Below are 230,686 nucleotides of genomic sequence, written 5' to 3'. Positions count from 1 at the left end.
TTTTTCGGCATTGGCTAATTCGCCATCTTTTCCACACATTTCGACGACCGGTTACGGTGAAGTGGTGGCGACGCCAGATATGGCGACATTTTCTGTCAGAGTTGTTGAGTCAACGATGACCGCAGAGCAAGCAAAGCTTACCGTTGATAAAGTGGTGACGAGTTTCCTTAATAAGCTGCATAAAGCTGGGGTTGATGAGGCAAGTGTTCATAGCTCTAACCTGTACCTAGCGCCTCAATATCACTACCCGAAAGACGGCAAGCCGGAGTTAGTCGGTTACCGAGCTTCACGTAATGTGACGGTTGAAGTTAAGGATTTATCGAACCTTAATGAGTATATGGATATTGCCATTGCTCAAGGGATTAACCAGATCGATAACATCCAATTGCAAGTGCGTGACCAAGCGAAATATCAAGAGCAAGCGCGTTTAGAAGCAATCAAAGACGCAAGAGCAAAAGCTAAATCATTAGCGACTGGTTTTGAGCGTGAGCTTGGAGACGTGTGGCGTGTTGATTACAACGCACAGTCTTCCCAGCCAGTATTAATGCGTTCTATGGCGATGGATGCGAGAACGGAGTCTAACTCTTATGAAGACTCAACGATCACCATTCGTGATCGTGTGAATGTGATCTATCAGCTTGAAGAGTAATTAGATCATCATGATCTAATTGCCTACCATAGGTCAAATACTAAAAAGGCTCTTACAATGAGAGCCTTTTTGTTTTTCTAATACCGAATTCGATGATTAGTGAAGTAGACGAGCACGGATAGTGCCTTCGATCTCTTTCAGTTTGAGCAGTGCTTCTTCAGAGCGGTCTGCCTCAACATCAATTACTACGTAACCCATATCAGCGGCAGTCTGTAGGTACTGACCTGCGATGTTGATGCCTTCTTCAGCGAAGATGGTGTTGATCTGAGTCAGGATACCTGGACGGTTCTGGTGAATGTGCAATAGGCGAGATGTGCCAGTATGCAATGGTAGCGATACCTCTGGGAAGTTAACACTTGATAGCGTTGAACCGTTATCAGAGTATTTCGCAAGTTTACCTGCCACTTCTACACCGATGTTCTCTTGAGCTTCTTGAGTAGAACCACCAACGTGTGGCGTTAGAATCACGTTATCGAACTGCATTAATGGTGACTCAAATGGGTCAGCATTGGTTTTTGGTTCGGTTGGGAATACGTCAATCGCCGCACCACCTAAGTGACCAGAATCAAGCGCACCGCACAGTGCAGGGATATCTACCACAGTGCCACGCGCAGCGTTGATAAAGATTGCGCCCGGCTTCATACGGTCGAACTCTTCTTTACCCATCATGTTCTTGGTTTCATTGGTTTCTGGAACATGCAGTGAGATCACGTCACACTTGTTCAACAGTTCCGTCATGGTATGAACTTGCGTTGCGTTACCTAGTGAAAGCTTGTTTTCAATATCGTAGAAGTAAACACGCATACCTAGGTTTTCCGCAATAATACCCAGCTGAGTACCAATGTGACCGTAACCGATAATACCTAAACGCTTACCACGGGCTTCGTAAGAGTTGTCTGCACTCTTTTTCCAGATGCCACGGTGCGCAAGAGCGTTCTTTTCTGGGATGCCACGTAGCAGCAATAGAACCTGACCAAGAACCAGTTCAGCAACGCTTCGAGTGTTCGAGAATGGTGCGTTGAAAACAGGTACACCACGCTTTGCAGCTGCTTCAAGGTTTACTTGGTTAGTACCGATACAGAAACAACCGATAGCAACCAATTTTTCAGCAGCATCAATCACTTCTTGGGAAAGGTTTGTGCGAGAACGAATACCGATGAAGTGAGCATCTTTAACTGCTTCAAGTAGTTCATCTTCAGGTAGTGAGCCTTTGTGGTACTCAATATTTGTGTAACCAGCGGCTTGAAGTACTTCTACTGAAGAAGGGTGGAGACCTTCTAGAAGTAGAATTTTTATTTTTTCTTTTTCCAGTGAAACTTTGGCCATTGTTCTCGTCCTTAAAATGGAAAGGTTGGGCAAATGCGGCGCACGTGCTACAAAATGGCTGAAAGGGGAACAAATTCACCACTTTGTTAGGAGACAAACGTTTTCCCTGTGCGTCTTCTGAACAATAAAGTAACAAAAAAAAAATGTTTTGGGTAAGAAAATTACGGAATAAGACATAATTTGCAGGTACAAAGCAAAAAAACGGCGCCCTTGGGCACCGTATGTAATGAAGTAACAGAAAAACTCAATCTTCTATTATTTATTCTTCGATTTTTGCACCTTCAGGTGTACCTGTGATAACCACATCTGCACCACGGTGTGCGAATAGGCCAACTGTTACCACACCAGCGATACCATTAATGATATCTTCTAGTTGTTTCGGGTTCTCAATCGCCATGCCGTAAACATCTAGGATCACGTTGCCGTTATCCGTTGTACAACCTTCACGGTAAACCGGGTCACCACCAAGCTTAACTAGCTCACGCGCAACGTATGAACGTGCCATTGGGATAACTTCTACCGGTAAAGGGAATTTACCGAGTACATCAACAGCTTTCGTGCCATCAACAATACATACAAATTTATCAGAGATAGCCGCTACGATTTTTTCACGAGTTAGAGCTGCACCGCCGCCCTTGATCATGTCGCGAGTTGGGTTGATCTCATCTGCGCCATCAACATAGATGTCTAGCTTAGCAACATCATTACACTCATACACTTTGATCTCTAGCTCTTCTAGGCGTTGCGTTGAAGCAACAGAGCTTGAAACTGCACCTTTGATTTTGTCTTTCATTGTGCCCAGTGCGTCGATGAAGTGATTTACTGTAGAGCCAGTACCAACACCTACAATGCTGCCTTCTTCAACATATTTAAGTGCTGCCCAACCAGCTGCTTTTTTCATTTCATCTTGAGTCATGCCATTCTCCTGAATAAGATCTTGCGCTTTGAATTAGTCTTTCGCGTATTAAGTTAACGTTTGAGTATCGAGGTTAACGTTTGCGGCGCGATTATAGCGCTTTAACGGTTGTTTTCCCATTGCCAAGTTTTACTTGGAGTCACGACTTTAGGTAACGGAACATCCCACTCTTCAATTGGTAGGGTATCGACATGTTGGCAATCGTGAGCCAAACCAATTGGTGTAGCCCCTTGTCCTGTCTTGAACCATTTCGCCAGAGTACGATCGTAATAGCCACCACCCATGCCTAACCGGTGACCATGCGAGTCAAAACCAACCAGCGGGGTAAGAATCAGGTCGAGTTGATGACAAGGTTTCACCAACGTTTGACTGAGTTGTGGTTCAACGATGCCGTATTTGTTTAATACTGTTGGAGTTGTCGGAGAGTAGTGCAAAAACAAAAGATGCCCGTCAGAGAAGGGGTGCAATAAAGGTAAATAGGTCTGCTTACCTTGCGCCCATAACCACTCGATTAAAGGTTGGGTATCAAGTTCACCGTCGATAGAGATATAAAGTGCGATATGTTGGGCAGACTGAATATCATCAAGTTGAGCGCACTGCTTAACTAGGTCGATGCCGGATTGAGTTTGTTGTTCGCTAGATAGGGAGTTGCGTTTGATGCGGATCTGTTTGCGAAACTCGCTGCGTGTGAGCGTCTTCATAAGAAGGGATACCCCAAAGTGCCGTTGAGAATAGATGGCCCTTGAACCAGCGAGTTCAAGGCGGATCAGCAATGATTACCGTAGGCTTCTCGGTCGGGCCGAGCATGCTCAATAGCACTCAAGTACTAACCCTTAGGGATTGCTTATCGGCTCGGGGACGTGAATCCTCTGACAAACACTCCAGGGTAAATTTTGTGTACGCTATTGCTGTCCGTGCTTAACCTTACTGAGAACATCTGAAAGCGATGTTGTGAGCTGTTCCATTCGCTCGGTCAGTGCGTTTTGTTCGTCATTTGCTTCAAACTTCTTGGTTTGTAATTCATAGCAAATGTTCAGAGCTGCGATAGTTAGCAGCTTCACTTCATTGGTTACCTTAGTACGTTCAGCCATCTCTTTCAATCGATTATCAAGATCGGCCGCCGCTGCAATCAATGACTCCTCTTGCCCTGCTGGACAATTTACTCGAGTCAGTTTTCCTAATATTTCAACGTCTACCGCTTGATTACTCATGATGGATGAACTCTTTAACGCGCTATTTTAAGGCTGTTGCTCTTCGTTATTTTCTTGAAACCAAAAGTGCAAGTACCGATGAGGAAGCAATCTCCTCTGAGGGAGAAACTATAGGTAAACCGCTATTAAGATTCAAGCTTTTCAGAGTGACTGTTTGTAAATGAGAGCTTGAGCACACAGTAATTCAGCAAATTGAACAATTGGTAGTCAGTCATCCTTCAATTGCTAGGGATCGATGCTTACCAGAATTGGGGTGAAGTGGTACGATTATACTACCGATATAAAGAATAACTGAGCGAGCTATCTGATGAGCGAAACTACTTTACCTGACTACCTAACGGTTGCGACTGAACTTCAATCGGCAAGTCTAGCCGTAACACCTGCTGAGATGCATGGCTTATTAACGGGTATGTTAAGCGGAGGCTTAAGCCTAGCAGATAAGAGCTGGCAACCACTGATCTTTGATTACACCAACGAAGGTATGGGTTGGCCGGATCGCGCATTAACGTTAGCGGAAGCGACATTGAAAGTAACCACTAGTGAGATTACGGGTTCAGGCATGGAATTGTCTATGCTACTGCCTGATGAAGACGCAAGTGCGAGCCTGTTTGATTTAGCTGACGGTGTGTCTGATTGGATCAACCACTTTATCTCTGGTTTAGGGCTAGTCGGCGCTCAGTTAAATAAGGCGTCGGAAGGCACTAAAGAAGCGTTGGCTGATCTTGAAGAGATGGCAAAGCTAGGCATTGATGAAGATGATGATCTGGAAGAGCAGGCGCAACTTCTAGAGCACGTTATTGAGCACGTAAAAGCGTGTGCATTAACCATTCATGCTGAGTTTGGTGCTCGCCCATCTGAAGATGTAGCTCCAACCATTCACTAATCGTTTGCCAGTTTGAGGTTATGATGGCTCAGTATGATGTTGTAATTGCTGGTGGTGCGATGGCAGGGGCGACTTTGACGCTTGCCTTGAATCACCTAAGCCAAGGCTCACTATCGATTGCGGTAGTGGAACCTTATCAGGTTGATCATCAAGCTCACCCTGGGTTTGATTCTCGTTCTATTGCTTTGTCTTATGGCACAGTGCAGATCCTTGATTCATTGCAGTTGTGGCAATCGATCGCTCCAGTTGCAACCCCGATTAAAGATATTCATGTCTCGGATCGTGGGCATGCAGGAATGACTGATATCTACAGCGAAGAGCTTGCGATTGATGCGCTTGGTTATGTGGTCGAGTTGGCGGATGTCGGTCGAATCTATCAGCAAAAACTGGAGTCAGAAGAAGCAATTACGATGCTGTGCCCTGACTCAGTAGCGAAAATTGAGCGCAGTGATTTACTGACGACCATTGACCTTAACAGCGGGCAAACCATTACTACTAAGTTGTTGGTTGCTGCTGACGGAGCGATCTCTACCTGCTGCCAACAACTGAATATTTCGTTGAGCGAGCATGACTTTGAGCAAGTGGCTGTCATTGCCAACATTGTGGCGAGCGAGCCGCACCAAGGTCGCGCCTTTGAGCGTTTTACCCATCATGGGCCAGTTGCTTTATTACCAATGACGGACAACCGTCTATCGTTAGTGTGGTGCTTACCGCCAGAGCAAGCCGACAAAGTCATGGCTTTAAACGACAACCAGTTTCTTGAACAGCTGCAGAATGATTTTGGTTGGCGACTAGGACGTTTAGAGAAGGTGGGTAAGCGTGCGAGCTATCCTCTGATTCTTCGTCATCGTCAGCAAAATATTTCTCATCGATTTGCGATTGTCGGCAATGCCGCTCAAACACTTCACCCGATCGCGGGTCAGGGCTTTAACCTTGGTATTCGTGATGTGGCTTCTTTAGCCGAAGAGTTGTGTACTCAGTTGGATGATGTTGGTCGATACACTGGTCTTGTTAACTTTAGAAAACGTAGAGAACAGGACAGAGGGGCGACGATTACACTGACATCGAGCCTTGTACATCTATTCTCAAATGACTTTTTAACCGCTCGTATCGGGCGCAACCTTGGGTTAGCTGTTATGGATAACCTTCCACCACTTAAAGGTCCACTTTTGCGTCATACGCTTGGCCTAGTAGAAAGATAAGGTAGATAAATAATGATGCAAAGTGTTGATATCGCAATTGTTGGTGGAGGCATGGTTGGCTTAGCCCTTGCCGCGGCTTTGAAAGACAGTGATATGAGAGTAGCTGTAATTGAAGGCAAGGCACCAAGCGAAGGGCTTAATGAACTGCCTGACGTACGTGTTTCTGCATTGAGCCGTTCTAGTGAAGTGATTTTGCGTAATCTAGGTGCGTGGCAGGGAATTGAGCAAAGACGTGCTGCCCCTTATCAAGCGATGGAAGTGTGGGAACAAGATAGCTTCGCTCGTATTGAATTTGACTCAACGCGTTTAGCGCAGCCTAATTTAGGTCATATTGTTGAGAACCGTGTGATTCAATTGGCGTTGCTTGAACAGGTTAAAAAGCAAGAAAACGTCAGTCTATACATGCCAGCGACGTGCAAAACAATGGCTATTGGTGAAAGCGAAGCATGGCTGACTTTAGATAATGGTCAAGCACTGACGGCTAAGCTTGTCGTTGGCGCAGATGGTGCTAATTCTTGGGTTCGCAAGCAGCAAGATATCCCTCTAACACATTGGGACTACGGACATAGTGCAATTGTTGCGAACGTTAAAACTGCAGAAACGCACCATAGTGTGGCTCGTCAAATATTTACACCACAGGGCCCGTTGGCATTCTTACCAATGCAGCCAAGTAATATGAGCTCTATCGTTTGGTCTACTGAGCCGAATCGTGCCGAGAAGCTCGTATCTATGTCGGATGCGGAGTTTAATAAACAGCTAACAGCTGAGTTCGACTCTAAACTAGGCTTGTGTGAAGTGGTTGGCGAGCGTTTTGCGTTCCCACTGCGCATGCGATACGCGAGAGACTTCGCCGTAGAGCGCGTGGCTTTGGTGGGTGATGCTGCGCATACCATTCACCCGCTTGCAGGGCAGGGCGTTAACCTTGGTTTGCTAGATGCTGCCAGCCTAGCGCAAGAGCTATTAAAGCTCTGGGCTGCGGGCGAGGACATCGGTACCAAACGTAACTTACGTGGTTATGAGCGCTGGAGAAAAGCAGAAGCCGCGAAGATGATTGCATCGATGCAGGGCTTTAAAGACCTATTTGAAGGCGATAATCCGGCGAAGAAGCTGATTCGTGGTATCGGTATGAAGCTCGCAGGTCAACTTCCTGGTGCGAAAGATGAAATCATGAAGCGAGCTTTAGGTCTTGCGGGTAACCTTCCTGACTTAGCGAAGGCCCCTGTGATTCATCGATAATGACTTTGTTTCCAATGTTTCGCACCAAAGTTTCGTTCGAATTATTGGTACGAAAAAAGGGTTGGCGTTAGCCAACCCTTTTTGTTTTGAATTCTCTAGATAATTTGATTATGCGTAAGCACAGCGCAGCTTCATAATTTCACTATTTATTTCTTTCACTGTTTCAAAGTGGCGTTTCTCTGCTCGGTCTGGCAGCACTAGCTTGCCGTTATCGAACTCAAATTTCCCTACGCCGTAAATGTAGATTCGTCCTTTGAAAAGTCGACTTACATGTTTAGCAATCATACTCGGTGTATAGCGCTTAAACAGTCTCATTTTTAATTATCCTTATATTTACCTAGCCTGCACATTATAGAAAAACTCCGAGATAATAATTGTGATAAGCCTGGAGTAATATGCAGTAGCGTTGACGTTAATTAGATATTTGTGCTGTTCTAAGCACTTTCTACAGTAAATATCTATTTTTACGTGAGCTCCTCCCCAAAATAATACTGAGTAGTGAACTGCCGTGAACTTTCCTGTTCGGTATTAAGCAGCTTAAATGTGACAAGTATAAGAATAGGCGGGATTTTTTTGTTTGTGTAATCAAATTGTAAAATTAAGACAAAAAAAAGCCCGTCTAAAACGGGCGAATAGTCACAGATGCATTACACAAAAGTGGATACTGATGTTACTCAGTGGATTCACTTGAACTGATTTGCCTAGGTGCTAGTCAGTAAATTCACAATAACGCAGATTCTTACCTGTGACTACTTATGCTTTAATTTTGATTAAATATTTAACTTTAATCTAGTTATCTTATGACGAGCTTCACACTAAATATGTATCTGGTGAAAACTAGGGAAAGAGTTTGCGATCAATCACTGTATTGATCCGATCATCGACTGATCTCAGCGATGATCGGTGCACATAGCGTCATGAGATCATTGGGATCCAGAGCGATACCTGCCATTCGATCCCCAGAGCTGATGGTCACTGTTGAATTGTTCTGGATCGAAGGATCAAAGATGATCGGCATGTACCTCTTTAATGCAAGCGGGCCAACACAACCAGCCTTAAAGCCAGTAATAGACTCTACATCGCTTAACGAGACACAGGTCATGCGGCGGCAATTTAGAATTGAGCGCACTTTCTTCGGATCGACTGAGCGATCACCAGCGGTGCACGCTAGCGCGTATTGATTGTCCATGTCTTTGAGCAGAATACATTTCACCATTTGAGATGGGTCGATGCCTCGTTCTTGCGCGGTTTCTTCGATGCTGGTGGTTGGCCTACTTTGTAACAGCAGGCGATAGTTCACCTGCTGTTGATCGAGCCATAGTGTAATCACTGTTTCCACGTAATTACTCGTCGTCAAGGCTGTAAGGCAGTGGCTGGATACTCCAGATTTGATCAGGTTGTGCTGTCAAACGCAGCTGAACATCGTCATCCAGGTTGTTCGGTAGCACCATTAGGCCAATCGCTTGGTTGTCAGCAAATTGATATACGTTGATCAGTTGACCCGCTCCACGCCAGTTTTCACCAACGCTGCGCTCTAGCTCAATAGGGCTTTCTAGTGTTAGCACTTCCGCTGTTGGGCCTGAAACAATGCGCATTCCACGTTTGTTCATGCCACGGTATTTAGCGCGAGCCACTGTTTCTTGACCTGTGTAACAACCCTTGGTAAAGCTGATGCCACCAATCGCTTGTAGGTTAAGTGCCTGAGGGATGTGCTCATTTTGCTCTGCTTTGGTTAGATTAGGCTGAGCATCGATAATTTCATGATACTGCCATAGCGCCTCTGAGACTTTCTCCGCAGAGCTGTTAGTAACCAACGCTTCTGCAGCTTGTTCTGTCACAAGCAGAGCCCAGCGGTTGCCAGCAACTTGAACGGCTGTACCGCCTGAAATCGCACGAACTTTACCTTGGCTCTCTGAGATTGAGTCGATGTACTGATCCGCAGCTGCGCCCATCACACCGATAACCACATCGCTGCTTTGCTCAATATCGACCTTAGAGAAGACTGCGTATTTTTTGATTTCTACGAGCTCAACTTCAATCGCAGACTTAGGCTGCATAAGCGCGTAACCACCGTTGTGGTGGAACAGGCGGAAGATACTCCATACCTTTCCTTTTGCATCACAGTGGGCGCCTAATGTGGATTCATCATTAGGAAGAGTCACGACGTCGCACGTTACCTGACCTTGTAGGTACGATTTTTTGTCATCGCCTACCATGGTAATTGCGCTCCAGTCTGACACATGTGTCATCATCAGTTCTGGAAGCGAATCATTTTGCGTATGAGCTTGCGGCTGAAAGGTGTTTTTCCAATCCATTTTATCTTTCCTAAGAATTTTATTTGGCTCTATGTTAATCCTGTTCTGTTTCTTTGTCAGCCTAGGTTTTTTTGTGAGCGGAGATAGGGACTGTGACCCACATAGTAGTTGCAGAGCGTATGACTTGTTACACTCCAAGAAAGAAAAATTATAGGTGAGGATAGCCAATGTACACTGCAGAGCAGAAAGCACGAATTAAATGGGGTTGCCGTCGCGGCATGTTAGAACTTGATGTAGTCATCATGCCATTTTTCGAAGAGTGTTTTGATTCATTGCAAGAGCAGGAACAGCGCGAGTTTGTTTCTTTACTAGAGTGTGATGATCCAGACCTGTTTACTTGGGTGATGGGCCACGGCCGTAGTGAAAACCTGGGTCACGCATCAATGGTTGATAAAATTGTCGCACACAACCTCAGCAAGGTTCGTTAAGCTCCAGCTTAACCCTTCGTATTTCGCATTATTAACAAAAGGCACTGTTTTCGGGTGCCTTTTGTTTTTTATCGTTGTCTCTTCTATTCCACTGGCAGTCAGCCTTTATTGTCTGTACTTAACCTTCAATCTGTTACGTGCCAATCACATGCTTATCACCAGCGCTCAAGGATGTCTTGATTATAAGGATGATGGTGTAGTGCGTTTGAATGGCAGCACATACAGCTTAAAGTCGGTCGATCAGGTTTGGGCGCAATTCTTCATAAAATTACAATTTGAATGTGGTCACTCGGTACTGCTATGGCGAGACAGTTGCCAAGAGCAAGAATATCGGCACTTTTTGGCGAACTTACAACGAATGCATTCGCTAAGCTAAAGTAATCGACAAGTCATGAGCTAAAATAAAAGGGAGCACTAGGCTCCCTTTCGTTTGATTACTTTTCGTGACTGACGAATGCGCCAAGTTACGATTGACGTTTCTCTGGTGTCAGAATCGTTGGGCCACTGTCTTCAGCCAGCTCTGGGTAATCCAATGTGTAGTGCAGGCCGCGGCTCTCTTTGCGTTGCATTGCACAGCGAACCATTAGCTCAGCGACTTGAAGTAGGTTACGCAGCTCCAAAAGGTTGTTCGACACCTTAAAGTTGCTGTAATACTCGTGAGTCTCTTGCTGCAACATCTGAATACGACGCATTGCGCGCTCAAGACGCTTGTCTGTACGTACGATACCCATGTAATCCCACATGAATAGACGAAGTTCATGCCAGTTATGCTGGATAATAACTTCTTCATCACTGTTGGTGACTTGGCTTTCATCCCATGCTGGAAGTTCAGCACACAGTTGAGATTGTTCAATGTTCTCTACGATGTGTTTTGCTGCCGACCACGCGTAAACCACACACTCTAGTAGTGAGTTTGATGCCATACGGTTCGCACCGTGCAGGCCGGTATAGCTCACTTCACCAATCGCGTAGAGGTTTTGCAGATCCGTTTGACCATCTTTATTGACCATCACACCACCACAGGTGTAGTGCGCAGCCGGTACAATTGGGATTGGCTCTTTGGTCATATCTATACCCAAGTCCATCAAACGAGTATGGATCATTGGGAAATGCGCAGTGATGAACTCTTCAGGCTTATGGCTGATGTCGACGTACATGCAGTCAGCACCTAGTCGTTTCATTTCGAAGTCGATTGCGCGAGCAACTACATCACGAGGCGCCAATTCACCACGCTCATCAAAGTCTTTCATGAAGCGTGTACCATCCGGACGACGCAGGTAAGCGCCTTCGCCACGAAGTGCTTCCGTTAGTAGGAAGTTGCGTGCCTCTGGATGGAACAAGCAAGTCGGGTGGAATTGGTTGAACTCTAGGTTTGCTACACGACAACCCGCACGCCAAGCGATAGCAATGCCATCACCAGAAGAGACATCTGGGTTAGAGGTGTATTGGTACACTTTTGATGCGCCGCCAGTAGCGAGAACAACAAACTTAGCGCGTACGGTTTCTACGTGTTCTTGGTTACGGTTCCAGATGTAGGCACCGATAACCTTGTCTTTCGAGCCACCAATCTTATCTTCAGTGATCAAGTCCAGCGCGTTATGGCGCTCGAAGATCTCGATGTTCGGGTGATTCTTGACGTTATCTTGCAATGAAGTTTGCATCGCCATGCCAGTTGCATCGGCAGCGTGCAGGATTCTGCGGTGGCTGTGGCCACCTTCACGAGTTAGGTGATACTTAGGTTGACCATCGGTGCTGTTCTCATCTTTATCAAATGGAACGCCGCCATCAATCAGCCATTGCACACACTCTTTCGCATTCTCAGCAATGAATTGAACTGTATCTTCTTCACATAACCCAGCCCCAGCAATTTGAGTATCTTCAACGTGAGACTCAATACTGTCAGACTCATCGAACACCGCAGCGATACCGCCTTGTGCGTAATACGTCGATCCTTCGCTGCGTGGTCCTTTGCTTAATACAATTACTTTTGCATGTTCTGCTACGCGTAAGGCTAATGACAAGCCTGCCGCACCACTTCCTACCACTAATACATCACATTGATGTTCACGGTTTGCGTTCATAAAACTTATTAAATCCCGGGCTATAGTCGAGTTGTCTACTCTCAATTGACTCTGTCTTGTTTTAGGAGTTGCGGTAAGACTGTTATAATCTCCTCAGAGTCGTCCTAAAACGCCATGCAAAATCAAGATATAGACAGCTATCTAGAAATATTTAATTGCTCAATACCATTGCTTTTGCTCTAGTTTCCCCAAATTGATAGGGATAGCTATTTTTATTACATCACATTGTGAAACAATAATGGCAAATAATTTTAAGAAAGTTGGAACTTTCGGTATTTGGCTTAGTCACAATAGTGCTCTTGTAGACGGTGGTGTCAATACTACATTTCGCATAATTAGTACCCATATCTGTGAAGGTGAGGGTTATAACAATAGGAGTACCCGCTCGAATGAACGAGCAGCTAACCGATCAAGTGTTGATTGAGCGAGTTCAGAGTGGAGATAAGCAAGCATTTAACTTACTAGTGGTTAAGTATCAAAACAAAGTTTGTAACCTTATCTCTCGATACGTGAATAATTCCGGTGATGTACCTGATGTAGCACAAGAAGCTTTTATTAAAGCTTACCGCGCGATACCTAATTTTCGTGGCGAGAGTGCCTTCTATACATGGTTGTACCGAATTGCCGTGAACACCGCAAAGAATCATATCGTTGCCCAGGGACGTAGACCGCCCGCAACGGATGTAGATGCAGAAGATGCTGAATATTACGAAACAGGCAGCGCGTTAAAAGAAATATCGAACCCTGAGAACTTAACGCTGTCAAAAGAATTGAAACAAGTCGTTTTTGGAGCGATTGAAGCGCTGCCAGAAGACTTAAAAACTGCAATGACGCTGCGTGAGCTTGAAGGTTTGAGCTACGAAGAGATTGCAGAAGTAATGGATTGCCCTGTAGGAACCGTACGTTCGCGTATCTTCCGAGCTCGTGAAGCGGTGGAAAAGAAAATTAAACCTCTTTTGCAGCGCTAGAACTTGTAATAATTATGGTGAAAATAATGGCTGATAAAGAAAAGCTTTCGGCACTCATGGATGGTGAAACGATCGATAAAGCTCTCATTGTAGATCTAGAATCTGATCAAGAAAGCATGAATACCTGGCAGAGTTACCACTTAATTGGTGACGTTATGCGTGGGGATGCGCCAGAAACTAAAAATTGGAACATTGCGGATAGTGTGGCAGCAGCGCTTGAAGATGAGCCTGCACACAGTGCGATGCCAAACCAGCACCAAGTGAATGTTGAACCTACTGTTGCTCCAATTGAAGAGCAACCAAAACCTCAGCAAGCGAAGCGTCAGCTTCCAGCGTGGTTACAACAGTTTGGACAAGTTGCTGTAGCAGCGTGTGTTTCTTTAGCGGTTGTATTAGGTGTTCAACAATATGGTGGCAGCGATCCAGCGGCACCAGAACAGTTACCTGTACTTCAGACGATTCCATTTGCGGGATCCGCTGAGCCAGTAAGCTTAACCCGCGAGTCAGTAGAGAGACCCGCGTCTGAAGCAAATTTGCAAGAGCAGCGTAAACGCGTTCATGCAATGCTAGAAGATTATGAGCTACAACTAAGATTAAACAGTGATGCGTCGCCTATGGAAGATGCACATCTAGAATCGGACATTGAATGAAGAAAATCCTGGTCAGTGCACTGACACTGTTCAGCTTGATGTCTCCAACAGCCTTTGCAGAGGAAACAACTGCAAAGGCCTTGTTGCATCAAATGAACGAGGCCAGTCAGCATCTAAATTACGAACTCTCTTACATACTGATCAAGAAGAGCAGTATTGAACCTCTTGTTTATCGCCATGCGGTTAACGACGACCAACAACTCGCACACCTTGTTTACCTGAGTGGCCCTGTTCGTGAAGTGATTCGTCGCGGTAATGAAGTGAGCTACATCGAACCGGGTACAGAGCCGTTTACGATCCAGTCAGGCAGCATGGTTGCTCCTGTTATTCCGATGATAAATCGAGATATCGAATCCCTGAATCAGTACTACGACTTTGTAAAAGTTGGGCGTTCTCGTGAAGCGGGCAGCACGACTCAAGTGCTACGCGTAGTGCCAAAAGATGGCCTTCGTTACTCATACGTGGTTTGGGTAGACGAGAAAACCAGTCTTCCTCTACGTGCCGACCTATTAGATCGTGATGGCGAAATACTGGAACAGTATCGAACAATCTCTTATGTCGTGAACGATAAAATTGCTGAGGCTATGGGCGGCTTAAACCAAGCGCAACTGCCGAAGGTTTTATCATTACCTGAAGGTTTGGTGAGTGAGACCGACTGGCAAGCTTCATGGGTGCCAGAAGGGTTTAAGTCAAAAGAACTGAGCCGTTACCAGATGGCTGCGACCGATAAAATGGTCGAGAGCCAGCTTTTCAGCGATGGACTATTTAGCTTTTCGGTATATATCGCCGATAAAGACGAACACTCATTGAAAGGCCAGTTGGTACGTCAAGGGCGCAGAACCTTGCACAGCTTAGTCATTGGTGACAGAGAAGTGTCTGTCGTAGGTGATATCCCGCCAGCTACAGCAAAGCGTATCGCTCAATCTGTTACTTTCAATAATCAGGTGTCAGCGCAATGATGACCGCGCTGGCTACCGTTAGCTCAGTTGAACAAAAAGGTAAGCAATACTTTGTTCAACTGAGCTGCGAACAACAAACCAGTTGCAGCAGCTGCTCTTCACAAAAAAGCTGCGGTACTGGTATTGTCACCAAAGCGGTTGGCAACAAATCCTTGTTTTGGCAATTAAAAACCAAAAGCCTTGTGAAAGCAGGTCAGATTGTAGAAATCGGCTTTCCTGAAAAAAGCCTGCTTCAGTCTGCGGCTATTGTTTACCTCATCCCACTTTTCATGTTGATGATTGGTGCTGGTATTGGACAACTCTTGTTACAACCCTTACTTCAAGGGGGCGAGGGGATTGTTATACTGAGCGCAGCCCTATTTACAGCTGGTGGTATTGCTTTAGCGAAGCGACTCGCTAAACCGATGGAAGACAAATCCAAGCAAGAAGTCGTATTGATTCGAATCCTCGGTGAGCCGCTCGTCTAATTTATGATGCGTCTTGCTGTTAAATTGGGTAGAATCTGCCAACTTGATTGAAATGCCGCCACCGTTAGCTATTTTTAAATAGTTTTGCGGCTTTCTTACCGTCCTAATTTAAAGAGTTTGTCACACCAAATTATGAAGCACATTCGTAACTTTTCGATTATCGCCCACATCGACCATGGTAAGTCGACCCTGTCTGACCGTCTAATCCAAGTTTGTGGAGGATTAAGCGATCGTGAAATGGCTGCACAAGTCCTTGATTCGATGGATCTTGAGCGTGAACGTGGCATCACCATCAAATCTCAGAGTGTGACACTAAACTACACCGCAAAAGATGGTGAAACTTACCAACTTAACTTCATCGATACTCCGGGACACGTTGACTTCGCATACGAAGTATCACGTTCTCTTGCGGCTTGTGAAGGCGCGCTATTGGTTGTCGATGCTGGTCAAGGTGTAGAAGCTCAGACTCTAGCAAACTGTTACACAGCGATCGAAATGGATCTGGAAGTTGTGCCAATCCTAAACAAGATTGACCTTCCAGCTGCTGATCCAGAGCGCGTATCTGAAGAGATCGAAGAGATCGTAGGTATCGACGCGATGGAAGCAACGCGCTGTTCTGCGAAAACAGGTATCGGTGTTGACGATGTTCTAGAAAACATTGTTTCAGCAATTCCTGCTCCAGAAGGCGATCCTGAAGCGCCACTACAAGCGCTAATCATCGACTCTTGGTTCGATAACTACCTTGGTGTTGTTTCTCTTGTTCGTATCAAGAACGGTTCTCTGAAGAAGAACGACAAGATCAAAGTAATGAGCACAGGCCAAGTTTGGGGTGTAGACCGTCTAGGTATCTTCACGCCTAAGCAAATCGATACTACAGAGCTAAACACTGGTGAAGTAGGTTGGGTTGTTTGTGGTATCAAAGACATCCTAGGTGCACCGGTTGGTGATACGCTAACACTGGCTAAAAACGGTTGTGAAAAAGCGCTACCTGGCTTTAAGAAAGTAAAACCACAGGTATACGCGGGTCTGTTCCCAGTATCATCTGATGATTACGAAAACTTCCGTGATGCACTAGGTAAACTAAGCCTGAACGATGCTTCTCTTTTCTACGAACCAGAGAACTCTGCAGCACTTGGTTTCGGTTTCCGTTGTGGTTTCTTGGGTATGCTTCACATGGAGATCATCCAAGAACGTCTAGAGCGTGAATACGACCTAGACCTAATCACAACTGCACCAACCGTAGTATACGAAGTTGAAAAAACAGACGGCACTCAACTGTATGTTGATAGCCCAGCTAAGCTGCCTGCTATCAATGATATCAACGAGATTCGTGAGCCGATTGCACGCTGTAATATCTTAGTACCTTCTGACTACTTAGGTAACGTAATCACACTGTGTGTTGAGAAGCGTGGTGTTCAGGTTGATATGATTTATCACGGTAACCAAGTAGCGGTTGTATACGATATTCCAATGGCTGAAGTAGTACTGGACTTCTTCGACCGTCTGAAATCAACGTCTCGTGGTTACGCATCACTGGATTACAACTTCCAACGTTTTGAAGCATCAAACATGGTTCGTGTAGACGTACTTCTAAACGGTGACACGGTTGATGCACTTGCGATGATTACACACAAAGATCAATCGCAAACTCGTGGTCGTCAGCTTGTAGAGAAGATGAAAGAGTTCATTCCTCGTCAAATGTTTGATATCGCGATTCAAGCGGCTATCGGTAACCACATCATCGCTCGTTCTACAGTTAAGCAACTGCGTAAGAACGTAATCGCGAAATGTTACGGTGGTGACGTGAGTCGTAAGAAGAAGCTTCTGAAGAAACAGAAAGAAGGTAAGAAGCGTATGAAGCAGATCGGTAACGTAGAGCTGCCTCAAGAAGCATTCTTAGCAATTCTTCACGTTGGCAAAGACTAGGCTTATCCAACGATAAACGAATAATTGAAAGTGAAAGGGTAGCTCGCTATTCTTTCACTTTCGTTATTTTTAAAGAAATGAAATTTAAGGGATATCAATGGCTAACAAATTTTCGCTCTTTTTAGTGCTCTTAACTCTAGTGACCGGCATTGTATGGGCATTGGAAAAGTTTGTGTGGGCGAAGAAACGCCAGCAGAAGCTTGCTGATGTGGAAGCACAAACCAATGGCCTAGACGCTGAAACCAGCGCAAAAGTTACGGCTCAGCCTTGGTGGGTTGAGAACAGTGTGTCCATTTTCCCGGTAATTGCATTTGTTTTGATCTTGCGTTCATTTATTTATGAACCGTTTCAAATCCCATCTGGCTCGATGATGCCAACGCTTTTGGTTGGTGATTTCATCTTGGTAGAGAAGTACGCTTACGGTCTTAAAGACCCAGTATGGCGCGCTCAATTAGTTGAAACTGGCAAGCCAGAACGTGGTGACGTTATGGTATTCAAGTATCCACCAAACCCAAGCATCGATTACATCAAGCGTGTTGTCGGTTTGCCAGGTGATACTATTCGTTACAGCAGTCGTAAAGAAATCTGTATCCAAGCGAAAGGTACAAGTAGCTGTAAACCTGTGAAACTAAGTCACGTAGAAGAGAGCCAATTTATTCAAGACGGTGTGCCTCTGATTCAGCTGAATGAACAGCTTGGAGACGTAGAGCACCAAATCTTAGTTAACCCACTGCGTCGTGATCGTGTGCATGCATATCAACCTCGCAACGGTGTTAACGAATGGGTTGTTCCAGCAGGCCATTACTTTGTGATGGGGGATAACCGTGACAATAGTTCTGATAGCCGTTACTGGGGCTTCGTCCCTGAAGCAAACCTTGTTGGTAAGGCCGTTGCTATTTGGATCAGTTTCGAATTCGAACATGGTTCCGACAGTGTACTTCCAACATGGATTCCTACTGGTGTGCGTTTTAATCGCATCGGTGGGATTCATTAATCGATCAATTAACACATCGAGAGAGCATGAATTCTCCAATTGATAAACTAGAAAGAAAGATTGGCTATCAGTTCAATGATGCCGATCTTATCCACTTGGCGCTGACTCACCGCAGCGCCGCTGGTAAACATAACGAACGTCTTGAGTTTCTGGGCGATTCAATTTTAAGTTTTGTTATCGCTGATGATCTATACCACCGTTTTCCTAAGGTAAACGAAGGTGATATGAGCCGCATGCGCGCGACATTAGTACGTGGTCATACATTGGCAGAACTAGGTCGTGAATTCGAACTAGGAGATTACTTAAAATTAGGTCCAGGTGAGTTGAAGAGTGGCGGTTTCCGTCGTGATTCTATTCTAGCGGATGCTGTTGAAGCGATCATCGGCGCTATCTATTTAGATAGTGATACCGAGGCGGTTCGCGGCATTATTTTAAGCTGGTACCAATCTCGCCTAGAAGCTATTCAGCCTGGAGTATCTCAAAAAGACCCGAAAACTCGTCTTCAAGAGTTCTTACAAGGTCGAAGAAATCCTCTACCTGTCTACACAGTGACTAATATTAAAGGTGAAGCACACAACCAAGAGTTTACGGTTGAGTGTGAAGTGGCAGGTGTGGATAAACCTGTTATCGGTAAAGGCACTAGCCGCCGCAAGGCAGAACAAGCGGCTGCTGAAACAGCATTAGAGCAACTAAGCAATGTCTGATAACAACCAAGAATTCGATATCGATGCATTCTTTTCATCTGATAGCAAACAACCTAGCCTACCGGAAAACCAACATTGTGGCTTCATCGCTATTGTAGGTCGCCCAAACGTAGGTAAGTCGACGCTTCTGAACCATATTCTGGGACAGAAGATTTCTATTACATCACGTAAACCACAGACGACACGTCACCGTATTATGGGCGTGGAAACTGAAGGTGATTACCAAGCGATCTTCGTTGATACTCCTGGACTTCACATTGAAGAAAAGCGTGCAATCAACCGTTTGATGAATCGTGCAGCAAACAGCTCACTGAGTGATGTGAACCTAGTATTCTTCCTTGTTGACGGTACTCACTGGACTGAAGACGATGAGATGGTTCTGAACAAGCTGAAGAAGACTAACTTCCCAGTTGTACTTTGCATCAACAAAGTAGATAACGTTCAAGACCGTACTAACGTGATGCAGCACATGATGGAAGTCTCGAAGAAGATGGACTTCATTGATGTTGTGCCAATCTCGGCGAAGCAAGGTAAGAACATTGATGTACTGCGTAAGCACGTACGTGAACACTTACCTAAAGCGACACACCACTTCCCAGAAGAGTATGTGACGGATCGCTCGCAGCGTTTTATGGCGTCTGAAATTATCCGTGAAAAGCTGATGCGCTTTACGGGTGATGAACTACCTTACTCGGTAACGGTTGAGATCGAACGTTTCGACTACAATCCAGACAACGATGGTTTCCACATCAATGCGCTAATTCTTGTTGAACGTACTGGTCAGAAGAAAATGGTGATTGGTAAAGCGGGCGAGAAGATCAAAACAATTGGTCGCGAAGCACGTATCGATATGGAAGAGCTATTCGGTCGTAAGGTTTACCTAGAGACTTGGGTTAAGGTTAAATCTGGTTGGGCTGATGATGAACGTGCACTTCGTTCACTAGGCTACATCGACGATCTATAATCTAGATTGAACTTCACTTTCCTGAACTGGATGTGAAATCAAAATAGTGAGTTGAAGAGAGAGTGCGAACTCTCTCTTTTTGTATCTGCAAGAAGGATGAATCATTGAGCGAAGGGTTACAGCGATGCTTTGTATTGCACCGCAGGCCATATAGCGAGTCGAGTTTGATACTGGATATTTTCAGTGAAGAGTTTGGCCGTGTAACGTTGATGTCGAAAGGTGCTCGTAGCAAGCGTTCCAATTTAAAAGGAGCGTTGCAGCCTTTTACGCCTCTACTACTCAAGTGGTCGGGGAACAGCTCAATGAAAACACTGCGCCAAGCTGAGCCTATCAGTTTAGGTTTGCCTCTCACTGGCATTAACCTCTACTCCGCAATGTATGTGAATGAGCTGATTGGCCGAGTGCTGATGGCTGAAGTGCCAATGCCTGCTCTTTTTCACGACTATCTTCATGCTTTAACAGAGCTGGCGCATAATGAAAATCCAGAGCCAGCACTACGTCGTTTTGAGTTGGCACTGCTATCTGCTATGGGTTATGGCGTCGACTTTTTACACTGTGCAGGTACTGGCGAACCGATTGATCCAACAATGACTTATCGCTACCGAGAGCAGAAAGGTTTCATTGCTTCAGTACGACGAGACAACCTGACTTTTATGGGCGATGAACTTATTGCGATCAGCGAACGTAGGTTTATCACTAAAGAGCAGTTAAAAGCGGCAAAACGCTTTACACGCATAGCCTTAAAGCCGTATCTTGGCGGCAAACCATTAAAAAGTAGAGAACTGTTTTTGCCAAGAGCAGGTCTTTCTAGAGCACGGAGTATTGGAAAATGAGCTCAATCCTTTTAGGCGTTAATATCGACCATATTGCAACACTACGTAATGCACGTGGTACTAAATACCCAGATCCAGTACACGCAGCTGAAATTGCTGAGCGCGCTGGTGCTGACGGCATCACCATTCACTTGCGTGAAGACCGTCGTCACATCGTTGATCGCGATGTACGTATTCTGGCTGAAACTATCCAAACTCGCATGAACTTAGAAATGGCAGTGACGGATGAGATGGTTCAGATTGCACTAGATACTAAGCCTGAGTTTGTTTGTCTTGTTCCTGAAAAGCGTGAAGAGCTAACTACTGAAGGTGGCTTGGACGTGGTTGGTCAACTTGAGAAAGTAAAAGCGGCTACGCAAAAGCTATCTGCAGCTGGTATTAAAGTGTCGCTGTTTATCGATGCTGACCGCGAACAGATTGATGCAGCAAAAGCGTGTGGTGCACCGTTCATTGAGCTTCACACGGGTCACTACGCTGATGCGAAAACAGAAGAAGACCAACAAGACGAGCTGAAAAAGATTGCGGCTGGCGCAAGCTACGCAGACGATCTAGGTATTACGGTGAATGCTGGTCACGGTCTGACGTACCACAACGTGGCGCCAATTGCGGCACTACCAGAGATTTACGAGCTAAACATTGGTCACTCAATCATGGGACGTGCAGTCTTTGATGGTTTGAACAAAGCCGTAGCTGACATGAAAGCTGTAATGGAAAACGCTCGTAACAACATTTAGTTTGTTAAATATCTAGTTTGTTAAGTGGCATCATCAAAAAGTAGTTAAAGGGTAATCATGGCTGTTGTAGGGCTTGGGACAGATATTGCGGAAATTGAACGTGTTGAAAAAGCATTGTCACGCAGTGGTGAGGCATTTGCTCAGCGTATTCTGACGGATTCTGAATTTGAAGTGTTTCAACAGCTAAAGCAAAAAGGTCGTTATCTCGCTAAGCGCTTTGCAGCTAAAGAAGCTGCATCAAAAGCGCTGGGTACAGGCATTGCACTGGGTGTTACTTTTCATGACTTCGAAATCTCGAACGACGAGCATGGCAAGCCGGTGCTGAGCTTGCACAATAAAGCTCGAGAAATCGCACAAGCGAGTGGAACAACTTCGATTCACCTGACTATTTCAGATGAGCGTCATTATGCGGTGGCGACGGTATTATTTGAGTCGTAATTGCTAGCTAACCCTGACGTTCGTCTGCTGCTAAGTAAATAGAACAAACAAAAAAGCAGAGCTTATACGCTCTGCTTTTTTATTGCCTTGAGTTTGAGGCTAAGCCGATTTAATCACTGGTTGGTTTTAAGTAGTGAATAGCGGTTGCTTGCACCTTATCGAGCTCGTCTTGAAGTTCAAAAAGTTCTGGCTCGATATCTTCAATTGAAGTACCTGAGCGCAGTTCTTTCTCTATCGTGGCACAGACTGATTTAAGTCTTGGTACGCCACTGTATGAGCTGCTGCCATGCATCTTGTGGATGATGTGTATTAGCTGATCCACAGGGTAATCCGTGTCTTCGATCGCTTTCTCCGCCGCGTCATACACCTCAGGAATAAAGTCGACCAGCATTTGCAGCATATCGCGTGCGAGGTCTTCTTTATTGGCGGCCTGCTTCATCGCAGCTTGCCAATCAATGATGATGTTCTTGTGCACGCTAACGTTACTCTCAGACTCCTGGCTGTTGTCGACCTCGGCTGAGACTGCAGGGTGATCTGGATTTATCTTTTCGATGTGCTCAACCTCAGAGGTTGGGCTCCAGTGAATCAATACTTGCTGTAACACATGCTCTTCAATTGGTTTGGTCAGGTAGTCATCCATGCCAGCTTCTAGCAGCCTATCGCGCTCGCCAGTCATGGCATGTGCGGTAACAGCAATCACAGGTGTGTTAGCGTTGTTGGCGAGCTTCTTGATGTTCTGACAAGCGGTGACACCATCCATTTGTGGCATCTGTATATCCATGAAGATGATATCAAACTGAGTTTCGGTCGCTTTGTCGATAGCCTGTTGACCACTGGTGCAGCTAATGACGGTTTCCACACGTTCTTTGAGTAGCGCGGTGATAAGCTTCAGGTTAGCTGGGTTGTCATCCACTGCCATTACAGTCAGTGGCAGCTTCTCTTCTGAATGGGTTTCAATTGCTGGTGCAATCAAGGTTGGCGCTTGGTTCGACACCAGAGTTTGCAGCAGCTTCTTACGTGAAAGAGGTTTGGTGATGCATTGAACATCGACTTCTTTCATCAATTGTTCGCCAAGTGCGAGCTCGGTACTCGGTGTACCAATGATCACGTTCTGAGCAATCTTCTTCGCGCCAATTGCCCAGCCGCTGACCGTATCAAACTGATAATCTTGGTTAGCTGCGAGGTTCAGCAGCACGTAGTCATAGGAAGTCGATTCGTCAGGCATCACCGAGCGGTAGGTAACGACTAAGCCTTCTTGGGTCAGGATTTGTTGAGTAATCGAAGCCGCTTGCATGTTTGGCTCGATAAGCAGTAGTTGCTTGTCTTGCAGACATTGAGTCTCAATTAGCTCTGTCATCGGCATATCGGTGGTTGATAGCCTTAGCGTAAACCAGAAAGTGGAACCTTGGTGTAGGCGACTGGTTAGGCTGATCTCACCGCCCATTTGGCTCACAAGTTTTTGGGTGATAACCAGGCCTAGGCCTGTACCACCATAGCGACGAGAGATACTTGCATCAGCTTGGCTGAAGGCTTGGAATAGTTGGGCTTGCTGACGTTCAGAGATACCAATACCCGTATCACGAACCATGAACTGCAGTTCGATGTTGTCTTCGCTTTGTGAACGTAACTCAACGCTAATATCGATGTTACCACGCTCGGTAAACTTGATTGAGTTACCCACTAGGTTAGTCAGAATTTGTTGGATACGCAGTGGGTCACCTACAACGCCTGCAGGCACTTTAGGGTCGATCTTAAGGGTAAGCTCTAGGCCTTTCTCATGAGCGTTGGTTGCTTGAAGGTTCACTACCTCTTCTAGGCTTGCTTGGAACTCAAATGGAATGTTTTCTAGGGCTAGTTTGCCGGCTTCAAGTTTCGAGAAGTCCAAGATATCGTTGATGATACTGAGTAGGTTATTCGCTGAACGTTCAATGGTCTGTAGGTAATCCGTCTGACTGTTCGACAGGTGAGTTTTAAGCATCTGGCGAGTAAAGCCAATCACACCGTTGAGTGGTGTTCTTAGCTCGTGAGACATGTTGGCCAAGAACTCAGACTTAACACGTGCTGCTTCTTGTGCACGTTTTTTCGCGATGTCTAACTCAACGTTTTGAATCTCTAGCTGTTCAAGAGTTTCACGTAGATCCGAAGTAGCTTGGTCGATACTGTGCTGCATTTCGACGTGATATTCTGATAGCGATACTGCCATCGCATTGATACCGTTTTTCAGCGAGTCCAACTCACCGTGCATTTTGCCTTCGATACGGACGTCTAAGTGACCACGACGAATTCGGTCCACCATATTCTTCATGTGCGTGATCGGTTGAGTTACATCGTGCATCAAGCGGAAAGCGAAAACACCAGAAAGACCCAGTCCAAGAATCAACACTAAGAAAGCAGAGAAGACTTCTTGATATTGCTGCAAACGAAGTGAAGAAAGGTCCAACTCAATCGCAATATAACCAATAGCTTGGTTGGCTTGAGACTGACCGTTAGTCGAGTTGATGTACTGGCCTTCTGCAATAATCGGGGTTCGGAGAATCAGTGTGTTATCGAGTAGGTCAGAAGAGCTTAAATGAGGAATCGGTTTATCTTTTGGATAAGTCAGGCTTTCGAAATCAGGGTGAAAGTTTGAGGTTACAAACAATTCATGACGATCATCGAACACCGCGATACTGCGGACCAGCTTAGAGTTCTTTCGATGTGCATAGCTGATTAGCTGACGAACAGACTCTCGACTTTCGAGTTGCATTCCAGATTCACTCGCAATTGCCAGTGGTTCAATGATGCTAGTACCTGTGTTAACCACCTGACCTTCAAGGTCTTGATAGCGGTTAAATGAGAAAAATGCACTCAATAGCAGCCCAATAATCAGGGTTGGAGCTAGAGTTAAGGTAATTACACGGGCTCTTAAGCCATATCTGGTCATGTTCTTTAATTACATCGAGGTCTGGATATGGGAAAATAACGCACACAATGGCGGTTAAGTGAACGGTAAGCTTAATCAAAGCCGTGACGTTCGACAATGATTCCAAGACAGAATAGTGAGTCCTGGATACCAATTACTTATTAAAAGATACATTAGGCACAAGCAATGGCACGTTTTTTCCAACCAAAAAAGAAAACTCAACTCGAGACCAAGCATCAATCGGTTTTGGTTGAACGAATGGATCACAATGGCGCTGGCATCGCTTATCAGAAAAACAAACCGGTTTTCATTGATGGCGCATTGCCCGGTGAACAGGTGGTTATTCAGCTTACTGAGAGTAAAAGTAAGTTTGCACGCGCGAAACTCATCAAATTGCTGAAGCCAAGCCAACAACGTCTAAAGCCTTTTTGTAAACACTTTAATCAGTGTGGCGGTTGTCATCTTCAACACCTTGGTTATCAGTCTCAGGTAGACCACAAGACACAATCTCTTACGCACTTGATGAATCAATATAAGACGGATGAGACAGAGATGGCTCAACCGATTGTAGGTGATGAAACGGGTTATCGTCGTCGTGCGCGTATCAGCTTGTTTGTTGATAAGAAAACGCACAAGCTTCAGTTCGGTTTTCGTAAGAAGCAGAGCAAGCAGATAGAAAACATCACCGATTGTGCCGTGCTTGATCCTCGCCTAAATGTATTGCTGCCAAAGGTGAAAAATTTACTCAACACTTTCAGCAACCTTACGTCTTTAGGACATGTTGAATTAGTATTGGGTGATATTTGTCCGGTAATGGTGCTACGCCACCTCAAGCCTTTGATTGAAAAAGATGAGCAAGCATTGATTGCGTTGGCGAAAGAAGAAGGTGTGATACTGTACTCAATGCCAGAGACAGACAAGTTGGTCCGCCTGATTGGTGATGCGCCTAGCTACAGCGAAACGGGCGTTACCTTACCTTTTGAGCCAAACCACTTCATTCAAGTGAACCAGAAGGTCAACCAGCAGATGGTGGCTCAAGCGATTGAATGGTTAGAACCTAAAGCGGATGAGCGAGTACTGGACCTGTTTTGTGGCTTAGGTAACTTCAGTCTACCTATCGCTCAACAGTCGGCGTTTGTGGTTGGGGTTGAAGGTGTCGATGAGATGGTTCAGCAAGCCACATCGAATGCCAAATTGAACCAGTTGAGTAACACCGAATTTTACCAAGCGAACCTTGAAGAAGACCTATCTGTACAAGCTTGGGCGAAAGAGAAATTTGATAAAATCTTACTGGACCCAGCTCGTGCTGGAGCGAGTGGTGTTGTTGATCAAATTTCAGCATTAGGAGCGAAGCGTGTGGTTTATGTTTCGTGTAATCCTGCTACTCTAGCTAGAGATTCAGAGAGCTTAGAAAGGCAAGGCTACCAATTAGCCAAACTTGGTATGTTGGATATGTTCCCACACACCAGCCATCTAGAATCGATGGCTCTCTTTATCAAGGCTTAAAGGCCCTTAAATAAGGCTTAAAAATGAATGACAAAGGCGCAGGGATATTTGCGCTGATATCAATATGGTCGAACTAACTTGGAACCAGTTAGTCATATTGAATTGGGTATAAAACAGAATAACTAGGAAGGCACGATGGTTGCGGTACGAAGCGCACATTTAAACCCAAGCGAACAGTTTGAGCTAGAAAGTTGGATTGCGTCATTAAAACAAGACGCAAAAACCTCGAATAAACTGAACAAAGTTTACCGTCACTGTGAAGAGCTATTAAAAGATCACGAGCAAGCATCACTCTTGCTATGGCGTGGACGTGAGATGATTGAAATCTTGGTCACGCTGTCGATGGATCGTGCAACATTAGTCGCCGCACAACTCTTCCCAGTGGTATCAAGTGGCGTGTTTGAGCGCGAAGCCTTCGAAGAAAGCTACGGCAAAGAAATTGTTAAGCTGATTGACGGCGTTGAAGAAATGGCGGCCTTGGGCCAGCTAAACGTAACCCTTGAAGGCAGTGCTGCCTCGGGTCAGGTTGATAACGTTCGACGCATGCTATTGGCCATGGTTGATGATTTCCGCTGCGTAGTTATCAAACTTGCGGAGCGAATCTGTAACCTCATCGAGGTGAAAAAGGCCCCAGATGCTGTGCGCCGAGCGGCAGCAAAAGAGTGTTCTAACATCTACGCACCACTGGCTAACCGTTTAGGTATCGGTCAACTTAAGTGGGAAATCGAAGATTACGCCTTCCGCTACCAGCAGCCAGACACTTATAAGCAAATAGCTAAACAGTTGTCTGAGCGCCGTATTGTTCGCGAACAATACATTACAGATTTCGTTGATGACTTAACCGCAGAAATGCAGCGTTCAAACATCAACGCTGAAGTGAGCGGTCGACCAAAACACATCTACAGTATCTGGCGCAAAATGCAGAAGAAAGGCTTGGCCTTTGATGAGCTTTTTGACGTGCGAGCGGTACGTATCATCGCTGATCAACTGCAAGACTGCTACGCCGGCCTTGGGGTGGTACACACCAAATACAAACACCTACCGAGCGAATTTGATGACTATGTGGCGAACCCTAAGCCAAATGGTTACCAGTCGATTCATACCGTAGTCCTTGGTCCTGAAGGCAAGACTATTGAAATTCAGATCCGTACCAAGCAGATGCACGAAGACTCAGAGTTGGGTGTTGCGGCGCACTGGAAGTATAAAGAAGGCTCATCAGGTGGTCGTAGTGGTTACGATGAGAAGATCACATGGCTGCGTAAGCTGATCGACTGGCAAGAAGAGATGTCGGATTCTGGCGAGATGTTGGATGAAGTTCGTAGCCAAGTTTTCGATGACCGTGTATACGCGTTTACACCTCGCGGTGATGTGGTCGACTTACCAATGGGTGCAACTCCGTTGGACTTCGCTTACCACATTCACTCTATGGTCGGTCACCGCTGTATCGGCGCTAAAGTAGGTGGACGTATCGTTCCATTTACTCACAAGCTCTCGATGGGTGACCAGGTTGAGATCATCACTCAGAAAGAGCCAAACCCTTCACGTGATTGGCTAAACCCAACCACAGGCTTCGTTCATTCTGGTCGTGCTCGAGCTAAGATTAACGCTTGGTTCCGCGCACAAAGCCGTGAGAAAAACCTAGAAGCGGGTCGTGACATCCTGGAAGTTGAGCTAGCGAAAGTAGGCGCAACCCTAAAAGATGCCGACCAATACGCACTAAGACGCTTTAACGTGAATACGCCAGACGAGCTTTACGCAGGTATTGGTAGTGGCGACTTGCGTATTAACCAAGTGGTTAATCACATCAATGCGTTGGTGAACAAGCCTACAGCGGAAGAAGAAGACAAGAAAGCGCTAGAGAAACTGCTTGAGTCGGAAAGCAAGCCAGCACAGCAGAGTCGTCCTAAGAAAGACGCAGTGGTAGTAGAAGGCGTTGATAATCTAATGACGCACCTTGCTCGCTGTTGTCAGCCGATTCCTGGTGATGTGATTAAAGGCTACATCACTCAAGGTCGCGGTATCTCGGTTCACCGTGCTGACTGTGAGCAGTTGAGTGAACTAAGCCTGCACGCACCAGAGCGTATCATTGATACCGTTTGGGGCAATGGCTTTGTCGGTTCTTACATCCTAACGCTGCGTGTTGAAGCGCTAGAGCGCAATGGCTTGTTAAAAGACATCACCTCACTATTCTCGAACGAGAAGATCAGCGTGACGACAATGAAGAGTCGCATTGACTACAAGCGTCAGCTATCGGTAATGGACTTCGATTTAGAAGTGACGAATATTGAGATTCTGAGTCGAGTGACAAGCCGAGTCGAACAAATTAAAGATGTAATGAGCGTCAAGAGACTCGGATGATACTTGGTAACATCCTCGTCATTCCCTACAGTGAGGGACGAACGTGATAGGGAATCTCGGCAAGCGCTTTGAGATCCCCAACTCTCTCATTCTTCACTCTTTGGGATGACGAATAAAGATAAAGGTGAGTGGTTTTGGCTGCTCACCTTTTTTAGTTTTATAAGACGTTATAAAACTAAAAATCAAAGACAGTAATAGGAAGAAAACGATGAATCACCCGATTGAACAACTTGAACAGATCATGACTAAGCTGCGCGATCCAGAAGGTGGCTGTCCTTGGGATTTAAAACAAAATTTTGAAACAATTGTCCCGCACACTATCGAAGAGACTTATGAGGTCGTGGATGCGATCCACAACAAAGACTGGTCGAATCTGCAAGAAGAGCTTGGCGATTTACTGTTTCAGGTGATTTTTTACAGTCAGTTGGCGAAAGAGCAGGGGCTGTTTGAGTTTTCTGATGTGGTTGATGGCATCAATGAAAAACTAACACGCCGTCACCCTCATGTGTTCTCAGATGCTGAGTTTGCTAGCGACGAAGAAATCAACGTGAACTGGGAAGCGGAAAAAGCCAAAGAAAAGGCACAAGCAGGCAAAACTCAAGAAAGTATTCTAGACTCAATACCAAACTCTCTACCTGCGCTTTTACGTGCTACAAAGATTCAAAAGCAGGTAGCGAAATATGGCTTCGATTGGGACTCAATTGGCCCAGTTGCCAACAAGGTAATAGAGGAAGTGGATGAGGTGCTGGAAGAGGCGCTTCAAGTGACACCAAACGAGGATTTGGTTGAAGAAGAGTTGGGCGATCTACTGTTTGCAACGGTGAATTTGGTGCGACATTTAGGTAAAAACCCAGAATCGGCTCTCAATAAGGCCAACTTGAAGTTTTCACGTCGCTTTAAAGGGGTGGAAGAAAAAGTGCGTCAACAAGATAAAAGTTTGACTGATTTTTCACTACAACAGCTTGATTCCATGTGGGATGAGGTAAAAGTAGCGGAGAAAAGATAACCAAAGCTTTTATCATGAATTGATTTGAAGCAAAAAATAAAAAATAGCAGTGTGATAGATTTCACGTTGTGGCGATAAGGGGCTTCTGGTATATTTTCATCCCGTCCAGAAGTAGTCCATTTCCCTCATTCAACCAATTTCAGGTTAAACATGACGACAAATTACATTTTTGTTACTGGCGGGGTTGTATCCTCTCTAGGTAAAGGTATTGCTGCAGCATCTCTTGCGGCTATTTTAGAAGCTCGTGGTCTTAAAGTGACTATGATGAAGCTTGACCCTTACATCAACGTTGATCCAGGCACTATGAGCCCGACTCAGCACGGTGAAGTGTTCGTTACAGAAGATGGCGCTGAAACAGACCTTGACCTTGGTCACTACGAGCGATTCATTCGCACCAAGATGACTAAGCGTAACAACTTCACTGCAGGTCGTGTTTACTCAGACGTACTAGCAAAAGAGCGTCGCGGTGATTACCTAGGTGCAACTATTCAGGTTATCCCACACATCACTAACTCTATCAAAGAGCGTGTTATTTCTGGCGCTGAAGGCCACGATATCGCGATCGTTGAAGTTGGTGGTACGGTTGGTGATATCGAATCTCTACCATTCATGGAAGCGATTCGTCAGCTAGCAGTAGAACTGGGCCGTGAACGCGCAATGTTCATGCACCTAACGCTAGTACCTTACCTAGCAGCTGCGGGCGAAGTGAAAACTAAGCCGACTCAGCACTCTGTAAAAGAACTACTGTCTATTGGTATTCAGCCTGACATCCTAGTTTGTCGTTCTGACCGCAACATTCCTTCGAATGAGCGTAAGAAAATTGCTCTGTTCTGTAATGTGCAAGAAAATGCAGTTATTTCTATGCGCGATGTTGACTCTATCTACAAGATCCCTCAGCTTATTAAAGCTCAAGGCACTGATGATCTTGTATGTAAGCGTTTCGGCATTACAGCTCCAGAAGCAGATCTGTCTGAATGGGAACAAGTAATTTACGAAGAAGCTAACCCAACGGGTGAAGTGACGATTGGTATGGTTGGTAAGTACATTGAACTACCAGACGCATACAAATCAGTAAATGAAGCGCTAAAACACGCAGGCTTGAAAAACCGCCTAAGCGTTAATATTAAATACGTAGATTCACAAGACGTTGAGTCTCGTGGCGTAGAAATTCTAGAAGGCCTAGACGCAATTCTAGTACCTGGTGGCTTCGGTGACCGTGGTGTTGAAGGTAAGATTCTTGCTGCTCAATACGCACGTGAAAATAAAGTACCGTACCTAGGTATCTGTCTAGGCATGCAAGTAGCACTTATCGAGTACGCTCGTAATGTTGCGAAAATGGAAGGCGCACACTCTTCTGAGTTCTGTTCTGAAACTAAATACCCAGTTGTTGGCCTAATCACTGAGTGGGTAGACGGCGAAGGTAAAGTTGAAGAGCGTACAGAGACATCTGATCTAGGCGGCACAATGCGTCTAGGTTCACAGCTTTGTCACCTAGCGAAAGGTACGAAAGCTTACGAACTATACGGTAGCGCGACGATCCATGAACGTCACCGTCACCGTTACGAAGTGAACAACAATCTTCGTCCACAAATCGAAAAAGCGGGCCTAAAAGTATCGGGTCTATCTGCGGACAAGAAACTGGTTGAAGTTATTGAGAACCCGAATCACCCATGGTTCGTTGCAGCTCAATTCCACCCAGAGTTCACATCAACACCTCGCGATGGTCACCCATTGTTTGCAGGTTTCGTTAAAGCGGCTGGTGAGTTCCAGCGCGGCGAGTTAGAGAAGTAAAAGGAATACAGGTAGCAGCGTAAGTTGTGCTGCTACCTTTAAATTTGACATTTATATATTCAACGAGAAGGAAACATTCAATGTCTAAGATCGTTAAAGTTCTAGGTCGTGAAATCATCGATTCACGTGGTAACCCAACTGTAGAAGCTGAAGTACACCTAGAAGGCGGTTTCGTAGGTATGGCTGCTGCTCCATCTGGCGCATCTACTGGTTCTCGCGAAGCTCTTGAGCTACGTGACGGCGACAAATCACGTTTCCTAGGTAAAGGTGTTCTTAAAGCAATTGAAGCTGTAAACGGCCCAATCGCTGAAGCTCTAGTTGGTAAAGACGCTAAAGCTCAAGCTGACGTTGACCAAATCATGATCGACCTTGACGGTACTGAGAACAAATCTCAGTTTGGCGCGAACGCTATCCTAGCTGTTTCTCTAGCGAACGCTAAAGCTGCTGCTGCAGCTAAAGGCATGCCTCTATACGAGCACATCGCTGAGCTAAACGGTACTGCTGGTCAGTTCTCTATGCCTCTACCAATGATGAACATCATCAACGGTGGTGAGCACGCTGATAACAACGTTGACATCCAAGAGTTCATGATCCAACCAGTTGGTGCTAAGACTCTTAAAGAAGGTCTACGTATCGGTGCTGAAGTATTCCACAACCTAGCTAAAGTTCTTAAGTCTAAAGGCTACAGCACTGCAGTTGGTGACGAAGGTGGTTTCGCTCCTAACCTTAAGTCTAACGCTGAAGCTCTAGAAGTTATCGCAGAAGCTGTTGCAGCTGCTGGTTACGAACTAGGTAAAGACGTTACTCTAGCTATGGACTGTGCTGCATCTGAGTTCTTCGACAAAGAAGCTGGCATCTACAACATGAAAGGCGAAGGTAAGACTTTCTCTTCTGAAGAGTTCAACCACTACCTAGCTGAGCTAGCTAACCAATTCCCAATCGTTTCTATCGAAGATGGTCTAGACGAGTCTGATTGGGCTGGCTTCAAGCACCAAACTGAACTACTAGGTGACAAGCTTCAACTAGTAGGTGACGACCTATTCGTTACTAACACTAAGATTCTTGCTGAAGGTATCGAGAAAGGCGTAGCTAACTCTATCCTCATCAAGTTCAACCAAATCGGTTCTCTAACTGAGACTCTAGCTGCAATCAAGATGGCTAAAGACGCAGGTTACACAGCTGTAATCTCTCACCGTTCTGGCGAAACTGAAGACGCAACTATCGCTGACCTAGCGGTAGGTACTGCTGCAGGTCAAATCAAGACTGGTTCTATGAGCCGTTCTGACCGTGTTGCTAAGTACAACCAACTAATCCGTATCGAAGAAGCTCTAGGTTCTAAAGCTCCTTTCAACGGTCTTAAAGAAGTTAAAGGTCAAGCTTAATTCTTAGCTGAATTAGTTTAACTTACGCTTGAAATGCCTCGCTTTTGCGGGGCATTTTTTTTGTTTGTAGAAAGTGGTGGTAGGAAGCTCTAGGTTCTAAAGCTCCTCCTATTACATATAAAGTTCGTCATTCCCTAGACTGACGAAGGAAGGAGTAGGGAATCTCTTATTTGCGTTTGTCGCGATAGATTCCCAACTCAGTCGTTCCTCCCTCCTGGGAATGACGAGGGGTGTGACTGGGAAAGATGTTCTGTCTATGGCTCTTTCGTTGCAGTGTTTTGTATTCCTTGGTTCTTCTCTTGGGAGTGCTGAAAGGCTATGGCATGGGGAACGTAAACGTCTTCTTCTTAAGCTTTTCGTACTATCCGTCATTCCCGAGACCGACGGAGGAGGGAGTCGGGAATCTCACCACTGGTTCCTAACGACAATAATTCCCCGACTTATTGATTCCCTGACACCACATATCTCGCACCAATAAGCTCATTATGGTATATATGTGCCTTATTCTAGTTCCTTCTTTTTCAACCGGCGAAAGGTGTTATGCGAATTTTTGCTTTAGTACTGCTCATAGTGTTTGGCTGGCTACAACACACACTGTGGCTCGGTAAAAATGGTATCTCTGATTACTACGGTGTGAACAATGAAATCCAAGTTCAGCAGCAAGTTAACGAAAAATTAAAAGTTAGAAACGCTGAGATGTTTGCGGAAATCGACGATCTACGCCAAGGCTTAGATGCGATAGAAGAGCGCGCACGTCATGAGCTTGGCATGGTTAAAGAAGGCGAAACGTTTTATCGCATCATTGGTGAGGACCCCCATTAATGTTGACTCAACCTCAAAGCGTGATTGCCGTTGTCCCTGCGGCGGGCGTTGGTAGCCGAATGAAGGCCGACCGTCCGAAGCAATATCTTAAGATCAATGGTAAAACGATTTTAGAGCATGCCGTTGAGAAGCTACTGGCTCACCCGCAAGTCTCTCAAATTGTCGTCGCAATCAGTGATGATGACCCATACTACCCAGAGCTACCCCTTACTCAGAATCCACAAGTGATTCGAGTCGCTGGTGGGAGTGAAAGAGCGGATTCCGTTCTTTCTGCTTTAGATTATATCGAGAAGCAACAGCTCGGTGATTGGGTGATGGTGCATGACGCAGCAAGGCCTTGTGTTCAGCTAAGTGATATCGACAAGTTAATCTCGACGGCGATGAGCCATGATGTTGGGGCAATCTTAGCAGCCCCAGTGCGAGACACGATGAAGCGAGGCGCTCAAGGGCAAATCGATCATACTGTCGAGCGAGCTGATTTGTGGCACGCCCTCACACCACAAATGTTCAGAGCTGAACCTCTGTGGAATGTATTGAGTGAAGCGCTGCAACAAGGCGTTTCGATTACCGATGAAGCCTCTGCTTTTGAATGGAAAGGCTTCTCGCCCGCTTTAGTCGCAGGGCGTTCAGATAATTTTAAGATTACTCAGCCTGAAGATTTAGCGCTCGCTGAGTTCTATTTAAGTCAGAATAAGGAATAATGATGATTCGTATTGGCCATGGCTTTGATGTACATAAGTTTGGTGGTGAAGGCCCGGTAATTATCGGTGGTGTGAGCATCCCCTATGAACAAGGTCTAATCGCACACTCAGATGGTGATGTTGCTCTTCACGCTTTGTGTGACGCGCTATTAGGAGCGATCGCCGCAGGTGATATCGGTCGTCATTTCCCTGATACTGACGATGAGTGGAAAGGCGCGGATAGCCGTGAGCTATTGAAAGACGTGTACCGCCGAGTAAAAGAGCAAGGCTATGTGATTGGCAATGCCGATATTACTATCATGGCGCAAGCGCCTAAGATGGCACCTCATATAGATTCTATGTGCCAAGCCATTGCACAAGATTTAGAAACCAGCATCAGTAATGTGAACGTAAAAGCAACGACAACAGAGCGTTTAGGCTTTACGGGTCGCAAAGAGGGCATCGCATGTGAAGCGGTGGTCCTAATTACCAAAAGTGCGTAAGCACCAACACGAAAAGAACAGCATGTCAGATATTTTATCTTCATTGGCTTATCTAAACGGTAAACCAACTGCGAAAGCAAAACTAAAAGCGAAAGCTGAACACTTTGTCGTTATCGAAGACTTGGGTTTTGAGTTTACGGGTGAAGGCGAACACTTAATGGTGCGCATTCGTAAAACAGGTGAAAACACGAGTTTCGTAGCCAATGAGTTGGCTAAAGCCTGTGGCGTTAAGTCGAAAGACGTAAGCTGGGCTGGCTTGAAAGACCGTCACGCAGTGACCGAGCAGTGGTTGAGTGTACACCTACCTAAAGGTGAGCCTGACTTTTCAGCGTTCTTAGCACGGTACCCAAGCATCGAAATTCTTGCGACAGCACGACACAACAAAAAATTGCGTCCGGGTGATTTAGTTGGCAACCAATTCGAGTTGACCTTGTCTGAAGTAACAGACTGCGATGATGTCGTAAAGCGTTTAGAAAAAATCGCTCATGTGGGTGTACCCAACTACTTTGGTGCTCAGCGTTTTGGTAACGAAGGTAATAACTTGTCTGAAGCTCGTCGTTGGGGCCGTGATAATGTTCGTACACGTAATCAGAACAAACGTAGCTTGTACCTTTCGGCTGCTCGTTCATGGATTTACAACCTAATCCTTTCTGACCGTATTGAACAAGATGTGTTTGCATCGGTATTGGCTGGCGATATTGTCGTTAAAGAAGGCGCTCAACTAACGGTGACGGCTGACAACCTTGAATCTGTAAGCCAAGATGTTGCGAATGGTACTGCATTGGTGACGGTTGCTTTGGCCGGTGATAACGCTTTGCCAACGACTGATGGGGCTCAAGCTTTAGAGCAGAAACACCTTGATGCTGAACCGGATCTGATGGCTCTGATTCGTGGTAACCGTATGCGCCATGACCGCCGTGAAGCGTCTCTGAAACCGACTGATCTAACGTGGGAAGTGAGTGAAGATAATGTCACTCTGAAGTTCTCTCTTGATGCTGGCTGCTTTGCAACAGCTATCGTTCGTGAATTAGTCGAAGAAGTACACGTAGAGAGAAGCTACGAGCAGTAATGATTCTGCTTGGCACTAAGTGACTTAATGTCGGTATTTAAGTCACTTAGCATTGGAATATGAAGAAAGGATACAAAATGAAGATTTTACTCAGCAACGATGATGGTGTGCATGCTCAAGGGGTTCATGAGCTAGCAGATGAACTACGTGATCTTGCTGAAGTTATCATTGTAGCCCCTGACCGTAATCGTTCAGGCGCTTCAAATTCATTAACTTTAGAGCAGCCTTTACGTGTTCAAGAGATTGCTGAAAATACCTATTCGGTACAGGGAACACCGACCGATTGTGTGCATTTCGCATTAAATGAACTGCTAAAGGATGATATGCCTGACCTAGTATTAACGGGCATTAACCATGGTGCAAACTTGGGTGATGACGTGTTGTACTCAGGTACAGTCGCAGCAGCAATGGAAGGACACTTTCTAGGTGTTCAATCGGTGGCATTTTCTCTGGTTGGTAAAAAACATTTTAAGACAGCGGCAGCGATTGCTCGTCGTATTGTCGAACAACATTTAGCAAAACCAATCCCAACCAACCGCCTGTTAAACGTCAATGTGCCGGATCTCTCTTTAGAAGAACTATCGGGAACCCAGGTTACTCGCCTTGGAGCACGTCATCATGCTGAAGATATGATTAAGCAAAAAGACCCGCGTGGTCATGATATTTATTGGCTTGGCCCTCCAGGTAAAGAGCAAGATGCGGGCGAAGGTACCGATTTCTATGCGATTGAGCATGGTTTTGTATCGGTAACGCCATTGCAGGTCGATCTGACAGCACATGAGTCTTTAGGCGCTATGACAACATGGTTAGGGGAGAAGTAAGTGAGTAACCCACAAGCAGAACGCTTAATTACTTTTCTGATTGAAAATGGCATCCGAGACCAAAAAGTTCTGGATGCGATTTACCAACTGCCAAGAGAGAGTTTTTTGTCTCAGGCTATGTATCATCAGGCTTATGACAACAATGCACTGCCTATCGGGCAAGGGCAGACCATCTCACAGCCGTATATTGTTGCTAAAATGACAGAATTACTTGAGCTGCAACAAGATAGCCGAGTTTTGGAAATCGGAACCGGTTCTGGCTACCAAACTGCTGTTTTAGCTCAACTTGTTGATCATGTTTATTCGGTTGAAAGAATAAAGTCGCTACAATGGGACGCTAAGCGTCGGCTAAAGCAGCTCGATTTTTATAATATTTCAACCAAACATGGTGATGGCTGGCAAGGTTGGTCCTCTAAAGGGCCTTTTGATGCAATCATCGTAACCGCTGCTGCAGAGTCTATTCCTCAAGCACTTTTGCAACAGCTGAAAGATGGCGGTCGTCTATTGATTCCGGTTGGTGATGACGAACAACAGTTATTGAAGATCGTGCGTCATGGTGATGAGTTTTTATCGAGTGTCATCGAGATGGTGCGATTTGTACCTCTGGTTCCTGGTGAGCTAGCTTAATAAAAGACTTATGGTGTAGGTGGATAGAGAGTCGATGCGTTCGAAGTTGTTAAAAGGAAGCTCCTTACTGCTTAGCTGTGCACTTGTTGGGTGTGCAGCGAATTCACCTGCGCCAGTTTCAAGCCTAAGTAAAAACTACTCGTCGATTGACCGCGGCAGCTATCGTGGCAGTTACTACGAAGTAAAAAAAGGCGATACGCTTTATTTCATCGCGTATGTCACCAATAAAGATGTACAAGACCTGATTAGCTATAACAAACTTGCAGCTCCTTATACCATCCACCCTGGGCAGAAGCTTAAGTTGTGGCGTCCTAGCTATAACGCGCCAGCCTATGGTAAATCAACGGTTGTAGCCGCAGCAGTCGCTGCTCCTGTTGCCGCGTCCACAGCATCATCGACGGCAAGTAAACCTAAAGCAACCCCGCAGCAGAGCAAAAACTCTAAACCTGCGCCAGCTCAAACTACAGCCAAAGTGGCGAAAAAAGATCCACCAAAGAAGGTTGAACAATCCAAATCAAAGGAGTATGTTGGGGCTAAAGGTAAACAGAATGTTACACCGTCCACCAAACCAACAAGTGATAAAGTATCCAAGTGGTTATGGCCAACAAAGGGGAGAGTAATTAAGAATTTCTCTGTAGGCGAACAAGGAAATAAAGGCATAGACATAGCAGGACAGCGAGGTCAGCCAATAGTATCTACTGCAGGGGGAACGGTTGTTTATTCGGGTAATGCATTACGAGGCTACGGCAATCTAGTGATTGTGAAGCACAATGATAATTACTTAAGTGCATACGCGCATAACGACCGACTATTAGTATCTGAAGGGCAAAGTGTGAAACCAGGGCAGAAGATTGCAACAATGGGAAGCTCTGGAGCCAGCAGTGTTAGGCTGCACTTTGAGATTCGTTACCAAGGTAAATCCGTCAATCCAAAACGATATTTACCTTAAATACAATACCAACTAATCACGTATTGTATTGAGTGACATAGTCATTTAGCGACATATGAAGTTGTAATGTCATGCTAATTTCGCCAGGGGGAGGCGTTATGAGTATAAGCAATGCAGTAATCAAAGAAGAGTTCGATCTTGACCAAGTAACCACGGAATCGGAAACACTTGAACAAGAGAAGCGAACAGCCACTAATAAAGCCGAAGTTAAAGAAGAAACAGAATTTACTTCCAAGAGTTTAGATGCGACGCAACTGTATCTGGGCGAAATCGGTTTCTCACCACTATTAACCGCAGAAGAGGAGGTGCTATATGCACGTCGAGCTCTACGCGGTGATGAAGCAGCACGCAAACGCATGATCGAAAGTAACCTGCGTTTGGTAGTTAAAATTTCTCGTCGTTATAGCAACCGTGGTCTAGCACTTCTTGATCTAATCGAAGAAGGCAACCTAGGTTTGATTCGCGCCGTAGAGAAGTTTGACCCAGAGCGTGGCTTCCGTTTTTCTACCTACGCGACATGGTGGATTCGTCAGACCATTGAGCGTGCTTTGATGAATCAGACTCGCACTATCCGTTTGCCAATTCATGTTGTGAAAGAGCTGAACATCTACCTGCGTACTGCAAGAGAACTATCACAGAAACTTGACCATGAACCAACAGCGGAAGAGATTGCTTCTAAGCTTGATAAACCTGTTGGTGACGTAAGTAAGATGCTTCGTCTAAACGAAAGAGTGAGCTCGGTAGATACGCCAATTGGTGGTGATGGTGAGAAAGCACTACTGGATATTATTCCAGATGTGAACAACTCAGATCCTGAGGTTTCGACTCAAGATAGCGATATCAAAAACTCACTGATCTTCTGGCTTGATGAGCTGAATCCTAAGCAGAAAGAGGTGCTTGCACGTCGATTCGGCCTATTAGGCTATGAACCGTCAACGCTAGAAGAAGTTGGTCGTGAAATCAGCCTGACTCGTGAACGCGTTCGTCAAATCCAAGTTGAAGGTCTTCGTCGTCTACGTGAGATCCTTATCAAGCAAGGTTTGAACATGGAAAACCTGTTCAACGTTGAAAACGACTAAACGATATCCACTGTATGGAATCAAAAAAAACGCTGACTTAATGTCAGCGTTTTTGTTTTTATCGGGGTTAAAGGTATTTGCCTTTGATTAGAGCAGTTTCTTCAAGCGGTACAACTCTTCCAGTGCTTGGCGTGGCGTTAGATCATCAGGATCCACATTCGCTAATGCTTGCTCTACTTCGCTTGGTTCCGGGATAAGGCTCAGTTGGTTCGCAATATCAACGCCGCTCGGCTTCGATGTAGGAGACTCAATGCTCAACGCTTCAAGTTGTGTCAGTTTCGTACGAGCGTTCTTGATCACGGCTTTTGGTACGCCAGCTAACCCAGCAACCGCTAGGCCGTAAGACTTACTTGCTGCACCTTCTTGAACTGCGTGCATGAAGGCGATGCTGTCACCGTGCTCTACTGCGTCTAAGTGAACGTTGGCCAGTGTTGGAATCTGGTTTGGTAGTTCGGTTAGCTCAAAGTAGTGCGTCGCAAACAGTGTCATCGCATTGATTTGATTCGCTAGCCACTCAGCACTTGCCCAAGCTAGAGATAGACCATCGTAAGTACTGGTACCACGACCGATTTCATCCATCAGCACCAAGCTGTTTGGTGTTGCGTTATGCAGAATGTTAGCTGTTTCTGTCATCTCAACCATGAAGGTTGAACGACCAGACGCTAGATCATCTGATGCGCCAATTCGAGTAAAGATGCGGTCGATAGAGCCAATGGTTGCGCTCTCTGCTGGAACATAACAACCGATATGTGCCATTAGCGCGATAAGTGCTGTCTGGCGCATGTAAGTCGATTTACCACCCATGTTTGGACCTGTAATGATTAGCATTTTACGCTTGTCGTTAAGGTCAATTGGGTTAGCAATGAATGGTTCATCCATCACTTGCTCAACCACAGGGTGACGGCCTGCTTGGATTTGGACGCCAGCAGATTCGGTCATGGTTGGACGACAATAATCGAGTGTGTCTGCACGCTCGGCTAAGTTCTGTAAGACATCAAGCTGAGACACAGAAGAGGCGATGTTTTGTAGTTGCTCTAAATGTGGCAATAGTAAATCAAACAGCTCTTCCCATAATTGCTTCTCGATAGCCAGAGCTTTCGACTTAGAGTTTAGAACTTTGTCTTCGTGCTCTTTTAGCTCAGGAATAATGTAGCGCTCAGCGTTCTTTAGTGTTTGACGACGTACATAGTGAGGCGGCACAAGGTGGCTTTGTCCGCGGCTTACTTGAATGAAGAAACCGTGTACATTGTTGTAGCCAACCTTAAGTGTGTCGATGCCGTGACGCTCACGCTCTTCTTGCTCTAATTGATCAAGGAATTCGGTTGCACCAGCTGCCAGGTTACGCCATTCGTCTAGTTCGGCATTGTAGCCTTCAGCGATCACACCACCGTCGCGGATAACCACAGGTGGGTTCTCTTTGATGGCGCGCTCTAGTAACACAGATACTTCATCTAAAGGAGAAGCATACTGAGCAAGTTGGGTCAGGTATGGATGCTTTAGTTGGGTTAGCGTGTCTGCAAGCTCTGGTAGGTATTCCATCGCTTGACGAAGTCGCGCCATATCACGTGGGCGAGCCGAGCGAAGTGCCAATCGAGCCAAAATACGCTCAATATCACCGATCTGTTTCAGTGTTGGCTGCAGCTCAGTGAATAGCGCTAAATCTTTCATTTCGCCAATCGCATCTAGGCGCTGATCGAGTGCTGAGATATTACGCATTGGTTGATGTAACCAACGCTTAAGCATACGACTACCCATTGCGGTTGCAGTGTGGTCTAGCACTTCAGCCAGTGTGTTGTCGGTGCCTCCGCCAAGGTTTTGCGTGATCTCTAGGTTACGGCGAGTCGCAGCATCAAGGATCACCGAGTGATCTTGCTTGTCCATTGTCAGTGAACGAATGTGTGGAAGCGCAGTACGTTGAGTATCTTTTACATATTGAATAAGGCAGCCGGCTGCACACAAGCCAAGTTTCGCGCCTTCAACGCCAAAACCAACAAGGTCACGAGTGCCAAACTGTTGGTTCAACTGCTGCTTAGCAGTATCTAATTCAAATTCCCATACTGGACGACGACGATTACCTGTGCGGCTTGCCATTAATTCAACGGGTTCGAAATCTTCAGGGAACAACAACTCACGCGGAGAGGTTCTCTGCAGTTCTGCTGCCATTGCTTCTTCGGTTTCAGGTTCACACAGTTGGAATCGGCCAGAGGTAATGTCTAACGTCGCGTAACCAAATTTACCGTTGTGGTGGTAAATAGCGGCGATTAAGTTATCGACGCGTTCAGAAAGCAGTGCTTCATCGGTTACGGTACCCGGTGTCACGATACGTACTACCGCTCGCTCGACAGGGCCTTTTGAAAGTGCTGGATTACCAATCTGTTCACAAATTGCTACGGATTCGCCGAGTTGCACTAACTTAGCTAGGTATCCCTCAACGGCATGGTATGGGACGCCGGCCATTGGGATTGGCTCACCATTTGAAGAGCCGCGTTTAGTTAGTGAAATATCGAGGAGTTGAGACGCTTTTTTTGCGTCATCGTAGAAAAGCTCGTAGAAATCGCCCATGCGGTAGAACAGCAGAATTTCTGGGTTTTCTGCCTTCAGTTTTAGGTACTGCTGCATCATGGGAGTATGTTTTTGATCGGCTTTCACAGTTAACTTCTTTCGTTTATTTCTATTGCGGCTTAGGATACGTGAAAGCGTTTCGTGCGAAAAGCGGCTGAAGCGAAAAGATACGCATCCAAATGTTCTAATGGTAAATAAAGGGAAGCTGACAATGCAGATGACTCAAGATCTTAGTGAAAAACTCGGACTGTTGCTTGCAGAGCACAATCAGGTGTTGGTGACCGCCGAATCTTGTACTGGTGGCGGTGTAGCAAGTGCGGTGACTGATATCGCGGGGAGTTCTGCTTGGTTTGACCGCGCTTTTGTCACTTATAGCAATGAAGCAAAACAAGAGATGATTGGTGTGCAGCTAGAAACCTTAGTGGAATTTGGTGCGGTCAGTGAACCTGTCGTTATAGAAATGGCTGAAGGTGCGCTAGAGCATTCGAACGGAACCATCGCGGTGTCAATTAGTGGTATTGCAGGCCCTGGCGGCGGTACTGAAGAGAAGCCTGTTGGTACAGTGTGCTTTGCTTGGAAAGGGCTAAGTGGTTGGAATAAAGTGGAAACGCATGTATTTGATGGTGACAGATCACAAGTACGCCAACAAGCCACCCACCATGCCCTGCAAGTTATTTATGATTACCTATCAATGGAAGACAAGTAACATTTGTACAAATTATTTTCATACAGGTATAGACACTGTATGAATCAACAGTATAATAAAAGCCAATTAGTCACCCCTATGTGGGTTAGAAATAGATTCTAAATCGCTTGTTTCACGACAACCGATTACCTGGAGATAGTAATGGACGAGAATAAACAAAAAGCGTTAGCCGCAGCCCTTGGTCAGATTGAAAAACAATTTGGTAAAGGCTCTATCATGCGTCTTGGTGACAACCGTACAATGGATGTAGAAACAATTTCTACTGGTTCTCTATCTCTAGATATCGCACTAGGTGCTGGTGGTCTACCGATGGGTCGTATCGTTGAAATCTACGGTCCAGAATCTTCAGGTAAAACAACGCTAACACTTGAGTTGATTGCTGCAGCACAAAAAGTAGGTAAAACCTGTGCTTTCGTTGATGCTGAGCACGCACTAGACCCTATTTATGCTCAAAAGCTTGGTGTTGATATCGATGCACTTCTTGTTTCTCAACCTGATACTGGTGAACAAGCTCTAGAAATCTGTGATGCTCTAGCGCGTTCTGGTGCTATCGACGTATTGGTTGTCGATTCAGTAGCTGCACTAACACCAAAAGCTGAAATCGAAGGCGAAATGGGCGATAGCCACATGGGTCTTCAAGCTCGTATGCTTTCTCAAGCAATGCGTAAGCTGACTGGTAACCTTAAGCAGTCTAACTGTATGTGTATCTTCATTAACCAAATCCGTATGAAGATTGGTGTAATGTTTGGTAACCCAGAAACAACAACGGGTGGTAACGCACTTAAGTTCTACGCATCTGTTCGTCTTGATATTCGCCGTACTGGTTCTATCAAAGAAGGTGACGAGATCGTTGGTAATGAAACGCGCATTAAGGTTGTTAAGAACAAGATTGCTGCACCGTTTAAACAAGCTGAAACTCAAATCCTATACGGCCAAGGCTTTAACCGTGAAGGTGAGCTGATTGACCTAGGTGTTAAGAACAAGCTAGTTGATAAAGCTGGCGCTTGGTACAGCTACAAAGGCGATAAGATCGGTCAAGGTAAATCGAACTCTTGTAAGTTCCTACGTGAAAACCCTGAGATCGCTCTAGAGCTAGATACTAAACTTCGTGAACTACTACTGACTCCTGCTGTTCTTGACGAGAAAGAAGTAGAAAAAGAAGAAGAGAACGAAGAGTTTTAATTTAAATCATTACTCTTAGTTAAGAACTTGAAGCCTCGCATTGTATGCGGGGCTTTTTTATTGGCTGATACACAGCACTTCCTCAGTTTCTCATTGCGGTGGTCGCTATCTGCATCCCCCCTCAAAGCTAAGCCACTGATGTCTTGAGCGACAAGATCATTTATTGCTGTGGTTTGCCTTTACAGTAAAAGGACTCCAGTAACGGAGTAATAATGGATGGGTAAATATTGAGGCCGTCTAGCTTCTGTTTGAAGATATTTTGACTCTTTCGATTGTTGGTAAAAACAAAAGCATACATTGAAATGATGTTGTCTCGGAAAGCTGAATTAGTGATGCGAATGTAGATACTTTTTACATTGCACTGCGATAGCTCGAGGTGATTGATGTATGAGGTCATTTCGGGCTCAGTGATTGTATTTGATTGGTCATGAACATAAAGAGTGGCGCTACCAAAAGGGTAAGACTGGTAGTTGTCTTTATCCAAGAATGGCGCTAGCTCTTTGTTGTAATGAATGGAGTAGTAGGCGACCAATATGATGCCAAGCCACAGGGCGCATAAATTTAACGTAAATTGACGAGGAAACTTGGCTTTCGTTTTTTGATTACTGACTGGTTGCTGTAAATCTTGACTTATGTTTTCGTCATCAATGCTTGTGTCTGCATCCGCCAATTCAAGTTGCACTTCCGCCTCAACGATAGATTTAACTTCTTTAACCTGCAAATCTTGTTGCTTTGGTGAGATCACCAACAAGTAACCTTGCTTACTGATTGTTTTGAGCTCTAACTCATTAGTATCTAAATTTTTGAATACTTTTCGAATATAACTGATGGTGTTGGTTAGGGACTGATCGGTAACCAACACACCTTGCCAACACTCTTCAAACAACTCCTCTCGCGAAACACATCGATCTTGGTGCTTTAACAAGTACAACAGAACCTTGAACGGCAGAGGGCGCATGCTGACTGTGATATCCGCTGGATGGTGAGTCAGTGTCCTTATCTCAATATCAATAGTGACGGAATCGGTGATATTACGCATTTGATTCATGGGCTTAGTAATTTCAATGAAGTTCATTTTGGCGGGCGGTACTTTAAGCATAGGAGGGCTGTCTGTAACTGTAAAATCTCATTGGTTATATAAAGATTACATTTAGCTATGTCGTTATGTTTTTGTTTGGCAATGGTTTGTGGTGGGAACGAGGGCTGGTTGCTAACGTAATGCCGCCTCGAGCTTGGGTGATAGCTTGACTTCTAATCGTCGTTTTAAAGGTAATTAGGATGCCAGAAATTAAACAGAAAAACTCTCAATCGGTGAATCAGCTGTTGCAAGAGTATAAGGACGTCACTTCCATAGAGTCCTTTCAACTGGATGTTGTTCAGTCTCTTACTAATATTTTTGCCGATAAAGAGAAGAGCCTTGAACGCTGCGACAAGGTGACCTTACTCAAGGTTGCTCAGCAGCATATTGATCAAGAAATTGATTTCTCTCTTTCTGTTGGTTTCGACGATGCGGTTCCTATCCTCAATCAAATACGAAAAGTAATCGAAGCTGCCTAAGCGTTGAATTTGTGCCTGAGGGTTAATAAACGTTTTTACTCACTTCGCAGGTGCAAATGACGAATGACATATAGATTAGAGATGTTCGATTTGAATGTCTTTAGATAATAGCAACACAGTCAGCTAGAACAGCCATTTTAAGAATTACATTGAAAGGAATAAACATGAACACAGTGACATTTATGGGCGATAAAATCGCACTAGCAGGTGGCTTCCCGCAAAAAGGTGAAGTACTTACTACACCAGCAATGACATCGGTATCGCTAGCACCACTAACGATTTCAGAAAAACAAGCTGATTTTAAACTGATCTACTTGTTCCCAAGCGTTGATACACCAGTATGTTCAAGCAGTACTAAGGTGATCTCTGAACTAGCAGAGCTAAAATCAGAGTCAGTAGATGTATACACGGTTTCAACCGATCTACCATTTGCGCTTGCTCGTTATCAAGAGAGCGAAGGTGTGGAAGGTGTGGAGCAGCTATCGGTATTCAAAAGTCCAGAGCTATTAAAAGCATTCGGTACACAGTTTGAAGAGCATGCACTATCTGGCTTGTCAGCTCGTGCCGTTATTCTACTCGATGCGAACAACGTAGTGTTGCACAGCGAACTTGTTTCGGAAGTGACTGAAGAGCCAAACTACAACGCTATTGTTGAAGCTCTAAAAGCTTAATCATAGCGAGATGCCTTGGTGAATTTTGGGCACCAAGGCTTCACCGTTAATTACGCGAAACTTTATGGATTACAATATTTTGCTGAACCTTAGCAGGTTTCAGTCTACGCTTATAATTCCGATGCTTGCTGTGGATGATAGGCAAGTAAGTAGAGAATTAAATCAGATACAAGGTGTCACGCATTGATAAAATCTAAGCCTGCAATTTTTGTCATGATTTCAGCGTTAGGTGCATTGATTCTGGCAATTGTATTACTCATTCAACCTATCTCTTTAAGAGGTAGCCAGTGGGCGTGCAACCTCAAACATTTGGGCTTTGTTACGCCATCGTATGCGCGGTACTCTGAGTTGAATGAATTTATGCTGTACTCGTTTAGTTCTGACGAAGATTTTTTTGTTAGCGATAGGATTCAAACCCTGAATCAGCACGGGAAAGTTGAAACGGCTGAGGTTGTGTTTGTCGGGAAATACACATTGCAAGACAACCATTTAGAGATGGTGTTTAATGAAGTGAACTTCAGGCATAAACATCCGAATGACATGATCAATCGTAATCAGGCACTGTATAAGGGTTTTACGATTCAATACGATATTGAATTGGATGGTGATTTTCTTTACCTGTTCTCAGCGAATAACAGCGAAGAGTTCAATCATATCTGTACTAAGCGGTAGTCTTCCCAAATCATCCACTCCTAACGCAAATGCTTACTTATCAGAGTTTATTTAAGCTTCTCACATAAACATTCTTCCTACCGTTTTTCTTTATATCTACTTGTTACAAACTAGTGGAATATTCTTCATTTTCGCTAATTCCAACTAAAACCCTACCCAACGGCGTCTTTTCTACGAGAAAACTAGTCGAAGCCTTATCCATGATCTACAATACGGCAAAATTCTAACTCGACTATTTTCAGGAAGAGCTGCATGTACATGAGCACTGATGAGGTTCGCAACGCGTTCCTTAAGTTCTTTGAGAGCAAAGGACACCAAATCGTAGACAGTTCATCGTTAGTTCCACATAACGATCCAACCCTGCTATTCACTAACGCAGGTATGAACCAATTCAAAGATTGTTTCTTAGGCGCCGAGAAGCGTGCCTACACTCGAGCGACTACGGCTCAACGTTGTGTACGTGCTGGCGGTAAACACAATGACCTTGAAAACGTAGGTTTCACGGCTCGTCACCACACATTCTTTGAAATGCTTGGTAACTTCAGCTTTGGTGATTACTTCAAAGAAGACGCGATTGCGTTTGCTTGGGAATTCCTAACAGAAACTCTACAACTGCCAAAAGATCGTCTATTGGTAACGGTATACGAAACAGATGACGAAGCATTCGATATCTGGAACAAAAAAGTAGGTGTACCTGCTGACCGTATCGTTCGTATTGGCGACAAAGAAGGCGGTAAAAAGTTTGAGTCTGACAACTTCTGGACAATGGGTGACACCGGTCCTTGTGGTCCATGTACTGAAATCTTCTACGATCACGGCGAACACATTTGGGGCGGCCGTCCAGGCACTCCTGAAGAAGATGGTGACCGTTTCATCGAGATCTGGAACAACGTATTCATGCAGTTCAACCGTCATGCCGACGGCACAATGGAACCGCTACCTAAGCCTGCTGTTGATACAGGTATGGGTATTGAACGTATCTCTGCAATCATGCAAGGCGTGCACTCAAACTACGAAATCGATGTATTCCAAAAGCTAATCAAAGCAACGGCTGAAACGATCGGTTACGAAGACCTATCAAACCAGTCGCTACGCGTTATCGCTGACCACATCCGTTCTTGTTCATTCCTGATCGCTGATGGCGTTATGCCTTCAAACGAAGGTCGTGGTTACGTTCTACGTCGTATTATCCGTCGTGCAGTTCGTCACGGTAACAAGCTAGGTGCACAAGGCGTATTCTTCCACAAACTTGTGGGCGTGCTAGCTGAAGTGATGGGTTCTGCAGCAGACGAACTGAAGAAGCAACAAGAGCTTGTTGAAAAAGTACTTCGTATCGAAGAAGAGAACTTTGGTCGCACACTAGAGCGCGGCATGGTTATCCTGAACGAAGCACTAGACGCACTTGAAGGCAAAGAGCTAGACGGTGAAACAGTATTCAAACTTTACGATACTTACGGCTTCCCAGCTGACTTAACTAACGACGTAGCTCGTGAGCGTGACTTCACTATTGATGAAGAAGGCTTCGAGAATGCGATGGAAGTTCAGCGTCAGCGTGCACGTGAAGCGGGCCAATTCGGTACTGACTACAACGCGACGATCAAAGTGGAAACCAACACTGAGTTCTGTGGCTACACAGGTACAGAAGGTGCTGGCGAAATCTCTGCACTGTTCGTTGAAGGCGAAGAAGTTGCTTCTCTGTCTGCGGGCGATAAAGCAATCATCATCCTTGAAGAAACCCCATTCTACGCGGAATCAGGCGGTCAATGTGGTGATACCGGTACGCTAAAAACTGCGTCTGGTCTTTTCAAAGTTGAAGACACTCAAAAGCTAGGTAACGCATTTGCACACCACGGTGAGCTAGTTGAAGGTGTGTTCGCGAAAGGCGATAAAGTAGAAGCTACAGTAGACGCTGAGCGTCGTGCTGCTATCTCACTTAACCACTCTGCAACTCACTTACTTCACGCTGCACTGCGCGAAGTACTTGGTGAGCACGTGGCTCAAAAAGGTTCTTTGGTTAAGCCTGACAACCTACGTTTTGACTTCTCTAACCTTGAAGCAGTAACGCCTGAACAACTTAAAGAAGTAGAGCGTTTGGTTAACGCGCAGGTTCGCAAGAACCATGCAATTGAAACTAACATCATGGACATCGAGTCAGCGAAAGAAAAAGGTGCGATGGCACTGTTTGGCGAGAAGTACGATGACGAAGTTCGCGTTCTGTCTATGGGCGATTTCTCTACTGAACTTTGTGGTGGTATCCACGCAAGCAACACTGGTGACATTGGCCTGTTCAAGATCACTTCTGAAGGTGGTATCGCAGCGGGTATTCGTCGTATCGAAGCGGTAACGGGTGAAGCTGCACTGGATGCAGTAGAAGCTCAAGCTAACGCTTACGAAGAGAAACTGGCTGAGTCAGCTAAGAAAGCGAAATCTCTAGAGAAAGAAATCCAACTACTTAAAGAAAAGATGGCTGCAGCTGAAAGTGCAAACATCATGGGCAAAGTAGAAGAGATCTCTGGTACTAAGGTACTGGTTGCTGCTATTGAAGGTGCGGACAACAAGAACCTACGTACTATGGTTGATAACGCTAAAAACCAAGTGGGTAGCGGCATCATCCTGATCGCTAACGTAGCAGACGGTAAAGTTGGCTTGATTGCTGGTGTAACTAAAGACCTTATCGGCAAAGTAAAAGCGGGCGACCTAGTTAAGATGGTTGCTGAGCAAGTTGGCGGTAAAGGTGGCGGTCGCCCAGATATGGCTCAAGCGGGTGGTACTGACGTTGAAGCACTACCAGAAGCGCTTAAATCTGTACGTACTTGGCTAGAAGAGCGTCTTTAAGCTTAAGTAATTGATACAAAGATGCCCAATCAGTTTTGATTGGGCATCTTTTATTTTGCCTATTGGAAGAGTGTCTAAACCAGGTTTGATTGAGATTAACCAAGAAGTCTAATGTCAACGTTAGACTTCTTGGTTAATTTTTTATTGCTTCGCCATGACGCGGAGCGTGTTTTTTTTGTCATATATAGACATTGGTCTTGGGAAGGTGAGGACGGGTGAAAATGCCTCTTATCGTGCAGAAGTTTGGCGGAACGTCAGTGGGTTCAATAGAACGAATCCAACATGTAGCAGAGAAAATCATTGAAGCGAAAAATGAAGGCAATCAAATCGTGGTTGTGGTTTCTGCTATGTCAGGTGAAACAAATCGGTTGGTTAACTTAGCCACTCAAATCGATAGCGTACCAAATGCTAGAGAATTGGATGTATTGTTAACGGCTGGAGAGCAAGTTTCCATGGCACTGTTGGCGATGACGCTGCACAAGTTAGGTTATGAAGCGACATCGATGACAGGTTACCAAGCGAGAATTCACACCGATTCGAATCATAACAATGCGACGATTGAGCGTATTGATACTGCTCCTATTCAAGCTCTTTTGGACGACGACCAAATAGTGATTGTGGCAGGTTTTCAAGGCATCAATGCTAAAGGTGATATCACGACACTAGGCCGTGGTGGCTCTGATACTACAGCGGTTGCGTTAGCTGGAGCGCTGCAAGCCAAAGAGTGCCAGATCTATACTGATGTTGATGGTGTTTACTCGTGTGACCCTCGAGTTGTTAAACACTCAAAGAAACTCGCTACCTTAGATTTTCCATCGATGGAAGAGATGGCTCGACGTGGTGCTAAGGTGTTACACCTTCCTTGCGTTCAGTATGCTTGGCAACACAATGTGCCATTACGTGTGCTTTCAAGCTTTGAACAAGGCGAGGGCACACTGATTGCGGGCGACCAGTGTTTGAATGATATTTCAGGCCTGGCTATACAAAGAGATATGGTGCGTATTGAGTGTTTGAATGAGGACCTAGATTCTTTCTTATCGCATTGCCAACTGTTAGGAATTGAAGTCTTTAGTGTGATCGAGGAAACAGATCGGGCAGCACTCATTATCAAACAAGACATAAGTGCCAAATTAAAACTAGTTTTTGATGAGAAAATCCGTAATAGTGAACGGGTTAGTTTGTTAACTGTGGTAGGAAGCCGAACACAAGAAATTGTGGTCAGTTCACATGGATTGTTGTCTGAGGGCGAAATTGATGTACAGCATCACTTATTGCAGCAGCAGTCTTTAACCTTGGTGGTATCACCAACGCAAGTCGATATGGCTGCTAACATATTACACAATGCATACATCGTAGCGCGTGAAGCACAGGGTTATCCTAAAAAAGAAGTGCATTTTGGTTAAATAAACTCAATCGATAGTTTACGAAAATATAACTTTTGTTGGATAATGCTCTCGTAGCTAGATAAATTTAGAGATTACTCAAGGAGCAAAGAATGCTAATTTTGACTCGCCGCGTTGGCGAAACACTGATGATTGGTGATGAAGTAACAGTTACTGTACTAGGCGTTAAAGGTAACCAAGTACGTATTGGTGTTAACGCACCTAAAGAAGTATCTGTTCACCGTGAAGAGATCTACATGCGCATTCAAGCTGAAAAAGGTAATGGTAACGTTGCATCTGGCAACTACTAATACTTTGCGTAGAGAAGAGGCTAGCATTACTGCTAGCCTTTTTTGATCTTGGAGTATGAGAAAGCGATGTCAGATTATTGATTCACCGGATAGTGCGTTTGTTTTGATTTCATCGAGTGAATGCTCCAGTAAGTGGAGTATTATCTGAGTTCTTGCATGATGAAGCTAGTAGCGATATTTATCTGCCAGACTTCAAGATTTATTGGCTTCCCCTATAGCGCAAATACGCATCTCGTAGTATTGTTCATCCAGCGGTAGCACTTGCTGCTGAAGAAATTAGATAATTGTTTTTAGCGGTTTATTATTGCCAATCTTTCGCCTTAATTTTTAAGGGAAAAAGCGCGCTTTTGATGTTATAAGTTCAAATTGCAAGCGCTTTGATTAAATAGCAAACGGTTGAGTGTTTTTGTCCAATTTTTTTCAATAAAGTGTTTGACATATTTTCGGTAAAACGTAATATGTGCCTCCGCAAGACGGTGAGGTGGCCGAGAGGCCGAAGGCGCTCCCCTGCTAAGGGAGTATGTGGTTTGTAGCTGCATCGAGGGTTCGAATCCCTCCCTCACCGCCATTTCTTGCGAGTCTATAGTTAGCAACTTGGACAATGTAAATGTGCGTCCTTAGCTCAGCTGGATAGAGTACCTGGCTACGAACCAGGCGGTCGGAGGTTCGAATCCTCCAGGACGCGCCATTCTCTCTTTTCTTACTTGTAAGTGATGTGAGAATAATGAATTAGGTGAGGTGGCCGAGTGGCCGAAGGCGCTCCCCTGCTAAGGGAGTATGTGGTTTGTAGCTGCATCGAGGGTTCGAATCCCTCCCTCACCGCCATTCATTACAGGCCGATGGCCTTTTTTTTTCTTCGTAGTAAGAAGAATGTGATATATTTCACAACTTCATTCTGAATGAATGAACACCGTGCGTCCTTAGCTCAGCTGGATAGAGTACCTGGCTACGAACCAGGCGGTCGGAGGTTCGAATCCTCCAGGACGCGCCACTATTTAAGGGTCTGTTGATCCTCGTATTGACTAAGTTGATACCAAAACCTGTGCGCTCTTAGCTCAGCTGGATAGAGTACCTGGCTACGAACCAGGCGGTCGGAGGTTCGAATCCTCCAGAGCGCGCCACTATTTAGGGTTTGCTTCTAATAAGAATGTGAATCCCGATATTGATAAATCGTTCGTCGAGAATTAATATCAAAACCGTGCGTCCTTAGCTCAGCTGGATAGAGTACCTGGCTACGAACCAGGCGGTCGGAGGTTCGAATCCTCCAGGACGCGCCACTATTTAAGGGACTATTGATCCTTGTATTGACTCAGTTGATACTAAAACCCGTGCGCTCTTAGCTCAGCTGGATAGAGTACCTGGCTACGAACCAGGCGGTCGGAGGTTCGAATCCTCCAGAGCGCGCCACTATTTAGGGTTTCCTTGTGAACTCCTGATGTTGCGAATACCAATATCGAAAACTGCGCGTCCTTAGCTCAGCTGGATAGAGTACCTGGCTACGAACCAGGCGGTCGGAGGTTCGAATCCTCCAGGACGCGCCACTATTTAGGGTTTCCTTGTGAACTCCTGATATTAGGAATACTGATATCGAAAGCCGTGCGTCCTTAGCTCAGCTGGATAGAGTACCTGGCTACGAACCAGGCGGTCGGAGGTTCGAATCCTCCAGGACGCGCCACTCTTTAGGGTTTCCTTGTGAACTCCTGATATTGGGAATACTGATATCGAAAACCGTGCGCTCTTAGCTCAGCTGGATAGAGTACCTGGCTACGAACCAGGCGGTCGGAGGTTCGAATCCTCCAGAGCGCGCCACATTACTAAAAAAAGCCTCGTTTTTACGAGGTTTTTTTTATGTCCGCTGCATAAATGTTGATAAAATGTTAAAATTACTTAACGTTTAACTTGTTGTATTTTAAGTGGTTATTGAATACTTCCTTGTTATTCCACCTTTCTCATATCATTTCTTAAAAAAGCTCTATTTAAGTCACAGTTTAATTCTCTAAAAATTACATATTTGACAGATTTATGTGATCTGATAGGCGAATAATTAACCTGATGTGTGCGTTATCTGTAACAGAACCTTAAACAAAATTGACAAAGTTTTACCAATCGAGATAATCCAAGGGTCGGGATCACTATTCGCTGAAATCCTGTACATATGTCAGGATGACGAAGAAAGGAAGCAACATGACTAATATTGGAAGCCTGCTAGGAGATGCGGCGACTCTGATGATAACGGGGATGTCCGTTGTCTTTATTTTCCTAACTATTCTAGTTTACCTCGTTCGGTTGATGTCAAAACTGGTACCAGAAGAAGTACCAGAGCCGATCGCAGCACCTAAAAAAATTCAAAAATCACAATCAAACCCTTCAGCTGTTAGTCCACAGGTAGTGGCAGCAATTTCGGCCGCGGTTCATCAATACCGTGCGTCGACTGCTAAGTAGCATTTAAAGGATTAAAAAGGAGTTTATGAGCATGTCTAAACCACTAGCTATCACAGACGTGGTACTTCGTGACGCCCATCAGTCACTATTTGCTACTCGTATGCGTATCGAAGATATGCTGCCAATAGCGGCAGAACTGGATAAGGTCGGTTACTGGTCACTTGAGACTTGGGGCGGCGCGACGTTTGATTCGTGTATTCGTTTTCTTGGAGAGGATCCATGGGAGCGTCTTCGTGAACTAAAGAAAGCGATGCCAAACACACCAATGCAGATGCTACTGCGTGGTCAAAACCTGTTGGGTTACCGTCACTACGCGGATGACGTAGTCGAAAAATTTGTTGAACGTGCCCATAAGAACGGCATGGACGTATTCCGTATTTTTGATGCGATGAATGATGTACGTAACTTTGAGAAAGCGGTGAAAGCAACAATTGATGTTGGTGGTCACGCTCAAGGTACTTTGTCTTACACAACCAGCCCTGTCCACAACTCAGATACTTGGGTTGATCTGGCTAAGCGTCTAGAAGACCTAGGTTGTCATTCATTATGTATCAAAGATATGTCAGGTTTATTAAAGCCTTACGAAGCTGAAGAGTTAATTACACGCATCAAAGCGTCGTGTGATGTTCCTCTAGCACTGCATAGCCACGCGACAACGGGTCTTTCTACAGCAACAGCCGTTAAAGCAGTTGAAGCGGGTATCGATATTCTAGATACCGCTATCTCTTCAATGAGCTGTACTTACGGTCACACACCAACAGAAACGGTTGTGGCGATGTTAGAAGGTACTGAGCGTGATACTAACCTTAAGCTGGATCAGATTGAGCCAATCGCTTCTTACTTCCGTGATGTTCGTAAAAAGTACGCGAAATGGGAAGGCCAACTAAAAGGTGTTGATTCTCGTATCTTGATTGCTCAGGTTCCTGGCGGCATGTTGACGAACATGGAAGGCCAGTTAAAAGAGCAAGGCGCTGCAGATCGTATGGATGAGGTGCTTGAAGAGATCCCTCGCGTACGTAAAGAGCTTGGCTACATTCCTCTGGTAACGCCAACTTCTCAAATCGTTGGTACTCAAGCGGTTATTAACGTACTAACGGGCGAGCGCTACAAGAGCATCACTAAAGAAACAGCGGGTCTATTGAAAGGCGAATACGGCCAAGCTCCAGCTGAAGTGGATGCAGAACTGCAAGCTAAAGTATTGGATGGTGCGGAAGCGATCACTTGTCGCCCTGCAGATCTGCTGAAGTCTGAAATGGATGAGCTAACGACTGATTTGCTAGAAAAAGCAAAAGAAGAAGGTATCTCTCTAGCGGAAGACACGGTAGATGATGTACTGACTTACGCACTGTTCCCACAAGTGGGTCTTAAGTTCCTTAAGAACCGTCGTAATCCTGAAGCATTTGAACCAGCACCAACGGCAGAAGCTGCGGCTCCTGTGGCAGCAGCGGCACCCGCTCCAGTATCTGGTGGTATCGAAAGCTACAGCGTGAAGGTGGATGGCCAAGTTTATGATGTAGAAGTCGGCCCACAAGGTGAACTGACATCAGTAGCACCATCAGCAAAACCAGCTCAAGCGGCACAAGCTGCGCCTGTAGCGGTATCTGATGCTGAAGCAGTTCCTGCTCCTCTTGCGGGTAACATCTTTAAAGTGAACGTTCAGGCTGGCGCTGAAGTGGCTGAAGGCGATGTTCTGCTTATTCTAGAAGCGATGAAGATGGAAACGGAAGTTCGTGCTGCTCGTGGTGGTATCGTTCAAGAACTGAATGTTAAAGAAGGCGATGCAGTTACTGTAGGCGCTCCACTACTAAGCCTAGCGTAAGGGAGTACCATGGAAGGATTGATGACCTTATGGTCTGAAACAGGGATTGCTAACTTCGAGTTCGGCCAGATTTGTATGATGCTGGTCGGTTGCTTGCTGTTGTTTTTGGCAATCCGCAAAGGATTTGAACCTTTACTGCTGCTACCTATTGGTTTTGGTGCTGTATTGGCCAATATCCCAAATGCTGGATTTACTGATCCGGGCGGTTTGCTGTACTACGTCTACTACATTGGTATCGAAACGGGTATTTTCCCACTGCTGATCTTTATGGGCGTGGGCGCGATGACGGATTTTGGTGCATTGATCGCTAACCCTAAAACCTTGTGGTTAGGTGCAGCTGCTCAGTTTGGTATTTTCGCAACACTATTTGGTGCGATCTTGCTGAACTACATTCCAGGCATGGAATTTACCATGGCAGACGCTTCTTCAATCGCAATCATTGGTGGTGCAGATGGCCCAACGGCTATCTTCTTAGCGAGTAAGCTCTCTCCTGATCTGTTAGGTGCGATTGCCGTAGCTGCATACAGCTACATGGCTTTAGTTCCTATTATTCAGCCGCCAATCATGAAGGCGTTAACGTCTCCAGAAGAGCGTAAAATTAAGATGGCTCAGCTTCGTCACGTAAGCAAAGGTGAGAAGATCCTTTTCCCACTTGCAGTATTGCTGATGACGATCTTGTTCCTGCCTTCTGCAACACCACTGGTTGGTATGTTCTGTTTAGGTAACTTAATGCGTGAAGCAGGCGTAGTTGACCGTCTATCTAAGACGGCACAAAACGAACTGATCAACGTTGTGACCATCTTCCTTGGCTTGGGCGTAGGTTCTAAGCTTCAAGCAGATACCTTCTTGAACTTAGAAACGCTAGGTATTCTAGGTTTAGGTGCGGTGGCATTTAGTATCGGTACTGCGGGTGGTGTGTTGATGGCGAAGCTATTAAACCGTTTCTCGAAAGAGGACATCAACCCACTGATTGGCGCTGCTGGTGTATCAGCGGTTCCAATGGCGGCTCGTGTTGTGAACAAGGTTGGTCTTGAGGCGAACCCTCAGAACTTCTTGTTGATGCACGCAATGGGGCCGAACGTAGCAGGTGTACTAGGTAGTGCTGTTGCGGCTGGTATTCTATTAGCGCTAGTCGGTTAATGGATGGCTAGGTCATGTATCGTTACGTTAATTGGTCGTCAATTTACGAATGAGCGGTTAACTTAGCCTTATTAAATGGTTTATAGTCGAAGGGATGCTTGTGCATCCCTTTCTTTTATTCGTTAGGTTTTAACTAATTAGGGACGTGTTTAAATGGAAAATAGACAGATAGCGATTACCGAGTTTGGTGGGGTGGAAAACCTTGTACTTCAAACCAGTGCAATACCAGAGCCAAAAGCTGGCGAAGTAGTGGTTAAGGTCTTTTTTTCCGGCGTCAATCCGATAGATGTTAAAACTCGTGCAGGGCTAGGTTGGGCGGCTGCACAAAACAAAGATAACCTACCTTGGGTACCAGGCTACGATATCGCGGGGCAAGTGGTTACGCTAGGCGAACAGGCTGAGCGTTTTACTGTTGGTGATAATGTGGCGGGCTTTATCGGCTTCCCATTGCAAGGCGGTGGCTACAGTCAATATGTGTGTGTACCTGAAACTGCGCTGAGCATCATTCCTAACTCTGTAACGTTAGAAGCGGCAGCTGCTCTTCCTTTGGCGAGTCAAACGGCGGCACAAGCGCTCAATAAAGCGGAAGTGAAAGAGGGTGATCGAGTACTCATCTTAGCGGGTGCAGGTGGCGTTGGACACATCGCCGTTCAAATTGCTGTTGCAGCAAAAGCTGAGGTTTACACTACTTGTAGTGAAGCAAATCTTGACTACCTAGCAACGCTAGGTGCCCATGCTATTAACTATAAATTTGCTCCAGCGTCTGAACGAGTGTCGGATGTTGACGTGCTGATTGATTTGGTAGGTGGCGATACGGCGCTTGATGCGTTGAAGTGCCTGAAGGATGGTGCAAGAGTGGTTACCGTTCCGACCCTATCGGCAGAGTTAATCTGCGAGAAGGCAAAACTTTTAGGTTTCACAGCATCAGGTATGTTGGTGGAACCTAATCCAGAGCAAATGGATACCATGCTTTATATGGTGAGTGTTGGATTGCTAAAAACAGAAGTTCAAGGTATTTACCCGCTGGAAGAGGCACAGTCGGCTCATCTGCAGGTAGAAACCGGACACACCAGAGGCAAGGTACTGCTTAAGATGCAAGAAGGTTAATATGCAGTGCTAGAGTTCTTTAATTCTCTTTTCGAAAACATAGCGCTGTGGTTCTCTGATTCAGCGCTATGGGTCTTATTTATCAGTGGCTTCTTGAGTGCCACCTTGTTGCCCGGAGGCTCTGAAGCGAGCCTTATCGCGGCATTGAGCTTAGATCAATTCTCAACATTGTCGATCATTCTGATAGCGACACTCGGCAACACCTTAGGCGGTCTTACTAACTATTGGATTGGTTTGTGGTTACCTAATCGAACTCAATCAGAAAAGCATGGTCATAAGGCTATGGCTTGGCTAAGCCGTTATGGTTACTGGACTTTACTATTCAGTTGGTTGCCCGTTATCGGTGATCCTCTGTGTCTAGCTGCTGGTTGGCTGAGAATGAAATTCATCCCTAGCGTTATCTTGATTGCGATTGGCAAAGCTGCTCGCTATAGCTTACTTGCTGCTATCTATTTCGGTTTTTTCTAAGGAGAACCTATGAAAAAGGTTTTACTTGGTACATTTTCTCTTATCGCCATTGCCGGCTGTTCTTACAATGTACCTAGCTCAACATCCTTCTTTTCCTCATTACCAGAAGGTGTCACTCTTTTAGAAGAGGTTAAGCCCTCTAAAGCTAAAGTGGTGATTCCTTACACTAAGTATCAATTGGATAATGGCTTAACCGTTATTCTTTCTCCTGATGATTCTGATCCATTGGTGCATGTGGATGTGACTTACCATGTCGGTTCTGCACGTGAAGAGATAGGCAAATCAGGCTTTGCACATTTCTTCGAGCATATGATGTTCCAAGGATCTGAGAATGTTGGCGATCAACAGCACTTTAAGATCATTACAGAAGCGGGTGGTTCGTTAAACGGTACCACTAACCGCGATCGCACGAACTACTTTGAGACGGTTCCCTCAAACCAGCTTGAGAAAATGTTGTGGTTAGAATCAGATCGAATGGGCTTCTTATTGGATGCGGTTTCTCAGAAGAAATTCGAAGTACAAAGAGGCACGGTTAAAAACGAACGTGCTCAAAGCTATGAAAACCGCCCTTACGGTCTGATGTGGGAGCGAATGGGTGAAGCGCTTTACCCTGAAGGACACCCATATTCATGGCAACCAATTGGCTATGTCGAAGATCTTGACCGCGTCGATGTGAATGACCTCAAGGCATTCTTCCTGCGTTGGTACGGCCCAAATAATGCGGTACTGACAATCGGTGGTGATATCGATGTTGACGATACGCTTGAGTGGGTTAATAAATACTTTGGTCCAATCCCGAAAGGTCCAGAGGTTGAGCCTGCTGAGAAACAACCTGCGGTACTGACGGAAGATAAGTACATCACCCTAGAAGATAACATTCGTCAGCCAATGGTACTGGTTGGTTGGCCGACGACTTATCGCGGTGAAGAGACCCAAGCGTCACTGAATGCGCTGTCTAACGTTTTAGGTTCCGGTACTAATAGTTACCTTTACCAAAACTTAGTGAAGACACAAAAAGCAGTGAGTGCAGGCTCATTCCATGATTGTGCTGAGTTGGCATGTACCATGTACGTCTATGCGATGGGTAACTCTGGTAAAAAAGGTGACTTAACGGCTCTCAACAAAGAGTTAATGGATACCTTAGATAAGTTCTCGAAAGAGGGTGTTCAACAAGATCGCCTAGACCAGATTACCGGGATGGCCGAAGCGGATGCGGTTTTTGCACTGCAAAGTGTTAAAGGTAAGGTGTCGCAATTGGCATCTAACCAAACTTTCTATGGTCAGCCAGATCGCATTGAGTCCCAGCTGGATCAAATCCGTGCCGTCACACCTGAAAGCGTGAGCAAGGCCTACCAAGATTTCATCGAAGGTAAGCATAAGGTTACTTTGAGTGTTGTTCCGAAAAAGCAGCTTGATTTAGCCGTTCGAGAGGCGACATTTACCACGCCACCACGTACTTTGCCTGAATACAGTAAAGTAACGGAAGACCAGTTGAACTTCAGAAGAGCAACGGACACCTTTGATCGCAGTGTAATGCCTGAGGTGACCTTTGGTGTCGAAGCGACAATGCCAGAGCTGTATCGCATGCACTTTGCAAATGGTACTGACCTGATTGGTACAGAGACCAGTGAAACGCCGACGGTACAAATGCAAATTCAACTGCCAGCAGGTGAGCGTTATGTTCGTAAAGGACAAGAGGGCCTAGCAAACTTAACTGCCGCTCTGATGGAAGAAGGCTCCACCAAGCGAACGGTTGAAGAGCTACAGGCGACTCTAGATAAGTTGGGCAGCAGTGTGGGTATCAGTGCTGGTAGCTATACCACGGATATTTCAATTTCTACGCTAGAGAAAAACCTGCCTCAAACTTTGGCGATCGTGCAAGAGGTTTTGCTGGAGCCTAAGTTCGATGAGCAAGACTTCGAACGCGTTAAGAAACAGATGCTAGAAGGGGTGGTATATCAGCATCAACAACCAAGTTGGATGGCATCTCAAGCAACCCGTGAAGTGCTGTTTGGCGACAGTATTTTTGCTCGTGCGAGTGATGGTACTAAAGACTCTCTAGAATCGTTAACTCTGGACGATGTAAAACAGTTTTACAGTCAACACTATACTCCAGAAGGAGCTAATATTGTTATTGTAGGGGACATCTCGAAGAAAGAGGTTGGAAAGCAGCTACAATTCTTTGAGGAGTGGCAAGGCGAGGCGGCACCGTTGACACGCCCACAGATCGTCAAAGACCTAACTGAGCAGCGTTTGTATTTAGTTGATAAGCCGGGCGCGCCACAAAGTATCGTTCGCTTAGTTCGTAAAGGTCTGCCTTTTGATGCTACGGGTGAGCTGTATAAGAGCCAATTGGCTAACTTTAACCTAGCGGGTAACTTTAATAGCCGCATTAACCAGAACCTACGCGAAGACAAAGCATACACTTATGGTGCGAGCGGTTACTTTGCCAGCACTCGTGAAACAGGTGCGGTAGTATTTAGCGCACAGGTAAGAGCTAACGCGACAGTGCTATCGATTCAAGAGTTTATTAATGAACTTAATGAGTTTAGCCAAAGTGGATTAACTGACGAAGAGGTGAAATTTATGCGCCTTGCCGTCGGTCAACAAGATGCACTCAAATACGAAACACCAAGTCAGAAAGCAGGGTTGTTGAGTAATATTGTTGCATTGAGCCTAGATGAAGATTACCTACAGCAGCGTAATCAGATAGTTGAGACGGTCTCAAAAGAGACATTGAATGAACTATCGAAGAAATGGTTCGACCCGAATGATTATCAAATAATTGTGGTTGGTGATGCGGCATCGCTTCGCCCGCAATTAGAAAAGTTAGATATTCCAATAGAAGAGCTTGAAATCATTCGTTAGAGTACACATTAAAGGGGGAGGGAAGAGACTCTACTTTTCTCCTCCAACCTAATTTATGATAGTTCTAATCAGAACGATATAAGATAAGTGAACTGAATTTTGACTGATTTTGCTGCGCGACTAAAGCAAGTTGCAACCAACCCTAAGACCTTCTCTCAATTTGGTCGTGGCGTTGAAAGGGAAACATTACGCTACACGGAAGATGGGCACCTTGCTACTGGGCCGCACCCTAAGGCCTTAGGATCTGCGTTGATGAACGAGTGGGTAACGACTGATTTCTCTGAGTCGCTACTGGAATTTATCACACCTGTTTCAAATGACGTTCCTACTCTTTTGAATCAGTTGTCTGATATTCATCATTTCACACAAACCAAGTTAGACGGTGAAAAACTGTGGCCGCTCTCTATGCCTTGTTATGTTGGTAGCGAAGACTACATTCAGCTTGCGCAGTACGGCACATCTAACAACGGTAAAATGAAAACGTTATATCGTGAGGGCTTAAAACGCCGTTACGGTAGCTTGATGCAGATTATCTCTGGTGTTCACTTTAACTTTTCTTTCCCTGAAAGCTTCTGGGATAGCTTGTTTGGTGAACAAACAGAACAAGAGCGTAGTGACGCAAAATCAGATGCTTACTTCAGTTTGATCCGTAACTACTACCGTTTTGGTTGGTTAATCCCATATTTCTTCGGTGCTTCGCCAGCATTGTGTTCATCTTTCATCAAAGGAAGAGAAACGAACCTACCTTTTGAAAAGGTTGGCGAGACACTGTATCTACCAAAAGCAACAGCGCTGCGTCTGAGTGATCTTGGTTACACTAACAGTGCGCAAAGCGTATTGAAGATTGGCTTTAACAGCCTAGAGCAGTACCTTGAAGGCTTGAATCAAGCGATTCGTACTCCATCAGAAGAGTTTGCTGAAATTGGCGTTAAGGTTGATGGCGAATATCGTCAGCTTAATAGCAACGTACTACAAATTGAGAATGAGCTTTACGCACCTATCCGTCCTAAGCGTGTGGCTAGGAGTGGTGAGAAACCATCTGAAGCGCTGGCTCGTGGCGGTGTTGAGTACATCGAGGTTCGCTCTCTAGACGTAAACCCATTCAGCTCAATCGGTATCACTGAGCAACAAGTTCGCTTCTTAGACCTATTCCTAACTTGGAGTGTTCTAACTGACTCTGCTGAGATGGATAACTGCGAGCTTGAATGCTGGCGCGACAACTGGAATAAGGTGATCCTAGAAGGTCGTCAAGTTGGTCTAGAACTGCAAATTGGTTGTCACGGTGAGCGATTGTCTCTGCAAGATTGGGCGAAGCGCGTGTTTAAAGATCTACGCTCAATTGCTGAGATGATGGACGTTGAACAAGGCGGTCAAGCTTACCAAGAAACCTGCGATACGCTTGAAGCTTGGATTGATAACCCAGAGCTAACCATTTCTGGCCAATTGCTAGAAGAAACTAAAAAGTTAGGTGGCTTAGGTAAAGTTGGTTGTGCGCTAGGTAAAACGTACGCACAACAGCACAAAGCACACCAATACAAAGTGTATTCAGCTGAGCTGATGGAAGCAGAGGTTCAACGCTCTGTGATTGCTCAGCAACAAATTGAAGAAGCGAGTACTCAAGATTTTGACAGCTTCTTAGCGGATTATTTTTCGTATTTAAAAGCATAGCGAGACGTTGGTGGAAAGGAAGCAAGCCTTGTTAGGTAAGCCTACTCGTGTGAGTAGTAAATGGTTACCTGTAGTCACTGTCGGTGTTGTCTCTAGCCTTTTGGTTGGTTGTGCAACACCACCGCCGAAACAGCAAGACAATCTATGTAGCATCTTCAGAGAGCATCCATCGTGGTACGAAGATGCCTTAGATATGCAAGAAGAGTGGGGCACTCCCATCAACGTAGCGATGGCTTTTGTAAAACAAGAGAGTAGCTTCCGTCATGATGCGCGCCCACCAAAAGATTACATCCTTGGGTTTATTCCTTGGGGCCGTGTAAGCAGCGCTTATGGCTATGCTCAAGCTCAGGATCCAGCTTGGGAAGATTTCCAAAAAGCGACCAACCATGGTGGCTCAAGAACCAACTTTGATGATGCGCTGATGTTTATAGGCTGGTACACCAGTGAAACGCGTCGTCAACTCGGTATCTCGCTATGGGACCCATATAACCAGTACTTGGCTTACCATGAAGGCCGCGGTGGTTATAAGCGTAAATCGTATAACAGCAAACCATCTTTAATTAAGGTGGCTCGTAAAGTCGAACAGCAAGCAAAAGATTATGGCTGGCAACTGAAACAGTGCCGCAAAGAACTAGAAGACAATCGAAGTTGGTTTTTCTAAAGCCAACCGTCACGGAGAATAGCAATGCCTTTATTAGATAGTTTCACTGTAGATCACACTCGTATGAACGCACCAGCAGTTCGTGTTGCGAAAACAATGCAAACTCCAAAAGGAGATACCATCACGGTATTTGACCTGCGTTTTACGGCACCAAACAAAGATATCCTATCTGAGAAAGGTATCCACACTCTAGAGCACCTATATGCAGGTTTCATGCGTGCTCAACTGAACGGTTCAGACGTAGAGATCATCGATATTTCACCTATGGGCTGTCGTACAGGCTTCTACATGAGCCTGATCGGTACACCTTCAGAGCAGCAAGTGGCTGATGCTTGGTTAGCGGCAATGCAAGACGTGTTGAAAGTTGAGAGCCAGAATAAGATCCCTGAGCTGAACGAATACCAGTGTGGTACAGCGGCAATGCACTCTTTAGACGAAGCGAAAGAGATCGCGAATGCCATCATCGCTGCTGGTATCTCAGTAAACAAGAACGACGAGCTAGCACTGCCAGAGTCGATGCTTAAAGAGCTTAAAGTTGATTAATCATTTGAGTTAATTCTCGATGAGTAAGATATCAAAAGGCCCGGTTCATTGAACCGGGCCTTTCTATTTTCTCACTTAGCAGGTCAATAGCGAGTACTATCTGAACCTGTTATCCATTTACGATTTGTGGAAACACACGTACTAGCTTGATGCGGTTCTCTTCAAGTTCCACAATTTCCATAGGGTGACTGGCAACCTGAACACTCAAATGGCTTTCTGGAATGTCTTCCAGATGTTCTAGTATCAAACCATTCAACGTTCTTGGGCCATCAGTTGGGAGTGCCCACTGCAATCCTTTGTTGATGTCACGGATGTTTGCACTGCCTTCAATGAGGAAGCTACCATCGCTCTGTGGTGTGATTTCGTCAGATAAACTTGGTGCAATTGAAGTAGTAAACTCACCGACAATCTCTTCTAGAATATCTTCTAATGTAACCAAGCCATTGATATCACCGTACTCATCAACGATTAGACCGATGCGCTGTTTGTTGCGTTGGAATTTTAGTAGTTGAATATTGAGTGGGGTTGCTTCTGGAATGAAGTAGATTTCGTCCGCGGCACGCAGCAGAGTCTCTTTGTTGAATTCGTTCTTTTCAAGCATCAAGCGATACGCTTCGCGCAGCCTCAGCATGCCAACCACTTCATCAATTTGGTCACGATAAAGAACTACTCGACCATGAGGAGAGTGGGTTAGCTGACGGACGATGGATTTCCAATCATCATTAATGTCGATACCGGTAATCTCGTTACGAGGCACCATGATGTCGTTCACGGTAACGTGCTCTAAATCTAGAATAGACACCAACATATCTTGGTGACGTTGAGGTATCAGATTGCCTGCTTCATTTACTACAGTTCTTAACTCTTCAGAACTTAAATGATCGGTCGCGTCGTGGCTAGCTTTGACACCCAGAATACGAATAAAGCCATTGGTTATGAAGTTAACTAATATCACCAGTGGCGACAGTATCTTCATCAAAATCATTAGCAATATGCTGCTGGCGTAGGAGACACGTTCAGGAAACAGGGAAGCTATGGTTTTTGGTGTGACCTCAGCGAATACTAGGATCACGAGAGTCAGGGTACCGGTTGCGACAGCCACACCGATGTCCCCATAGATACGCATACCAAGAATGGTTGCGATCGCAGAAGCGAGAATGTTGACAAGGTTGTTACCGATGAGAATGAGGCCTATCAACCTGTCGGGGCGGTTCAGAAGTTTTTCTACTCGCTTGGCACCTTTATGACCCGTGTTGGCCAAGTGCTTTAAACGGTAGCGGTTCAAGGACATCATGCCCGTTTCGGAACCAGAGAAATAACCAGAAATTACAATGAGACACGCGAGTAGCGCAAATAAGATACCCGTTGATATGTCGTCCAAAACTATTCTTTTCCTATTTGTGTATCTTGATTAATTTATGACCGAACATGGTCGAGATGTCAATTGAATCTATCTGACTCAATATTTTAAAGGCAAGGTATGCGTGACCTTACCTTTAATTTGGGGGTTATCTCAGGATGATTTCCTGAACGAAGCGACTACCGAAGTAGGCTAATGTGAGCATGCTGGCACCAGCAAGGGCGAACCAAGTCACCTTCTGACCACGCCAACCTTTTTGGTAATGACCCCACAGAAGAATGGAGTAGATAACCCAAGCAATAAAAGACAACACAGCTTTGTGTGCTTTACCTTGAGCAAACATGTCTTGTACGAAGATAAAGCCAGTCAACAAGGTACCCGTTAATAAGCCATTACCGATTAGGATGATCTTGAAAAGTTGTCTTTCGACCATCATTAATGGAGGTAGGTTAGGGTTGATAACCAGTGCTTTCTTCTTTTTAAGTTTGTGATCTAGCCACGCAAGCTGCAGTGCGTATAGGGCACCAATGGTGAGCGTCGCGTAAGAGAACAGTGCCAAAGAGATGTGCATCAGCAGTTTTGGATCATTCTCTAAATGCTTGATGAAGGTACTTGGAAGAAAAGTTGCCGCCATCAAGTTCAGTGCTGCGAAGCTATAAACCACAGGCAGAATGAACCACAGTCGGGTTTTGAGCATAGCACCGCTCATCACTAGAGAAATGATTAAACTGATCAGTGAAGCAACGTTTAAGATACTGAGGTTTTGACCACTGGCATTAAAGATTAAGTCGCCAAGCAACCAAGCATGGAAAGCTAGAGCAAGTAATGCGCTGATAAACACCGTTTTTACACGGATCCCTGTTTGGTGCACGAGACCTGGAATGATCGTGGAAATCGCCATTGTATAAAGAAAGGCTGCTGCGATCGCAATAAGACTGTCCATGGTATCCATTAAAATGATTACTAATTGGCGAATTATACCTTGCATCGCTCTTTGGGGCTATGGTGAACCTCACTCAATTCCAAGTGAACACCGTCTCACGTCACAAGCGTGGATGATTAACGCTCTACAACGGGTATGACTCTAATCCACGCTAATGTATACTCAACTTAATAGTCGCAGGATTGAGCGAAGAGAAAACTATGTTTGATAATTTAACGGATCGTCTATCCAAAACGCTGAAGAATATCAGCGGTAAAGGTCGTCTGACCGAAGACAATATTAAAGATACGCTACGTGAAGTGCGTATGGCGCTTCTTGAAGCTGACGTGGCACTGCCAGTTGTCCGCGATTTTGTTAAGCGCGTAAAAGAAGGTGCTGTGGGTGTTGAGGTTTCTAAATCTCTAACACCTGGCCAAGAATTCATTAAGATCGTTCAAGCTGAACTTGAAGCGGTAATGGGTGAGTCTAATGAAGCACTTAACCTAGCTGCGCAGCCGCCAGCGGTTATCTTAATGGCTGGTCTACAAGGTGCGGGTAAAACCACATCGGTAGGTAAGCTATCTAAGTTGCTGACAGAGCGTGACAAGAAGAAAGTATTGGTTGTGTCTGCCGACGTTTACCGTCCTGCGGCGATCAAACAACTTGAAACGTTAGCTAGCGATGTTGGCGTTGACTTCTTCCCATCTTCGGCTGACCAGAAGCCTATTGATATTGCTAACGCTGCAATCGACCACGCGAAGAAGAAATTCTATGACGTGCTACTTGTCGATACTGCAGGTCGTTTAGCGATTGATGAAGAGATGATGGGCGAGATCCAAGAGCTTCATACTGCAATCAACCCAGTAGAAACTCTATTCGTTGTTGATGCTATGACAGGTCAAGATGCAGCGAATACGGCAAAAGCCTTTGGTGATGCTCTTCCACTAACCGGTGTTATCTTAACGAAAGTTGATGGTGATGCGCGTGGTGGTGCAGCTCTGTCTGTTCGTCATATCACAGGCAAGCCAATCAAATTCTTAGGTGTTGGTGAGAAAACTGACGCACTAGAACCATTCCACCCTGATCGTGTTGCTTCTCGTATCTTAGGTATGGGTGACGTTCTGTCGCTTATTGAAGACCTACAGAAAAACGTTGATACCGAGAAAGCAGAGAAACTGGCTAAGAAGTTCAAAGAGAAAAAAGGTTTTGACCTTGAAGACTTCCGTGAACAGCTAGGTCAGATGCAAAACATGGGCGGCATGATGGGCATGATGGATAAGCTTCCAGGTATGTCTCAGCTACCAGACAACGTGAAAGATAAAGTTGATGACAAGATGTTCAAGCAGATGGAAGCGATCATCAACTCGATGACCATGAAAGAGCGTCAACGTCCTGAGCTAATTAAAGGCTCACGTAAAAAGCGTATTGCCGCTGGTTCTGGTACACAGGTACAAGATGTAAACCGCATGCTTAAGCAGTTCACCCAAATGCAGAAGATGATGAAGAAAATGCAGAAAGGTGGTATGAAAGGCATGATGCGTAACATGCAAGGTATGATGGGCGGCATGGGTGGTATGGGCGGCGGCTTCAACCCGTTCGGCCGATAATCGCCTAATGTAACCTGCAGCACCTTTACTTTTCATAGTGTTATCTGTGTCACAGAAAGAATACAGGCACTATGTTGGTGAAAAAATAGCTAAACCCCTTGCATTGCCCCGGAATAAGAGTAAAATTCCGGGGCTTTAATTTGGCACGAGACCCCAAGCTGTTTAGTGATAAATGGTTATTGGGGTTAATTATTTTATTAAGAAAGCAAAGAGGACGACATGGTAACCATTCGTTTGGCACGTCACGGCGCTAAGAAGCGTCCATTCTATCAAATCGTAGTTGCGGATAGCCGTAACGCTGCAACTGGCCGTTTCATCGAGAAAGTAGGTTTCTTTAACCCTACTGCTCAAGGTCAAGAAGAAGGTCTACGTCTAGACCTAGATCGCGTTAACCACTGGGTTGGTCAAGGCGCATCTCTATCTGATCGTGTAGCTAAGCTAGTTAAAGACGCTCAAAAAGCGGCTTAATTCTTTTTTAAAGAGAAATAGCTTATGTCGATGAAGGGTAAAGAAACGATGAGCAAGCAAGACGAAAAAATTGTTATGGGCAAGTTTGGTGCTACCTATGGCATTCGTGGCTGGCTTAAAGTTTTTTCCTACACAGACAACGCTGAAAGCATATTTGATTACTCTCCTTGGTACGTTAACCAAAAGGGGAAGTGGGTTGAGTTCAAAGTAGAAAGCTGGAAGCGCCATAACAAAGGTATGGTGTGTAAGCTGGAAGGTTTTGAGGTTCGCGAGGACGCTCATCTACTGACTAACTTTGAAATTGCAATAGACCCTGCTTCATTACCTGAATTGTCAGAAGAGGAATTCTACTGGCGTGAATTGTTTGGTATGCAAGTTGTAACCACTAAAGGTTACGATCTAGGTGTCGTTACCGACATGCTAGAAACTGGCTCAAACGATGTTCTAGTAATCAAAGCAAATCTTAAGGATGCTTTCGGACAAAAGGAACGGTTAGTACCGTACCTTGAAGAGCAAGTGATCAAGAAAGTTGATCGCGAAGCTCAACGGATCGAAGTTGACTGGGATCCTGGATTCTAACTTTAAAATCATAGAGCGAGAGAACACATGTGGGTTGGCGTAATTAGCCTATTTCCTGAAATGTTCCGTTCAGTTACTGATTTTGGAGTAACGGGTCAAGCGGTAAAGAAAGGTCTTTTATCTATTGAGACATGGAATCCTCGCGATTTCACTCATGATAAACATCGCACTGTTGATGACAGACCTTACGGTGGTGGTCCTGGCATGTTAATGATGGTTCAGCCTTTGCGCGACGCTATCCAAACTGCCAAACAGGCATCACCGGGAAAGACGAAAGTTATCTACCTTTCACCTCAAGGTCGTAAACTCGACCAGAAAGGTGTTGAAGAGCTGGCAACAAACGAGAATTTACTTCTTATTTGTGGTCGCTATGAAGGGGTAGATGAGCGCATCATTCAATCTGAAGTCGACGAAGAATGGTCGATTGGAGATTTTGTGATGACGGGTGGTGAACTACCAGCCATGACGCTGATTGATTCAGTTTCTCGGTTTGTACCGGGTGTACTTGGAGATTTCGCATCAGCAGAAGAGGATTCTTTTGCGAATGGTTTGCTAGATTGCGCTCACTATACGCGCCCTGAGGTGCTAGACGACAAAGAAGTGCCATCGGTACTCAAGTCTGGAAACCATAAGGACATTCGTCGCTGGCGATTAAAACAATCGTTGGGCCGAACTTGGCTAAGAAGACCAGAACTCCTGGAAAACCTAGCTCTGACTGACGAACAGGAACAATTACTGGCTGAATTCATTAAAGAGCAACGCTCTTAACGAAAAGCAAGCAGTAACCTATTAAATTTAGTATCAGTTTATTCTAGGAATTTATACAAATGAGCAACATCATTAAGGCTCTTGAAGAAGAGCAACTAAAATCAGACCTTCCTAAATTCGCACCAGGTGACACTGTTGTAGTTCAGGTTAAGGTAAAAGAAGGTGACCGTGAGCGTCTACAGGCTTTCGAAGGCGTAGTAATCGCTATTCGTAACCGTGGTCTTCACTCTGCATTCACAGTTCGTAAGATCTCGAACGGTGAGGGTGTAGAGCGTGCGTTCCAAACTCACTCTCCAATGGTTGATAGCATCGAAGTTAAACGCCGTGGTGCAGTACGTCGTGCCAAGTTGTACTACCTACGTGAGCGTTCTGGTAAGTCTGCTCGTATTAAAGAGAAGCTTGCTAAGAAGTAATTCTTTTTGCATTCTATCGATAAAAGCGGAGCCATTTGGCTCCGCTTTTTTGTGCCTGCTATTCAGAACTTTGAAAGCAAGAGATCCCCAACTCGTTCGCCCCTCACTCTTGGGGATGACGAATAGATGACATCACGTCGTAGGATGGTGGGTATTTATTGTAAATAGGCTGTGCTTAAGGCGGCAGTGATGAACATAATTTAATAGCCCGGAAGAATCGTCATTCCCTAGACTGACGAAGGAAGGAGTAGGGAATCTCTTTCAGTAAACACCAAACAATCGGCAATAAAAAAGGATTGACGCAAAACGCCAACCCCTAATCATTCTTCTCGAATCTCGAATCTCGAATCTCGAATCTCGAATCTCGAATCTCGAATCTCGAATCTCGAATCTCGAATCTCGAATCTCGAATCTCGAATCTCGAATCTCGAATCTCGAATCTCGAATCTTAATACTGGTCTTCTGACCAACCATCGCTATCAGACATGTCTGGTGCGCCAGCGATGCTGTTCTCTTCGTCTGCCCATTCACCGAAATCAATCATCTGACATTGCTTGCTGCAAAACGGACGATGTGGGCTCTGTTCACCCCACTCAACATCAGTCTGACATTGTGGGCATTTAACGATGGTGATTTTGTTCGACATAGTGATTCTTAATTAGAGGGGTAATAAAACTGAGTTTAGGCTCAAGTGACAACTCAAGCCAAACGCTAAAGGGAATTAATTAGGTGCAGATAGCCAGCTCAAATTCGATATCTTGAGTACAGGCTTGGCCTGTTTCAAAACTCATGAACTTAACAGCAAAGCGGTTTTTGTGCCCTGAGATCATCGGGTAGGCACCGTATTGCATTGGAATGGATAGGCGAAGGATATTCGCTTCTTCAGCATCGCTCTGGAAGAAGCCTGCACGAGCGATTTGCTCTTTGAAGTGGCCTGTCTCTCGAGTTAGCTTTAACCATAGCGTTAGCGCTTCATACAGAGGCTGTAGGCTATCCATCCATGCTTTGGCATCTCTCATTCTCTTATCAAGAGGAAGGTGTAACCAATAATGCAGTGCTGGTAAGTCAAAGCAGCACGAACCGCCTGGCAGATTAAAACGTTGGCGAATCGCACTTAGAAAGCGGTCTTCCTTAAGAGATTGGCCAAAACGCTCCGCGTGCATTAAATCACGATAGATATTGCCAATGTCATTGAGCAGTGACGTAAGCATCTCTTGATCGACACCTTCAACGTCTAACCAGCTCTTGTAGGTTACACGTTGCTTCTCAAGATCTTTTGCAAGTTCGCTCTTGAGTTGGATCTGTTCGAAGATTTCAATTAGATCAAAGATAGAGCGGAAAAAGAGTTGATACTGTTGAGCATCGGAAAATGTAGAAGACAGGTGTAGCTGCCTCAAGAGCGATTCCACTCTTAGGTAGATGCGTGTTTTCTCATTTAGAGGATGTTCAAATTTGTGGGTGATCATCGAGCAAGCCTTCATTCAACATAGTTCTATTCTGACCCATCTACTGTACTGATTGCCAGATACTTTTTATGTAAATCTGTGATTTGCGGCAAAAGTTCTTGGTTTTTAGTATGGTTTTTAATCACGTCATCTGCAACTGCCAAACGTTGTTCTCTTGAAGCTTGTGATTTCAAAATTGATGCAACTTGTTCCCTAGAAACATTGTCACGGCTCATCGTTCGTTCAATCTGCACTTCTGTAGGCACATCAACAATTAATACGCGATCCGTCATGCCTTGCATCTGGTTTTCAACCAATAGAGGTGCGACTAATAAACCATAGGGAGAGGTAACTTTAGACAGGTCACTGTCAATTTTGTCACGAATCATGGGATGAAGAAGATCATTGAGCCATTGCTTTTGCTCTGGGTCTGAGAAGATCAACTCGCGTAGCTTAGCTCGATTGAGCGTGCCATCTTCAAGCAAGATAACCTCGCCAAAGTGTTCGGTAATCTGCTTTAGCCCTTCACTACCCAGAGCGACCACTTCACGTGCCACGATATCGGCGTCGACAATATCAATGCCAAAGTGTTCGTTGAATAGGTTAGCGACAGTTGTTTTACCACTGGCGATACCGCCACTTAATCCGATAATGATTGCCATGGTTACATTCCTAGTACTGAAGTGAAATACCAACCCATGATGTCGTTACCCCACATCAAACTCACCCAGCCGGCAATCGCAAGGTAAGGGCCGAATGGGAAGGCTTTATCGATGCCTTGCTGTTTCAAGCGTAGCTGAATCAACCCAAACACTAGGCCAACAAGCGAAGACAATAGGATGATCATCGGAAGGTGCTGCCAACCAAGCCATGCACCTAGTGCGGCTAGTAACTTGAAGTCACCGTAACCCATGCCTTCTTTGCCTGTCAGTAGCTTGAAGAGCCAGTACACGGACCATAACGCGAGGTAACCAGCCATGGCGCCGACTACGGAGTCTTGAAGCGATACTGGGCTGATATTAAATAAGGCTAAAGCGATACCAGACCAAACTAACGGTAAGGTAATTTGATCAGGCAATAGCATGGTGTCGAGGTCGATGAAAGTGGCGGTAATTAACGCAAAGGTGAAAAATATCAGTGCAATAGCGTAAAAACTGAAACCAAAGTGACTCGCGACAACTGTGCAAAGTATTGCCGTCAGCAGTTCAACCAGAGGGTAGCGAATGCTGATAGGGGTAGCACAACTGTGACATTTGCCCTTCAAGAGTAACCAGCTTAACACTGGGATATTGTCGATGATTCTTAATTGAGTGTCGCACTTAGGGCAGGTTGAGCGAGGAACACTTAGGTTGAATTTTCCTTCTGGCGCGGGGATTTTATATTGGGAGAAATACTCTGAGCACTCTTGTTGCCATTCACGTTCCATCATAATTGGTAAACGATGTATGACGACGTTAAGGAAGCTGCCAATCAGAAGACTAAAAATGAATGCTAATACGGGGAATAGCCAAGGATAGTAGTGAAATACTTCCATAGTGTTCTTTACCACTTAATCAAGGTGAGTAGAGGTTTCTACTCATGGGTGTTTAGTTGCTTTTGGCTATCCTAACACACTCATAAGATTAAAGATCGGTAAGTACATCGCAACCACAAGACCACCCACGACGGATCCTAAAAATACAATGATCAGCGGCTCTAATATTTTGCCCAAATTGTCGACGGTATTGTCTACTTCAAACTCATAAATCGAGGCGACTTTGTTGAGCATTTCATCAAGGTTTCCTGACTCTTCGCCAATCATCACCATCTGCAACATCATCTCAGGGAATGCATTGGTATTGCGCATGGCTATATACATAGGGATGCCCGCAGCGGTTTCACGATGTACTTCAATAATTGCCGATTCATAGTGCAGGTTGCCTACGGTTTTGGCCGTGGTTTTTAGGCTCATGAGAATGGGGATACCAGAGCCGAAACTGGTTGATAGTGTTCGACTGAACTTGGCAATGGAAGCTTTGGCCATGACACCGCCTAGAATTGGAAACCTTAACCCTAAGCGGCTGGTAGATAATCGAATCGAGTAGGAACGCTGACAGAGTTGATAGATAACTACAGCTGCCAACCCTGCACCTACAAATGTATAAAAGCTGTATGCCTGCATCCAATGAGAAAGCTCAAGTACTTGCTGAGTAAACCAAGGGAGGTCGGCACCAAAGCCCGAAAACATCGACTCAAACTCAGGAATCACCATGGTCAGCATTAAATAAGAGACTGTGAGTGCGACAGTGACCACCATTGCAGGATAGATGAGTGCCTTGATGACCTTAGATTTGAGCTGTTCACTCTTCTCACGATATGTTGCTAGGCGTTCAAATACTTGCGCGAGGTTACCCGAGAGTTCACCCGTTGCAACTAAATCGGTATAGAGGTCGTCAAAGTGACGACTCGCGGTTCGCATCGCTTTGGAGATAGGTGTACCAGCTTCGACACCTTTACAGATGTGTGACAGGATAGATTTCATTTCAGCTTTGCGATGGTTATCTGAGACCAATTTAATGGCCTGTACAATTGGAACTCCGGTTCCTAGCATGGTCGCAAGCTGGCGGGTCAATACGGTGATATCCCGAGATTTAACTCGATGGGTTAGACGTGTCAGTGCTGAGATACTTTTCTTTTTGATTTTCTTTATCTGGATATGCTGATCTTTGAGCTTTTCACGCACCTCTAATTCAGTAAGCGCTAAGGTCTGCCCTGACACTTTTTTGCCAGAGCTGTTGATGCCTTTCCAGTGGTAGCTTTTTAATTGTGATTGCTTAGGTTTACTGATCATTGAAGCTCCAATGGATTACAAGTACAGAACACGTTGCAGTTCTTGATAGCTGGTGGTGCCTTCGAGTAGCTTGTCCAATCCTGATTCTTGCAGTGTGCGCATTCCTTCTCGGCGAGCTAGATCTTCTATCTCTAGTGCATTCGGTTTGCTGATCAGGCTATTTTTGAGTTTGTCGGTGAATGGCATCACCTCATAAATACCGACACGTCCTGAATAGCCTTGATTGCACGCGTTACACCCTTGTGGGTTAGCCTTATAAATGATTTTGCTGTTAGGGATTGAGTGACGCAGAAATATGTCTGGAGAGTCGTCAACGGTTTTGCACTGATTGCATAAGCGTCTTGCCAGTCGTTGGGCAATGATTAAGCTCAATGATGAGGCTAGATTAAAGGGCTCAATCCCCATATGAGCGAGTCGGGTTACGGTTTCTGCCGCAGAGTTAGTATGGAGAGTCGAAAGCACTAAGTGACCGGTTTGCGATGCTTTGATGGCGATCTCTGCGGTTTCTAAATCACGAATCTCACCCACCATCACCACATCTGGATCTTGTCTTAAAAACGAGCGCAGGGCTTCAGCAAACCCGAAGCCGATCTTTGGCATCACTTGCACTTGATTGATACCACATAGGTTGATCTCTACCGGATCTTCTGCGGTGGAGATATTGCGCTCTGTGGTATTCAGTACACGAAGGCCAGTATAAAGGGAGACGGTTTTCCCGCTCCCTGTTGGCCCGGTCATTAAGATCATCCCTTGCGGGCGTTTTAGTGCATTCAGGTAGAGGGCTTTTTGATCGTTGCTGTAACCGAGCTTGTCGATGTCGAGATTAGCCGCGCTGCTATCGAGTAGCCGTAAAACGATCTTCTCGCCCCATAGGGTTGGCAATGTGGAGACGCGCATATCAATCGCGAGTTCGTCATTCAGGCGCAGTTTTATTCGTCCATCTTGAGGTAAGCGACGCTCAGCAATATCAAGCTTGGCGAGAATTTTCAGACGGGCGGATAAACGTCGGCTTAGGTGAGAAGCGGGTTGCTGGATTTCAACTAATATACCGTCACAACGCAAACGAACACGGTAGTGCTCTTCGTAAGGTTCAAAGTGGATATCTGATGCGCCTTTACGTACCGCATCGACCAGTATTTGATTGATAAATCGGCTAACCGGAGAGTCGTCTTGACTGAGGTCCTCAATCGACGCGAGCTCGTCGTCAGACACCTCAACTAGGTTAGCCAGTTCGTCTTGGGTGATCTCTTTGCGTTTGGAGTCTTGCCCGGAAATAGAGCGTCCATATAGCTTGCGTATCGCACCTTCCAGTTCTGAATAATTGGCGACAGCCAGTTCTATCTGAAGTCCGGTTGCAAAGCGAAAATCATCTTCAGCTTGTAAGTCGGTTGGGTCAGCGGAAGCAAGTGTGAGCGTTGAATTAGAGACTGAAATTGGGATAGCACGGTATTTAGTGATCAGTTCACGTAGCCCTAGTTGATCGCATAAGGGTTCATAATCTGTGCTGGCCAGTTGAACTAACGGCAAGCCAAAGATGGCTTGTATATTGTGTGCTAAGGATTCGCCTGTGAAGAGCTCAAGAACGAGTAAAGCTTCAGGTGTTGAAATACCTGAAGCTTGTACATGTTCCGCCACAGCTTGTTCTTGAGTAAGGCTAATTAAATCAGCCTGACGGAGAATTGTAGGGAGGTTTGTGAGCATAATTATTGTGCTGTTTTACAGCCTTTGGGATTAACCGCACTGTCTATCATGCTTTGAGTTGACTTACATTCCCATGTACCATTTTGATCTCGCGCTAATAAGATACTCTGACTTTGCAGGTCTGGACTTACTACTCCGTCAAACGTGAATGTAATTGTTCCAGTCCCAGCACTAGTGTTGGCAGTTCGAGCAAAGGCAATAGTTCCCATATCTGAACTTGGGGTTCCCATGGCTGCTGACTGTGCCGCGTCTGGAAATGCTCCATTTTCTACGGTATAAGCCTCAGCGTTGGTTTTTAAACCTGTTAGTGTTGCTAATGCAGAAGCAGCTTCACTTTTAGCTACATATTTTTGATATTGAGGGACTGCAATTGCGGCCAATACTCCAATCACAGCCACCACAATCATCAATTCAATCAGCGTGAAACCTTTCTGATTTGTTCTTTTGCTCTTGTTATTCATTCTTTTCATTCCATTCTTTAGTTTGTTTCAGTGCAAGCACAAGATGGTAGAGAGAATAGAAGTCGAGGTAGGGAAGTGGAATGGTGTTCAGGTGCGGTCGCGAGTGGTTTTGAATTTATTGAATTGCTGTTGCATATAGCGCGCAAATTTATGCGATCGACTTAAATAACGGTTTGAGATACTGATAATTAAGGCAATAAAAAAGGCACTGTCATCAACAGTGCCTTTATAGAAACTATTTACTATTCAGTAAATTATGCTTTGAATCTCATTGATAGATCCATTGCTTTCAGGTGCTTAGTTAGTGCACCGACAGAGATGTAGTCGACACCCGTTTCAGCGAACTCAGCGATGGTGTCTAACGTCACGTTACCAGAGTTTTCTAGTGCAGCACGGCCTGCATTGATCTTCACAGCTTCACGCATCATGTCAGTGGTGAAGTTGTCTAGCATGATGATGTCTGCGCCCGCGTTGATCGCTTGCTCTAGCTCTTCCAGGCTCTCAGTTTCAACTTCAACTGGCTTACCAGGGTTAAGCTCTTTTGCTGTTGAGATAGCTTTTTCAATACCACCACATGCGATGATGTGGTTTTCTTTGATTAGGTAGGCATCGAAAACACCGATACGGTGGTTGAAACCGCCACCACAAGCCACAGCGTATTTTAGTGCACTACGCAGGCCAGGGATGGTTTTACGAGTATCTAGCAGGCGACATTCTGTGTGTTTGATTTTGTCAGCATAGATAGCGGTTGCTGTCGCACAACCAGATAGCGTTTGAATGAAGTTCATTGCGTTACGCTCACCAGTTAATAGTGCGCGCGCTGGACCGGTTAGGGTACAAAGCGTTTGGTTTGGTTCAACCTTATCACCATCTTCTACGTTCCACTCGATAGTCACTTCACCGCCTAGCTGCTTAAACACCTCATCAGCCCATGCTTTACCACAGAATACGCCGTGCTCACGAGTGATGATGGTTGCGCTGTTGATAGCGTCAGCTGGGATTAGACTTGCCGTAATATCAGCCGCTGGATCTAACGTACCGCCAAGATCTTCTTTGATTGTTTCTGCGACTGCACGAGTGATCTCGAGAGGCAGCTGCTCTTTTAAGTAGTCAAGGCGTTGGTGACTGTTATGTGTGTTTTTCATCGCAAATCTAATCTTGAAAGGGAGTGGGAATGGAATGATACTCTTGCTTAACTTCAAATTAAAGAGGCTAGCGCGACTGCTCTATGGGCAAGGTCACAATCTACCGCGCTAGCAAAAAAGAAAGCGAGACCAAGATGACGATCTGCTCCAAAGGATGGTACGAAAACGCTCGGCATGTTCCTTCCCCGTATTTTGACGCTCGACCGAGTGTCGACGATATCTCTCTGCTGGTGGTCCACAATATTAGCCTGCCACCGGGGCAATTTGGTGGGCCTTATATCGAGCAGTTCTTTACGGGCAAACTCAACCCTACGGAACACCCGTTTTTCAAAGTGATTTATCAAATGGGTGTATCAGCTCACTGCTTGATTCGCCGCGATGGTGAAGTGGTGCAGTTCGTTTCTTTCCTAGACAGGGCTTGGCATGCCGGCCAATCGAGCTTTGCCGGTCGTGAAAGGTGTAATGATTACTCTATTGGTATCGAATTAGAGGGCAGCGACTTTGTTGCCTATACCGAGCAGCAGTATAACGCCTTGACTGAGCTAACTGAAACGCTGGTATCAAGCTTTCCTCAGATCACTAATGAACGTATCACTGGTCATCAATACATAGCACCTTTACGCAAAACAGACCCTGGTTTGGTCTTTGACTGGACAAAATTTAAAAGCAACTTGCGCTTTTAATTCCTACTATTCTTCATGGCTCTGCCAATTACAGAGCCTTGCTTAATCAACTCTTAGCATAATCACTTGTGAATTTTTGTTGTTGCAATGTAAAGAAAGTGGTTGGCGGGTGTCCGTCAATAAATCGAGAGTGTGACGAGCTTATCAAACACCTAGATATTAAAGCTTGTGAACAGAATTTCCCTCCCAAATGTGCACTTGGTTCGATTTTTGACCGACTTAGGCTAATCTTTCTGAAACAATTCATTTTTATCCTGAAACTTTCTAGCACGAATACTCCCCAAAAGTATTAGCGCTGTAAATGGTAAGACCAATTTGGTTGCTGTTTTAAATTTCATTTGTTAAATCGTGGTTAATTCACACTGCGTTCTATGATGCAGGTCAATTTTACGCTGGACAGTGGCGTTTTAATTATGTTAATTTCTGCCCAACTTAAAATTGGTATTACCAATTGTCAGCGAAGAAAAAGAAGAACAACAAACTATGGCTTATCAAAGGATTCGTCAGCCAAAACTCTCCGATGTCATCGAACAAGAGTTAGAAAGGTTGATTGTGGAAGGAACACTGGCTCCAGGGCAGCAGTTGCCGCCTGAGCGCGAACTGGCGAAACAGTTCGATGTGTCTCGTCCTTCAATCCGAGAAGCGATACAACGTTTAGAAGCAAAACGCTTGCTTACTCGCCGTCAAGGTGGAGGTACGTTTGTTAGCGAAAATATCTGGAAAAGCTTTTCAGATCCTTTGCTTAATTTGTTGTCATCCCATTCTGAAACCCAACTAGACTTGTTGGAATCGCGTCATGCGATGGAAGGGATTTCGGCTTACTTCGCGGCATTGCGTGGCACTGATGAAGACTTTGCTCGTATTCAAGCCTGCCAAGAAAAAATTCACGGCGCGCAAGAAAAGGGTGATATTGAAGCCGAATCTGCAGCGGTGATGGCTTTTCTTATTGCTTTAACAGAGGCAGCGCACAATGTGGTGTTATTGCACATTGTTCGTAGCTTGGCTCCGTTACTCGAACAAAACGTCTTAGAAAATTTAAAGCTGTTGCATCGTCGTAAAGACGTTGTGGAGAAAGTGAGTATACATCGAGCTAATATCGTAGATGCGATCGTTTCTGGCCAACCTGAGAAGGCGCGTGAAATGTCACACTCTCATTTAGCTTACATCGAAGAAACATTGCTGGATTTGACGAAGGAAGAATCGCGCCGCGAACGCTCCCTGCGTCGAATTCAACAGGGTAAATAGCCGTAATACTTCGGCTTTTTACGTGTTTAGTAGAATCCAACTAACAAAAAGGATAGATCGCCATGTCTGACATGAAGCATGACGTAGACGCACTGGAAACTCAAGATTGGTTAGAAGCTCTTGAGTCAGTAGTACGTGAAGAAGGTGTAGAACGTGCACAGTTCCTACTAGAAACAGTTCTAGAGAAAGCACGTCTAGATGGCGTTGATATGCCAACTGGTATCAACACTAACTACATCAACACGATTCCGGCAGCACAAGAGCCAGCATACCCAGGTGATGTAACTCTTGAACGTCGTATTCGTTCGATTATTCGCTGGAACGCAATCATGATCGTATTGCGTGCTTCTAAGAAAGACCTAGACCTAGGTGGTCACATGGCTTCTTACCAGTCAGCAGCGGCGTTCTACGAAGTTTGTTTCAACCACTTCTTCCGAGCTCCAAACGAGACGGACGGTGGCGATCTAGTTTACTACCAAGGTCACATCTCACCGGGTATCTACGCTCGTGCATTCGTTGAAGGTCGTCTAACTGAAGAACAGCTAGATAACTTCCGTCAAGAAGTGGATGGTAAAGGTATCCCGTCATACCCACACCCTAAACTGATGCCTGAGTTCTGGCAGTTCCCAACAGTATCTATGGGTCTTGGTCCAATTTCTGCGATCTACCAAGCACGTTTCCTTAAGTACCTAGACGGTCGTGGTCTAAAAGACACATCTGCACAGCGTGTATACGCATTCCTAGGTGACGGTGAGATGGATGAGCCGGAATCACGTGGTTCACTGTCTTTCGCTGCGCGTGAAAAACTAGACAACCTAACATTCCTAATCAACTGTAACCTGCAGCGTCTAGACGGCCCTGTAATGGGTAACGGTAGCATCATCCAAGAGCTAGAAGGTCTATTCAAAGGCGCTGGTTGGAACGTTGTTAAAGTTATCTGGGGTAGCAACTGGGATGCACTACTTGCTAAAGATACAACAGGCAAGCTTCTACAGCTGATGAACGAAACTGTAGATGGTGATTACCAAACATTTAAATCTAAAGACGGTGCATACGTACGTGAGCACTTCTTCGGTAAGTACCCAGAAACGGCTGCACTAGTTGCAGACATGACTGACGATGAAATCTTCGCACTTAAGCGCGGTGGTCATGAGTCTTCTAAGCTTTACGCAGCTTACAAGAACGCAGCAGAAACTAAAGGTCGTCCAACAGTAATCCTAGCGAAGACTGTTAAAGGTTACGGCATGGGTGAAGCGGCTGAAGGCAAGAACATCGCGCACCAAGTTAAGAAGATGGACATGACTCACGTACTACACCTACGTGATCGTCTAGGTCTTCAAGACATCCTAACTGACGAAGCAGTAAAAGAACTTCCATACCTGAAACTTGAAGAAGGTACAGCGGAGTACGAATACCTACACGCTCGTCGTAAAGAACTAAAAGGTTACACGCCACAGCGTCTACCTAAGTTCACTCAAGAATTCAAAACACCTGAGCTAGAAGAGTTCACTCCGCTACTAACTGAACAGAAGCGTGACATCTCTACAACAATGGCTTACGTACGTACGCTAAACATCCTGCTTAAGAACAAGAACATTGGTAAGAACATCGTTCCTATCATCTGTGACGAAGCTCGTACGTTCGGTATGGAAGGTCTATTCCGTCAGATCGGTATTTACAACCCGCACGGTCAGAACTACACACCTCAAGATCGCGACATCGTTTCTTACTACAAAGAAGCTACGTCAGGTCAGGTTCTACAAGAAGGTATCAACGAGCTAGGCTCAATGGCTTCTTGGGTTGCAGCTGCAACATCATACAGCACGAACGATCTACCAATGATCCCGTTCTACATCTACTACTCAATGTTTGGTTTCCAACGTGTAGGCGATATGGCGTGGATGGCTGGTGACCAACAAGCTCGTGGTTTCCTATTAGGTGCTACTGCTGGTCGTACAACGCTAAACGGTGAAGGTCTACAGCACGAAGATGGTCACTCACACATCATGGCGAACACGGTTCCTAACTGTATCTCTTACGACCCAACATTCGCTTACGAAGTTGCAGTAATCATGCAAGACGGTATCCGTCGCATGTACGGTGAGAACCAAGAGAACGTGTTCTACTACCTAACTGTAATGAACGAAAACTACGCAATGCCAGCAATGCCAGAAGGCGCTGAAGAAGGCATCCGTAAGGGTATCTACAAGCTTGAGTCTTACGCAGGTGACAAGTCTAAAGTTCAGTTAATGGGCTCTGGTACTATCATGAACGAAGTACGTAAAGCCGCGACTATCCTAAGCGAAGAGTACGGCATCGCATCTGACGTATTCTCTGTAACATCGTTCAACGAGCTAACTCGTGACGGTCAAGACGCAGAGCGTTACAACATGCTTCACCCAGAAGCAGAAGCGAAAGTACCTTACATTGCACAAGTAATGGGTACTGAGCCAGCAATCGCAGCGACTGACTACATGAAGAACTACTCTGAGCAAGTTCGTGCGTTCATGCCTTCTGAGTCTTACAAAGTACTTGGTACTGATGGTTACGGCCGTTCTGACAGCCGTGAAAACCTACGTCGTCACTTCGAAGTTAACGCAGGCTACGTAGTAGTTGCTGCCCTAACTGAACTGGCTAAACGTGGTGATATCGAGAAATCTGTAGTTGTTGAAGCAATTGCTAAATTTGATATCGACACTGAAAAAACAAACCCACAATACGCTTAATAAAGCGCTTAACTAGAAGGTAAATAAGCAATGGCAATCGAAATTAATGTACCTGACATCGGTGCGGATGAGGTTGAAGTTACTGAGATTCTTGTAAGCGTTGGCGACAAGGTTGAAGAAGAACAGTCTCTAATCACTGTTGAAGGCGACAAAGCTTCTATGGAAGTTCCAGCGTCTCAAGCAGGTATCGTTAAAGAAATCAAAGTAGCTGAAGGCGATTCAGTTTCTACTGGTTCTCTAATCATGATTTTCGAAGCCGAGGGTGCAGCTGAAGCTGCGCCTGCTCCAGCAGCAGAGGCAGCTCCAGTAGCTGCTCCTGTAGCGGCAGCAGCGGCAGAGCTTAAAGAAGTTCACGTTCCAGATATCGGTGGCGACGAAGTAGAAGTTACTGAGATCATGGTTGCTATCGGTGATGCAGTAGAAGAAGAGCAATCTCTTCTAACTGTTGAAGGTGACAAGGCTTCAATGGAAGTTCCTGCACCATTCGCTGGTACAGTTAAAGAGATCAAGATCGCTTCTGGTGACTCAGTTTCTACTGGCTCTCTAGTAATGGTATTTGAAGTAGCTGGCTCTGCACCTGCAGCAGCTCCTGCTCCAACGGCGGCAGCACCAGTTGCAGCGGCTCCAGCAGCATCAGCTGAAAAAGAAGTAAACGTTCCAGATATCGGCGGTGACGAAGTAGAAGTTACTGAAGTAATGGTAGCGGTTGGCGATACAGTAGAAGAAGAGCAATCTCTAATTACTGTTGAAGGCGACAAAGCTTCAATGGAAGTTCCTGCACCATTCGCTGGTACAGTAAAAGAGATCAAGATTGCAGCTGGCGACAAAGTGTCAACTGGCTCTCTAATCATGACTTTCGTTGTTGAAGGCGCAGCTCCAGCTCCTGTTGCAGCACCTGCACAAGCAGCAGCTCCAGCGGCGGCACCTGCACCTAAAGCTGAAGCTCCAGCGGCAGCAGCTCCTGCAGCTGCAGACGACTTCCAAGAAAACGGTGAGTACGCACACGCGTCTCCGGTTGTTCGTCGTCTAGCTCGTGAGTTCGGTGTAAACCTAGCGAAAGTTAAAGGTACTGGTCGTAAGAGCCGTGTACTAAAAGAAGACGTTCAGTCTTACGTTAAAGATGCACTTAAGCGTCTAGAGTCTGGTGCTGCGGCATCTGGCAAAGGCGGTGACGGCTCTGCTCTTGGTCTACTACCATGGCCAAAAGTTGACTTCAGCAAGTTCGGAGAAACTGAAGTTCAGAAGCTTTCTAAGATCAAGAAGATCTCTGGTGCAAACCTACACCGTAACTGGGTAATGATCCCTCACGTTACACAGTGGGACAACGCAGACATCACTGAGCTAGAAGCATTCCGTAAAGAGCAGAACGCAATCGAAGCTAAGAAAGACACTGGCATGAAGATCACTCCTCTTGTGTTCATCATGAAAGCTGTTGCTAAAGCGCTAGAAGCGTTCCCAGCGTTTAACTCTTCTCTTTCTGAAGATGGCGAAAGCATCATTCTTAAGAAGTACGTAAACGTAGGTATCGCGGTAGATACTCCAAACGGTCTAGTTGTTCCTGTATTCAAAGACGTGAACAAGAAAGGCATTTACGAGCTATCTGAAGAGCTAATGGCTGTGTCTAAGAAGGCACGTGCTGGTAAGCTAACTGCAGCTGACATGCAAGGCGGTTGTTTCACAATCTCTAGCCTTGGTGGCATCGGCGGTACTGCATTTACGCCAATCGTAAATGCTCCAGAAGTAGGTATCCTAGGTGTATCTAAGTCTGAAATTAAGCCAGTTTGGAATGGTAAAGAGTTCCAGCCACGTCTTCAGCTTCCACTATCTCTATCATACGACCACCGTGTGATCGATGGTGCTGAAGGTGCACGCTTCATTACTTTCCTAAACAGCGCACTATCTGACATCCGTCGTCTAGTACTGTAATTGAGAAAGTAATTATTAAGGTGGCTTTCGGGTCACCTTAATTCTTTATATAAAGACTATTTTTAGAGAACAGTTCCCGCTTTTCTCATAAAGCGAAAGGGAAGTGTTGTCTAGCTCACAGGCTAACTTAAAGCTACTTTCACACTGTTAACATCTCTGTAAAATGTTGGCTGTTTGAAAGCCCAATAATTTTAAGAACATCTACTCAGCCTGTTAGGGATAATGACTACAAGAGGTCACAATGAGCAAAGAAATTAAAGCCCAAGTTGTTGTACTTGGTTCAGGTCCTGCTGGTTACTCAGCTGCATTCCGTTGTGCGGATTTAGGTCTAGAAACAGTACTAGTTGAACGTTACAGCACTCTTGGTGGTGTATGTCTAAACGTTGGTTGTATTCCATCGAAAGCACTTCTTCACGTTTCTAAAGTAATCGAAGAAGCGAAAGCGATGGCAGAGCACGGCGTTGTATTCGGCGAGCCACAAACGGACATCAGCAAGATCCGTATCTGGAAAGAAAAAGTAGTAGACCAACTAACTGGCGGTCTTGGCGGTATGGCTAAGATGCGTAACGTAACAGTTGTTAACGGTTTCGGTAAGTTCACTGGTCCTAACAGCATCCTAGTTGAAGGCGAAGGCGAAGCAACAACAGTTAACTTCGATAACGCAATCATCGCTGCGGGTTCTCGCCCAATCAAACTTCCTTTCATTCCACATGAAGACCCACGTATTTGGGATTCTACGGATGCACTTGAGCTGAAAGAAGTTCCTGAAAAACTGCTTATCATGGGCGGTGGTATCATCGGTCTTGAAATGGGTACGGTTTACCACTCTCTAGGTTCTAAAGTAGACGTAGTTGAGATGTTCGACCAAGTTATCCCTGCTGCGGATAAAGACATCGTTAAAGTCTTCACTAAGCGTATCAAGAACAAGTTCAAGCTAATGCTTGAGACTAAAGTAACTGCAGTTGAAGCGAAAGAAGACGGTATCTACGTTTCAATGGAAGGCAAGAAAGCACCAGCTGAAGCTGAGCGCTACGATGCTGTTCTTGTTGCTATCGGTCGTGTTCCAAACGGTGCACTTATCGATGCTGAAAAAGCAGGTATTGAAGTTGACGAGCGTGGCTTCATCAACGTTGATAAGCAAATGCGTACAAACGTTCCTCACATCCACGCGATCGGTGACGTTGTTGGTCAACCAATGCTTGCTCACAAAGGTGTGCATGAAGGTCACGTAGCTGCTGAAGTTATCTCTGGTAAGAAGCACTACTTCGACCCTAAAGTAATCCCATCAATTGCGTACACTGAGCCAGAAGTTGCTTGGGTAGGTAAGACTGAGAAAGAAGCGAAAGCGGAAGGCCTAAACTACGAAGTGGCGACTTTCCCTTGGGCTGCTTCTGGTCGTGCAATCGCTTCTGACTGTGCAGATGGTATGACTAAGATGATCTTCGATAAAGATACTCATCGCGTAATCGGTGGTGCTGTTGTTGGTACTAACGGTGGTGAGCTTCTTGGTGAAATCGGCCTAGCAATCGAAATGGGTTGTGACGCAGAAGATATCGCTCTTACTATCCACGCTCACCCAACTCTACACGAGTCTGTTGGTCTTGCTGCGGAAGTATTCGAAGGTTCAATCACTGACCTTCCAAACAAAAAAGCAGTGAAAAAGAAGAAGTAATTCTCCTTTAGCCACTCGTTAATGTTTTTAAAAGCCGCTGATTCGTTAGCGGCTTTTTTATGCGTCATTATAAGTGAGTTATTTTGCTACAAGAGATCCCCAACTCGCTCGTCCCTCGCTCTTGAGGATGACGGAGTGAGATGCTGAAGTTTGTGTTTTGGTGACTCTTGAATGTGGGAGAGCTTAAGTTCAGTATTCCCGCCATTCCCGAGACTTGTGAGGGAGAGAAGAGGTAATCTCTGGCTTGAATAGCTGATTTATTTCTTCGACGGTGAAGTTCAGGATCTCTTTAGAGCCATCACTCCCTAGACTGACGAAGGAGGGAGTTGGTAATCTCTGGCTTGAATAGGTGATTTATTTCTTCGACGGTGAAGCGCAGAGGTTCTTTATATCCGTCATTCCCTAAACTGACGAAGGAAGGAGTAGGGAATCTCTTTCAACCTACCGCTACTGCTCGTAACAAAAAAGGATTGACGCAAGCGCCAATCCTTTCAATAGTTTTAACTGAATCTCTAATCTACTTATAGATACACAGCATGTTCAAGTAGCTGTCAGTTAGAGTAGACAACTCTTCATTGGTATCGACACGTTTCGCTTGAATGAACAGCGAGTAGCAGATGCCATGGAATAGATTCGCAAGATGCTTAGGATCGTGATCGTCACAAACTTCGCCGCGCTCAATCGCTTTACTAAACATGTTTTGTACCAACATTTGGTTAGTGCGGTTTGTCGTTACGAACAGTGGCCATACTTCATCACGTGTCGATGCGCTCCATTCGAACCATACGTTCAACCAGTGGCTGTCTTGAGCCACGAGCGTCACCATTTCAGTCGCAATATTATGTAGGTTTTGTTTTGCGTGAATATCTAGATCGATATTGTCTGAAAGGAAGTTCGAGAATTGACGGACAACATGATTTAGCACTTCATCAACCAGATCTTCACGAGTAGGGAAGTAGTTAAATACTGTTGCTACTGATACCTGAGCGATATCTGCAATGTCAGCGTGACCACCACGGCCAATGCCGCGACGAGAGAATACTTCAAGCGCGATTTCCATCAGCTGAAGTTTTCTTTTTAAAGGTGAAAGCCTAGTTCTAGGTCTCTTAGATATTGAGTCCATTTTATTTTCCTTGCCAACGATTTTTTATATTAATGATTTTATTATTATTTAAGCCAAGATGAGTGTAATGGTGCATATGCGAATGGTCAATCCTTTGAGCTTATTTAATAGACAGTTACATCAAACTTGATCCATAAAGCGTGATCCACATTGATGTGAAAGAAGGTGACTATCGTACAAGGCATAAGTGCACATTTCGTTGATAATCTGACAGTAAATTCGAACCATAAGGTGGTGTGGGTATTTGAGCAGTGCTAGACTTACGCACAAAATTGAGCGGCGCTAATGGCAAAACTGTCTACACTTGTCGCAATCACCAAACAAAATGAGAGCAGTATGAAGCATACAGTTGAAGTCATGATCTCTGAGCAGGAAGTTCAGGATCGAGTGAACGAACTAGGCAAACAGATCACGGAACACTACAAAGGCAGTGAAGATCTAGTTTTAGTTGGCTTATTACGTGGATCGTTTGTCTTTATGGCGGATCTTGCTCGTGCTATCGATTTAACTCACCAAGTTGATTTCATGACCGCGTCTAGCTACGGCAACAACATGGAAAGCTCACGTGATGTTCGTATCTTGAAAGACCTGGATGACGATATCCAAGGTAAAGACGTTCTGCTTGTAGAAGATATCATCGATACTGGTAACACACTGACTAAGGTAAAAGAGATCTTGAGCCTACGTGGCCCTAAATCTATCGAGATCTGTACACTGCTAGACAAACCTTCACGTCGTGAAGTTGAAGTTGATACGAAGTGGATTGGTTTCGAAATCCCAGATGAGTTCGTTGTTGGTGTTGGTATCGACTACGCTCAAAAATACCGTCACCTGCCATACATTGGTAAAGTGGTACCGCAAGAGTAATCACGACACTTGCCGATACAAGACATTAAAAAGCCCGCTTGATGCGGGCTTTTTGTATTCGATAGAGATAATTAGCCTTGTTGACTAAGAAGAGGCGTCGTTAAGATTTTATTTAATGCCTCAATGTGGCTGCTCTCTAATGTGTCGATACTTGAGCAACGTACACCAAGGTCTTGTAACTTGCCATCGCCAATGCCATATACCACACCGTGGATCTCAACCTCTTGGCCGCGTTCCCATGCACTTTGCATAATGGTTGAGTTACCTAGGTTGTAAACCTGTTCTGCGACGTTAATCTCACAAAGCTTATCACCCCACTGCTCGCGTGGAAGTGCTTCGATTTCTTTGCGGTATTTTAGGTAGTTATCACGAATGTGAAGTAGCCAGTTGTTGATAAGGCCAAGTTTTGGATTATCAATTGCTGCATTAACACCGCCACAACCGTAGTGACCACAAACAATAATGTGTTTCACTTTAAGTACATCCACTGCGTACTGAACGACAGATAGGCAGTTTAGGTCGGTATGAACCACTTGGTTGGCCACGTTTCGGTGAACAAACAGTTCTCCAGAATATAAGCCAGTCAGGCGCTCGGCTGGAACTCGGCTATCTGAACAGCCTATCCATAGAAAACCTGGGCTTTGACCCTCTTCAAGCGTTGTAAAATACTCAGGTCTTTCAGAGCGAATTTCTTCAGACCATTTGGAATTGTTCTCAAAAAGCTGTTTTATTTCTGGCATCTTGCTTCTTACATCCCTCAATTAAGATGCTTCACTATACACAATGTTACAAATTCAATCTCGTAAAAACTGCGTCAAAATGTACTCATCTGACGTGTTCTAGTACGGAAAATCATAAACTTAGCTAACTATCAATGATCCGGTTATAAGACATGAATAATGTGATTGAATTAACACTTTCTGAACACTTGATACATTTGTTAAAGTGATAAGGTTTGTCATTTCATCATCAGGAAGGTGTGTTTTGTTTGGAAGTCGTTTTACGGATATCAATCTAAAAGGGGATATGTTTGGCGGTGTGACTACAGCCATCATCTCGCTACCTTTAGCGTTGGCATTTGGTGTTGCTTCTGGCGCGGGAGCTGAAGCTGGCTTGTGGGGCGCCATTATGGTTGGTCTATTTGCAGCATTGTTTGGCGGTTCGAGCAGTTTGATTTCTGAACCTACCGGCCCGATGACGGTGATCATGACTGCCGTAATGACGAGTATGGTGGCTAAATATCCTGAAACGGGCATGGCCATGACCTTTACTGTTGTGATGATGGCTGGTGCATTTCAGATATTACTTGGCACGTTAAAGCTAGGAAAATACGTTACTTTGATGCCATATAGCGTGATCTCCGGGTTTATGTCGGGTATTGGCGTTATTTTGATCATCTTGCAGCTGTCTCCATTGTTAGGACATGCAGCTCCATCCGGTGGTGTAATGGGCACGCTCTCTGCTTTGCCTGATACGCTAGCAAACCTAAAAGTGAGTGAGCTATTTCTAGGTGCACTGACACTCGGTATTCTGTTTGGTTTCCCGGCTAAGTTTCGTAAATATGTACCGGCGCAATTGGTCGCGTTAGTGGCCGTCACTCTGTTGTCCGTTATCTTCTTCGATACCGATTCTATTCGCCGTATTGGTGAAATCCCAGCAGGTCTACCTTCTCTTGTTGTCCCTACTATCAGCGCTGAACAATTCACGACTATGGTTATCGATGCCTTGGTACTTGGTACATTAGGTTGTATTGATACGCTTTTGACTGCTGTTATTGGGGACTCATTGACTCGTAAAGAGCATGACTCTGATAAAGAACTGCGTGGTCAAGGTATTGCAAATATGCTCTCGGGCTTGTTTGGTGCGTTGCCAGGTGCGGGTGCGACCATGGGTACTGTGACCAATATTCAGGTAGGCGCACGCTCTCCGCTTTCTGGTGTGATTCGAGCTCTAGTATTAGCGCTTGTGGTATTGGTTGCTGGTGGGTTAACCGAACCCATCCCTATGGCTGTTCTAGCTGGTATTGCTATGTATGTTGGTTTCAACATTCTTGATTGGAGCTTCATCCAGCGAGCACACAAAGTAAGTTATGCTGGTATGGGCGTGATGTACGGTGTAATGCTATTGACCGTATTCGTTGACCTGATCATAGCGGTTGGACTCGGTGTATTTATCTCGAATATTCTGATCATTGAAAGGCTAAGTCGCGAGCAAGCAAGACAAGTTAAAGCTATTAGTGATGGGGACGATGAAGACGATATTCCATTGACTGATAGTGAACGCCAACTGCTTGATAATGCTAATGGCAAAGTGTTGTTCTTCTATCTGTCAGGGCCGATGATTTTCAGTGTCTCAAAGGCAATTTCACGTCAACACTCGAGCATTTCTGATTACGAAGCGATGATTTTAGACTTAACCGATGTACCTATGATTGATGTTACGGTTGGTCTCGCGCTAGAGAATGCAATCAAGGATGCGTTAGACTCTCAATGTGAGGTGTACTTGCTGTGTCCTAACGAGAATACGCGTCAACAGCTGGAGAAGTTCCACGTAATTGATTTAGTACCGGAATCGAACACATATCGCTTCCGTTATGAAGCTTTGACAGCTGCGACCAGCTACGTTGAGAGAGACGAACACCAATTTGAATCGGTTTAATACTCTTATTAATTCACTGTGACTGAACAATAGCTATCAATGTTGGTCATGAGTTTCTAATAACGGGAAGTACCGCTAAGTGAATGTCTTAGCGGTATTTTTTTATCTGTGATACACGAAATAGAGCTTTATGCAGCCTTAGCTCTTTTAAGTTTTATAACGAAACCGCTAATCGATATTTGTATTCATCGTCATTCAACGATAAACTTGTTTGCAAAATGGCCGCGTACATTATCTTGAGCTAGTTCAATTGGTTCATTTCAGGTTTCGTTCTCTTCATCCTGTCCGGCTAACCACACTATTTATAGCAAATGGCAATCATCTCTATGTATGCATTAGAAATTGAGCAATTAAGAAAAACTTATGCGGGTGGCTTCGAGGCACTTAAAGGCATCAGTTTACAGGTAGCAAAAGGTGACTTTTATGCGCTACTTGGTCCAAATGGTGCGGGCAAGTCCACCACCATTGGCGTTATCTCTTCGTTAGTAAATAAAACCTCTGGCAAGGTCAAGGTATTCGGCTACGACATTGATACCGATCTGGAGCTGGCAAAGCAAAACCTAGGCTTAGTTCCTCAAGAGTTTAACTTCAACCCGTTTGAAACGGTTGAGCAGATCGTTTTGCAGCAAGCGGGTTACTACGGTGTACCTAAAGCACTGGCAAAAGAGCGAGCGAAAAAATACCTATCTCAACTCGATTTGTGGGAAAAACGCGGCGAACGTGCACGTAACTTATCTGGTGGTATGAAGCGTCGCTTGATGATTGCGCGTGCTCTGATGCATGAGCCGCAACTGTTAATTCTTGATGAACCTACGGCTGGTGTTGATATTGAACTGCGCCGCTCTATGTGGGAATTCCTCAAAGAGATCAATGAGAAGCAGGGCATTACCATTATCTTGACCACGCACTACTTAGAAGAAGCGGAAATGTTGTGTCGTAACATCGGCATCATTAATCGTGGGGAGTTGATTGAAAACACCACCATGAAGGCACTACTAGGTAAGCTGAGTGCGGAAACCTTTATCCTTGATCTGGAGGAGGGAGCTGCACAACCTAAGTTAGAGGGCGTAAATAACCAAGTCTTGGTTAATGGTTCTTTAGAGATCGAAATTGATAAGAACCTAGGTTTGAACACCATCTTTGCTCAGTTGAGTGAGCAGAATGTGAAAGTCCTCTCGATGCGTAACAAAGCCAACCGTCTAGAAGAACTATTTGTAAGCATCGTGCGTGAGGGGAGTAAATAGTATGTACAGCCTATATTGGACTGCTTTTCGCAGCTTACTGACCAAAGAGATCAACCGTTTTACTCGTATTTGGGTGCAAACGCTGGTTCCGCCTGCAATTACTATGACGCTCTACTTCATCATCTTTGGTAACCTGATTGGTGCACGAATCGGTGAGATGAACGGCTTTAGCTACATGGAATACATAGTGCCGGGTCTGATCATGATGTCGGTAATCACTAACTCGTACTCGAATGTGGCTTCATCATTTTTTAGTGCCAAATTCCAAAAGAACATTGAAGAACTGCTGGTTGCACCGGTGCCGAACTATGTAATTATCGCTGGTTTCGTGATGGGTGGTGTGGTGCGCGGCCTATTGGTCGGTACTATCGTGACCTTTGTTTCTCTGTTCTTCGTTGATCTTCAAGTTGATCACTGGGGCGTGATCATTGCGACGGTTTTCCTTACGTCAGTGGTATTTGCGTTAGGTGGCCTTATCAACGCGGTATTTGCACGCACTTTTGATGATATCTCAATTATCCCCACCTTCATTCTGACGCCGCTTACTTATCTTGGTGGTGTGTTCTACTCGATTAGCCTGTTGCCTGAGTTTTGGCAGGGTGTGTCGAAGTTGAACCCTATCGTCTACATGGTGAATGCGTTTAGATATGGCTTCTTGGGTGTGTCTGACGTGGGTATTGTGACGTCGTTTGGCGTTCTAGGTGTGTTTATCGTTGTGCTGTATGGCATTGCACATTACTTAGTGACTAAGGGCATAGGCTTACGCAGCTAACTCCGACGCCCCTAAATTGCAGGCAAAGAAAAAGGTCGATATTACATCGACCTTTTTTTGTCTCTTTTATTTGTGCTTAGAGAAGAACGTGATTACTCAGCGGTTTCTTCTTTCACTTCTTCTTTGGTTTCCGTTACCAAGTCGAGAACTTGGTTGTCGATAAGACGCGTCTTACCTAGGAAAGCCGACATAAGAATTACAGCTTGAGTGGATTCTGAAGTGATGGCTTGCAGAGTCTTAGCATCACAGATGAAGATTTCATCTGGCTGTAGATCTGCTGCACGAAGCTGGTCTGTCGCATCTTCAATCACAGATGCGTAGTCATCACGTCCACCGCGAATTGCGCTGCTGATCCAACGCATAGTGCGTGCTAGAACCGGTGCACGTTGGCGCTCATCAATAGTGAGATTGCTATTGCGAGAGCTCATCGCTAAGCCGTCCATTTCACGAACCGTCGCAACGCCTACAATTTCAATGTCTAACGCTAAGTCAGTTGTCATTTGGCGAATTACAGCAAGTTGCTGGAAGTCTTTCTCGCCGAAGCATGCAAAATCTGGCTGAACGATGTTAAACAGCTTAGTGACAATCGTCGCAACGCCACGGAAGTGACCCGGACGAGACGCACCTTCCAACATGTGAGATAACCCTGGTACTTCAACAAACGTCTGTTTGTCTAGACCATCTGGGTACATCACTTCTGGCGTTGGGGTAAATACCAGTTCAACGCCTTCGCCAGTTAGTTTGCTTAAATCAGCCTCTAACGTGCGAGGGTAGTTGTTCAGGTCATCAGCACGATCAAACTGCATCGGGTTAACAAAGATGCTTACCACGACGATGTCTGCCAGTTCACGAGCCTTCTTTACCAGAGTAAGGTGGCCTTCATGCAGGTTTCCCATAGTCGGTACAAAAGCAACCGTACGTCCATCACGCTTAAACTGTTTAATCTGCTCACGAAGAGCCGCTATTTCAGCAAAAGTTTGCATACTTACTCCTAAGCGATTGTATGAGCATCATCAGGGAAGCGTGCGCTCTCTACTTCTTCTTTGTATAGAGCTACTGCTTTGCGCATGTCACCTGTTTCTGCTAGGAAGTTCTTAGAGAACTTCGGCATGTAGTTCGCAGAAATACCGAACATGTCATGCATAACCAAGATCTGACCATCGGTAACATTACCTGCACCAATACCAATAACTGGCACGTGACAAGCTTCTGTAATTCGTTTTGCCAATGAAGCTGGTACACATTCAAGTAGAACGATTTGAGCGCCTGCGTTTTGTAGCGCTAGTGCGTCAGCAACCATTTTATCAGCTTGGTCGTCATCGCGACCTTGAACCTTGTAACCACCAAAGATGTTCACAGATTGTGGCGTTAAGCCTAAGTGTGCACATACTGGTACTGCGCGTTCTGTTAGCATCTTCACAGTATCAACCAACCAGCTTCCGCCTTCGATTTTTACCATGTTCGCGCCAGCACGCATCAAGGTTGCTGCGCTCTCACAAGCTTGCTCTGGAGTCGCGTAGCTCATGAAAGGCATGTCAGCCATAAGAAGACAGTTAGGGCTACCAGCACGCACAGAGCGAGTGTGGTAAGCAATGTCTTCAACGCTTACTGGTAATGTGTCGTTATGGCCTTGTAGAACCATACCCAGTGAATCACCGACAAGCAGAACAGGCATCTCTTGGCTTTCGAATAGTTGAGCAAAGCTCGCATCGTAAGCTGTTGACGTCGCGAATTTACGGCCTTCACGTTTACACTTGATTAGGTCGTTAATGGTTACTTTTTTCATTGGTTTTCCTTAATGCGCCTGGCTATTGCTGCCAAACATTGAGCCCGTTTTTATCTACAATTTTCAGTAGTTCTGTCAGCTCAGTCCCATCAGGGAGTTGTAAACTTGGTGCGATTTCAGCAAGCGGGTAGAGTACAAACTCTCGTTCTTTCATTCCATAATGAGGAACGGTTAAGCGCTCTGAATCGATCACCTCATTGCCGTACAACACGATGTCGAGATCCAAGGTTCTTGGTCCCCAGCGTTCGTCTTTACGGACACGCCCTTGCTCTAACTCGATTTTTTGAGTGCAATCAAGCAGTTCAATAGGCGTTAATTCGGTTTTAATCGCGACTACCGCATTGATGTAGTCCGGTTGATTTTGTGGCCCCATTGGAGTGCTACTATATAGCTGAGAGGTCGCAATAAACGTTGATCGCGGTAGGCTTTTTAGTGTTTCGATAGCCAAATTTGCTTGGCTAACTGGGTCGGCAAGGTTGCTGCCGACCGCAATATAAGCAGTTATCATTCGGCTTGCTTACTCTTTTTGTTTCGGTAAGTCTTACGGCGACGATGACCTGACTTTGATGGCGCTGCTACATCGTTAGCCATTGCTTGACGCATATTGCGACCAGCTGTCTGGTAACGCTCCCACCATTTCGCTAATTCTTTTGTCTCGCCACCTTCAATCTCGCCACGCATCTCTAAGAAATCGTAGCCAGCACGGAACTTGTTGAGCTCCATTAGGCGAACGGCACGTTTACCGTTGCGGCGAGGTAGTCGCAGTTGCAGTTGCCAAACTTCGCGAATGGTTGCTGTGTGGCGACGAGGGATAGCAATAGATTTTACTTGCTGATCAAGAATGATGTTACTCGCTTCCATGATCGCGTCATAGTGCGCCATGCCTTGCTCGGCAACAAGCTTGTCTGCCAGCTTGTTCATTGGATACCAAAGAATCGCGGCGAACATGAATGCAGGGTTTACTCGTTTACCATCTTCGATACGAAGGTCGGTAGAGTCGAGTACCAAATCAAGCATTTGCTCAGTCGGTGAGTCGTAATCTTCAGTGAAGTATTCAGCTACCGCAGGGAACATCTGCTGGAATAGGTTGTATTCACGCATCAGGTGGTAGGTTTCTAAACCGTAGCCTGATTGAAGCAGTTTTAGAGATTCTTCGTAAAGACGTGCCGCTGGAATGTCTTTTAGAAGGTGAGCCAAGCCTTCAATTGGGTCGGCGGTGTCTTCTTCAATATCGAAATCCAGCTTCGCCGAGAAACGCATTGCACGCAGCATGCGTACAGGGTCTTCACGGTAGCGTGTTTCTGGATCGCCAATTAGACGGATTAGCTTATCTTCTAAATCTTCTACACCACCTGCGTAATCGTGGATGCTGTAGTCTGCAATGTTGTAGTACATCGCATTGATCGTGAAATCGCGACGTTCTGCATCTTCATCAACACTGCCGTACACGTTGTCGCGTAATAGCATGCCTTCTTTCGATTGTGCAGATACGTTTTTAGATGGCTCTTGATGGTGGCCTCGGAAAGTTGCCACCTCAATGATGTCACGACCAAACATGATGTGTGCCAAGCGGAAACGGCGACCGATTAGGCGGCAGTTTCGGAAGAGGTTCTTGATCTGCTCTGGCGTAGCGTTGGTCGCAATATCAAAATCTTTTGGCTGAGAGCCCAGTAAGATATCACGGACACCACCACCGACTAAAAATGCGTCAAAACCCGCACCATTCAGGCGATATAGTACTTTTAGTGCGTTATCGCTGATCTGCTTACGTGAAATATTGTGCTCTTGGCGAGTATAAATATTCAGTGCTAGTTCGTGGAATCCGCGTTGTTCGCTTGGGGTATTGTCGTTTTTATTCATTAGTTTAGAACAAAGTAGGTATCGCCAACTTTGTTTTTCTCTTAGTCCAAAGTGGTAGTGCAGAGTTTAATTGCGGCTAATAATAGCTTAGCGCGAGCCATTTGAGAACATCGTCTGCTTAACCACAGTGGTTGGTTATGGCATTTTTGTGTGTCGTTTGTACTATTTGCCGTTAGTTTTGAGCTAATTGCAGTGTTGTTTTTGTAAACTATCAGGTAATTGAGCAACGTTCCATTGCTGGCAGCCCCATGCCAAAATCTCATCGATTGAAGCTTCACAAACGGCCTTAGGAACCTCAAAGCCTAAGAACTGCATGGCATTGAGCAGTGTTGGTTTTGGGTTATCGAGGTCAATAGCGGTAGCGTGGTTCTGCTTTGATAGTTTATTGCCAGACGCATCGGTCGCTAACGGCAAGTGCAAGTAGCTCACTGTATTTTGTTTCAGTGTCTTATATAGACTGATTTGGCGGCCTGTAGGTTCGATGAGATCAGCGCCTCTCACAACCTCAGTTACACCTTGTTCGATATCATCAAGCACCACGGCTAAGTTGTAAGCAAATAAGCCATCGCGGCGCTTGATGATGAAATCTTCTTCTGCCAGTGCTTTAGGGATCTGAATGGTGCCATGGCGAACATCGTCGAATGACTCGACAGGGAAATCCATGCATAAACGCACAGCTTGCTCGCCAGTATCAATTAACCCGGACTGTCGACAATGGCCATTATAGAAACCGCCCAAGGCTTTTATCTGTTTGCGCGTGCATTGGCAGTAGTAGGCTTGGTTGTCAGCCACCCATTGATCTATTTGCGCTTGGTACAGGTCGTGACGTTGGCTCTGATAAACGACTTTGCCATCCCAAAATAGGTGGTAAGCCTCAAGCGTCTTAAGAATCAGGTCTGCAGCGCCAGTCATCTCTCTTGGCGGATCTAGGTCTTCCATGCGGACTAACCATTGTCCCTGATGAGACTTTGCTTGGAAGTAACTGCCAAGAGCGGCAACCAGTGAGCCAAAATGAAGAGGACCTGACGGTGATGGTGCAAAGCGCCCGATATAATTCATATGTGAACAACCTAATCCAGAGGGTACCGCAGTAGCCGATTCTTAAGACGTTTAATGTGTTTATTGCATGCAGTGAGTACTGTTGCTGCTTAGTACTCGTTTTAATACTGCTCATTGCTATCTAAGGCATCTCGCTTAGGCAGCAAACAAAAAAGGGAGCCAAAGCTCCCTTTCTTTACATCCGCAAGTATTAACCTTGCATTTGTTTCTCTTTGATCTCTGCAAGTGTTTTACAGTCAATACAAAGGTCAGCAGTTGGACGAGCTTCAAGGCGACGAATGCCAATCTCGATACCGCAAGAATCACAGAAGCCGAAATCATCTTCTTCGATCTTGTCTAGTGTCTTCTCAATTTTCTTGATTAGACGACGCTCACGGTCACGGTTACGTAGCTCTAGGCTGAATTCTTCTTCTTGAGAAGCACGGTCAACTGGGTCTGGGAAATTCGCTGCTTCGTCCTGCATGTGGTGCACAGTACGATCAACTTCTTCCCTGAGCTGGTTGCGCCAAGCTGCTAAAATTTTTGTAAAATGTTCCGTTTGCTCAGGTGACATGTATTCTTCACCTGGCTTTTCTTGGTACGGTTCAACACCTGCGATGGCTAGGATGCCTAGCGCTTTTTTCTTAGATTCTGGCATACAGCATCTCCTATTTACACCTAGTCAACTGCAAAGCAGCTAATTTTAAGGCGGGTATCTATAGCAGAAAGAACGAATGGTGGCAAATACTCTTATTCAAACTTGCAATCAATGTGATTTGTTCAACATCTTCGTTCAGTTATTGATAAATTCAACAGATTGTTTTAGTTGTATTTGAGTATTGCTGAGCTCTGCTTTGTAGCAAAGCACTTCAACTCCAGCGTCTTGTGCTTGTTTTAGTAATAACGAATATTTGGCGTCTATATGGTGTGCCGCAGACACTTTTTCAATACCTGAATGTAAAACAGTGAATAAAAGTACGGCTCTATTTCCAGATTCAACCATTTCTGTGAGTTCACGCAGATGTTTTTGGCCTCTGGTTGTCACCGTATCAGGGAAAAAACCTTGCCCCTCAGTTGAGGTCTCTTGTTCATCAAGTAAGGTGACGCTTTTTACTTCGATATAGCAAGGCGGCTTTTCGTTATCTTCAAGCAGAATGTCAATTCGACTATTCTCGCTACCATACTTCACTTCGGTTCGTAACGCGTTATAACCTAAGAGTTCAACTATAGTCTTATTTTCAATTGCTTCCACTGCTAGCTGGTTTGCTCGCGCAGTATTTACACAAATCCGGTAACCTTTGTCCGTTTCTGAGATCTCCCAGCTGTTTGGGTACTTTCTTTTTGCATTATCGGAGGTTGAATACCACACCGTATTACCCGGAGTCGCGCACCCTGTCATCGCTCCAGTATTGGCACAGTGAATAGTACGCTCGCTGCCGTCGGGAAGTTTGATGTCAGTGAGGAAACGTTTGTAGCGTTTGATAAGAGTCGCTGACTCTAATGGCGGATTGAACTGCATATTACTTATTTAGACGGGTAGGTTTTTATGTACAATGTTGCCAACATTACACCACAAGGTTCTCCCATTGCCACAACTGCCCATAGAAGCTGTGATGCCAGATCTGCTCGCTGGCGTAGAAACACATACTCAACTTATTCTTAAAGCGGCTCCCGGTGCGGGTAAGTCAACGTTCTTCCCTTTACAGCTGGTTAAGACCAATGCTGTTCAAGGCAAAATCATCATGCTTGAACCTAGGCGATTGGCGACAAGAAACATCGCGACATATTTAGCCAGCCAGTTAGGTGAAAAGGTAGGGGAGAGCATTGGTTATAGAGTTCGTGGTGAATCTAAAACCAGCAGTGCAACTCGCTTAGAGATCGTTACTGAGGGGATCATGACCAGAATGATCCAAACCGACCCAGAACTGACCGGGGTCGATATGGTGATCTTCGATGAATTCCATGAGCGCAGTATTCATGCGGATACGGCATTGGCGTTTAGCTTGGAGATCCAAGAAGCGCTACGTGACGATCTGAAAGTGATAGTGATGTCAGCCACCTTAGATCAACAAGCTCTGCAATCCTTGTTGCCAGAGGCTAAGTATGTTGAGTCGCAAGGTCGCACCTTTCCGGTTGAATTCCGTTACCAGCCTTTGGGTACTAATGATTACTTGGCGCCTAAAATGGCTAATGTGATTCGTTCTCTTATGGAGAAGGAGTCGGGGTCACTATTGGCGTTCCTACCTGGAGTATCTGCAATAAAACAGGTGGAAGCTCAATTAGAGAGCTTTGCAACTGATATCGATGTGTGCCCTTTGTACGGGCAGCTTAACTTTTCTCAGCAACAGAAAGCGATAGCACCATCAGAAAAAGGGCGCCGAAAAGTGGTATTGGCCACCAATATTGCGGAAACCTCTTTGACAATCGAAGGCATTCGACTAGTTGTCGATTCTGGGCTTGAAAGAGTCGCTAAGTTTGATTTGAAAACCGGCATCACTAAGCTTGAGCAAGTCAAAATCTCACAATCTTCTGCTGAGCAGCGTGCTGGTCGTGCTGGACGAATTGAGGAAGGGCTGTGTGTTCGTTTGTACAGCGAAACGCAGTTAATGCAGCAACCTGCTGTACCTGAACCTGAAATTCTCCATTCAGACCTCTCCTCGCTGGTGGCAGAGTTGACCCAATGGGGCGCGGCAAATGCGGATGAACTGCAATGGCTCGATGTTCCACCACGAGCCTCTATTGAGCAAGCTAAGCAATTGCTGCAAAACCTTGAGTTATTAGACACTCATGGTCAATTTACTCCGTTAGGTAAGCAAGCTCAGCGATTAGGTCTTGAGCCGCGAATTGCAAGCATGCTGATTAAAGCGCAGCAGGGCAGCCAGGCCTTGTTGAATGTTGCTATTGTTGCTGCCGCTTTATTGGAAGAACCAGAGCGCAATGTCACGGATATTCAGCATTCACTCCATAGGCTAAAACAAAGAAAGCACTCGAAAAATAGCGTTGTGACTCAGCGAGCGAAAAATCTCGCTAGCAAACTGAATCATCACTTAGATTTGTCACAACTTGACGAATCATTGCTACCATTGGTGCTTTGTTTTGCATTCCCAGATCGAATAGCTCAAGCGAGAAGTGCCAACAGCAATGCTTTTCTGCTAGCTAACGGCCACGGTGCAGAGGTGCGCGATGATGATCTGTTGGCGAACAATGTGTATATCGTGGTGATTGATTTGATGCGTAGCACTGGGCGTGCTAGTCAGATTTTCTTAGCGACGCCCGTTGATATTGCACAGTTAGAAGCAGCATTCCCTAAGCTTTTTGTTAGTTCAGATTATGCTGACTGGGACGAAAAACGAGGCCGCTTAGTCGCAGAGCAAAGAGTTACTTTGGGTAAACTGGTTATCAGTACCAAGGCTTTACCTGAGCCTGATGCAAGTCAGATTAGTCAAGCGCTGTCGAATTACATCGCTCGATGTGGACTGGACCGTTTACATTGGACGCTATCGGCGAAGCAACTTGTTGAACGCGTGCGCTGCGCTCAACTTTGGATGCCGGAGCATGATTGGCCAGAAATGGACGACGCGAGCCTAGTTGAACATCTTGATGCTTGGTTGTTGCCGTATTTGAATGGCGTTAAATCTGCGAAAGGGCTGGCGAACGTTTCGATTGAGCAGGCACTGTCGGCGTATCTCGGTTGGCCTCTAAATCAAGAGATTGACCAGTGGCTGCCAACCCATTACGTGATGCCTACAGGCAGTAAAAAGGCGATCCGATACCAGTATCAATCTGAACCCGTGATCTCGGTTCGAATACAAGAGGTCTTTGGTGAACAAGACTCACCATTGATAGCCCAAGGGCGTAAAAAGGTTGTGCTTGAGTTACTTTCGCCTGCACAGCGCCCATTACAAATTACTCAGGATTTAGCTGGCTTCTGGGCTGGCGCGTACAAAGAAGTGCAAAAAGAGATGAAAGGTCGTTATCCAAAACATCCTTGGCCCGATGACCCTGCTAACCATGTTGCAACCACTAAAACCAAACGACAGTTGAACCGATGATGACCAAAATGTTAACGCCAAAAAAGGCACCACCTAAAAAAGCGCCAGCAAAGAAGTCACCAGCGACCAAAGCGAAACCGAGAAAGCCGAGAGCGGCCGCTAAGAAAGGCAAGTCGAAAGCGAAAAAGGCGGGCAACAGAGGTTGGTTAAAGATCCTATGGGGCATCGCGTGGAAGGCTGGCTTAGCACTGGCTGCATTACTGCTGTTTGTCGGTATCTACCTAGACTCTGTGGTGAAGCAGCGCTTTGAGGGCCAGTTATTTGATTTACCAACGGTCGTTTATGCACGTGTGTTGGATTTATCCCCTGGTACTCAAATTAGCCTCGTTCAGGTGAAGAATGAACTGGATGTACTGAATTACCGTAAGGTGAGCTCTCCTCGTCATCCTGGTGAGTATTCCTCTTCATCAACTAAAATTGAGATGATTCGTCGTCCGTTCGAGTTTGTCGATGGACCGGAAGCCGATCGCCACGTGATGTTGCACTTCAATGGTAATGAGTTAACTCGTATTCAGTCGCTGGAGAAGAAAGGCGATATGGGGTATTTGCGTGTCGAACCTAAGATGTTGGGTATGCTTGAGAAAAGCAACGATGAGCAACGTCTGTTTCTAAAACGTAACCAATTTCCTGAAGTGATGGTTGATGCCTTGTTGGCGACGGAAGATAGAAACTTCTATCAGCACGATGGGGTTTCACCCTTGGCGATTGCTCGTGCGATGGTGGTTAACGTCAAGGCTGGGCGTACTGTGCAAGGTGGTAGTACACTGACACAGCAGCTCGCGAAAAACCTGTTCCTATCTAGTGAACGTACGCTTTGGCGTAAGATTCGTGAGGCTTATATCGCGCTTATCTTGGATCATCGTTACAGCAAAGACCGAATTTTAGAAGCTTACTTAAACGAGGTTTACCTTGGCCAAAATGGCGGTGAAGCGATTCACGGTTTTGGTTTGGCTTCGCGTTTGTACTTCGGCCAACCGATTCAAGAATTGCGTATTGACCAGTTAGCCTTGCTGGTGGGTATGGTCAAAGGGCCATCGTATTACAACCCAGTTCGTTACCCAGAGCGCGCCAAAACTCGAAGAGATCTGGTTCTGCGCTTGTTGATGCAACAAGATATTTTGACTCCAAGACAATATGAAGAAGCAGCAAGCCGTGATTTAGATATTCAAGACAATCCGCGGATTGCCAGCCGTCAGCCTGCTTATTTCCAACAGGTCAATATCGAACTGAAAAAGTATGTTGGTGATAGGTTCCAAGCGAAGAAAGGGATACGTGTCTTCACCTCTTTAGATCCGGTTTCACAAGACAAACTAGAGAAGTCGATTGCTCGCAAGGTACCTGAATTATCGAAAACGGCGGGTGATAAATTAGAGGCTGCAGCGATAGCAGTAGATCGCAACACTGGTGAAATCCGTGCGATGGTCGGTGGTAAGCGTACTGGCTACGACGGCTTTAACCGTGCGTTGAATGCAAGCCGTCCTATCGGTTCTTTGGTGAAACCGGCGGTTTATTTAACCGCACTTGAGCAGCCTGAAAAGTACACCTTGGCAACGACCTTGATGGATACCCCACTTAGCTTAAAAGGCAGCAAGGGCAGTGTATGGAGCCCGAGAAATTTCGACCGTAAGTTCCGCGGCGAAGTGCCTTTATACGTGGCACTGTCTAAGTCCTATAACGTGCCAACGGTTCGTCTAGGGATGCAGTTAGGGATTGATAAGGTCTCCGACACTATAGGTAAACTGGGTGTCGATAAAAACGAGATTCGCCCAGTACCATCGATGTTTTTGGGTGCATTTTCTCTGACACCATTCCAAGTGTCTCAGATGTTCCAGACCATCACCAACTCAGGTCGTATTGCGCCTTTGTCTGCGCTTCGCTCTGTCGTTGATAGTGACGGTGAGGTTTTATACCAATCTATCCCTCGAGTATCGCAGCGCGTTGACCAGCAAGCTGCTTGGCTAACCACTTACGCAATGAAGCGTGGTGTATCTGAAGGTACAGGTCGATTCCTACAGAACCAGTTTGCATGGGCAGGGGTAGCCGGTAAAACAGGTACCAGTAATGACAGCCGCGATAGTTGGTTTGTGGGCGTTGACGGACGCGAAGTAACAACTATCTGGCTGGGACGTGATGACAATAAACCGACTAAGCTCACTGGTTCTAGTGGTGCATTGCGTGTCTACGCTGATTACTTGAAGCAGAGAACGCCTGAACAACTACTACTGCCTTGGCCAACCGGAATCACAACCGCGAGCTTCACTCATACGCCTGATGGTACGTTGGAATTTGACTGTGATGGTGCAGTTAAATTACCGGTTTGGGATGAAAATGGAAACATTAAAAAGGGCTGTGAAAGTCCACCAAAACAGTGGCTAAAGAAGCTTTTTCAATGGTAAAGTCATAACAGAAACAATGGCAAGGATAGTGTAAATAATGATTTCTCGTTGGTTAGTGAGCGGCTTAGGTATGGTCGGTACGGTGATCAGTTTTCAACTGTTCGCAGCGACTGCAACACAGGTTGATTCATCCGAGCATGTGGAAGTTGAACCAGCTCATAAGAGGCCAACTGTCGCTCTTGTACTCGCAGGTGGCGGCGCAAAAGGTGCCGCTCATATTGGCGTACTTAAAGCGCTCGAAGAGATGCAAATCCCGGTTGATTACATTACCGGTACCAGTATGGGATCATACGTTGGTGGTCTTTATGCGACAGGGATGAGCGCAGACGAGATTGAAAGCTTTATTTACACGGTTGATTGGAAGCAAGGTTACCGTGACCGTGTAAACCGAAGTGACCGTCGTATACGAGACAAAGAGTATGAAGATCGTTACCAGTTGAATACCGACCTTGGACTGGGTTGGGAAGAAATTAAAGCCAGAAAAGGCGTGGTGCAAGGCCAGAATATGCTTCGCATTTTGCGTGAAACTACAGGTAACTTATCGCCTCTCGACTCTTTTGACGATCTTGCCATTCCTTTTCGCTCCGTTGCAACTGACATTATTGAACTTGAGGAAGTGGTGATTGACCACGGCCATCTTGTCGATGCCATGATGGCAAGTATGTCGGTACCTGGCGCTCTTCCACCTTATGAAGTTGATGGGCGAATGCTAGTTGACGGTGGTGTAACCAACAACATGCCAGTTGATGTCGCAAGGGCGATGGGCGCAGATATCATCATTGCGGTTGATATCAGTACCAACTACAAAGGCAAAGAGGATTTTACGACCTTTTTAGCCGCTGCCGACCAGCTCTCCAATTATCTTGTTCAGCGTAGTACCGAGGAACAAGCTGAAACACTCAAAGACAATGATGTATTCCTCCAACCTGATGTTGGAGAAATGGAAACCACTGAATTCGATAAAATGCCATCAGCTTACGAAGCCGGTTACGAGTCTGCTAAGCAGCATTCTGCTGAACTTTCTAAGTTGTCACTCTCTAATGCTGATTATCAACACTACATCGAAGACAAACAAAAGGCACGCAGACAGCTGAAGCACGGTGACAAAACTGTGGTTGATAAGGTGGTAATCAACAACAACACCCACTATTCAGATAAGCTGCTTGAGAATCGCTTGAACCTTCATTCAGGCAAGGTTCTCAAAACCAGTGAAATTGAAGCAAAAGTACAAGATCTTTATGCATTGGATCGATTTGAGTTGATCACTTATGAGTTCGATAATGTTGACGGGGAAGAGCAACTTACAGTTGATGTTAATGAAAAATCTTGGGGGCCGAATTACCTCAACTTTCGTTTCTTCCTTGAAGATGATTTTTCAACGGATAGCCAGTATTCACTGGGAGCTTCTGCTAACTTTACTGACCTAAATGCACATGGTGCAGAGTTAAGAACTAATTTAGAGATGGGGACTGACAAGCGTATCGAAGCTGAGCTGTTCTCCCCATTTTTTTCTAGTCAAAAGCTTTTTACTTCAGCATCTGTTACCTACAGTAAACAGAATCGAAATTTGTCTATAGGGAGTCAAGAGATAGCAGAGCCGACGTTAGATGTAACTGAAAATTACCTTTCTTTGACCTACAGCGAGTATATTGGTGAATTCGCAATAGGTTATCAGCCAAATTTGTGGCAAGAGCTGAGGTTTGGCGTGCGTTATAAAAATGGTCAAGTAAGTATGGCTTCGTTACCTGGATTTGGGGGGGGCGACTATACTCGTTTAGGCGGTTTTATCAGGTATCGGTTAGATACATTAGATGACTTCAATTTACCAACTGAAGGTCATTTTGTCGATCTTGAGTATTTTGTCTCTCATGATGATTTTGAAAATGATGACAACGGAACCTATGAACCCGATTTAGCTTCTCAAAGCGATACAGTCTATGAGTTCTCTGCGAACTTGATGGTGGCAAAAAGCTATGAGCGACATACGTTCGTTGGTAGGGCTGATTATGGCGTTGTGGAGAGTAAGAACTCCATTTTTCCAATTGATCCAAAAGAGCTCGGTGGCTTTTTAAATCTTTCAGGTATACCTCGAAATAGTTTGATTGGTCAAAACCTGGCTTATACCAGTCTTATTTACCGATATAGATGGTTTGACAATGATTTCGGGTTGTTTGAATCCCCTTTCTACGTAGGTGCATCGTTAGAATATGGCGGCGTTTGGTCGAATAATAACTTAACCTTTGATGAGGCACCTGTGTATGCTGCAGGGGCTGTTTTTGCGGGTATCGACTCCCCTATAGGGCCAATCATCTTGGCCTATGGACGCACGGAAGATAACTTCGATTCGGTTTACTTAATTGTTGGCACGTCTTACAAATAATCATGCGTAGAGTCGTCATTTTAGTGCGTAAATAGGCAAAATAGTGGGACTTTCGTCCTAACTTGCTATGTTGGTCAAAATGATAAGATTTTAATTTAACGTTAAATTTGCTATCCTACCGCACACAGTTTGGCCTCTATGACGCCGCTCATCAATACAAATTGAATGACAAAAATGGCAATGGAGAGCCAAGTTTCCAAGGATGTTCACTTCTTTATTTTACTAACAATTATGAAGGTGAGAAGTGAACCGCAATGAGAGGAAAAAAGTCGTGCTTGAAGCCTACCGTAAACACGTCGAAGAACGTGCTGCTGAAGGAGTTGTTCCAAAACCACTAGATGCTGAGCAGGTAGCTGGCCTAGTTGAACTTCTGAAGAACCCACCTCAAGGTGAAGAAGAGTTTATTCTTGACCTACTAGAAAACCGCATTCCACCAGGCGTAGATGAAGCTGCCTATGTAAAAGCGGGCTTCCTTACGGCTATCACTAAAGGTGAAGTAGCATCTCCACTAGTAAGCAAAGCAAAAGCTGCAGAATTGCTTGGTACTATGCAAGGTGGTTACAACATCGAATCTCTAGTATCTCTACTTGATGATGCTGAGCTTGCTCCAATCGCTGTGAAAGCATTATCTCACACTCTTCTGATGTTTGATGCGTTTTACGACGTAGAAGAGAAAGCAAAAGCTGGTAACGAATCAGCTCAACAAGTCCTTCAATCTTGGGCTGATGCTGAATGGTTCACCGCGAAAGACAAAGTCGCTGAAAAAATCACAGTAAAAGTATTCAAAGTCACTGGTGAAACGAACACCGATGACCTATCTCCAGCACCTGATGCATGGTCACGTCCAGATATCCCAGTACACGCAAAAGCGATGCTGAAGATGGAACGTGATGGTATCAACCCAGATCAACCAGGTACGGTTGGCCCAATCGCTCAGATCGAAGAACTGCAAAAAGACGGCATTCAGCTTGCTTACGTAGGTGATGTTGTTGGTACCGGTTCTTCTCGTAAGTCTGCAACGAACTCAGTACTTTGGTTCATGGGTGAAGATATCCCTTACGTACCAAACAAGCGTACTGGCGGTGTTTGTCTAGGTGGTAAAATTGCTCCAATCTTCTACAACACAATGGAAGATTCAGGCGCATTACCTATCGAACTAGACGTACAAAACATGAACATGGGCGATGTTATCGACATCTTCCCATACGAAGGCGTTGTACGTAAAAACGGTGAAGAGATCTCTAGCTTTGAACTAAGCAAAGTACTGCTTGATGAAGTTCGTGCTGGTGGTCGTATTCCACTTATTATCGGTCGTGGCCTAACAGGTCGTGCTCGTGCTTCTCTTGGTCTAGAAGAAACAGACCTATTCGCTAAGCCTGTTGATCCAACTGCATCTAATAAAGGCTACACACTAGCTCAGAAGATGGTTGGTAAAGCATGTGGTGTTGAAGGTGTTCGCGCGGGTCAATACTGTGAGCCTAAGATGACGACAGTAGGTTCTCAAGATACTACTGGCCCTATGACGCGTGATGAGCTTAAAGACCTTGCGTGTCTTGGCTTCTCTGCTGACCTAGTGATGCAGTCTTTCTGTCACACATCGGCATACCCGAAACCAGTTGACGTTAACACGCACCACACGCTACCTGATTTCATCATGAACCGTGCTGGTGTTTCACTGCGCCCTGGTGATGGTGTTATCCACTCATGGTTAAACCGTATGCTTCTACCTGATACTGTAGGTACAGGTGGTGACTCGCATACTCGTTTCCCTCTAGGTATCTCATTCCCTGCGGGTTCTGGTCTGGTAGCATTCGCGGCAGCAACAGGTGTTATGCCTCTTGATATGCCAGAATCAATCTTGGTTCGCTTTAAAGGTGAAATGCAGCCAGGTATCACGCTACGTGACCTAGTACATGCAATTCCTCTATACGGCATCAAGCAAGGTCTGCTTACTGTTGAGAAAGCAGGTAAGATCAACGAATTCTCTGGTCGCGTACTAGAAATTGAAGGTGTTGAACACCTATCTGTTGAGCAAGCATTCGAGCTTTCTGATGCATCTGCAGAGCGTTCAGCGGCAGGTTGTACTGTTAAGCTGTCTCAAGAGTCTATCGAAGAGTACCTGAACTCAAACATCGTTATGCTTAAGTGGATGATCGCTGAAGGCTACGGTGATGTTCGTACTATCGAGCGTCGTATTACAGCAATGGAAGAGTGGCTAGCGAACCCTGAGTTGCTGTCTGCTGATTCAGACGCGGAATACGCTCACGTTATCGAAATCGACCTTGCTGACATCGACCAGCCAATCCTATGTGCACCGAACGATCCAGATGATGCTCGTCTTCTTTCTGACGTTCAAGGTACAGAGATCCAAGAAGTGTTCATCGGTTCTTGTATGACCAACATCGGTCACTTCCGTGCTGCAGGTAAGATGCTTGAAGAGTTCAACGGCTCGCTAAGCACTCGCCTATGGGTTGCTCCGCCAACTAAGATGGACAAAGACCAGCTAACAGAAGAAGGCTACTACGGTATCTTCGGTCGTGCAGGGGTTCGTATCGAAACTCCGGGTTGTTCACTATGTATGGGTAACCAAGCGCGTGTTGCAGACAAGTCGACAGTAATGTCTACGTCTACTCGTAATTTCCCGAACCGTTTAGGTACAGGTGCTAATGTTTACCTAGCGTCTGCTGAGCTTTCTGCGGTTGGTGCAATCTTGGGTCGCATTCCAACGAAGGAAGAGTACCTAGAGTACGCGGATAAGATCAATGCAACGGCTGCTGATACATACCGTTACCTGAACTTCCATAAAATGGGTCAGTACACGGAGAAAGCGGATACGGTTATCTTCCAAGAGCCAGCATAACCGCTGACTGATTGAGTAACTTGCTGAACGCCTTCTATTCGTAGAAGGCGTTTTTTTATGTCTAGATGTAAGGAAACGAGCGACTCGACCTATTAATCACTTCGCTATATACTCTCGCCTCATTTTTAACCCTGTCTGCAGTTACTGCGTGGAGCCACTATGGAATTCGAATTTACAAGAAACACTCTAATGGGTGAGTACTACGTGAAATGCAGCATGGGACACGAGATCGTTGGCCGCTGGTTACAAGAAGAGATCGGTAAAGATAAGCAGAAACTGGATCATGTGATGGCGCTTATTGAGCAATCACGACAGGATCTGAGCAACGAAGTGACGTTACTTGGTAAAGAGATCAGCCTAGCGATTAATGAAGATGAAGTAACGATTCAAGAAAACGTATTGGGTCATGATCAAGAGATGGAAGAGGGCAGTGAGTTCGACTTCTACAACTGTGAGAGCCAAGCAAGTTGTGGAATTGACGACTTCGAGCTGCTAATCGAGCGTTGGATTGAGTTTCTAGGTTACTAACCGTTGTTATAAAAGAGCTTAGAACTTAGTTGCCCAAAACTGGAGCAATAATAGAGTCACGCATTAAGATAGTGAAAAGGTCGCACCAAATTGGTGCGACCTTTTTTGTTATCAGTACCTTATCATCTTCATCTTATTAAAAATCAATAAGTTAACTTTTTGGCACACTACTTGGATTGTAATAAGAGAATTAACGGAATTAGTGAAGAATTTAAGGAACGAATATGAAACTAATAAATGCCATTGTTAAGCCATTCAAATTAGATGACGTACGTGAAGCGTTGTCTGATGTGGGTATTGAAGGTATGACGGTCTCTGAAGTGAAGGGCTTTGGTCGTCAGAAAGGACACACTGAATTATACCGTGGTGCAGAATACCAAGTCGACTTTCTGCCAAAGGTGAAGCTAGAGATTGCTACTCAAGCTGAAAACGTTGACCGAGTTGTTGAAGCGATCAGCCAAGCGGCACACACAGGCAAAATCGGTGACGGTAAGATTTTTGTGTATGACCTAAGCCAAGCCGTGCGAATCCGTACTGGTGAAATGGATGCAGAAGCACTTTAAAGAATTACAAGGACTGGAGACTTTAATATGGAACTTACAACAACAGTAACGGAACTACGTTACGCACTAGACACTTTTTTCTTCCTCATTTCAGGTGCGTTGGTAATGTGGATGGCAGCAGGCTTCGCAATGTTAGAAGCTGGCTTAGTTCGTTCAAAGAACACCACAGAGATTTTAACTAAGAACATCTGCTTGTACGCGATTGCATGTACTGCGTTCTTAGTCGTTGGTTACAACATTATGTATGTCGATAACGGCGAAGGCGGTTGGTTACCATCATTTGGTACTTTGATTGGTACTCAAGGTGAAGGCGCAGACCACTCTTTAGAATCAGACTTCTTCTTCCAGGTAGTATTCGTTGCAACCGCAATGTCTGTGGTATCTGGTGCGGTAGCTGAGCGTATGAAGCTTTGGTCATTCCTAATCTTCTCTGTAGTACTAACAGCATTTATTTATCCAATGGAAGGTTACTGGACTTGGGGCGGTGGTTTCCTATCAGAAGCAGGCTTCAGTGATTTCGCTGGCTCAGGTATCGTACACATGGCGGGTGCAGCAGCAGCGTTAGCAGGTGTTCTACTACTTGGTGCTCGTAAAGGTAAATACGGTAAAAACGGTGAAATCTACCCAATTCCTGGTTCAAACATGCCACTTGCTACACTAGGTACATTCATCCTTTGGTTTGGTTGGTTCGGTTTCAACGGCGGCTCTCAACTGATGGTTTCAGATTTCGAGAACGCAACAGCAGTAGGGCAAATCTTCCTTAACACCAACGCAGCAGCAGCAGCGGGTGCAATCGCAGCACTACTAGTATGTAAGACAACTTGGGGTAAAGCGGACCTAACTATGATTCTTAACGGTGCGTTGGCTGGCCTAGTAGCAATCACGGCAGACCCTCTATCACCATCGCCTCTGTTTGCAGTGGCAATTGGTTCAGTATCTGGTGCACTAGTGGTGTTCAGTATCATTGCTCTAGATAAAGCTAAGATTGATGATCCAGTAGGTGCTATTTCAGTTCACGGTGTGTGTGGTTTCTTCGGCCTAATGGCTGTGCCATTAAGCAATACAGATGCAACATTTGGTGCGCAGCTATTCGGTGCAGCAGTAATCTTTGCTTGGGTATTTGGTGCGAGTCTAGCGGTATGGGCTGTACTTAAAGCGACAATCGGTATTCGTGTAAGTGAAGACGAAGAGCTAGAAGGTATGGACATGCATGACTGTGGTGTAGGTGCTTATCCAGAATTTGTGTCGGTAAAATAATTTACAAACATTTACATTTAACCTACTTGAAACCTGCTCAGATGAGCAGGTTTTTTTGATGTTTAACGTTGTGTTTAATCTAATGATACATATAATAATGCAACTGATAAACATTATCATTTCTATGCAAAAAAGGATTGAATCATGAAAAAACTGCTAACTCTTTCAGCTATTGCGTGCAGCACTATCGCACCAGCAGCAATGGCTGCAGAAGAAGTAAACGTATACTCTTACCGTCAACCTTTCCTTGTTGAGCCAATGTTCGATGAGTTCACTAAAGAAACAGGTATCGAGGTGAATGTTAAGTTTGCTAAGAAAGGTTTAGCAGAGAAGCTAGCTCAAGAGGGCGAATACAGCCCTGCTGACGTGGTATTAACTGTTGATATCAGCCGTCTATCTGAGCTAACTGAAAAAGGTTTAGTTCAAGCGGTAAACAGCGACGTTCTAGAAAAGAACATCCCTGCTCAATACCAAGATACAGACAACGAGTGGTTTGCTCTAACAACTCGTACTCGTAGCGTTTACTCTTCACGTGACCGTGTTGGTCGTCTAGGTGAAGATTTCACATACGCAGACCTAGCTAAGCCTGAATTCAAAGGCAAAATCTGTACTCGTAGCGGTAAGCACCCATACAACGTTTCTCTAGTATCTTCTATGATTGCTCATAAAGGTGAAGCAGAAACTAAAGAGTGGCTAGAAGGCGTTAAAGCAAACCTAGCTCGTAAGCCTCAAGGTAACGACCGTGCACAAGTTAAAGCTATCAAAGAAGGTCTATGTGACGTTTCTCTTGGTAACAGCTACTACCTAGGTAAGATGGTTAACGATAAAGAGCAAAAAGCTTGGGCTGACGCTGTTTACATCAACTTCCCTAACCAAGAGACGACTGGTACTCACGTAAACATCTCTGGTATGGCAATGGCTAAGTACTCTCCAAACAAAGAGAACGCAGTTAAGCTAATGGAATTCCTATCTGGTAACACAGCACAAGGCATGTACGCAGAAGTAAACTACGAATACCCAGTTAAAGCTGACGTTAAACCTTCTGAGCTAGTTGCTTCTTGGGGTGAATTCAAAGCAGATACAATTTCTCTAGACGAAATCGCAGATCACCACGAAGCTGCAATCAAGCTTCTAGACGAAGTTAAATTCGACCTGTAATTATTAATATAGGCTTCGGCCAATATTAGATTTAACAACCTCAAGTTGCCGTTTTTGGTGCTTGAGGTTGTTTTGTTTTTAGTTAAGTCACTTTTTGAAACAAAGCTCTTGATGGAACTAGAGAGTTATTAGCTCAGCTCCTTGAAGTCATTACAGTATATGGGTATAAATAACCCCCACCACTAAAAGGGCATGAGATGTATTTGCAACTGCATTTGTGTTTCATTAAGCCTCGTTGTAATTAGGCGATGAAAGAAAAGAATTATTTATGGAACACCAGTAGTGGGGTGATTGCTGCACTACTGGTTTTTCCGATCTTAGCGATATTCACCACCGCCGTGGGTGAGACAGATGAGCTCTTCTCTCATTTGATGTCCACGGTGATGCCGACTTACGCATATAACACTGTCGTTTTAGTGATAGGAACCATGTTCTTATCGCTGCTATTTGGTATCCCTTCCGCTTGGATTATGGCGATGTGTCGTATCCCTGGTGAGAAGGTGTTGCAGTGGGCTTTGGTTCTGCCACTGGCTATGCCGGGTTATATCGTTGGATACATTTTCACTGATTGGTTCGATTTCGCTGGCCCAGTACAAATTTTGCTTCGTGACCTAACTGGTTGGGGGCCGGGAGAATATTGGTTCCCAGATATTCGAACCTTAACTGGCGCTATTATCGTCCTGTCTTTAGTGCTGTACCCTTACGTTTACCTGCTGTGTCGTGCTGCGTTCATGGAGCAGAACGTTTCTCTATTGCAATCCGCGCGACTCCTGAAATGTTCTCCATGGGAGAGCTTCCGACGTATCTCTTTGCCTTTAGTCCGCCCTTCGATGGCGGTTGGCTTATCGCTCGTTGCTATGGAAACCATTGGTGACTTTGGTACGGTGAGCTACTTTGCGGTTAACACACTAACCACTGCGGTATATGACACTTGGCTTGGTTACTCTAGCTTGACTGCCGCAGCTAAGATCTCAGCTATTATGCTGATTATCGTGATACTGCTTTTAAGTTCGGAACGTTACAGTCGTCGTAAGCAAAAACTGTTTCAAAACCAGTTCAGTAGCCGAGAAGATTTCCGCTACAACTTAGAGGGCTGGAAAAAGTGGCTAGCGCTGTTTTGGTGTTGGGGTTTAGTCTGCGCAGCATTCATATTCCCTCTAGGGCAGTTACTGATTTACGCTTACAAGTACTTTGCACAAAGCTGGACCGCTGAATTCCGAGAGTATGCACTCAACAGTTTGAATGTGTCGATACTTGCCGCCTTAATCGGTGTGGCGATCGCACTTATCGTTAACTTTAACCAGCGTGTTAATCCGGCGAAACACAACCTCGCTTTTATGCGCTTATCCTCTATGGGCTATGCGGTGCCGGGAACGGTATTGGCGATTGGTGTGATGGTGCCAGTGTTGTTTATGGATCACCTAGTCAACGACATTGCGAAAATGATGGAGTGGGGACGCCCTGGATTGATCTTCTCTGGTTCGATGTTTGCGCTTATTTTTGCGATGGTTGTGCGTTTTTCTGCGGTTGCTATCGGTAGTGTAGAAAGTAGCCTAAGTAAAGTGTCGCCGTCTTTGGATATGGCTTCAAAGACCATGGGTTGTAACACCAACCAGATGCTTCGCCGAGTGCATCTACCCCTGATTAAGCGTGGTGCTTTGATTGCTGGACTATTGGTGTTTATCGAATCGATGAAAGAGTTGAATGCTGCGCTGCTGTTGCGTCCGTTTAACTTTGAAACCCTAGCAACCTATGTTTACAACTATGCCTCAGACGAGCATCTAGAGCTGGCTGCGATGCCTGCCGTGTTACTTGTACTTGTGGGTCTAATCCCATTGATCATCGTCAACCGTTCTTTGGAGCAAAAAAACTAATGAGCTGCGCATTATCTATTAAAGATCTGACTTGTAAGTATGAGTCTCAAACGGTTCTCGAGTCGCTTTCTCTTGAAGTTGAGCATGGCGAGATCGTATGTCTGCTTGGCGCTAGTGGTTGTGGTAAAACAACCTTACTAAAGGCGATTGCTGGATTACTTCCGTTGAGTCACGGGGTAATGAATCTTAACTGTCAGACTATTGATGATGGTAAGAATTGGTTACCACCAGAGCAACGTAACATCGGCATGATCTTCCAAGACTATGCGCTGTTTCCGCACCTGACGGTTAATCAGAATATAGCATTTGGCCTGCGTGATATGTCTGAGCAAGACAAGAAAGCAAAAGTGAAAGAGATGCTAGAGCTGGTTCACCTTGATCAATATGGTGAGCGTTACCCTCATCAGTTGTCTGGTGGACAGCAGCAACGTGTCGCTATTGCTCGTTCTTTGGCTTATAAGCCTGATCTACTGCTACTCGATGAACCGTTCTCGAACATTGATACCCAAGTTCGTCATGAGTTGATTTCTCAGATCCGCAAGATCTTTAAGAAGCAGGGCGTGACCGCTATTTTTGTTACTCACAGTCGTGAAGAAGCGTTTGCCTTTGCGGATAAAATGGCCGTAATGAACCATGGTGTGATTGAACAGTATGGTTCAGCATCTGAGCTGTATTTCCACCCATCAAGCAAGTTTGTGGCTGATTTCTTAGGTGGTGGTAGTTACTTAAATGCTCAGCGTATTTCAGACAATGAATTCGAAACCAGCTTGGGCTTAGTGGAAGCAAAAGCGCAAACGGAAATTGATGTTGGCTCTGAGTGTGCATTGTTACTGCGACCTCAGCACATCGTCGCGAGCCACGATACAGAGAGTAACTTGTCGGTATTGGAGCAGCAATTCATGGGCGACCATTGTCGTTATGTGATTGAAGCTAATGGTCAAAAGCTACTGGCGACCTCGTCGGAAGCACTAGAAGTTGGCATGCCTGTAACCGTGAAGGTAGATACTAAAGGTGTGTTGGCATTTTAATTTGGCTTAGTTGCTGAGCTGAAAACTCAGTCATAAAAAAGCCCAGTACTTTCAGCAAAGTACTGGGCAAGAGTTCTTCACCTATAGGCTTTAACAAGGCAGTGGTTTGTTAAGTCCCATACAAAACTGCTGCACTCTATAAGCCTATAGAGAGAGGAAGTCTTTCACTTTTTGAAGAACACGCTCTGCAGTCTCTTTATCTTCCATTTCAGCGAAGATTCGCAGTAAAGGCTCTGTTCCAGAGAAACGAGCAATAACCCAGCCACCATTCTTAAAGTACACCTTGGCGCCATCTTCATAGCTGACTTTTTCAATATCATACTCAAACTCAGGTAGTTGCTTCTCTACGTAGATCTTGGTGTAGAGCGCTTCTTTTTTTGAAGGTTTGAACTTGCAATCGCCTTCCGCGGTGTAGGCATAGCCATACTTCGAGTAGATTTCATCAAGTAATTCAGACAATTTCTTACCCGTTACACTGATCATCTCAACCAGTAGGCTAGATGCGAAGACACCGTCTTTACCTTTGATGTGGCCACGAATGGTTAAACCACCCGAACTTTCACCACCAATCAGAGAGTCGTCGGCTTCCATTTGCGAGCTGATATGCTTAAAGCCTACTGGAACCTCAAAGCTCTTCTCACCATGATCGGCTGCCACTTTATCGAGTAGGTGAGTCGTTGCGATATTGCGAACTACCGATCCTTTCCAGCCTTTGTATTCCAACAAGTAGTAGTAAAGCAGTAATAGCACTTCGTTAGGGTGAATGAAGCTACCTTTCTCATCGATAATACCTAAGCGGTCGGCATCGCCATCGGTACCAATACCGATGTCATACCCTTCAGCGGCAACCAAGTGCTTCAAGCGATAGAGCGTAGCTGCGCTTGGTGATGGCATTAATCCACCAAAGTCTGGGTTTTTACCATCGTTGATCACGTCGACATCACAACGTCCATTGATAAGAACCGTTTGTAGGGCGTTCTTCGCTACACCAAACATAGGGTCAATCAGTACGCGTAGGTTCGCTTTCTTGATCGACTCGATGTCGATGAAGTTAATGATCGAATCAACAAAGTCGTTCATTGGGTTGATGATTTCGATCTCTTTGTCGTTCAACGCTTGTTCGAAGTCGACACGGATAACGTCTTCGTTGGTTAGAGTTGCGATCTGCTGTTCGATCTTCTCTGTGATGATCTCATCAGCATCACGACCACCTTCAATAAACACCTTGATGCCGTTGTAATCCGCTGGGTTGTGAGAAGCGGTAATACATGCCGAGTAAGTGCAGCCCATCTCTTTTGCTTGGAACATTACGATAGGGGTTGGAACAAACTTATCGATGAAGCTGACTTTGATGCTGTTAGCGGCTAATACTTCAGCAAACCAACATGCAGCTTTATCGGAAAGAAAGCGACGGTCATAACCGATCACAAATCCGTTTTTAGCTGCATCTTCATTTTTGATGATGTTTGCCAGCGCCTGTGCCACAAGGCGAACGTTCTCTCTGGTGAACTCTTCACCAATGAAAGCGCGCCAGCCACCTGTACCAAATTTAATCATTAGAAAATCCTTTTAGTCTCTTTGCCTCAAACCCAATAGGCTTGAGGCAAGAGTGGTTGGTTAAGTAGCGTGACTAGCCTAGAACAACGACAACATCGTTCACGCTGCCTTCTGCTTGAACTGGGATTGCACCTTCTACTGACTCACCGTTGATAGTGATAGAGGCAACCCCTTTGCTTACTGCATTCGGGTTCTGTACCGTGATGTTGTATGTCGCACCGCGCCATTGACGAGTCACTTCAAACTCTGGCCAACCTGTTGGGATACAAGGATCTACGGTTAAGCCTTCAAAGCCTGTACGAACACCAAGAATGAAGTTGGTTACCGCAAAGTAAGCCCAACCAGAGGTACCGGTTAACCATGGGTGATTTGCACGGCCGTGGTCTTGGTGGTCTTTACCCATGATGAACTGCACGTACGAGTATGGTTCTGCGTAACGTGTTTCAATCATGTCGTTTTGGTTGTATGGGTTAAGTGCATCGTAGAATTTCATTGCACGGTCACCACGACCAAGTTTCGCTTCTGCTACCCAAGCCCATGGGTTCGGGTGAGAGAAGATTGCACCATTCTCTTTTACGCCTTGATAAACGCGAGTGACGAAGCCGATATCATCGTTTGGTGTCGCGAATGATGGAGAGTTTAGGTGTAGGCCGTATTCAGAGAATAGGTTCTCATCGACTGCATCCATCGCTTTCTCACCACGCTCTTGAGAAACCGCACCAGACAGAACGGCTAGTGTGTTTGACTCAAGGTGTACACGACCTTCTGCTTGTTGAGCAGTACCGATCTTGTCACCATTTTTGGTTAGACCACGGATGTACCAACCGCCTTCTTCATCCCAAAGGTGTGTTTCACACGCTTCACGTACGTTCGCTGCCATTTCTGTGTATTTAGCAACATCAGCGTCGTTGTTACGGAACTTAGCAAGGTCTAAGAACTCTTGTAGTGCCCAGAAGTGAAGGAATGAAACCATTGACGACTCACCACCACCAAGGTTCAAGCAGTCGTTCCAGTCAGCACGAAGACCTTTACAGATACCTGTTTGACCAACATATTCTGCAGAGAAGTTCAGTGCTGCTTTCATGTGTTCGTAAACAGTCGCTTCACCGCCGTCTGCGTAAGGAATTACTTCATCAAAGAACTTATGTTCACCGGTTTCCATTACGTATTTGATGATGGTCGGAACGATCCATAGATGATCATCAGAACAAGTATCTTCAATGCCGTGGATCTTATCGTCGTCTGATGGAGTCGGCACTACCGTTGGTGACTTCGATGGCTCAACGTCTGCTTTCTCTGGATCGAACCAGTCTGGATCGAATAGGTGTAGACCGTAGCCAGCTTTTACCTGGCCGCGTAGTAGATCGACGATACGTTTACGAGTCATCGCTGGGTTAGCGTGAGGTACTGAAATAGCGTCCTGAGCGGTATCACGGTAGCCAAGACCAGTACGGCCGCCTACTTCAATGAATGATGCAAAGCGTGACCACACTACACAGGTTTCTGCTTGGTATAGTGTCCAGGTGTTGATCATGGTGTCTAAGCCTTCGTTTGGAGACTTAACTTGGAACTTATTGCAACGCTCGTCCCAGTGATCTTTGATACCTTGGAACGCAGCATCTACGTTTGCTGTGTCTTGGTACTTTTCACGTAGGCGCTCACCGTTGCCTTTGCCGATACCTAGTACGTAAGCAAAGCGAACTTCTTCACCTGGTTGAATGGTGAATTGCTTATGCAGAGAGCCACAGTGGTTGTAACAGGTTTGAGCGCTGTTCGAACATTTACCGTTTTCAACCGCAATTGGGTTTGCTTCATCGCGGTACATGCCAAGGAAGTTGTCACGCTGGCCGTCGTAGCTGTCTGGTGAGAAGGTTGATGCTAAGTAGTAGAAGCCTTCAAAGTCGTTAGTGTTGTAGTACAGATCGTATTCCAACACACCTTCTTGGTAAGACGTGCCCGCAGAGTACAGAGACATCTGGTGGTTTTGGTTGTCTGATTGAATGTGGCTGAAGGAGAACTCTACAAATGAGAATGTGCTGATAGTACGTGGCTTATCAGTGTTGTTCTTTAGTACAACGTCCCAAACTTCTGCATCTTCGCCCTTAGGTACGAATAGCGTTTTGGTTGCGGTAATACCGCTGTATTCACATTTGAACTTTGAGTATGACAGGCCGTGACGAACTTCGTAGTTTGCTTCATCTAGGCTTTTTGCCACTGGCTGCCAAGAGATAGACCAGTAGTCACCAGTTTCATCATCACGCAGGTAAACATAGTGTCCTGGGCGGTCAAAGGTGCCGTTTGGACGGAATTTAGTAACACGGTTGTATTCCGGAGAATTGTAGAACGAGTAACCGCCCGCATTGTGCGAAATTACAGTACAAAACTTTTCAGTACCTAGGTAGTTAGTCCAAGGTGCTGGTACATCAGGGCGAGTGATGACGTATTCGCGATTGTCGTTATCGAAATAGCCGTATTTCATTGTCATTTCCTTTTTAACAAACTGCATCTATGCAGCTAATTTTTAAATAGTGATGCTGAGTTTGATTGGACTGAGCACCTTAATTTGAGTCAGCAATCACTCGCTGGGAGTGTGCTGTGGTTTGTTTTATTCAGCTTTCCAAGGGTTGCGGTAATCAACATTGAGTCTGTCGAGTAGCGGCAAGTGACCCTTCAGGCGAGATAGGTAATCTAGCCAGTTTCGGTTGTTTTTATGTGTCCAACATCCTTCAGCTAAAGCGCTAATTCTTGGGAATACCATGTAATCCATGCGCTTTTGGTTGGTGACGATCTCACACCATAGAGCACACTGAATTCCGCGGATCCGCTTACGAATTGGGTCGGTGTCGGATATCTCAGCAAGCGCTTCGTAGGTATAAGCTTGTTCTAATGGGATAACGGCAGCCCAATCTACGCCCGGCTCTTCCGGTGCATAATCTTGGGCCATGTCGAGATAAGTAAATTGTGCCGGTTGCAGAACCACATCAAAGCCTTGGCGAGCACAGTTCACGGCGGCTTCTTCGCTGAGCCAAGAGTAGATGATGGTCTCTTTACTCACCTTGTCGCCGTGTTGTGCCTCTTCCCAGCCCACCATACGTTTGCCTAGCTGCTTAAGTTTGTTCTCGGCATAGCGGAATAGGTGGCCTTGTAGGTCTTTGCTGTCTTGGTATTGATGCTCTTTCATCAGTGCTTGAGCTGCTGGGCTGTTGGTCCAAACTCCAGGTGGCACTTCGTCTGCGCCCATGTGAATTAATTCACTCGGGAAGAGTTCAGCGACTTCTTCAATAACGATATCTAAGAACTGATAAGTACCCGATAAACCTGGGTTTAGTACATTGTCGTTGTAGTGCTGAATGCTCTTGTATTGAGTGGTGTCCGCTTGCTCTACCAACATGTCAGGCAGCGATTTGATCGCGGCGCGGCAGTGTCCCGGGATATCGATCTCAGGGATCACCGTGATGCTGCGTTGCTCTGCGTATTCAATAACTTCGCGAATCTGTTGTTGTGTGTAGAAGCCGCCATAATTCTCTGCAATGTGGGTGTATTGCGGTTCTAATGCGTGGTCAGGACCACGCCAAGCTCCAATTTCTGTTAGCTGAGGTAGTCGCTTAATCTCGATTCTCCAACCTTCATCATCGGTTAGGTGCCAATGAAAAACGTTGAATTTGTAGTGCGCCAGTTGGTTGATTAATCGCTTGACTTGCTCCACAGAGTGGAAGTGACGTGCGCAATCCAACATCATGCCGCGGTATTTGAAACGAGGTTGATCGGCGATTTTGCAACATGGCACAAAGAAGTGTTCAGCATCTTGTTGTTGAACCAATTGGATTAAGCTGGCAACGGCATGCGTGAAGCCTGATTGACTGCCTGATTCTACGACTACTTGCTGGGCTGTGATCTTTAGCTTGTACTCGGCTTCATCTAAAGTCGGGTTGCTGCGAAATACAATGTCTCCGCTAGCTTCTGGTGATAGTTCTGTTGAAACCGCTAGCTCAAACGTAGTCAGTAATTCTTGTTGTAGCCAAGCACTGGCTTTCTCGGCCAAGTGAGACTGAACTTCAACTTTGCATGCTTTGTTCAGTGCGAAGCTGCCTTGCTTCAGCTCGAATTGATTCGGTTGGGGTATCAGTGCTATCGCTGCCGCATCTACTTCTGGGATTTGGCTGCGCTCACGATATGGTGAAGCTAGCACTATTGGCGATATTGCTACTGGCAGTACCGAGGTTTCGCCTTGGTTATGCGTTTGGATAAAGGCGTCATTGAGACCATCAGAATAGAAACGGAATGGGGCACTTTGAATACTGAATTCTAAATAGTAATGGTTGTTCGCCTTTAATACGGTGGCACTTGGCTGGTAAGAACAAAAGCTTCCTACCTGAGTTAATTCGCCTTGCGACAGACTCTCTGGAAGGATGAATCGGTCAAACGCAAAGTGGAGTGACCAATCTGTAACGTCAAGATCACTTAAGTTATGTACCGTAAGGCCAAATCGGCAGTTATTTTTTTGTTCAGAAAGAACAGCTAAGTCGATGCGATAATTCATATAACTTCCCTGCTAAGCCTGTTGATACAAGTTGTGTTGTGGTTTTCCGGCAAACATCAATGCGCCTTCGATAGCGTCAAATTGAGGTTCAACGATCCATTGTTGTACTGGTGGTGATAGCAAGTTGAGAATACGTTCTGCGATACTTCCCATTAGGCACACCTTGTCTGCACCTTTGCGATGCAGTGCTAGTACAAACATTTCGATATCAGCGGCGGTTTGCTTGAGCATCTCGATAGCTAGCTCATCGCCTTCGTTAGCCAGTTGAAAAATCACTGGTGAGAATTGACCGTAGTCTTTTGGAATGGCGCCTTTTGACCATTCGACGATGGCATCAACATCATTGCTAAAGTGGTTCATTACGTGTTGAGTCAGTGGTGTCTTGTTGCGAATGCCATCTTCTGCCAGTAGGACTTGTTGAATCAAACGAAGACCCATCACCGCGCCACCACCTTGGTCGGAAATTGGAAACTCACGGCCACCAACGACATGTTGCTCACCATCTTTTAGGTAGATGCCGCATGAGCCTGTTCCACCTATCATGATGGCACCGTTTTGGCCGTTGTGGGCACCAATGCAAGCACCATAAGCGTCAGTGTTGAGCGTCATGCTGGCGAAAGGGTGCGGTTGTGCCATGAAGTCGAACCATGCTGACTTTTGCTCAGCACCAGCCAGCGCCAGGCCGACATGCATATTTGAAAAATGACTTGAATCGAGTTGCCCTTGCTGCGCCGCTTGAGCAATAGCATCAACAATTGAGCTCATCGCCACATCAACACCCAAAAGGATGTTAGCGCTGCCACTTTTCGCTTCACCAATGAGTGTGCCTTGGTCATCGCGAATACGAGCACGACAAGAGGTGCCGCCACCATCAATACCTACGTAATAAAGCGTCATTATTATTGCTCCTTACGTTGTGCTAGGTAATTGAATTGCGCAGCGGTTGCCAATAGGAACCATGCACCGTGAGGGATCCATTGTTCGCCCCAGCGCCAGTTTTGAAGCATGTCATCTTTTTGTGCTGGTGGATTGAACGCAATGTCTTGATCATCTTCAAAGCCGGCGGTAATGCCGTTACAGATACCGCCTTTGGCATTGAAAAAACCAAGCTGAGGTAAGTAGTCAGGGTTGTTATGACCGTGACCATCAAGCATGCACATGTGGTAAGGGTTGAGGCCTAAGATCCAGTCGAGGCTGTTCTGTGAAAGCTGGATCAAGCGTTCCTGCAAGTCGCGATCTGTAATGTGTGGTTGAACGAGGTAAGCCATGGTTGCGATTGAACCAAGGCGAGCGTTTTCGCCTTGCCACCAGTAGCCGGTTTCGTTCTTCTGAGCGACGAAGAATGCATCGCGCTTCTCACCATCAACACTCTTAACGTACTGTCTTGGGTAGCCAAATGGGTTGGTGACTTTATCTGTGATTTTGATTTCGAACTGACATGCTTGTTCAACAACGGTGCGAGCTTGTTCTTTCAGCTCTGCGTCAGTTTCATTATTGATGTATTCGCACAGGGCTATCACTGGTAACCCAGCTTCCGCGGCGTGGAAGTATGGGCGAGAGCCATCAGCATTAGCTGACCAGAAGTGTTCAAATGAATCATCAGATTGCTGACGGGCGCTCAATCTCGTAGCCCAAGTTCTGGCTTCTGAAAGGTATTGTTCGTCTTGTGTTACTCGGTAAAGCTCATTGGCCGCGAGTAGGGCGCAATACTCATCAATGATGTTCTCTTCACCATTGTTTAGGTACTGCAAGTTGTATTCTTTTAGGTGCCAGTAACCTTTGGTCGCAGTATCAAGGTAGGTTTGGCTCGAGTAGCTACCCGATATGTCTAGTTCAGACGCTGCGGCAAGTGCGGCAATAGCCACGCCTGCTCCTTGTCGGTAGCCTGCTTGCAAGTCTGTTGATTTATGGCCTTCTTGAGTGGAGTACGCGCAGATGTCGCGTTGGTTGATATCTTTGCTCCACTTGTCGAATACAGTCATGTAAAAATAGCCGGCTGCGTCTTGCATACGTACTAAGAAATCAGCACCGAATAGCGCTTCTTCCGTTAGTCGTGTCATAGAGAATTTAGGGAAGTCTGGATTGTTGCTGGTTAAGCGCACGCTTTTAAGCATGTTCCAAACTACCATTGGAATCTGTTGTGGATTTAGGTAATTTCCATACGACAAGTGGCTAAAATACTTGCTTACATCGCCTGATGCGTCGTACCAACCACCATGCACATCAACGTATCGGTCGGTGCCAAGAATTTGGGCTTGGCGATCTTTTTTATCAAAAATGCCGCCACAACGTTGAGACTTAAAGTAGTGAAGCACATCAGAAAATGTGTGGTTCATTAGCAGGTTATTACCAATCTCAAACACTTCTGAACGAAGGTTGTCAAAGCGTAGGTAGTAACGGCCGCTCTCTGTGAATGAACTGAAGTCGATCGTGAAGAATAGCCCTTGATGCCAGTTTGCTACGCGACCCTGTTTTACAACGTCGAAGTTACCCACGGTAATATGGTTGTCGGCACACACGAGCAATACAGTGGAGCTTGATAAACGTGCTTTCTTTGTCTGTAGAATAGCTTGCTTAGGAGCCGAAGATTCGTAGCCAATATGGTTGGTCAATAACAGCATCAATATTCTCCAAAGGTCCTAGTTTCTTGTGGCTAGGTACCTGAATTATTTTGGATATAAGTAGTTAGGGCCCGCAGACCCTAACTCAGTCTTAATGTTTAGCTTTCGTGTAGGTAACAGCGAACGAAGTGGTTCTCTGCTAATTGAGTCACACCAGGAAGTTGCTCTTTACACTTGTCCATGGCGTGAGTGCAACGGCCAGCGAATGGACAGCCGACAGATGCTGGCGTCCAAAGCGGGATTTCACCTTTGTTGCCAGCCAATTGGTCATGGATTGATTTCTTTGGATCTGGAACCGCTGAAACCAATAGTTGCGTGTAAGGGTGCTGAGGGTTAGCGATAACGTCATCGGTATCGCCCCATTCAACCATGTGACCAACGTACATTACTGATAGGTCTTCAGCGATGTAACGCGCGGTTGCGATATCGTGGGTGATGTAAAGCAGAGACATTTGCTTCTCAAACTTCATCTCTTCCATCAAGTTCAGAACGCCGGCACGAATCGAAACGTCGAGCATTGATGTTGGCTCATCGGCAAGAACGACTTCTGCACCTACCGCGATGTTACGTGCAAGGTTTACACGCTGACGTTGGCCACCAGACAGTTGGTGTGGATACTTTTTCGCTGTCTCTTTTGGTGGGATTAGGCCGACTTGTTCTAAAAGATCGTATACACGCTCTTCTAGTTCTCTCTTGTTGCCAGGAGTCACCTTCTTGTGGATCAACAGTGGTCGAGCGATGTGGTGGAAGATGTTATGTGTTGGGTTCAGAGAGCCAAACGGGTCTTGCCATACCATTTGCACACCTTCACGGTACTGCATCAGATCTTTACGGCTTGAGATATCTTGAATATCACGGCCTTTGTACTCAATGGTGCCGCCCGAAGGTGCGTACATTTTTGCGATCATTTTTGCTGTGGTTGATTTGCCTGAACCAGACTCACCAACGACTGCTAGGCCGCGGCTTTTGTACATCTTGAAGGACACGTCGTTAATCGCACGCATCATTGGGGTTTGAATGGTGGTACTGCTTATTGGGAAGTCTTTTACGACGTTCTTACCTTCTACCAATAATTGACCGAAATCTTTGCTCATAATTGTCTCCAGAATCCTTATTCGCTTTGCTTGCTTTTTGGCGGACGATGCCGCCTTATTCGTTATTCACGCTGAATCAGCGTGCAAGCTATAGCTTCCTTTGTACTATTGGGTCACCGTACAGGTGGCAGTTCGACAAGTGTCCCGGCTCGATAGAGCGCAGCTTGGTTGGCACCTTAGTACAGGTTTCATGTACACGGTCACAACGAGCTTGGAAGCGACATCCTTCAGGGATCTCTAATAAGTTCAGAGGGTTGCCTGGAATACCAGTTAGTTTTGTCTTTGGCCCTGTTAATGGAGGGAAAGAACTACCCAGCCCTTTGGTGTAAGGGTGGTAAGGGTTTTCTAGAATATCTTGTGAGTTAGCGACTTCGATAAGTTCACCCGAGTACATGATGCCGATGCGGTCAGAGAACTCGACCATCAACGACAAGTCGTGGGTGATGAACAGAATCGAGAAACCAAACTCTTCTTTTAGTGCATAGATCTTTTGTAGGATTTCGCGTTGTACAACCACATCAAGTGCTGTTGTTGGCTCATCCATGATGATCAGTTTTGGATTCAGTGCTAACGCGATAGCAATAACTAGGCGTTGACGCATACCACCAGAGAATTGGTGAGGGTAGTCACTCAAACGGCTCGGGTGAATATCTACGATTTCCAGTAGGCCTTCTGCGCGCTTTTTAGCTTGCTCACGAGTCATGTTAGTGTGACGCATGATTACGTCACAGAACTGCTCTTCCATTGGTAATACAGGGTTGAGTGCGTTCATCGCACTCTGGAATACCATCGACATCTCACTCCAACGGAACGCTTGCATACGGTCATCACTGTATTCAAGTATGTTTTCACCATTGAAGATAACCTTACCACCACTGATGTAAGCTGGCGGCCTATGAAGACGCATTAGCGAGAAAGCAACGGTTGATTTACCACAACCCGATTCACCGGCTAGACCAAATACTTCACCAGGCGCGATATCGAAGCTAACGTTATTACACGCACGCACATCGCCTGACTCTGTGATGTAATCCACGCATAAGTTGCGGATAGAAATTAGTGGTTCAGACATGATTATTTATCTCCGCTCCAAAGTGCATTTTGTGGTGGTAGTTCTGGTTCGCGTTCTTGTTTGTCTTGAGCTGCAAGCTTCTTCCAACGCTTCATACCTTTGTGAGAACGTAGTTGCGGGTTAGCAATCTCATCGACAGCGAAGTTAAGCAGAGCAAGGCCAGTTACTAGCATTGTCAGTGCGATACAAGGAGCCAACAGTTCCCACCAAGCGCCAATCAGCATTGATGAAGAGGTTTGAACGTTGTAAAGCATGATGCCCCAGCTGATTGTGTTCGGGTCACCAAGACCTAGGAACGAGATCGTTGCTTCCATCATGATTGCGTACATTACTGAGCCGATGAAGCTTGCACCTACGATGGAGATAAGGTTTGGCAGAATCTCAACGAAGATGATGCGAATTGGAGACTCACCAAGTACTTCTGCTGCTTTAACAAACTCTTTTTCACGCAGTGCTAGAGTTTGGGAGCGAACAACACGGGCGCCCCAAGCCCAGGACATAAAGCCGATAACCAAGGTTATTGTGAGTGGCCCTGCCTCACCGATGAAAGCTGCTACCACGAACAGTAATGGGTATTGGGGGATAACCAGCATGATGTTCATCGCAGCGGTTAGTACGTCATCGACACGACCACCGAAGTAACCTGCCGAAACACCGATAATTGTTGCTAGTAAACATACTGTTAGACCTGCACCGAAGCCTACTGCCAGTGATACGCGTGCGCCGTATACCACTTGTGACCAAACATCACGGCCCATACGAGTCGTACCTAATACGTGGTCCGCTTTTTTAGACATAATCAGTGTGCGACGGTCGTCTGCAAGGTTTTGTGCCACCCAGCCGTTCGGGTTAGTTTGTGCCGATTTAACAACAAAGCCAGGGTACTCGTGTGGGTTACCTGTGCGCTTGTCTGGTGCATGTTTGGTGATCAATGGAGCTGCAAGAGCGCCAAGAACAAAGATGCTTAGGATGATGACGCCTGTTAGGGCCATCGGGTTACGCCAAATGAGTTTTAGAAAGTCTTTCATGATTATTTACCACCCTTACGAAGACGAGGGTCAAGAACTACGTAAAGCATGTCTGCAACCAAGTTAAAGAACAGCATGAATAGCGTCATGATAAGTAGCTGACCTTGCAGTACTTGGTAATCACGAGCGTTAATTGCGTTGAAAAGTACGCTGCCAAGACCTGGGTAGTTGAAGATGATTTCGATAATTAGCTGACCACCGATTGCCATACCTAGCGACATAGAAAGTGCGGTCACACTTGGTAGCATTGCGTTACGTGCTGCGTAGTTGAATACCACTCGGTTTTCGCTCAGGCCTTTGCCTTTCGCCATAGTGATGTAGTCTTCAGCAAGTAGGTTGATCATGTTGTTACGCATGTTGACTAGGAAGCCACCAATTTGAACAACTGAAGCACAGAACAGTGGTAAGAAAGCGTGGTAAGCAACATCTTTGATGAATGCCCAGCTTGTCCAATCAGGCACAGTACCAGCGGTGTAAGCGTAACCCGTTGGGAACCACTTCAAGCCGATTGCAAAGGTAAATAGTGCAATCATCGCGATAACGACTTGAGGAACGGCTTGTAGAATCAGCATTCCTGGCGTTACAAAAGCATCGTATTTGCTGCCACGTTTCCACGCCGCGAAAATACCTAGGATAGAACCGATAGAGAAAGAAAGAATTACAGCGGTACCTGCTAAGAAAAGCGACCAGCCGAATGCCCCACCCAACAATGAATTTACAGAAAGAGGGTAGAATTGAATTGATGTACCAAGCTCCCAGCTAAGGATGTTCTTCATGTACGCTGCGTATTGAACTAGTAAGCCGCCATCAACGAAACCTAATAGCTCTTTCATTGCAGCAATACGTTCTGGAGTAACTTGCACAGAAGCGTTCGCAAACATCATGGTAACTGGATCACCAGGCATTGCTCTTGGAATAATAAAGTTTAACGTCGCTGCAACTAATAGCGCGACAAAATAAAATGACAAACGTCTTAAAAAATAACCCATAACTCACACCTTACTCACCCAGATTGTTTCCCTGTTTCTGGATTCAGGTCGCTCCTAGCGAAATTTGGAACGAAAAATCCCCTGACGACGAGCGCCATACTTTCAATTGAGAGTCTGGGGATTTTTATAAGCGGCGTAAGAGATTACGCCGCAAGGATTGAACGAATACTTATTTGACTGGTTTTAGGTCCAGTACATGAAGTAAACGCTCTGGAATACCAGCCCAAATTTGTGGGCGGCCTTTTGGATTTTCTTCGTTCCACCAACCAGTGAAGCGAGTTGTGTTGTATTGGTACATGTAAGCACCAGACATCACAGGGATTGTCACTTGGTCTGCAGCGATGATTTGCTGGATACCATGTGCAATGTCCAGCTGTTCGTTCTTGTCAGCTGTTTTGTAGAAGCTGTTTAGAAGACCATCTAGTTTCTCGTTTTTGTAGAAGTGCATGGCAAAACGAGGCATACCGTCACCAGATTGTAGTGATGAGTTGTAAGCACTGTTCCAGTACGTGTATGGATCCGCACCGTGGAAGTAGTTTGTGTATGCTACGTCGTATGTACCTTCCAGCATTGCTTGGTTGTATACAGAGAAGTCTGGCGTACGAGCTTTTGCTTTGATGCCCACTTCGTTTAGCTGCTCTACCGCTAGTTGAACTGTGTTGTTGAAGTCAGTCCAGCCGTTGGGCGACTGGATCATTAGTTCGAAAGACTTACCAGATGGAGTATCAACAAAACCATCGTTGTTTACATCTTTGAAGCCTGCGTCAGCAAGAAGCTTCTTCGCGCCTTCAGCGTTGTAAGTATTAAAGCCTTTGTACTTGTTGTGAGTCTTTTCATCAGACCAAGCTTCGAATGCGTAGCCAAGGCCGGATGCGAAGTCGTTCACTGTACCGCCACCGTAGAATGCGATGTCGATGATAGTTTGACGGTCAAGCGCCATGGAGAAGGCACGACGAAATTCAACGTTGCTTAACGCTTCATGCTTTGCAGCATCTGGATGCTTGAAGTTTACAACGAAAGCTTGTGTACCTGCTGGCGGGTACCAGTAGTGATGTTTAGGGCTGGCTGCCGCGTATGTACGGTCGATATCTGGAACGAAAGAAGACGTCCAGTCCATTTCACTGTTTACGATTTTACCTAGGAATTGGTCGTTATTCGCAATTTGTGGAACACGCAGACAGTCAACATCTAGGTTGTCTGCATCCCAGTAATTAGGGTTTGCACACTGGATATATAGTTGCGCAGTAAATGTATCAATTTCTGTAAATGGACCAGAACCTACCGGATTTTCATTGGTAAACGTTGATGGATCTTTAACGTCTTTCCAGATGTGCTTTGGTACTACAGGTACTTTAGCAATCTCGTAAGGCGCATTCGAGTTGGCTTCAGCTAGTGTGAACTTAACTTGATAGTCGTTAAGTTTTTCTACGGAAGTTACCCAAGAGTTGATACCAGATTGGTCAAGTTCTGGTCTCTCTTTTACAAGGTTGAAAGAAAAAACAACATCATCAGCAGAAAAAGTTTCTCCATCAGACCACTTAACAGCCTTACGAATGTCGAAAACAACACTCGTCAGATCATCTGACATTTTGAAGTTTTCAGCGAGACGGAACACTGGAGTGTTACCGTGCATTTCGTTAAATACAACTAATGGTTCGTAGAGGAAATCCCAAGTTGTATGTAAATGAGTTGCGCCTAAATACGGGTTAAAGTTACGTACAAAGGTAGTGAACTCCTTAGGGTGAATAGTCAGTTCGCTGCGTTCTGCAGCTGTTGCTACTGATGCAAAACCTGTTGTAGCAGTTGCAATAATTGCTGTTGCTAGGGCTGTTTTTTTTATATTGGCAAGCATAGCTGTTCCTTACTATTTGCTTTCATTTCACTAATGGATTGAATGTTATCTATCGCTAATTGGTGAGTAGATACACACTCTGGTTAAAGGCCTACCTCTTCTTCGTTGCTCCAGATTCATCGCTGTCTCTGAGAAGTGGTAAGAGTGGCCTGTAGGCCTTTGGCAGGAGTAAGAAAACACCTTATCGATGAATTAATCAAACTCGTTTCCCGTCAAAAGCGTTAAAAACAGATAACCTCACGTCATTAACGTCAAAATAGGACACTTTGGTGGTTTTTTGTTCGTGATTGTTAGGGTGATGTGACTCGCAACTAGTTGAGTGTTGAACATTAAGTGTAAGTGGTTACTTACATTGGGTCTTTTTAAAGATGGCGGTTGTTTCTAATTTAATCTAATTGTAGATCTTGGTCACTTACTAATTTTACGTTAAATTTTCCGAGAAAATTAAATCTGCCGTTCTGTTGTGACTCGCTTCTCAAACTGCAACAAATAGTCAGGCTACGGTTAGAATCGGTGGAGAATAGAGCGAAAATTGGTAGCTGATGCCGATACTCATTACGTCGAAATTGCGTGATATTTCCCTTGTTTAAAGCTGTAAAAGAAGTGGATGTGAACGGCTGTAATTGTGCTTTTTACGACTCTTATAGGTACAAAAAAGCCCACGCAAGGTGGGCTAATAAAGTGATGTTAGTTCAGGGCTAACTGGTCAGTAATTTCTGTAGTTTGTCTCTGAGCATCTCAATGTGCGTTCTCTCTGGTGTCTGTTCTTTACAGTGTTCGAGAATGAACTCGATAGAGCTTAGAACAGTTCGCCAGCGAGGTGTTTTAGGCAGCGTTTCTACACGTAGGTATTTGTCTAACGTTCGCGTTTGTAGTGTGCTTCTGTCTAGATAAACGCGCCACAAGCCACTCTTCTCTGCGAACGCAAACTTGGTTTCTCCGGTAACCGATTCCCAGTAGAGTATAGCGTTGGTCATCGCGTCGACTAATACCTCACGCATTAACTCTTGTTTGTTTTTACCTTCTCCAGTCGCTTTATCTGCCAGTCGAGTAAACTCACCACCGAGTTCTTTCAATTGTTGCAGTTTGTCCTTATCACCTTCAAAAGCATAGCTAGAAAGCGCTTCAACAGCCGTCTCAAGGTTATTAATACGGTTTGAGTTTACGCCACCGCCAACATTGAAGATGTACATGGTGTCTAGCCCAGAGCCTTCAGGTAACTTGAGGATGTCACTCGGTATGCGCTGACGAGTGTCATCTATATAGATGTCGATATCGCCACAGTAGTGCGCTTGCTCCACCTTAAGGTATTTAGGCGCGATGATTTCATCGGCCATTGAGCGCTTAAGTTGCTCTTGGCCACGTCTAAATAACTTGGCTGCGGCTTCGTTGGCAAAGCGAATACGTTGGTCATCACGAATGCAGATGATGGCCTCTGGCGCGGATTCCAGCTGCTCGAGTAAACGGCCTTGAGTTTCTAGCAAGTTAGCTTCAACCATAGCTCTGTGCTTGAGTTCGAGTTGTAGTTGGTCGTTCTCAAGGCGTCTCTGCTCAGCTTTACTTGCTGAGAGATGCGCTGTGATTCGAGCTGCTAGTTCTTGTTTGTTGAATGGCTTAGACAAATAGTCATTAGCGCCAGCTTCGAAGCCGCGTACACGGTCTTCTGCTTGGTTGAGGGCGGTCAGCATTATGATTGGTAATTGCGCATGGTCATATTGCTTACGCAGTGTTTCACACACTTGATAGCCGCTCATGCCCGGCATCATGATGTCTAGCAGCAGTAGCTCTGGCTTCTCTTTTTCAATCAACTCGATGGTTTCAGGGCCATCGCAGGCTGTACGTACTCGATAACCCTCTAGTTTCAAGAAACTGTCTAGTACACGTAGGTTAACGGGTTCATCATCCGCGATAACCAGAAGTGGGCCATCAGGGTTCTCATTGATGACGCTGTTTTCCTGCTGCGTGTTATCAATTAAATCAGGCGCTTTGAAGTGCGAGTAGCTACCTGATTCATTGTAGTTTTTAAGCTCTTCTTCTGTCGCTAAAGGCAGAGTGAAGCTGAAAGTAGTACCTAGCATTGGTTGGCTACTTACGTACAGCGAACCACCCATTAACTCAATTAACTGGCGACTGATCGATAAGCCAAGACCTGCACCTTGGCGGTAGTTACTGGCATCTTGGCCTGCTTGAATTAGAGGTTCGAAGATATGTTCAAGGTACTCTGCTGGTATGCCTTGACCTGTATCGACCACTTGCACACGAATGTTGTCGTCGATGACACTCGCAGAGATAACGATTTTACCTTCTGATGTGTACTTGATGGCGTTGCCGACCAAGTTATACATCACCTGCTCAAGGCGCTGAGGATCGGATGACACTAGCCCTAAATCACTCGGCACTTGGTTAATAATACGAATCGGTTTATTGCCCAACAGGTGGTGAGATAGCTCGAGCACCAAGCTAGTGGCTGCAGATAGATCAACAGCAGATTTTTTAATATCCAAACTGCCGTAACGCATCTTGTGATAATCAAGCAGGTCATCAACCAAGGTTGCTAGTCGCTGACCACTGTTGATGATGATATCCAGCTGATATTTCTGGTTAGCCGGAATAGGGCCATTCGCACCTGATATCAATGCTTCAGCAATACCAACCATACCGTGCAGAGGTGTTCTCAACTCGTGTGAAGTGGTTGCCAAGAATTCATCTTTGAGTTTGTTGGCTAGCTGTAACTCATCATTTTGTTTCTGGATGGTCTTAAGGTTGTCCTCAAGTTCATCATTTTGACTCTTGATTAGCTGCATCTTGTCACGAATCGAGCGCTGCATTCGCTCAAAGCTGACAGCCAAGCGACCAATTTCGTCTTTGCGCTCAGTATTGATCATGGTTTCATCAAGATCGCCAGCAGAGACTTTCTCAGCTGCCCATGTCAGTTTAAGCAGCGGTGAGGTGATGAAGTTTGATAAATAGTGCGATGCAACCACCACCAAAATGATGGCCGTGAGCATCACGATAACGAAGATCTTTTCAAGCTGGTGAATACGTGCGAAGGCTTCTTTTTCTGGAAGCTCAACGATCAAAGCCCAAGTGGCGTACTTGAGTTCAATAGGTGTATAAGCTGCGATGATGGCTTGATTCTGGGTGTTATCGAATGTGCCAACAGCGGTTTCGCCTGCCAGTGCTTTGTCCACCACATCTAGACTTAGATTGATAGATTCTTGCGAGTGAGCAAGGCTACGAGGTAAGTGGTCACTACCAACGAGCAGAGTTTGAATGTTGGAGCTCTTGTTTAGATCTGCAATCAGCTTAGTGATGCCGTTGATTGGCAGTCTGAACATCGCGTAACTGTGTAAATAGCCTTGCTGCACAATAGGTGCACCTAGCCATGCAGTTTGTTTACCGTTCTCATCCTTAAAGTCAGAGACAATAACTGGCGTGTAATCTTCGTTGGATTTACGTCGGTCAGTGACGTCTTTGGCTAGTCGCTTGAAGGTAATACCTAGGTTTGAGTCCTTGTATTTACCGGTTAGCAAGTTAGTGCCGTAATCGTCATTCTTAAAGACGGAGTAAGCCACGTTACCGTTGATATCAACCAATAAAATGTCGTCAAAATCAGAGCGTTTAAGCAGCTCTAGATACGCGTTATGGTAGCGCTTATGCAGTAAGCGATAACGCTCACTACCAATATAGCTGCTCGACTCTGGAAGAATAGATGTTTTGATCTGATCACCAGAACCTTGGATATAACGTTGCTGAGCATTGCTACGAGCTTCGTCAATATCCAAACCCAAACGCTGGAAAGCATTGATCAAACCATAGAAGCGTCCGCCACTGGCATTGGCGAGTTCTGAGCGAACAAAGCCCATCACTTGGGATTCTTGAGCCTGTAGGTAGTCGACAATCTGTTGTTGCTTAGTATCACGAACAGAAACAAGGTGCGAAGTGCTTTGTTCCTGAAGATCCTGACTGTGCGATTGGAGGAAAAATATCGCGATAAGTGTCACTGGAGTAATACTAAGGACAAGAAATGCCAGCATTAGGGTGTTTTGAAGGCGCTTAAACTTCTGCTTACGATAAAATCTAAACATAAATTGGGTACTACTTTCCTTTGATGTACTGCTAAAGGGGCGAAAACAAGTACAGAGAATAGAATTAAATGATTTCCAATTTAACGAAATTAACGAGTTTTTTTACTTTGACAAGTAAGTGGTATTTAAAGCGTGTGCAAAAGCTCACTTTTATAGACTTTTGATAAAAATATGAACAGACAGCGCAGATAATGACCCTGCGCTGTGCTAGAGAGGCTACTTGTTTGCGTGGTAGATCGCGAATTTAGTGGTCTTATTTAGAGTCGCGCATTTTCCAAATGCTTGCTCAATAATCGGGATGTATTTTAAAAAGCTGTTGGCAACGATGATCAGCTCACCAGAACGGTTTAAATACTGTGGAGCCTGTGCCAGAAGGGTTTCTGTTGCACTGTAGCTCGTATCCAAGCCTGAGTGGAATGGTGGGTTGCTGATAATGAATTGATAGTCTTGCGCTGTATCTGAGTAGACGTCAGAAGCGAAAACTTTGCCCGTTAAGCCGTTCGCTTCCAGTGTTGCTTGGCTAGACGCCACTGCAAATGCACTGATGTCACACATCTCAAGTTCAATACCAGGGTTGCGAGAGGCCATCACTGCACCGAGTACACCGGCACCGCAACCGAAGTCCAGCACTTTCCCCTTTAACGTTGGCAAAGTATCGAGCAGAAGTTGGCTACCGACATCGAATTCACCATGGCTAAAGACACCTGGCAGACTTTTTACGGTAAGTGATTGCTCACCAATGTTCACCGAGTAAGTTTTAAACCAGTCTTGTAGGTTAAAAGCGGCTGGCTGTTCAAAGCATTGACCCCAGTAGAAAGAGCAACGACGCGCTGAATCGTATTTTGCGACCTTACCGTAAGCGGCAAACATTTTCTCGATGCTTTTCACACCAGAGCGGTTCTCACCAACCACAACAATCTCAGTATCTTTGCCTAGTTTGGCAAACAGCATCGCCAGCAAAAACTCAGCTTCAGCTTTTGCTTTTGGCCAGTACAGCATCACTAAGTCAGCTTTGGTCTCTTCGGTAAACTCAGCACCGTAAAAACGTTGAATAGCGCTGTAGCCTTCAAGCTGACGGTAGTAGCTGTAGTTTGAAGTAAATACAGTGACTGATTCACAGTGTTTTGCTAACTCAACAGGGAATAAGTCTTCAGCCTCACCGGCAACTAAAACATGTTTGCCTTCAAAGTAGGCAAGTTGGCGCTCAGCAATCTGGCTTGGGGCAATATAAGCTGACATAGGACACTCTATTGAATTGTTAGCAAAAAATGAGGGCGGATTTTCGCATAATCCGCCCAAAGCTTGAAGTGTTTAATACTCGTTCGGCAAGTAAGTGATTGAAGAGCGGTTTAACTCTTGTCTTGCTGATTTAAAAAGTCCTTAAACTCTTCATCGTAGATGTTAAATAGAACAATGGTAATCGCAAAAATCAGCGGGCCGTAGATAAGACCAATTAGTCCGAATAGTTGGATACCACCCAGTAGCGAGAAGAAAATCATCAGGGTGTTCATACCCGCACTGCCTTGCATTAACAGCGGTCGTAGTAGGTTATCTATCGAACCAACAATTGCCACGCAGTAAACCGTTAAGAAGATAGCCCAAGTCGTGTCACCGGTTAAGAACAAGTAAGCCGCCGCTGGGATCCAGATTAGCGCAGTACCGACCACCGGGATGAAAGAGGCAAAGCCCATCATGGTGCCCCAGAACAGTCCTGGGAAGCCAGCAATCCACATACCGAAACCACCAGCTATACCTTGTGCGATTGCAGTTAGGAATGATCCCATCACTGCTGACTTCGATACTTGCTCAATCTCAGCGAGAAGTTTGTCTTCTTGGCTGCGAGACAGAGGAAGAATGTGGCGAACCACACTGATGATTTTGTCATGATCTCTTAACAGGAAGAACAGAACGAACAGCATCAAGAAGAAGTCCATCAAGAAGTTGGTCGCATCACCAAGGATCTTCGCACTAATGCCGACAAGCTTAGAGCCAAAGCTTGTCGCGAACTCACCAACTTTCTGTGCGATAGCTTTCGGTTCAATGTTATCGAAAGGCAGGTAGTTATTAATGAAAGATAACGCTTTAACCACGATAGGGTGCTCAAACAGGGTTTGAATACCGCCATGTGTGACCCATTGATAGGTATTTTGAGAAAATAGAGAGCCTTGCTGCACGATCGCTGCAAATACCGCCAGTAAAGGGATAACAATAATAAAGGTTAAGATCACACAAGATAGCAATGAGACGAGGTTTGCTTTGTTCGGGATCTTCTTTTCAAGCCACTCATGGATCGGAAACATTAACAGTGAAATGATGAAGGCCATCACGATTGAGTTAACGTATGGTTCTATAAGTAGGTAACAAGCATAAGCCGCGGCGAGCAGCGCAATGATGATTACCCAGTGACTGGAATTGATTTTAATTTTTTCTGACACGGTAATGGTCTCTATATTTGCGTTCTGAGTTTATAATGGCTGCAAAACAGAGAGTTAGCAATGAGGAGTTTTGATAATGGGATGCTGTAATAAAGATAAGAAATGCCAAGATGAAGAGCAGCAAACGAAAAAAGAGATCCCTTGGTTCAGAATGTTCCTTGGTACGCTGATGCTGTTGGTTTTCTTGTTCTGGGAACGTTAAGCGCTTTGCCGACATAGGTCGACGGATGTGATAGAGGGAGTTCCCCTTGCAAGCTTAGTGCTATCCATTAAAAAGGGCTGCGTTAATGCAGCCCTAAATTCAATCAGTTAGCGACTTATTCGCGCTTTTGATTATTTGCTTTCTGCAGCAATAATAGCAAGAGAACGGTCAGCGGCTTCTAGTGTTGCTTCAATCTCTTTTGAACCGTGAGCAAGAGATGTGAAGCTTGCTTCGAATGCAGAAGGTGCAAGGTATACACCGTGATCTAGCATTAGGTGGAAGAAGCGCTTGAAGCGTTCTACATCACACTTAGTTACATCTTCGTAGCACGTTACTGCTTCTTGCTCAGTGAAGAAGAAACCAAACATGCCACCAACTTGGTGAACTAGCATTGGAATACCGTGCTTGTCAGCAAGTTGCTTGAAGCCATTCGCTAGCTGCTTAGTTTTCGATGCTAGACGCTTCTCGTTGCCTTCTTCACGTAGAAGGTTCAGACATGCATAGCCCGCGGCCATTGCTACTGGGTTACCTGAAAGAGTACCCGCTTGGTAAACTGGGCCCGTTGGTGCGATGTATTGCATCACGTCTTTACGACCACCAAAAGCACCCACTGGCATACCGCCACCGATAACTTTACCAAGACACGTTAGGTCTGGCTTGATGTTGTAGTAAGCCTGCGCACAGCCTTCAGCAACACGGAAACCTGTCATCACTTCATCAAAGATAAGTAGCGCGCCTTCTTGGTCACAGATCTCACGTAGACCTTCGTGGAAACCTTCTACTGGTGGGATACAGTTCATGTTGCCTGCTACAGGTTCAACGATGATACAAGCGATCTCACCTTTGTTTGCTTCAAACAGCTCACGTACCGAGTCTAGGTTGTTGAATGTCGCCGTTAGTGTGTGCTTAGCGAAGTCTGCTGGTACGCCTGGAGAGCTTGGCTGACCTAGAGTCAGAGCGCCAGAACCTGCTTTTACAAGTAGGCTGTCTGCGTGGCCATGGTAGCAGCCTTCAAACTTAAGAATTTTGTCACGACCAGTAAAGCCACGAGCAAGGCGAATCGCGCTCATGGTTGCTTCAGTACCTGAGCTAACCATACGTAGCTGTTCCATTGAAGGAACCATCTCAGACACAAGCTCTGCCATTTTGATTTCAGTTTCAGTTGGAGCACCGAAGCTAAGACCACGTTGAGCTGCTTCAATTACAGCATCACGGATAACAGCGTGGTTGTGACCAAGGATCATTGGACCCCAAGAGCCAACGTAGTCGATATATGCTTTACCATCAGCATCAAAAATAAGTGGGCCATCAGCGCGTTCAACGAAGATTGGAGAACCACCTACGCCATTGAATGCACGAACTGGAGAGTTTACGCCACCAGGAATAGTTTGCTGTGCTTTTTCGTACAGCTCTGCTGATTTGGTCATTGATATATCCTCTTTTGACTGTCGGACCAATTGGCAGGCATTGTACCTATCCATAATCCAACTAGGAATGGTTTAGCTGATATAATCGCCCGAATCTGATTATTTTGTGTGGTTGCACATTCATTTTGTTTTTATTTGATGAGTTTTTAGCAGGAAAAACGGCGATCAGGTGGTGAATACTTGAACGTTTCAGTCAGGTATTGGATAATCAGCAGAATATAAGAAAACACTCAACAACTATGGTCTCGAATTAGATTTGTATCATGTTGTTTTTGACACAGGTAAGAGAGGTTGTCGTGAGCGAAGCAAATATCCCATTGTCTTTTTCTGATGCAGCAGCTACCCGCGTACAAACGCTGATTGCTGAAGAAGAAAACCCAGAGCTAAAACTGCGTGTATACATTACAGGTGGTGGTTGTAGTGGTTTCCAATACGGCTTCACATTCGATGAAAAAGTAAATGATGGCGACACTACTATCGTAAACAGCGGTGTAACGCTGGTTGTCGATCCAATGAGCCTACAATACCTAATGGGTGGCGTGGTTGATTACACTGAAGGCCTAGAAGGCGCCCGTTTCTTTGTTAACAACCCTAATGCAACAACTACATGTGGTTGTGGTGCATCATTCAGCGTATAGGCCGAGATTAACGTCGCTTAATTCAAAGCCATATTCGAAACACCTTAAACGCCGGACTTATGTTCGGCGTTTTTGTTTTTTATCCCCTTCATTTTTACTTTCCTTTAGTACACGGCATATTTTTTAAACTGTCGATAACGTCCTCAACTTTATTTCTCCTGTCCTGTTAATATTACTTATTTTTATCAGTGCATCTCTTGTGACGCTGTTGCGTCAATTAATGCACCTAATGCGCCAGAAAAGGATTTGCTATGTCCACTCTATTTTCTAACTCGTCACTTTTTCAGAAACTTAAGCAGCCGTGGTTGGTCTCTCTGACTTTGGTCATACTGCTTTCTATCTGGCTGGGTTTAGGTGTGGGACAAGCCGAAGAGTCGCCTGAGCGAAAAGCGACAGAGATTCCATTAGCCAAGGTTTCCTACCAAACATTTACCTCATCACCCACCTTTAAGACCATTGATTTATACGGTCGAACAGCGCCAGATCGACATGCGCGATTAGGCGCAGAAGTTGCAGGTAAGGTCGTTAGGTTGAACGTTGCCAAGGGTGATACTGTAAAAGCAGGCCAAGCCATTGCTCAGATCGATAAAGGCGACTTGGAAATACAGTTAGAACGAGCATCGGCTCTGTATCGCCTAAAGCAGAAAGAATTTAAAGCGGCGCAATCACTGAAGAAAAGAGGGCTGCAAGGGGAAATTGCTTACACCACTGCAGAGGCCTCTTTAACAGAAGCGAAGGCTATGATGCGCAATGCGGATTTGGCTTTAAAGAATACTGTGATTACTTCACCTTTCTCGGGTGTGGTTCAAGATTTAATGGTCGAGCTCGGTGATTTTGTTGGTGTTGGCGATCCCGTTGCTAGCGTGATTGACCTCGATCCTCTGGTGATTGAGGCGGATGTCACTGAGCGTCATATTCAGCATCTGTTAGTTAATCAAGAAGCATTGGTTCGTCTACTTGGCAGAGATGAAGTGGAAGGGCGATTGCGTTATGTGTCTCGAATCTCTTCAGCTTCTACTAATACCTTCCCAATCGAAATTGAAATCGATAACTCTGATGGCTTACTGCCCGCCGGTGTCAGTGCTGAAGTAAAACTCAATCTAGAAACAAGAGATGCTATCAAGGTGACTCCTGCGATGTTGGCATTAGACGAAGCGGGTAACCTAGGAGTTAAAACTCTGGTGTCAGTTGATGATGCGCCAAGCGTTAAGTTTGTTGGCATACAGCTAGTGAAGGCTGAGCAAGATGGAGTTTGGCTCACCGGGTTGGGACAAAAGGTTGACATTATTACCGTTGGACAAGGCTTTGTTCGTGATGGTGATTCGGTGATTGCGGTTGAGCAAGGTGCTGAACTGTCAAATCTAGCGGCTGAGTAGGAGATAACTGATGTATTCAATTATTGATGCAGCTTTGTCTCGTGCTCGCACCATGCTTTCTCTGTTGGCGCTTATTCTGGTTGCAGGTGTGGTTACCTATCTCACGATACCTAAGGAGTCGAGCCCAGATATTACTATCCCGATTATTTACGTTTCTGTTGGGCATCAAGGGATCTCGCCCACCGATGCCGAGCGCTTGTTGGTTCGACCTATAGAACAAGAGCTTAGATCCATTGAAGGCGTAAAAGAGATGAATTCAACCGCCGCAGAAGGGCATGTTTCTGTGGTGTTGGAGTTTAATGTCGGAGTTGACCTTAACAAAGCGATGGCCGATGTGCGTGACGCCGTTGATCTTGCTAAGCCAAAACTGCCAGAAGACAGTGATGAGCCGACGGTTAATGAGGTGACGCTCGCCTCTGAGCAACCTGTTCTGTCTGTGGTGTTATTCGGCACCGTTCCTGAACGTACTATTGTACAAATTGCCCGAGAGCTAGGAGATAAATTAGAGAGCTATCGCCAAATACTAGAGGTCGATATTGCAGGTGATCGAGAAGACATCGTTGAAATCATCGTAGATCCTCTGCTTATGGAAAGTTACAGCCTAGACCAAGCGGATATCTATAACCTGATTGCATTGAATAATCGAGTGGTTGCCGCCGGTTTTGTTGATACGGGTTATGGCCGTTTCTCAGTCAAAGTGCCTTCGGTGTTTAACTCTTTAAAAGATGTACTTGAGTTACCGATCAAAGTTGATGGTAAACAGGTCGTTACTTTTGGTGATGTGGCGACGGTACGCCGAGCGTTTCGAGATCCGGAGAGCTTTGCGCGTTTAGATGGGAAATCTGCGGTGGTCTTGGATATCAAGAAGCGAGCGGGTGAGAACATCATTGAAACCGTAGAGCTGGTGAAAGCGGTAATGGCTGGGGCTCAGCAGCAAGCTGAGTGGCCAAACAATCTGTTGGTTAAATACACTTGGGATGAATCGAAAGATGTGAAGATCATGCTCAATGATCTGCAAAACAACATCTTATCCGCCATCATTCTGGTGGTGATCGTAATCATCGCGATTCTTGGCGTACGTACTGCTTTGTTAGTCGGCATCTCAATTCCTGGCTCATTCCTCACCGGATTATTGGTTCTCTCAGTATTTGGGTTAACCGTTAACATTGTAGTGCTGTTCTCTTTGATTATGGCGGTCGGAATGCTGGTGGACGGCGCGATTGTGGTGACTGAATTCGCAGATAGACGGATGCAAGAGGGAGAAGGGCGTAAAGATGCCTATCGAGATGCAGCCAAGCGGATGGCGTGGCCAATCACCGCCTCGACGGCAACGACTTTAGCTGCCTTTGCTCCGCTGTTGTTCTGGCCTGACGTGACGGGCGAATTTATGAAGTTCTTACCGCTAACTCTGATCGCGACTTTAACGGCTTCATTGATTATGGCGCTGTTATTTGTGCCCGTTTTAGGTGGCTTGATTGGTAAACCTCAGTACGTTTCGCCTCAGAATCAAGCTCGAATGGTCGCTCTGCATAACGGCGACTTTTCTCAAGCGACAGGCTTAACTAAGGTGTATTACCACACACTTTCTTTAGCGATTAAGCATCCGTTTAAAATTCTCTTTAGCGCGATATTGCTTGCGGTTGCAGTCGGCTTTACTTACTCAAAAGCAGGCTTAGGTGCCGAGTTTTTCCCAGAGGTCGATCCGCCATTCTTTAACGTTAAAGTGCGCTCTCATGGTGATCTCTCTATTCAAGAAAAAGATGACATTATGCGTGATATTGAACAAGTAATGCTGAATCATGAAGAGTTCGATACGGTTTATACGAGAACGGGAGGTGACGACCAGATTGGTTTGATCTCGATTACGCCGGTCGACTGGCAATATCGCCGCAGTGTGAAAACGATCATTGAAGAGTTAAAGCAACAAACCGACCAGTACGCTGGCGTTGAGATCGAATATAAGTTCCCAGACGCAGGGCCTCCAGTTGAAAATGACTTGGTGATCGAGCTCTCAGCTAAAACACCAGAGCAGCTCAATCAGGCAGCAAAGATCGTGAGAAGTTGGGCGGATGGAAATCAAACACTAACCAATATCAGCGATACAGCAAGTAAAGATGGTATCGATTGGAAGGTGGATATCCGCCGTGACGATGCCGCGCGTTTTGCCGCTGATGCTACCTTGGTGGGTAATACCGTTCAATTCGTGACTAATGGATTAAAGATCGGTGATTATCTTCCTGATGACTCAGCAGAAGAAGTCGATATCTTGGTGCGTTATCCGAATGATAAAAGGGATATCGGACGTTTCGACCAGCTAAGAGTCAAAACGCCAGCTGGTTTGGTTCCGATAACTAATTTTGCTCAGATCATTCCAGACCACAAGCAAGACACCATCAAACGTCTTGATGGCAAGCGAGTCGTTAATATTATGGCAGATATGGAAGAAGGGTATAACCTTGCTCTCGAGCTACCAAAGATCGAGCAGGCGTTAAGTGAACTAGGGCTACCAGATAGCGTAGACTTTCGCATTCGCGGTCAAAATGAAGAGCAAGAGAACTCGTCAGCCTTTTTACAAACTGCATTCTTAGTAGCACTAGCGGTGATGGCTTTGATTCTTATCACTCAGTTCAACAGCTTCTATCAAGCCTTCTTAATTCTAAGTGCTGTCTTGTTCTCTACGGTTGGCGTATTCGTTGGGTTGCTTATCTTCCAGCGTCCGTTTGGTATTGTGATGTCTGGTATTGGTGTGATTGCGTTAGCTGGAATTGTGGTGAATAACAATATTGTGCTGATCGATACCTATAACCAGTTGGTTAAAAGAGGCTTAGATAAGCGAGATGCAATTCTAAGAACCGGTGTGCAACGTTTAAGGCCAGTAATGCTGACTACCGTCACAACCATTTTAGGATTGATGCCGATGGTGTTAGAGATGAACATCGATCTGATTAATCAAAAGATAGAATTCGGTGCGCCGAGTACGCAGTGGTGGTCACAGCTTGCGACCGCGATAGCTGGTGGTTTGGCGTTTGCCACGGTGCTGACCTTGGTGCTGACTCCTTGCTTGTTGATGCTAGGGCGAAACAATAAACCCGAAAAACACTAGATGGGAGTGTTACGCGAACATAAAAAAAGAGCGCCTTGACGGGCGCTCTTTTCATTTTTCTATTTTTCTGTGAAGCTACAAGCTACAAGCTACAAGCTACAAGCTACAGGTCTTGAATTTTCTAGTTAGTCGCTAGTAACTGACCGTATCGCTCAAGGTTTTTCAATCGAATCTCTGAGTTTGCAATAAAGGTTGCTTTTGCCTTACCCGTTAAGGATTTAGATTGAGGTAACTTCACAGTACGCGCATTCTTGTGAACGCCATTAACTAAGAACTCGTAGTGCAAGTGTGGACCAGTTACACGGCCTGTACCGCCCAGAGTACCAATAGTTTGACCTTGCTTGACTCGTTGCCCTGTTTTTACCAAGCGCTTCTTCATGTGCAGGTACTTAGTGATGTAAGTATTGCTGTGTCGGATGAACACGTAGTTACCGTTGAACTGGTTGTAGCCAGACTTCTGCACGATACCATCACCTGCTGCCCAGATAGGTGTACCAACAGGTGCTGCGTAGTCGGTGCCGCGATGAGGGCGTACTTTGCCGGTAACTGGGTGCTTACGACGAGGGTTGAAGTTCGAGGTTACACGACGAAAATCAATAGGAGAGCGCAGGAATGCTTTCTTCATTGCTCGGCCGTTTTCGTCGTAGTAGTTACCGCTCTTGTCGTCTAATACCGCAGTAAATGAATCGCCTTGGTTGGTAAAAATGGCTGCCATGATTTTGCCACGGCCAATCACTTCGCCTTCAACCACTTTCTCTTGATATAAGATTTTAAAGCTGTCGTTCTTACGAATATCCAATGCAAAGTCGATATCCCAACCAAAGATACCCGCAAGCTCCATAATTTGGTTGGCAGTTAGGCCTGCACTGACACCAGCATTCCAGAAGTTAGAGGTAATATTGGCTTCGGCGTAGTTGTATTGATAAGCAACTTCTTTTTTATCAAAACTTGAGGTGAATGAATCACCAGATTTGGTGATTTTGAAGCTTTCAAACGCGCTAAGTTGCCGTTTGAGCTGAATAAGGTCGTTGTTTTCATCGAATCCAAACTGCAGTACATCACCAGGTCTTAGGTTAGAGAGCTGTTTTTTAATGTCTTTATTGGTATTGAGAAGGTTGAGTAACAAACGGTATGAGAGACCAATACGTTCAAATAAAACAGAAGTGCTTTCGCCAGAGCGAACTGTGTATTTTTCCCAGTTAAGGACAGCGGTTGGTGGTGTGTCATTCGAGCTTACTAGCGCGGAAGCATCGATGCTCAAAGGGTAGTGTTTACCAACGACAAGTGCGCCCGTATCGTCGCGCAAGCTGTTGACGTCGGGAAGTAAGAAAATCGCTATGAAAATTATCGCACTAAAAAATGCGATAAAGGCCCGGTGCAATATAGGAAGGCGTGCAAAAATAGACAACATGTTCCGGTTCGTTCTGTAAATATGATGAAAATCGGCGACGGAATAGTGTAACTGGTTTCAAAATACATCGCTATTCAAGTAAGATGTCTAACTATTATATTTTTGCCAAATCTGTGGGAGTGAACAAGAATGGCGAGTATTGAAGCTGCACTAGCCGAGATCAAACGTGGCGTAGAAGAACTTATTCCAGAAGACGAGCTGATTGCTAAATTAAAAGAAGGTCGTCCTTTACGCATTAAACTGGGTGCCGATCCAACGGCTCCAGATATCCACCTAGGCCATACGGTTATCTTTAACAAGCTTCGTGCTTTCCAAGAGCTTGGTCATGAAGTGACATTCCTGATTGGTGATTTCACTGCAATGGTTGGTGACCCATCAGGTAAAAACTCAACGCGTCCACCACTAAGCCGTGAAGACGTATTGAAGAATGCTGAAACTTACAAAGAGCAAGTATTCAAAATTCTAGATCCTGCGAAAACACAAATTCGCTTCAACTCTGAGTGGCTATCTGACCTTGGCGCAGAAGGCATGATTCGTCTTGCTTCTAACCAAACTGTTGCTCGTATGCTTGAGCGTGATGACTTCAAAAAGCGTTACGCTGGTGGTCAACCTATCGCTATTCACGAATTTATGTACCCACTTCTACAAGGTCACGACTCAGTTGCACTAGAGAGCGACGTTGAGCTTGGCGGTACTGACCAGAAGTTCAACCTTCTAATGGGTCGTGAACTGCAAAAAGCGGCAGGTCAAAAACCACAAGCGGTACTGATGATGCCACTACTTGTTGGTCTAGACGGCGTTAAGAAGATGTCTAAGTCAGCACACAACTACATCGGTATCAGCGAAGCACCAAGCGAGATGTTTGGTAAGATCATGTCTATCTCTGATGACCTAATGTGGAGCTACTACGAGCTTCTGTCTTTCCGTCCGCTTGAAGAAGTGGCTGAGTTGAAAGCTGGCGTTGAAGCGGGTAAAAACCCACGTGACGTTAAAGTACTTCTGGCTAAAGAGATCATTGCTCGTTTCCACAGTGAAGCTGATGCTGATGCAGCAGAGCAAGAGTTCGTTAACCGCTTTGCTAAAAACCAAGTGCCAGATGATATGCCTGAATTCGAATTCGAAGCAGGCCTACCAATCGCTAACGTTCTAAAAGAAGCGGGTCTAGTAAACTCGACTTCTGATGCGATGCGTATGATCAAGCAGGGTGCTGCTAAGATCGAAGGCGAGAAAGTTGAAGATAACAAACTGGTACCTGAAGCGGGTACTGCAGTTTACCAAGTTGGTAAGCGTAAGTTTGCTCGTATTACTATCAAGTAATAACGCACATCAATGATTGAATAAAAGGCATCTACGGATGCCTTTTTTATTGACACAAAGTTGACGAAGAACTTTTTACAGGATTGCTACACTATGCGCGCTGTCGAGCTGACAGTAATTTTGGAGATTTTTATGAACAATACCGACCATCCTCCTAGTTTGAATGGAGAAGAATAACCTGTCTCGGTATTGATCTATTGTCCTGCCGTTCAGGTAGGGTATCTTTGTTTTCCCCTCATTCTTTTCCACACACTAGATTCTAACAAGTAGACACATCAGTGCTTTAAGCTCCTGGTGCGCTTAGCTATATATGCTTGAGCTATAGGATTTAAGCTCTTAGTGTGCAAAGCTTTATGTTCTTGAAGTACTCGCTGAAGGCTACTTGTTTTGATGGTCGTTACCTTTGCCAATCGGGAGATTCGCCATGACGGTAATGAACAACACTTTTTTATCTATTGAAGCTCTGTACTCAGAGCAAGACGTTCAAGCTGTATCGAATGCATTTCAGCAATATGGCCGTGAACAGCAGGTCAGGCTTTTGAATTGTATGCCGCTTGAAGACGCAGTACTTGTATTAGGGCAATGCTCTCTAAGTACGATTCAAGCTCTACTTAGTGAGTTAGAGGAGCAAGGCTTTGAAAAGCGCGCGCGACATCTAGCTCACCAACTAGGGTTAATCTATTCAGAGGTTGAACCCCAACAAGGTTACCTTTCTACTGGTGTATTGAGCCATGTTAGACAGCGTATTGGTTGGATTATTTCGCTGGCACTGCTAGGTATCGTTTCTGGGCTTATTATCGCTCAGTACGAAGACATCCTAAGCCAATTGGTGCTTCTGGCTATTTACATGCCAGTCATCGCCGCGGCTGGTGGTAACACGGGAACCCAAGCCGCGACTCTGGTAATTAGAGCCTTAGCTACTGGTGAGTTGAAGAAACGCCAGTGGGCCAATGTTCTGTGGAAAGAGTTTAGAGTGGCTATTTGTTTAGCACTAGCGATTGCAGCTGTAATGATTGGACGTATCTTGCTGTTCAGTGAAAACCAATCCACTGGTGGTTATGACATTAATATGATTGCCTTAGCTATTGCTGTTGCCTTGTTTATTCAGGTAACAATATCGACGGTTCTTGGTGGTGGGTTGCCTATTGTAGCTCGTTTGTTCAAGTTGGACCCAGCGGTGTTGGTGAGCCCGGTATTAGCGTCAATAGTAGACATCTCAGGGATGTGGATCTATTTCACCGTCGTAAATGCGTTTTTAGGCATTGCCTAGCGCCTATTAAATAGTAACAGTACTTCGAAAATAAAAATGGCGCTGAAGATTTAAGATCTTCAGCGCCATTTTTTATTGCGTCATAAACCGCTTACAACAAACGATTCGTCATTTGGACTGGCTCTGTGTTTGACTGTATTCAACCACATCTTTATAAAAAGCACGTTCAAACTGCGTAATCGGTGCTTCCACTGGTTTATCTGGATCTTGTTCTTCAGGGAAGTAGTCGCGAACAAATTGTACGAACAGAGAGCTTGGCTTTCCTGACTTATCTAAACCATATCCCGCCATATTGTAAGTTCCGTACAAAGAACCACTCTTAGCTGTGATGCTGCCCTGAATCGGTGCCTTCCTCATGCTTTGTCGGTACTTCAGCGTTCCATTTATACCTGATGTTGGCATGGCTTCGATCAGGTTGAGCTGTGAATCGTTTTCCCAGATATAACGAAGCACTTTAGCCATGGTCTGCGATCTCATTCGGTTGTTTCTCGATAAACCAGAACCATCAACGAGCTGCGCTTTGTTGAGGTCGATATTCGCTTTGGTCAGTAGTATCTGTTTTATTGCTTCAGTACCGTTATTGAAACTGCCAGGCTGCACATAAAACCTTGCTCCTAAGGTTTTGGTGAGATTGTCTGCGATCAGGTTATCTGATTTTTTTAGCATGGTATCGAGCAGCTCTGGAAGTTTAGCTGAGTGATGACTAGCTATTAATGTCGTTTTGTTTGTGCCTTCTTTGGCTCCAATGATCACATCCCCCTTAACTTTTATTTTCAGCTCTTTAAGTAGTGAGTTCACCACTTGAGAGGTGTAAAGCTCAGGATTTTGAATGGCGAACTTTAGTGGTAATGGCTTTTTACGTTCCACTAAGCAACCAGAGAGCGTGTACGAGTTATCTGGCGTGGTGATGAGCTCTAAGTCGCACTGGGTGGCTTTTTGCCCAGTGCGCGTAACAGTGACTGCATTGGTTGTCACGTTTATTGGATAATGAGCTGGAATATAGACGCGAGTTCTGCCGTTATCCTTTGTATAAATAGAGGCTTGGGCACAGTTGCTGTCTAAGGTCATCGCACTTGAAGGCGCGCTGTAACAAACGCCTAGAATGTCCCAAGGCCAACCAACCGCTCGTTGATAGCCGGTATAAGTGGTGTTATCCAGGTATAAGTTGCCTTTGATGATTCTGGATTGAGACTTAGCGTACTGAGCTAACAGGCTTTTTAGCTGCTCACGTTGTAGTGTTGGGTCGCCGCTAAATGAAATGATTGAATCATTGCCAGAACGAACAATGCTGGTGGTGTAATGAAAGTTGTCTCCTAGCTCTAATTTAGCCGCTAAAGCCGTCACCAGTTTTAACGTACTGGCTGGTGGATAAAAGTCATCGCTATTGGAATTAAGCTCGCTCGAATCATCGCTTAACGATTGGAGGATCAAACTCGTACTACTACCATCGGGCAGTGTTTCTAGAGGGGCGTATGCGAAAGCGTTAATAGAGAAAGCGCTAATGGAAAAACTACATAGCAGTAGTGGTGATAGAAGGCGCATAGAAGATTCTCTTGGATGGCTGATGTTTTCAGTATACAGATATAAAAAACGCCCGCTAGAGAGCGGGCGTTTTGATTCTTAATTAACTAATCAATCAGATAATCAGAATTAGAAGTCGTAACGTAGACCTAGAGCTAGCTCGTCTTCAGCATCAGCTTTAGATGCAGTACCAGTAACTAGCTTAGTTGTATCACCAAACTTGTCGCCTTCAGAGATTAGGTTGAAGTTGTACGAAATGTACGTACGGAAGTTAGGCTTGAAGTAGTAAGTTGCATCGATAGCAACGTTATCAGCAGCTGTCTCGTTGTCGAACTCAGCGTTGTTGTACGTTAGCGTGAATGCAGTCTTGTCTAGTGTGTATGCTGTTGCGAATTCGTAACCAGTGTAATCACCGTTCTTCTTCGCTAGCTCACCGTCTGTGAAAGTACCTGCAAAGTATAGAGACTCAATGCGGTAAGATGCAGCAAGCATGTACTCGTTTTGCTCGTCTTGGTCAGCGTAACCTGCACCTAGCTTAACACCAGAGTCGCCGATTGCGTAGATACCAGATAGAGAGTAACCATCTGCGTTGTTGTCTGTGTAACCGCCATCAACTGAATCTGTACGGTCTGCGAAGCGGTAGCTTGCTTTTACTGCTAGGTCTTGGAATTGACCTTTGTAAGAAAGCATGTTGTCAGTGCGGTCTGCTGCAGCAATTTTGTATGCTGCTGAGTTACCGTGGTAAGACATGATATCCGTGAAGTCAGTGATTACGCCTAGCGCGCCGTCGTTTTTACCGTAAGTTACTTCACCGAAGTTACCGCCGATACCAGCGTACGTGTAACGGTTGTCTAAGCTGTCAGTTGTACCAACTTTTTCGCCGTTACCATCATAAATATCGGCAGGGTTAGAAACGAATTCACCTTCGTAGAAACCAACACCGTATAGGCCGTCTTGGATTTCGACTTTACCCAAGAAGTTAAGACGTACACGTGTTTTGTCTTCAGCTTTGCCATCTTTTAGAGATAGACGAGCTTCCGCACGACCGCCGATCTCTAGAGAAGTGCCGTTAGAGCTGTATACAGAAGTACCGTCGATACCACTAGCTTGTTTACCGTCCGCTGCTACTGCGTTAGTAGCAAGAGCTGCAGCAGATACAGCAAGCGCGATCATAGTCTTGTTCATGTTATTATTTCCTAATTACTGTCCATAGAAGTTTTATTAAGGATTTGAACCCTTTTGTGTATTGCCCGTATTAATCAGGCTTCATAACCATGATTAGAACAGAAGTCTGAAAAATGCCAGTGCAATCCATGGGTTACTTTTTACCTCTAAAGTTCCATTGCCAGTTAGTAAAATGATATAAAACTAAAAAATGAACACTGTTTTATTATATTTGTTGTTATTTAAGTTTTTGTTTTATAGTGACTTTTACAAAAGTGTGATCTGTGTTTATTTTGTTTGTTTTTTGTTTTTTTAGATGTTTGTTTTTCAGGTTATTGATGGGGAGGTTATTATTCATTTTTGTGATGGCAGTAATTTAGACCTAGATACAGCTTTTAAAACGCAAAGTGGAATAAAGATGATTTAGCCATAAAGTTTGTTTACACTAAGCCAAATCGTTTTGTTTCTACTACCCAATAAAATACGTTGGGTGTATTTATGTTGGCCAAAGAAAGCTTTGGCATAGAGGTAAAAAATGGAAAAGGTTCCAATGACAGTACGTGGCGCTCAGCAGCTACGTGACGAATTAGATCGCCTACTTAAGCTACGCCCTGTTATCTCAGCAGCTATTGGTGAAGCACGTGAACTAGGTGATTTAAAAGAGAATGCTGAATACCACGCAGCTCGTGAAGAGCAGGGTATCTGTGAAGCTCAAATCCGCGACATTGAATACAAACTTTCAGTGGCTCAGATCATCGATGTAACCCAGATGGAAAATACGGGCAAGATTATCTTTGGTACAACAGTCACTCTGATTGATGTTGATACAGATGAAGAGTACCGTTACCAAATCGTTTCTGAAGACGAAGCTGATATCAAAACTGGCCGTATCTCAGTGAAGTCACCAATTGCTCGCGGTCTTATCGGTAAGATGGAAGGCGACGAAGTGATGATTTCGACTCCTGGCGGTGATAAAGATTACGAAATTGACAAAGTAGAATATATCTAATTGAATTTTCTTTGTTTCTGATAAGTAAAAAGGTCGCTAAATGCGACCTTTTTCGTTTCTCACGCTACACTTAAAGATAAGCGCACTGGTTATCCCTTTGTGAAGCTAGCTTGTTATAAGGCTAACTTACTTACGTGGAATCTCGATTTTACGTGCTTCTGATTGACGGAATAGTACTAGAACCTTACCGATAGTCTGTACTTTCTCAGCTTTAGTTTCACGTACAATTGCATCGATAATTAGCTGCTTAGTTTCACGGTCTTCTGATGCAACTTTAATTTTGATCAGTTCGTGGTGGTCTAGAGCTAATTCGATTTCCGCTAGAACAGCTTCAGTAAGTCCATTTGCGCCCATTAGCACTACAGGTTTTAAACTGTGAGCTAGGCCCTTTAGATGCTGCTTTTGTTTGGTACTTAGGTTCATTACGCGGCCAATTTTCTTTACTATTAGGGTTGAAAACCCCTATTTTAACGCCATCTAATGCTGAAGACTATAATTTATTCGGCAATTAGTACTTTCCTCCACTTTAGGTATCCAATGAGCAAACAGAAACACTCGGCCAGTTCAGGCCGTTGGTTGAAGGAACACTTCGACGACAAGTACGCAAACGAAGCAAGAAAGAAAGGCTATCGCTCACGTGCTTATTTCAAAATGGAAGAGATTCAAACGAAAGATAAATTGCTGTCTCCAGGGATGACCGTTGTGGATTTAGGTGCAGCGCCTGGTGGTTGGTCTCAATATGCTGCTAAGATTGTTGGAGACAATGGACAAATCATTGCCTGTGACTTGTTACCAATGGATCCGATCGCTGGCGTCAGCTTCTTACAAGGCGATTTTCGCGAAGACGCTGTTCTTGAAGCCTTATTGGAACGTATACAACCAAACATGGTTGATGTCGTGATGTCAGATATGGCACCTAATATAGCGGGCAACAACTCTGTAGATCAGCCTAGAGCTATGTATTTAGTTGAATTAGCTTTGGATATGTGTCGACAAGTTCTAGCTACCGATGGTAGTTTTATTGTAAAAGTATTCCAAGGCGAAGGGTTTGATCAATACGTTAAAGACGTCCGTGAGATGTTTCAAACGGTGAAAGTCAGAAAACCCGACTCTTCTCGAGCTCGTTCTCGTGAAGTGTTTATCGTAGCCACTGGTTACAAAGGTTAACGATTCTCTTCCAAGAGTGAGAGTTAACAATATGGCTACAGGTTACAAACTGTAGTACCCTACCTTTAATTACAATTAGTTATCGAGAGGCTGACACCTTGAGTGACATGGCAAAAAATTTAATTCTGTGGCTTGTTATCGCAGTAGTGTTGATGTCGGTATTCCAGAGCTTCGGCCCTGGGGAAAGTAACGGCAGAGCAGTAGATTACACCACGTTTGTACAGGAAGTTGGCCAAGGCCAGATTCAAGACGCACAGTTCAATAACAGCGAAATCACTTTCACACGTCGTGGCGGTGGTGCTAAGTATGTAACTTACATGCCTGTTTATGATCAAAAGCTACTTGATGACTTAATTAATCAAAACGTAAAAGTTCAGGGCACACCTCCTGAAGAGCAGAGCCTACTTGGCACTATCTTCATCTCATGGTTCCCTATGATCTTACTGATTGGTGTGTGGATTTTCTTCATGCGTCAAATGCAAGGCGGCGGCGGCGGTAAAGGCGCGATGTCTTTCGGTAAGAGCAAAGCTCGTATGATGAGCGAAGAACAGATCAAAACGTTGTTTGCAGATGTCGCTGGTTGTGACGAAGCAAAAGAAGACGTTAAAGAATTGGTTGATTACCTTCGTGACCCAAGTCGTTTCCAAAAGCTGGGTGGTAAGATCCCAACAGGTATTCTGTTGGTTGGTCCTCCTGGTACTGGTAAGACATTGCTTGCAAAAGCGATTGCTGGTGAAGCGAAAGTACCATTCTTTACTATTTCAGGTTCTGACTTCGTTGAAATGTTTGTGGGTGTTGGTGCATCTCGTGTACGTGACATGTTCGAACAAGCGAAGAAAGCAGCACCTTGTATCATCTTTATTGATGAGATCGATGCGGTAGGTCGTCAGCGTGGCGCTGGTGTTGGTGGTGGTCACGATGAGCGTGAGCAAACACTGAACCAAATGCTGGTTGAGATGGATGGTTTCGAAGGTAACGAAGGTATTATCGTTATCGCAGCGACTAACCGTCCAGACGTACTAGACCCAGCACTACTTCGTCCTGGTCGTTTTGACCGTCAGGTTGTGGTTGGTCTACCAGACGTACGTGGCCGTGAGCAGATTCTTAAAGTACACATGCGTAAGGTTCCACTAGCAGGTGATGTTGAACCATCTCTTATTGCTCGTGGTACACCAGGCTTCTCAGGTGCAGACCTTGCGAACCTTGTGAACGAAGCAGCGCTATTTGCGGCTCGTGGTAACAAGCGCAATGTTTCTATGGTGGAGTTTGAACTTGCTAAAGACAAAATCATGATGGGTGCAGAGCGCCGTTCAATGGTAATGTCAGAAGAAGTGAAAGAGTCAACGGCATACCACGAAGCAGGTCACGCAATTGTTGGTCGTTTGGTACCAGAGCATGATCCAGTGTACAAAGTGTCAATCATTCCACGCGGTCGTGCGCTTGGTGTGACGATGTACCTACCAGAGCAAGATCGTGTGAGCATGTCTCGCCAACACCTAGAGTCTATGATTTCTAGCTTGTACGGTGGTCGTCTTGCGGAAGAACTTATCTACGGCAAAGACAAAGTGTCAACTGGTGCGTCTAACGATATCGAACGTGCAACTGATATTGCTCGTAAGATGGTAACGCAGTGGGGCTTCTCTGAGAAACTGGGTCCTCTTCTTTACGCAGAAGAAGAAGGTGAAGTTTTCCTAGGTCGCGGTATGAGCCAAGCTAAGCACGTCTCTGATGACACGACTAAGCTTATCGATGAAGAGATTCGTATCCTTATCGACCGTAACTACGACAGAGCTAAAAAGATTCTCGAAGATAACATGGATATCATGCATTCGATGAAAGACGCTCTAATGAAGTTCGAAACGATCGATGCAGGTCAAATTGATGACTTGATGGAACGTAAGCAAGAGATTCGTGACCCAGCTGGTTGGGGTGATCAGATAAAAGCTGAGCCTGCAAAGGAAGAAGCAAAACCTGAAGCTAAGGCAGAAGAAGCTAAAGCGGAACCGAAAGCTGAAGAGTCAAAAATTGAAGAAGTTAAATCTGAATCAGATGATGCTCAAAACAAAGATTCTTAATTACTAAACTATCAACTAAAACCCTGAGCACGCTCAGGGTTTTTCTGTTTATAGCCTATGGTGTTTTACCCTTTAAGATCGGCCTTCCATGATATTAAAAGCAAATAATAAAACTCTCGTGTTAGATCGCCCACATGTGATGGGTATCCTCAATGTTACCCCTGACTCTTTCTCTGATGGTGGGAAATTTAACTCGCTTGATAATGCCCTACAGCAAGCTGAACGAATGGTTCAAGCGGGCGTCAGCATTATCGATATTGGTGGTGAGTCAACTCGACCTGGCGCTCCTGATGTTTCATTAGAAGAAGAGCTTGCGCGTGTCGTCCCTGCTATTAAAGCCATTCGTGCCAAGTTTGATGTGTGGATCTCGATAGATACCAGCAAAGCGGAAGTGATGCGCCAAGCTGTTGAAGCGGGCGCTGATTTGATCAATGATGTGCGCGCTTTGCAAGAGCCTGGAGCATTACAAGTCGCTGCTGATGCCAATGTTCCGATTTGTCTGATGCACATGAAAGGCCAGCCAAGAACCATGCAAGCTAACCCAAGTTATGATGATGTTCTTCAGGATGTAGAAGCATTCTTGCAAGAAAGGGTTGAAGCTTGTGAGGCAGTTGGTATTTCAAAAGAGCAGCTGATTCTTGATCCTGGCTTCGGTTTTGGTAAAACCATAGAACACAATTATCACCTACTAGCGCATCTTGAAAAGTTTCATTCGTTAGGCTTACCTGTTTTAGCTGGGATATCGAGAAAATCGATGATCTTTAAGTTGTTAGATAAGGTTCCAGCCGACTGTATGGTCGCAAGCGTCACTTGCGCGACCATTGCCGCGATGAAAGGCGCGCAAATTATTCGTGTTCATGATGTCGAGGAGACATTGGAAGCGATGAAAATAATCGAAGTGATGAATAACAATCACTAAATATAATTAAGGAAAATCACTATGTCTGATAAAAGACGTTATTTCGGCACAGATGGTGTGCGTGGCAAAGTAGGCCAGTACCCGATCACACCTGATTTTGTTCTGAAGCTTGGCTGGGCTGCTGGTCGTGTACTTGCAAAGCAAGGTACAAAGAAAGTTATTATCGGTAAAGATACGCGTATCTCTGGTTACATGTTGGAGTCTGCGTTAGAGGCAGGCCTTGCTGCTGCTGGTCTACAAGCGACGTTCACTGGCCCTATGCCAACACCTGCTGTTGCTTACCTAACACAAACATTCCGTGCTGAAGCGGGCATCGTAATCTCGGCTTCACACAACCCTTACTACGATAACGGTATTAAATTCTTCTCTTCTGAAGGCACTAAACTTCCAGATGATATCGAGCTGGCGATCGAAGCTGAACTTGATAAAGACATTGAGTGTGTTGACTCTTCTGAGCTTGGTAAAGCAGTTCGTCTAAACGATGCGGCAGGTCGATACATTGAATTCTGTAAGAGCACGTTCCCGAACCAAATGACGCTTGCTGGCATGAAGATTGTTGTTGACTGTGCTCACGGCGCGACTTACCACATTGCTCCTGCTGTATTCAAAGAGCTAGGTGCTGAGGTTGTTGCTATTGGTGTTGAACCAAACGGTACCAACATTAACCACGAAGTGGGTGCGACGGATGTTCGTGCTCTACAGGCGAAAGTGCTAGAAGAGAAAGCAGCACTAGGCCTTGGCTTTGATGGTGACGGTGACCGTATCATCATGGTTGATGAACTAGGTAACAAGGTTGATGGTGACCAAATTGCTTACATCATTGCTCGCGATGCATTGCGTCGTGGTGAGCTGAAAGGTGGTGTTGTTGGTACGCTGATGACCAACCTAGGTATGGAAAACGGCCTTAAGCAGCTAGGTATTCCATTTGTACGCGCTGCAGTTGGTGACCGTTACGTAATGGAACAACTGCTAGCAAAAGGTTGGAAGATCGGTGCTGAAAACTCAGGTCACGTTATTCTGCTAGATAAAGTGACTACTGGTGATGCTATCGTTGCAGCATTGCAAGTTCTTGCTTCAGTTGTTGGCAGTGAGATGACATTGAATGAGCTTTCTCAGGGCATGACGCTATACCCGCAAGTCCTAGAAAACGTTCGTTTCAGTGGTGATTCAAACCCACTGGAAGCAGATGCAGTCAAAGCGGCTGTTGTAGAAGTAGAAGCTGAGCTCGGCGAGAAGGGGCGTGTGCTACTTCGTAAGTCTGGTACAGAGCCACTATTGCGCGTAATGGTTGAAGGTGAAGATGCTGATTTAGTTCAAGCTTCAGCACTTAAGATCGCAGATGCAGTAAAAGCGAATTGCTAATTTAGCGCCTTACTCAGCGAGTGCTATCAAGTATATCTACGAGTAACAAGGGTTAAATAGTATAAAGGTCAAAAGGGACATAAATGGGTTTTGTGTCGCTTTTGGCCTTTTTTTAACCGTTCACTTGGTGAAGGCTTATTTTTTAGCAAATTCTCCTTGTCAGCCATCGCCGCATTCGCTAGTATTGCTCGGCCTTCAGTTAGGAGGTCGCTAGCCTTGTTCTTGAAAATAACTTTTTTGAACGGCGCTGGCTCAACAATTAGGAACATAGGTGGAAAAATGTTTACAGTTCTACTTGTGATTTACCTGTTGGCAGCGCTTGGTGTAATTGGCCTAGTGTTGATTCAACAAGGTAAAGGCGCAGATATGGGAGCCTCTTTCGGTGCTGGCGCTTCAAACACTGTGTTTGGTGCTAGTGGCTCAGGAAATTTCCTAACCCGAATGACTGCAATTTTTGCAACTACATTTTTTGTCCTTAGCTTAGTGCTTGGTAATATGTCTACACATAAAACTGAGTCACAGTGGATGGACCCGACTCAAGGTCAGGTTATCCAGCAAGCTGAAGACGCAGTGAGTGAAGTCCCGGCGCAAGGCGACGAGATTCCACAATAATCTGTAAAGATTTGATGCCGAGATGGTGAAATTGGTAGACACGCTAGCATGAGGTGCTAGTGCCTTAGGGTGTGAGGGTTCGAGTCCCTCTCTCGGCACCATGTTTACAAACTTGTAAAACATCTTGTTGGGCGTATAATGCTCGCAAGTCGGACGCGGGATGGAGCAGCTTGGTAGCTCGTCGGGCTCATAACCCGAAGGTCGTCGGTTCAAATCCGGCTCCCGCAACCAATTTTAAGTGCTATATTTAGTCTTAATTGGTAGCAAGTTTGCACAGTGTGAACCTCACTGTGAGTTAAGTGTGATATCGAATGTGATGGCACTTAGCATATAAGGGTCCAGCAACAAAAACCCCGGCTTATACGGGGTTTTTTGTTATCTAAGCATTTGTAAATGCGTTTAGATAATGTTTGCTTGGAATTTAAATTGGGCTTTGAGCCCTTTTTTTGTTTCTGGAGTGGTTAAATGACTGGTTTAGAAAGACAACTTACTGAAATGCTTGACGCTCCAGTAGCAGCATCAGGTTATGAGTTAGTTGGATTAGAATTTATTCGTGCTGGTGAGCACTCAACGCTACGTATTTACATCGATTCTCCAAACGGTATCAATGTAGACGACTGCGCCGAAGTTAGTCACCAAGTAAGTGCCGTAATGGATGTTGAAGATCCAATTTCAGTGGCTTATAACCTTGAAGTGTCTTCACCAGGTTTAGAGAGACCACTGTTCAAAGCAGAGCATTACCAACAATTTATTGGTCACGAGGTAAGCATCGTTTTGAAAATGGCTGTCGGCAACCGTCGTAAATGGAAAGGTGATATCCAATCTATTGAAGGCGAGACAGTAAAAGTATTAGTTGAAGGACAAGAAGAAGAATTCGTCCTAAGCAATATTGCGAAAGCGAACCTGATCCCTAAATTTTAGTTCTCCTAGAGAGAAGAGCTTAAGAGGCTAGATTAATGAACAAAGAAATTTTGGCGGTAGTAGAAGCTGTTTCTAATGAGAAAGCAGTTCCTCGTGAGCGTATTTTTGAAGCGCTTGAAATCGCGCTTGCAACGGCAACAAAAAAGAAAAGCGAACTAGAAATTGAAGTTCGTGTTGAAATCGACCGTAAAACAGGTGATTTCGAAACGTTCCGTCGCTGGGAAGCAGTTGAAGTTGTTGAAAACCCAACAAAAGAGATTTCTCTTGAAGCGGCTAAGATTGACGATCCAGAGATCGAACTTGGCGGTTTCATTGAAGATGACATCGAGTCAGTAACGTTTGACCGTATTACGACTCAAACTGCGAAGCAAGTTATCGTACAAAAAGTACGTGAAGCTGAGCGTGCTCAAATCGTAGAGCAGTTCATCGACAACGAAGGTGAGCTAGTAACTGGTGTGGTTAAGAAAGTTAACCGTGACACTATCATCCTAGACCTAGGTAATAACGCTGAAGCGGTAATCCTACGTGATGACCAACTTCCTCGTGAAAACTTCCGTCCAGGCGACCGTGTACGTGGTCTTCTATACGCAGTTAAACCTGAAGCTCGTGGCTTCCAGCTATTCATTACTCGCTCTAAGCCAGAAATGCTAGCTGAGCTATTCCGTGTTGAAGTACCTGAGATTGGTGAAGAGCTAATCGAACTTAAAGGTGCTGCACGTGACGCAGGTTCTCGTGCTAAAATCGCTGTTAAAACAAACGACAAGCGCATTGACCCAGTGGGCGCGTGTGTTGGTATGCGTGGTGCACGTGTACAAGCGGTTTCTGGCGAACTTGGTGGTGAGCGTATCGATATCGTTCTTTGGGATGATAACCCAGCTCAGTTCGTAATCAATGCAATGGCTCCAGCTGACGTTGCTTCTATCATCGTTGATGAAGATGCACACTCAATGGACATCGCTGTTGAAGCAGACAACCTAGCACAAGCTATCGGCCGTAGCGGTCAGAACGTACGTCTAGCATCTCAACTAACTGGTTGGGAACTGAACGTAATGACGGTTGAAGACCTTCAGAAGAAACACCAAGAAGAAGCAGTAGCTTCAATTGAAAACTTCATGAAGCACCTAGACATCGAAGAAGACTTCGCTCAACTACTTGTTGAAGAAGGTTTTTCTACACTAGAAGAAGTCGCTTACGTACCAGTAAACGAACTTCTTGAAGTTGATGGCCTAGACGAAGGCATCGTAGAAGAGCTACGTAACCGTGCAAAAGATGCACTAACGACTCTAGCACTTGCGAAAGAAGAGACGTTTGACGGTGTTGAACCAGCTGAAGACTTGCTAGCACTTGAAGGCCTAGAGCGTGAAATGGCTTACAAACTTGCAGCAAAAGGCGTGGCAACATTGGAAGACCTAGCTGACCAAGGCGTTGATGAACTAGAAGGCATTGAAGACCTAACTGCAGAACGTGCTGGTGAGCTAATCATGGCTGCACGTAACATCTGTTGGTTCGGCGACGAAGAATAATTCAGCAAGGAGAGAAAGCGGTATGACACAATTAACAGTTAAAGCACTGAGTGAAGAGATTGGTACGCCAGTTGACCGCTTAATTGAACAACTTGCTGATGCAGGCATGAAGAAATCAGGGTCGGATCAAGTAACTGATTCAGAGAAGCAAACATTGCTAACGCACCTTAAAAAGGAGCATGGCGATACTTCTGGTGAAGCAGAGCCGACTCGTTTAACTCTTCAACGCAAGACCCGCAGCACGCTAAGTGTTGCCGCTGGAGGCGGTAAGAGTAAGGATGTTCAAGTAGAGGTACGTAAAAAGCGTACTTACGTGAAGCGCAGCGCTATTGAAGATGAAGCGAAACGTGAAGCTGAGGAAGCAGCGAAGCGTGAAGCGGAAGAGAAAGCACGTAAAGAAGCTGAAGAGCTTGCGAAACGTGAAGCTGCAGAGAAAGCACAGCGCGAAGCTGATGAGAAAGCAAAACGTGAAGCGGATGCAAAACGTGAAGCTGAAGAAAAAGCTCAACGCGCCCAAGCTGAAAAGGCTAAAAAAGACATGAATCCAAAAAATGCAGACGCTAACGCACAAGCGAAAAAAGAAGCGGATGAACTAAAAGCTCGTCAAGAGCAAGAAGCACAGCGTAAAGCTGAAGCTGAAGCGGCGAAGCTAGTTGAAGAAGCTCGTAAACTAGCTGAAGAGAACGAAGCGCGCTGGTCTGAAGAAGAGCAGAAGAAGAAAGAACAAGAGAAGTCTGCGGACTACCACGTGACAACTTCTACTTACGCTCGTGAAGCTGAAGATGCAGCTGACCAGAAAGAAGAAAAAGCGCCTCGTCGTCGTAAGAAGAAAGCAGCTCCAGCTAACCAACCTGGCAATAACCGTGGTGGTCGTAACCAACGTGGTCGTGGTGCTAAAGGTAAGCTTGCTAAACCAACTTCAATGCAGCAAGGCTTCGATAAGTCAGCAACTGTTGCTAAATCTGATGTTGCTATCGGCGAAACTATCGTTGTATCTGAACTGGCTAGCAAAATGTCAGTTAAAGCAACTGAAGTTATCAAAGTAATGATGAAGATGGGCGCTATGGCGACTATCAACCAAGTGATCGACCAGGAAACAGCACAACTTGTAGCTGAAGAAATGGGTCACAAGGTAATCCTACGTAAAGAAAACGAGCTTGAAGAAGCAGTACTAGCCGATCGTGATAACGATGCTATCGCTGAAGGCCGTGCTCCAGTTGTTACTATCATGGGTCACGTTGACCACGGTAAAACCTCGACACTTGACTACATTCGTAAAGCACACGTTGCTTCTGGCGAAGCTGGCGGTATCACGCAGCACATCGGTGCTTACCACGTAGATACTGACAACGGCATGATTACTTTCCTTGATACTCCTGGACACGCGGCGTTTACTGCAATGCGTGCTCGTGGTGCTCAAGCGACAGATATCGTTGTACTAGTTGTTGCAGCAGACGACGGCGTAATGCCACAAACAATCGAAGCGATTCAGCACGCGAAAGCGGCAGGCGTTCCTCTGATTGTTGCTGTGAACAAGATCGATAAAGAGGGTGCAAATCCAGACAACGTTAAGAATGAGCTAGCTCAATACGACGTAATCCCTGAGGAATGGGGCGGTGAGAACATGTTCGTTCACATCTCTGCTAAACAGGGTACAAACATCGATGGTCTTCTAGAAGCAATCCTTCTTCAGTCTGAAGTTCTTGAACTGACTGCAGTTAAAGAAGGCATGGCATCTGGTGTTGTTGTTGAATCTCGTCTTGATAAAGGCCGCGGTCCAGTTGCAACAATCCTAGTTCAGTCTGGTACTCTAAACAAAGGCGACATCGTTCTTTGTGGTCAAGAGTACGGCCGTGTTCGTGCAATGCGCGATGAAAACGGTAAAGAAGTAGCGACAGCTGGCCCTTCTATCCCAGTAGAGATCCTAGGTCTTTCTGGTGTACCAGCTTCAGGTGATGAAGCAACAGTAGTACGTGATGAGCGTAAAGCTCGTGAAGTTGCGAACTACCGTCAAGGTAAATTCCGTGAAGTTAAACTAGCTCGTCAACAGAAAGCGAAACTAGAGAACATGTTCTCTAACATGGCTGCTGGTGAAGTTGCTGAACTAAACGTAGTACTAAAAGCTGACGTTCAAGGTTCTGTAGAAGCAATCGCTGACTCTCTACTGAAACTATCAACTGAAGAAGTTAAAGTGAACATCGTAGGTTCTGGTGTTGGTGGTATTACTGAAACTGATGCAACACTTGCAGCAGCTTCTAACGCTATCATCCTTGGTTTCAACGTTCGTGCTGACGCAACTGCGCGTAACACGGTTCAGAACGAAAACCTAGATCTACGTTACTACTCAATCATTTACCAACTGATCGACGAAGTGAAACAGGCAATGGGCGGTATGCTTGCTCCTGAATTCAAACAAGAGATCATTGGTCTTGCTGAAGTACGTGACGTATTTAAGTCACCTAAACTTGGCGCGATCGCTGGTTCTATGGTTACTGAAGGCGTAATTAAGCGTAACAACCCAATCCGTGTACTACGCGACAACGTTGTTATCTACGAAGGTGAACTAGAGTCACTTCGTCGCTTCAAAGACGACGTTCAAGAAGTTAAGAATGGTTACGAGTGTGGTATCGGCGTTAAGAACTACAACGACGTACGCGTTGGTGACCAGATCGAAGTATTCGAAATCGTTGAGGTTAAACGTACTCTAGACTAATCGTCTGTACGACTCGACATATTGACTAAGGTTACTAACATTACTAGTAAAGGTAAGAAGTAATCGGTTGTTGAATACACCATGGGGGGCTGGTAATTACCAAGCCCCCCATCTTTCTAAGTGAGAAAAGAAAATGTCAAAAGAATTTAGCCGCACACAACGTGTGTCTCAGCAGCTTCAAAAAGAGCTTGCTCTTATCCTACAACGTGAAGTTCGTGACTCACGTATCGGTATGGTAACGATCTCAGACGTAGAAGTGTCTCGTGACCTTGCGTACGCAAAAGTTTTCGTTACTTTCCTATGTATTGGTGAGCAAACACCTGAATCATGTCTTGCTGCTCTTAAAGAGCACGAAGTGCCAATCCGTATGGCGCTAGGCAAGCGTATTCGTCACCGTCTAACACCTGAAGTACGTTTTACTTACGACAACACACTAGTAGAAGGCATGCGTATGTCTAACCTAGTTAGTGAAGTTCTGAATGACGACAAGCGTAAGCAAGAAGCAGCAGGCCGTACTGACGAAACTCAGTCTAAGGGCGAAGAGTAATGGCTCGCCGTCGTAAAGGTCGCCCTATTAATGGGGTAATTCTGTTAGATAAGCCAACTGGCATTTCATCTAATGATGCACTGCAAAAAGTAAAGCGTATTTACTTTGCAGAGAAGGCGGGGCACACAGGTGCACTGGATCCTCTTGCGACTGGCATGCTGCCAATCTGTCTTGGTGAAGCAACGAAGTTCTCTCAGTTTCTTCTAGATTCTGATAAGCGCTACGTTGTGATTGCTAAGCTTGGTGAGCGTACCAATACTTCAGACTCTGATGGCGAAGTGGTTGAAACTCGTGAAGTGAATGTAACTCAAGAGCAACTTGAGCGTTGCATTGAAAGCTTCAAAGGTGAAACTGATCAAGTTCCGTCAATGTTCTCTGCATTGAAGTACCAAGGCAAGCCACTGTACGAGTACGCTCGTGCTGGTATCGAAGTGCCACGTGAATCACGTAAGATCACTGTCTACTCGATTGATCTGCTTCGCTTTGAAGGTGATGAAGTTGAGATGGAAGTGCACTGTTCGAAAGGCACTTACATCCGTACGATCACGGATGACCTTGGCGAAATGCTAGGTTGTGGTGCTCACGTCACCATGCTTCGTCGTACTGGTGTTGCGAAATACCCTTACGAGCGCATGGTAACATTAGAGCAGCTCAACGAGATCTTAGAGCAAGCACAGGAGCAAGATATTGCGCCTAAAGAGCTGCTTGATCCACTATTGATGCCAATGGATACTGCCGTTGAAGATCTACCAGAAGTTAACTTGAATGCGGAGCTGACTGACCTAGTTCAGCACGGTATGCCTGTTCAAGTTGCTGGTGCTCCAACAGAAGGTACGGTTCGCATGACAAGCGGTGAAGAGAAGCTGTTTGTTGGTGTTGCTCAGATTGCTGACGATGGTCGAGTTGCACCGAAACGTTTGGTTGTTTTCAGAGATGAAGAGCCACAAGCGTAACGCTGAACATACCTTTTAGCCTTGAAAAGCGAATCAATAAAATAGAAAGCGAACGTTTAAATTAAGCGCTTCGCTTTTTTCGTTTCTAAGGCCATCGATTGTTATTGCACCAACTGACAAACTTCCCTATAATCCTCGGCTCGCGTAGCGGCTGAATCAGAGATTGGCTGCTACAAATATTAAACTACTCTTATCAGGAGAGAATTATGTCTCTGAATGCAGAAACTAAAGCAGCAATCGTTGCAGAATACGCGCGCTCTGAAGGCGACACAGGTTCACCAGAAGTACAAGTAGCACTACTTACTGCTTCTATCAACCACCTACAAGGTCACTTCAAAGCTCACAAAGGCGATCACCACAGCCGTCGTGGTCTTCTACGTATGGTTTCTAGCCGTCGTAAGCTTCTTGACTACCTGAAAGGTAAAGACCTTTCTCGTTACCAAGACCTAATCAAGCGCCTAGGCCTACGTCGCTAATAGCGATGTCTGCAAAGACTGTTTGAAGAAAAAGGAGCATTTATTGCTCCTTTTTTTGTACCTGAAAGACAGAGTTTGAACTATTTCACGGAGCTTTTTCAGTACGAAAATATCCCTGTATATAAAAATAGTTTATACTATGCCTCGCCTGTACAGCTAACTGTATAGGTATTATACGACCCAGAAGTTACAGTCACAGATGTCGGCCAATAGGTCGCGACTATTCAAAGTGGATGTACGCTGTATTTTTTTCGATACAGCGAATCAAATCCGTCTGCTTCGACTAGTCGCGATTGGTGATTTTTGGGTTTCAACTTACTGACTCTAAAGAACAATCTTTAGATAAAGGAAATACAATGTTTGAGAAACCAGTTGTAAAAACGTTTCAGTACGGTAACCACACAGTTACTCTAGAAACTGGCGTTATTGCTCGTCAAGCTACTGCAGCAGTTATGGTAACAATGGACGATACTTCAGTATTCGTATCTGTTGTTGGTAAAAAAGAAGCGGTACAAGGTCAAGACTTTTTCCCTCTAACGGTTAACTACCAAGAGCGTACATACGCTGCTGGTAAAATCCCAGGTGGCTTCTTCAAGCGTGAAGGTCGTCCATCAGAAGGCGAAACACTAACGGCTCGTCTAATCGACCGTCCAATTCGTCCTCTTTTCCCAGATGCATTCAAGAACGAAGTTCAAGTTATCGCTACAGTAATGTCTGTAAACCCAGACGTTCAGCCTGACATGGTAACAATGATCGGTACTTCTGCAGCACTTGCTATCTCTGGTATCCCGTTCAACGGTCCTATCGGTGCAGCACGTGTTGGTCACATCGACGGTCAACTAGTACTTAACCCAAGCAACACTGAGCTAGAAACGTCTAAGCTTGACCTTGTTGTTTCTGGTACTGCTGGTGCGGTTCTAATGGTTGAGTCTGAAGCAGACAACCTAACAGAAGAAGAGATGCTATCAGCGGTAGTATTTGGTCACGATCAACAACAAGTTGTTATCAACGCGATCAACGAATTCGCAGCTGAAGTTGCTACTCCTGCATGGGATTGGGTAGCTCCAGAAGAGAACACTGCTCTTAACACTCGCATCGCTGAGCTTGCAGAAGCTAAGCTAGTTGAAGCGTACCAAATCACAGAGAAAATGACTCGTTACGACCGTATCCACGAGATCGCGGCTGAAGTTAACGAAGTACTAGTATCTGAAGACGAAGAAGTGAACCTAAAAGAAGTTCACTCTATCTTCCACGATCTAGAGAAAACAGTTGTACGTCGCAGCATCATCGCTGGTAACCCACGTATCGATGGCCGTGAAAAAGACATGGTTCGTGCACTAGATGTTCGTACTGGCGTTCTTCCACGTACTCACGGTTCTTCTCTATTCACTCGTGGTGAAACTCAAGCTATCGTTACTGCTACGCTTGGTACACAACGTGACGCTCAAATCATCGATGAGCTAACAGGCGAGCGTAAAGACAACTTCCTACTACACTACAACTTCCCTCCATACTGTGTTGGCGAAACTGGTTTTGTAGGTTCTCCTAAGCGTCGTGAAATCGGCCACGGTAAACTAGCTAAGCGTGGTATCGCTGCAGTAATGCCTTCTGTTGATGAATTCCCATACACAGTTCGTGTTGTATCGGAAATCACTGAATCTAACGGTTCTTCTTCAATGGCTTCTGTATGTGGTACATCTCTGGCACTTATGGATGCTGGTGTTCCAATCAAGTCTTCTGTTGCGGGTATCGCAATGGGTCTTGTTAAAGAAGGCGACGACTTCGTAGTTCTTTCTGACATCCTTGGTGACGAAGACCACCTAGGTGACATGGACTTTAAAGTAGCAGGTACTAACGACGGTATCACTGCACTTCAAATGGACATCAAGATCGAAGGTATCACTAAAGAGATCATGCAAATTGCTCTTAACCAAGCGCAAGGTGCACGTAAGCACATCCTTTCTGTAATGGATGAAGCTATCTCTGGTGCTCGTGAAGAGATCTCTGAATTCGCTCCACGTATCCACACAATGAAAATCAGCTCTGATAAGATCAAAGATGTTATCGGTAAAGGCGGCGCAGTTATCCGTGCTCTTTGTGAAGAAACTGGTACTACAATCGAAATCGAAGATGACGGCACAATCAAGATTGCTGCTACTGAAGGCGCAGCTGCTAAAGAAGCTATCCGTCGTATCGAAGAGATCACAGCTGAAGTTGAAGTTGGCCGCATTTACCAAGGTAAAGTTGCTCGCCTAGCTGATTTCGGTGCATTCGTAACTATCCTTCCAGGTAAAGATGGTCTAGTACACATCTCTCAAATCGCTGACAAGCGCGTTGAGAAAGTGTCTGACTACCTAACTGAAGGCCAAGAAGTGCCTGTTAAGGTGCTTGAGATTGACCGTCAAGGCCGTGTACGTCTAAGCATGAAAGAAGCAGTTGAAACGCCAGCTGAAGGCGAAGCACCTGCTGCTGAGTAATTCTCAGTGTGTCGATAGTAATATCGCTTTTTAGTGATTTTTAACCTATCGTCAACAAAGCATGTTATAAAGGGGAGCATATCGCTCCCCTTTTTAATTGCGGTCATAACAGGAGTAATTATTTGTGAAATGGTTTCAAACCGCGAGTATGTGTTTACTGCTTGTACTAACTGGTTGTGCAACAACATCAGATAACGCCTCAAGTTGGGTTTACCCGCCAATGGCTGTGCCACTGCAACCGAGCGTCCAGCAAGAAGTTCAGATTGCACGTTTGAGTCAGCTACTGCAGCGCCCAGATCTGAATGATGAAGTTAGAGCTAAGATGCTGTTTGAACGTGGTAACTACTACGACAGTGTCGGCCTGAGGGATTTAGCGCGTTTAGACTTTAATCAATCTCTTTCATTGAACCCAGCTCAGCCTGATATCTTCAACCTTTTGGGGGTCTACTTCACGCAAGTAGGGGAGTTTGATGCGGCTTATGAATCTTTCGATTCTACGCTGGAGCTTGATCCTGCGAATTCATATGCAGAGAGAAACCGCGCTATCGCACTCTACTATGGTGAGCGTTACGACTTAGCCAATGAAGAAATGATGAAGCACTACGCTGATGATCCGAGCGATCCATTCCGCGCGCTTTGGTTATACATCATTCAGCATGAGCTAACGCCTGAACAAGCTAAGCTTGACCTGCAAAAACGTTATGAGAATCATGACGAGCAGTGGGGCTGGGTATTAGTCGCTATCATGCTCGATGACATCACTGAAGAGCAGGCATTCAAAGCGATCTTAACGGGTACTCGTGACAATACGTTGCTGGCACAGCGCTTAACTGAGACATACTTTTATCTGGCTAAGCGTTACCACATGAACGGTGACTACGCGAATGCGATCTCTTTGTATAAGTTGTCGGTCTCTTTTAACGTATTTGAATACGTAGAGCATCGTTACTCTTTCTTAGAATTGAGCCGTATTTTCACTACGCTAAAAGCAGAGCATCTCGCTCAAGCTAAGCTGGCTGAAGCAGAGCAAGAAGCTGATGCTCGCTAAATAGATCATTTTTACTATCAAAGCCGCTGCCAGTCAGCGGCTTTTTTGTGCCTACTTTTTATGATCTTTATCTCGTTTTGGATTGCTTTTTATTTAAACAGGATTAGAATAGTTAGTCTTGCTAACTAAATGCCATTCTTTGATTGGGTGAGTATGCTAAACCAGAATTTAGAGAAGATAGAACGCTTCGCCTCGAAAGTATGGCGGACACAGGTAAATGAAGACCCTATCTGCCAGTTGAGCTTCAACGAATATGACTACTTGAAGGTGATTCAGGCGTCTCCTGAGCCGATTCGATTGACCGACCTTGCTATTGAAATGCAGGTGACTAAGCCTTCAGCGACTACTATGGTACAAAGGCTTGAGAGAAAAGGCCTTGTGGAGCGTAAAGCGTCACAGGAAGACGCGAGATCTAAACTCGTGGTACTGACCCACAAAGCAGAACTAGGTTTAGAAGAAGAGAGCAAGATCTATCAAGTGATGGCACGAATACTGGAAAGCCGGTTGTCTGAGCAAGAATCTAAGCAACTGAACCAGTTATTAGACAAAGCGTTGAAGTAATTAATTTAGATATTTAGTTAGTCTTATTAACTAATTTGTCGATTCATATCCCACTGATATGTGACTCACAATGAAAGTAGAGTAAGAGATGAGTAACTCAATTAGTCGTCAATTTTGGCGATACACAATCCCAACGGTAGCGGCGATGCTGGTTAATGGCCTCTACCAAGTGGTGGATGGCATCTTTATCGGTCGTTATGTCGGCGCTGATGGGCTAGCGGGTATCAACGTCGCGTGGCCGGTGATCGGTTCGATTCTTGGCCTCGGTATGCTGGTGGGTGTCGGTACTGGCGCGCTGGTATCGATTCGCCAAGGTGAAAAAGACACTCAAGGTGCTAAGCAGATCTTAGCTACGGGGTTGACTTTGTTGTTAGCCATAACACCAATTGTCTCTGTCCTGTTGTACCTGTTTGCCGATAACTTTTTGCTTTGGCAGGGCGCAGAAGGGCGAGTGTATGAGCTTGGTTTGCAGTACTTACACATCTTGATTGGCGCCAGCGTGTTTACCTTGGGTTCTATCGCGATGCCGTTTTTACTGCGTAACGACGACAGCCCGAATCTAGCGACTATCCTGATGATTATTGGTGCGGTCATTAATATCGTTCTGGATTACTTGCTTATCGCTCTATTTGGATGGGAGTTGATGGGCGCGGCATTGGCTACAGCGATTGCTCAGTTTGTGGTGACGGCTTTAGGTCTCGCTTACTTCTTCTCACGCCGTGCAAACCTGCGTTTACGTTGGAGTGAGTTGAGATTGAAGCTTGCGGTAATCCCACAGATTTTCGCGATTGGTACATCAAGCTTCTTTATGTACGCTTATGGCTCAATGATGGTGGCATTGCACAACGCTTTGTTCTCTCAATATGGCGACCAGTTGATGATTGGTGCTTACGCTATTTTGGGCTACATCGTGACGGTTTATTACCTAACTGCGGAAGGTATCGCTAATGGTATGCAACCATTGGTGAGCTACAACCATGGTGCACGTAACCAAGCGAATATTCGCAAGTTGCTTAAGATTGCGATGTCGAGCTCTGTCTTGATTGGTGTCGCGTTTGTATTGTTATTGAACATATTCCCACGAGAGTTTGTTTCAGTGTTTAACTCGGACGAACCTCAGCTAGTTGAGTACACCGTATTGGGTATTCGACTGCATATGTTTGCATTGGCGCTTGATGGCTTCCTAGTTGTTGCGGGTGCTTACTACCAGGCGGTGAACAAGGGCAGCAAAGCGATGTTTGTGACGATAGGTAACATGCTGATTCAACTGCCTTTCCTGTACATTATGCCTAAGCTATATGGCGTGCCGGGGATCTGGATTGCGTATCCATTGTCTAATATCGCGCTGAGCGTAGTGGTTATGGTGATGCTCTACAAAGACGTAAAGAAGCTCGACGCCTCGCCGATGGAAACCGCAACGGCATAGGTCGATTTTTTGAGACGAACGAAAAAGGTCTAGCATGTGCTAGACCTTTTTTATTTGTTATTCAGCTCAATCGTTGAGGCTAGATGTTTTTAACGTCTAAACCTGCAAGCTGATGCCAGTAGCCATTACACTGGCGGCTCTCAATCTTCATTGGATTTTGACCCTGTTCGTTAGCTCTGAAGTTATTGATTTCAGAGAAGGTATCAACACCAAGTGGGCTTAAACGAACCACATCCACTAAGTCATGCATGTTTGGCAAGTCATTCACCAAGTTGTAGCAGTAGCCTGATTGAGTCTGGATGCCGTTAAGGTTGAAGACAGACTGACCCTCTTGGCTCTCAACTTGAAGGCCTGTTGGGTATTTGATACAGCAGGTTTCACAATCGTCTTTGGCTTTGTTCTCTGCACGAGCCGTAAAGCAGCGAGCTGAATACGCCAGCGGTAAGTAGCCGTGGCTGAACACTTCAACTTCAAACTTGTTGCGGATGTTGAGTTCTTCACACTGTGTCATCACATTGCTCAGCCATTCGCGAGAAAGCTCGACCGGCATACACCAACGCGTCATACCTTGCTTTAAGAATAAGTTCAGCGTGCGTGCGTTGTAGGTGTTTACTGCTGGGCCAACTACGAATGGTACTTTGCTTTCGCTTGCCAGTTGAATGGCAGACACATCGTTCGCTTCAATGGCAAAGTCACCGTTATCAATGTACTTCTTCATGATGTTGACTTCGCTAGGCGCTTCGAGCAATGCCATAGTCGACAGAACCACCTGCTTACCTGATGCAGACAGCTCTTTAGCAATATCCATCCAGTGTTTTGCTTTCATCTCGCGACGCTTTGAACATACGGCTTCACCTAGGTAGATGATGTCTGCTGAGCTTGATTTTGCTTGCTCATAGAAGCTTTCAACGTCTTGTTTTGGCCAAAAATAAAGTAGAGGGCCTAATGCGTATTTCATTGAGTTCTCCAGTTGGCTCTATTGCCATTTACGGTGATAAGCGCCAAGCGTGGTTTGTGTACCTTCAGATACATTCGCTAGTGTCGCATTCCAAGCTTGTTCTACTTGGTACTGTTCAGGGTTTGCTAAGTAGCGGTCGATGGCAGCACGCCAAGTACGAGTCACTTGTTCTACATAAGCGGGGCTGCGTTGACGACCTTCAATCTTCACTGAAGCGACCTTAGCTGCGAACAATTCAGGCAGCATGGATAGCGTGTTAAGGCTCGTTGGCTCTTCGAGTGCATGATAACGCTTACGTTCACCATCGATATCGGCTTCAAAACGGCCTTTACATAACGTTGGGTATCCTGCGTTTTCACCTGCCACGTACTTATCGATAAGGATCTCATTCAAACGAGATTCTAGGCCGGTTTCAGTCTCTTGCCAGCGAACGTATTTCGCTGGAGAACAAGCACCAACCGTATTCGGTGACTCACCCGTCATGTATGAAGATAGGTAGCAACGGCCTTCAGCCATGATACACAAACTACCGAAAGCGAATACTTCGAGGTCAACGTCAGAAGTGATGTTGCGAGAAAGCTGTTTGACCTGATGAATCGACAATACGCGCGGTAGTACGACACGTTTTACGTTGAAGTTCTTATGGTAGAAGTCGATCGCAGCGGCATTGGTTGCAGAAGCTTGAACTGATAGGTGTAGTTCTAGATCTGGATATTTGTTTGCAGCGTACTCAAGTACAGCAATGTCAGCGATGATCAGTGCATCAACACCCAGAGCTGCTGCGTTGTCCACGGCGTTAGTCCAACGTTCGAAGCCATTTGGGTGAGCAAACGTATTTAAAGCAACATGAATTTTCTTGTTGTGGTCATGTACATACTGCACAGCACGATCGAGCTTTTTACCCGCAAAGTTAAGGCCTGCAAAGTGTCGGGCATTGGTATCGTCTTTGAATCCGATATAAACAGCATCCGCACCGCAATCAATGGCGGTTTTCAAAGCAGGTAAGTTACCCGCTGGGCATAAGAGTTCCATTTGCTCACTACCAGTAGAATTAAGTTGAAGCGGGCATTTTATGAAGAATTATGAATGACAGAATTGATGTAAGGCAGGTTTAGATGGATAAATCTGCTTTTACTCCGTTTGAGGTACTGACGAGTGGTGATTTGTGTGTCGTTTTTCTGAAAAGAGGAGAGGGCTTGAATCGTGTAATTAGTTCTTATGACGACGGTTTTGTGCGAACAACTCTTCGACATCTTGTTTTGGTTGTGGACGATAGAAGTGGAAGCCTTGAATCGAGCTGCAGTTGAGGTTCGACAATAGCGTCGCTTGCTCACTGGTCTCGACACCTTCTGCAACCACGGTTAAATCGAGGGATTTGCCGAGGTTGATGATGTTTTCAATCACAGTGATCTGTTTTGGAAGGGTATCGATATCTGAGATGAAAGCACGGTCTATTTTCAGCTCATCAATTGGGAAGCGAGCTAGGTAAGACAGAGAAGAGTAACCAGTACCAAAATCATCGATGGAGAGAGCAAAGCCGAGCTTTTTAATCGCATTAAGCATTTGTACTGTGTGTTCACTGTCACTCATTACAGCGCTTTCAGTGAGCTCAAAAGTAATCGCACTTGGATCTAGCTCAGTCGAGCGGAGTAACTTCTCCATGTAATCAATCAGTTTAGGGTTGCCAAACTGTTCTGGAGAAAGGTTGATTGCCACACGACCTGGCAGGATACCTTGCATCTTCCAACGCTTCACTGTTGCAAATACTTCGCGCATGACCACACGGCCAAGTTGTTCAATAAGACCTGCACGCTCCGCGACAGGGATAAATGCAGCAGGGCTAATATAGCCTTCAACTGGGTGCTTCCAACGGACCAGAGCTTCTGCACCGTTGATGGTAAAATCACGAGCATTCACCTTTGGCTGATACCAAACCTCAAGTCCGTTTTGCTGAAGCGCTTTTTGCAGTTCGATCTCAAGCCACAGTCGCATACGCGCTTCTTTGTTCATCTGCTCGTTGAACTTAATTAAGCGGTTACGACCACGATCTTTGGCTTCATACATCGCAGTATCGGCGTTTTGCAGCAAGATACGCGCATCGATGCCGTCTTGAGGAAAGCGCACGCTACCAATTGAACAAGCTAGGCGCTTACTGAAGTGGTGAAGGTCAAAGGGCTGATTGATCAGCGAAATGATCTTTTCTGCCTGTGTTTCTGCGGTTCTTGGATGCTCAGGTTCTGGCAGAATGATACCAAATTCGTCGCCTCCAAGATGCCCAATCACAGCTTGGCGTGGCAGTAGGCGCTTAAGGCGCGAAGCCACTTCCTTAATCACTTTGTCGCCAATATGATGCCCTAGTGAGTCATTGATATTCTTAAAGTTATCAATATCTAAGTACATCATGACAACCGGAGTGTCATTGTGAATGAATTGTTCCAGACGCTTAGTAAAACCCACTCGATTGTAGAGCTTGGTGAGTGAATCTATGTAGGCATCTTCACTGTTGGCTGGAGTATATTGTTTAGTGGTCTCTTGAGCGTCCTGAATGAGCACAAGCTGAGTGCTACTTCCAAGAATCGCAGTCGAGTCTATGTTGAGTTGAACCTTACGTTCAAAGCCACATCGAGCACCAGTTAAGCAAACCAAACCAGACTCAGAAATAATAGAGCTGAGGCTATTATTAAAGACCGTTTTGGTTTGTTCATCGATAAACAAGCGTCCTAACTCTTCACCGATGAGTTCAGTCGGAGAGTTAAAACCGAGCAAGCGTGCTGCCGATGGGTTAGACGACAAGATATAGTCGTTTTCAACCAGCAGTAGCCCGTCAGGCAGTAGCTGAGATAGCTTATGGAACTTAGCTTCAGATTCTTCTAAAGAACGGACGAGCACTTGATTTTCTGATGTATCGAAAGCGTGGAAGACGATGTAATCGGTATTCTTACCATTGGTAAGCGGGGACAAGCTGAAGTGGAGGCTAGTGTCGAGGTCAGTTTCGTTAAGGGTGACTTCGGCTTCAATGGTTTCGCCGTTGAATGCTCGTTCGTAGTATGGTTTTAGGTGTTGGTAGAATTGTTCACCTAGGGTTTGGCGGTCGTTCATGCCTGCAAGCTCGGTTTGGCTTAAACCAGCAATATCGCAATAACGCTCATTCACCATAAAGTAGTTATGTTGAGCATCAAGCACTGCAAAAAAGAACGGGCTGTTTGCAGTTAGCTGAGTAAACCAATGTTGTAGTTGCTGGGGAGGCATCAAAGTACTACCAATTCTCCAAGAGCTTGATTATTCACAATCGATAAATATTTATTTCTTTTGTGTGGTTATCGATATTTACCTGTGAGTGCAGCGATCCGCTGTAATTCTCATTACCTGAGTTACTATAACTGTGATTTTCAGGATATTAAAGGTCGAGCATCAAACAGAAGTTAATTTGATACATAACAGTAACTGAGATCTCAACATCATCTATGATGCATTCCATATTATTGACAAAGTTACGGATAAGTCACGTGATAAACAAGATTCGCACTCAACTAGTTCAAAATGCCGCATCAATTTTGCGATCTCCAGTCCAGTTATTGCCTAAAACAGTACAAAAAAGAGCCTTGTTAGAGGGGCTTAAGAACGTATTCAAAGAAGCGCTAGAAGACGGCGACTTTGAGTTTTTAGAAGATAAATGGCTTAAAGTCTCAATAAAGGATATGGGGCTAAGTTGGTGTATTAGCTACCAAAATGAGCAACTAGTTGTAGCTGATAAAGAGGTTGTTGAAGATGTTAGCTTTAGCGGCAATCTCAATGATCTTGTGTTAATTGCTGGTCGTAAAGAAGACCCTGATACGCTTTTCTTCCAACGTAGACTGTCTATAGAGGGCGATACAGAGCTCGGTTTAGAGGTTAAAAACTTGATGGACAGCGTAGATTTAGACTTATTGCCAGCTCCCTTGAAAACTTTGTTAAATCAATTAGCTGATTTTGTGCAGAAGGGAGTACAATCCCCGGATACACAAAGTGAGGTAATGAATGCTTATTCGAACTGAAGCACCGGCAGATATACTTGTCATTGATCGTTTATTGAAATCTGTTTTTGAAACGGATGCAGAAGCTAACCTGGTTATGAGCCTACGTGAGAATAGTCATTTAACGCTATCGCTGGTGGCTTGCTCTGATGAGGGTGAAGTGGTTGGCCACGTAATGTTTAGCCCGATTACTCTGCATGGTGAAGATCATAATTGGCAAGGGCTTGCTCCGCTTGCAGTGAAAGAAGAGTTTCGCAATCAAGGCATTGCTAAAGCTCTGGTTGAAGATGCGTTCTCTACATTGGTTGATTTTGGTTACCCAGCGTGTGTCGTGCTTGGTGATCCTGCTTATTATGGTCGTTTTGGCTTTAAAGCCGCGAGCGAATTTGGTTTAAGCTGCGCTTGGGAGGTTCCTGAAGGTGCTTTCCAAGCCATTGAACTGGTTGAAGGGGCACTCGCTGGACATTCTGGTGAGGTGGCTTACAGCTCTGAATTCAATGAGTTATAAAGCAATGTCCAACGCAATAAGATGCAAACTGATTTAGTCTAAATAAAGGAGCTTGATGCTCCTTTATTTTTTGTTAGTATCAGCCCAATTCTAATGAGCTCTTTTTAGTTTGCTCTAATTAGTCGCTCACTATTAACCTAAGGTAATAACCGCTAGATATGTCACAAACACACGCACAGTACCTGCAAGAGATGGGCATCAGCCAATGGGAGCTTAGCCACCCAGAACGTTTGGCGGGTTATGAATCGAAACGAACTCCACTGTCGAGTGAGTGCAAACTATTGCTCGTTTCCCCTGAAAAACCTCAGGGCGATCTCGCCGTGATGTTTGAGCGTGTGCTGAAAAGTATCAAGCTTGATTTACCTCAGGCTCTGCATATTCAGCCTCAACATTTAACGTCAATCGAACTCGATGGTGTTGAATGGGTGTGGTTTGCTGGGTGTGAATCTGCTCAAGAGCTCAAAGCAAAAACACTGCAATCCCCATTGCTGTCTGACATCAATGGCAATAACCAACATCGCCGCGACTTATGGCAACAAATTTGTGCATATGACTAATCAATTTTTACCGACTTCATCCCATCATCTAGACGCTATTTGGCAGATAGAAAAGGCTGCTCACTCTCATCCATGGTCAGAGACTATGATCCGAGATCTCAATAGCCGAGGTGCTTGTCATCATGTTCTTGAAGTTGACGGGCAAGTGGTCGGATACTTTTTCGCGCAGAATATCGTTGGTGAAGTGACGCTACTTAACATCGCTGTGGATCCAAGCCAGCAAGGCAAAGGTTACGGTAAGGCGCTGGCTGAGCACTTCCTAGATATGTGTGAACAAGCTAACGCAGAAAGTGCGTGGTTAGAGGTTCGCGAAAGTAACGTGAACGCGTTTAAGCTTTATGAAAAGGTCGGCTTTAATGAGGTGGACCGCCGTCGTAACTATTACCCAACTAAGCAAGGACAAGAAGACGCCATCATTATGAGCTATCTTTTCATGTCTTTTAGCTAGTCATCTTGTCGCTTTTCGCTAAGCAAAAAGTAAGCGAAAAATAGGGTGTAAACTGACCCTTTAGAAAGTGACACGCTTTCTGTATAATCCGCACACAGAATTCAAGGGCAAGTATTATCTACTTGCCCTTTTTACGCTTTAGATCAGCAAAGGGCGACTATGTCTTTCCAACAAGAAGTGAGCAAACGTAGAACGTTTGCAATTATCTCTCACCCGGATGCGGGTAAAACCACGATTACTGAAAAAGTTCTTTTATTCGGAAACGCGATTCAGAAAGCGGGTACCGTAAAAGGCCGTGGCTCTAACCAGCACGCTAAATCTGACTGGATGGAGATGGAAAAAGAACGTGGTATCTCGGTAACTACGTCGGTAATGCAATTCCCATACAATGATTGCCTAGTAAACCTACTAGATACTCCTGGACACGAAGATTTCTCGGAAGATACGTACCGTACATTAACGGCGGTTGACTCTTGTTTGATGGTTATCGATGCTGCGAAAGGTGTCGAAGATCGTACTCGTAAACTGATGGAAGTAACGCGTCTACGTGATACACCAATCGTAACGTTTATGAACAAACTTGACCGTGACGTTCGTGACCCAATGGAAGTGCTTGATGAAGTAGAAAGCGAGCTAGGTATGGCTTGTGCTCCAATTTCATGGCCAATCGGTTGTGGTAAAGAGTTTAAAGGTGTTTACCACATTCACCGTGACGAAACGATCTTGTACGAATCTGGTCACGGCCACGAGATCCAAGAAGTTCGTATCATCAAAGGTTTAGATAACCCAGATCTAGATGAAGCGGTAGGTGCTGATCTAGCCGAAAGCGTACGTGAAGAGCTAGAGCTTGTTATTGGTGCTTGTCCTGAGTTTGATCACGACCTGTTCCTTGCTGGTGAGCTAACGCCTGTTTACTTCGGTACTGCACTTGGTAACTTTGGTGTTGACCACATGCTTGATGGTCTAACGAAGTGGGCTCCGGCACCGCAAACTCGCCAAGCCAACGAGCGTGATGTTGTTGCGACAGAAGAAAAGTTCTCTGGTTTCGTATTTAAGATCCAAGCAAACATGGACCCTAAACACCGTGACCGTATCGCTTTCATGCGTATCGTATCTGGTACTTACAGCCAAGGTATGAAGATGAACCACGTTCGTACCGGTAAGAACGTTAGCATTTCTGATGCGGTAACTTTCATGGCGGGCGACCGTGCACGTGCTGAAAAAGCGTATGCAGGTGACATTATCGGTCTGCATAACCACGGCACAATTCAGATTGGTGATACCTTTACTCAAGGTGAGAACCTGAAGTTCTCTGGTATTCCAAACTTTGCGCCTGAACTATTCCGTCGTATTCGTCTACGCGATCCTCTGAAGCAGAAGCAACTTCTAAAAGGCTTGGTTCAGCTTTCAGAAGAGGGCGCAGTACAAGTATTCCGCCCTATGCAGAACAACGACCTGATCGTTGGTGCGGTTGGTGTACTTCAGTTCGACGTGGTTGTAGCGCGCTTGAAAGCAGAATACAACGTAGAAGCTATCTACGAAGGTGTTAACGTTGCAACAGCTCGTTGGGTTGAGTGTGATGACGCTAAGAAACTGGAAGAGTTCAAACGTAAGAACCAATCTAACCTTGCGCTAGATGGTGGTGATAACCTGTCTTACATCGCACCTACAATGGTGAACTTGAACCTAGCTTCAGAACGTTTCCCAGACGTTAAGTTCCGAGCGACGCGCGAGCACTAATTTCTTCAAGCTCTATTCGAGTTAAATAAAAACGTCTATTGTTCTGCAATAGGCGTTTTTTAATGCGTGTTATTTGAGATAGTAAGTTTGAGGTAAATATGTTCGGTTGGATAAAAGCTTGGGTTAGGAAATACGATAAGTGGTGTGAAGAGCTTGCTTTGACGCCTGAAAACAAGCGCAGCTGTGTACCTTATCGTCGAGATCCTCAAGGGCAGCAAGCTGAGAGTGGGAAAGATGACACAGCAAACAAGTGATTTTCCGCTATTTGATACACATTGCCATGCGGACTTTGAGGCGTTTGAGCAAGGTTTTACCCATGAGCAGAGCATTGATGGGTATATCAAAGAGGCAAAACAGGCTCAAGTTGAGAAGTTTCTCATCCCTTCTATCGGTCAAAACAACTGGCATAAGCTGGAGAAAATTGCGCAATCTCACCCCAATGTTTACTACGCATTAGGTTTCCACCCTTACTTTTTAGAGCAAGCGGATACGGTGCAATTTGAAGAACTTCATCAATTACTCGCTTCAAAAACACGTCAGTGTGTGGCCATTGGTGAGTGTGGATTAGACTTTTTTGTGGATGTGGAACAGCAGAAACAAGAACGCTTTTTTATCCAACAAATGGAACTTGCCAAGGCGTTTAATTTGCCTCTGATTATCCATGAAAGGAAGTCTTATAACCGCCTTATTCAGCTAATAACGCAGCACAAGTTTACTTTAGGTGGGGTCATTCACGGTTTTTCTGGAAGTGAACAGCAAGCTTTAACTTGGATTAAGCTTGGTTTCTATATTGGTGTTGGTGGAACGATAACTTACCCAAGAGCGCAAAAAACACGCACAACCATAGCTAAATTACCCCTTGAAAGCTTGGTGTTAGAGACCGATGCTCCGGATATGCCAATCTATGGAAACCAAGGAAATGTTAACCATTCCAAACATTTAGTTACGATATCAAATGAACTTTTTTTGCTTAGAAAAGAGTCAAAGCAATCGATTGCAGCGCGAATTTGGCAAAATAGCCATCGCGTATTCGGTATATGTGAATAAAATCTAATGTTTTTGTTTATCGTTTGCGTAAATTGCATCTCTATTGTGATGTGAGTCACATTTGCGTATGAATGGTACATGAATCTTCTACGAAAGTGTGAGGGCGGCATTACTTTATTAGTGGTCGCATGAGTATAATTGGCCCCGCTTTATAGCCCCATTTTGTAACACGCCAATAAATAACTAATAAGGAAGTCATAAACTATGAGCCTGTTTATGAGCCTAGTCGGTATGGTTGTACTGATTGCAATCGCAGTACTACTATCTGACAACCGCAAAGCTATTAACTTTAGAACGGTGGGTGGCGCATTCGCTATCCAATTCGCACTTGGTGCATTCGTACTTTACATCCCTTGGGGTCGTGATTTGCTTGCAGGTTTCTCTGCTGGTGTAGCAAACGTAATCGACTACGGTAAAGACGGTACTGGTTTCCTATTCGGTAGCCTAGTTAACTTCTCTGTTGACGGTATCGGTTTCATCTTTGCTTTCCAAGTTCTACCAACATTGATCTTCTTCTCTGCACTTATCTCTGTACTTTACTACCTTGGTGTAATGCAGTTTGTAATCAAAGTTCTTGGTGGTGGTCTTCAGAAAGCTCTAGGTACTTCTCGCGCCGAGTCAATGTCTGCAGCAGCAAACATCTTCGTTGGCCAAACAGAAGCTCCTCTAGTTGTTCGTCCATTTGTTCCTAAGATGACTAACTCTGAACTATTCGCAGTAATGTGTGGTGGTCTAGCATCTGTAGCTGGTGGTGTACTAGCAGGTTACGCATCTATGGGTGTTCCTCTCGAGTACCTAGTTGCAGCGTCATTCATGGCAGCACCAGGTGGTCTACTATTCGCTAAAATCATCAAGCCTGAAACAGATACGCCAGATGACAACATCTCTGACGATATCGACGGCGGTGACGACAAGCCAGCTAACGTTATCGACGCAGCAGCAGGCGGCGCATCAGTTGGTCTACAACTAGCTCTAAACGTTGGTGCAATGCTACTAGCATTCATCGGTCTAATTGCTCTAATCAACGGTATCCTAGGTGGCATCGGTGGTTGGTTCGGTATGGAAAACCTAACTCTAGAACTTCTTCTAGGTTGGATCTTCGCACCTTTAGCATTCATCATTGGTGTTCCATGGGAAGAAGCAACTATTGCTGGTTCTTTCATTGGCCAGAAGACAGTTGTTAACGAATTCGTTGCATACCTAAACTTCGTACCATACGTTGGTGAAAACGCTCAAGTTGTTGCAGCGACTGGTCAAGTGATGTCTGAGAAGACTCAAGCTATCATCGCATTCGCACTATGTGGTTTCGCAAACCTTTCTTCTATTGCGATTCTACTAGGTGGTCTAGGTGGTATTGCACCAAGCCGTCGCCAAGACATCGCACGTATGGGTGTTAAAGCGGTTATTGCTGGTACTCTATCTAACCTGATGGCAGCAACAATTGCTGGCTTCTTCCTATCTTTCTAATTAAGTAGATTAGATTATATAGACGCCACTTTAATATCGCCCCGTAGCAAGAGATTGCTGCGGGGCTTTTTTGTTTTTAGGCCTGTCGAACCTGAATATGAGTTTGATTCGAAGGTGGGCCTAGAATGTTTTTTTTGAGATACAAACCGTTTGCGTTCTAAGGAGCACTACAATTTATTAATGGATACCTATAATGTATAGGCTCAAGAGATAGGATGTCTCTTGTTGGCAAGAAAGTAACCGCTTGGATTCGTCCGCAGTTGTTCTTCTGGGATTAAGCCAAACTTAGCGATACGCTATAGATGTTAGACACAACATGACTGATTTGTTGTGCCATAGACCAAACTGGTACTGTGCGGTGACAAGGATTGCAATTGATAGCGAAAGTTATCAAGTCTTCAGGGAACCAAGTCCGTTCATTTGTGACTACTGAGCATTACTAAAATATCCATCTATACTGGATGGAGGGCGAAGTAGTTAACTATTTGAATATATTGATCGGAGATAGAAATGAGCGATTTAAAAGCAGCAGCTCTACGTGCACTTAAACTTATGGACCTAACTACGTTAAATGACGACGACACAACTGAAAAAGTTGTAGCGCTTTGTCACGACGCGAAGACTGCAGTGGGCAACACAGCTGCAATCTGTATTTACCCTCGCTTTATCCCAGCAGCTAAGAAAGCGTTGCGTGAGCAAGGTACTCCAGAAGTACGTATTGCGACTGTAACTAACTTCCCTCATGGTAATGATGACATCGAAATCGCCGTTGCTGAAACAAAAGCAGCAGTAGCATACGGTGCAGACGAAGTAGACGTAGTATTTCCATACCGCGCTCTAATCGCTGGCAACGAAGAAGTAGGTTTAGAGCTAGTTAAACAGTGTAAAGAAGCATGTGGCGACATCACACTGAAAGTAATCATCGAAACTGGTGAACTTAAAGAAGAAGCACTGATCAAGAAAGCATCTGAGATTTGTATCAAAGCAGGCGCTGACTTCATCAAAACTTCAACAGGTAAAGTGCCAGTAAACGCAACTCCAGAGTACGCGCGCATGATGCTAGAAGTTATCCGTGACATGGGCGTAGCTAAAACTGTAGGTTTCAAACCAGCAGGTGGCGTACGTACCGCTGAAGATGCAGCACAATACCTAGCAATGGCTGATGAGCTACTAGGCGCTGAGTGGGCAGACAACATGCACTACCGCTTTGGTGCTTCAAGCCTACTAACTAACCTTCTTAATACATTAGAAGTGACAGACGAAACTGCTGATCCAGCAGCATACTAATCCTTTAAAAGTCTGTTTGATGGAGTGACGTTAAGTCACTCCATATTACCTCTTTTCCCTACAAACCATACTCACTAGAGTTTGGGAGGCACTAATGTATCTACCTCAAGAAATTATTCGCAGAAAACGTGATGGTGAAGTCCTAACAGCTGAAGAAATTAACTTCTTCATTCAAGGCGTAGCTAAGAACACGGTCTCTGAAGGTCAAATTGCAGCATTCGCAATGGCTATCTTCTTCAACGAAATGACAATGCCAGAACGTATCGCACTAACATGTGCAATGCGTGACTCTGGCATGGTAATCGACTGGAGCCACATGAACTTCGATGGCCCAATCGTTGATAAACACTCTACCGGTGGTGTTGGTGACGTAACTTCTCTGATGCTTGGCCCTATGGTGGCAGCATGTGGCGGTTTCGTTCCAATGATCTCTGGTCGTGGTCTTGGCCACACTGGCGGTACGCTAGACAAGCTTGAATCTATCCCTGGTTACAACATTACACCAACCAACGATGTGTTCGGTGAAGTAACTAAAGATGCGGGTGTTGCTATCATCGGTCAAACAGGCGATCTAGCGCCTGCTGATAAGCGTGTTTACGCAACTCGTGATATCACAGCAACAGTAGACAACATCTCGCTAATCACAGCTTCAATCCTATCTAAGAAACTGGCGGCTGGCCTAGACTCTCTAGTGATGGACGTAAAAGTAGGTTCAGGTGCATTTATGCCGACTTACGAAGCGTCTGAAGAGCTAGCGAAATCTATCGTTGCAGTAGCAAACGGTGCTGGCACGAAAACAACAGCAATCCTAACGGACATGAACCAAGTTCTTGCTTCTTCTGCGGGTAACGCAGTAGAGGTTCGTGAAGCGGTTCAATTCCTAACGGGTGAATACCGCAACCCACGTTTGCTAGAAATTACGATGGCATCGTGTGCGGAAATGCTAGTACTTGGCAACCTTGCAAAAGATTCAGAAGAAGCGCGCGAAAAACTGATGGCAGTACTGGATAACGGTAAAGCAGCAGAGTGCTTCGGTAAAATGGTAGCGGGCCTTGGTGGTCCAGCAGACTTCGTAGAAAACTACGATAACTACCTAGAAAAAGCAGAAATTATTAAACCAGTGTACGCACTAGAAAGCGGTGTGGTATCAGCAATGGATACTCGTGCAATTGGTATGGCTGTAGTTGGTATGGGCGGTGGTCGTCGCGTAGCAACGGACAGCATTGATTACGCAGTCGGTTTCGATAGCTTCATTCGTCTTGGCGAAGTGGCAAGCGATGAGAAACCATTAGCAATGATTCATGCTCGCAACGAACAACAGTGGCAAGAAGCTGCAACGGCATTACAAAATGCAATCACTGTGGGCGGAGAATATACAGTAACACCAGACGTTTACCGTCAGATTCGTTCTGAAGACGTGTAAATAACCGCTATCGGTATACCTCGCGTATACCGATAATCAAAAGCGCTGGTGCAAAGAGCAATAAGTTGGTGAAGAAAATGAAAAGAGCATTTATTTTAGTTTTAGATTCATTCGGTATCGGTGAGACAGCGGATGCAGACAAATTCGGTGATGTAGGTTCAGACACTATGGGTCACATCGCAGACCATTGTGATAAAGGTCTTGCTGACAATGCCGATCGTCAAGGTCCTCTGACGCTACCAAACCTGTCTAAACTAGGTTTAGCGATGGCTCACAAAGAGTCTACAGGTCGTTTTGCTCCTGGTATGGATGCAGACGCAGAAATCATTGGTGCTTACGGTCACGCTGCTGAGCTGTCTTCAGGTAAAGACACGCCATCAGGTCACTGGGAAATCGCGGGTGTACCGGTACTGTTTGACTGGGGCTACTTCACCGACAAAGAGAACAGCTTCCCTAAAGAGCTGACTGATCGCATTCTTGAGCGTGCAGGTTTATCTGGTTTCCTAGGTAACTGCCACTCATCTGGTACTGAGATCCTAGATAACTTAGGTGAAGAGCACATGAAGACTGGCCTGCCAATCTTCTACACTTCTGCGGACTCTGTATTTCAGATTGCGTGTCACGAAGAGACATTCGGCCTGCAAAACTTGCTAGACCTTTGTCAGATCGCTCGTGAAGAGCTTGAAGAGTACAACATCGGTCGTGTCATCGCGCGTCCGTTCATTGGCCCAGGTAAAGGTCAATTCGAACGTACTGGTAACCGTCGTGACCTTTCAGTTGAGCCACCTGCAGCAACAATTCTTCAGAAGCTTGTTGATGAGAAGGGCGGTAACGTGCACTCAATCGGTAAGATCTCTGATATTTACGCTGGTTGTGGTATTACTCAGAAAACAAAAGCAACGGGCATCCCAGCACTATTTGAAGCGACTAAAGAAGCGATCAATGAAGCGGGTGACAATACTATCGTGTTCACTAACTTCGTTGATTTTGACTCAGCTTACGGCCACCGCCGTGATGTTGCAGGCTACGCTGCTGCGCTTGAGTACTTCGATGGTCGTATCAATGAAATCATCGATATGATGAAAGAGGATGATGTACTTATCCTTACTGCTGACCACGGTTGTGATCCAACATGGCCAGGTACAGACCATACTCGTGAACACATCCCTGTGATTGTTTACGGTAAAAATGTTCCTGCTGGTTCTTTAGGTCGTCGCGATACGTTCGCTGATATCGGCCAAAGCTTAGCGTCTTACTTTGGTACATCGCCAATGGAATACGGTGCAAGCTTTCTATAATTGGTAATGAATAAAAGAGAGGGAAACCTCTCTTTTCTTTTTTTGTTTTGAGATTAAGGATATTTTCAATGGCTACTCCACATATTAATGCTGAAATGGGTGCGTTCGCTGACGTTGTACTAATGCCAGGCGATCCGCTACGAGCTAAATACATCGCTGAAACCTTCTTAGAAGACGTGGTTCAGGTGTGTGACGTGCGCAATATGTTTGGTTACACAGGTACTTATAAAGGTCGTAAGGTTTCGGTGATGGGACACGGTATGGGTATCCCATCTTGTTCGATTTACGCGACTGAGCTTATTAAAGACTTTGGTGTGAAAAAAATCATTCGTGTCGGTAGTTGTGGTGCAGTGAGCGAAGATATCAAAGTACGCGATGTCGTGATCGGTATGGGGGCATGTACCGACTCTAAAGTGAATCGTATTCGCTTCAAAGGTCACGACTTTGCTGCAATTGCTGACTACAAAATGGTTCGCGCGGCAGAAGATGCAGCTAAAGCACGCGGTGTTGATGTAAAAGTAGGTAACTTGTTCTCTGCTGAGCTTTTTTACACGCCAGCTCCTGAAATGTTTGAGGTGATGAATAAATACGGCATTGTTGGTGTAGAGATGGAAGCGGCTGGTATCTACGGCGTTTGTGCTGAATACGGTGCGAAAGCACTAACGATTTGTACTGTCTCAGACCATATCAAAACCGGTGAGCAAACTACATCAGATGAGCGTCAAACGACCTTCAATGACATGATGGTAATTGCATTAGATTCTGTGCTTCTTGGTGACCAAGAGGCGTAAGGCTTTATCTAATTAGATAGATCGACAGATAAATAAAAGCCCCGTCGCTGCCTGAGCTTCGGGGCTTTTTATTGGATAACGTAAATGCGCTATTTATGAATTTACGTTCTTCAGAAGTAAGTTCTCGCCTGATTTGGTTGGTCTTCTTCGAATCAACATAATAAACAGCACACCACTGACGAAGCCCATTAATACCATACCGATCATGTAGCGATCACTTTTGCGGTAGTGGTGGTCCGATATTGCTGTCATTTTACCTGTCTCAAAGGTGACGCGGATAAAACCAATGATGGTGTTTTCTTTCGAGTAAATTGGCTCTACTAGCTGCTGTCTACCGATACTTGCGGTGGAAAGCGGCGTATCTAGGCCAAGCACCTCACGAACTGAAAGTGCCTTTTCGCTTGAAGCTAGGCGAATGCCTTCAGCATCATAGATGGTGGTATCGAATACCAGTCGATCTTGAGATAGCTGATTGGTCAGATCAAGCAGTCGTTCTTGGTCTTGTTGTGCGATCATTTTGCTGGCTGAAAGGGAAGCCTGAGAGATAAGCAGCTTAGTAAGTGTCTCGAGCTGTTTCGCTTGGATCTTCTCGTTACCCTTACTGATCACGACCGTATTTTTAATCGTAACGACGAACATAGTAGCCAACAAAATGAGGGCTAACATTCGTAAAGCGTTACGTATTGAGAACAATGATTCATTCATGTTTCACAGGGCCTGAAATAAACAAATGTTATGATTAAGACATATTGAGACTTGCGTTTTCAAATTGCAATAGGTTAACGTTTAGCATAGTTAATTAGGAATAATACACATGGACGCTCAGAAATACCTGCCGATGAAAAGGCATACCACATTATTAACTCGACTCCCCGAGACTCGTTTCGCTTCCCAACTCGCTAAAGCTAAAGCCAACTGGATTGTATTCGGCGAGTACCTATCACCGCAATCTTTCGACGACATCGATTTTTTCACTGGCACTTACAACACCATTTTAGATACGTGGAAAGTTGGGCATTACGAAGTGGCATTGATGTCTGGCAACCTAACGCCAGCGCATGAAGAAATCCTACAGGCTTTGAAGCTTGATTATGCTTGCCTTAGTGAAGTTCCAGATTTATCTAAGCCAGGTTTGATCGTGATGGATATGGATTCCACAGCGATTCAAATCGAGTGTATCGATGAAATAGCCAAGCTCGCTGGAGTGGGTGAATTAGTCTCTGAAATTACAGAGCGCGCTATGCAAGGTGAATTAGATTTCGAACAAAGCCTGCGCCAACGAGTTGGAGCACTGAAAGGTGCTGATGAGTCGATTCTAGAGCAAGTGCGCCAGTCACTGCCTTTCATGCCTGACTTAGTGGGACTAATGAACACGCTTAACAAACTGGGTTGGAAAACCGCGATCGCATCGGGTGGCTTTACTTACTTCTCTGATTACTTAAAAGACACGCTAGACCTAGATCATGCTCAGTCGAATACTTTAGAAATTGTTAAGGGTAAATTGACGGGTGAAGTGTTAGGTGATGTCGTTTCGGCGCAAACCAAAGCTGATATCTTAGTCGAACTGGCTGAAGAGTATGAGTTGGAGCTGCATAACACGGTGGCTGTCGGTGATGGCGCGAATGACTTGGTGATGATGGGTGCTGCTGGTTTAGGTATTGCCTTCCATGCAAAACCAAAGGTTGAGCAACAAGCTCAAACGGCTGTGCGCTATGCGGGCTTAGGTGGGGTATTGTGTATCTTGTCTGGCGCATTGGCTAAGCAACAAAAAATTAGCTGGCAGGCGAAACCGTAAAGGTTCACAACAGCATGATTATTTAATCGTGTGGTATTACAAAGACAAAAAGCAGGCTCAGGGCCTGCTTTTCTATTTTATGATGCTTGGATATTACGGGGGATTGTGACTAGCGAGTCAGCTCCAATCGGATCAATACTTCGTCGGTAATGTCTTCTATCTCTCCATAACCGATAAACGCGGTGATCTCGTTTTCTAGCTTCTTCGCTTGGTGCATGCTTATACGGGCAAGCTCTTCTAAATCCGATTGGAACAAGGTGGTCAATGGATTAAAGATTGGCGCTGTCGTAACACGAAGTACATACACATCACCTAGGTGCTGCGCTTTCTTAATGAATAAGATTCTTTCTTTTGCCGAGGCAAAGTCTTTCACCAACTTCGTATGTACTGATTGGATCTTGTCGCCGAACTTTACCGCAGCGATATAAACGTCGTGGTGTTTAGGCTCTGCACCTTCAATTCTCTTTAGTGGCTCAGCCAGTAGCGAGTTGGTGTGGCCTTTAAAGATAGGCTCCAATGAGAACTTTTGGTTGTGACCCAGTTTCGCCAGTAGAGTCAGGTGCTTATTCAGCGGGAAATTCACACCAATGATCTTACAGCGCAGTGTTGAGCTTGGTTTATCAATGAAGATAGGGGTGCTCACCATCTTGCTCAACAAAATATTGTGCAGCGACTCAAGCAAGGAGTTCGTTGGCAGTATCTCTCTTTTCTTAATCAGCTTACTTTGGTTTTGATCGATAAGCTCATTTAGGAACGCGATGGTGCGCATTGTCTTAGCGTTCTCAGCAATCACCAATTGGACATTGCGTCCATTCGGGCTCACACGAATCACGTGGTAAGGCACTGTGCTTAATGGCAGGTTCTTATCGTAAAGCTGTAGCTCATTGAAATTCACGATCACTGGGTCGTTGATCTTGAGTATCATCGGGTACTCAAGAGTAATGCTCAACCCACGTTTCGAGATATCTAAGGTGTGACCGTTTGCCGCTGCGCCGTCTTGTGAGGTGAGCTGTAACGGAGACTTAAATTGATATCTAGGTTCTTTACGTCGAGTTTGTGAGTCAAAGTAGATGCTTTGTATGTTACCAACCACAGCACGAGGATGACGGAAGCAATTCAATTCACTGCTTGGAACTCGAGGCTTTTCACTCAATAGGTAATCCGCGGCACTTTCGTGATCGCCAATCTCTTGCAAGATACCGCAATGCGTCAGTTGTGCTGAACTTTGCGCTAGTGTGTCTGAATGCTTAGCTAAAGCTTGCCGTTCTGTTTCTGATAGCTCAAAAACAGAGAACTTGAATGCCTTCCAGCTTTTACGCTTACCACCAATGTGCCAGAACAGTTGTCTTTGTTCACGAGTCGCTTCAGGTAACATCATCGAATAGAACAGCGTCTTATTTTGATGTTCGTGAGTAAACGAGTAGATAACATTGCTGGTACCTTTCACACCGGGCTTCGCCAGTAAGTTCATGCGTTGCTCGTTGAACAGAGTTCCGAGAGCTTGTTGGTTTCGTTCGTCATGCCAGTATTGCCATAGCGGATGGTTGTTATCCGTAAGCAAGGCGAGCTTGAGCTCACTGCCACTGAAAAATAGCGGAAGGTTGCAAGTATGCTTTAGATAGGTGTGCTCGATACCTCGTGTACGAGTTCGAATGATTCTATCTTGGTTCTCGTGACTGGTTTTCTTACTGGTGCTATTTAATGACTCATCGAGCAAACGAGCCACAATATTGTTGTCACTGACCTTAATGGTTCTTAGGAATTTAACCGCGTCGTTTTCATAAGAATCATCAATACCCAGAACGCGAAATTCAACCGCTTGGTTTACATCGGCTTCGAGTGATTTTTCCACCAGTTCAGTGAACTTGACGCTAATGATCTCGCCTAGGTTATAGCGAAAGGCGCTCGGTACTTTGAATTTTGCACCTGAAGGTGAGATATCAACCGTAACACCGTGCAGGCTTTGCCCTTTAGATGTGGTGATTTCAACCTGTGAGCTTATCTTGAGTCGGTTCTCTTGACGCTTTAAGTCATAACCAAGGTTTATAGCTTCAGCTTCATAGGGGCTGTTGGCGCTGGTGATGCCTTGATTACTTTGAGACGCACTCTTAACCACACTACGCAGAGGCTGAATTCTTGGCGCCATAACTAGCTCCCAAGCCCCTTCGGTGTAGCCTTTGAATTTTTTTGTACCACGTTGATAGGCATTTAAAGCGATGTCGTCGAGCCAGTGTTTTCGGCCATCGAGTGTGAATTGACGACACTCATTATCGATACGTCCGCGTAAATCAATGCTCTTTGTACACGGAGCCATGATACGATTCAGTTCCATTTTAACGAGTAGTTTCAGAGACGGCGATTCACCTTCTGTCATTTGAGAAAGAAGGAATTCGAAATCTTCGGCGTGATAAGCCGGGATAAGACGCTCTGCTACAGATAGAATTTCAGATTGCTGCATACTTTTCTTGTTAGAATGGACGGTACATTTATGTTATCGACTAGTTTAAATCGATCTTTAAATATAAGTGGTATGACTGCAACGTTTATTTGCACCCGTACGGTCAAATAAGTCACAAATTGACAACATCATTGTGTAACTGGTTAAATTATTGAGGTTTTATGGCTAAGGCAAAGCGAGCTTATGTGTGTAATGACTGTGGTGCTGACTTTCCACGTTGGCAAGGACAGTGCAATGCGTGTGGTGCTTGGAACACAATTACCGAAGTTAGGTTAGCCGCTTCACCTCAGGTAGCACGCAATGAAAGATTAACTGGTTATGCAGGTAGCGCGACCGAGTCTAGCGTTCAAACCCTGTCGGAAATTGATCTACAGGAAGTGCCTCGTTTTAGTAGTGGCTTTAAAGAGCTAGACCGCGTACTTGGTGGTGGTGTGGTGCCGGGTGCTGCGATTCTTATTGGTGGTAATCCAGGTGCGGGTAAATCGACACTACTGCTACAAACCATGTGTCTGCTTTCTTCTCAACTTCCTACTTTATATGTAACCGGTGAGGAATCGTTACAGCAGGTCGCGATGCGTGCCTCACGTCTTGGTTTGCCAAAAGAGCACTTAAAGATGCTCTCTGAAACCAATGTCGACAAAATCTGTCAGGTGGCTGAAAAAGAACAGCCTAAGATCATGGTCATCGACTCAATCCAAGTAATGCATGTCGCTGATGTTCAATCTTCACCAGGTAGTGTGGCTCAGGTTCGTGAGTCAGCGACGGCACTGACTCGTTTTGCTAAGCAGAATAACGTGGCTATTTTTCTAGTAGGACACGTAACTAAAGATGGTACGCTGGCAGGCCCTAAAGTGCTTGAGCACATTATTGACTGTTCAGTTTTGTTAGATGGCGGAACAGACAGCCGCTTCAGAACATTACGCAGCCATAAGAACCGTTTTGGTGCAGTGAATGAGCTGGGTGTGTTTGCTATGACAGGCCAAGGGCTAAAAGAAGTCAGCAACCCATCGGCTATATTCTTGTCTCGTGGCGAAGAAGAAACGTCAGGCAGTTCAGTGATGGTGGTATGGGAAGGTACACGTCCACTGCTTGTTGAGATCCAAGCGCTGGTGGATTACTCCCAGTTGGCGAACCCTCGCCGAGTCGCAGTTGGTCTTGAGCAAAACCGTCTCTCTTTATTACTCGCCGTGCTGCATAAACATGGCGGACTGCAAATGGCCGACCAAGATGTGTTTGTGAATGTCGTCGGTGGTGTTAAAGTAACCGAAACCAGTGCTGACCTAGCATTAGTCATGGCATTACTTTCTAGTTTCAGAGACCGCGCACTGCCTAAAGATGTGGTGGTTTTTGGTGAAGTAGGTCTAGCGGGAGAGATTCGTCCTGTACCAAGTGGACAAGAGCGTCTAAACGAAGCATTTAAACATGGCTTTAAGAAAGCGATTGTTCCTGCAGCTAATATGCCGAAAGGTGGTATTCCAGGGATGCAAATCCACGGAGTGAAAAAGCTGTCAGAAGCAATTAGTGCTTTTGATGAGTTGTAATAAAGCTAAGTTAGGCTAATCTATACAGCAGCAAATCAAATTGGGTTTGCTAATCGTCTTTCTGCGAGCCCAATATTAAAATTAACAACCGCTTAGGTTGTTTCTACAGAGCACTTTTCCTTTCTTATTGTGGAAAGGCAAAAGTTTTTTAGTCTCAAATGCATGCAAAGCTATCAGTCTTCACAGATTGTGATATACTCTGCGCGCATTTTATATCCTATTAACAGAGTAAGACAATGGCAGATTTATCGAAATACAGAAACATTGGTATTTTCGCGCACGTTGATGCGGGTAAAACAACTACCACTGAGCGTATCCTTAAGCTAACTGGTCAAATCCACAAGACTGGTGAAGTACATGACGGCGAATCAACGACTGACTTCATGGAACAGGAAGCTGAGCGCGGTATTACTATCCAATCAGCAGCTGTAAGCTGTTTCTGGAACGGTCACCGTCTAAACGTTATCGATACTCCTGGACACGTTGACTTCACAGTTGAAGTATACCGTTCTCTTAAAGTTCTTGATGGCGGTGTTGGTGTATTCTGTGGTTCTGGTGGTGTTGAACCACAATCAGAAACTAACTGGCGTTACGCTAACGAATCAGAAGTATCTCGTCTGATCTTCGTTAACAAACTAGACCGTATGGGCGCAGACTTCTACAACGTTGTTGACCAAGTTAAAAACGTTCTAGGTGCAAACCCACTAGTTATGGTTCTACCAATCGGTCGTGAAGACGACTTCGTTGGTGTTGTAGACCTACTAAGCCGTAAAGCTTACGTATGGGACGACTCTGGTCTTCCAGAAAACTACGAAATCCAAGACATCCCAGCTGACATGGTTGATGATGTTGAGCAATACCGTGAAGAGCTAATCGAAACTGCTGTTGAGCAAGACGATGATCTAATGGAAGCTTACATGGAAGGTGAAGAGCCTTCTATCGAAGACATCAAGCGTTGTATCCGTAAAGGTACTCGTGACCTAGCATTCTTCCCAACATTCTGTGGTTCTGCATTTAAGAACAAGGGTGTTCAGCTAGTACTAGACGCTGTTGTAGATTACCTACCAGCTCCAACTGAAGTTGATCCACAGCCTCTAACTGATAAAGAGACTGGCGAACCAACTGGTGAAGTTGCAACTGTATCTGCAGATGAGCCACTACGTGCTCTAGCATTTAAGATCATGGACGACCGTTTCGGTGCACTAACGTTCATCCGTATCTACTCTGGTCGCATGAAGAAGGGTGATACTATCCTTAACGCTGCAACTGGTAAGACTGAGCGTATCGGCCGTATGGTTGAGATGCAAGCTGATGACCGTAACGAGCTAACTGAAGCTCAAGCTGGTGACATCATCGCAGTTGTTGGTATGAAGAACGTTCAAACTGGTCACACTCTATGTGATCCTAAGCACGAATGTACTCTAGAGCCAATGATCTTCCCAGAGCCAGTAATCTCTATCGCTGTAGCGCCTAAAGATAAAGGTTCTACTGAGAAGATGGGTATCGCTATCGGTAAGATGGTTGCAGAAGATCCATCTTTCCAAGTTGAGACTGACGAAGATTCAGGTGAAACTATCCTGAAAGGTATGGGTGAACTTCACCTAGACATCAAGGTAGACATCCTTAAGCGTACATACGGCGTTGAGCTAACTGTAGGTGCTCCACAAGTAGCTTACCGTGAAACTATCACTCAAGCGATTGAAGATAGCTACACGCACAAGAAGCAATCTGGTGGTTCAGGTCAGTTCGGTAAGATCGACTACCGCATCAAACCAGGTGAGCCAAACTCTGGCTTCACGTTCTCTTCAACAGTTGTTGGTGGTAACGTACCTAAAGAATTCTGGCCTGCAGTAGAGAAAGGCTTCGAGTCTATGATGGATAACGGTGTTCTTGCTGGCTTCCCAACTCTAGACGTTGAAGTTGAACTATTCGACGGTGGCTTCCACGCAGTTGACTCGTCTGCAATCGCATTCGAAATCGCAGCGAAAGGCGCATTCCGTCAATCTATGCCAAAAGCTGGCGCGCAACTTCTTGAGCCAATCATGAACGTTGACGTGTTCACTCCAGAAGATCACGTTGGTGACGTAATCGGTGACCTTAACCGTCGTCGTGGTATGATCAAAGACCAACAAGCTGGTGCTACTGGCGTACGTATTAAAGCTGACGTACCTCTATCAGAAATGTTTGGTTACATCGGTCACCTACGTACAATTACTTCTGGTCGTGGTCAATTCTCTATGGAATTCGCACACTACGCACCATGTCCAGCAAACGTTGCTGAAGAAGTAATCGCAAAAGCTAAAGAAGAGAAAGAAAACAAGTAATTGTTTTTAGAATTTAATTAGTTTTAAAGCCCCGCAAGTGAAAGCTTGCGGGGCTTTTGTTTTATGGAAATCACAGTACGAGATACGAGATACGAGATACGAGATACGAGATACGAGATTGATGTGGCCCCTAAAAAGTAGACACAGGGGATAATCCCCGCGAGGGAACTACGGGGAATTGGAGCGATTTAGGGAGCAGATATTAGCGTTTTAGGTCGATATAGATTTGCTCAACTTTAGTTCGCGCCCATTCTGTTTTTCGCAGAAACTTTAAGCTCGATTTGATGCTTGGGTCCTTTTTGAAGCAGTTGATATTTACCATGTAGCTCAACTCTTCCCAACCGTAATGTTCTACCAATTCTGTTAGCAGTTTTTGCAGTGTAATGCCGTGAAGTGGGTTATTTGCTTGTGTCATGAGGTTTACTCGTCATTTATTTGCTCTCAGTATATCAGTTTCATCTCATCAATTATCAGACCATTTGAGCTCGTAACTTATCTCGATAGTAGAAAATTCTTCTTAACTTTTATTTTCAAACAACTGAACCTGACTTTGTACTCCAGTTTCAAAGCGTTTGATTTTCTCGCGATGGAACTATCCCGTGAGTGCACAAAACAACTAATTGTATTTGGGTTTGAGTGCGATATGACCTATCCGTATCAGTTCTTTTCCTAACAAATACTGAAATAACAAACAGTGTTTAACTAGTGAGGTACTTTGAATGGATAATGCGTTGTCCAAAACAAAATGCGAACCACCAAGGTGAAGTGATGAGAAGTGTCACTATATATAAGTTGAACTTACAAAAAAGGAGCCTTACTGGCTCCTTTTTAATTTTATTACTGTTCCCAAACCACTAATTTATCTTTTGGCCAGTTATGGCCTACTTCGTGATACTTTTGTTCTAAGACATGGCGTTTGATCTTGAGGGTCGGGGTTAATACGCCATTATCAATACTCCATGGTTCTTTAATCATAAGTACGCCCTTAATTTTCTCATGAGACGCAAGCTTCTCATTCATTCTCTCGATCACTCGCTGAGTTGTTCTTTCATAGCGAGCGCGATCAAAGTTAGGGAAGTCATGCGGAACAACGAGCAGAATCGGACCTGGTAAGCCAAGGCCTATTAGACACATCATTTCTACGCGGCTGTACTCAAAAAGCTTGTTTTCGATAGGAACTGGCGCTACAAACTTACCTTTCGCAGTTTTGAAAGTATCTTTTTTACGTCCACGAATAGTGAGGTAGCCTTCGCTATCGATATCACCAATATCACCAGTGTGCAACCATCCTTCAGAATTGAATGACTCTTGCGTTGCAATATCATTTTTGTAGTAGCCAGAGAACAGCCCTTTACCACGAACTAAAATTTCTTCATCTTCGGCAATCTTAAGTTCAATACCTGGACCAGCATTTCCGACTGTGCCAATTTTATCCGCTCTGAACGGGTAGTTTAAGGTACTGTAAGCGAAAGACTCTGTCATTCCCCATGCTTCAGTGATGTGTAGACCAACGCTTTCGTACCATGCAAGTAGCGCTGGTGATACTGGCGCAGAACCACAGCCCAGAACGCGAGCTTGATCTAGACCTAAGCCATCCGCAAGCTTCTTCTTAATGATGTTATTAATGAACGGGATCTTCAGCAAAATGTTCAGCTTTTTCTGTGGCAGCTTATCTTGGATGCGCTGTTGGAACAGGGTCCATAAACGAGGGACAGAAATAAACAAAGTAGGACGCTGCATCTTCACATCATCAATAAAGGTGTCTAGAGATTCTGGGAATGCGGTAACGACACCACCCATGACTGATGAACCAAAGATGTAGACACGCTCTGTGATATGGGCAAGTGGTAAGTAAGAAAATAGGCGGTCATCTTTTTGGATACCGATATGATCGATCAGCCTTTGAACTGACCACGTAAAGGCACCGTATGTAAGCATGGCACCCTTTGGCAAGCCAGAAGTACCCGATGTGTAAACAAGAGACATAAGCTTTTCATCGTGATGCTGAGGGCGTTTAGTGGTTGGTTCATGTGTATTGATGAGTTGCCCAAATGTGTGTTTACACTTTGGCGCTGTATCATAGGGTAGCGAGATGCTAGCTAAGCTTGGGTTGTCATCAAGTACTTGTTGTGTCGCTTTAGGATCATCGAGCTTACCTGCAATGATGATCTTACTTTCACTGTGTTCAATACAGTATTGGATGGTATCTGAACCTGCAGTAGGAAAAATTGGGACGCTGACAAAATCTCCTAACATTATGGCGAGGTCACAAATAAACCACTCTGCACAGTTTTTAGAAATAAGCGCGACTCGATCTCCGGGTTCTACTCCAAGTGCTTCTAGTGCGGACGCCAGTTTTAGTGCTTTATCAGCCACTTCTTTGTAGGTGAACTCGACAAACTGGCGGTTAATAATTTGTTTCAAATAGACTTCATTTGGTCGTTCTTCTGCCCATTTTAGAATCATATCATTGGGTGTAGGGAGAGCGCTTGCTTGTTCTTGGCTAAACTTGTTAGGCTGAATCATTGTCTAACTCCATGTTTTTCGCTAAGTTATTTTTGTTAATATCGTGTTAAATGTACCATGGTTTTTTCTTTTAGGGAGTAAAATTAGCGTTTTCTGTTATCCGTGTAGGCTCTTGTTTAGCTTATAGAGTCAACCCCTGTTCTTTTCTTCTCTAATATTTGAAACTTATGATATGTCTCGTGGGCATCATTAATCACTGCTATTTTTGATCGGTTTTTTATTTCCTAGAGTTGTTGTATTACCAAATTAGATGGTTATACGTGGAATTATGAAAGCTCTTCTCAGAGTGTAGTTGAAAACCTAAATGGGAGTAGCTAACTGTAAAGCGTCCTCTAATTTCCATGGAACCAAGCTTATAGGCTAAGTTTCGTTATTTTTAACTCAATAAACCTATAAATGAGCCAAATAACATGAATGCACCAACAAGCCCTACGATTGGCATCTTGACCGTTTTCAATAGCCACACACCTACGATGATCAGAGCGAAGTCTAAACCGTTACTCACCGCACTTGTGAAGATTGGCTGATACAGAGCCGCAAGTAGTAACCCGACTACCGCTGCATTCACACCGGTAAGTGCACCTGCAACTAATTGTTTACTTGCGATTGCCTGCCAGTTTTTCAATACACCCAGTAGTAATAAGAAGCCCGGTAAGAACACGGCGATTGTCGCTAACAAAGCGCCAGTAATTGGTGCCGATGGCATTAATACATAGCCTAGGTATGTCGCTAAGGTAAACATAGGACCAGGTACGGCTTGTGCTGCAGCATAGCCCGTTAAGAACGCATCTTGGGATAGTTGGTCACCAATACCATTCTGCAACAATGGAAGTACCACATGACCGCCACCGAATACTAAGCTGCCAGCTTGATAGAACAGCCCAAATACCTCAACACCTTGAGAATATGCACTGAACAGAGGAAGGCCAACCAACAGCGCGACAAAAATAACGAGCGGCGTTATGGAAATCTTGTCTGTTGATGGAACCGTTTTGATTTCTTTTGAGGTCAAAAACTTGCTGCCAATGATTGCGGCAAATAAAAGTACCAAGATTTGCGGCCAGATCCCTGGAAGCAACAGGAGAACCACGGCAATGATGACACACAAAGCGGTCGCGACTTTCGATTGGCAAAAGTTTTTGTACATGCCAAATGTGGCATCAGCAACCACCACAACTGCAAGCAACTTCAAACCGTGAATGATTGAATTGAATAGAGGCGCTTCCAATAGCTGATTGCTCACCAAAGCTAATATCAACATTAAGATGACAGATGGGGAAGTAAAGCCGATAAACGCAGCAATCGCACCCGTTAAGCCACCTCTTTTGTAGCCAACTGCAAAGCCAACTTGGCTTGAACCTGGTCCAGGTAGAAATTGACTAAGCGCAACAATTTGCCCGTACTCTTCATCAGATAGCCAGTTAAGCTTCTCAACAAAGGTTTTACGGAAGTAGCCAATGTGTGCAGCTGGTCCACCAAAGCTAATCCAGCCAAGCCAAAAAAAGGTTTTAAAAATTGAAAGCATGATCGATTCCAGATAAATGTTTAGCGTAATTTATGGTGACTTAGACTATGATTCAAATTAATTGTTTTGATTATAACTATTAATAAAATGGGTTCTTTGAATGGCTGATTTTAACTGGAAAGGGATCGACCTTAACTTATTGATAGCGCTGCAAGCGTTGTACAAAACGAACAGTGTCAGTAAAGCTGCTGAGCGTTGTTATGTCAGTCAGTCTGCGATGAGCCATAGCCTTCAGCGACTTAGAAAGCTGTTTGATGACCCTCTGTTTGAGCGAGTTGGGAGCAAGATGGAGGCGACAGAGAGAGCGATAGAGTTATCGAGCACCGTCGATGCTTTGCTCAATACCATTCAATCTGACGTATTACTTTCTAAATCGTTTGATGCACCAACGTACAAAGGTAATTGGAAGATCGGTCTTACCGATTATGCCGAGCAGATGTTTGCTCCAGTGTTGTTTGATCTCATTAAACAGTCTTCCCCTGATTCTCAAATTGCTTTGTTCAACGTAAACCGTGGTAACTATCAGCGAGTATTTGAAGATTCTAAGCTTGATATGGCGATCGGTAGCTTTGGTGAGGTGTCTAAGTTATACAGAACCAAGCACTTGTACACCGAACAGCACGTCTGCTTGCTCGATAATTCAGTGTTGTCGATCGAAGAACCCATGTCTTTAGAGCAATTTGCATCTGTTGGGCATGCTTTGGTTTCTCCTGCTGGAGTCATAAAAACGGGAGTCGACAGTCGCCTAGCTGAACTAGGTTTAAGCCGAAAAGTAGTTATTGCTTCGAGTAACTTTTTAACGGTAAAGCGCTTAATTCGTGGCAGAGAATTGCTCTGTATTGTTCCTAAGCTGGTGGCTCGCAATGACACTGAGGATGAAGAAGCATTGTTATCTGTCAAGCCACCGATAGATGTACCGGATTTCGAAATACAGCTTGTCTATCGGAAAGCGAAGCATTTAGATGATAAAAATAATCTACTTAGAAGACTGATTATAGAAGCTGTGTCGTCTGTGATTGCTGAGTAATTTTTTGCATTGGGAAGTAACCCCATTTTTTCTGATTATTTAAGGAAAAGTCAGGTTAATAATAAGGACCCTACTATACTTAATTTACGGCTCAAAGCAGTCGTAAAGAATAGGCTTTTGATTTACCTAAGTACTAAAAGTGGTTATATCGATATGATATAGCTTAACAATCTGCCAAGCTAAAAGGATTTAGTTGGTCTAAAAAGCGCTAGCTCCCCCTAGCGCTTTTTCCTTTTCATCAGTCAAATTTACTCACGTATCTTCAATCACTTAAAGCGAGAAACGAGTCCATTTTTTTGCTCGCCAGCGATACGCCATAATGATGCCTCGGAACCATTCATCCATCGCGATCGCCATCCAAGCACCAAGCACACCATAACCCCAGTGCACACCGAGCAAATAGCTCATGGCAACCCCAATGCCCCACATGCTGAGGATGCCCATTTTTACTGGGAACTTAATATCGCCAGCGGCTTTCAAACATGAGATGAAGATAAGGTTAAATACTCGCCCAGCTTCGAGAATGATTGACCCCGCAATCAGCCCTGCCGCCAATGCGATGATCTCAGGATCTTGTGTGAACAGGTCGAGAATCTCATAACGGAATAGGTAAACCACACAGGTGATCGTGGTCGAGGCGATGAAGCCCACCACAAAGTAGCATTGTACGCGTGACGTGATTTCATCGATCCATCCCTTACCAATGTAATAACCGGTTTGAATTTGGCTACCTTGACCAATGGCTAAAGCAAAGGCGAACGAGAGACGTGCGATGTTCTGAGCGTAGGTAAAGGCCGCCAGTGACGATGTGCCCATCTGAACGACAAAAAAGGTAATACTGATCTGTGCCATGTTGTACGAGAGTACTTCACCCGCATTCATCGAACCGATCTTCATTATCTTCTGATAGATAGATTTCGGTACCGATTTAAACTGTTTCACGGGTAAGTCTATGCCTTTACTTCTGACCACACCAATCAAGATAAACATGCCAATCACTTGGCTCGTTACGGTTGCAATGGCTACCCCTTGAACGCCGTATACCGGTAAGCCAAAAGGTTGGTAGAGTGCGCAGTAGTTACCGAAAATATTAATAACACCAGCAATCATGTTGATGACCATGGGAGATTTAGAGTAACCATGACTGCGAAGGATAGTGGTAAGTACCACTCCTATCGTGACGTTGAAAGTGAGGGCACCACTGATGAACAAGTACTCCTGTGCGTACTGCTCAACCTGAGCTTCAAGCTGATAAAGCGGAATAAAGTATTCTGCACCCAGCACAGCGAAAATACTCAGCAATACACCGGTAATGATGGCCAATATGATGCTGGCAACGCCAACTTGAGCGCTTTCTGTATCGCGTGAGGCGCCATTGTATTGGGCAATGAGAATACCAGTACCACTGCTGACCATGGTCGATACGATGATTAGGAAAAAAGATATCTGAGAGATAACACCAACAGCAGACACGGCTTTGTCTGAGTATCCAGATAACATGAATACATCACTGGTGTTTAGTGCAGTTCGAAGCAGTACTTCGATGAAAATTGGCCAAGTGAGCGCAACGATTCCCATGCGTTTGTTTAGGGTGGAATCAGCATTAGGCATTTGGGTTTTCTCAAAAAAAGGGAAGGCGAGACTATAGTTTAGTGGTTATTGGGTAAACCACTATCAAATTAATGTCCGGATTATGAATATGGGTAAAGATTTTTTGAATAAACCCGTGTTGCCCACATTTTAGCTCTCTGTGATGAAACTTATTCGCATGTTTCATGGTGTGAGTCGATCGGATTTCTGCCACTGAAAAGTAGCAATAAGAGCTCAACGTGCAGGAATGAGGGTAAAGGATCATGGTAGGCCAAGTGCTACGATAGCTTGCCGTTTGCTTACATTGTTTCTATGTTTCAAGGCCACCCATAGCTGGCAGCCTTTTTATTTAAATGAAAGATAAGCTACTTTGTCGTGTCTCGTAGCTTGAGCTCGCTCGGCACGTAAACTCTTAATGGTATGCTTCGGGCGTCACGAGACTTTTCAATCAATAAGTTAACACTTTGAGTTCCCATTAATTCAGAATGAATACGGACGGTTGATAAAGATGGGAAGGTAAACTTAGCTGTTGGGCAATCATTTATGCTGATCATCGCGATGTCATCTGGAATGCTTAATCCATGTTCATGAATGGCACGTAAAACACCGATTGCGATTGAGTCTGATGCGATAAATATTGCTTTGGGGTAGTTACCACTTTTTAGCATTTGATTCGCCAGATTGTAGCCTGAAGAACTAGAGAACTCGCCTCGGTAGATATCTTGCTCGCTGACGACGTTCTTCAAATGACCGTATTCTGCAAAGGCTATCTCACGAAGATCTGGGGTGCGACTGTCGTATTGCCCGCCAATGAAACCAATGCGCTCGTAACCTTGGTTAATGAAAAAATTGGTGATTTCTTTGCTGATGCGGGCGAGGTCAATATCAACGGAGTCATAAAGTTCTGAGTGATCTGTATAGTTAACAAAGCAGATGTTACTCGTGAGTTTCTTTGCTTGTTCAATAACTTCTTTCGTCATCCTGCCAACGAGTAAAATGCCGCTAACTTGGCGTGAGTTTGTCTGTATTTTACTTTCGTAACAGTTGATTAGGCCAATATTCATCTTTTCGCACTGGTTCTCGATGCCGTGGCGAATTGATAAGTAGTAAGGGTCCTTAACTTCAGCGTCCTGTTTGTAGTTATACAGTGCAAGAAAGTGGTGCTGCTTTTTGTTACTCGCCGTTTTACGCGAGCTACTAATTTTATAATCTAGCTTATCTGCAATCTCAAAGATACGCTTTTTGGTCTCCGCTTTGACGCTTAATGTTGGATCTTCATTGAGAACTCGAGAAACGGTAGCTAATGAAACATTAGCTTCAAGCGCGATATTTTTTAACGTAGCCATACTCACTTCCTGTAATTGGAACATTGCGCTGCTTTGAAATTTTCAAGTTTAAAGCAGCTCAATGTATCCCTTGATTGCATAGTCCCATCGCAGTCAGACGAAAGGCCATACATTAGCGGTCAGTAAAATCAATGTTTAACCACTTTATGTTGTTTTGAATCTAATTGTAATTAAATATTTTATTTAAATTCAATGGATTATAAACAGCTATTGGTTGTTTTTTCAATGGGGTAATAGATATGTTCGCTATGGTTTCCTGTCTATATTTACAGTTTTCAGCGCTTGAGCTAAAAGTACTACGAAATTGGCAGTGCGTATTTTGATAAATATGAGCTCGTATTGAGAGGAGAAGGCTAGTTAAGTCATAAATGACAGCAAAGAGAGACTGATTGTAAAGGTACGATTTCACCCGTTTGATTTAATGACGTTCAAAAAACAGTCGATGGAAGAGCTCATGCCAGGCCGAATGTGCAACTTTTTTTCTAGGATTTGGAGCCTGACTGGCGGTGGCAGAATTTTTGAATGACAAAAGCGTAGAACCGACATGAATCAATGATAGCAACCGTAGTTGCACAGGGTGCTCTCAAAGGACAATGCTAGCTGAAATTCGAGTGATTTCACACTTACTGTGAATAAAGTATTTGTAGAATTTATGCATCACTGCTCAATTTATAAATATCAGAATGACTCAATGTGCTCTCTTACTTATACTTGCAAGCTTTCAAGATTACATAAAATATTGGTAAATAAGGAATTATAATGAGAAAAGCCTTGTCATTAATGGCTTTAGGTGCAGTTACTGCGTCTACGTCAGTTCAAGCGAATGATAATTGGTATGTTGCAGTTGATTTTTTAAAAACGGACCTGAAGTCGAGTGAGCTAAATCGTTTTCATTCTCAACGTAATGATGAGCTAGGGTTGAAAGACGCTCTTAATTTCAATTCAGGTAACGGTGTCGGTCTTTCCATCGGAACTCAGTTGCAATATTCAAATAACTTCAGTCTAGCTTGGGAGTTTGAGTATATCCATTATGGGACTTTCACTGATTCCACTATGTTAAAGGAGTTTTATTACTTCAGACGTGAATATGAAGTCGAAGCTCAGTCATTCAACTTTAATGTTAAACCAAAGTACTATTTTTCTAGCTCAGGTTTTTATTTGGGTGCGATCGCAGGTGTAGGTGTAACGAAGGCTGATTTTAAATATACTGAGGAGACTGATCACCCTGAGTTAATGTACCTAAATAGCACTTATACTGATGATGGCAGTGACTTTGGCTTTAACTATGGTATTGAAACAGGTTACGAATTTACATCGGGTGTGGTTGTTTCTGGTGGCTACCGTGCTTCTTCAGTGGAAATTGATGTGGAAGGCGGTAGTGAGCTTGATTTGGACTTCGATAGCTTTTACGTTGGTGTAGAGTATCATTTTGGTCCTTAGTTACAATTCAATCTGCACTATAAAAAGGAGCCTCTAGGCTCCTTTTTTAATTAGTCGATCAATCACGCTGTGGTGGTGCTCAGACACTCCCGCTAGGTTGCCATATTTAGGCTGGTGGCGGTCATTTTCTAATGGGTGGTGCCAACCTTGTGTATGTTTAACAAAGTGCGCCGCAAAGCTTTCAGACACCTCTAAACATCCAGCCATGACGGTATCGACATAGGTCTGAACGATAGGGCTGTTTTCACAAGGCGTCTCGATTTCGTCTTTCACATAAACCCAAATAGATTGATCTTCTTTGAATTCGGTTTGGCTCTCTATCTGATCGGCTTTTAATTCGATTCGGTGATAGCCACGTTCACGACGATCAAACTCAGCAAGCGCTATCTCGTCGACTTCAAGTAAAACACCATTCACTTGCCCTTCGCCAAGATTGACGATCAAAGGGGATAACACGTAACTGTCGTCGATTTTACTCCAATGGCGCACTAAGCCATGAACAATCGCTGGGATTGCTTGACCCGTTTGACCGGTAAGTTGACGAGAAGAAGAGTTGATCAAGCTGCCATAACCAAAAATATACATCGCGTTCCTTGTCTGAGTTGTGCCATTTAAGTCTAGTCTTACTATATGTGGCGCAATCATAAAAGTCAGTAAGTTTCTATTGACACCTTTATATGTCTTTATGACTCTTTTGGTTGTGTGGTTTTGACTTTTTTATTGGTCAATGAATCTTGTGAGTGTTTGTTTTTACTGGCTTTATCTAATTGGCGCGTTTCATGCAATGTGATCTGCATATTGCATCAAGCTTGATGTACACCAAATTTAGGTTTAGGTAATACCTTGGCCGCTTATCTGAGAATTAGGAGCGAGTTTGTTAAATATCACAGATAAAAGTGTAGAAGACGCGATTCCAGCCTACTTGCGTTTAGGCTTTCGACCTTTCTTCTTTCTAGGCAGTGTTTATGCCGTAATTGCGATTGTGGCTTGGGTCATCATGTTCCAAAACGGCCAGCCTGAAATTCTAAAGGTGCCCGCGTTATGGTGGCACGTGCATGAGATGTTGTTTGGGTTCTCGATGGCGATTGTTGTTGGCTTTGTGCTGACGGCCGTACAAACTTGGACTGGCGTCAATGGCACCAAGCATTATCGATTAGCTGCATTAGTCGGCTTGTGGTTGGCACCTCGTATCCTATTTTGGACACCGGCACCGCTATGGTTAATTTCGTCGATTGAAGCGCTATTTTTGGCTTTTTCTGCTTACGAGATTGGCTTTCGAGTCGTGCAGTCGAAAGGATGGAAAAATCTATTCTTCGTTCCACTGTTTGTATTGGCGATTGTGGCGAACTTTGCGAGTTACGCGACCATCAAGGGTATGCCGCCGTTTCCTTCGTCAGCGGTATGGCAAGCCATGCTGTGGTGGTTTACTTTACTACTATCGGTGATGGGTGGGCGAGTAATCCCATTCTTTACCGCTCGTCGCTTTAACTTTGAAAAAGCGCAGCCATTGGTGTGGTTGGAGTGGTTAGCGAATCTACCTCTGGTGGGGCTGTTTATCTTGAGCTTCTTCCCTTTAGCCTTTGCTCAAGTGGGCAGCGGATTAATGGTTTTTGCTGGTGTTGCTCAGCTGGTACGCTTCATCCGTTGGAAACCTTGGACAACCCTGTCTGAGCCTTTGGTGTGGTCGCTGCACGCTGCATATGTGTGTATTCCGTTAAGCTTGCTGTTACGTGGCTTGTTAGATAATCCATTTACCAGTCACAACATGCTGCACTTGTTTGCGATTGGTGGTTTGAGCGGGCTTATCTTAGCGATGATCAGCCGCGTGACCATGGGACACACTGGTCGTGCTATCTATAAAGGACCAAGCATGGGGCTCGCATTCTCTGCAATTTTTGTGGCAGCGCTGGTACGTAGCTTAGGTGTCACCTTCTTCCCTGGTTATTTGTTTGAGATGGTGAACATCAGTGCAGGCTTATGGACGCTGGCGTTTGGTCTGTTTATCTGGAAATTCGGAATGATGTTACTTACGCCAAGAGTGGATGGTCATCCAGGGTAAACTGATTTCAGTATCTTGATTATAAAGGGAAGCATTGAGCTTCCCTTTTTTGATTGAAATTAACGCTTATCAACTTATTGACTGTTCGCTATCAAGTATTGACGTACCTGCGTAATCAGGTCCTCTTTGGCGTGAGGGGAGATGAAACTCGCTTCCACGGCATTAATACTGAACTGGGCTAACTCTTGATGGGTGACTGGGTGGGCATTGGCTACCGCGAGGAAATTGCTATTCATGTAGCCACCAAAGTAAGCTGGGTCATCGGAATTGATGGTTACACAAAGCCCTTTTCTCAGTAGCTCGACAATGTTGTGTTGCTCCATAGTATCGAAGACTTTTAGTTTGGTATTCGATAGCGGACAAACTGTCAGTGGAATACGTTTTGTTGCCAACTCTTCTACGAGTTCTGCGTCATCGATACAGCGAACCCCATGGTCGATCCGGGTGATACCTAGCAAACTCAATGCGTCAATAATGTTTTGCGCTGGGCCTTCCTCCCCGGCGTGTGCGACAGTCAGAAAGCCTTGGTTGAGCGCTTCTTGGAATACATGTTTAAACTTCTCGGGCGGGTTACCTTGTTCCGATGAATCTAAACCAACCGCAATGATTTTATCTTTGTAAGGCAGAGCCTGTTTGAGCGTCTCGAACGCGCTTTCTTCATCAAGGTGGCGTAGAAAGCACATGATCAGTTGGCTACTTATCCCAAGTTCATGAGTTGCTTGGTCGAGTGCACGAGTGATGCCAGTGATAATAGTGTCGAAGGTTATGCCACGCTCTGTGTGTGTTTGCGGGTCAAAGAAAATCTCAGTGTGAACCACATTGTCTTGTCGGCACTTTAATAGGTAGGCCCAAGTGAGGTCGTAAAAGTCTTGTTCATGAATCAGTACATTGGCGCCTTGATAATAGATGTCGAGAAAAGACTGCAGGTTGTGGAATTGATAGGCGTCTCGCACTTGCTCTGGGTTCTCAAAGGGAATTGATACGTTATTGCGCTTGGCCAGTTCGAACATCAGTTCGGGCTCCAGTGTGCCCTCAATGTGTAAGTGCAGCTCAACCTTCGGTAAATTTTTGATGAAGCTATCCATAGCAACTCCTTAGCTATTTTAATTATGGGCGGAGTAGGGGGAGATAATTAACGCCTACCAAGCTAACGGGTTAGACGACTCATTTATCTCTGTTTGAGCATAGTTCATTTCATGGTTGTCGATGAAATGAGGCTGAAATTGTTAGAGATTAGAGGCTGTTGAGTGCTTAAAAATGAGCCGCAAACGATTTGCAGCACTAGAGTGTGATCCGCTGCAAATATTTGCAGCAATATTCGTTGATTTGTGCTCTAATACCGCGCTTACCAAGGGATGGTGTTAAAAGATGCTCACTTAGATGGAGTTATCAAAGTTGACCGATCCCTTAATGATCTCCCTTAGGAAAAAATAGAACATGTCTAAGAACAAAAAATTTGATATCCGCCTTACAGAAAAACGCAACGGCTGGTGTGCAGAGATTACTCGTCAAGTAACGTCTCGCAGCACAACAGTATCTAAGCGTGAGTCTGGTTTCGAAACAGAAGCGCTTGCAAAAGAGTGGGCTGAGAAAGAGCTAGCATCTTTCATCGCAAATCAAGCTGAACGTAACGAGCGTAAAGCGGAACAACGTAAAGAGCGCGATGAACTACGTCACGCTAAAGAGCTTAAAGCTGAGCAAGCACGTGAAGCACGCGCTAAAGCTCGTGCAGAAGAGCAAGAAGACGCTGAGTAATTCGGTGCACGATTAATTTATAGGTCCCTTAATTTTAAGATAAGGGAGTTATAAAAAAGCCCCAATATAGTCACCTATATTGGGGCTTTTTCGTTTGTCGAGTTCGTTGCTATTTGCTTAAGAGCGATGGTTTTGGCTTCTCGCTTTTTACATCGCTCTCTCAAGCCTTAATCAGTTGTTTAGCCTAGTTAACCAATCGTCTTCTGCTACTTCTTCAATATAGCTTTCTACGGTTTGTCCCACTTCTTCATCGTCTTGCTTGAAGTAAGCGATGTGGAACACAGCATCACCTTCATTCACCAAAGGTAGCGTTTGTTGGCCAATCACGATACCGCCTTTAGTCGTGATAACTTGGCTCTCTTGGTGACCTAATGGAGAACTGATGTAAGCAAGTGTTTGTCCTGCTTCAACTTGTTCACCCAGTCTTACCATGTTACGCAAGATACCGTCTGATTCTGCACGAATCCAGCTGGTGGATTTGCTCAATACTGGCTCTGGCAGCTTCTTGCGGTTCGGGCGCAGCATGCCGATTTCTTTCATTACTTGGTGAATGCCAAGGTAGCCTGCTCGAATTGCTAGGTGATCAAAACGCAGCGCCTCACCACCTTCGTATGTCAGTACTGGAATACCTAGCTTTTCCGCTTCGCTTCGCAGTGAACCATCACGTAGAGGTGAGTCGATGATCACCGGTGTCGCAAACGCTTTTGCGATGCGCATGGTTTCTGGGTTCGAAAGGTTCGCACGAATTTGTGGCAAGTTTGTACGGTGAATCGCACCCGTGTGTAGGTCCAGAATGAAATCACAGTGCTTAGCCACGTTCTCGAAGAAAGTGTAAGCGATACGAGATGTTAACGATCCTTTCTCACTACCAGGGAAGCAACGGTTTAGATCGCGACGGTCTGGTAGGTAACGAGACTTATGGATGAAGCCGAACACGTTAACGATCGGCACGACAATCAATGTCCCTTTCAATTTCTTAGGATCGATCGCATTGGTGAGTTGGCGTGCAATCTCAACACCATTTAACTCATCACCGTGAATCGCAGCATTTACCATCAGTGTTGGACCTGCTTGGCGACCGTGAATGATTTCAATCGGGATCGAAAGTGGAGAGTGCGTGTAAAGCTGAGCTGCTTGCAGTTCAATCTCCATTCGCTGTCCTGGCTGAACAGTAGAACCAAGTAATTCGAATGGTTGATTAGGTTTTAGTCTTGCCATTTAGGTTGTTCTCAACATGGTGATAATTCGTTAACACGGAATGTAGCAATCGTTGATTTTTAGTACGAATCAATCGGTTTACGGTAACGACAAAACTTTTTTGTGGAGGCGTATCGGGAACGGTATTCCATGGATGGCGGCCTGTTTGGAATACACCTTTTATTTGTAAGATTTCTGGCAATTTATTGATTTAACTCTGATAATTGTGTTTTTGGCACTTGATATTATCCATCGCCATTTTCTGGCGGCCAATTTCAAATATCGAGACGAAAATGAAAAAATAATTTCAAAAGTTGTAGCACTTGCAGTGGTATCTGTTGCTTTATCTGGCTGTGTTGGTAGCAACGCAGTAACCGGTTACCTAATGAAGTTCAACCTTAAAGCCGTTGATAACCGTTACGCACGTGGCGGCTTAAACTTACTGTTGGCACCGGCTTACGGTCTGACGGTTGCAGCGGATTACCTAGTATTTAACTCTCTAGAATTCTGGACAGGTAGCAACCCACTAACGGGTGCACCGCATATCTTTGATACTAAGGTTGATACTTACATTGATATTAACCATCAGCTAGATCCATCTCTAACGGAAGCGCCTGTAGGCCCAATCACTAATGTAAATATGATAGAAAAAGGTCAGATGCAGCTGATTGATGAAAACACTATGCAAATGGACATCACTTACCAACCTGGTGAGCGAGCGACACTAATCGGTGTTCGTGATGGCGAGATGGTGACGTACTTCATCGATGGCGAAGTGGTTGCACAAACTTCAATTGATGAGCTAGAGAGCTACGCAGCTTCACGCGCTTAATGTCTTAGTTGATCGCAAAGCTTAGATACAAAAACAGGTACTCATTGAGTACCTGTTTTATTTTGTGTCGATGAATAGTATTTACCGTGAAATCCTATCTATCGAAAACATAATGGTTCGAATTATGCTTTTTCTGGGATTGCTTCTAGCAGCGCAACCATTTGGTTCCAGAATAGCTCAACCGTATCAATCTTCACTTTCTCATCTGGAGAGTGAGGGAACTTGATAGTCGGGCCGAAAGAAACCATGTCCATGTTCGGGTAAGGTTCTTTGAATAGACCACACTCAAGACCAGCATGGATAACCATGATGTTTGGCTTGTGACCGTAGATACCTTCGTACATGTCGCGGAAGATGTGCATGATTTCTGAATCTGCGTCTGGCTTCCAACCTGGGTAAGCGCCAGAGAATTCGATACTCGCACCAGCAAGCTCTGCAACAGAGTGAAGCATGCTTTCAACTTGGCTACGGCCAGAGTCGATCAGAGAGCGGATTAGGCAAAGTACTGTGATTGAGTTCTCTTCTGTCGTGATAACACCCACGTTTAGAGATGTCTCAACAACACCTTCAACCTCATCACTCATACGAATTACGCCGTTTGGCGCCGCGTTAAGTGCTGCGATGAAGCGAGCTTGGTCAGCAGATGCAAGTGCGCCCATTTCAACTGAAGCTTCTTCGTTGAAAGTCACGATGCTGTCTTCTACTTTACCTAGCTCTGTAGAAAGTAGCTCTGTGTAGTAGTTGTATAGAGAAGCCAGTTTCTCTTGGTTTGCCGCTGGAACAGCAACGGTAACGAAACCTTCACGAGGAATTGCGTTACGTAGGCTGCCACCTTTGAATTCTACGATGCGTAGGTCTAGCTCTTTTGCGTGACCTGCTAGGAAGCGAGCAAGCAGTTTGTTCGCGTTTGCACGACCAGTGTGGATGTCACAACCTGAGTGACCGCCTTTTAGACCTTTAAGCGTTAGCTTACGAGTCACGAAATCTGCTGGGATTGCAGTACGAGCAATGTCAAATGTCATTGCGCCGTCGATGCCGCCAGCACAACCCATGTACACTTCGCCTTCTTGCTCTGAGTCGGTGTTAAGAAGGATATCGCCTTCTAGCCAACCCGCCTCAAGACCGAACGCACCTGTCATACCTGCTTCTTCGTCTACAGTTAGTAGAACTTCGATTGGGCCGTGCTTGATTTCGTTTGATGCAAGAACCGCTAAGCATGATGCCATACCCATGCCGTTATCTGCGCCAAGTGTTGTGCCTTTTGCAGTAACCCACTCACCGTCGATGTACGGTTGGATTGGGTCTTTAGTGAAGTCGTGAACCGTATCTTCGTTCTTTTGTGGAACCATATCGATGTGAGCTTGTAGTACCACACCTTTTTTGTTCTCCATACCCGGCGTCGCTGGCTTCTTGATGAATACGTTGCCCGTTGGATCACGGCGTACATCTAGGCCTTGCTCTGTTGCCCAAGCAATAATGTATTGAGCAAGCTCTTCTTCATGCTTTGAAGGGTGTGGGATTGAGCAAATCTTATCGAAGAACTGCCAAAGAGGGGCAGGGGATAATTTACTGATCTCAGAATGGAATTCAGACACGGATGACTCCTTTTTTATTTGATAACCATATATTTAGAGTTTTTATGGGTATAAACATAGAACAAAAACCTAAAATATAGGTCTGTTTTGATGCCGACAGCATACCACTAGACCGTTTTCACGAGTAGCGCTTCTAAACCTTAATTCCTTCAAACTTTGAACGCCATCCTGTTCATTTGATCTTGATTAAGCGCCTTGATGCTTATAAAAGAAACAGGTAAACGTTTGTTTAAACTCAATATTGTAATTTAATTACATATTGGGTTTGCAGAATAACCTTAAATGGCTAAAAGTGTGACATAAAGCAAAAAATACTTGTAATCTTTTTTCTTTGGGGTATATTTATAACCAACTTCTGAAGTGAAGAGTAAATGCTCAAAGGATGAGTCCGTTTATCGCCTCCAAGGAACCGAGAAATCAAATTCGTTTTTTATTGATTTATTAAGGTGATAGTTATGAAAGGTTTACCATCTGCAATGTTCTGGCTTAACAACTCTGTTTATACTAGCAACTTTGCATACCCTACAAGCTTCGGTTACTAATACCGTAAGCATGTAACTCGAACAGTTTTGTTCACCCCTATATATTGGAATTCTCTTACAACCCTCTTGGTTGACAGATTCTACCGCCACTCAGTTTTGAGTGGCGTTTTTTTTGCCTGCTACTTTATCCCCAGCTGTGATTCGTCATCTATCTACTAACTATGCTCGGTTGTTTTTTAAACAGCAAAATATCAATTTGAGCCTTATTACCGATCCTGTTGAAAATCGGACAACTCTTGTGGGTTTGAATTGGCAAATTTAGCGCCAGATTCTTAATGAAAATAACTGATGGTTGAAAAAGTAATCAAATAAATACGACCATTAAATTGTTTTTAGTCTATTGTTTTTAATGTGTATTTTTCTTTTTTTATGTGATTTTTAATCGCTTGGTTTCATACGTCATTCTGATAAATATTATTTAGAGCCTTAATTCTATCTGGAATTTGTTATTTGATAACTTTATAATCCACAGCCAATCGATTACGCAACCGTTTACTTTTTACCCTTATAGGATTCGATTATGTTCGAAAAGCTATTCAAACTCAGTGAAAACGGCACCAATGTGCGCACTGAAATCATCGCAGGTCTAACAACCTTCCTAACAATGGCTTACATCATTTTTGTAAACCCAATGATCCTAGCTGATGCTGGTATGGACCACGGCGCTGTATTTGTAGCAACCTGTTTAGCGGCTGCTATTGGCTGTTTCATCATGGGCTTTGTTGCTAACTACCCAATTGCTCAAGCTCCAGGTATGGGCCTGAATGCCTTCTTTACCTACGCGGTTGTGATGGGCATGGGTTACACGTGGCAAGTTGCGCTAGCGGCAGTGTTTGTTTCGGGTGTGATCTTCATCTTCTTGAGTATCTTTAAGATCCGTGAGTGGATCATCAACTCGATTCCTATGTCTTTGCGTGTAGGTATCTCTGCGGGTATCGGTCTTTTCCTAGCATTTATCGCGCTTAGCAATGCTGGCATCGTAGTTTCTAACCCTGCAACTAAAGTATCACTTGGCGACATTACTGCTATTGCTCCTATCCTTGGTGCTCTTGGTTTCTTCCTTACTATTGCTCTTGTACACCGTGGTGTGAAAGGCGCAGTAATGATTGCAATTCTAGCTATTACCGCTCTTGGTATTATCATTGGTGACGTTCAGTACGGCGGCATCATGTCTACACCACCAAGCCTTGCTCCGACTTTCATGCAGCTTGATTTCTCTGCAGTATTTGAAATCGGTATGATCTCTGTTGTATTTGCTTTCTTATTCGTCGACTTATTCGATACAGCGGGCACGCTAGTAGGTGTTGCGACAAAAGCAAACCTAATCAAAGAAGATGGCAAACTACCTCGTCTGAACAAAGCACTGCTTGCTGACTCAACAGCAACGTCTATCGGTGCTCTTCTAGGTACATCGAACACAACTTCATATGTAGAGAGTGTTTCTGGTGTTGCTGAAGGTGGTCGTACTGGTCTAACGGCTGTTGTCGTGGGCGTACTTTTCCTTCTTGCTCTTTTCTTCTCACCACTTGCAGGTATGATTCCGGCGTACGCAACATCAGGCGCGCTTTTCTATGTAGCAATTCTGATGATGTCAGGCCTAGTTGGCATTGATTGGCGTGATCTTACGGAAGCAGCACCAGTCGTGGTAACATGTCTACTTATGCCGCTGACGTACTCTATTGCTGAGGGTATCTCACTAGGTTTCATCGCTTACGCTGCAATTAAGCTGCTAAGTGGTAAAGGTCGCGACGTTTCACCTGCTGTGTGGATCATGTCGGTAATCTTTATTCTGAAATACATTTTCGCTTAATCGTCTAGATTTCTGCTTAAACGCTGAAGAGGCTATGTTTGGCATAGCCTCTAATAACATGAAAAATTATTAGGTTTTATACTATGAGCAACAAATTCGTTATCACTTGGGACAACATGCAGACTTACTGCCGTCAACTAGCAGAAAAGCAAATGCCAGCAGAGCAGTGGAAAGGTATCTGGGCTGTAAGCCGTGGTGGTTTGGTTCCTGGTGCAATCTTGGCTCGTGAACTGGGTATTCGTCACGTAGATACGATTTGTATTTCTAGCTACGACCACGATCACCAACGTGATATGACTGTCGTTAAAGCACCTGAAGGTGACGGCGAAGGTTTCCTAATCGTTGAAGATCTTGTTGATAGTGGTGACACTGCACGTAAGCTTCGCGAAATGTACCCTAAAGCTAAACTGATCGCTGTATGTGCTAAGCCTTCAGGCGCACACCTACTAGACGAGTACATTGTTGATATCGCTCAAGACACATGGATTGAGCAACCTTGGGATACTAGCCTAAGCTACGTTGAGCCAGTAAATCGCAAGTCAAAATAAGCGTAAACTTAGTTTTTTGAGAAATGACCCTTTATAGGGTCATTTTTTTTTATATTATTAGTGAAAATCATTTCTTATTAAGTATCCCAATGTCTGAACCAGAAGAAACGAGCTCGAACCTTTCGGAAACCTTGTTTGTAAAGCACAAGCAAGCCAAAGAGACCTCAATGCTGACGCAATACATGCCAAGCTCAGAAGCGTTATTGGATGAGAAGCGTGAACAGCAAAACTCATCATGGTACCGAAACCTAAGACGTCTTCAGTGGGTATGGCAAGGCGTGAACCCTATTGAACAAGAAGCTGTACTGGCTCGAATCGCGTCGTCAGATAACTCTCGTACTACCGATGAGTGGTTAGACACCGTAATGGGATACCGCAGCGGTAACTGGGCCTATGAATGGACTAAGTTGGGCATGTTGCATCAGAACCGTTCCAACGAAAAAAGCGGTGAAGAGGTGGCTGAAGAGCTGTTCTCGGCGTCTTTATGTTTCAGCATTGCAGGTTACCCGCACCTAAAGAATGACAACTTGGCGGCTCAGGCCCAAGTATTAGCAAACGCAGCCTATTCTGAAGCAATTAAGCATACCAAGCTGATTGTTAAGCAGATTGAGGTGCCGTATCAAAACAAGAAAATCAAAGCCAACCTACACCTAGCGAAAACCGACAAACCGCAACCTGTTGTGATCGTAAGTGCAGGCTTAGATAGCTTGCAAACGGACATGTGGCGTTTGTTTAGGGATTATCTGGCGCCAAAGAACATTGCGATGCTTACTGTCGATATGCCATCGATAGGGCACAGCTCTCATTGGCCATTAACCGAAGACTCTTCGTGCTTGCATCAGGCAGTATTGAACGAGCTACCAAATATTCCATGGGTTGATCATCATAAAGTGGGTTTGTTTGGTTTCCGTTTCGGCGGCAATGCGATGGTGAGGCTGTCGTTTATCGAGCAACAGAAGATCAAAGCCTGTATCTCTCTTGGCGCGCCAATCCACGATATCTTTGTGCATGCCGATAAACTGAAGCAAATGCCGAAGATGCATTTAGATGTACTGGCTTCTCGTTTAGGTAAAGGCGCGGTTGATATCAATAGTCTTTCTGGTCAGTTGATGGCGTGGTCTTTGAAGGTGCAAGGCTTGTTGTCGAACAGCAAAACCAGTGTTCCTATCTTAGCGTTGGCCTTAGAGGGCGATCCTGTGTCCCCGCCAATGGATAATCAACTGGTTGCTATTTATAGTGATTATGGCAAGGCAAAGAAAATTAAATCGAAATCAATTACACAAGGTTATGAGCAATCCCTCGAATTAGCGATAAAGTGGCTTGAGGATGAATTATTTAGATGACATTTCTCCTAAATTAGTTAAGCATGAAAAGTGTACAGATTAAGTACCTGATGCTCAGAGAAAATTTATAAAATCCAACTGCATGTTTTCAACGTATTGCAGTCTGAGTAACGTCATTCTTAACATTGAAAATGGAGATTCAATATGTCAGAAGTGACACAAGAACCAACGCATTATCGCTTGTTAAATGTATTAAAGGCCATTGGGCCATACTTGAGGGAGCCGCAATCAGAAGAAGGCCACTATATTTTTGATTGCTTGTCAGTGTGTGTTAACGATAAAAAATCACCAGAAGAGCGTGAGTTCTGGGGCTGGTGGATGGAGTTGGACAAGTCGGAAGAGGGGTATTCGGCGAAGTACAATATTGGTAAATACAACATCGAAGGCAAGTGGGATTCATTACCTCTGCCTAAAAAGGCGGTTTCTGAGGTCACTAGAACTCAGGAAGCCTTCCACCAAAAACTGGTTGATGAACTTCAAAGTAAGTTTGAAATCAGCATCCAATTGGACGAAGAGTCTGTCGAATTCGTCTGATTTTAAAGGTTACTCTTCTATATAAAGTAAAAAGGTGCGATTTCGCACCTTTTCTGCTTGTGAATTCCCCTGTTGATTGCTAAAACATCACCTCTTATTTGTTTTATCCATAAAAGACTTCATGACAACAAATCATCAAAGCGGGACAACAGCGCAGCGTAAAACTGTCGTTGTTAAACTGGGTACCAGTGTCTTAACTGGTGGAACATTGGCATTAGACCGTGCTCATATGGTTGAGCTGGTTCGTCAATGTGCTGAATTAAAAAAACAAGGCCACTCTGTGGTTATGGTTTCGTCTGGCGCAATTGCAGCAGGACGTGAGCACCTTGGTTACCCCGCACTTCCCAACTCAATGGCGAGCAAACAGTTGCTTGCTGCAGTTGGGCAAAGTCAGTTGATTCAAGTTTGGGAGTCTTTATTCGCTATCTATGGCCTTAAGATTGGCCAGATGCTACTGACTCGTGCTGATCTCGATGACCGTGAGCGTTTTCTAAATGCCCGTGACACGATCAACGCACTCGTTGAACACGATATTATTCCTGTCGTGAATGAAAACGATGCAGTCGCGACCAACGAAATCAAAGTGGGCGACAACGATAACTTGTCGGCACTGGTTGGTATTTTATGTGGCGCTGATAAGCTTTTGCTACTGACAGACCAAAAAGGTCTATTTACTGCAGACCCTCGCAAAGATCCAAATGCAGAGCTCATCAAAGAGGTAAAAACCATTGATGACACGCTGCGTAAGATTGCAGGTGGCAGCGGCACGACTTTAGGTACCGGTGGTATGGCGACAAAACTGCAGGCGGCCGACATCGCTCGTCGTGCTGGTATTGAAGTTATCATTGCAGCAGGCAGTGCTGAAAATGTGGTTTTTGACTCTTTGAGTGACAATCCTCAAGGCACACGTTTCTTGCCGTTAGCCGAGGCGCTTGAAAACCGTAAGCGTTGGATTTTAGCGGGCCCAGCTTCTGCTGGTGACATCGTGGTTGACGATGGCGCGGTAAATGCCGTTAACACCAAAGGCAGTAGCTTGTTGGCAAAAGGGGTGGTTCGAGTTAAAGGCGAGTTCTCTCGTGGTGAAGTCACCCAAGTCACAGACAGCAAAGGCAAAGTAGTCGCGCGTGGTATCGCTAGCTACTCAAGCCAAGACCTTGCAAAAATAGCAGGCAAGCACAGTAAAGATATTGGCGACATCCTTGGTTACGATTACGGGTCAGAAGTCATTCACCGTGACGACCTTGTCGTTATCCAAGAATAGTTCGAGATGACAAGGCGATGAACGGCGCATCTGGTTTTTGCACTAGATGTAGGTAGTACGCATCGCCTTTTTCATCCAAAAGCAGGCAGAGTTTAGGGAGAGTTAAACGTGGATTTAACTAACATGGGTATCGCAGCAAAAGATGCTGCTTTTCACCTAGCGACCGCATCAACGGCGCAAAAGAACAAGGCATTGGCGATCATTGCCGATGAGTTAGAAGCAAACGCCGCCGCTATCTTAGAAGCGAACGCGAAAGACATCGAACTGGGCCGCGAAGCAGGTTTAACGGACGCACTGCTTGACCGTCTACTTCTGAATGAAGAACGCTTAACGGGCATCGCTAATGACGTTCGTAACGTTATTAGCCTGAATGACCCTGTGGGCAGCGAAATCGACAGCAAAGTACTGGAAAACGGTATGTCACTGTCTCGTCGTCGTGTACCTCTTGGTGTGGTTGGTGTTATATATGAAGCGCGTCCTAACGTAACCATCGATATTGCGGCACTGTGTCTGAAAACGGGTAACGCAAGCATCTTGCGTGGTGGTAAAGAGACCTTCTTCTCGAACATGGAACTGGTAAAAGTTATCCAGTCTGCACTAGAGAAAGCAGAGCTTCCTGCTGCTTCTGTTCAATACATTGAAAAGCCAGATCGTGAGCTTGTTTCTCAGCTGCTTAAGCTAGATGACTACGTAGATATGATCATTCCTCGTGGTGGCGCTGGTCTGCACAAGATGTGTAAAGAGAACAGCACTATCCCGGTAATCATCGGTGGTTTCGGTATCAGCCATATTTTCGTTGATGAAAGCGCGGATCTTGAGAAGTCTGTCGATGTGGTTGAAAACTCGAAAGTACAACGTCCATCAGCATGTAACTCACTAGATACTTTGCTTGTTCATGAAGCGGTAGCTGAGGAATTCCTTGGTAAGCTTAAAACACGTCTAGCGGATAAAGTGACATTAGTAGCTGACTCAAGCGCGAAGGCACTTCTTGCCGATTTTACTGACGTGCGTGATGCAGGTGAGGGTGACTTTGACACCGAATGGCTAAGCTACACACTAGGCGTAAAAGTGGTTGCGGATGTTGCGGAAGCGATTGACCACATGCGCGTACATAACGCGAGCCATTCAGATGCGATCATGACTAATAGTTTAGAAAGCTCTGAGCGTTTCATTAACTCGGTAGGCTCTGCAGCCGTGTATGTGAATGCATCAACTCGCTTTACTGATGGCGCACAGTTTGGTCTAGGCGCAGAAGTAGCAGTCTCTACTCAGAAACTGCACGCTCGTGGTCCTATGGGCTTAGAAGAGCTGACCAGCTACAAGTGGGTGGGTAAAGCGAATTATCTTGTTCGCGGTTAACGTTTCTCGTTAGCTTTACTCTGCAGCTCATTTTAAAAATTGCTATCGCGTAGCAATAATCAATGAATTAGCACACAAAAGGGCCTTAATTGGCCCTTTTTCTTTCCTAACGTTTGGCAATTCCGTTACACTGACAATCAATTATTTGGAGGTGATATGCATTGTCCTTTTTGTTCAGAGAACGACACTAAAGTAATCGATTCAAGACTGGTTGCTGATGGCCATCAGGTTCGTCGTCGCCGTCAATGCCTTGCATGTAGCGAGCGTTTCACTACGTTCGAATCGGCAGAACTCGTGATGCCGAAAGTCATTAAGTCTAATGGAAACCGCGAACCGTTTAATGAAGATAAGATGGTCGGTGGCGTGCAACGTGCTCTGGAAAAACGCCCTGTGAGTGCTGATGCGATCGAACTTGCTATCAGTAATATTAAGTCACAACTCCGTGCAACAGGTGAGCGTGAAGTTCCAAGCGAAATGATTGGCAACCTAGTCATGAGCCAATTAAAAGAATTAGACAAAGTCGCGTACATCCGTTTTGCTTCTGTTTACCGCAGCTTTGAAGACATTCGAGAGTTTGGCGAAGAAATCGCTAAATTAGAGGATTAATCCCTCAGTCATGTCTAACTTTTCTCCCCTAGATTTTCAAATGATGTCGCGTGCTATACATTTAGCGAAACGCGGCATTTACACCACTGCGCCAAACCCAAATGTCGGTTGTGTGATTGTACAAACCGATGGACAAATTGTTGGTGAAGGCTTTCACGCCAAAGCGGGTGAACCTCACGCTGAAGTACATGCCATGCGAATGGCGGGTGATAAGGCAAAAGGTGCGACGGTTTATGTCACACTAGAGCCTTGTTCTCATTATGGTCGTACACCACCGTGTGCCGAGGGCTTGATTAAAGCTCAAGTGGCTAAAGTCATTTGCGCGATGCAGGATCCAAACCCGAAAGTCGCTGGACGTGGCATCAAAATGCTGCGTGATGCAGGCATTGAGGTTGAAATCGGTTTACTGGAGCAAGATGCTTTAGACTTGAACCCAGCATTTATTAAGCGTATGCAAACAGGCATGCCTTTTGTTCAGCTTAAGATGGCAGCCAGTCTCGATGGGCAAACGGCACTAGCAAATGGTCAGAGCCAGTGGATCACATCGCCAGCAGCACGTCGTGATGTTCAAAATTATCGAGCAAAGGCGGGCGCAGTATTATCAACCAGCCAAACGGTGATTGATGATAACGCTTCACTTAATGTTCGCTGGGCTGAATTGCCAAGTAGCGCACAAGCTCATTATGCTGAAGCTGACGTGCGTCAGCCTGTTCGTGTGATTCTTGACCGTCAAAACCAACTGCGCCCTGAGCTCAAGTTATATCAATCGCCAACACCCGTATTAAGAGTTGCAGAGGCGTCTGCTGACATTGAGGTCGGTACTACTGATACAGGTCAGCTAGATTTACATGATCTGATGCGCCAATTACCTGCTAATCATATCGACCATATTTGGGTCGAAGCGGGTGCAACACTGGCAAAAAGCTTGACTGAAGCACAGCTGGTGGATGAGCTAATCCTCTATTTAGCTCCTAAACTTATGGGCAGTGACGGAAGAGGTTTGATGGGCGCGTTAGGGCTCACTTCGATGTCTGATGTTATTGACCTAGAAATTAAAGATGTTCGACAAGTTGGTGTGGATATTCGCATCGTAGCGAAACCCGTATTACTAAACCGACAGTAACGAAACGATAGTGGAAATAAATCCGCGCCTAGATACATGTCGTTGACAACAAAAAGAGTTTTAAAATGTTTACAGGAATTGTAGAAGCCGTAGGTACATTGAGTGCAATTACTCCCCGCGGAGAAGACATTACCGTAACGGTTAACGTAGGTAAGCTTGATATGGCCGACGTTCAGTTAGGCGATAGTATTGCTACCAACGGTGTGTGTTTGACGGTCGTCGAATTTAACGACCACAGCTACAGTGCTGATCTGTCACTTGAGACCCTGAAAAAAACGGGCTTTGTTGATTACCAAGCGGGTGACAAAGTGAACCTAGAGAAAGCGATGCTCCCGACGACACGTTTCGGTGGTCATATCGTATCGGGTCACGTAGATGGTGTAGGCGAGATTGTTGAGCGCAATCAAGTAGGTCGTGCTATTGAATTCTGGGTCGAAATGCCCGCTGAAATATCAAAGTACGTTGCTCAAAAAGGCTCGATTACTGTCGATGGCATTAGTCTTACTGTGAACGATTTACGTAAGAATGCATTTAAGCTGACGATTGTTCCTCATACCTCTTCAGAAACCACCATCGATCAATTCCATGTTGGTCGTAAAGTGAATCTAGAAGTGGATGTGTTAGCGCGCTACATGGAGCGCCTACTGCAAGGTCAGCAACAAGAGTCTGAACCTGAATCTCGATTGACGATGGAATTCTTACAACAGAATGGTTTTGCCTAATCGTTGATATGAGGTGCGCTGAGCGTCACTTTGTAGAGCGAAGCAATATCATCAGGTTTAAATAGTGTCGGTTCTAGGAAGCAGAACCATTTCAAAGGATATAGAACAATGCCAATTAGTACTCCTCAAGAAATTATTGAAGACATTCGCCTAGGAAAAATGGTTATCCTGATGGATGATGAAGATCGCGAAAATGAAGGCGATCTGATCATGGCAGCAGAACATGTGACGCCAGAAGCGATTAACTTCATGGCGATGTACGGCCGTGGTTTAATCTGCCTAACCTTGACTAAAGAGCGTTCAAGCCGAATGGGTCTTGCGCCTATGGTTCAAGACAACAACGCACAATACACCACTAACTTTACCGTTTCGATTGAAGCTGCTGAGGGGGTAACTACAGGTATTTCTGCGTCTGACCGCGCTGTGACTGTTCAAGCAGCTGTTGCGAAAGATGCAAAAGCGGCTGACCTTGTTCAACCTGGTCACATCTTCCCGCTAACAGCACAAGAGGGCGGTGTTCTAACTCGCGCCGGTCATACCGAAGCGGGTTGTGATTTAGCACGTTTAGCGGGTTGTGAGCCTGCATCGGTTATCGTTGAGATCCTAAATGATGACGGCACTATGGCTCGTCGCCCTGATCTTGAAGTGTTTGCTGAAAAGCACGACATCAAGCTAGGCACGATTGCCGACTTGATCGAATACCGTAACAACACAGAAACCACGATTGAGCGTGTTGCACAGTGTCACCTACCGACTGAGTTCGGTGACTTTGAACTCGTGACTTACCGTGACACTATCGACAACCAAATCCACTACGCAATGCAAAAAGGTGACCTAACGGGTGAAGCGCCACTGGTTCGTGTTCACTTGCATGATACTTTCACCGATCTGCTTCATTCTGATCGTGGCACTGAGCGCAGCTGGTCGCTAGATAAGGCGATGAAGCGCATTGGCGACGAAGGTGGTGTGTTGGTTATTCTAGGCAACGAAGAGTCGTCTGATTCTTTGATTCATAAAGTGAAGACATTCGAAGCTCAAGATAAGAACGAGCAACCAACCATGGCTAAGAAGCAAGGTACTTCTCGTCGCGTTGGTGTCGGTTCTCAAATTCTACAAGACCTAGGCGTTCATGATATGCGTCTATTGTCTTCAAGCACCAAGCGTTACCACGCTCTTGGTGGTTTTGGTCTTAACGTTGTTGAATACGTTTGTGAGTAACTACTTACATACTGGTTTATAGCAACATAATTTATGATGATTTGAGTGGCTCTTTTGGTTCGAACTAGGACCAAAAGAGCCAAGTCGCTGAGCCTAACTTTTGTCGTGTCAAACGTTGGCGCTTTGCGACTTGCTGTTCCCAAATGTTTGGGAGCGAGGCTTGGTTATCATCTTTACATCTCCGGTGTCTGTTCTTCTAAATTAGCATTAGATATTGCTCACAGTTTTATGCTAGAATCCGTCGATTCTCACTTGATGAAAATAGTTAAAGGAAGGCTTATGAAAGTGATCGAGGGTGGCTTCCCAGCGCCAAATGCAAAAATTGCTATCGTTATTGCTCGTTTCAACAGTTTTATTAACGAAAGTTTACTTTCTGGTGCAATCGATACTTTAAAACGTCACGGACAAGTAAGCGAAGACAACATCACTGTTGTTCGTTGTCCTGGTGCAGTAGAACTTCCACTTGTAGCGCAGCGCGTTGCAAAAACGGGTAAGTTCGACGCGATTGTATCTCTTGGTACAGTAATTCGTGGCGGTACGCCTCATTTTGACTATGTTTGTAGTGAATGTAATAAAGGTTTGGCGCAAGTGTCTCTGGAATACTCTCTTCCAGTAGCATTCGGCGTACTAACTGTTGATACGATCGATCAAGCTATTGAACGCGCAGGAACCAAGGCTGGTAATAAAGGTGCAGAAGCTGCACTAAGCGCACTTGAGATGATCAACGTTCTTTCTGAAATCGATTCCTAATGGGGGCCAGTGTGAAACCAGCCGCACGTCGTAACGCACGTCAATTTGCTCTACAAGCAATTTATTCTTGGCAAATTACTAAAGAAAATATTGCTACCGTTGAAGAACAGTTCTTATCTGGTGGTAAGTATGATGAAGAAGAAAATCATGCTGCAGAACCTGCACTTGCTATGCCAGAAACAGACGTTGCATACTTCCGCGACCTACTAACTGGTGTTGCTCTTAGCCACATGGAACTTGATAGCAAGCTTCGTCCATTCGTATCTCGCCCGATGCAAGATCTGGACTTAATGGAACTTGCTCTTCTACGTTTAGCTATGTACGAGATGACTCGTCGCGAAGATGTACCATACAAAGTGGTTATCAACGAAGCTATCGAGCTGGCGAAAGTATTCGCAGCAGAAGACAGCCATAAGTTTGTGAATGGTGTGCTTGATAAAGCAGCGCCACACGTACGTAAGAAGTAATCTCTACGTATATTGAATCTAAAGGTCAGCTTTCATGCTGGCCTTTTTTGTAAGTAAATTCCAAAGATAGGGCATGTGATGTCTGGTGAATTCAACCTAATCGATAAATATTTCGTCAACCGACAGCCTCAACGTAAAGACGTACACCTCGCCGCTGGTGATGACTGCGCTTTGGTGAAAGCCCCAAGTAATGTTGAGGTCGCGATCAGCACCGATACCTTAGTCGCGGGCACTCACTTTCTAGCAGAAGCAAACCCGGCTTGGGTCGCGCACAAAGCATTAGCCTCAAACATCAGTGATCTGGCTGCTATGGGCGCAACGCCGGCGTGGGTCTCTTTTGCCTTAACCATGCCGGAAGTGGATGAAGCTTGGTTAGCGCCGTTCTGTGACTCTTTTTTCAAACTAGCAGATTACTTTGGGATTCAGTTAATTGGTGGTGATACCACGAAAGGACCACTAAGCCTGACATTGACAGTGCAAGGCTTTGTACCAGAAGGGAAAGCCCTACGTAGAGACGGCGCCAAGGTTGGAGACTGGATTTACGTGACAGGTAATCTGGGCGACAGCAAGGCCGGTTTAGAGGTTCTATTAGATCCAACAACAAACCAAGCTAAGCCGTATGCGAAAGAGCTTGAAGAGAGACACTACATCAGTGCTCCACGAGTGTTAGCTGGCCAAGCGCTTGTCAATCTTGCTTCATCGGCAATTGATATCTCGGATGGTGTCATCTCGGATTTGAAACATATCCTTAAGCGCTCTGAGGTTGGTGCAAGCATCGACGTGAGTACATTACCTATCTCCCCAGAACTGCGTCAGTTTGCCCCAGATATCGTTACGGCGCAGCAGTATGCGCTGACCAGTGGTGAAGAGTATGAGCTTTGCTTTACCGTGCCAGAAGAGAATAAAGGTTCATTGGAAAGTGCTTTGTCACACACTGGAACAAAAGTCACCTGTATTGGTCAAATAAGACCTGTAGAATACTTTGAACTACACAATAATGGTGAACCGTTAAGTTGGAGCTTAACTGGTTACGATCACTTTAAGGTTAATTGATGACAAACCCACTATCTGCAATCTCTCTTAAGAACCCTTGGCATTTACTAGCAACGGGTTTTGGCAGTGGCTTATCGCCTATTATTCCTGGAACCATGGGGACACTTGCATCGATTCCTCTTTATCTATTATTGGTTCAGTTGTCTTTCCCTGCTTATGTCGCGGTGGTCGTGGTTAGTTGCATTATTGGTATCAAAATCTGCCAAGTGACGTCTGATGATATGGGTGTTCATGATCATGGCTCTATCGTATGGGATGAGTTTGCGGGCTTTTGGATCACCATGAGCCTAGTACCAATGTTGAGCATTCCTGCCGATGATTGGAAATGGCTACTGACAGGCTTTGTTCTATTCCGCTTCTTTGACATGGTAAAACCGTGGCCGATTGGCTGGTTAGATGCCCGAGTTCATGGCGGTTTAGGCATCATGATTGATGATATTGTGGCAGGTATTATGGCGGCAATTTCGCTATATGCTGTGGCCCATTTCGCAGGTTGGCTAGTTTAAATAAAGATAAAACAAGGAATTACAATGTCTAAGAAGGTTTACTGCATCGCTCAATTTCAGCCGAAAGAAGGCAAACTGAACGAGCTGTTTGAGGTATTAAAAGCACTAGAGCCAAACACTCTGCGTGAAGATGGCTGTATTCAATACACAGTAACTCGCCACATTCAGAGCCCGTTTGCGGAAGGCCAGAGCTTCCCGATTGCTTTCAACGAAATCTGGGCGGATAACGAAGTGTTTGAAGCGCACTGTCAACGTCGTGAAATTCAACAGTTCTTCCAAGAGCAGTGCGTTGATGAAACAGGTTTAGTTGAGAACTTTAATGTTGCTATCTACTCTGACGAACCTGAGAACTACGACGCGCCTGTTCTTAAGCCGTGCTGCTAATTTGTTGTAATAACTGACTTAAACAGTGGCTAGCTAATGAGTTCGCGGATACTAAAAAGGTTGACCCTAGGGCCAACCTTTTTTTGTTTTGTTGCTTATGCAGCTTGCTACTGAAAGCTATTTAGCAAGGTAGTCAGAGATAGACTTCTCAATACCTTTCGCGTCTAAGCCTAGCTCTTCATGTAGCTCACCTTGCGTGCCTTGAGAAATGAATTTGTCTGGTAGACCAAGGTTCAGTACAGGCATGAGCAGTTTCTCTTGCATCAAGAACTCAATTACACCTGCACCAGCACCCCCGGCAATCGCATTTTCTTCGATAGTCACCAGTACATCATAGTCAGCAGCAAGTTGTTTGATTAGAGCTTCATCTAGCGGCTTAACAAAGCGCATATCTGCAACGGTGGCATCCATTACATCAGCAGCTTGAAGTGCATTTTCTAGGAAAGTACCGAAGCTTAGGATAGCAACCTTAGCGCCATCCTTTGCTTTTGAGCTTTCACGAACGATACGGCCTTTACCAATCTCAAGTGCAGTAAACTCACTTTGGATTTCTGTGCCCATGCCATTACCACGAGGGTAGCGAACCGCACTTGGTCCATTGTGCTGGTGGCCAGTGTATAGCATTTGGCGACATTCGTTTTCGTCGCTTGGTGCCATGATCACCATGTTTGGAATGCAGCGCATGAAGCTTAAGTCGAACGCACCTTGGTGTGTCTGACCATCGGCACCCACAAGACCTGCGCGGTCAATCGCGAACATAACCGGTAGATCCATGATAGCCACATCGTGGATCAGTTGATCGTAGCCACGTTGTAGGAAAGTCGAGTAGATAGCCACAATCGGCTTATCACCCGCAATCGCCATACCCGTTGCTAGCGTCACGGCGTGCTGCTCAGCAATCGCTACATCGAAGTATTGATCTGGGTACTCTTTAGAGAAACGCACCATGCCAGAACCTTCACGCATGGCTGGCGTGATCGCCATTAGCTTAGGATCTTGCGCTGCCATATCACATAGGAAATCGCCAAAAATCTTAGAGAACGTTGGCTTAGAGCTAGTGCTCTTAGGCAAGCTTGAGTGTGCAGGATCGAATTTAGGTACGCCGTGGTAACCAATTGGATCTTTCTCTGCTGGCTCGTAGCCTTTACCTTTCTTAGTCATGATATGCAGGAACTGAGGACCTTTTAGATCTCTCATGTTCTTAAGCGTTTTAATCAGCTCGTTTACATCGTGGCCGTCTACTGGGCCGATGTAGTTAAAGCCGAGCTCTTCAAACATGGTACCTGGAACAACCATGCCTTTCAGATGTTCTTCTGTACGACGAACTAGCTCTTTAATCGGCGGGACGCCAGATAGCACTTTCTTGCCGCCCTCACGAATAGACGTGTAAAGACTGCCAGAAAGAACTTGAGCTAGGTGGTTGTTAAGCGCACCTACGTTTTCAGAAATCGACATCTCGTTATCGTTTAGGATAACCAGCATGTCATTGTGAACATCGCCTGCGTGGTTCATGGCTTCAAATGCCATACCAGCAGTAATCGCACCGTCACCAATCACGCTCACAACTTTACGGTTCTTACCTTCTTTCTTAGCACTGATCGCCATGCCGAGTGCAGCACTGATCGATGTTGAAGAGTGACCAACAGAAAGGGTGTCGTACTCGCTCTCTTCACGCCATGGAAATGGGTGCAGTCCGTCTTTTTGGCGGATAGTCGACAGGCGGTCACGGCGACCGGTAAGAATTTTGTGCGGGTATGCTTGGTGGCCAACATCCCAAACCAATTGGTCAAAAGGCGTGTTGTACACATAGTGTAGAGCGACAGTGAGCTCTACCGTACCTAAGCCTGATGCTAAGTGACCACTTGATTGGCTCACTGAGTTAAGAAGATAGGTGCGTAATTCATCACAAAGCTGTGTCAGCGTCTCTTTTGGGAGAAGACGCAAATCCTCTGGCTTATCAGCCAAAGCAAGAGTTGGGTACTTTGATATATCAAGAGTCATAGGTAATGCGCGCTTATTGTCTTAGTTCTTGCGCTCGATGACGTATCGGGCGAACTCTTCGAGTAACTGGGTATTGTATGGGATCGCGGCCAAAGCTTGAAGCGCTTCCTGCAGCAGAGATTGCGCTTTTTCTTGAGCGCCCTCTAAACCTAGCAAAGAAGGGTAGGTGCTTTTGTTCAAATCTTGGTCAGAGCCCTGTGGTTTACCCAAAGTTTCGGTGTCGCCAATGATATCCAAGATATCGTCTTGAACTTGGAAGGCTAATCCGATGGCATCTGCGTACTTATCTAATTGAAGCAGCACATCGAACGCTTTTTCACCTGCAGCTAGCGCACCTAAACGGATTGCACTCTTCATAAGAGCACCGGTTTTATTGCGGTGAACTTCTTCCAGCTCTTCAAGCGTCACTGCGCGGTTTTCAGCTTCGATATCGAGTGCCTGACCGATACACATACCTTGAGCTCCAGAGGCTTCAGCTAGACGTTGAATCATTCGAACGCGGTTGCTTTCACCATCAGCACTTAATGTGCCTTCTGCAAGTATAGTAAATGCGAGAGTTTGTAGTGCATCGCCCGTTAAAATAGCCGTGGCTTCATCGAATTTGATGTGACAAGTCTGGTGGCCACGACGCAGCTCATCGTCGTCCATTGCTGGAAGGTCATCATGAATCAGAGAGTAGGCATGAATACATTCGACTGCAGAAGCTGGAGTATCGAGTTCTTCCGCGGTGCAACCGAGCATTTCCCCTGTAATATAGACAAGAAATGGACGCGCGCGTTTGCCGCCTAAAAGTAACCCATAACGCATTGCGTTGATCAGATTCTGATTTTGGTGTGGCAGGCGGTCAAGCCAAAGGTTCAGTTGCTCGTTATTACGTGCTTGATAAGACAATAAAGTCTCGATCATAGGGGATCTCATACAATTCGTTATTCTGGTTGTGGGTTAAAGTCACTCAGTTCTGCATTTTCGTCATTTTGCAGTAGGATGCTAACACGTTGTTCTGCATCGTTTAGTTTACTTTGACCTGCACGAGCGAGGGAGATACCTCGTTCGAATTTTTTCAGCGCATCATCTAAAGCTAGATCACCGTTTTCTAGTTGATCAACCAAGCCATCGAGCTCTTCGATTGCCGCTTCAAAGCTCATATTTTCAGGTTTCTTAGTAGCCATAATAAATCTGCGTTTGGAAAGATGAACGAACGTTACCCTAGGGCGTTCAGATGGTCAAATGTAACCAATAAATTTTGCTAGAAAGTTCGTTTTTAAGAGGCTTGAAGCCACTTTCCTTTAATAACCCTACCTTTCTCGAGTTTATGACAGTTCGAGAATGGGGAAGCGGGTAATAGTTGTGATACAAAAAGCAAAAGTGTGATACTTAGGCCAAGAATTTACTAAAAGATCTTATAGTCTTGCCGATAAAAGAATTATCGTCGACATAGAGCTACAAAAAAGCATGAGGAGTGCTCAGTGGATTTAGCAACCCTAATAGGTTTGATTGGTGGATTTGCCTTTGTAATCATGGCAATGATCCTAGGTGGAAGCCTCGGGATGTTCTATGACACGACATCCATTTTGATCGTGATTGGTGGTTCAACGTTTGTTGTTCTAATGAAGTTCACCATGGGACAGTTCTTTGGCGCGGCTAAAATTGCCGGCAAAGCATTTATGTTTAAAGCCGATGAGCCTGAAGACCTTATCGCTAAGATTGTTGAAATGGCGGACGCAGCACGTAAAGGTGGTTTCTTAGCTCTGGAAGAGATGGAAATCAGCAACAGCTTTATGCAAAAGGGCATCGACCTGTTAGTCGATGGTCATGATGGTGATGTAGTGCGTGCAGCATTGCAAAAAGATATTGCGCTAACGACAGAACGTCATGAACAGGGGGCGAAGGTGTTTTCTGCATTTGGTGATGTTTCCCCTGCGATGGGTATGATCGGTACCTTGGTCGGTTTGGTTGCCATGCTTTCGAACATGGATGACCCTAAAGCGATCGGCCCTGCGATGGCCGTTGCACTCTTAACTACGCTGTATGGCGCAATTCTATCGAACATGGTGTTTTTCCCAATCGCAGACAAACTAGCGCTGCGTCGTGACCAAGAGACACTGAACCGTCGTTTGGTGATGGACGGTGTGCTGGCTATCCAAGATGGTCAAAACCCACGAGTTATTGATGGTTACCTGAAGAGCTACCTGAATGAAGGTAAGCGTACGATTGATGGTGAACCTGCGTAAGAGGAGTTGAAGATGGATGAAGAGAATCCATGTAAATGTCCTCCTCCGGGGTTACCTCAATGGATGGGAACATTTGCTGACTTGATGTCACTGCTGATGTGTTTCTTCGTACTTCTACTCTCATTCTCTGAGATGGATGTACTGAAGTTCAAACAGATCGCTGGCTCGATGAAATTCGCATTTGGTGTACAGAACCGTTTAGAAGTAAAAGACATCCCCAAAGGGACTAGCATCATTGCGCAAGAGTTTCGCCCTGGTCGTCCAGAGCCTACGCCGATTGATGTGATCATGCAGCAAACGATAGATATCACTCAGCAGACGTTGGAATTTCATGAAGGTGAATCTGAGCGCGCTGGTGGTACGATGCGTGACCAAGGCAAGATGACCGGAGGCAGGTCGCCAGAGGTATCGACTCACGACAACCAAAACTCTGAGTCAGACCAACAGCAACAGCAAGCCGAAGATCAATCGCAAGAGATGGAAACCTTGATGGAAAGCATCAAGAAGGCGCTGGAACGAGAAATCGACCAAGGCGCGATTGAGGTAGAAAATCTTGGTCAGCAGGTTGTGATTCGAATTCGTGAGAAGGGTGCATTCCCATCGGGTTCTGCTTTCTTACAGCCTAAGTTCCGACCTTTGGTGAGACAGGTGGCTGAATTAGTGAAAGATGTTCCGGGCATTGTTCGAATCTCTGGGCATACTGATAACCAACGTCTTGATTCTGAACTGTATCGTTCGAATTGGGATCTGTCCTCTCAGAGAGCAGTATCTGTTGCTCAAGAGATGGAGAAGGTGCGCGGATTCTCTCATCAACGATTGAGAGTACGTGGTATGGCGGATACTGAGCCCGTAGAGCCGAACGATACTGAATGGCAGCGTAGCCTGAACCGTCGCGTCGAGATCAGTATCATGCAAGGTGAGCCACTTTACAGCGATGAAGTCCCAGTGATTTCTGAATAGTACCTAGCTACGAGTTAAGCTGATTTATTAAACCAATCAGAAAGCCCAACCTTATGATGAGGTTGGGCTTTTTATTTACGTGGTGAATGTTGGCTTATCTACCGATCTATCTATAAGAATGCCGACTGTGAGTAAGCATGCTATTTTTAATAGGGTGTGTATTTATTACTGGTGTCAAAGCAAGCACTCTTTTCCTTGTTTCACTTTCTCATGTATAATTCGCGCCCTTAGATTTAGATATGATCTACTCTTGCTTCAAGTGCTGCGTAAATTCTCCAATTTACTTGGCGAAGAGCCTTTTAAAATTTTGAACATTAATGTTGTGAACGTACTATGAAATTTATTGTTAAGCCCCATCCGGAAATTTTTGTAAAAAGTGAATCGGTGCGTAAGCGCTTCACAAGGATTCTAGAGTGCAACATTCGTAACGTTATTCAGCGTCGCTGTGAAGGTGTTGCGGTATTTAACCGTCGTGACCATATCGAAGTGACGTCTGGGAGTGATAAGTACTATACAGAAGTGTTAGAGGCTCTGACTCACACTCCAGGTATTCACCACTCTTTAGAAGTACAACAGTCAGACTTCAAAGACTTGCACGATATTTATGAGCAAGTTTTAGAGCGCAGCCGTGCTGACATTGAAGGTAAAACGTTCTCTGTTCGTGCTAAGCGTCGTGGTAAGCATGAGTTCACGTCTATCGAGCTTGAGCGCTACGTAGGTGGCGGTCTGAATCAAGCGGTTGAGTCGGCAAGTGTTAAGCTGAAAGATCCAGAAGTAACGGTTAAAGTTGAAGTGGCTAATGGCAAACTGAACCAAGTGCTAGCGCGTCACAAAGGCCTTGGTGGTTTCCCTCTAGGTA

Annotated in this window: 196 protein-coding genes, 12 tRNA genes and 1 other RNA gene (2 of these 209 only partly in view); 143 read left to right on the top strand and 66 right to left on the bottom strand. The window is 45.1% G+C overall.

Annotated elements, in window-relative coordinates; translation table 11 throughout:
- Positions 1–649, top strand: the 3' portion of a protein-coding gene (locus tag BTO10_RS19600; protein ID WP_004739004.1) for an oxidative stress defense protein. The gene continues 65 nt to the left of window position 1, outside the view; only the last 649 of its 714 coding nucleotides appear in the window; its start codon lies beyond the left edge, outside the window; its stop codon occupies positions 647–649.
- Positions 650–745: 96 nt separating this feature from the next.
- On the opposite strand, the gene serA is transcribed toward BTO10_RS19600, so the two are convergent.
- The 5 genes from serA to zapA all read right to left on the bottom strand — a co-directional run bounded on the left by serA (position 746) and on the right by zapA (position 4,102).
- A complete protein-coding gene (serA, locus tag BTO10_RS19595; protein ID WP_004739005.1) occupies positions 746–1,975 on the bottom strand; it encodes a phosphoglycerate dehydrogenase in 1,230 nt (409 codons plus the stop codon).
- Between the two features lie 259 nt (positions 1,976–2,234).
- Positions 2,235–2,891, bottom strand: coding sequence for a ribose-5-phosphate isomerase RpiA (gene rpiA, locus BTO10_RS19590; protein ID WP_004739007.1), 657 nt, complete (start codon positions 2,889–2,891; stop codon positions 2,235–2,237).
- Positions 2,892–2,992: 101 nt separating this feature from the next.
- Complete coding sequence (locus tag BTO10_RS19585) at positions 2,993–3,592, bottom strand: 5-formyltetrahydrofolate cyclo-ligase (protein WP_105025562.1); 600 nt, start codon at positions 3,590–3,592, stop codon at positions 2,993–2,995.
- Positions 3,593–3,598: 6 nt separating this feature from the next.
- Positions 3,599–3,782: non-coding RNA, 6S RNA (gene ssrS, locus BTO10_RS19580), on the bottom strand.
- 11 nt (positions 3,783–3,793) lie between these two features.
- Positions 3,794–4,102, bottom strand: a complete 309-nt coding sequence (gene zapA / locus BTO10_RS19575; protein ID WP_004739010.1) for a cell division protein ZapA — start codon at positions 4,100–4,102, stop codon at positions 3,794–3,796.
- Positions 4,103–4,409: 307 nt separating this feature from the next.
- Between zapA and BTO10_RS19570 the strand changes: the two genes are divergently transcribed.
- From BTO10_RS19570 to BTO10_RS19560, 3 genes are read left to right on the top strand one after another with little or no spacing between them, the layout of a single operon-like run.
- Complete coding sequence (locus BTO10_RS19570) at positions 4,410–4,985, top strand: YecA/YgfB family protein (RefSeq protein ID WP_004739012.1); 576 nt, start codon at positions 4,410–4,412, stop codon at positions 4,983–4,985.
- A gap of 23 nt (positions 4,986–5,008) precedes the next feature.
- Positions 5,009–6,187, top strand: coding sequence for a 2-octaprenyl-6-methoxyphenyl hydroxylase (gene ubiH, locus BTO10_RS19565; RefSeq protein WP_105025561.1), 1,179 nt, complete (start codon positions 5,009–5,011; stop codon positions 6,185–6,187).
- Between the two features lie 12 nt (positions 6,188–6,199).
- The gene (locus BTO10_RS19560) at positions 6,200–7,423 is read left to right on the top strand and encodes an FAD-dependent 2-octaprenylphenol hydroxylase (RefSeq protein WP_105025560.1); all 1,224 of its coding nucleotides are present in this window, start codon (positions 6,200–6,202) and stop codon (positions 7,421–7,423) included.
- A 108-nt stretch (positions 7,424–7,531) separates the two neighbouring features.
- Here the strand turns inward: BTO10_RS19560 and BTO10_RS19555 are convergent, their stop codons facing one another.
- From BTO10_RS19555 to ygfZ, 3 genes are all read right to left on the bottom strand, one after another.
- Entirely contained in the window at positions 7,532–7,738 is a 207-nt protein-coding gene (locus BTO10_RS19555; protein WP_004739018.1) for a DUF1107 domain-containing protein, read from the bottom strand.
- Between the two features lie 562 nt (positions 7,739–8,300).
- On the bottom strand, positions 8,301–8,762 hold the full coding sequence (locus tag BTO10_RS19550; protein ID WP_105025559.1) for an aminoacyl-tRNA deacylase: 462 nt from the start codon (positions 8,760–8,762) through the stop codon (positions 8,301–8,303).
- A gap of 4 nt (positions 8,763–8,766) precedes the next feature.
- Entirely contained in the window at positions 8,767–9,738 is a 972-nt protein-coding gene (gene ygfZ, locus BTO10_RS19545) for a tRNA-modifying protein YgfZ (protein ID WP_105025558.1), read from the bottom strand.
- A 167-nt stretch (positions 9,739–9,905) separates the two neighbouring features.
- Between ygfZ and BTO10_RS19540 the strand changes: the two genes are divergently transcribed.
- Both BTO10_RS19540 and BTO10_RS23545 read left to right on the top strand, forming a co-directional pair.
- Positions 9,906–10,166, top strand: coding sequence for an FAD assembly factor SdhE (locus BTO10_RS19540; protein ID WP_004735374.1), 261 nt, complete (start codon positions 9,906–9,908; stop codon positions 10,164–10,166).
- A complete protein-coding gene (locus tag BTO10_RS23545; protein WP_308736832.1) occupies positions 10,099–10,542 on the top strand; it encodes a protein YgfX in 444 nt (147 codons plus the stop codon). The genes BTO10_RS19540 and BTO10_RS23545 overlap by 68 nt, the downstream gene beginning before the upstream one ends.
- A gap of 88 nt (positions 10,543–10,630) precedes the next feature.
- Here BTO10_RS23545 and nadB read toward each other — a convergent pair whose 3' ends face one another.
- Positions 10,631–12,247 (bottom strand): L-aspartate oxidase, encoded by a 1,617-nt coding sequence (gene nadB / locus BTO10_RS19530; protein ID WP_008223964.1) that lies wholly within the window; start codon positions 12,245–12,247, stop codon positions 10,631–10,633.
- Between the two features lie 389 nt (positions 12,248–12,636).
- Between nadB and rpoE the strand changes: the two genes are divergently transcribed.
- The 11 genes from rpoE (at position 12,637) to acpS (ending at position 21,884) form a co-directional block, all read left to right on the top strand.
- On the top strand, positions 12,637–13,215 hold the full coding sequence (gene rpoE / locus BTO10_RS19525; protein WP_004739025.1) for an RNA polymerase sigma factor RpoE: 579 nt from the start codon (positions 12,637–12,639) through the stop codon (positions 13,213–13,215).
- Between the two features lie 26 nt (positions 13,216–13,241).
- Complete coding sequence (locus tag BTO10_RS19520) at positions 13,242–13,865, top strand: RseA family anti-sigma factor (RefSeq protein ID WP_105025556.1); 624 nt, start codon at positions 13,242–13,244, stop codon at positions 13,863–13,865.
- Complete coding sequence (rseB, locus tag BTO10_RS19515; RefSeq protein WP_061032435.1) at positions 13,862–14,824, top strand: sigma-E factor regulatory protein RseB; 963 nt, start codon at positions 13,862–13,864, stop codon at positions 14,822–14,824. The genes BTO10_RS19520 and rseB overlap by 4 nt, the downstream gene beginning before the upstream one ends.
- A complete protein-coding gene (locus BTO10_RS19510) occupies positions 14,821–15,291 on the top strand; it encodes a SoxR reducing system RseC family protein (protein WP_004739029.1) in 471 nt (156 codons plus the stop codon). The genes rseB and BTO10_RS19510 overlap by 4 nt, the downstream gene beginning before the upstream one ends.
- 132 nt (positions 15,292–15,423) lie before the next feature.
- Complete coding sequence (lepA, locus tag BTO10_RS19505; RefSeq protein ID WP_004739031.1) at positions 15,424–17,217, top strand: translation elongation factor 4; 1,794 nt, start codon at positions 15,424–15,426, stop codon at positions 17,215–17,217.
- Positions 17,218–17,314: 97 nt separating this feature from the next.
- Positions 17,315–18,211 (top strand): signal peptidase I, encoded by an 897-nt coding sequence (gene lepB / locus BTO10_RS19500; protein WP_105025555.1) that lies wholly within the window; start codon positions 17,315–17,317, stop codon positions 18,209–18,211.
- Positions 18,212–18,237: 26 nt separating this feature from the next.
- Complete coding sequence (gene rnc / locus BTO10_RS19495; RefSeq protein WP_105025554.1) at positions 18,238–18,915, top strand: ribonuclease III; 678 nt, start codon at positions 18,238–18,240, stop codon at positions 18,913–18,915.
- Entirely contained in the window at positions 18,908–19,879 is a 972-nt protein-coding gene (gene era / locus BTO10_RS19490; RefSeq protein WP_004739035.1) for a GTPase Era, read from the top strand. The genes rnc and era overlap by 8 nt, the downstream gene beginning before the upstream one ends.
- 104 nt (positions 19,880–19,983) lie before the next feature.
- Positions 19,984–20,712: a DNA repair protein RecO gene (recO, locus tag BTO10_RS19485; protein ID WP_032498827.1), complete on the top strand. Its 729-nt coding sequence runs from the start codon at positions 19,984–19,986 to the stop codon at positions 20,710–20,712.
- Positions 20,709–21,446, top strand: a complete 738-nt coding sequence (pdxJ, locus tag BTO10_RS19480) for a pyridoxine 5'-phosphate synthase (RefSeq protein ID WP_004739038.1) — start codon at positions 20,709–20,711, stop codon at positions 21,444–21,446. Before recO ends, pdxJ begins: the two co-directional genes overlap by 4 nt.
- Positions 21,447–21,503: 57 nt before the next feature.
- Complete coding sequence (acpS, locus tag BTO10_RS19475) at positions 21,504–21,884, top strand: holo-ACP synthase (protein WP_063524082.1); 381 nt, start codon at positions 21,504–21,506, stop codon at positions 21,882–21,884.
- Positions 21,885–21,993: 109 nt separating this feature from the next.
- On the opposite strand, the gene barA is transcribed toward acpS, so the two are convergent.
- On the bottom strand, positions 21,994–24,807 hold the full coding sequence (gene barA, locus BTO10_RS19470) for a two-component sensor histidine kinase BarA (RefSeq protein WP_105025553.1): 2,814 nt from the start codon (positions 24,805–24,807) through the stop codon (positions 21,994–21,996).
- A 165-nt stretch (positions 24,808–24,972) separates the two neighbouring features.
- Between barA and rlmD the strand changes: the two genes are divergently transcribed.
- The 13 genes from rlmD (at position 24,973) to rpoS (ending at position 39,379) form a co-directional block, all read left to right on the top strand.
- A complete protein-coding gene (gene rlmD / locus BTO10_RS19460) occupies positions 24,973–26,292 on the top strand; it encodes a 23S rRNA (uracil(1939)-C(5))-methyltransferase RlmD (RefSeq protein ID WP_063524388.1) in 1,320 nt (439 codons plus the stop codon).
- A gap of 135 nt (positions 26,293–26,427) precedes the next feature.
- Entirely contained in the window at positions 26,428–28,650 is a 2,223-nt protein-coding gene (gene relA / locus BTO10_RS19455) for a GTP diphosphokinase (protein ID WP_105025552.1), read from the top strand.
- A 208-nt stretch (positions 28,651–28,858) separates the two neighbouring features.
- Positions 28,859–29,656, top strand: a complete 798-nt coding sequence (gene mazG / locus BTO10_RS19450) for a nucleoside triphosphate pyrophosphohydrolase (protein WP_105025551.1) — start codon at positions 28,859–28,861, stop codon at positions 29,654–29,656.
- Positions 29,657–29,806: 150 nt separating this feature from the next.
- Positions 29,807–31,447, top strand: coding sequence for a CTP synthase (locus tag BTO10_RS19445; RefSeq protein ID WP_063524391.1), 1,641 nt, complete (start codon positions 29,807–29,809; stop codon positions 31,445–31,447).
- Between the two features lie 80 nt (positions 31,448–31,527).
- Complete coding sequence (gene eno, locus BTO10_RS19440; protein WP_105025550.1) at positions 31,528–32,829, top strand: phosphopyruvate hydratase; 1,302 nt, start codon at positions 31,528–31,530, stop codon at positions 32,827–32,829.
- Positions 32,830–33,369: 540 nt separating this feature from the next.
- Positions 33,370–33,651: a cell division protein FtsB gene (gene ftsB, locus BTO10_RS19435; RefSeq protein ID WP_105025549.1), complete on the top strand. Its 282-nt coding sequence runs from the start codon at positions 33,370–33,372 to the stop codon at positions 33,649–33,651.
- Positions 33,651–34,352, top strand: a complete 702-nt coding sequence (gene ispD, locus BTO10_RS19430; protein ID WP_105025548.1) for a 2-C-methyl-D-erythritol 4-phosphate cytidylyltransferase — start codon at positions 33,651–33,653, stop codon at positions 34,350–34,352. The genes ftsB and ispD overlap by 1 nt, the downstream gene beginning before the upstream one ends.
- Positions 34,353–34,354: 2 nt before the next feature.
- A complete protein-coding gene (ispF, locus tag BTO10_RS19425) occupies positions 34,355–34,834 on the top strand; it encodes a 2-C-methyl-D-erythritol 2,4-cyclodiphosphate synthase (RefSeq protein ID WP_004739053.1) in 480 nt (159 codons plus the stop codon).
- Positions 34,835–34,856: 22 nt separating this feature from the next.
- Positions 34,857–35,903, top strand: a complete 1,047-nt coding sequence (truD, locus tag BTO10_RS19420; RefSeq protein WP_105025547.1) for a tRNA pseudouridine(13) synthase TruD — start codon at positions 34,857–34,859, stop codon at positions 35,901–35,903.
- A 77-nt stretch (positions 35,904–35,980) separates the two neighbouring features.
- On the top strand, positions 35,981–36,724 hold the full coding sequence (gene surE / locus BTO10_RS19415; protein WP_105025546.1) for a 5'/3'-nucleotidase SurE: 744 nt from the start codon (positions 35,981–35,983) through the stop codon (positions 36,722–36,724).
- A complete protein-coding gene (locus BTO10_RS19410) occupies positions 36,725–37,351 on the top strand; it encodes a protein-L-isoaspartate(D-aspartate) O-methyltransferase (RefSeq protein WP_105025545.1) in 627 nt (208 codons plus the stop codon).
- 34 nt (positions 37,352–37,385) lie between these two features.
- The gene (nlpD, locus tag BTO10_RS19405) at positions 37,386–38,300 is read left to right on the top strand and encodes a murein hydrolase activator NlpD (protein ID WP_105025544.1); all 915 of its coding nucleotides are present in this window, start codon (positions 37,386–37,388) and stop codon (positions 38,298–38,300) included.
- A gap of 98 nt (positions 38,301–38,398) precedes the next feature.
- Positions 38,399–39,379, top strand: a complete 981-nt coding sequence (gene rpoS, locus BTO10_RS19400) for an RNA polymerase sigma factor RpoS (RefSeq protein ID WP_105025543.1) — start codon at positions 38,399–38,401, stop codon at positions 39,377–39,379.
- A gap of 87 nt (positions 39,380–39,466) precedes the next feature.
- On the opposite strand, the gene mutS is transcribed toward rpoS, so the two are convergent.
- Entirely contained in the window at positions 39,467–42,028 is a 2,562-nt protein-coding gene (gene mutS / locus BTO10_RS19395; RefSeq protein ID WP_105025542.1) for a DNA mismatch repair protein MutS, read from the bottom strand.
- Between the two features lie 124 nt (positions 42,029–42,152).
- Here mutS and pncC point away from each other — a divergent pair, with 124 nt between their 5' ends.
- Both pncC and recA read left to right on the top strand, forming a co-directional pair.
- On the top strand, positions 42,153–42,647 hold the full coding sequence (pncC, locus tag BTO10_RS19390) for a nicotinamide-nucleotide amidase (RefSeq protein WP_105025541.1): 495 nt from the start codon (positions 42,153–42,155) through the stop codon (positions 42,645–42,647).
- 141 nt (positions 42,648–42,788) lie between these two features.
- Entirely contained in the window at positions 42,789–43,829 is a 1,041-nt protein-coding gene (gene recA / locus BTO10_RS19385) for a recombinase RecA (protein ID WP_004739060.1), read from the top strand.
- Positions 43,830–43,989: 160 nt separating this feature from the next.
- Here the strand turns inward: recA and BTO10_RS19380 are convergent, their stop codons facing one another.
- Positions 43,990–44,928, bottom strand: coding sequence for a winged helix-turn-helix domain-containing protein (locus BTO10_RS19380; protein WP_258099944.1), 939 nt, complete (start codon positions 44,926–44,928; stop codon positions 43,990–43,992).
- 179 nt (positions 44,929–45,107) lie between these two features.
- On the opposite strand from BTO10_RS19380, the gene BTO10_RS19375 reads away from it, so the two are divergent.
- From BTO10_RS19375 to luxS, 25 genes are all read left to right on the top strand, one after another.
- Entirely contained in the window at positions 45,108–45,386 is a 279-nt protein-coding gene (locus BTO10_RS19375; protein ID WP_105025540.1) for a hypothetical protein, read from the top strand.
- Between the two features lie 164 nt (positions 45,387–45,550).
- Complete coding sequence (gene tpx / locus BTO10_RS19370; protein ID WP_105025539.1) at positions 45,551–46,057, top strand: thiol peroxidase; 507 nt, start codon at positions 45,551–45,553, stop codon at positions 46,055–46,057.
- 183 nt (positions 46,058–46,240) lie between these two features.
- Entirely contained in the window at positions 46,241–46,729 is a 489-nt protein-coding gene (locus BTO10_RS19365; RefSeq protein WP_105025538.1) for a hypothetical protein, read from the top strand.
- 252 nt (positions 46,730–46,981) lie between these two features.
- Complete coding sequence (gene alaS / locus BTO10_RS19360; protein ID WP_105025537.1) at positions 46,982–49,564, top strand: alanine--tRNA ligase; 2,583 nt, start codon at positions 46,982–46,984, stop codon at positions 49,562–49,564.
- A 221-nt stretch (positions 49,565–49,785) separates the two neighbouring features.
- Positions 49,786–50,967 carry an aspartate kinase gene (locus BTO10_RS19355; protein WP_105025536.1) on the top strand — a complete coding sequence of 394 codons (1,182 nt, stop codon included), beginning with the start codon at positions 49,786–49,788 and terminating at the stop codon, positions 50,965–50,967.
- Between the two features lie 92 nt (positions 50,968–51,059).
- A complete protein-coding gene (gene csrA / locus BTO10_RS19350) occupies positions 51,060–51,257 on the top strand; it encodes a carbon storage regulator CsrA (RefSeq protein ID WP_004415691.1) in 198 nt (65 codons plus the stop codon).
- Between the two features lie 475 nt (positions 51,258–51,732).
- A tRNA-Ser gene (locus BTO10_RS19345) sits at positions 51,733–51,825 on the top strand.
- A gap of 43 nt (positions 51,826–51,868) precedes the next feature.
- Positions 51,869–51,945: transfer RNA gene (locus BTO10_RS19340), tRNA-Arg, on the top strand.
- Between the two features lie 44 nt (positions 51,946–51,989).
- Positions 51,990–52,082: transfer RNA gene (locus BTO10_RS19335), tRNA-Ser, on the top strand.
- 89 nt (positions 52,083–52,171) lie between these two features.
- Positions 52,172–52,248 (top strand) — tRNA-Arg (locus tag BTO10_RS19330).
- Positions 52,249–52,301: 53 nt separating this feature from the next.
- Positions 52,302–52,378, top strand: a tRNA-Arg gene (locus BTO10_RS19325).
- A 79-nt stretch (positions 52,379–52,457) separates the two neighbouring features.
- Positions 52,458–52,534 (top strand) — tRNA-Arg (locus BTO10_RS19320).
- Between the two features lie 53 nt (positions 52,535–52,587).
- Positions 52,588–52,664 (top strand) — tRNA-Arg (locus BTO10_RS19315).
- A gap of 57 nt (positions 52,665–52,721) precedes the next feature.
- Positions 52,722–52,798: transfer RNA gene (locus BTO10_RS19310), tRNA-Arg, on the top strand.
- Between the two features lie 57 nt (positions 52,799–52,855).
- Positions 52,856–52,932: transfer RNA gene (locus BTO10_RS19305), tRNA-Arg, on the top strand.
- 57 nt (positions 52,933–52,989) lie between these two features.
- Positions 52,990–53,066 (top strand) — tRNA-Arg (locus tag BTO10_RS19300).
- A 375-nt stretch (positions 53,067–53,441) separates the two neighbouring features.
- Positions 53,442–53,699, top strand: coding sequence for an oxaloacetate decarboxylase subunit gamma (locus BTO10_RS19295; protein ID WP_004741884.1), 258 nt, complete (start codon positions 53,442–53,444; stop codon positions 53,697–53,699).
- 31 nt (positions 53,700–53,730) lie between these two features.
- Positions 53,731–55,518 (top strand): sodium-extruding oxaloacetate decarboxylase subunit alpha, encoded by a 1,788-nt coding sequence (gene oadA / locus BTO10_RS19290; RefSeq protein WP_105025535.1) that lies wholly within the window; start codon positions 53,731–53,733, stop codon positions 55,516–55,518.
- Positions 55,519–55,527: 9 nt separating this feature from the next.
- Entirely contained in the window at positions 55,528–56,658 is a 1,131-nt protein-coding gene (locus tag BTO10_RS19285; RefSeq protein ID WP_004741882.1) for a sodium ion-translocating decarboxylase subunit beta, read from the top strand.
- 153 nt (positions 56,659–56,811) lie between these two features.
- Positions 56,812–57,765: an NADP-dependent oxidoreductase gene (locus BTO10_RS19280; protein ID WP_105025534.1), complete on the top strand. Its 954-nt coding sequence runs from the start codon at positions 56,812–56,814 to the stop codon at positions 57,763–57,765.
- Between the two features lie 6 nt (positions 57,766–57,771).
- Positions 57,772–58,233: a YqaA family protein gene (locus BTO10_RS19275; protein ID WP_105025533.1), complete on the top strand. Its 462-nt coding sequence runs from the start codon at positions 57,772–57,774 to the stop codon at positions 58,231–58,233.
- Positions 58,234–58,242: 9 nt separating this feature from the next.
- Positions 58,243–61,101, top strand: coding sequence for a M16 family metallopeptidase (locus BTO10_RS19270; protein ID WP_105025532.1), 2,859 nt, complete (start codon positions 58,243–58,245; stop codon positions 61,099–61,101).
- A gap of 99 nt (positions 61,102–61,200) precedes the next feature.
- Positions 61,201–62,769: a glutamate--cysteine ligase gene (gshA, locus tag BTO10_RS19265; protein WP_105025531.1), complete on the top strand. Its 1,569-nt coding sequence runs from the start codon at positions 61,201–61,203 to the stop codon at positions 62,767–62,769.
- Positions 62,770–62,779: 10 nt separating this feature from the next.
- Positions 62,780–63,430, top strand: a complete 651-nt coding sequence (locus BTO10_RS19260) for a transglycosylase SLT domain-containing protein (RefSeq protein WP_181143995.1) — start codon at positions 62,780–62,782, stop codon at positions 63,428–63,430.
- Between the two features lie 24 nt (positions 63,431–63,454).
- On the top strand, positions 63,455–63,973 hold the full coding sequence (gene luxS, locus BTO10_RS19255) for an S-ribosylhomocysteine lyase (RefSeq protein ID WP_008221069.1): 519 nt from the start codon (positions 63,455–63,457) through the stop codon (positions 63,971–63,973).
- 109 nt (positions 63,974–64,082) lie between these two features.
- Here luxS and BTO10_RS19250 read toward each other — a convergent pair whose 3' ends face one another.
- Both BTO10_RS19250 and BTO10_RS19245 read right to left on the bottom strand, forming a co-directional pair.
- The gene (locus tag BTO10_RS19250; RefSeq protein ID WP_004738141.1) at positions 64,083–65,354 is read right to left on the bottom strand and encodes an HlyC/CorC family transporter; all 1,272 of its coding nucleotides are present in this window, start codon (positions 65,352–65,354) and stop codon (positions 64,083–64,085) included.
- Between the two features lie 127 nt (positions 65,355–65,481).
- The gene (locus BTO10_RS19245) at positions 65,482–66,276 is read right to left on the bottom strand and encodes a cytochrome C assembly family protein (RefSeq protein WP_004738143.1); all 795 of its coding nucleotides are present in this window, start codon (positions 66,274–66,276) and stop codon (positions 65,482–65,484) included.
- A gap of 200 nt (positions 66,277–66,476) precedes the next feature.
- On the opposite strand from BTO10_RS19245, the gene ffh reads away from it, so the two are divergent.
- From ffh to rplS, 5 genes are all read left to right on the top strand, one after another.
- Entirely contained in the window at positions 66,477–67,862 is a 1,386-nt protein-coding gene (gene ffh / locus BTO10_RS19240; RefSeq protein WP_004738144.1) for a signal recognition particle protein, read from the top strand.
- Between the two features lie 219 nt (positions 67,863–68,081).
- Complete coding sequence (gene rpsP, locus BTO10_RS19235; protein WP_004410028.1) at positions 68,082–68,330, top strand: 30S ribosomal protein S16; 249 nt, start codon at positions 68,082–68,084, stop codon at positions 68,328–68,330.
- A 24-nt stretch (positions 68,331–68,354) separates the two neighbouring features.
- Positions 68,355–68,909, top strand: coding sequence for a ribosome maturation factor RimM (gene rimM / locus BTO10_RS19230; protein WP_032554095.1), 555 nt, complete (start codon positions 68,355–68,357; stop codon positions 68,907–68,909).
- A gap of 27 nt (positions 68,910–68,936) precedes the next feature.
- Entirely contained in the window at positions 68,937–69,677 is a 741-nt protein-coding gene (gene trmD / locus BTO10_RS19225) for a tRNA (guanosine(37)-N1)-methyltransferase TrmD (protein ID WP_105025530.1), read from the top strand.
- Positions 69,678–69,736: 59 nt separating this feature from the next.
- A complete protein-coding gene (rplS, locus tag BTO10_RS19220; protein WP_004738151.1) occupies positions 69,737–70,090 on the top strand; it encodes a 50S ribosomal protein L19 in 354 nt (117 codons plus the stop codon).
- 448 nt (positions 70,091–70,538) lie between these two features.
- Here rplS and yacG read toward each other — a convergent pair whose 3' ends face one another.
- From yacG to nadC, 8 genes are all read right to left on the bottom strand, one after another.
- The gene (yacG, locus tag BTO10_RS19210; protein WP_004738153.1) at positions 70,539–70,736 is read right to left on the bottom strand and encodes a DNA gyrase inhibitor YacG; all 198 of its coding nucleotides are present in this window, start codon (positions 70,734–70,736) and stop codon (positions 70,539–70,541) included.
- Positions 70,737–70,815: 79 nt separating this feature from the next.
- Positions 70,816–71,556 carry a cell division protein ZapD gene (gene zapD / locus BTO10_RS19205; RefSeq protein WP_061032469.1) on the bottom strand — a complete coding sequence of 247 codons (741 nt, stop codon included), beginning with the start codon at positions 71,554–71,556 and terminating at the stop codon, positions 70,816–70,818.
- A 26-nt stretch (positions 71,557–71,582) separates the two neighbouring features.
- Entirely contained in the window at positions 71,583–72,197 is a 615-nt protein-coding gene (gene coaE, locus BTO10_RS19200; RefSeq protein WP_105025529.1) for a dephospho-CoA kinase, read from the bottom strand.
- A gap of 2 nt (positions 72,198–72,199) precedes the next feature.
- Entirely contained in the window at positions 72,200–73,069 is an 870-nt protein-coding gene (locus BTO10_RS19195; RefSeq protein ID WP_105025528.1) for a prepilin peptidase, read from the bottom strand.
- 66 nt (positions 73,070–73,135) lie between these two features.
- A complete protein-coding gene (locus BTO10_RS19190) occupies positions 73,136–74,365 on the bottom strand; it encodes a type II secretion system F family protein (RefSeq protein WP_105025527.1) in 1,230 nt (409 codons plus the stop codon).
- 15 nt (positions 74,366–74,380) lie between these two features.
- A complete protein-coding gene (pilB, locus tag BTO10_RS19185) occupies positions 74,381–76,066 on the bottom strand; it encodes a type IV-A pilus assembly ATPase PilB (protein ID WP_105025526.1) in 1,686 nt (561 codons plus the stop codon).
- Positions 76,067–76,068: 2 nt separating this feature from the next.
- On the bottom strand, positions 76,069–76,527 hold the full coding sequence (locus BTO10_RS19180) for a pilin (RefSeq protein WP_105025525.1): 459 nt from the start codon (positions 76,525–76,527) through the stop codon (positions 76,069–76,071).
- Between the two features lie 254 nt (positions 76,528–76,781).
- A complete protein-coding gene (gene nadC, locus BTO10_RS19175; RefSeq protein ID WP_004738163.1) occupies positions 76,782–77,672 on the bottom strand; it encodes a carboxylating nicotinate-nucleotide diphosphorylase in 891 nt (296 codons plus the stop codon).
- A gap of 83 nt (positions 77,673–77,755) precedes the next feature.
- Between nadC and ampD the strand changes: the two genes are divergently transcribed.
- The 5 genes from ampD to lpdA all read left to right on the top strand — a co-directional run bounded on the left by ampD (position 77,756) and on the right by lpdA (position 85,924).
- Positions 77,756–78,355, top strand: coding sequence for a 1,6-anhydro-N-acetylmuramyl-L-alanine amidase AmpD (gene ampD / locus BTO10_RS19170; RefSeq protein WP_105025524.1), 600 nt, complete (start codon positions 77,756–77,758; stop codon positions 78,353–78,355).
- 483 nt (positions 78,356–78,838) lie between these two features.
- Positions 78,839–79,600: a pyruvate dehydrogenase complex transcriptional repressor PdhR gene (gene pdhR, locus BTO10_RS19160; protein WP_008222726.1), complete on the top strand. Its 762-nt coding sequence runs from the start codon at positions 78,839–78,841 to the stop codon at positions 79,598–79,600.
- A 62-nt stretch (positions 79,601–79,662) separates the two neighbouring features.
- Complete coding sequence (gene aceE, locus BTO10_RS19155) at positions 79,663–82,326, top strand: pyruvate dehydrogenase (acetyl-transferring), homodimeric type (RefSeq protein WP_105025523.1); 2,664 nt, start codon at positions 79,663–79,665, stop codon at positions 82,324–82,326.
- A gap of 30 nt (positions 82,327–82,356) precedes the next feature.
- Positions 82,357–84,252, top strand: a complete 1,896-nt coding sequence (aceF, locus tag BTO10_RS19150) for a pyruvate dehydrogenase complex dihydrolipoyllysine-residue acetyltransferase (protein ID WP_105025522.1) — start codon at positions 82,357–82,359, stop codon at positions 84,250–84,252.
- A 241-nt stretch (positions 84,253–84,493) separates the two neighbouring features.
- A complete protein-coding gene (gene lpdA / locus BTO10_RS19145; RefSeq protein ID WP_004738171.1) occupies positions 84,494–85,924 on the top strand; it encodes a dihydrolipoyl dehydrogenase in 1,431 nt (476 codons plus the stop codon).
- Between the two features lie 517 nt (positions 85,925–86,441).
- On the opposite strand, the gene BTO10_RS19140 is transcribed toward lpdA, so the two are convergent.
- Positions 86,442–87,047, bottom strand: coding sequence for a LuxR/HapR/OpaR family quorum-sensing transcriptional regulator (locus BTO10_RS19140; RefSeq protein WP_004738173.1), 606 nt, complete (start codon positions 87,045–87,047; stop codon positions 86,442–86,444).
- A gap of 336 nt (positions 87,048–87,383) precedes the next feature.
- Here BTO10_RS19140 and hpt point away from each other — a divergent pair, with 336 nt between their 5' ends.
- Positions 87,384–87,914: a hypoxanthine phosphoribosyltransferase gene (hpt, locus tag BTO10_RS19135; RefSeq protein ID WP_004738174.1), complete on the top strand. Its 531-nt coding sequence runs from the start codon at positions 87,384–87,386 to the stop codon at positions 87,912–87,914.
- A gap of 71 nt (positions 87,915–87,985) precedes the next feature.
- Here hpt and can read toward each other — a convergent pair whose 3' ends face one another.
- Positions 87,986–88,654 (bottom strand): carbonate dehydratase, encoded by a 669-nt coding sequence (can, locus tag BTO10_RS19130; RefSeq protein WP_004738177.1) that lies wholly within the window; start codon positions 88,652–88,654, stop codon positions 87,986–87,988.
- 286 nt (positions 88,655–88,940) lie between these two features.
- Between can and BTO10_RS19125 the strand changes: the two genes are divergently transcribed.
- From BTO10_RS19125 to BTO10_RS19115, 3 genes are all read left to right on the top strand, one after another.
- Positions 88,941–90,572 (top strand): SulP family inorganic anion transporter, encoded by a 1,632-nt coding sequence (locus BTO10_RS19125; RefSeq protein WP_181144004.1) that lies wholly within the window; start codon positions 88,941–88,943, stop codon positions 90,570–90,572.
- Between the two features lie 326 nt (positions 90,573–90,898).
- Positions 90,899–91,816, top strand: a complete 918-nt coding sequence (locus tag BTO10_RS19120) for an ABC transporter ATP-binding protein (protein ID WP_105025520.1) — start codon at positions 90,899–90,901, stop codon at positions 91,814–91,816.
- A 1-nt stretch (position 91,817) separates the two neighbouring features.
- The gene (locus BTO10_RS19115; RefSeq protein WP_004738182.1) at positions 91,818–92,588 is read left to right on the top strand and encodes an ABC transporter permease; all 771 of its coding nucleotides are present in this window, start codon (positions 91,818–91,820) and stop codon (positions 92,586–92,588) included.
- Positions 92,589–92,680: 92 nt separating this feature from the next.
- Here BTO10_RS19115 and panC read toward each other — a convergent pair whose 3' ends face one another.
- From panC to sfsA, 7 genes are all read right to left on the bottom strand, one after another.
- Positions 92,681–93,571, bottom strand: a complete 891-nt coding sequence (gene panC / locus BTO10_RS19110) for a pantoate--beta-alanine ligase (protein ID WP_004738183.1) — start codon at positions 93,569–93,571, stop codon at positions 92,681–92,683.
- Between the two features lie 8 nt (positions 93,572–93,579).
- The gene (panB, locus tag BTO10_RS19105; protein ID WP_004738184.1) at positions 93,580–94,374 is read right to left on the bottom strand and encodes a 3-methyl-2-oxobutanoate hydroxymethyltransferase; all 795 of its coding nucleotides are present in this window, start codon (positions 94,372–94,374) and stop codon (positions 93,580–93,582) included.
- 22 nt (positions 94,375–94,396) lie between these two features.
- On the bottom strand, positions 94,397–94,882 hold the full coding sequence (folK, locus tag BTO10_RS19100; RefSeq protein WP_008222704.1) for a 2-amino-4-hydroxy-6-hydroxymethyldihydropteridine diphosphokinase: 486 nt from the start codon (positions 94,880–94,882) through the stop codon (positions 94,397–94,399).
- Positions 94,879–96,234: a polynucleotide adenylyltransferase PcnB gene (gene pcnB / locus BTO10_RS19095; protein WP_105025519.1), complete on the bottom strand. Its 1,356-nt coding sequence runs from the start codon at positions 96,232–96,234 to the stop codon at positions 94,879–94,881. The genes folK and pcnB overlap by 4 nt, the downstream gene beginning before the upstream one ends.
- A gap of 183 nt (positions 96,235–96,417) precedes the next feature.
- Positions 96,418–97,293: a tRNA glutamyl-Q(34) synthetase GluQRS gene (gene gluQRS / locus BTO10_RS19090; RefSeq protein ID WP_105025518.1), complete on the bottom strand. Its 876-nt coding sequence runs from the start codon at positions 97,291–97,293 to the stop codon at positions 96,418–96,420.
- Positions 97,294–97,483: 190 nt separating this feature from the next.
- Entirely contained in the window at positions 97,484–97,930 is a 447-nt protein-coding gene (dksA, locus tag BTO10_RS19085) for an RNA polymerase-binding protein DksA (protein WP_004738189.1), read from the bottom strand.
- Positions 97,931–98,065: 135 nt separating this feature from the next.
- Complete coding sequence (sfsA, locus tag BTO10_RS19080; protein ID WP_105025517.1) at positions 98,066–98,791, bottom strand: DNA/RNA nuclease SfsA; 726 nt, start codon at positions 98,789–98,791, stop codon at positions 98,066–98,068.
- A gap of 34 nt (positions 98,792–98,825) precedes the next feature.
- On the opposite strand from sfsA, the gene hrpB reads away from it, so the two are divergent.
- The 10 genes from hrpB to BTO10_RS19030 all read left to right on the top strand — a co-directional run bounded on the left by hrpB (position 98,826) and on the right by BTO10_RS19030 (position 115,368).
- Positions 98,826–101,324: an ATP-dependent helicase HrpB gene (hrpB, locus tag BTO10_RS19075; protein ID WP_105025516.1), complete on the top strand. Its 2,499-nt coding sequence runs from the start codon at positions 98,826–98,828 to the stop codon at positions 101,322–101,324.
- Positions 101,321–103,720: a penicillin-binding protein 1B gene (gene mrcB / locus BTO10_RS19070; RefSeq protein ID WP_105025515.1), complete on the top strand. Its 2,400-nt coding sequence runs from the start codon at positions 101,321–101,323 to the stop codon at positions 103,718–103,720. The genes hrpB and mrcB overlap by 4 nt, the downstream gene beginning before the upstream one ends.
- A 37-nt stretch (positions 103,721–103,757) precedes the next feature.
- Positions 103,758–106,100 (top strand): patatin-like phospholipase family protein, encoded by a 2,343-nt coding sequence (locus tag BTO10_RS19065; RefSeq protein WP_105025514.1) that lies wholly within the window; start codon positions 103,758–103,760, stop codon positions 106,098–106,100.
- Positions 106,101–106,371: 271 nt separating this feature from the next.
- Complete coding sequence (acnB, locus tag BTO10_RS19060; RefSeq protein ID WP_004738197.1) at positions 106,372–108,960, top strand: bifunctional aconitate hydratase 2/2-methylisocitrate dehydratase; 2,589 nt, start codon at positions 106,372–106,374, stop codon at positions 108,958–108,960.
- A 159-nt stretch (positions 108,961–109,119) separates the two neighbouring features.
- The gene (locus BTO10_RS19055) at positions 109,120–109,488 is read left to right on the top strand and encodes a YacL family protein (protein WP_004738199.1); all 369 of its coding nucleotides are present in this window, start codon (positions 109,120–109,122) and stop codon (positions 109,486–109,488) included.
- 224 nt (positions 109,489–109,712) lie between these two features.
- Positions 109,713–110,051: a P-II family nitrogen regulator gene (gene glnK / locus BTO10_RS19050; protein ID WP_004738200.1), complete on the top strand. Its 339-nt coding sequence runs from the start codon at positions 109,713–109,715 to the stop codon at positions 110,049–110,051.
- A gap of 27 nt (positions 110,052–110,078) precedes the next feature.
- Positions 110,079–111,308 (top strand): ammonium transporter, encoded by a 1,230-nt coding sequence (locus BTO10_RS19045; protein WP_004738202.1) that lies wholly within the window; start codon positions 110,079–110,081, stop codon positions 111,306–111,308.
- Between the two features lie 144 nt (positions 111,309–111,452).
- Positions 111,453–112,466, top strand: a complete 1,014-nt coding sequence (locus BTO10_RS19040) for a Fe(3+) ABC transporter substrate-binding protein (RefSeq protein WP_105025513.1) — start codon at positions 111,453–111,455, stop codon at positions 112,464–112,466.
- 248 nt (positions 112,467–112,714) lie between these two features.
- On the top strand, positions 112,715–114,340 hold the full coding sequence (locus BTO10_RS19035) for an ABC transporter permease (RefSeq protein ID WP_105025512.1): 1,626 nt from the start codon (positions 112,715–112,717) through the stop codon (positions 114,338–114,340).
- Entirely contained in the window at positions 114,340–115,368 is a 1,029-nt protein-coding gene (locus tag BTO10_RS19030) for an ABC transporter ATP-binding protein (RefSeq protein WP_004738205.1), read from the top strand. Before BTO10_RS19035 ends, BTO10_RS19030 begins: the two co-directional genes overlap by 1 nt.
- Positions 115,369–115,512: 144 nt before the next feature.
- On the opposite strand, the gene BTO10_RS19025 is transcribed toward BTO10_RS19030, so the two are convergent.
- The 13 genes from BTO10_RS19025 to BTO10_RS18965 all read right to left on the bottom strand — a co-directional run bounded on the left by BTO10_RS19025 (position 115,513) and on the right by BTO10_RS18965 (position 136,644).
- Positions 115,513–116,925: a phosphoglucomutase/phosphomannomutase family protein gene (locus tag BTO10_RS19025; protein WP_105025511.1), complete on the bottom strand. Its 1,413-nt coding sequence runs from the start codon at positions 116,923–116,925 to the stop codon at positions 115,513–115,515.
- 73 nt (positions 116,926–116,998) lie between these two features.
- Positions 116,999–119,404 carry a GH36-type glycosyl hydrolase domain-containing protein gene (locus BTO10_RS19020; protein WP_105025510.1) on the bottom strand — a complete coding sequence of 802 codons (2,406 nt, stop codon included), beginning with the start codon at positions 119,402–119,404 and terminating at the stop codon, positions 116,999–117,001.
- Between the two features lie 126 nt (positions 119,405–119,530).
- Positions 119,531–121,465, bottom strand: coding sequence for a beta-N-acetylhexosaminidase (locus BTO10_RS19015; protein ID WP_105025509.1), 1,935 nt, complete (start codon positions 121,463–121,465; stop codon positions 119,531–119,533).
- Positions 121,466–121,477: 12 nt separating this feature from the next.
- Complete coding sequence (locus BTO10_RS19010) at positions 121,478–122,362, bottom strand: N-acetylglucosamine kinase (protein ID WP_105025508.1); 885 nt, start codon at positions 122,360–122,362, stop codon at positions 121,478–121,480.
- A 2-nt stretch (positions 122,363–122,364) separates the two neighbouring features.
- Entirely contained in the window at positions 122,365–124,086 is a 1,722-nt protein-coding gene (locus tag BTO10_RS19005) for a glycoside hydrolase family 9 protein (RefSeq protein ID WP_105025507.1), read from the bottom strand.
- Between the two features lie 98 nt (positions 124,087–124,184).
- Positions 124,185–125,180, bottom strand: coding sequence for an ABC transporter ATP-binding protein (locus BTO10_RS19000; RefSeq protein ID WP_105025506.1), 996 nt, complete (start codon positions 125,178–125,180; stop codon positions 124,185–124,187).
- Positions 125,181–125,268: 88 nt separating this feature from the next.
- A complete protein-coding gene (locus BTO10_RS18995) occupies positions 125,269–126,252 on the bottom strand; it encodes an ABC transporter ATP-binding protein (protein WP_105025505.1) in 984 nt (327 codons plus the stop codon).
- 2 nt (positions 126,253–126,254) lie between these two features.
- The gene (locus BTO10_RS18990; RefSeq protein WP_105025504.1) at positions 126,255–127,280 is read right to left on the bottom strand and encodes an ABC transporter permease; all 1,026 of its coding nucleotides are present in this window, start codon (positions 127,278–127,280) and stop codon (positions 126,255–126,257) included.
- Between the two features lie 2 nt (positions 127,281–127,282).
- Positions 127,283–128,269: an ABC transporter permease gene (locus BTO10_RS18985; protein WP_004738220.1), complete on the bottom strand. Its 987-nt coding sequence runs from the start codon at positions 128,267–128,269 to the stop codon at positions 127,283–127,285.
- A 169-nt stretch (positions 128,270–128,438) separates the two neighbouring features.
- Complete coding sequence (locus BTO10_RS18980) at positions 128,439–130,121, bottom strand: ABC transporter substrate-binding protein (protein ID WP_105025503.1); 1,683 nt, start codon at positions 130,119–130,121, stop codon at positions 128,439–128,441.
- A gap of 698 nt (positions 130,122–130,819) precedes the next feature.
- The gene (locus BTO10_RS18975; RefSeq protein WP_105025502.1) at positions 130,820–134,209 is read right to left on the bottom strand and encodes a response regulator; all 3,390 of its coding nucleotides are present in this window, start codon (positions 134,207–134,209) and stop codon (positions 130,820–130,822) included.
- Between the two features lie 216 nt (positions 134,210–134,425).
- Entirely contained in the window at positions 134,426–135,448 is a 1,023-nt protein-coding gene (gene rsmC / locus BTO10_RS18970; protein WP_105025501.1) for a 16S rRNA (guanine(1207)-N(2))-methyltransferase RsmC, read from the bottom strand.
- 110 nt (positions 135,449–135,558) lie between these two features.
- The gene (locus tag BTO10_RS18965; RefSeq protein ID WP_004738227.1) at positions 135,559–136,644 is read right to left on the bottom strand and encodes an AI-2E family transporter; all 1,086 of its coding nucleotides are present in this window, start codon (positions 136,642–136,644) and stop codon (positions 135,559–135,561) included.
- Between the two features lie 76 nt (positions 136,645–136,720).
- Between BTO10_RS18965 and BTO10_RS23815 the strand changes: the two genes are divergently transcribed.
- Positions 136,721–136,846 carry a hypothetical protein gene (locus BTO10_RS23815; protein WP_004734537.1) on the top strand — a complete coding sequence of 42 codons (126 nt, stop codon included), beginning with the start codon at positions 136,721–136,723 and terminating at the stop codon, positions 136,844–136,846.
- 131 nt (positions 136,847–136,977) lie between these two features.
- On the opposite strand, the gene hemL is transcribed toward BTO10_RS23815, so the two are convergent.
- Entirely contained in the window at positions 136,978–138,273 is a 1,296-nt protein-coding gene (hemL, locus tag BTO10_RS18960) for a glutamate-1-semialdehyde 2,1-aminomutase (RefSeq protein WP_004738229.1), read from the bottom strand.
- A 296-nt stretch (positions 138,274–138,569) separates the two neighbouring features.
- Here hemL and erpA point away from each other — a divergent pair, with 296 nt between their 5' ends.
- The 3 genes from erpA (at position 138,570) to BTO10_RS18945 (ending at position 143,390) form a co-directional block, all read left to right on the top strand.
- Positions 138,570–138,911, top strand: coding sequence for an iron-sulfur cluster insertion protein ErpA (erpA, locus tag BTO10_RS18955; protein WP_004738231.1), 342 nt, complete (start codon positions 138,570–138,572; stop codon positions 138,909–138,911).
- 251 nt (positions 138,912–139,162) lie between these two features.
- Positions 139,163–140,287, top strand: a complete 1,125-nt coding sequence (locus tag BTO10_RS18950; protein WP_105025500.1) for an efflux RND transporter periplasmic adaptor subunit — start codon at positions 139,163–139,165, stop codon at positions 140,285–140,287.
- A gap of 10 nt (positions 140,288–140,297) precedes the next feature.
- Positions 140,298–143,390, top strand: a complete 3,093-nt coding sequence (locus tag BTO10_RS18945; protein ID WP_105025499.1) for an efflux RND transporter permease subunit — start codon at positions 140,298–140,300, stop codon at positions 143,388–143,390.
- Between the two features lie 121 nt (positions 143,391–143,511).
- On the opposite strand, the gene BTO10_RS18940 is transcribed toward BTO10_RS18945, so the two are convergent.
- Positions 143,512–144,801 carry a peptidoglycan DD-metalloendopeptidase family protein gene (locus BTO10_RS18940; protein ID WP_004738239.1) on the bottom strand — a complete coding sequence of 430 codons (1,290 nt, stop codon included), beginning with the start codon at positions 144,799–144,801 and terminating at the stop codon, positions 143,512–143,514.
- A 129-nt stretch (positions 144,802–144,930) separates the two neighbouring features.
- Here BTO10_RS18940 and tyrS point away from each other — a divergent pair, with 129 nt between their 5' ends.
- Both tyrS and BTO10_RS18930 read left to right on the top strand, forming a co-directional pair.
- Positions 144,931–146,118, top strand: a complete 1,188-nt coding sequence (gene tyrS / locus BTO10_RS18935; protein WP_004738241.1) for a tyrosine--tRNA ligase — start codon at positions 144,931–144,933, stop codon at positions 146,116–146,118.
- Between the two features lie 424 nt (positions 146,119–146,542).
- Positions 146,543–147,388, top strand: a complete 846-nt coding sequence (locus tag BTO10_RS18930; RefSeq protein ID WP_105025498.1) for a magnesium transporter — start codon at positions 146,543–146,545, stop codon at positions 147,386–147,388.
- A gap of 108 nt (positions 147,389–147,496) precedes the next feature.
- Here BTO10_RS18930 and dacB read toward each other — a convergent pair whose 3' ends face one another.
- Together dacB and BTO10_RS18920 are read right to left on the bottom strand one after the other, a co-directional pair.
- Entirely contained in the window at positions 147,497–148,930 is a 1,434-nt protein-coding gene (gene dacB, locus BTO10_RS18925) for a serine-type D-Ala-D-Ala carboxypeptidase (RefSeq protein WP_105025497.1), read from the bottom strand.
- Positions 148,931–149,038: 108 nt separating this feature from the next.
- Entirely contained in the window at positions 149,039–150,094 is a 1,056-nt protein-coding gene (locus BTO10_RS18920) for a porin (protein ID WP_105025496.1), read from the bottom strand.
- 514 nt (positions 150,095–150,608) lie between these two features.
- On the opposite strand from BTO10_RS18920, the gene greA reads away from it, so the two are divergent.
- Complete coding sequence (gene greA, locus BTO10_RS18915; protein WP_004738250.1) at positions 150,609–151,082, top strand: transcription elongation factor GreA; 474 nt, start codon at positions 150,609–150,611, stop codon at positions 151,080–151,082.
- A 126-nt stretch (positions 151,083–151,208) separates the two neighbouring features.
- On the opposite strand, the gene yhbY is transcribed toward greA, so the two are convergent.
- Positions 151,209–151,505 carry a ribosome assembly RNA-binding protein YhbY gene (gene yhbY, locus BTO10_RS18910; protein ID WP_004738252.1) on the bottom strand — a complete coding sequence of 99 codons (297 nt, stop codon included), beginning with the start codon at positions 151,503–151,505 and terminating at the stop codon, positions 151,209–151,211.
- 114 nt (positions 151,506–151,619) lie between these two features.
- On the opposite strand from yhbY, the gene rlmE reads away from it, so the two are divergent.
- The 17 genes from rlmE to BTO10_RS18820 all read left to right on the top strand — a co-directional run bounded on the left by rlmE (position 151,620) and on the right by BTO10_RS18820 (position 169,862).
- Positions 151,620–152,249, top strand: coding sequence for a 23S rRNA (uridine(2552)-2'-O)-methyltransferase RlmE (gene rlmE, locus BTO10_RS18905; RefSeq protein WP_105025495.1), 630 nt, complete (start codon positions 151,620–151,622; stop codon positions 152,247–152,249).
- Between the two features lie 107 nt (positions 152,250–152,356).
- The gene (ftsH, locus tag BTO10_RS18900; RefSeq protein WP_105025494.1) at positions 152,357–154,324 is read left to right on the top strand and encodes an ATP-dependent zinc metalloprotease FtsH; all 1,968 of its coding nucleotides are present in this window, start codon (positions 152,357–152,359) and stop codon (positions 154,322–154,324) included.
- An 88-nt stretch (positions 154,325–154,412) separates the two neighbouring features.
- Positions 154,413–155,243: a dihydropteroate synthase gene (folP, locus tag BTO10_RS18895; protein ID WP_105025493.1), complete on the top strand. Its 831-nt coding sequence runs from the start codon at positions 154,413–154,415 to the stop codon at positions 155,241–155,243.
- 21 nt (positions 155,244–155,264) lie between these two features.
- Positions 155,265–156,605, top strand: a complete 1,341-nt coding sequence (gene glmM / locus BTO10_RS18890) for a phosphoglucosamine mutase (protein WP_105025492.1) — start codon at positions 155,265–155,267, stop codon at positions 156,603–156,605.
- A gap of 279 nt (positions 156,606–156,884) precedes the next feature.
- Positions 156,885–157,217, top strand: coding sequence for a preprotein translocase subunit SecG (gene secG, locus BTO10_RS18880; protein WP_061032508.1), 333 nt, complete (start codon positions 156,885–156,887; stop codon positions 157,215–157,217).
- Positions 157,218–157,233: 16 nt separating this feature from the next.
- Positions 157,234–157,318: transfer RNA gene (locus BTO10_RS18875), tRNA-Leu, on the top strand.
- Positions 157,319–157,371: 53 nt separating this feature from the next.
- Positions 157,372–157,448, top strand: a tRNA-Met gene (locus BTO10_RS18870).
- Between the two features lie 234 nt (positions 157,449–157,682).
- Positions 157,683–158,138, top strand: a complete 456-nt coding sequence (rimP, locus tag BTO10_RS18865; protein ID WP_004738265.1) for a ribosome maturation factor RimP — start codon at positions 157,683–157,685, stop codon at positions 158,136–158,138.
- A gap of 35 nt (positions 158,139–158,173) precedes the next feature.
- Positions 158,174–159,661: a transcription termination factor NusA gene (gene nusA, locus BTO10_RS18860; RefSeq protein ID WP_105025491.1), complete on the top strand. Its 1,488-nt coding sequence runs from the start codon at positions 158,174–158,176 to the stop codon at positions 159,659–159,661.
- 22 nt (positions 159,662–159,683) lie between these two features.
- Entirely contained in the window at positions 159,684–162,374 is a 2,691-nt protein-coding gene (gene infB, locus BTO10_RS18855) for a translation initiation factor IF-2 (RefSeq protein ID WP_105025490.1), read from the top strand.
- Between the two features lie 133 nt (positions 162,375–162,507).
- Entirely contained in the window at positions 162,508–162,921 is a 414-nt protein-coding gene (rbfA, locus tag BTO10_RS18850; RefSeq protein WP_004738271.1) for a 30S ribosome-binding factor RbfA, read from the top strand.
- The gene (gene truB / locus BTO10_RS18845) at positions 162,921–163,874 is read left to right on the top strand and encodes a tRNA pseudouridine(55) synthase TruB (RefSeq protein ID WP_102423936.1); all 954 of its coding nucleotides are present in this window, start codon (positions 162,921–162,923) and stop codon (positions 163,872–163,874) included. The genes rbfA and truB overlap by 1 nt, the downstream gene beginning before the upstream one ends.
- A gap of 206 nt (positions 163,875–164,080) precedes the next feature.
- Positions 164,081–164,350 carry a 30S ribosomal protein S15 gene (gene rpsO, locus BTO10_RS18840; protein WP_004740633.1) on the top strand — a complete coding sequence of 90 codons (270 nt, stop codon included), beginning with the start codon at positions 164,081–164,083 and terminating at the stop codon, positions 164,348–164,350.
- Between the two features lie 356 nt (positions 164,351–164,706).
- The gene (pnp, locus tag BTO10_RS18835) at positions 164,707–166,827 is read left to right on the top strand and encodes a polyribonucleotide nucleotidyltransferase (RefSeq protein ID WP_004740632.1); all 2,121 of its coding nucleotides are present in this window, start codon (positions 164,707–164,709) and stop codon (positions 166,825–166,827) included.
- Positions 166,828–166,951: 124 nt separating this feature from the next.
- Positions 166,952–167,875 carry a lipoprotein NlpI gene (gene nlpI, locus BTO10_RS18830; RefSeq protein WP_004740631.1) on the top strand — a complete coding sequence of 308 codons (924 nt, stop codon included), beginning with the start codon at positions 166,952–166,954 and terminating at the stop codon, positions 167,873–167,875.
- Between the two features lie 153 nt (positions 167,876–168,028).
- On the top strand, positions 168,029–168,436 hold the full coding sequence (locus BTO10_RS18825) for a MarR family winged helix-turn-helix transcriptional regulator (protein ID WP_105025622.1): 408 nt from the start codon (positions 168,029–168,031) through the stop codon (positions 168,434–168,436).
- 88 nt (positions 168,437–168,524) lie between these two features.
- On the top strand, positions 168,525–169,862 hold the full coding sequence (locus BTO10_RS18820; protein WP_004740629.1) for an MATE family efflux transporter: 1,338 nt from the start codon (positions 168,525–168,527) through the stop codon (positions 169,860–169,862).
- A gap of 79 nt (positions 169,863–169,941) precedes the next feature.
- On the opposite strand, the gene BTO10_RS18815 is transcribed toward BTO10_RS18820, so the two are convergent.
- The 3 genes from BTO10_RS18815 to BTO10_RS18805 all read right to left on the bottom strand — a co-directional run bounded on the left by BTO10_RS18815 (position 169,942) and on the right by BTO10_RS18805 (position 174,069).
- Positions 169,942–170,820, bottom strand: coding sequence for a U32 family peptidase (locus tag BTO10_RS18815; protein ID WP_008218800.1), 879 nt, complete (start codon positions 170,818–170,820; stop codon positions 169,942–169,944).
- 18 nt (positions 170,821–170,838) lie between these two features.
- Positions 170,839–171,852 carry a ubiquinone anaerobic biosynthesis protein UbiU gene (gene ubiU / locus BTO10_RS18810; protein WP_105025489.1) on the bottom strand — a complete coding sequence of 338 codons (1,014 nt, stop codon included), beginning with the start codon at positions 171,850–171,852 and terminating at the stop codon, positions 170,839–170,841.
- 177 nt (positions 171,853–172,029) lie between these two features.
- Entirely contained in the window at positions 172,030–174,069 is a 2,040-nt protein-coding gene (locus BTO10_RS18805) for a bifunctional diguanylate cyclase/phosphodiesterase (RefSeq protein WP_105025488.1), read from the bottom strand.
- 257 nt (positions 174,070–174,326) lie between these two features.
- Between BTO10_RS18805 and ubiT the strand changes: the two genes are divergently transcribed.
- From ubiT to deoD, 12 genes are all read left to right on the top strand, one after another.
- Entirely contained in the window at positions 174,327–174,854 is a 528-nt protein-coding gene (gene ubiT / locus BTO10_RS18800) for a ubiquinone anaerobic biosynthesis accessory factor UbiT (RefSeq protein WP_164880306.1), read from the top strand.
- Entirely contained in the window at positions 174,838–175,341 is a 504-nt protein-coding gene (locus BTO10_RS18795; RefSeq protein WP_105025486.1) for a GNAT family N-acetyltransferase, read from the top strand. Before ubiT ends, BTO10_RS18795 begins: the two co-directional genes overlap by 17 nt.
- Positions 175,342–175,499: 158 nt before the next feature.
- Complete coding sequence (locus tag BTO10_RS18790) at positions 175,500–175,898, top strand: DNA polymerase III subunit psi (RefSeq protein WP_004740623.1); 399 nt, start codon at positions 175,500–175,502, stop codon at positions 175,896–175,898.
- Positions 175,891–176,346: a ribosomal protein S18-alanine N-acetyltransferase gene (gene rimI / locus BTO10_RS18785; RefSeq protein ID WP_105025485.1), complete on the top strand. Its 456-nt coding sequence runs from the start codon at positions 175,891–175,893 to the stop codon at positions 176,344–176,346. Before BTO10_RS18790 ends, rimI begins: the two co-directional genes overlap by 8 nt.
- A gap of 159 nt (positions 176,347–176,505) precedes the next feature.
- On the top strand, positions 176,506–178,086 hold the full coding sequence (gene prfC, locus BTO10_RS18780) for a peptide chain release factor 3 (protein ID WP_004740621.1): 1,581 nt from the start codon (positions 176,506–176,508) through the stop codon (positions 178,084–178,086).
- A 98-nt stretch (positions 178,087–178,184) separates the two neighbouring features.
- Positions 178,185–178,340, top strand: coding sequence for a DUF5363 family protein (locus BTO10_RS23540; protein WP_181143994.1), 156 nt, complete (start codon positions 178,185–178,187; stop codon positions 178,338–178,340).
- Positions 178,321–179,133 carry a TatD family hydrolase gene (locus BTO10_RS18775; RefSeq protein ID WP_105025484.1) on the top strand — a complete coding sequence of 271 codons (813 nt, stop codon included), beginning with the start codon at positions 178,321–178,323 and terminating at the stop codon, positions 179,131–179,133. The genes BTO10_RS23540 and BTO10_RS18775 overlap by 20 nt, the downstream gene beginning before the upstream one ends.
- 204 nt (positions 179,134–179,337) lie before the next feature.
- Complete coding sequence (locus BTO10_RS18770) at positions 179,338–180,600, top strand: NupC/NupG family nucleoside CNT transporter (protein WP_004740618.1); 1,263 nt, start codon at positions 179,338–179,340, stop codon at positions 180,598–180,600.
- Positions 180,601–181,110: 510 nt separating this feature from the next.
- Positions 181,111–181,887, top strand: coding sequence for a deoxyribose-phosphate aldolase (deoC, locus tag BTO10_RS18765; RefSeq protein WP_105025483.1), 777 nt, complete (start codon positions 181,111–181,113; stop codon positions 181,885–181,887).
- A 94-nt stretch (positions 181,888–181,981) separates the two neighbouring features.
- Complete coding sequence (deoA, locus tag BTO10_RS18760; RefSeq protein ID WP_004740616.1) at positions 181,982–183,310, top strand: thymidine phosphorylase; 1,329 nt, start codon at positions 181,982–181,984, stop codon at positions 183,308–183,310.
- 77 nt (positions 183,311–183,387) lie between these two features.
- Entirely contained in the window at positions 183,388–184,608 is a 1,221-nt protein-coding gene (locus BTO10_RS18755) for a phosphopentomutase (protein WP_105025482.1), read from the top strand.
- A gap of 68 nt (positions 184,609–184,676) precedes the next feature.
- Complete coding sequence (gene deoD / locus BTO10_RS18750) at positions 184,677–185,399, top strand: purine-nucleoside phosphorylase (protein ID WP_105025481.1); 723 nt, start codon at positions 184,677–184,679, stop codon at positions 185,397–185,399.
- Between the two features lie 93 nt (positions 185,400–185,492).
- On the opposite strand, the gene BTO10_RS18745 is transcribed toward deoD, so the two are convergent.
- Positions 185,493–186,104 carry a YtjB family periplasmic protein gene (locus tag BTO10_RS18745; protein WP_080566560.1) on the bottom strand — a complete coding sequence of 204 codons (612 nt, stop codon included), beginning with the start codon at positions 186,102–186,104 and terminating at the stop codon, positions 185,493–185,495.
- Positions 186,105–186,213: 109 nt separating this feature from the next.
- On the opposite strand from BTO10_RS18745, the gene serB reads away from it, so the two are divergent.
- Complete coding sequence (serB, locus tag BTO10_RS18740) at positions 186,214–187,194, top strand: phosphoserine phosphatase (protein ID WP_105025480.1); 981 nt, start codon at positions 186,214–186,216, stop codon at positions 187,192–187,194.
- Between the two features lie 109 nt (positions 187,195–187,303).
- Here serB and BTO10_RS18735 read toward each other — a convergent pair whose 3' ends face one another.
- Positions 187,304–189,652 carry a PilZ domain-containing protein gene (locus BTO10_RS18735; RefSeq protein ID WP_105025479.1) on the bottom strand — a complete coding sequence of 783 codons (2,349 nt, stop codon included), beginning with the start codon at positions 189,650–189,652 and terminating at the stop codon, positions 187,304–187,306.
- Between the two features lie 161 nt (positions 189,653–189,813).
- Between BTO10_RS18735 and radA the strand changes: the two genes are divergently transcribed.
- Both radA and fusA read left to right on the top strand, forming a co-directional pair.
- Entirely contained in the window at positions 189,814–191,193 is a 1,380-nt protein-coding gene (radA, locus tag BTO10_RS18730; protein ID WP_105025478.1) for a DNA repair protein RadA, read from the top strand.
- 236 nt (positions 191,194–191,429) lie between these two features.
- Positions 191,430–193,517: an elongation factor G gene (gene fusA / locus BTO10_RS18725; protein ID WP_032551575.1), complete on the top strand. Its 2,088-nt coding sequence runs from the start codon at positions 191,430–191,432 to the stop codon at positions 193,515–193,517.
- Positions 193,518–193,719: 202 nt separating this feature from the next.
- Here the strand turns inward: fusA and BTO10_RS18720 are convergent, their stop codons facing one another.
- From BTO10_RS18720 to chrA, 3 genes are all read right to left on the bottom strand, one after another.
- Positions 193,720–193,932 (bottom strand): VF530 family protein, encoded by a 213-nt coding sequence (locus tag BTO10_RS18720; RefSeq protein ID WP_004740608.1) that lies wholly within the window; start codon positions 193,930–193,932, stop codon positions 193,720–193,722.
- 422 nt (positions 193,933–194,354) lie between these two features.
- The gene (locus BTO10_RS18715; RefSeq protein WP_105025477.1) at positions 194,355–196,043 is read right to left on the bottom strand and encodes an AMP-binding protein; all 1,689 of its coding nucleotides are present in this window, start codon (positions 196,041–196,043) and stop codon (positions 194,355–194,357) included.
- 376 nt (positions 196,044–196,419) lie between these two features.
- Positions 196,420–197,568 carry a chromate efflux transporter gene (chrA, locus tag BTO10_RS18710; RefSeq protein WP_105025476.1) on the bottom strand — a complete coding sequence of 383 codons (1,149 nt, stop codon included), beginning with the start codon at positions 197,566–197,568 and terminating at the stop codon, positions 196,420–196,422.
- 100 nt (positions 197,569–197,668) lie between these two features.
- Between chrA and BTO10_RS18705 the strand changes: the two genes are divergently transcribed.
- Entirely contained in the window at positions 197,669–198,595 is a 927-nt protein-coding gene (locus tag BTO10_RS18705) for a LysR family transcriptional regulator (protein ID WP_105025475.1), read from the top strand.
- Between the two features lie 270 nt (positions 198,596–198,865).
- On the opposite strand, the gene BTO10_RS18700 is transcribed toward BTO10_RS18705, so the two are convergent.
- Together BTO10_RS18700 and ebgR are read right to left on the bottom strand one after the other, a co-directional pair.
- Positions 198,866–200,206: an MATE family efflux transporter gene (locus tag BTO10_RS18700; RefSeq protein WP_105025474.1), complete on the bottom strand. Its 1,341-nt coding sequence runs from the start codon at positions 200,204–200,206 to the stop codon at positions 198,866–198,868.
- 344 nt (positions 200,207–200,550) lie between these two features.
- Positions 200,551–201,531 carry a transcriptional regulator EbgR gene (ebgR, locus tag BTO10_RS18695; protein WP_105025473.1) on the bottom strand — a complete coding sequence of 327 codons (981 nt, stop codon included), beginning with the start codon at positions 201,529–201,531 and terminating at the stop codon, positions 200,551–200,553.
- A 759-nt stretch (positions 201,532–202,290) separates the two neighbouring features.
- Between ebgR and BTO10_RS18690 the strand changes: the two genes are divergently transcribed.
- Positions 202,291–202,971, top strand: a complete 681-nt coding sequence (locus tag BTO10_RS18690; protein ID WP_105025472.1) for an outer membrane beta-barrel protein — start codon at positions 202,291–202,293, stop codon at positions 202,969–202,971.
- 33 nt (positions 202,972–203,004) lie between these two features.
- Here BTO10_RS18690 and BTO10_RS18685 read toward each other — a convergent pair whose 3' ends face one another.
- Positions 203,005–203,556, bottom strand: a complete 552-nt coding sequence (locus tag BTO10_RS18685) for a gamma-glutamylcyclotransferase family protein (protein WP_105025471.1) — start codon at positions 203,554–203,556, stop codon at positions 203,005–203,007.
- A gap of 289 nt (positions 203,557–203,845) precedes the next feature.
- Here BTO10_RS18685 and BTO10_RS18680 point away from each other — a divergent pair, with 289 nt between their 5' ends.
- Positions 203,846–205,030 carry an NnrS family protein gene (locus BTO10_RS18680; RefSeq protein WP_105025470.1) on the top strand — a complete coding sequence of 395 codons (1,185 nt, stop codon included), beginning with the start codon at positions 203,846–203,848 and terminating at the stop codon, positions 205,028–205,030.
- 74 nt (positions 205,031–205,104) lie between these two features.
- Here the strand turns inward: BTO10_RS18680 and BTO10_RS18675 are convergent, their stop codons facing one another.
- Positions 205,105–206,115, bottom strand: a complete 1,011-nt coding sequence (locus BTO10_RS18675) for an adenosine deaminase (protein WP_105025469.1) — start codon at positions 206,113–206,115, stop codon at positions 205,105–205,107.
- A gap of 352 nt (positions 206,116–206,467) precedes the next feature.
- Between BTO10_RS18675 and BTO10_RS18670 the strand changes: the two genes are divergently transcribed.
- On the top strand, positions 206,468–206,785 hold the full coding sequence (locus BTO10_RS18670; protein WP_105025468.1) for a DUF3622 domain-containing protein: 318 nt from the start codon (positions 206,468–206,470) through the stop codon (positions 206,783–206,785).
- Positions 206,786–206,956: 171 nt separating this feature from the next.
- Here the strand turns inward: BTO10_RS18670 and BTO10_RS18665 are convergent, their stop codons facing one another.
- Positions 206,957–208,003 carry a succinylglutamate desuccinylase/aspartoacylase family protein gene (locus BTO10_RS18665; protein WP_105025467.1) on the bottom strand — a complete coding sequence of 349 codons (1,047 nt, stop codon included), beginning with the start codon at positions 208,001–208,003 and terminating at the stop codon, positions 206,957–206,959.
- A 241-nt stretch (positions 208,004–208,244) separates the two neighbouring features.
- Between BTO10_RS18665 and BTO10_RS18660 the strand changes: the two genes are divergently transcribed.
- Positions 208,245–208,814 carry a DUF3332 family protein gene (locus tag BTO10_RS18660; RefSeq protein ID WP_105025621.1) on the top strand — a complete coding sequence of 190 codons (570 nt, stop codon included), beginning with the start codon at positions 208,245–208,247 and terminating at the stop codon, positions 208,812–208,814.
- 122 nt (positions 208,815–208,936) lie between these two features.
- On the opposite strand, the gene BTO10_RS18655 is transcribed toward BTO10_RS18660, so the two are convergent.
- The gene (locus tag BTO10_RS18655) at positions 208,937–210,409 is read right to left on the bottom strand and encodes an aminoacyl-histidine dipeptidase (protein WP_105025466.1); all 1,473 of its coding nucleotides are present in this window, start codon (positions 210,407–210,409) and stop codon (positions 208,937–208,939) included.
- Positions 210,410–211,471: 1,062 nt separating this feature from the next.
- On the opposite strand from BTO10_RS18655, the gene BTO10_RS18650 reads away from it, so the two are divergent.
- The 15 genes from BTO10_RS18650 (at position 211,472) to BTO10_RS18580 (ending at position 224,635) form a co-directional block, all read left to right on the top strand.
- On the top strand, positions 211,472–212,761 hold the full coding sequence (locus BTO10_RS18650; protein ID WP_008218658.1) for an NCS2 family permease: 1,290 nt from the start codon (positions 211,472–211,474) through the stop codon (positions 212,759–212,761).
- 83 nt (positions 212,762–212,844) lie between these two features.
- Positions 212,845–213,309, top strand: a complete 465-nt coding sequence (gene tet(34) / locus BTO10_RS18645) for an oxytetracycline resistance phosphoribosyltransferase domain-containing protein Tet(34) (RefSeq protein WP_004741499.1) — start codon at positions 212,845–212,847, stop codon at positions 213,307–213,309.
- A gap of 89 nt (positions 213,310–213,398) precedes the next feature.
- Positions 213,399–214,652 carry an esterase FrsA gene (gene frsA / locus BTO10_RS18640; RefSeq protein WP_105025465.1) on the top strand — a complete coding sequence of 418 codons (1,254 nt, stop codon included), beginning with the start codon at positions 213,399–213,401 and terminating at the stop codon, positions 214,650–214,652.
- Between the two features lie 144 nt (positions 214,653–214,796).
- Positions 214,797–215,186, top strand: coding sequence for a sigma factor-binding protein Crl (gene crl / locus BTO10_RS18635; RefSeq protein ID WP_004741501.1), 390 nt, complete (start codon positions 214,797–214,799; stop codon positions 215,184–215,186).
- Between the two features lie 76 nt (positions 215,187–215,262).
- Positions 215,263–216,447, top strand: a complete 1,185-nt coding sequence (gene proB / locus BTO10_RS18630; protein WP_171367898.1) for a glutamate 5-kinase — start codon at positions 215,263–215,265, stop codon at positions 216,445–216,447.
- Between the two features lie 108 nt (positions 216,448–216,555).
- Positions 216,556–217,806, top strand: coding sequence for a glutamate-5-semialdehyde dehydrogenase (locus tag BTO10_RS18625; protein WP_105025464.1), 1,251 nt, complete (start codon positions 216,556–216,558; stop codon positions 217,804–217,806).
- A 156-nt stretch (positions 217,807–217,962) separates the two neighbouring features.
- Positions 217,963–218,412, top strand: coding sequence for a transcriptional regulator NrdR (nrdR, locus tag BTO10_RS18620; protein WP_008218648.1), 450 nt, complete (start codon positions 217,963–217,965; stop codon positions 218,410–218,412).
- Between the two features lie 40 nt (positions 218,413–218,452).
- The gene (gene ribD, locus BTO10_RS18615) at positions 218,453–219,535 is read left to right on the top strand and encodes a bifunctional diaminohydroxyphosphoribosylaminopyrimidine deaminase/5-amino-6-(5-phosphoribosylamino)uracil reductase RibD (RefSeq protein ID WP_105025463.1); all 1,083 of its coding nucleotides are present in this window, start codon (positions 218,453–218,455) and stop codon (positions 219,533–219,535) included.
- Between the two features lie 65 nt (positions 219,536–219,600).
- Positions 219,601–220,257, top strand: coding sequence for a riboflavin synthase (locus BTO10_RS18610; protein WP_008218644.1), 657 nt, complete (start codon positions 219,601–219,603; stop codon positions 220,255–220,257).
- 108 nt (positions 220,258–220,365) lie between these two features.
- Complete coding sequence (ribBA, locus tag BTO10_RS18605; RefSeq protein ID WP_102426138.1) at positions 220,366–221,475, top strand: bifunctional 3,4-dihydroxy-2-butanone-4-phosphate synthase/GTP cyclohydrolase II; 1,110 nt, start codon at positions 220,366–220,368, stop codon at positions 221,473–221,475.
- A gap of 279 nt (positions 221,476–221,754) precedes the next feature.
- Positions 221,755–222,225 (top strand): 6,7-dimethyl-8-ribityllumazine synthase, encoded by a 471-nt coding sequence (ribH, locus tag BTO10_RS18600; protein WP_004741508.1) that lies wholly within the window; start codon positions 221,755–221,757, stop codon positions 222,223–222,225.
- A complete protein-coding gene (gene nusB, locus BTO10_RS18595) occupies positions 222,225–222,692 on the top strand; it encodes a transcription antitermination factor NusB (protein ID WP_004741509.1) in 468 nt (155 codons plus the stop codon). The genes ribH and nusB overlap by 1 nt, the downstream gene beginning before the upstream one ends.
- A gap of 78 nt (positions 222,693–222,770) precedes the next feature.
- Positions 222,771–223,745 (top strand): thiamine-phosphate kinase, encoded by a 975-nt coding sequence (thiL, locus tag BTO10_RS18590; RefSeq protein WP_004741510.1) that lies wholly within the window; start codon positions 222,771–222,773, stop codon positions 223,743–223,745.
- Positions 223,745–224,251 (top strand): phosphatidylglycerophosphatase A, encoded by a 507-nt coding sequence (gene pgpA, locus BTO10_RS18585; RefSeq protein ID WP_105025462.1) that lies wholly within the window; start codon positions 223,745–223,747, stop codon positions 224,249–224,251. Before thiL ends, pgpA begins: the two co-directional genes overlap by 1 nt.
- Before the next feature lie 24 nt (positions 224,252–224,275).
- A complete protein-coding gene (locus tag BTO10_RS18580; RefSeq protein ID WP_105025461.1) occupies positions 224,276–224,635 on the top strand; it encodes a putative quinol monooxygenase in 360 nt (119 codons plus the stop codon).
- Positions 224,636–224,752: 117 nt separating this feature from the next.
- Here BTO10_RS18580 and dxs read toward each other — a convergent pair whose 3' ends face one another.
- The 3 genes from dxs to xseB are packed head-to-tail and all read right to left on the bottom strand — an operon-like array spanning position 224,753 to position 227,805.
- Complete coding sequence (gene dxs, locus BTO10_RS18575; protein ID WP_105025460.1) at positions 224,753–226,636, bottom strand: 1-deoxy-D-xylulose-5-phosphate synthase; 1,884 nt, start codon at positions 226,634–226,636, stop codon at positions 224,753–224,755.
- 21 nt (positions 226,637–226,657) lie between these two features.
- Positions 226,658–227,542 (bottom strand): (2E,6E)-farnesyl diphosphate synthase, encoded by an 885-nt coding sequence (ispA, locus tag BTO10_RS18570; RefSeq protein WP_105025459.1) that lies wholly within the window; start codon positions 227,540–227,542, stop codon positions 226,658–226,660.
- Positions 227,543–227,562: 20 nt separating this feature from the next.
- On the bottom strand, positions 227,563–227,805 hold the full coding sequence (xseB, locus tag BTO10_RS18565; RefSeq protein WP_004734405.1) for an exodeoxyribonuclease VII small subunit: 243 nt from the start codon (positions 227,803–227,805) through the stop codon (positions 227,563–227,565).
- A 297-nt stretch (positions 227,806–228,102) separates the two neighbouring features.
- Between xseB and pomA the strand changes: the two genes are divergently transcribed.
- The 3 genes from pomA to thiI all read left to right on the top strand — a co-directional run.
- Positions 228,103–228,867 carry a flagellar motor protein PomA gene (gene pomA, locus BTO10_RS18560; protein WP_004741515.1) on the top strand — a complete coding sequence of 255 codons (765 nt, stop codon included), beginning with the start codon at positions 228,103–228,105 and terminating at the stop codon, positions 228,865–228,867.
- A 12-nt stretch (positions 228,868–228,879) separates the two neighbouring features.
- Complete coding sequence (locus tag BTO10_RS18555) at positions 228,880–229,827, top strand: flagellar motor protein MotB (RefSeq protein ID WP_105025458.1); 948 nt, start codon at positions 228,880–228,882, stop codon at positions 229,825–229,827.
- A gap of 333 nt (positions 229,828–230,160) precedes the next feature.
- Positions 230,161–230,686 carry the start of a tRNA uracil 4-sulfurtransferase ThiI gene (thiI, locus tag BTO10_RS18550; RefSeq protein WP_105025457.1) on the top strand. It continues 923 nt past the right edge of the window, so 526 of the gene's 1,449 nt are visible here — the first part of the coding sequence; its start codon is at positions 230,161–230,163; its stop codon lies beyond the right edge, outside the window.

The organism is Vibrio chagasii, from assembly GCF_002954585.1.
Classification (GTDB): domain Bacteria; phylum Pseudomonadota; class Gammaproteobacteria; order Enterobacterales; family Vibrionaceae; genus Vibrio; species Vibrio chagasii_A.
The sequence above is the reverse complement of the archived record's forward strand: the minus strand, read 5'-3'. Positions and strand labels throughout refer to the sequence as shown.

Coding starts and splice junctions, on each gene's coding strand:
- BTO10_RS19180 (WP_105025525.1), bottom strand. CDS start 76,527: ATGAATAACAAGAGCAAAAGAACAAATCAGAAAGGTTTCACGCTGATT.
- acpS (WP_063524082.1), top strand. CDS start 21,504: ATGGCTGTTGTAGGGCTTGGGACAGATATTGCGGAAATTGAACGTGTT.
- fusA (WP_032551575.1), top strand. CDS start 191,430: ATGGCAGATTTATCGAAATACAGAAACATTGGTATTTTCGCGCACGTT.
- rpiA (WP_004739007.1), bottom strand. CDS start 2,891: ATGACTCAAGATGAAATGAAAAAAGCAGCTGGTTGGGCAGCACTTAAA.
- hrpB (WP_105025516.1), top strand. CDS start 98,826: ATGTTGCCAACATTACACCACAAGGTTCTCCCATTGCCACAACTGCCC.
- infB (WP_105025490.1), top strand. CDS start 159,684: ATGACACAATTAACAGTTAAAGCACTGAGTGAAGAGATTGGTACGCCA.
- rbfA (WP_004738271.1), top strand. CDS start 162,508: ATGTCAAAAGAATTTAGCCGCACACAACGTGTGTCTCAGCAGCTTCAA.
- BTO10_RS19035 (WP_105025512.1), top strand. CDS start 112,715: ATGAAAGAAAAGAATTATTTATGGAACACCAGTAGTGGGGTGATTGCT.
- tyrS (WP_004738241.1), top strand. CDS start 144,931: ATGGCGAGTATTGAAGCTGCACTAGCCGAGATCAAACGTGGCGTAGAA.
- ampD (WP_105025524.1), top strand. CDS start 77,756: ATGGGCAAGGTCACAATCTACCGCGCTAGCAAAAAAGAAAGCGAGACC.
- luxS (WP_008221069.1), top strand. CDS start 63,455: ATGCCTTTATTAGATAGTTTCACTGTAGATCACACTCGTATGAACGCA.
- BTO10_RS18980 (WP_105025503.1), bottom strand. CDS start 130,121: ATGCTTGCCAATATAAAAAAAACAGCCCTAGCAACAGCAATTATTGCA.
- csrA (WP_004415691.1), top strand. CDS start 51,060: ATGCTAATTTTGACTCGCCGCGTTGGCGAAACACTGATGATTGGTGAT.
- pnp (WP_004740632.1), top strand. CDS start 164,707: ATGTTTGAGAAACCAGTTGTAAAAACGTTTCAGTACGGTAACCACACA.
- BTO10_RS18825 (WP_105025622.1), top strand. CDS start 168,029: ATGCTAAACCAGAATTTAGAGAAGATAGAACGCTTCGCCTCGAAAGTA.
- BTO10_RS18995 (WP_105025505.1), bottom strand. CDS start 126,252: ATGTCTGAACCACTAATTTCTATCCGCAACTTATGCGTGGATTACATC.
- BTO10_RS18775 (WP_105025484.1), top strand. CDS start 178,321: ATGACACAGCAAACAAGTGATTTTCCGCTATTTGATACACATTGCCAT.
- rplS (WP_004738151.1), top strand. CDS start 69,737: ATGAGCAACATCATTAAGGCTCTTGAAGAAGAGCAACTAAAATCAGAC.
- ebgR (WP_105025473.1), bottom strand. CDS start 201,531: ATGGCTACGTTAAAAAATATCGCGCTTGAAGCTAATGTTTCATTAGCT.
- BTO10_RS19115 (WP_004738182.1), top strand. CDS start 91,818: ATGTACAGCCTATATTGGACTGCTTTTCGCAGCTTACTGACCAAAGAG.
- lpdA (WP_004738171.1), top strand. CDS start 84,494: ATGAGCAAAGAAATTAAAGCCCAAGTTGTTGTACTTGGTTCAGGTCCT.
- BTO10_RS19570 (WP_004739012.1), top strand. CDS start 4,410: ATGAGCGAAACTACTTTACCTGACTACCTAACGGTTGCGACTGAACTT.
- BTO10_RS19190 (WP_105025527.1), bottom strand. CDS start 74,365: ATGATCAGTAAACCTAAGCAATCACAATTAAAAAGCTACCACTGGAAA.
- pdxJ (WP_004739038.1), top strand. CDS start 20,709: ATGAGCTCAATCCTTTTAGGCGTTAATATCGACCATATTGCAACACTA.
- deoA (WP_004740616.1), top strand. CDS start 181,982: ATGTATCTACCTCAAGAAATTATTCGCAGAAAACGTGATGGTGAAGTC.
- BTO10_RS18665 (WP_105025467.1), bottom strand. CDS start 208,003: ATGGCAAGACTAAAACCTAATCAACCATTCGAATTACTTGGTTCTACT.
- yacG (WP_004738153.1), bottom strand. CDS start 70,736: ATGTCGAACAAAATCACCATCGTTAAATGCCCACAATGTCAGACTGAT.
- BTO10_RS18975 (WP_105025502.1), bottom strand. CDS start 134,209: ATGTTTAGATTTTATCGTAAGCAGAAGTTTAAGCGCCTTCAAAACACC.
- surE (WP_105025546.1), top strand. CDS start 35,981: ATGAAGATTTTACTCAGCAACGATGATGGTGTGCATGCTCAAGGGGTT.
- BTO10_RS19375 (WP_105025540.1), top strand. CDS start 45,108: ATGCCAGAAATTAAACAGAAAAACTCTCAATCGGTGAATCAGCTGTTG.
- BTO10_RS18735 (WP_105025479.1), bottom strand. CDS start 189,652: ATGCAGCAATCTGAAATTCTATCTGTAGCAGAGCGTCTTATCCCGGCT.
- relA (WP_105025552.1), top strand. CDS start 26,428: ATGGTTGCGGTACGAAGCGCACATTTAAACCCAAGCGAACAGTTTGAG.
- alaS (WP_105025537.1), top strand. CDS start 46,982: ATGTACATGAGCACTGATGAGGTTCGCAACGCGTTCCTTAAGTTCTTT.
- rpoE (WP_004739025.1), top strand. CDS start 12,637: ATGAACGAGCAGCTAACCGATCAAGTGTTGATTGAGCGAGTTCAGAGT.
- BTO10_RS18755 (WP_105025482.1), top strand. CDS start 183,388: ATGAAAAGAGCATTTATTTTAGTTTTAGATTCATTCGGTATCGGTGAG.
- BTO10_RS19280 (WP_105025534.1), top strand. CDS start 56,812: ATGGAAAATAGACAGATAGCGATTACCGAGTTTGGTGGGGTGGAAAAC.
- pcnB (WP_105025519.1), bottom strand. CDS start 96,234: ATGAATAAAAACGACAATACCCCAAGCGAACAACGCGGATTCCACGAA.
- BTO10_RS19045 (WP_004738202.1), top strand. CDS start 110,079: ATGGAACTTACAACAACAGTAACGGAACTACGTTACGCACTAGACACT.
- BTO10_RS18720 (WP_004740608.1), bottom strand. CDS start 193,932: ATGACACAAGCAAATAACCCACTTCACGGCATTACACTGCAAAAACTG.
- eno (WP_105025550.1), top strand. CDS start 31,528: ATGTCTAAGATCGTTAAAGTTCTAGGTCGTGAAATCATCGATTCACGT.
- BTO10_RS18770 (WP_004740618.1), top strand. CDS start 179,338: ATGAGCCTGTTTATGAGCCTAGTCGGTATGGTTGTACTGATTGCAATC.
- ygfZ (WP_105025558.1), bottom strand. CDS start 9,738: ATGGATTGGAAAAACACCTTTCAGCCGCAAGCTCATACGCAAAATGAT.
- trmD (WP_105025530.1), top strand. CDS start 68,937: ATGTGGGTTGGCGTAATTAGCCTATTTCCTGAAATGTTCCGTTCAGTT.
- BTO10_RS18930 (WP_105025498.1), top strand. CDS start 146,543: ATGACGGTAATGAACAACACTTTTTTATCTATTGAAGCTCTGTACTCA.
- BTO10_RS19120 (WP_105025520.1), top strand. CDS start 90,899: ATGTATGCATTAGAAATTGAGCAATTAAGAAAAACTTATGCGGGTGGC.
- rlmD (WP_063524388.1), top strand. CDS start 24,973: ATGGCACGTTTTTTCCAACCAAAAAAGAAAACTCAACTCGAGACCAAG.
- tpx (WP_105025539.1), top strand. CDS start 45,551: ATGAACACAGTGACATTTATGGGCGATAAAATCGCACTAGCAGGTGGC.
- pncC (WP_105025541.1), top strand. CDS start 42,153: ATGCAGATGACTCAAGATCTTAGTGAAAAACTCGGACTGTTGCTTGCA.
- thiL (WP_004741510.1), top strand. CDS start 222,771: ATGTCTGGTGAATTCAACCTAATCGATAAATATTTCGTCAACCGACAG.
- ispA (WP_105025459.1), bottom strand. CDS start 227,542: ATGATCGAGACTTTATTGTCTTATCAAGCACGTAATAACGAGCAACTG.
- BTO10_RS18555 (WP_105025458.1), top strand. CDS start 228,880: ATGGATGAAGAGAATCCATGTAAATGTCCTCCTCCGGGGTTACCTCAA.
- BTO10_RS19270 (WP_105025532.1), top strand. CDS start 58,243: ATGAAAAAGGTTTTACTTGGTACATTTTCTCTTATCGCCATTGCCGGC.
- crl (WP_004741501.1), top strand. CDS start 214,797: ATGTCAGAAGTGACACAAGAACCAACGCATTATCGCTTGTTAAATGTA.
- BTO10_RS18795 (WP_105025486.1), top strand. CDS start 174,838: ATGCTTATTCGAACTGAAGCACCGGCAGATATACTTGTCATTGATCGT.
- ribH (WP_004741508.1), top strand. CDS start 221,755: ATGAAAGTGATCGAGGGTGGCTTCCCAGCGCCAAATGCAAAAATTGCT.
- deoC (WP_105025483.1), top strand. CDS start 181,111: ATGAGCGATTTAAAAGCAGCAGCTCTACGTGCACTTAAACTTATGGAC.
- mrcB (WP_105025515.1), top strand. CDS start 101,321: ATGATGACCAAAATGTTAACGCCAAAAAAGGCACCACCTAAAAAAGCG.
- rimM (WP_032554095.1), top strand. CDS start 68,355: ATGTCGATGAAGGGTAAAGAAACGATGAGCAAGCAAGACGAAAAAATT.
- gluQRS (WP_105025518.1), bottom strand. CDS start 97,293: ATGAATTATATCGGGCGCTTTGCACCATCACCGTCAGGTCCTCTTCAT.
- nusB (WP_004741509.1), top strand. CDS start 222,225: ATGGGGGCCAGTGTGAAACCAGCCGCACGTCGTAACGCACGTCAATTT.
- panC (WP_004738183.1), bottom strand. CDS start 93,571: ATGCAAACTTTTGCTGAAATAGCGGCTCTTCGTGAGCAGATTAAACAG.
- BTO10_RS18950 (WP_105025500.1), top strand. CDS start 139,163: ATGTCCACTCTATTTTCTAACTCGTCACTTTTTCAGAAACTTAAGCAG.
- BTO10_RS18700 (WP_105025474.1), bottom strand. CDS start 200,206: ATGCCTAATGCTGATTCCACCCTAAACAAACGCATGGGAATCGTTGCG.
- glnK (WP_004738200.1), top strand. CDS start 109,713: ATGAAACTAATAAATGCCATTGTTAAGCCATTCAAATTAGATGACGTA.
- sfsA (WP_105025517.1), bottom strand. CDS start 98,791: ATGCAGTTCAATCCGCCATTAGAGTCAGCGACTCTTATCAAACGCTAC.
- ubiU (WP_105025489.1), bottom strand. CDS start 171,852: ATGGAACTCTTATGCCCAGCGGGTAACTTACCTGCTTTGAAAACCGCC.
- pilB (WP_105025526.1), bottom strand. CDS start 76,066: ATGCTCACAAACCTCCCTACAATTCTCCGTCAGGCTGATTTAATTAGC.
- BTO10_RS19055 (WP_004738199.1), top strand. CDS start 109,120: ATGGAATTCGAATTTACAAGAAACACTCTAATGGGTGAGTACTACGTG.
- nadC (WP_004738163.1), bottom strand. CDS start 77,672: ATGAAAAACACACATAACAGTCACCAACGCCTTGACTACTTAAAAGAG.
- BTO10_RS19445 (WP_063524391.1), top strand. CDS start 29,807: ATGACGACAAATTACATTTTTGTTACTGGCGGGGTTGTATCCTCTCTA.
- BTO10_RS18610 (WP_008218644.1), top strand. CDS start 219,601: ATGTTTACAGGAATTGTAGAAGCCGTAGGTACATTGAGTGCAATTACT.
- ispF (WP_004739053.1), top strand. CDS start 34,355: ATGATTCGTATTGGCCATGGCTTTGATGTACATAAGTTTGGTGGTGAA.
- pgpA (WP_105025462.1), top strand. CDS start 223,745: ATGACAAACCCACTATCTGCAATCTCTCTTAAGAACCCTTGGCATTTA.
- BTO10_RS18580 (WP_105025461.1), top strand. CDS start 224,276: ATGTCTAAGAAGGTTTACTGCATCGCTCAATTTCAGCCGAAAGAAGGC.
- secG (WP_061032508.1), top strand. CDS start 156,885: ATGTTTACAGTTCTACTTGTGATTTACCTGTTGGCAGCGCTTGGTGTA.
- BTO10_RS19195 (WP_105025528.1), bottom strand. CDS start 73,069: ATGGAAGTATTTCACTACTATCCTTGGCTATTCCCCGTATTAGCATTC.
- BTO10_RS18805 (WP_105025488.1), bottom strand. CDS start 174,069: ATGCCTCCCCAGCAACTACAACATTGGTTTACTCAGCTAACTGCAAAC.
- oadA (WP_105025535.1), top strand. CDS start 53,731: ATGTCTAAACCACTAGCTATCACAGACGTGGTACTTCGTGACGCCCAT.
- dksA (WP_004738189.1), bottom strand. CDS start 97,930: ATGCCAGAATCTAAGAAAAAAGCGCTAGGCATCCTAGCCATCGCAGGT.
- aceE (WP_105025523.1), top strand. CDS start 79,663: ATGTCTGACATGAAGCATGACGTAGACGCACTGGAAACTCAAGATTGG.
- glmM (WP_105025492.1), top strand. CDS start 155,265: ATGTCTGATAAAAGACGTTATTTCGGCACAGATGGTGTGCGTGGCAAA.
- BTO10_RS19285 (WP_004741882.1), top strand. CDS start 55,528: ATGGAAGGATTGATGACCTTATGGTCTGAAACAGGGATTGCTAACTTC.
- BTO10_RS18945 (WP_105025499.1), top strand. CDS start 140,298: ATGTATTCAATTATTGATGCAGCTTTGTCTCGTGCTCGCACCATGCTT.
- BTO10_RS19560 (WP_105025560.1), top strand. CDS start 6,200: ATGATGCAAAGTGTTGATATCGCAATTGTTGGTGGAGGCATGGTTGGC.
- BTO10_RS23540 (WP_181143994.1), top strand. CDS start 178,185: ATGTTCGGTTGGATAAAAGCTTGGGTTAGGAAATACGATAAGTGGTGT.
- pdhR (WP_008222726.1), top strand. CDS start 78,839: ATGGCTTATCAAAGGATTCGTCAGCCAAAACTCTCCGATGTCATCGAA.
- BTO10_RS19000 (WP_105025506.1), bottom strand. CDS start 125,180: ATGAGCAAAGATTTCGGTCAATTATTGGTAGAAGGTAAGAACGTCGTA.
- rpsO (WP_004740633.1), top strand. CDS start 164,081: ATGTCTCTGAATGCAGAAACTAAAGCAGCAATCGTTGCAGAATACGCG.
- lepA (WP_004739031.1), top strand. CDS start 15,424: ATGAAGCACATTCGTAACTTTTCGATTATCGCCCACATCGACCATGGT.
- ispD (WP_105025548.1), top strand. CDS start 33,651: ATGTTGACTCAACCTCAAAGCGTGATTGCCGTTGTCCCTGCGGCGGGC.
- recA (WP_004739060.1), top strand. CDS start 42,789: ATGGACGAGAATAAACAAAAAGCGTTAGCCGCAGCCCTTGGTCAGATT.
- BTO10_RS19140 (WP_004738173.1), bottom strand. CDS start 87,047: ATGGACTCAATATCTAAGAGACCTAGAACTAGGCTTTCACCTTTAAAA.
- nrdR (WP_008218648.1), top strand. CDS start 217,963: ATGCATTGTCCTTTTTGTTCAGAGAACGACACTAAAGTAATCGATTCA.
- nusA (WP_105025491.1), top strand. CDS start 158,174: ATGAACAAAGAAATTTTGGCGGTAGTAGAAGCTGTTTCTAATGAGAAA.
- BTO10_RS19510 (WP_004739029.1), top strand. CDS start 14,821: ATGATGACCGCGCTGGCTACCGTTAGCTCAGTTGAACAAAAAGGTAAG.
- rlmE (WP_105025495.1), top strand. CDS start 151,620: ATGAGCAAACAGAAACACTCGGCCAGTTCAGGCCGTTGGTTGAAGGAA.
- truD (WP_105025547.1), top strand. CDS start 34,857: ATGTCAGATATTTTATCTTCATTGGCTTATCTAAACGGTAAACCAACT.
- BTO10_RS19015 (WP_105025509.1), bottom strand. CDS start 121,465: ATGAATTATCGCATCGACTTAGCTGTTCTTTCTGAACAAAAAAATAAC.
- BTO10_RS18745 (WP_080566560.1), bottom strand. CDS start 186,104: ATGAATGAATCATTGTTCTCAATACGTAACGCTTTACGAATGTTAGCC.
- BTO10_RS18675 (WP_105025469.1), bottom strand. CDS start 206,115: ATGGATAGCTTCATCAAAAATTTACCGAAGGTTGAGCTGCACTTACAC.
- ffh (WP_004738144.1), top strand. CDS start 66,477: ATGTTTGATAATTTAACGGATCGTCTATCCAAAACGCTGAAGAATATC.
- rpoS (WP_105025543.1), top strand. CDS start 38,399: ATGAGTATAAGCAATGCAGTAATCAAAGAAGAGTTCGATCTTGACCAA.
- BTO10_RS18715 (WP_105025477.1), bottom strand. CDS start 196,043: ATGATTCAGCCTAACAAGTTTAGCCAAGAACAAGCAAGCGCTCTCCCT.
- BTO10_RS18690 (WP_105025472.1), top strand. CDS start 202,291: ATGAGAAAAGCCTTGTCATTAATGGCTTTAGGTGCAGTTACTGCGTCT.
- ribD (WP_105025463.1), top strand. CDS start 218,453: ATGATGTCGCGTGCTATACATTTAGCGAAACGCGGCATTTACACCACT.
- BTO10_RS19125 (WP_181144004.1), top strand. CDS start 88,941: ATGTTTGGCGGTGTGACTACAGCCATCATCTCGCTACCTTTAGCGTTG.
- BTO10_RS23815 (WP_004734537.1), top strand. CDS start 136,721: ATGGGATGCTGTAATAAAGATAAGAAATGCCAAGATGAAGAGCAGCAA.
- prfC (WP_004740621.1), top strand. CDS start 176,506: ATGTCTTTCCAACAAGAAGTGAGCAAACGTAGAACGTTTGCAATTATC.
- BTO10_RS19010 (WP_105025508.1), bottom strand. CDS start 122,362: ATGACGCTTTATTACGTAGGTATTGATGGTGGCGGCACCTCTTGTCGT.
- BTO10_RS18705 (WP_105025475.1), top strand. CDS start 197,669: ATGGCTGATTTTAACTGGAAAGGGATCGACCTTAACTTATTGATAGCG.
- BTO10_RS19295 (WP_004741884.1), top strand. CDS start 53,442: ATGACTAATATTGGAAGCCTGCTAGGAGATGCGGCGACTCTGATGATA.
- folP (WP_105025493.1), top strand. CDS start 154,413: ATGATATTAAAAGCAAATAATAAAACTCTCGTGTTAGATCGCCCACAT.
- BTO10_RS19005 (WP_105025507.1), bottom strand. CDS start 124,086: ATGCTGTTATTGACCAACCATATTGGCTACGAATCTTCGGCTCCTAAG.
- BTO10_RS18985 (WP_004738220.1), bottom strand. CDS start 128,269: ATGGGTTATTTTTTAAGACGTTTGTCATTTTATTTTGTCGCGCTATTA.
- rimP (WP_004738265.1), top strand. CDS start 157,683: ATGACTGGTTTAGAAAGACAACTTACTGAAATGCTTGACGCTCCAGTA.
- BTO10_RS19585 (WP_105025562.1), bottom strand. CDS start 3,592: ATGAAGACGCTCACACGCAGCGAGTTTCGCAAACAGATCCGCATCAAA.
- ribBA (WP_102426138.1), top strand. CDS start 220,366: ATGCCAATTAGTACTCCTCAAGAAATTATTGAAGACATTCGCCTAGGA.
- BTO10_RS18650 (WP_008218658.1), top strand. CDS start 211,472: ATGTTCGAAAAGCTATTCAAACTCAGTGAAAACGGCACCAATGTGCGC.
- BTO10_RS19025 (WP_105025511.1), bottom strand. CDS start 116,925: ATGATTAAATTTGGTACAGGTGGCTGGCGCGCTTTCATTGGTGAAGAG.
- BTO10_RS19030 (WP_004738205.1), top strand. CDS start 114,340: ATGAGCTGCGCATTATCTATTAAAGATCTGACTTGTAAGTATGAGTCT.
- deoD (WP_105025481.1), top strand. CDS start 184,677: ATGGCTACTCCACATATTAATGCTGAAATGGGTGCGTTCGCTGACGTT.
- BTO10_RS18815 (WP_008218800.1), bottom strand. CDS start 170,820: ATGAAATACGCATTAGGCCCTCTACTTTATTTTTGGCCAAAACAAGAC.
- BTO10_RS19540 (WP_004735374.1), top strand. CDS start 9,906: ATGTACACTGCAGAGCAGAAAGCACGAATTAAATGGGGTTGCCGTCGC.
- rimI (WP_105025485.1), top strand. CDS start 175,891: ATGACTAATCAATTTTTACCGACTTCATCCCATCATCTAGACGCTATT.
- BTO10_RS18940 (WP_004738239.1), bottom strand. CDS start 144,801: ATGTTGTCTATTTTTGCACGCCTTCCTATATTGCACCGGGCCTTTATC.
- serA (WP_004739005.1), bottom strand. CDS start 1,975: ATGGCCAAAGTTTCACTGGAAAAAGAAAAAATAAAAATTCTACTTCTA.
- lepB (WP_105025555.1), top strand. CDS start 17,315: ATGGCTAACAAATTTTCGCTCTTTTTAGTGCTCTTAACTCTAGTGACC.
- can (WP_004738177.1), bottom strand. CDS start 88,654: ATGCCAGAAATAAAACAGCTTTTTGAGAACAATTCCAAATGGTCTGAA.
- BTO10_RS18670 (WP_105025468.1), top strand. CDS start 206,468: ATGTCTAAGAACAAAAAATTTGATATCCGCCTTACAGAAAAACGCAAC.
- dacB (WP_105025497.1), bottom strand. CDS start 148,930: ATGCGCCTTCTATCACCACTACTGCTATGTAGTTTTTCCATTAGCGCT.
- ftsB (WP_105025549.1), top strand. CDS start 33,370: ATGCGAATTTTTGCTTTAGTACTGCTCATAGTGTTTGGCTGGCTACAA.
- nlpD (WP_105025544.1), top strand. CDS start 37,386: ATGCGTTCGAAGTTGTTAAAAGGAAGCTCCTTACTGCTTAGCTGTGCA.
- hemL (WP_004738229.1), bottom strand. CDS start 138,273: ATGACCAAATCAGCAGAGCTGTACGAAAAAGCACAGCAAACTATTCCT.
- zapD (WP_061032469.1), bottom strand. CDS start 71,556: ATGATCACCCACAAATTTGAACATCCTCTAAATGAGAAAACACGCATC.
- BTO10_RS19520 (WP_105025556.1), top strand. CDS start 13,242: ATGGCTGATAAAGAAAAGCTTTCGGCACTCATGGATGGTGAAACGATC.
- nadB (WP_008223964.1), bottom strand. CDS start 12,247: ATGAACGCAAACCGTGAACATCAATGTGATGTATTAGTGGTAGGAAGT.
- BTO10_RS19040 (WP_105025513.1), top strand. CDS start 111,453: ATGAAAAAACTGCTAACTCTTTCAGCTATTGCGTGCAGCACTATCGCA.
- greA (WP_004738250.1), top strand. CDS start 150,609: ATGGAAAAGGTTCCAATGACAGTACGTGGCGCTCAGCAGCTACGTGAC.
- coaE (WP_105025529.1), bottom strand. CDS start 72,197: ATGGCAATCATTATCGGATTAAGTGGCGGTATCGCCAGTGGTAAAACA.
- folK (WP_008222704.1), bottom strand. CDS start 94,882: ATGATAACTGCTTATATTGCGGTCGGCAGCAACCTTGCCGACCCAGTT.
- BTO10_RS18990 (WP_105025504.1), bottom strand. CDS start 127,280: ATGAAAGACTTTCTAAAACTCATTTGGCGTAACCCGATGGCCCTAACA.
- BTO10_RS19245 (WP_004738143.1), bottom strand. CDS start 66,276: ATGGACAGTCTTATTGCGATCGCAGCAGCCTTTCTTTATACAATGGCG.
- BTO10_RS18820 (WP_004740629.1), top strand. CDS start 168,525: ATGAGTAACTCAATTAGTCGTCAATTTTGGCGATACACAATCCCAACG.
- mazG (WP_105025551.1), top strand. CDS start 28,859: ATGAATCACCCGATTGAACAACTTGAACAGATCATGACTAAGCTGCGC.
- BTO10_RS18685 (WP_105025471.1), bottom strand. CDS start 203,556: ATGTATATTTTTGGTTATGGCAGCTTGATCAACTCTTCTTCTCGTCAA.
- radA (WP_105025478.1), top strand. CDS start 189,814: ATGGCTAAGGCAAAGCGAGCTTATGTGTGTAATGACTGTGGTGCTGAC.
- truB (WP_102423936.1), top strand. CDS start 162,921: ATGGCTCGCCGTCGTAAAGGTCGCCCTATTAATGGGGTAATTCTGTTA.
- chrA (WP_105025476.1), bottom strand. CDS start 197,568: ATGCTTTCAATTTTTAAAACCTTTTTTTGGCTTGGCTGGATTAGCTTT.
- rnc (WP_105025554.1), top strand. CDS start 18,238: ATGAATTCTCCAATTGATAAACTAGAAAGAAAGATTGGCTATCAGTTC.
- BTO10_RS19020 (WP_105025510.1), bottom strand. CDS start 119,404: ATGAAATACGGCTATTTCGATAACGACAATCGCGAATACGTCATCACT.
- era (WP_004739035.1), top strand. CDS start 18,908: ATGTCTGATAACAACCAAGAATTCGATATCGATGCATTCTTTTCATCT.
- BTO10_RS19555 (WP_004739018.1), bottom strand. CDS start 7,738: ATGAGACTGTTTAAGCGCTATACACCGAGTATGATTGCTAAACATGTA.
- panB (WP_004738184.1), bottom strand. CDS start 94,374: ATGAAAAAAGTAACCATTAACGACCTAATCAAGTGTAAACGTGAAGGC.
- dxs (WP_105025460.1), bottom strand. CDS start 226,636: ATGACTCTTGATATATCAAAGTACCCAACTCTTGCTTTGGCTGATAAG.
- BTO10_RS19380 (WP_258099944.1), bottom strand. CDS start 44,928: ATGCTTAAAGTACCGCCCGCCAAAATGAACTTCATTGAAATTACTAAG.
- rsmC (WP_105025501.1), bottom strand. CDS start 135,448: ATGTCAGCTTATATTGCCCCAAGCCAGATTGCTGAGCGCCAACTTGCC.
- xseB (WP_004734405.1), bottom strand. CDS start 227,805: ATGGCTACTAAGAAACCTGAAAATATGAGCTTTGAAGCGGCAATCGAA.
- barA (WP_105025553.1), bottom strand. CDS start 24,807: ATGACCAGATATGGCTTAAGAGCCCGTGTAATTACCTTAACTCTAGCT.
- serB (WP_105025480.1), top strand. CDS start 186,214: ATGGACGCTCAGAAATACCTGCCGATGAAAAGGCATACCACATTATTA.
- zapA (WP_004739010.1), bottom strand. CDS start 4,102: ATGAGTAATCAAGCGGTAGACGTTGAAATATTAGGAAAACTGACTCGA.
- rpsP (WP_004410028.1), top strand. CDS start 68,082: ATGGTAACCATTCGTTTGGCACGTCACGGCGCTAAGAAGCGTCCATTC.
- rseB (WP_061032435.1), top strand. CDS start 13,862: ATGAAGAAAATCCTGGTCAGTGCACTGACACTGTTCAGCTTGATGTCT.
- BTO10_RS19065 (WP_105025514.1), top strand. CDS start 103,758: ATGATTTCTCGTTGGTTAGTGAGCGGCTTAGGTATGGTCGGTACGGTG.
- yhbY (WP_004738252.1), bottom strand. CDS start 151,505: ATGAACCTAAGTACCAAACAAAAGCAGCATCTAAAGGGCCTAGCTCAC.
- BTO10_RS18790 (WP_004740623.1), top strand. CDS start 175,500: ATGTCACAAACACACGCACAGTACCTGCAAGAGATGGGCATCAGCCAA.
- BTO10_RS18920 (WP_105025496.1), bottom strand. CDS start 150,094: ATGAACAAGACTATGATCGCGCTTGCTGTATCTGCTGCAGCTCTTGCT.
- BTO10_RS19355 (WP_105025536.1), top strand. CDS start 49,786: ATGCCTCTTATCGTGCAGAAGTTTGGCGGAACGTCAGTGGGTTCAATA.
- hpt (WP_004738174.1), top strand. CDS start 87,384: ATGAAGCATACAGTTGAAGTCATGATCTCTGAGCAGGAAGTTCAGGAT.
- ubiH (WP_105025561.1), top strand. CDS start 5,009: ATGGCTCAGTATGATGTTGTAATTGCTGGTGGTGCGATGGCAGGGGCG.
- frsA (WP_105025465.1), top strand. CDS start 213,399: ATGTCTGAACCAGAAGAAACGAGCTCGAACCTTTCGGAAACCTTGTTT.
- ftsH (WP_105025494.1), top strand. CDS start 152,357: ATGGCAAAAAATTTAATTCTGTGGCTTGTTATCGCAGTAGTGTTGATG.
- aceF (WP_105025522.1), top strand. CDS start 82,357: ATGGCAATCGAAATTAATGTACCTGACATCGGTGCGGATGAGGTTGAA.